The sequence below is a fragment of the Streptomyces sp. Z423-1 genome, from assembly GCF_013009255.1.
In the GTDB taxonomy this organism is placed as follows: Bacteria; Actinomycetota; Actinomycetes; order Streptomycetales; family Streptomycetaceae; genus Streptomyces; species Streptomyces gossypiisoli.
This window is the reverse complement of sequence record NZ_CP053109.1, coordinates 568,444-799,129: the sequence shown is the minus strand read 5'-3', so window position 1 is coordinate 799,129 and position 230,686 is coordinate 568,444. Positions and strand designations below refer to the sequence as shown.

At 71.8% G+C, this 230,686-nt stretch carries 173 protein-coding genes and 10 pseudogenes (1 of these 183 cut by a window edge); 94 read left to right on the top strand and 89 right to left on the bottom strand.

Features of this window, described 5'->3' with window-relative positions; translation table 11 throughout:
* Window positions 1-1,277: the beginning of a CHAT domain-containing tetratricopeptide repeat protein gene (locus tag HJD23_RS03555; protein ID WP_171110698.1), read on the bottom strand. Its footprint begins 1,327 nt before the window's first position; 1,277 of the gene's 2,604 nt are visible here — the first part of the coding sequence; its start codon is at window positions 1,275-1,277; its stop codon lies off the left edge, out of view.
* 109 nt (window positions 1,278-1,386) lie between these two features.
* Between HJD23_RS03555 and HJD23_RS03550 the strand changes: the two genes are divergently transcribed.
* The 3 genes from HJD23_RS03550 to HJD23_RS03540 are packed head-to-tail and all read left to right on the top strand — an operon-like array spanning window position 1,387 to window position 3,952.
* On the top strand, window positions 1,387-2,823 hold the full coding sequence (locus HJD23_RS03550; protein ID WP_171110700.1) for a S8/S53 family peptidase: 1,437 nt from the start codon (window positions 1,387-1,389) through the stop codon (window positions 2,821-2,823).
* Window positions 2,824-2,882: 59 nt separating this feature from the next.
* Complete coding sequence (locus HJD23_RS03545) at window positions 2,883-3,458, top strand: sigma-70 family RNA polymerase sigma factor (protein ID WP_171110702.1); 576 nt, start codon at window positions 2,883-2,885, stop codon at window positions 3,456-3,458.
* Window positions 3,455-3,952 carry a hypothetical protein gene (locus HJD23_RS03540; protein ID WP_171110704.1) on the top strand — a complete coding sequence of 166 codons (498 nt, stop codon included), beginning with the start codon at window positions 3,455-3,457 and terminating at the stop codon, window positions 3,950-3,952. Before HJD23_RS03545 ends, HJD23_RS03540 begins: the two co-directional genes overlap by 4 nt.
* Here HJD23_RS03540 and HJD23_RS03535 read toward each other — a convergent pair.
* From HJD23_RS03535 to HJD23_RS03510, 6 genes are all read right to left on the bottom strand, one after another.
* Window positions 3,930-5,222, bottom strand: a complete 1,293-nt coding sequence (locus tag HJD23_RS03535; protein ID WP_171110706.1) for a cytochrome P450 — start codon at window positions 5,220-5,222, stop codon at window positions 3,930-3,932. The genes HJD23_RS03540 and HJD23_RS03535 overlap by 23 nt on opposite strands.
* A gap of 57 nt (window positions 5,223-5,279) precedes the next feature.
* Window positions 5,280-6,080 carry an N-formylglutamate amidohydrolase gene (locus tag HJD23_RS03530; RefSeq protein WP_171110708.1) on the bottom strand — a complete coding sequence of 267 codons (801 nt, stop codon included), beginning with the start codon at window positions 6,078-6,080 and terminating at the stop codon, window positions 5,280-5,282.
* Between the two features lie 153 nt (window positions 6,081-6,233).
* Window positions 6,234-8,453 carry an NADP-dependent isocitrate dehydrogenase gene (locus tag HJD23_RS03525; protein WP_171110710.1) on the bottom strand — a complete coding sequence of 740 codons (2,220 nt, stop codon included), beginning with the start codon at window positions 8,451-8,453 and terminating at the stop codon, window positions 6,234-6,236.
* A 90-nt stretch (window positions 8,454-8,543) separates the two neighbouring features.
* The gene (locus tag HJD23_RS03520) at window positions 8,544-9,638 is read right to left on the bottom strand and encodes a mechanosensitive ion channel family protein (protein WP_171110712.1); all 1,095 of its coding nucleotides are present in this window, start codon (window positions 9,636-9,638) and stop codon (window positions 8,544-8,546) included.
* A 177-nt stretch (window positions 9,639-9,815) separates the two neighbouring features.
* Entirely contained in the window at window positions 9,816-11,327 is a 1,512-nt protein-coding gene (locus HJD23_RS03515; protein ID WP_171110714.1) for an amino acid permease, read from the bottom strand.
* A gap of 39 nt (window positions 11,328-11,366) precedes the next feature.
* Window positions 11,367-12,353, bottom strand: coding sequence for a hypothetical protein (locus tag HJD23_RS03510; protein WP_171110716.1), 987 nt, complete (start codon window positions 12,351-12,353; stop codon window positions 11,367-11,369).
* Window positions 12,354-12,625: 272 nt separating this feature from the next.
* Here HJD23_RS03510 and HJD23_RS03505 point away from each other — a divergent pair, with 272 nt between their 5' ends.
* The 5 genes and pseudogenes from HJD23_RS03505 to HJD23_RS03485 all read left to right on the top strand — a co-directional run.
* Window positions 12,626-14,065, top strand: coding sequence for an FGGY family carbohydrate kinase (locus HJD23_RS03505; protein WP_171110718.1), 1,440 nt, complete (start codon window positions 12,626-12,628; stop codon window positions 14,063-14,065).
* Window positions 14,062-14,250: a hypothetical protein gene (locus tag HJD23_RS03500; RefSeq protein WP_171110720.1), complete on the top strand. Its 189-nt coding sequence runs from the start codon at window positions 14,062-14,064 to the stop codon at window positions 14,248-14,250. The genes HJD23_RS03505 and HJD23_RS03500 overlap by 4 nt, the downstream gene beginning before the upstream one ends.
* Window positions 14,247-14,414 (top strand): hypothetical protein, encoded by a 168-nt coding sequence (locus HJD23_RS03495; RefSeq protein ID WP_171110722.1) that lies wholly within the window; start codon window positions 14,247-14,249, stop codon window positions 14,412-14,414. Before HJD23_RS03500 ends, HJD23_RS03495 begins: the two co-directional genes overlap by 4 nt.
* On the top strand, window positions 14,411-15,787 hold the full coding sequence (locus HJD23_RS03490; protein WP_171110724.1) for an FAD-dependent oxidoreductase: 1,377 nt from the start codon (window positions 14,411-14,413) through the stop codon (window positions 15,785-15,787). Before HJD23_RS03495 ends, HJD23_RS03490 begins: the two co-directional genes overlap by 4 nt.
* A pseudogene (locus HJD23_RS03485) lies at window positions 15,784-16,713 on the top strand (FAD-dependent oxidoreductase); the annotation flags it as partial. The gene HJD23_RS03490 and the pseudogene HJD23_RS03485, both read left to right, overlap by 4 nt.
* Window positions 16,714-16,860: 147 nt before the next feature.
* Here the strand turns inward: HJD23_RS03485 and HJD23_RS03480 are convergent.
* Together HJD23_RS03480 and HJD23_RS03475 are read right to left on the bottom strand one after the other, a co-directional pair.
* Window positions 16,861-17,625, bottom strand: a complete 765-nt coding sequence (locus tag HJD23_RS03480) for a crotonase/enoyl-CoA hydratase family protein (RefSeq protein ID WP_171110734.1) — start codon at window positions 17,623-17,625, stop codon at window positions 16,861-16,863.
* A 43-nt stretch (window positions 17,626-17,668) separates the two neighbouring features.
* Window positions 17,669-18,637, bottom strand: a complete 969-nt coding sequence (locus HJD23_RS03475; protein WP_240980616.1) for a flippase-like domain-containing protein — start codon at window positions 18,635-18,637, stop codon at window positions 17,669-17,671.
* Window positions 18,638-18,818: 181 nt separating this feature from the next.
* Between HJD23_RS03475 and HJD23_RS03470 the strand changes: the two genes are divergently transcribed.
* The 3 genes from HJD23_RS03470 to HJD23_RS03460 all read left to right on the top strand — a co-directional run bounded on the left by HJD23_RS03470 (window position 18,819) and on the right by HJD23_RS03460 (window position 23,011).
* Window positions 18,819-20,702, top strand: coding sequence for an ABC transporter ATP-binding protein (locus tag HJD23_RS03470; protein ID WP_171111814.1), 1,884 nt, complete (start codon window positions 18,819-18,821; stop codon window positions 20,700-20,702).
* A 441-nt stretch (window positions 20,703-21,143) separates the two neighbouring features.
* Window positions 21,144-22,256 (top strand): site-specific integrase, encoded by a 1,113-nt coding sequence (locus HJD23_RS03465; protein ID WP_171111815.1) that lies wholly within the window; start codon window positions 21,144-21,146, stop codon window positions 22,254-22,256.
* A 524-nt stretch (window positions 22,257-22,780) separates the two neighbouring features.
* Window positions 22,781-23,011, top strand: coding sequence for an e9imm peptide (locus HJD23_RS03460; protein ID WP_171110736.1), 231 nt, complete (start codon window positions 22,781-22,783; stop codon window positions 23,009-23,011).
* Window positions 23,012-23,020: 9 nt separating this feature from the next.
* On the opposite strand, the pseudogene HJD23_RS03455 reads toward HJD23_RS03460, so the two are convergent.
* Window positions 23,021-23,952, bottom strand: a pseudogene (locus tag HJD23_RS03455) (IS5 family transposase).
* 134 nt (window positions 23,953-24,086) lie between these two features.
* Between HJD23_RS03455 and HJD23_RS03450 the strand changes: the two are divergent.
* Entirely contained in the window at window positions 24,087-24,542 is a 456-nt protein-coding gene (locus tag HJD23_RS03450; protein WP_171110738.1) for an FMN-binding negative transcriptional regulator, read from the top strand.
* 25 nt (window positions 24,543-24,567) lie between these two features.
* Here the strand turns inward: HJD23_RS03450 and HJD23_RS03445 are convergent, their stop codons facing one another.
* Entirely contained in the window at window positions 24,568-25,212 is a 645-nt protein-coding gene (locus HJD23_RS03445) for a TetR family transcriptional regulator (RefSeq protein ID WP_123190087.1), read from the bottom strand.
* Window positions 25,213-25,361: 149 nt separating this feature from the next.
* Between HJD23_RS03445 and HJD23_RS03440 the strand changes: the two genes are divergently transcribed.
* Complete coding sequence (locus HJD23_RS03440) at window positions 25,362-26,855, top strand: DHA2 family efflux MFS transporter permease subunit (protein WP_171110740.1); 1,494 nt, start codon at window positions 25,362-25,364, stop codon at window positions 26,853-26,855.
* A 265-nt stretch (window positions 26,856-27,120) separates the two neighbouring features.
* A complete protein-coding gene (locus tag HJD23_RS03435; protein WP_171110742.1) occupies window positions 27,121-28,356 on the top strand; it encodes a cytochrome P450 in 1,236 nt (411 codons plus the stop codon).
* Here the strand turns inward: HJD23_RS03435 and HJD23_RS03430 are convergent.
* The 12 genes from HJD23_RS03430 to HJD23_RS03365 form a co-directional block, all read right to left on the bottom strand.
* Window positions 28,310-30,268: a LuxR family transcriptional regulator gene (locus HJD23_RS03430; RefSeq protein WP_171110743.1), complete on the bottom strand. Its 1,959-nt coding sequence runs from the start codon at window positions 30,266-30,268 to the stop codon at window positions 28,310-28,312. The two genes, HJD23_RS03435 and HJD23_RS03430, sit on opposite strands and share 47 nt — an antisense overlap.
* Window positions 30,190-31,122, bottom strand: coding sequence for an ATP-binding protein (locus HJD23_RS03425; RefSeq protein WP_171110745.1), 933 nt, complete (start codon window positions 31,120-31,122; stop codon window positions 30,190-30,192). The genes HJD23_RS03430 and HJD23_RS03425 overlap by 79 nt, the downstream gene beginning before the upstream one ends.
* Window positions 31,123-31,385: 263 nt before the next feature.
* Entirely contained in the window at window positions 31,386-33,377 is a 1,992-nt protein-coding gene (locus HJD23_RS03420; RefSeq protein WP_240980966.1) for an AAA family ATPase, read from the bottom strand.
* Between the two features lie 593 nt (window positions 33,378-33,970).
* Window positions 33,971-35,509: a prenyltransferase/squalene oxidase repeat-containing protein gene (locus HJD23_RS03415; RefSeq protein WP_171110747.1), complete on the bottom strand. Its 1,539-nt coding sequence runs from the start codon at window positions 35,507-35,509 to the stop codon at window positions 33,971-33,973.
* Window positions 35,506-36,336, bottom strand: coding sequence for a glycoside hydrolase family 16 protein (locus HJD23_RS03410; RefSeq protein WP_171110749.1), 831 nt, complete (start codon window positions 36,334-36,336; stop codon window positions 35,506-35,508). Before HJD23_RS03410 ends, HJD23_RS03415 begins: the two co-directional genes overlap by 4 nt.
* A 23-nt stretch (window positions 36,337-36,359) precedes the next feature.
* Window positions 36,360-39,524: a non-ribosomal peptide synthetase gene (locus HJD23_RS03405; RefSeq protein ID WP_171133980.1), complete on the bottom strand. Its 3,165-nt coding sequence runs from the start codon at window positions 39,522-39,524 to the stop codon at window positions 36,360-36,362.
* 71 nt (window positions 39,525-39,595) lie between these two features.
* The gene (locus HJD23_RS03400) at window positions 39,596-40,426 is read right to left on the bottom strand and encodes a hypothetical protein (protein ID WP_171110751.1); all 831 of its coding nucleotides are present in this window, start codon (window positions 40,424-40,426) and stop codon (window positions 39,596-39,598) included.
* Between the two features lie 192 nt (window positions 40,427-40,618).
* Entirely contained in the window at window positions 40,619-41,395 is a 777-nt protein-coding gene (locus HJD23_RS03395; protein ID WP_171110753.1) for an alpha/beta fold hydrolase, read from the bottom strand.
* Window positions 41,392-49,788, bottom strand: a complete 8,397-nt coding sequence (locus HJD23_RS43390) for a type I polyketide synthase (protein ID WP_240980615.1) — start codon at window positions 49,786-49,788, stop codon at window positions 41,392-41,394. Before HJD23_RS43390 ends, HJD23_RS03395 begins: the two co-directional genes overlap by 4 nt.
* Window positions 49,789-49,792: 4 nt before the next feature.
* Window positions 49,793-59,884, bottom strand: coding sequence for a type I polyketide synthase (locus HJD23_RS43385; RefSeq protein ID WP_171134138.1), 10,092 nt, complete (start codon window positions 59,882-59,884; stop codon window positions 49,793-49,795).
* Window positions 59,885-60,022: 138 nt separating this feature from the next.
* Window positions 60,023-77,515: a type I polyketide synthase gene (locus tag HJD23_RS03370; protein ID WP_171133979.1), complete on the bottom strand. Its 17,493-nt coding sequence runs from the start codon at window positions 77,513-77,515 to the stop codon at window positions 60,023-60,025.
* 204 nt (window positions 77,516-77,719) lie between these two features.
* Entirely contained in the window at window positions 77,720-79,222 is a 1,503-nt protein-coding gene (locus tag HJD23_RS03365; protein WP_171107866.1) for an FAD-binding protein, read from the bottom strand.
* 106 nt (window positions 79,223-79,328) lie between these two features.
* Here HJD23_RS03365 and HJD23_RS43380 point away from each other — a divergent pair, with 106 nt between their 5' ends.
* Window positions 79,329-79,562: a hypothetical protein gene (locus HJD23_RS43380; RefSeq protein WP_232108095.1), complete on the top strand. Its 234-nt coding sequence runs from the start codon at window positions 79,329-79,331 to the stop codon at window positions 79,560-79,562.
* 75 nt (window positions 79,563-79,637) lie between these two features.
* Window positions 79,638-80,171 (top strand): 4'-phosphopantetheinyl transferase superfamily protein, encoded by a 534-nt coding sequence (locus HJD23_RS43375; RefSeq protein WP_346770334.1) that lies wholly within the window; start codon window positions 79,638-79,640, stop codon window positions 80,169-80,171.
* Window positions 80,172-80,644: 473 nt separating this feature from the next.
* Here HJD23_RS43375 and HJD23_RS03355 read toward each other — a convergent pair.
* Window positions 80,645-81,041: pseudogene (locus tag HJD23_RS03355) on the bottom strand (DNA-binding protein).
* Window positions 81,042-81,137: 96 nt separating this feature from the next.
* Between HJD23_RS03355 and HJD23_RS03350 the strand changes: the two are divergent.
* From HJD23_RS03350 to HJD23_RS03330, 5 genes are all read left to right on the top strand, one after another.
* A complete protein-coding gene (locus HJD23_RS03350; RefSeq protein WP_171107864.1) occupies window positions 81,138-82,154 on the top strand; it encodes an alpha-L-rhamnosidase N-terminal domain-containing protein in 1,017 nt (338 codons plus the stop codon).
* A gap of 35 nt (window positions 82,155-82,189) precedes the next feature.
* Entirely contained in the window at window positions 82,190-83,596 is a 1,407-nt protein-coding gene (locus HJD23_RS03345; RefSeq protein ID WP_171107862.1) for a hypothetical protein, read from the top strand.
* 1,135 nt (window positions 83,597-84,731) lie between these two features.
* Window positions 84,732-85,151 carry an aspartate 1-decarboxylase gene (gene panD / locus HJD23_RS03340; RefSeq protein WP_171107859.1) on the top strand — a complete coding sequence of 140 codons (420 nt, stop codon included), beginning with the start codon at window positions 84,732-84,734 and terminating at the stop codon, window positions 85,149-85,151.
* A 20-nt stretch (window positions 85,152-85,171) separates the two neighbouring features.
* Entirely contained in the window at window positions 85,172-85,516 is a 345-nt protein-coding gene (locus tag HJD23_RS03335) for a GNAT family N-acetyltransferase (RefSeq protein WP_171107857.1), read from the top strand.
* 2 nt (window positions 85,517-85,518) lie between these two features.
* Window positions 85,519-86,151, top strand: coding sequence for an aspartate/glutamate racemase family protein (locus HJD23_RS03330; RefSeq protein ID WP_171107856.1), 633 nt, complete (start codon window positions 85,519-85,521; stop codon window positions 86,149-86,151).
* Between the two features lie 447 nt (window positions 86,152-86,598).
* On the opposite strand, the gene gndA is transcribed toward HJD23_RS03330, so the two are convergent.
* Entirely contained in the window at window positions 86,599-88,038 is a 1,440-nt protein-coding gene (gndA, locus tag HJD23_RS03325; RefSeq protein WP_171107854.1) for an NADP-dependent phosphogluconate dehydrogenase, read from the bottom strand.
* A gap of 311 nt (window positions 88,039-88,349) precedes the next feature.
* Here gndA and HJD23_RS03320 point away from each other — a divergent pair, with 311 nt between their 5' ends.
* Window positions 88,350-89,597 carry a transglycosylase family protein gene (locus tag HJD23_RS03320; RefSeq protein ID WP_171107852.1) on the top strand — a complete coding sequence of 416 codons (1,248 nt, stop codon included), beginning with the start codon at window positions 88,350-88,352 and terminating at the stop codon, window positions 89,595-89,597.
* On the opposite strand, the gene HJD23_RS03315 is transcribed toward HJD23_RS03320, so the two are convergent.
* A complete protein-coding gene (locus HJD23_RS03315; RefSeq protein WP_171107850.1) occupies window positions 89,587-90,684 on the bottom strand; it encodes a DMT family transporter in 1,098 nt (365 codons plus the stop codon). The genes HJD23_RS03320 and HJD23_RS03315 overlap by 11 nt on opposite strands.
* A 281-nt stretch (window positions 90,685-90,965) precedes the next feature.
* Between HJD23_RS03315 and HJD23_RS03310 the strand changes: the two are divergent.
* From HJD23_RS03310 to HJD23_RS03290, 5 genes and pseudogenes are all read left to right on the top strand, one after another.
* A pseudogene (locus HJD23_RS03310) lies at window positions 90,966-91,061 on the top strand ((2Fe-2S)-binding protein); the annotation flags it as partial.
* Window positions 91,062-91,145: 84 nt separating this feature from the next.
* The gene (glgA, locus tag HJD23_RS03305) at window positions 91,146-92,324 is read left to right on the top strand and encodes a glycogen synthase (RefSeq protein ID WP_171107848.1); all 1,179 of its coding nucleotides are present in this window, start codon (window positions 91,146-91,148) and stop codon (window positions 92,322-92,324) included.
* Between the two features lie 51 nt (window positions 92,325-92,375).
* The gene (gene glgC / locus HJD23_RS03300; RefSeq protein ID WP_171107847.1) at window positions 92,376-93,596 is read left to right on the top strand and encodes a glucose-1-phosphate adenylyltransferase; all 1,221 of its coding nucleotides are present in this window, start codon (window positions 92,376-92,378) and stop codon (window positions 93,594-93,596) included.
* A gap of 370 nt (window positions 93,597-93,966) precedes the next feature.
* Entirely contained in the window at window positions 93,967-95,307 is a 1,341-nt protein-coding gene (locus HJD23_RS03295) for a wax ester/triacylglycerol synthase family O-acyltransferase (protein WP_171107845.1), read from the top strand.
* A gap of 107 nt (window positions 95,308-95,414) precedes the next feature.
* Window positions 95,415-96,890: an SDR family NAD(P)-dependent oxidoreductase gene (locus tag HJD23_RS03290; RefSeq protein WP_171107842.1), complete on the top strand. Its 1,476-nt coding sequence runs from the start codon at window positions 95,415-95,417 to the stop codon at window positions 96,888-96,890.
* A gap of 7 nt (window positions 96,891-96,897) precedes the next feature.
* On the opposite strand, the gene HJD23_RS03285 is transcribed toward HJD23_RS03290, so the two are convergent.
* The 3 genes and pseudogenes from HJD23_RS03285 to HJD23_RS44920 all read right to left on the bottom strand — a co-directional run.
* Window positions 96,898-97,071, bottom strand: a complete 174-nt coding sequence (locus tag HJD23_RS03285) for a hypothetical protein (protein ID WP_171107840.1) — start codon at window positions 97,069-97,071, stop codon at window positions 96,898-96,900.
* 244 nt (window positions 97,072-97,315) lie between these two features.
* Entirely contained in the window at window positions 97,316-97,495 is a 180-nt protein-coding gene (locus tag HJD23_RS44925; protein ID WP_332112225.1) for a hypothetical protein, read from the bottom strand.
* Window positions 97,496-97,568: 73 nt separating this feature from the next.
* Window positions 97,569-97,795 (bottom strand): annotated as a pseudogene (locus HJD23_RS44920) (HD domain-containing protein); the annotation flags it as partial.
* A 411-nt stretch (window positions 97,796-98,206) separates the two neighbouring features.
* Here HJD23_RS44920 and HJD23_RS03275 point away from each other — a divergent pair.
* Entirely contained in the window at window positions 98,207-98,380 is a 174-nt protein-coding gene (locus HJD23_RS03275) for a hypothetical protein (RefSeq protein WP_107082809.1), read from the top strand.
* Between the two features lie 54 nt (window positions 98,381-98,434).
* Window positions 98,435-98,917, top strand: a complete 483-nt coding sequence (locus HJD23_RS03270; RefSeq protein WP_171107838.1) for a GNAT family N-acetyltransferase — start codon at window positions 98,435-98,437, stop codon at window positions 98,915-98,917.
* Here HJD23_RS03270 and HJD23_RS03265 read toward each other — a convergent pair.
* Entirely contained in the window at window positions 98,914-100,263 is a 1,350-nt protein-coding gene (locus tag HJD23_RS03265; RefSeq protein ID WP_171107836.1) for an amidase family protein, read from the bottom strand. The two genes, HJD23_RS03270 and HJD23_RS03265, sit on opposite strands and share 4 nt — an antisense overlap.
* A 160-nt stretch (window positions 100,264-100,423) precedes the next feature.
* On the opposite strand from HJD23_RS03265, the gene HJD23_RS03260 reads away from it, so the two are divergent.
* Window positions 100,424-103,444, top strand: coding sequence for a glycoside hydrolase family 38 C-terminal domain-containing protein (locus tag HJD23_RS03260; protein ID WP_171107834.1), 3,021 nt, complete (start codon window positions 100,424-100,426; stop codon window positions 103,442-103,444).
* A 138-nt stretch (window positions 103,445-103,582) separates the two neighbouring features.
* Here the strand turns inward: HJD23_RS03260 and HJD23_RS03255 are convergent, their stop codons facing one another.
* Window positions 103,583-104,296 carry a FadR/GntR family transcriptional regulator gene (locus HJD23_RS03255; protein WP_171107832.1) on the bottom strand — a complete coding sequence of 238 codons (714 nt, stop codon included), beginning with the start codon at window positions 104,294-104,296 and terminating at the stop codon, window positions 103,583-103,585.
* Between the two features lie 344 nt (window positions 104,297-104,640).
* On the opposite strand from HJD23_RS03255, the gene HJD23_RS03250 reads away from it, so the two are divergent.
* Genes HJD23_RS03250 through HJD23_RS03230 form a run of 5 tightly spaced genes read left to right on the top strand, consistent with a single transcriptional unit; the run spans window position 104,641 to window position 108,834 of the window.
* Entirely contained in the window at window positions 104,641-105,987 is a 1,347-nt protein-coding gene (locus tag HJD23_RS03250) for an L-fuconate dehydratase (protein ID WP_171107829.1), read from the top strand.
* A complete protein-coding gene (locus HJD23_RS03245) occupies window positions 105,984-106,736 on the top strand; it encodes an SDR family oxidoreductase (RefSeq protein WP_171107827.1) in 753 nt (250 codons plus the stop codon). The genes HJD23_RS03250 and HJD23_RS03245 overlap by 4 nt, the downstream gene beginning before the upstream one ends.
* Entirely contained in the window at window positions 106,733-107,683 is a 951-nt protein-coding gene (locus HJD23_RS03240; protein WP_171107824.1) for an aldo/keto reductase, read from the top strand. The genes HJD23_RS03245 and HJD23_RS03240 overlap by 4 nt, the downstream gene beginning before the upstream one ends.
* 9 nt (window positions 107,684-107,692) lie before the next feature.
* On the top strand, window positions 107,693-108,007 hold the full coding sequence (locus HJD23_RS03235; RefSeq protein ID WP_171107822.1) for an L-rhamnose mutarotase: 315 nt from the start codon (window positions 107,693-107,695) through the stop codon (window positions 108,005-108,007).
* Window positions 108,004-108,834, top strand: coding sequence for an amidohydrolase family protein (locus HJD23_RS03230; protein ID WP_171107820.1), 831 nt, complete (start codon window positions 108,004-108,006; stop codon window positions 108,832-108,834). The genes HJD23_RS03235 and HJD23_RS03230 overlap by 4 nt, the downstream gene beginning before the upstream one ends.
* Here HJD23_RS03230 and HJD23_RS03225 read toward each other — a convergent pair.
* The gene (locus HJD23_RS03225) at window positions 108,822-110,243 is read right to left on the bottom strand and encodes a lipase maturation factor family protein (RefSeq protein WP_171107817.1); all 1,422 of its coding nucleotides are present in this window, start codon (window positions 110,241-110,243) and stop codon (window positions 108,822-108,824) included. The genes HJD23_RS03230 and HJD23_RS03225 overlap by 13 nt on opposite strands.
* A gap of 156 nt (window positions 110,244-110,399) precedes the next feature.
* On the opposite strand from HJD23_RS03225, the gene HJD23_RS03220 reads away from it, so the two are divergent.
* The 3 genes from HJD23_RS03220 to HJD23_RS03210 are packed head-to-tail and all read left to right on the top strand — an operon-like array spanning window position 110,400 to window position 114,693.
* Window positions 110,400-111,647 (top strand): DUF6777 domain-containing protein, encoded by a 1,248-nt coding sequence (locus HJD23_RS03220; RefSeq protein ID WP_171107815.1) that lies wholly within the window; start codon window positions 110,400-110,402, stop codon window positions 111,645-111,647.
* A gap of 45 nt (window positions 111,648-111,692) precedes the next feature.
* Window positions 111,693-113,771, top strand: coding sequence for a SpoIIE family protein phosphatase (locus HJD23_RS03215; RefSeq protein ID WP_171107813.1), 2,079 nt, complete (start codon window positions 111,693-111,695; stop codon window positions 113,769-113,771).
* 58 nt (window positions 113,772-113,829) lie between these two features.
* The gene (locus tag HJD23_RS03210; RefSeq protein ID WP_171107811.1) at window positions 113,830-114,693 is read left to right on the top strand and encodes an Fpg/Nei family DNA glycosylase; all 864 of its coding nucleotides are present in this window, start codon (window positions 113,830-113,832) and stop codon (window positions 114,691-114,693) included.
* A gap of 4 nt (window positions 114,694-114,697) precedes the next feature.
* On the opposite strand, the gene HJD23_RS03205 is transcribed toward HJD23_RS03210, so the two are convergent.
* Window positions 114,698-115,879 (bottom strand): SpoIIE family protein phosphatase, encoded by a 1,182-nt coding sequence (locus HJD23_RS03205; RefSeq protein ID WP_171111362.1) that lies wholly within the window; start codon window positions 115,877-115,879, stop codon window positions 114,698-114,700.
* A gap of 273 nt (window positions 115,880-116,152) precedes the next feature.
* On the opposite strand from HJD23_RS03205, the gene HJD23_RS03200 reads away from it, so the two are divergent.
* On the top strand, window positions 116,153-116,974 hold the full coding sequence (locus tag HJD23_RS03200; RefSeq protein ID WP_171107809.1) for a SigB/SigF/SigG family RNA polymerase sigma factor: 822 nt from the start codon (window positions 116,153-116,155) through the stop codon (window positions 116,972-116,974).
* Between the two features lie 36 nt (window positions 116,975-117,010).
* Here the strand turns inward: HJD23_RS03200 and HJD23_RS03195 are convergent, their stop codons facing one another.
* From HJD23_RS03195 to HJD23_RS03185, 3 genes are all read right to left on the bottom strand, one after another.
* Complete coding sequence (locus HJD23_RS03195; protein ID WP_171107807.1) at window positions 117,011-117,661, bottom strand: zf-HC2 domain-containing protein; 651 nt, start codon at window positions 117,659-117,661, stop codon at window positions 117,011-117,013.
* Between the two features lie 191 nt (window positions 117,662-117,852).
* Entirely contained in the window at window positions 117,853-118,368 is a 516-nt protein-coding gene (locus tag HJD23_RS03190; protein ID WP_171107805.1) for a hypothetical protein, read from the bottom strand.
* A 146-nt stretch (window positions 118,369-118,514) separates the two neighbouring features.
* Window positions 118,515-119,060, bottom strand: a complete 546-nt coding sequence (locus tag HJD23_RS03185) for a sigma-70 family RNA polymerase sigma factor (protein WP_171107803.1) — start codon at window positions 119,058-119,060, stop codon at window positions 118,515-118,517.
* A gap of 212 nt (window positions 119,061-119,272) precedes the next feature.
* On the opposite strand from HJD23_RS03185, the gene HJD23_RS03180 reads away from it, so the two are divergent.
* Entirely contained in the window at window positions 119,273-120,445 is a 1,173-nt protein-coding gene (locus HJD23_RS03180; protein WP_171107802.1) for a CapA family protein, read from the top strand.
* Window positions 120,446-120,451: 6 nt separating this feature from the next.
* On the opposite strand, the gene HJD23_RS03175 is transcribed toward HJD23_RS03180, so the two are convergent.
* Entirely contained in the window at window positions 120,452-120,925 is a 474-nt protein-coding gene (locus tag HJD23_RS03175; RefSeq protein ID WP_171107800.1) for a MarR family transcriptional regulator, read from the bottom strand.
* 57 nt (window positions 120,926-120,982) lie between these two features.
* Here HJD23_RS03175 and HJD23_RS03170 point away from each other — a divergent pair.
* Window positions 120,983-121,812, top strand: a pseudogene (locus tag HJD23_RS03170) (alpha/beta hydrolase).
* Here HJD23_RS03170 and HJD23_RS03165 read toward each other — a convergent pair.
* Window positions 121,809-123,221 carry an amino acid permease gene (locus HJD23_RS03165; protein ID WP_171107798.1) on the bottom strand — a complete coding sequence of 471 codons (1,413 nt, stop codon included), beginning with the start codon at window positions 123,219-123,221 and terminating at the stop codon, window positions 121,809-121,811. The pseudogene HJD23_RS03170 and the gene HJD23_RS03165 overlap by 4 nt on opposite strands.
* Window positions 123,222-123,307: 86 nt before the next feature.
* A complete protein-coding gene (locus HJD23_RS03160; protein ID WP_171107796.1) occupies window positions 123,308-123,769 on the bottom strand; it encodes a universal stress protein in 462 nt (153 codons plus the stop codon).
* Window positions 123,770-123,858: 89 nt separating this feature from the next.
* Here HJD23_RS03160 and lysX point away from each other — a divergent pair, with 89 nt between their 5' ends.
* Together lysX and HJD23_RS03150 are read left to right on the top strand one after the other, a co-directional pair.
* A complete protein-coding gene (lysX, locus tag HJD23_RS03155; protein WP_171107795.1) occupies window positions 123,859-127,146 on the top strand; it encodes a bifunctional lysylphosphatidylglycerol synthetase/lysine--tRNA ligase LysX in 3,288 nt (1,095 codons plus the stop codon).
* A 107-nt stretch (window positions 127,147-127,253) separates the two neighbouring features.
* The gene (locus HJD23_RS03150) at window positions 127,254-128,087 is read left to right on the top strand and encodes a polysaccharide deacetylase family protein (RefSeq protein WP_171107792.1); all 834 of its coding nucleotides are present in this window, start codon (window positions 127,254-127,256) and stop codon (window positions 128,085-128,087) included.
* Between the two features lie 30 nt (window positions 128,088-128,117).
* On the opposite strand, the gene HJD23_RS03145 is transcribed toward HJD23_RS03150, so the two are convergent.
* Complete coding sequence (locus tag HJD23_RS03145) at window positions 128,118-128,780, bottom strand: class F sortase (protein WP_171111360.1); 663 nt, start codon at window positions 128,778-128,780, stop codon at window positions 128,118-128,120.
* Between the two features lie 334 nt (window positions 128,781-129,114).
* On the opposite strand from HJD23_RS03145, the gene HJD23_RS03140 reads away from it, so the two are divergent.
* Complete coding sequence (locus HJD23_RS03140) at window positions 129,115-129,600, top strand: hypothetical protein (RefSeq protein WP_171107790.1); 486 nt, start codon at window positions 129,115-129,117, stop codon at window positions 129,598-129,600.
* A 304-nt stretch (window positions 129,601-129,904) separates the two neighbouring features.
* Here the strand turns inward: HJD23_RS03140 and HJD23_RS03135 are convergent, their stop codons facing one another.
* Window positions 129,905-130,669, bottom strand: a complete 765-nt coding sequence (locus HJD23_RS03135; protein WP_171107789.1) for a DUF4239 domain-containing protein — start codon at window positions 130,667-130,669, stop codon at window positions 129,905-129,907.
* 16 nt (window positions 130,670-130,685) lie between these two features.
* A complete protein-coding gene (locus HJD23_RS44650) occupies window positions 130,686-130,814 on the bottom strand; it encodes a hypothetical protein (protein WP_269475833.1) in 129 nt (42 codons plus the stop codon).
* Window positions 130,815-131,623: 809 nt separating this feature from the next.
* Here HJD23_RS44650 and HJD23_RS03125 point away from each other — a divergent pair.
* The 3 genes from HJD23_RS03125 (at window position 131,624) to HJD23_RS03115 (ending at window position 135,881) form a co-directional block, all read left to right on the top strand.
* The gene (locus HJD23_RS03125) at window positions 131,624-132,622 is read left to right on the top strand and encodes an SCO0930 family lipoprotein (RefSeq protein WP_171107785.1); all 999 of its coding nucleotides are present in this window, start codon (window positions 131,624-131,626) and stop codon (window positions 132,620-132,622) included.
* A 308-nt stretch (window positions 132,623-132,930) separates the two neighbouring features.
* A complete protein-coding gene (locus HJD23_RS03120; RefSeq protein WP_171107783.1) occupies window positions 132,931-133,743 on the top strand; it encodes an SAM-dependent methyltransferase in 813 nt (270 codons plus the stop codon).
* Window positions 133,740-135,881, top strand: a complete 2,142-nt coding sequence (locus tag HJD23_RS03115) for an EAL domain-containing protein (protein ID WP_171107782.1) — start codon at window positions 133,740-133,742, stop codon at window positions 135,879-135,881. Before HJD23_RS03120 ends, HJD23_RS03115 begins: the two co-directional genes overlap by 4 nt.
* Window positions 135,882-135,986: 105 nt before the next feature.
* Here the strand turns inward: HJD23_RS03115 and HJD23_RS03110 are convergent, their stop codons facing one another.
* Entirely contained in the window at window positions 135,987-136,871 is an 885-nt protein-coding gene (locus tag HJD23_RS03110; RefSeq protein WP_171107779.1) for a LysR substrate-binding domain-containing protein, read from the bottom strand.
* Between the two features lie 119 nt (window positions 136,872-136,990).
* On the opposite strand from HJD23_RS03110, the gene HJD23_RS03105 reads away from it, so the two are divergent.
* The 6 genes from HJD23_RS03105 to HJD23_RS03080 all read left to right on the top strand — a co-directional run bounded on the left by HJD23_RS03105 (window position 136,991) and on the right by HJD23_RS03080 (window position 143,248).
* Complete coding sequence (locus tag HJD23_RS03105) at window positions 136,991-137,659, top strand: succinate dehydrogenase (protein ID WP_171111357.1); 669 nt, start codon at window positions 136,991-136,993, stop codon at window positions 137,657-137,659.
* Window positions 137,660-137,661: 2 nt separating this feature from the next.
* Window positions 137,662-139,611 carry a fumarate reductase/succinate dehydrogenase flavoprotein subunit gene (locus HJD23_RS03100; protein ID WP_171107778.1) on the top strand — a complete coding sequence of 650 codons (1,950 nt, stop codon included), beginning with the start codon at window positions 137,662-137,664 and terminating at the stop codon, window positions 139,609-139,611.
* Window positions 139,608-140,357: a succinate dehydrogenase/fumarate reductase iron-sulfur subunit gene (locus tag HJD23_RS03095; RefSeq protein ID WP_171107776.1), complete on the top strand. Its 750-nt coding sequence runs from the start codon at window positions 139,608-139,610 to the stop codon at window positions 140,355-140,357. Before HJD23_RS03100 ends, HJD23_RS03095 begins: the two co-directional genes overlap by 4 nt.
* Before the next feature lie 238 nt (window positions 140,358-140,595).
* Window positions 140,596-141,369: a GNAT family N-acyltransferase gene (locus HJD23_RS03090; RefSeq protein ID WP_171107774.1), complete on the top strand. Its 774-nt coding sequence runs from the start codon at window positions 140,596-140,598 to the stop codon at window positions 141,367-141,369.
* The gene (locus HJD23_RS03085) at window positions 141,369-142,178 is read left to right on the top strand and encodes a lysophospholipid acyltransferase family protein (protein ID WP_171107773.1); all 810 of its coding nucleotides are present in this window, start codon (window positions 141,369-141,371) and stop codon (window positions 142,176-142,178) included. Before HJD23_RS03090 ends, HJD23_RS03085 begins: the two co-directional genes overlap by 1 nt.
* A 116-nt stretch (window positions 142,179-142,294) precedes the next feature.
* Entirely contained in the window at window positions 142,295-143,248 is a 954-nt protein-coding gene (locus HJD23_RS03080; RefSeq protein ID WP_171133972.1) for an IS481 family transposase, read from the top strand.
* A 93-nt stretch (window positions 143,249-143,341) separates the two neighbouring features.
* Here HJD23_RS03080 and HJD23_RS03075 read toward each other — a convergent pair whose 3' ends face one another.
* Window positions 143,342-144,352 carry an LLM class flavin-dependent oxidoreductase gene (locus HJD23_RS03075; RefSeq protein ID WP_171109528.1) on the bottom strand — a complete coding sequence of 337 codons (1,011 nt, stop codon included), beginning with the start codon at window positions 144,350-144,352 and terminating at the stop codon, window positions 143,342-143,344.
* 99 nt (window positions 144,353-144,451) lie between these two features.
* Between HJD23_RS03075 and HJD23_RS03070 the strand changes: the two genes are divergently transcribed.
* Window positions 144,452-144,943, top strand: coding sequence for a hypothetical protein (locus HJD23_RS03070; protein WP_171109529.1), 492 nt, complete (start codon window positions 144,452-144,454; stop codon window positions 144,941-144,943).
* A gap of 12 nt (window positions 144,944-144,955) precedes the next feature.
* Here the strand turns inward: HJD23_RS03070 and HJD23_RS03065 are convergent, their stop codons facing one another.
* Entirely contained in the window at window positions 144,956-145,171 is a 216-nt protein-coding gene (locus HJD23_RS03065) for a dodecin (RefSeq protein WP_171109530.1), read from the bottom strand.
* A gap of 220 nt (window positions 145,172-145,391) precedes the next feature.
* Between HJD23_RS03065 and HJD23_RS03060 the strand changes: the two genes are divergently transcribed.
* Window positions 145,392-146,651: an extracellular solute-binding protein gene (locus tag HJD23_RS03060; RefSeq protein WP_171109531.1), complete on the top strand. Its 1,260-nt coding sequence runs from the start codon at window positions 145,392-145,394 to the stop codon at window positions 146,649-146,651.
* Here the strand turns inward: HJD23_RS03060 and egtD are convergent, their stop codons facing one another.
* Genes egtD through egtA form a run of 4 tightly spaced genes read right to left on the bottom strand, consistent with a single transcriptional unit; the run spans window position 146,652 to window position 151,034 of the window.
* Entirely contained in the window at window positions 146,652-147,614 is a 963-nt protein-coding gene (egtD, locus tag HJD23_RS03055; protein WP_171109532.1) for an L-histidine N(alpha)-methyltransferase, read from the bottom strand.
* Entirely contained in the window at window positions 147,611-148,402 is a 792-nt protein-coding gene (gene egtC / locus HJD23_RS03050) for an ergothioneine biosynthesis protein EgtC (RefSeq protein WP_171109533.1), read from the bottom strand. Before egtC ends, egtD begins: the two co-directional genes overlap by 4 nt.
* Window positions 148,402-149,736 (bottom strand): ergothioneine biosynthesis protein EgtB, encoded by a 1,335-nt coding sequence (gene egtB / locus HJD23_RS03045; protein ID WP_171109534.1) that lies wholly within the window; start codon window positions 149,734-149,736, stop codon window positions 148,402-148,404. Before egtB ends, egtC begins: the two co-directional genes overlap by 1 nt.
* On the bottom strand, window positions 149,733-151,034 hold the full coding sequence (gene egtA, locus HJD23_RS03040; protein WP_171109535.1) for an ergothioneine biosynthesis glutamate--cysteine ligase EgtA: 1,302 nt from the start codon (window positions 151,032-151,034) through the stop codon (window positions 149,733-149,735). The genes egtB and egtA overlap by 4 nt, the downstream gene beginning before the upstream one ends.
* Window positions 151,035-151,290: 256 nt before the next feature.
* Between egtA and HJD23_RS03035 the strand changes: the two genes are divergently transcribed.
* Window positions 151,291-152,112, top strand: a complete 822-nt coding sequence (locus HJD23_RS03035; RefSeq protein ID WP_171109536.1) for a TIGR02452 family protein — start codon at window positions 151,291-151,293, stop codon at window positions 152,110-152,112.
* On the opposite strand, the gene HJD23_RS03030 is transcribed toward HJD23_RS03035, so the two are convergent.
* Window positions 152,097-152,585 (bottom strand): type II toxin-antitoxin system PemK/MazF family toxin, encoded by a 489-nt coding sequence (locus HJD23_RS03030; RefSeq protein ID WP_171109537.1) that lies wholly within the window; start codon window positions 152,583-152,585, stop codon window positions 152,097-152,099. The two genes, HJD23_RS03035 and HJD23_RS03030, sit on opposite strands and share 16 nt — an antisense overlap.
* A 31-nt stretch (window positions 152,586-152,616) precedes the next feature.
* A complete protein-coding gene (locus tag HJD23_RS03025; RefSeq protein WP_171109538.1) occupies window positions 152,617-154,041 on the bottom strand; it encodes an amidase in 1,425 nt (474 codons plus the stop codon).
* Between the two features lie 266 nt (window positions 154,042-154,307).
* Between HJD23_RS03025 and HJD23_RS03020 the strand changes: the two genes are divergently transcribed.
* A complete protein-coding gene (locus HJD23_RS03020) occupies window positions 154,308-155,699 on the top strand; it encodes a glycoside hydrolase family 43 protein (protein ID WP_171109539.1) in 1,392 nt (463 codons plus the stop codon).
* On the opposite strand, the gene HJD23_RS03015 is transcribed toward HJD23_RS03020, so the two are convergent.
* Both HJD23_RS03015 and HJD23_RS03010 read right to left on the bottom strand, forming a co-directional pair.
* Window positions 155,696-156,565 carry a universal stress protein gene (locus HJD23_RS03015; RefSeq protein WP_171109540.1) on the bottom strand — a complete coding sequence of 290 codons (870 nt, stop codon included), beginning with the start codon at window positions 156,563-156,565 and terminating at the stop codon, window positions 155,696-155,698. The two genes, HJD23_RS03020 and HJD23_RS03015, sit on opposite strands and share 4 nt — an antisense overlap.
* Before the next feature lie 198 nt (window positions 156,566-156,763).
* On the bottom strand, window positions 156,764-157,141 hold the full coding sequence (locus HJD23_RS03010; RefSeq protein ID WP_240980613.1) for an STAS domain-containing protein: 378 nt from the start codon (window positions 157,139-157,141) through the stop codon (window positions 156,764-156,766).
* 216 nt (window positions 157,142-157,357) lie between these two features.
* Between HJD23_RS03010 and HJD23_RS03005 the strand changes: the two genes are divergently transcribed.
* From HJD23_RS03005 to HJD23_RS02995, 3 genes are all read left to right on the top strand, one after another.
* On the top strand, window positions 157,358-158,428 hold the full coding sequence (locus HJD23_RS03005) for a zinc-dependent alcohol dehydrogenase family protein (protein WP_171109542.1): 1,071 nt from the start codon (window positions 157,358-157,360) through the stop codon (window positions 158,426-158,428).
* 19 nt (window positions 158,429-158,447) lie between these two features.
* Window positions 158,448-159,125 carry a pyridoxamine 5'-phosphate oxidase family protein gene (locus HJD23_RS03000; RefSeq protein WP_171109543.1) on the top strand — a complete coding sequence of 226 codons (678 nt, stop codon included), beginning with the start codon at window positions 158,448-158,450 and terminating at the stop codon, window positions 159,123-159,125.
* Window positions 159,126-159,254: 129 nt separating this feature from the next.
* Entirely contained in the window at window positions 159,255-161,639 is a 2,385-nt protein-coding gene (locus HJD23_RS02995; RefSeq protein WP_171109544.1) for a phosphoketolase family protein, read from the top strand.
* A 24-nt stretch (window positions 161,640-161,663) separates the two neighbouring features.
* Here HJD23_RS02995 and HJD23_RS02990 read toward each other — a convergent pair whose 3' ends face one another.
* Window positions 161,664-162,149 carry a pyridoxamine 5'-phosphate oxidase family protein gene (locus HJD23_RS02990; RefSeq protein ID WP_171109545.1) on the bottom strand — a complete coding sequence of 162 codons (486 nt, stop codon included), beginning with the start codon at window positions 162,147-162,149 and terminating at the stop codon, window positions 161,664-161,666.
* A 205-nt stretch (window positions 162,150-162,354) separates the two neighbouring features.
* On the opposite strand from HJD23_RS02990, the gene HJD23_RS02985 reads away from it, so the two are divergent.
* The 3 genes from HJD23_RS02985 to HJD23_RS02975 all read left to right on the top strand — a co-directional run bounded on the left by HJD23_RS02985 (window position 162,355) and on the right by HJD23_RS02975 (window position 165,242).
* The gene (locus HJD23_RS02985) at window positions 162,355-163,047 is read left to right on the top strand and encodes a response regulator transcription factor (protein ID WP_171109546.1); all 693 of its coding nucleotides are present in this window, start codon (window positions 162,355-162,357) and stop codon (window positions 163,045-163,047) included.
* Between the two features lie 123 nt (window positions 163,048-163,170).
* The gene (locus HJD23_RS02980) at window positions 163,171-164,895 is read left to right on the top strand and encodes a GAF domain-containing sensor histidine kinase (RefSeq protein WP_171109547.1); all 1,725 of its coding nucleotides are present in this window, start codon (window positions 163,171-163,173) and stop codon (window positions 164,893-164,895) included.
* 131 nt (window positions 164,896-165,026) lie between these two features.
* Entirely contained in the window at window positions 165,027-165,242 is a 216-nt protein-coding gene (locus HJD23_RS02975; protein WP_171109548.1) for a CoA-binding protein, read from the top strand.
* A gap of 21 nt (window positions 165,243-165,263) precedes the next feature.
* On the opposite strand, the gene HJD23_RS02970 is transcribed toward HJD23_RS02975, so the two are convergent.
* Window positions 165,264-165,689, bottom strand: a complete 426-nt coding sequence (locus HJD23_RS02970; RefSeq protein ID WP_171109549.1) for a universal stress protein — start codon at window positions 165,687-165,689, stop codon at window positions 165,264-165,266.
* Between the two features lie 212 nt (window positions 165,690-165,901).
* Window positions 165,902-166,360, bottom strand: a complete 459-nt coding sequence (locus HJD23_RS02965; protein WP_171109550.1) for a cyclic nucleotide-binding domain-containing protein — start codon at window positions 166,358-166,360, stop codon at window positions 165,902-165,904.
* 450 nt (window positions 166,361-166,810) lie between these two features.
* Here HJD23_RS02965 and HJD23_RS02960 point away from each other — a divergent pair, with 450 nt between their 5' ends.
* Window positions 166,811-167,686, top strand: a complete 876-nt coding sequence (locus tag HJD23_RS02960; RefSeq protein ID WP_171109551.1) for a universal stress protein — start codon at window positions 166,811-166,813, stop codon at window positions 167,684-167,686.
* 29 nt (window positions 167,687-167,715) lie between these two features.
* Here HJD23_RS02960 and HJD23_RS02955 read toward each other — a convergent pair whose 3' ends face one another.
* Window positions 167,716-167,973: a DUF1876 domain-containing protein gene (locus HJD23_RS02955; protein WP_171111558.1), complete on the bottom strand. Its 258-nt coding sequence runs from the start codon at window positions 167,971-167,973 to the stop codon at window positions 167,716-167,718.
* A 110-nt stretch (window positions 167,974-168,083) separates the two neighbouring features.
* Here HJD23_RS02955 and HJD23_RS02950 point away from each other — a divergent pair, with 110 nt between their 5' ends.
* Complete coding sequence (locus tag HJD23_RS02950) at window positions 168,084-168,491, top strand: hypothetical protein (protein ID WP_171107089.1); 408 nt, start codon at window positions 168,084-168,086, stop codon at window positions 168,489-168,491.
* Between the two features lie 137 nt (window positions 168,492-168,628).
* On the opposite strand, the gene yicI is transcribed toward HJD23_RS02950, so the two are convergent.
* The 7 genes from yicI to HJD23_RS02915 form a co-directional block, all read right to left on the bottom strand.
* The gene (gene yicI / locus HJD23_RS02945) at window positions 168,629-170,962 is read right to left on the bottom strand and encodes an alpha-xylosidase (RefSeq protein WP_171109552.1); all 2,334 of its coding nucleotides are present in this window, start codon (window positions 170,960-170,962) and stop codon (window positions 168,629-168,631) included.
* On the bottom strand, window positions 170,959-172,410 hold the full coding sequence (locus HJD23_RS02940; RefSeq protein ID WP_171109553.1) for a GH1 family beta-glucosidase: 1,452 nt from the start codon (window positions 172,408-172,410) through the stop codon (window positions 170,959-170,961). Before HJD23_RS02940 ends, yicI begins: the two co-directional genes overlap by 4 nt.
* A 14-nt stretch (window positions 172,411-172,424) precedes the next feature.
* Entirely contained in the window at window positions 172,425-173,252 is an 828-nt protein-coding gene (locus HJD23_RS02935; RefSeq protein ID WP_171111561.1) for a carbohydrate ABC transporter permease, read from the bottom strand.
* A 42-nt stretch (window positions 173,253-173,294) separates the two neighbouring features.
* Window positions 173,295-174,254, bottom strand: a complete 960-nt coding sequence (locus HJD23_RS02930; RefSeq protein WP_171109554.1) for a sugar ABC transporter permease — start codon at window positions 174,252-174,254, stop codon at window positions 173,295-173,297.
* A 10-nt stretch (window positions 174,255-174,264) separates the two neighbouring features.
* Window positions 174,265-175,557: a sugar ABC transporter substrate-binding protein gene (locus HJD23_RS02925; RefSeq protein WP_232107971.1), complete on the bottom strand. Its 1,293-nt coding sequence runs from the start codon at window positions 175,555-175,557 to the stop codon at window positions 174,265-174,267.
* A gap of 50 nt (window positions 175,558-175,607) precedes the next feature.
* Complete coding sequence (locus HJD23_RS02920; protein ID WP_171109555.1) at window positions 175,608-176,627, bottom strand: LacI family DNA-binding transcriptional regulator; 1,020 nt, start codon at window positions 176,625-176,627, stop codon at window positions 175,608-175,610.
* A gap of 326 nt (window positions 176,628-176,953) precedes the next feature.
* Window positions 176,954-177,514 (bottom strand): NAD(P)H-dependent oxidoreductase, encoded by a 561-nt coding sequence (locus HJD23_RS02915; RefSeq protein ID WP_171109556.1) that lies wholly within the window; start codon window positions 177,512-177,514, stop codon window positions 176,954-176,956.
* A 114-nt stretch (window positions 177,515-177,628) separates the two neighbouring features.
* Here HJD23_RS02915 and HJD23_RS02910 point away from each other — a divergent pair, with 114 nt between their 5' ends.
* From HJD23_RS02910 to HJD23_RS02900, 3 genes are all read left to right on the top strand, one after another.
* The gene (locus tag HJD23_RS02910) at window positions 177,629-178,351 is read left to right on the top strand and encodes a TetR/AcrR family transcriptional regulator (RefSeq protein WP_171109557.1); all 723 of its coding nucleotides are present in this window, start codon (window positions 177,629-177,631) and stop codon (window positions 178,349-178,351) included.
* 237 nt (window positions 178,352-178,588) lie between these two features.
* Entirely contained in the window at window positions 178,589-179,623 is a 1,035-nt protein-coding gene (locus HJD23_RS02905; protein ID WP_232107972.1) for a LacI family DNA-binding transcriptional regulator, read from the top strand.
* 140 nt (window positions 179,624-179,763) lie between these two features.
* Window positions 179,764-181,200: a benzaldehyde dehydrogenase gene (locus HJD23_RS02900; protein WP_171109559.1), complete on the top strand. Its 1,437-nt coding sequence runs from the start codon at window positions 179,764-179,766 to the stop codon at window positions 181,198-181,200.
* Window positions 181,201-181,252: 52 nt separating this feature from the next.
* On the opposite strand, the gene trxA is transcribed toward HJD23_RS02900, so the two are convergent.
* Entirely contained in the window at window positions 181,253-181,636 is a 384-nt protein-coding gene (trxA, locus tag HJD23_RS02895; RefSeq protein WP_171109560.1) for a thioredoxin, read from the bottom strand.
* A 142-nt stretch (window positions 181,637-181,778) separates the two neighbouring features.
* Here trxA and HJD23_RS02890 point away from each other — a divergent pair, with 142 nt between their 5' ends.
* The gene (locus HJD23_RS02890; protein ID WP_171109561.1) at window positions 181,779-183,212 is read left to right on the top strand and encodes an NAD(P)/FAD-dependent oxidoreductase; all 1,434 of its coding nucleotides are present in this window, start codon (window positions 181,779-181,781) and stop codon (window positions 183,210-183,212) included.
* 9 nt (window positions 183,213-183,221) lie between these two features.
* Here HJD23_RS02890 and HJD23_RS02885 read toward each other — a convergent pair whose 3' ends face one another.
* On the bottom strand, window positions 183,222-183,869 hold the full coding sequence (locus HJD23_RS02885) for a peptide deformylase (RefSeq protein WP_171109562.1): 648 nt from the start codon (window positions 183,867-183,869) through the stop codon (window positions 183,222-183,224).
* A gap of 129 nt (window positions 183,870-183,998) precedes the next feature.
* Between HJD23_RS02885 and HJD23_RS02880 the strand changes: the two genes are divergently transcribed.
* Window positions 183,999-185,429: a PepSY domain-containing protein gene (locus HJD23_RS02880; RefSeq protein WP_171109563.1), complete on the top strand. Its 1,431-nt coding sequence runs from the start codon at window positions 183,999-184,001 to the stop codon at window positions 185,427-185,429.
* 62 nt (window positions 185,430-185,491) lie between these two features.
* Here HJD23_RS02880 and HJD23_RS02875 read toward each other — a convergent pair whose 3' ends face one another.
* The 3 genes from HJD23_RS02875 to HJD23_RS02865 form a co-directional block, all read right to left on the bottom strand.
* Window positions 185,492-185,842 (bottom strand): tetratricopeptide repeat protein, encoded by a 351-nt coding sequence (locus tag HJD23_RS02875; protein WP_171109564.1) that lies wholly within the window; start codon window positions 185,840-185,842, stop codon window positions 185,492-185,494.
* A 189-nt stretch (window positions 185,843-186,031) separates the two neighbouring features.
* Window positions 186,032-186,868: an alpha/beta hydrolase-fold protein gene (locus tag HJD23_RS02870; RefSeq protein ID WP_171109565.1), complete on the bottom strand. Its 837-nt coding sequence runs from the start codon at window positions 186,866-186,868 to the stop codon at window positions 186,032-186,034.
* 277 nt (window positions 186,869-187,145) lie between these two features.
* A complete protein-coding gene (locus tag HJD23_RS02865) occupies window positions 187,146-187,823 on the bottom strand; it encodes a CBS domain-containing protein (RefSeq protein WP_171133978.1) in 678 nt (225 codons plus the stop codon).
* 394 nt (window positions 187,824-188,217) lie between these two features.
* On the opposite strand from HJD23_RS02865, the gene HJD23_RS43370 reads away from it, so the two are divergent.
* Window positions 188,218-188,406, top strand: a complete 189-nt coding sequence (locus tag HJD23_RS43370; protein ID WP_232107914.1) for a hypothetical protein — start codon at window positions 188,218-188,220, stop codon at window positions 188,404-188,406.
* A 187-nt stretch (window positions 188,407-188,593) separates the two neighbouring features.
* Here HJD23_RS43370 and HJD23_RS02855 read toward each other — a convergent pair whose 3' ends face one another.
* A complete protein-coding gene (locus HJD23_RS02855) occupies window positions 188,594-189,019 on the bottom strand; it encodes an SPW repeat protein (RefSeq protein WP_232107915.1) in 426 nt (141 codons plus the stop codon).
* Window positions 189,020-189,876: 857 nt separating this feature from the next.
* Between HJD23_RS02855 and HJD23_RS02850 the strand changes: the two genes are divergently transcribed.
* On the top strand, window positions 189,877-190,311 hold the full coding sequence (locus HJD23_RS02850; protein WP_171114789.1) for a hypothetical protein: 435 nt from the start codon (window positions 189,877-189,879) through the stop codon (window positions 190,309-190,311).
* A 128-nt stretch (window positions 190,312-190,439) separates the two neighbouring features.
* Here HJD23_RS02850 and HJD23_RS02845 read toward each other — a convergent pair whose 3' ends face one another.
* The 4 genes from HJD23_RS02845 to HJD23_RS02835 all read right to left on the bottom strand — a co-directional run bounded on the left by HJD23_RS02845 (window position 190,440) and on the right by HJD23_RS02835 (window position 193,939).
* Window positions 190,440-190,625 carry a hypothetical protein gene (locus HJD23_RS02845; protein ID WP_240980612.1) on the bottom strand — a complete coding sequence of 62 codons (186 nt, stop codon included), beginning with the start codon at window positions 190,623-190,625 and terminating at the stop codon, window positions 190,440-190,442.
* A 192-nt stretch (window positions 190,626-190,817) separates the two neighbouring features.
* Window positions 190,818-191,873 carry an AI-2E family transporter gene (locus tag HJD23_RS02840; RefSeq protein ID WP_171114790.1) on the bottom strand — a complete coding sequence of 352 codons (1,056 nt, stop codon included), beginning with the start codon at window positions 191,871-191,873 and terminating at the stop codon, window positions 190,818-190,820.
* A gap of 263 nt (window positions 191,874-192,136) precedes the next feature.
* A complete protein-coding gene (locus HJD23_RS44645; RefSeq protein WP_269475799.1) occupies window positions 192,137-192,262 on the bottom strand; it encodes a hypothetical protein in 126 nt (41 codons plus the stop codon).
* 651 nt (window positions 192,263-192,913) lie between these two features.
* A complete protein-coding gene (locus HJD23_RS02835) occupies window positions 192,914-193,939 on the bottom strand; it encodes a TerC family protein (RefSeq protein WP_171114792.1) in 1,026 nt (341 codons plus the stop codon).
* A 364-nt stretch (window positions 193,940-194,303) separates the two neighbouring features.
* Here HJD23_RS02835 and HJD23_RS02830 point away from each other — a divergent pair, with 364 nt between their 5' ends.
* Complete coding sequence (locus HJD23_RS02830; protein ID WP_171114794.1) at window positions 194,304-194,465, top strand: hypothetical protein; 162 nt, start codon at window positions 194,304-194,306, stop codon at window positions 194,463-194,465.
* Window positions 194,466-194,610: 145 nt separating this feature from the next.
* Here the strand turns inward: HJD23_RS02830 and HJD23_RS02825 are convergent, their stop codons facing one another.
* Complete coding sequence (locus HJD23_RS02825; RefSeq protein ID WP_171114796.1) at window positions 194,611-195,030, bottom strand: PRC-barrel domain-containing protein; 420 nt, start codon at window positions 195,028-195,030, stop codon at window positions 194,611-194,613.
* 963 nt (window positions 195,031-195,993) lie between these two features.
* Here HJD23_RS02825 and HJD23_RS02820 point away from each other — a divergent pair.
* Both HJD23_RS02820 and HJD23_RS02815 read left to right on the top strand, forming a co-directional pair.
* Window positions 195,994-196,371, top strand: coding sequence for a GPR1/FUN34/YaaH family transporter (locus tag HJD23_RS02820; protein ID WP_171114798.1), 378 nt, complete (start codon window positions 195,994-195,996; stop codon window positions 196,369-196,371).
* Between the two features lie 107 nt (window positions 196,372-196,478).
* Window positions 196,479-198,017 carry a B12-binding domain-containing radical SAM protein gene (locus tag HJD23_RS02815; RefSeq protein WP_171114800.1) on the top strand — a complete coding sequence of 513 codons (1,539 nt, stop codon included), beginning with the start codon at window positions 196,479-196,481 and terminating at the stop codon, window positions 198,015-198,017.
* A gap of 237 nt (window positions 198,018-198,254) precedes the next feature.
* On the opposite strand, the gene HJD23_RS02810 is transcribed toward HJD23_RS02815, so the two are convergent.
* A complete protein-coding gene (locus HJD23_RS02810) occupies window positions 198,255-199,073 on the bottom strand; it encodes a sigma-70 family RNA polymerase sigma factor (RefSeq protein WP_232107918.1) in 819 nt (272 codons plus the stop codon).
* A 337-nt stretch (window positions 199,074-199,410) separates the two neighbouring features.
* Here HJD23_RS02810 and HJD23_RS02805 point away from each other — a divergent pair, with 337 nt between their 5' ends.
* Entirely contained in the window at window positions 199,411-201,213 is a 1,803-nt protein-coding gene (locus HJD23_RS02805) for a thiamine pyrophosphate-requiring protein (RefSeq protein ID WP_171114802.1), read from the top strand.
* Window positions 201,210-202,343, top strand: a complete 1,134-nt coding sequence (locus HJD23_RS02800) for an SDR family oxidoreductase (protein ID WP_171114804.1) — start codon at window positions 201,210-201,212, stop codon at window positions 202,341-202,343. The genes HJD23_RS02805 and HJD23_RS02800 overlap by 4 nt, the downstream gene beginning before the upstream one ends.
* Here the strand turns inward: HJD23_RS02800 and HJD23_RS02795 are convergent.
* The 3 genes and pseudogenes from HJD23_RS02795 to HJD23_RS02790 form a co-directional block, all read right to left on the bottom strand.
* Window positions 202,244-204,025 (bottom strand): glycoside hydrolase family 15 protein, encoded by a 1,782-nt coding sequence (locus HJD23_RS02795; RefSeq protein WP_171114806.1) that lies wholly within the window; start codon window positions 204,023-204,025, stop codon window positions 202,244-202,246. The two genes, HJD23_RS02800 and HJD23_RS02795, sit on opposite strands and share 100 nt — an antisense overlap.
* A gap of 169 nt (window positions 204,026-204,194) precedes the next feature.
* Window positions 204,195-204,490, bottom strand: a pseudogene (locus HJD23_RS43360) (hypothetical protein); the annotation flags it as partial.
* Window positions 204,491-204,503: 13 nt separating this feature from the next.
* Window positions 204,504-204,704 (bottom strand): annotated as a pseudogene (locus HJD23_RS02790) (short-chain dehydrogenase); the annotation flags it as partial.
* A gap of 37 nt (window positions 204,705-204,741) precedes the next feature.
* Between HJD23_RS02790 and HJD23_RS02785 the strand changes: the two are divergent.
* Complete coding sequence (locus tag HJD23_RS02785) at window positions 204,742-205,047, top strand: hypothetical protein (protein WP_171114808.1); 306 nt, start codon at window positions 204,742-204,744, stop codon at window positions 205,045-205,047.
* 24 nt (window positions 205,048-205,071) lie between these two features.
* Here the strand turns inward: HJD23_RS02785 and HJD23_RS02780 are convergent, their stop codons facing one another.
* Window positions 205,072-205,491, bottom strand: a complete 420-nt coding sequence (locus HJD23_RS02780) for a (2Fe-2S) ferredoxin domain-containing protein (protein ID WP_171114810.1) — start codon at window positions 205,489-205,491, stop codon at window positions 205,072-205,074.
* Window positions 205,488-207,458, bottom strand: a complete 1,971-nt coding sequence (locus HJD23_RS02775) for a heavy metal translocating P-type ATPase (RefSeq protein ID WP_171114812.1) — start codon at window positions 207,456-207,458, stop codon at window positions 205,488-205,490. The genes HJD23_RS02780 and HJD23_RS02775 overlap by 4 nt, the downstream gene beginning before the upstream one ends.
* Before the next feature lie 98 nt (window positions 207,459-207,556).
* Between HJD23_RS02775 and HJD23_RS02770 the strand changes: the two genes are divergently transcribed.
* The gene (locus HJD23_RS02770) at window positions 207,557-207,949 is read left to right on the top strand and encodes a metalloregulator ArsR/SmtB family transcription factor (RefSeq protein ID WP_171114814.1); all 393 of its coding nucleotides are present in this window, start codon (window positions 207,557-207,559) and stop codon (window positions 207,947-207,949) included.
* A gap of 225 nt (window positions 207,950-208,174) precedes the next feature.
* On the opposite strand, the gene HJD23_RS02765 is transcribed toward HJD23_RS02770, so the two are convergent.
* The 3 genes and pseudogenes from HJD23_RS02765 to HJD23_RS43355 all read right to left on the bottom strand — a co-directional run.
* Window positions 208,175-208,378: a cold-shock protein gene (locus HJD23_RS02765; RefSeq protein ID WP_141307768.1), complete on the bottom strand. Its 204-nt coding sequence runs from the start codon at window positions 208,376-208,378 to the stop codon at window positions 208,175-208,177.
* 468 nt (window positions 208,379-208,846) lie between these two features.
* Window positions 208,847-210,901, bottom strand: coding sequence for an aconitate hydratase (locus HJD23_RS02760; protein ID WP_240980611.1), 2,055 nt, complete (start codon window positions 210,899-210,901; stop codon window positions 208,847-208,849).
* A gap of 134 nt (window positions 210,902-211,035) precedes the next feature.
* Window positions 211,036-211,257, bottom strand: a pseudogene (locus HJD23_RS43355) (universal stress protein); the annotation flags it as partial.
* Between the two features lie 109 nt (window positions 211,258-211,366).
* Between HJD23_RS43355 and HJD23_RS44915 the strand changes: the two are divergent.
* The 3 genes and pseudogenes from HJD23_RS44915 to HJD23_RS02740 form a co-directional block, all read left to right on the top strand.
* Window positions 211,367-212,284, top strand: coding sequence for a YbhB/YbcL family Raf kinase inhibitor-like protein (locus tag HJD23_RS44915; protein WP_332110780.1), 918 nt, complete (start codon window positions 211,367-211,369; stop codon window positions 212,282-212,284).
* 114 nt (window positions 212,285-212,398) lie between these two features.
* Window positions 212,399-213,478, top strand: coding sequence for a hypothetical protein (locus HJD23_RS02745; protein WP_171114815.1), 1,080 nt, complete (start codon window positions 212,399-212,401; stop codon window positions 213,476-213,478).
* A 179-nt stretch (window positions 213,479-213,657) separates the two neighbouring features.
* Window positions 213,658-215,064: pseudogene (locus HJD23_RS02740) on the top strand (SpoIIE family protein phosphatase); the annotation flags it as partial.
* A 414-nt stretch (window positions 215,065-215,478) separates the two neighbouring features.
* On the opposite strand, the gene HJD23_RS02735 reads toward HJD23_RS02740, so the two are convergent.
* On the bottom strand, window positions 215,479-216,444 hold the full coding sequence (locus tag HJD23_RS02735; RefSeq protein ID WP_171114820.1) for a pirin family protein: 966 nt from the start codon (window positions 216,442-216,444) through the stop codon (window positions 215,479-215,481).
* 118 nt (window positions 216,445-216,562) lie between these two features.
* Here HJD23_RS02735 and HJD23_RS02730 point away from each other — a divergent pair, with 118 nt between their 5' ends.
* Genes HJD23_RS02730 through HJD23_RS02720 form a run of 3 tightly spaced genes read left to right on the top strand, consistent with a single transcriptional unit; the run spans window position 216,563 to window position 218,797 of the window.
* On the top strand, window positions 216,563-217,687 hold the full coding sequence (locus HJD23_RS02730) for a CapA family protein (protein WP_171114822.1): 1,125 nt from the start codon (window positions 216,563-216,565) through the stop codon (window positions 217,685-217,687).
* Window positions 217,684-218,313: an MBL fold metallo-hydrolase gene (locus HJD23_RS02725; protein ID WP_171114824.1), complete on the top strand. Its 630-nt coding sequence runs from the start codon at window positions 217,684-217,686 to the stop codon at window positions 218,311-218,313. The genes HJD23_RS02730 and HJD23_RS02725 overlap by 4 nt, the downstream gene beginning before the upstream one ends.
* A 31-nt stretch (window positions 218,314-218,344) precedes the next feature.
* Window positions 218,345-218,797, top strand: coding sequence for a YbhB/YbcL family Raf kinase inhibitor-like protein (locus HJD23_RS02720; RefSeq protein ID WP_171114826.1), 453 nt, complete (start codon window positions 218,345-218,347; stop codon window positions 218,795-218,797).
* Between the two features lie 45 nt (window positions 218,798-218,842).
* Here HJD23_RS02720 and HJD23_RS02715 read toward each other — a convergent pair whose 3' ends face one another.
* A complete protein-coding gene (locus tag HJD23_RS02715; RefSeq protein WP_171114828.1) occupies window positions 218,843-220,057 on the bottom strand; it encodes an MFS transporter in 1,215 nt (404 codons plus the stop codon).
* A gap of 54 nt (window positions 220,058-220,111) precedes the next feature.
* Here HJD23_RS02715 and HJD23_RS02710 point away from each other — a divergent pair, with 54 nt between their 5' ends.
* The 4 genes from HJD23_RS02710 to HJD23_RS02695 all read left to right on the top strand — a co-directional run bounded on the left by HJD23_RS02710 (window position 220,112) and on the right by HJD23_RS02695 (window position 223,137).
* On the top strand, window positions 220,112-220,879 hold the full coding sequence (locus HJD23_RS02710) for a helix-turn-helix transcriptional regulator (protein ID WP_171114830.1): 768 nt from the start codon (window positions 220,112-220,114) through the stop codon (window positions 220,877-220,879).
* 108 nt (window positions 220,880-220,987) lie between these two features.
* A complete protein-coding gene (locus tag HJD23_RS02705; protein ID WP_171114832.1) occupies window positions 220,988-221,671 on the top strand; it encodes a transcriptional regulator in 684 nt (227 codons plus the stop codon).
* A complete protein-coding gene (locus HJD23_RS02700) occupies window positions 221,668-222,645 on the top strand; it encodes a pyridoxal-phosphate dependent enzyme (RefSeq protein ID WP_171114834.1) in 978 nt (325 codons plus the stop codon). Before HJD23_RS02705 ends, HJD23_RS02700 begins: the two co-directional genes overlap by 4 nt.
* Window positions 222,646-222,777: 132 nt before the next feature.
* A complete protein-coding gene (locus HJD23_RS02695; RefSeq protein ID WP_171114836.1) occupies window positions 222,778-223,137 on the top strand; it encodes a cupin domain-containing protein in 360 nt (119 codons plus the stop codon).
* Window positions 223,138-223,189: 52 nt separating this feature from the next.
* Here the strand turns inward: HJD23_RS02695 and HJD23_RS02690 are convergent, their stop codons facing one another.
* Window positions 223,190-224,164 (bottom strand): NAD(P)-dependent alcohol dehydrogenase, encoded by a 975-nt coding sequence (locus tag HJD23_RS02690; protein ID WP_171114838.1) that lies wholly within the window; start codon window positions 224,162-224,164, stop codon window positions 223,190-223,192.
* Window positions 224,165-224,376: 212 nt separating this feature from the next.
* On the opposite strand from HJD23_RS02690, the gene HJD23_RS02685 reads away from it, so the two are divergent.
* The gene (locus HJD23_RS02685) at window positions 224,377-225,078 is read left to right on the top strand and encodes an SDR family oxidoreductase (RefSeq protein ID WP_171114839.1); all 702 of its coding nucleotides are present in this window, start codon (window positions 224,377-224,379) and stop codon (window positions 225,076-225,078) included.
* 94 nt (window positions 225,079-225,172) lie between these two features.
* Here the strand turns inward: HJD23_RS02685 and HJD23_RS02680 are convergent, their stop codons facing one another.
* Window positions 225,173-226,525 (bottom strand): VWA domain-containing protein, encoded by a 1,353-nt coding sequence (locus HJD23_RS02680; protein ID WP_240980965.1) that lies wholly within the window; start codon window positions 226,523-226,525, stop codon window positions 225,173-225,175.
* A gap of 50 nt (window positions 226,526-226,575) precedes the next feature.
* Window positions 226,576-227,433: a MoxR family ATPase gene (locus HJD23_RS02675; protein WP_171114843.1), complete on the bottom strand. Its 858-nt coding sequence runs from the start codon at window positions 227,431-227,433 to the stop codon at window positions 226,576-226,578.
* Window positions 227,434-227,575: 142 nt separating this feature from the next.
* Here HJD23_RS02675 and HJD23_RS02670 point away from each other — a divergent pair, with 142 nt between their 5' ends.
* From HJD23_RS02670 to HJD23_RS02655, 4 genes are all read left to right on the top strand, one after another.
* On the top strand, window positions 227,576-228,148 hold the full coding sequence (locus HJD23_RS02670) for a TetR/AcrR family transcriptional regulator (protein WP_171114844.1): 573 nt from the start codon (window positions 227,576-227,578) through the stop codon (window positions 228,146-228,148).
* 85 nt (window positions 228,149-228,233) lie between these two features.
* Window positions 228,234-228,911, top strand: a complete 678-nt coding sequence (locus HJD23_RS02665; protein WP_171114846.1) for an ABC transporter permease — start codon at window positions 228,234-228,236, stop codon at window positions 228,909-228,911.
* Window positions 228,908-229,579, top strand: a complete 672-nt coding sequence (locus HJD23_RS02660) for an ABC transporter permease (protein ID WP_171114848.1) — start codon at window positions 228,908-228,910, stop codon at window positions 229,577-229,579. The genes HJD23_RS02665 and HJD23_RS02660 overlap by 4 nt, the downstream gene beginning before the upstream one ends.
* The gene (locus HJD23_RS02655; RefSeq protein ID WP_171114850.1) at window positions 229,576-230,517 is read left to right on the top strand and encodes an ABC transporter substrate-binding protein; all 942 of its coding nucleotides are present in this window, start codon (window positions 229,576-229,578) and stop codon (window positions 230,515-230,517) included. The genes HJD23_RS02660 and HJD23_RS02655 overlap by 4 nt, the downstream gene beginning before the upstream one ends.
* Window positions 230,518-230,686: the final 169 nt, after the last annotated feature.

Below are 230,686 nucleotides of genomic sequence, written 5' to 3'. Positions count from 1 at the left end.
TCGTCCAGGACGTCGAGCCCCCGTCGGCACGCCTCCAGCACCCCACGACTCGAACCGGCGGCATGCGCGCGTAGCGCCTGCGCCGCCCAGCCCGTCATCCGCGCGTGCGGCGGCCCCGTGTGCCTGCTGCGGGCGGCGACCGCGAGATGCCGTTCCGCGTCCGTGTACCAGCCCAGGGCCAGCGCGATCCGGCCCGCGAGCAGCGACGCCTCCGGCGCGGCCGGCGCGCCGAACGCGGCCAGCTTCTCGGCCACCGCGGCGGCGTCCGCGACCAGCCGGCCCGAACGGCGCCCGGCGGCCACCCGGGCCTCGATCAGCACCAGCCGGGCGTGCGTCTCCCACCAGGTGCGCCGCTGCGCGGCGAACAGCCGTACGGCCAGCGCCGCCCGGGCGATCGCCGTGTGCGGATCGCCCGCCAGCCGGGCCGCGCGGGCGGCGACCAGCAGCAGCTCCGCCTTGCGCGTCGACTGCCCGCCGATACCGTCCAGCACCCCTATGGCCGCGTCCGCCTCGGACAGCGCCTCCCGGGCCAGCCCGGCCGCCATCAGCACCTCGCAGCGCCGGATGTTCAGCATGAAGGAGGGGGTGCCGAGCTTGGCGTAGCGCTCCTGCGCCTCGTCCAGCAGCCGCAGCGCCGCCGGGATGTCGCCGGACCGGAACGCTGCGAGGCCCCGGCTCTCCACCGCGTCGGCCTTGTCGTGCTCCTGCCCGGTGGTGTCCCACAGTCGTTCGGCCGCCGTGAAGTCGGCGTCGGCCCGCTCCACCGAGCCCAGCGCCAGATGCACCGTCGCCCGCAGGGTCAGCGCCCGGGCCGTCCAGATCACGTCGTTCGCCTGCCGCAGCACGGGAATCGCCCGGCGTACGTCCTCCAGGGCCTCCCGGTGGTGGCCCAGCACCCACCACACGTAGGCCCGGCGATACAGCACCCGCGCGCGCGTGTGCCCCGAACCGCGCAGCACGCCCCGCTCGAACGCGGCCAGCCCCTGCCGGGTGCGGCCCGCGTGCACCAGCGCCACGCCGAGCGTGCCGAGGACGTCCGCCTCCCGCTCGGCCGACTCCGCGCGCGCCGCCAGATCGCGGGCGCGGCGCAGATGGTCCAGGGCGATCCGCAGATCGCCGAAGTCCCGCTGCCAGATGCCGATCACCTGATGGGCGACGGAGGCGTGCAACGGCGGCGGATCGGTGTCGAGCACCCGCCGAGCCCCTGCCAGCGCGTCGTTCGGAGCGGCGAACACCATCGGCAGCAGTTCGAGAACCGAGTCGCTTCCCGCTGTCACCCCTCGGATGGTAGTGGCACCGGAACCATGCCACACGGGTTTGTCTCTGTATCAATCAGCGGCCCGGCTGCTCTAGTTGTCGACCAAAGCTCCAGTGGGAGGACACGCCATGGCACCACAGCGATTCCGCGAGCAGTTCGACCAGATCCAGCGCTCGATGCCCGACGTCCCGCTGGCGATGGGGCCGGACGACTCCGCCGAGTTCATGTACGAGAAGGGGGTCGTGCTCGCCCGGAACGGCGAGGAGGCCCGGCTCGTCGAGGACACCGTGCGGGCCCACTTCACCGAGACCGCCGGTCTGGTCGGGGAGCACGTGCGCCGGGCGAGCCCCGAGACCAACCGCTCCGGAATCACCCGTATCCAGGTCGGCGATCCTGGAGAGGGCGACCGCCGCGGCGACCGCGCCGTGGCGAATGCCCTGCGCGCGCTGCGCGCGGCGGAGGCACGCACGGGACGCAGGCTGGTCAGCCGCAACCACGTGGTGCACATCGCCCCGGTCAACGCCTGCCCCGGCGACGAGCCCGTGCCCGCTCAGCCCACCGAGCAGCCCAACCCCGCGCCCGCCGAGGGCATCTACGACCCGGACACCGCCGTCGGCGTGCTGGTGATCGACACCGGCCTGATGCGGGACTACCGCTCCTACCCGCCGCTGGCCCGCGCCCGGGGCGACCTCCAGATCAAGGAGTGCGACGACGACGGAATCCTCCAGCAGTACGTCGGACACGGCACGTTCATCGCCGGACTGGTCGCCGCCGTCGCGCCCAACACCGACCTCACCGTCAGCAACACGCTGAACGACGCGGGCGCCATCATGGAGTCGGAATTCGGCGACAAGCTCTTCGAGGCCGTCGACAACAGCGGTTGGCCCGACATCCTCAGCCTCTCCGCGGGCACCTCCAACGGCCGCACCGACGGCCTGCTCGGCATACAGGCCTTCATGGAGGAACTGCGCACCCAGCGCACCCTGCTGGTCGCCGCCGCCGGCAACAACGGCAGCGCCACCCCGTTCTGGCCCGCCGCCTACGCCGATCTGCCCGAGTACGCCACCTCCGTGCTGTCGGTCGGAGCACTGCGCAGCGACGGTGAGTTCGGCGCCTGCTTCAGCAACCACGGCGCCTGGGTCAGGGTCTACGCCCCCGGCGAGCGCCTCACCAGCGCCCTCACCGGCTTCACCCAGCCCGTCCCGTACGTCTACCAGCACTCCACCTACGACGACTGCCGCTACGGCTTCAGCTACGCCTGCACCTGCCAGTCCCCCCGGCACACCGGCGTGCTCAGCAGCGACCAGGCCGACCCGGACAAACCGGACCAGGTGATGTTCGAGGGTCTCGCCAACTGGAGCGGCACCTCCTTCGCCACCCCCGTGGCGGCCGGGATGATCGCCTCCCACATGGTCGCCCACAAGGAGACCGACCCCCGTGCCGCACGGCAGCAACTGCTCGCGGGCAACACCGAGTTCGCGGAGGTGCGCGGCGCCGTCGTGCCGGCCCTGCGTCCGCCGACCTGGCGACCGGCGCCGGCCGGCACCGCCGGGCCTGGGGCGTGAGGTCACTGACGGTCCCCGCCACCGCGTACGATGACGTGCCGTACACAAGGGGTGGGGCCGTGGATCGTGCAGATGTCGGCGCGCTCGTCCAGTCCGCCGTCGACGGTGACGCGGCGGCCTGGAAAGCGCTGGTGGAAGGGCTGAGCCCACTGGTGTGGTCGGTGGTGCGCGCCCACCGGCTCTCCGACGCCGACGCGCACGAGGTCTACCAGACCGTCTGGTTCCGCTTCGCCCAGCACCTGGGGCGAATCCGGGAACCGCAGAAGGCGGGGGCGTGGCTGGCGAGCACCGCGCGGCACGAGAGCCTGAAGGTGCTCAAGAGTCTCCGCCGGATGACACCGACCGACGATCCGCAGCTGCTGGACCGGGTCAGCGAGGACCGTACGCCCGAGCAGTCGGTGATCGACTCGGAGGAGGCGGCCGCCGAGAGCGAGCGGATCCGGCGGCTGTGGCAGGAGTTCGAGGAACTGGGGGAGCGCTGCAGGCAGTTGCTGCGGGTCCTGATGGCCTCGCCGCCGCCCAGCTACCAGGAGGTGTCCGCCGCCCTGGGCATCGCCGTCGGCAGCATCGGGCCGCTGCGCCAGCGCTGTCTGCGTCGCCTGCGGGCCCGACTCGACGCACGGGGAGCACTGTGAACGCCGAACACGAGGACGACTTCGACGGCCGCGAAGACGTCCACAACGACGAGGAGTTCGACGGCGGCCTGCTGGAGGAGGAGCTCCGTGGCGCCGCCGCCGTCCTGGACCCGGTGCCGGCCGAACTGCGCCGTATCGCTGTCGACGCCTACGTGCTGCACGACCTGGACGCCCGGCTCGCCGAGCTGACCTTCGACTCGCTGGTCGACGCCATCCCCGTCCGGGGGGTGACGGACGCGCCGCGGATGCTGACCTTCCGCAGCGGCGAACTGACCGTCGACGTCGAGGTGACCGCCCAGGGCCTGATGGGGCAGGTGCTGCCGCCCCAGCCGGCCCGGATCGAGGTGCTCGGCGGTCCACGGCCGGCCGCGCCGGACACGCTCACGGCCGACGCCATGGGCCGCTTCGCCGGTGACGTGACGCCCTCCGGCCCCTTCGCACTGCGGCTGCGGACCGGCGGAGAGGTGGTCGTCACGGAGTGGCTGCGGGCCTAGGGCCTGTTGCGAAAGTCCCGCCTGCCCCGCGACGCCCGGCGCGCACTCTCCAGGTGCAGGGCAGGTCGAGCGGGCCCCGGACCATGGTCTCGCGGCGCCAGGCGACCTGCTCCGCCGGGACCGCGAGCCGCAGGGCCGGCAGCCGCTCCAGCAGCGTTTCGATGAGCAGTTCGGTCTGTGTCCGGGCGAGGAGGGCGCCGGTGCAGTAGTGCGGCCCGTTGCCGAAGGTCAGGTGCGGGTTGGGGGCGCGGTCGGGGTCGATGCGGTCCGGATCGGGGAAGACATCGGGGTCGCGGTTGGCGGCCAGGTAGGAGACGTACACCGGATCGCCCGCCCGGATGAGCATGCCGTGCAGCTCGACGTCCTCCAGGGCGATCCGGGCCAGGCCCACGGAGCTGCGGTGCGGGATCCAGCGCAGCAGCTCGTCGAGGAGGGGGCCGCGGGCCTCGGGGCGGTCCCGCATCCGCTGCATCAGTTCGGGGCGGGTGAGCAGCAGGTACAGCATCTGACCGCAGTTGTGGGTGACGGCCTCCCCGCCGATCTGCAGCGGCCCGGCGAGCCCGATCGCCTCCGGCTCGTCGATCTCGCCCCGGGCCACGGCGGCACCGAGCAGCGAGTACACGTCCTCGTCGTCGGTGATGCCGCGGGCGCGGATCGTCTCGGCGATCCACCCGTACAGCCCCTGCTTGGCACGGTCGGCGGCCTCGGTGCCGCCCGAGGTGGAGATGATCTGCCGGGTCCAGGCGTGGACCTGCTCGCGCTCCTCGGCGGGCACGCCCATGACCTCGCTGACCACGGCGATCGGGAACGGTTCGAGCACCCGCTCGATCAGATCGGCCGGCGGTCCGATCCGCACGAGGTCGTCCACCAGCTCGTCCAGCATCTCCTGCGCGCGTGGCCGCAGCCGCTTCATCGCGCCGACGGTGAAGGCCCCGGCGACCGCCTTGCGCAGCCGGTTGTGGTCGGGCTGGTCGGCGAAGGCGAGCGAGCCGGGGCGCGGCTCGAAGTGCGGGGCGATCCGGGTGACCTGGCGGCGCGTCACCTCGGCGCGGCTGAAGCGCGGATCGTTGGTGATCGCCTGCACGTCCTCGTAGCGGGTGGCCAGCCACGCCCAGCCCTCGCCGAACGGCAGCTGGACCCGGGTCAGGGGGCCCTCGCGCATGAGGTCCGCGAGGACCGGGTCGAACCGGGTGCCCTGCAGGTCGAGCGTCGGCCATTGCCGTACCGGCGGCCGGGCCTGCCCCGTCAGCGTGGTGGTCTCCTCGGTCATGCCCTCACCCTCACCACTGCCGGACGGCCTGTCGCGCGGGACTGCCCCATCCGGTGGTCACCGGGTGACGTCGTCCACCAGCCGGGCCAGCGCCCCGGCGAGCCGGTACAGGCCCGGTCCGGCCGGTCCGCCCGGCTCGGTCATGTACGTGTCCCGGCGGATCTCCACCATCAGCGCGGAGACCCGAGGCTCGGTCCCGTAGTACCTCAGGGGTACGTACGCTCCACTGAACGGACTGTCCAGTCCCACCTCCCCGACCGGCGCGAACACCTCCCGGGCCGCCGCGAGCAGCGCGGGCGAGGTGTGGAAGGAGTCGGTGCCGAGGCAGACGGCGGGCCGCGCGCCCTCCCCGTGCAGCTCGTACGGCAGCCGCGCGCTCGGATAGGAGTGCACGTCGATGATCACGACGCGCCCGGCAGCGGCCAGCCGCTCGGCGACGGCGTCGGTCATCGCCTCCGCATAGGGCCGGAAGTACCGCTCGACGAGCGGCCCCGGATCGGTGCCCCGGGCTCGCAGCACACCCCGGTGCGTGGTCCTCGTGTATACGGCACCCATGCCGACGGCGAGCATCTCCTCCCGCTCGTCCGGGAACCGCTCCGGGTCCACGACCAGCCGCGACAGCCGGTTCACGAACCGCCAGGGCGCGACACCGGCCGCCTCGGCCGCCTCGGCCGCGATCCGCTCGGTGTGCGCGTCGGTGATGTGGTCCAGCTCCCGCTCCAGCGCCGCGTCGTCCAGCACGATGCCGGCGCGCACGTCACCCGGTATCTGCCGGGAGGAGTGCGGCACATGCAGGAGCACGGGGGAGTCGTCGGCACCGGGCAGCAACTCGAAGGAGGACGGCGTGGGGCGGGTCATCGGCGGCTCCGGGCGTTGTCAGTGGCGTACGCAGGAAGGGCAGGCGGTGGGCGACGCCCCCTCACACGGCTCCGCCCCGGCCGGACGGTGCACCGGTCGGGGCGGAGACGGAAACGGACGGCCCTTCAAGGCCGGGGCGTCAAGGCCGGGGCGTCAGCTCAGGGACGCGAGGACCTCGTTCCAGGTGGCCGACGGCCGCATGACCGCCGCGGCCTTGGCCGGGTCGGGCTGGTAGTAGCCGCCGATCTCCACCGGCTTGCCCTGCACGGCGATCAGCTCGTCCACGATCTTCTGCTCGTTGGCGGACAGCGTCTCGGCGAGCGGTGCGAAGGCCTTCGCCAGCTCGGCGTCGTCGGTCTGCCTGGCCAGCTCCTGCGCCCAGTACAGGGACAGGTAGAAGTGGCTGCCGCGGTTGTCGATGCCGCCGACGCGCCGGGTCGGGGACTTGTCCTCGTTGAGGAAGGTCGCCGTGGCGCGGTCGAGCGTGTCGGCCAGGACCTGGGCGCGGGCGTTGCCCGTGGCCTGCGCGTACTGCTCCAGGGACGGCACGAGCGCGAAGAACTCACCCAGGGAGTCCCAGCGCAGGTAGTTCTCCTTGACCAGCTGCTGCACGTGCTTCGGCGCGGAGCCGCCGGCGCCCGTCTCGAACAGGCCGCCGCCCGCCATCAGCGGCACCACCGACAGCATCTTGGCGCTGGTGCCCAGCTCCAGGATCGGGAACAGGTCGGTCAGGTAGTCACGCAGCACGTTGCCGGTGACGGAGATCGTGTTCTCACCGCGGCGGATGCGCTCCACCGACAGCTTGGCCGCCTCGACGGGGGACAGGACGCGGATGTCCAGGCCCTCGGTGTCGTGCTCCGGCAGGTAGGCGTTGACCTTCTCGATCAGGTTGGCGTCGTGGGCGCGGGTGGCGTCCAGCCAGAACACCGCCGGGTCGCCGGTGGCGCGGGCGCGGGTGACGGCGAGCTTCACCCAGTCCTTGATCGGCGCGTCCTTGGTCTGGCAGGCGCGGAAGATGTCACCGGCGGAGACCGTCTGCTCGATCACGGCGTTGCCGTTCTGGTCGACCAGGCGGACCGTGCCCGTGGTCGGGATCTCGAAGGTCTTGTCGTGGCTGCCGTACTCCTCGGCCTTCTGCGCCATGAGGCCGACGTTCGGCACCGAGCCCATGGTCGACGGGTCGTAGGCGCCGTTGGCGCGGCAGTCCTCGATCACGGCCTGGTAGACGCCCGCGTAGGAGGAGTCCGGGATGACCGCGATCGTGTCGTGCTCCTGCCCGTCCGGGCCCCACATGTGGCCGGACGTGCGGATCATGGCCGGCATGGAGGCGTCGACGATCACGTCGGACGGCACGTGCAGGTTGGTGATGCCCTTGTCGGAGTCGACCATCGCCAGCTCCGGGCCCTCGGCGAGCTCGGCGTCGAACGAGGCCTTGATCTCGGCGCCCTCGGGCAGCGACTCCAGGCCCTTGAAGATGCCGCCCAGACCGTCGTTCGGGGTCAGACCGGCCGCGGCGAGCTTGTCGCCGTACTGGGCGAACGTCTTCGGGAAGAAGGCGCGCACCACGTGACCGAAGATGATCGGGTCGGAGACCTTCATCATCGTGGCCTTCAGGTGCACGGAGAACAGCACGTCCTCCTGCTTGGCGCGGGCGACCTGCGCGGTGAGGAACTCGCGCAGCGCGGCGACGCGCATCACGGAGGCGTCGACGACCTCACCGGCCTGGACGGGTACGGACTCGCGCAGGACGGTGGTGGAGCCGTCGTCGCCCTTGAGCTCGATCCGCAGGGTGCCGTCCTCGGGGATCACCACGGACTTCTCGGTGGAGCGGAAGTCGTCCACGCCCATGGTCGCCACGTTCGTCTTGGACTCGGAGGACCAGGCGCCCATGCGGTGCGGGTGGGTCTTGGCGTAGTTCTTCACCGACGCGGGGGCGCGGCGGTCGGAGTTGCCCTCGCGCAGCACCGGGTTCACCGCGGAGCCCTTGACCTTGTCGTAGCGGGCGCGGATCTCGCGCTCCTCGTCGGTCTTCGGGTCGTCCGGGTAGTCCGGCAGCGCGTAGCCCTGACCCTGCAGCTCGGCGACTGCGGCCTTCAGCTGCGGGATGGACGCCGAGATGTTCGGCAGCTTGATGATGTTGGCCGCGGGCGTCTTGGCCAGCTCGCCCAGCTCGGACAGGGCGTCCGGGATGCGCTGGTCCTCGGTGAGGTACTCCGGGAACACGGCGATGATGCGGCCCGCCAGCGAGATGTCCCGCGTCTCCACGGCGACACCCGCCTGCGAGGCGTACGTCTGGACCACCGGCAGGAAGGAATACGTCGCCAGGGCCGGGGCCTCGTCAGTGTGCGTATAGATGATGGTCGAGTCAGTCACCGGGTGCTCCGCTCCACGTCTGCAACATTGCTCGACATCAAGATATCTCGTGTCGAGGGCCTCCTCGACAGGGGTACGCCTCCCATGCGCTCAGTCGACACGGACGGACGCCACGTCCTCCGGCTCCTCGGTGCCCCGCTGCTGCGGTATGACCACCGAGCCCTGCTGCAACGACACCGTCCGCGTGGGTGCCGGGATCCGGATGCCCTCGGCCCGGTACCGCTTGTGCAGCCGCTTGATGAACTCGTGCTTGATCCGGTACTGGTCGCTGAACTCGCCCACACCCAGGATGATCGTGAACCCGATCCGGGAGTCGCCGAAGGTGTGGAAGCGGACCGCCGGCTCATGGTCCGGGACGGCGCCGTCGATCTCGTTCATCACCTCGGCGATGACCTCCATGGTCACCCGCTCGACGTGCTCCAGGTCGCTGTCGTAGGCCACGCCCGCCTGGAGCAGGATCGTCAGCTGCTCCTCGGGCCGGTTGTAGTTGGTCATGTTCGTCCCCGCGAGCTGCCCGTTGGGGATGATGACCAGGTTGTTGGAGAGGTTGCGGATGGTGGTCTGCCGCCAGTTGATGTCCGTGACATAGCCCTCCTCGCCGCTGCTGAGCCGGATGTAGTCGCCGGGCTGGACGGTCTTGGAGGCGAGGATGTGGATGCCCGCGAAGAGGTTCGCCAGGGTGTCCTGCAGGGCGAGGGCGACGGCCAGACCGCCGACGCCGAGGGCGGTGAGCAGCGGGGCGATGGAGATGCCCAGCGTCTGCAGCATCACCAGGAAGCCGATCGCCAGGACCGCGACCCGGGTGATGTTCACGAAGATCGACGCCGAGGCGGCGACTCCGGAGCGGGACTGGGCGACCGTACGCACCAGCGCGGCGACCGCCCGGGCCGCGGACACCGACACGACGAGGATGAACAGCACGGTCAGGGACTGGTTGACGTGGTGCTGGACGGTCCGGGTCAGCGGCAGCACCGCTCCGGCGGACGCCGCGCCGCCCACGATCGCCCCCCACGGCACTACGGTCCGCAGGGCGTCCACGATGACGTCGTCGCCGCCCCAGCGGGTCCGCAGGGCGTGCTTGCCCAGCCAGCGCAGCAGCATGCGCAGCAGAAACGCCGCCAACAGGCCCGCCGCCAGCGCGATTCCGGCGAGGATGAGGTCGTCCAGGACCAGCGTGCGGGTCATCGGTCACCTCCGGGGAAACAAGCTGCGGCGTACCGGATGTGAAGTCGCGTCACGTAGTCACCTGCTCGAAGACGGGATGTGCGATCGCGCCGGCCACCGTGCGGGTCGGCGCGATCGCTCATCCTGCCGTATCCGGCACGCCGGTTCGTACCTGGCCCGGTGGCCGGATCGCGCAGCTCAGACGATTCCCTCGGCCATTTCGGCCTGTTCCCGGTCCGATCCGTACGCGGCCGTGGCCGGTGTTCCGTACGAACGGCGGGCGACGTACCACCACGCGGTGGCGAGGACGAGTACGACGACCAGGGCCACGGAGGCGTAGTTCATCGTGTCGACCGTCACCGGCGAGGACTGCGGCAGGCAGAACAGGACGGTCACGCAGGCCACCCACCCGACGGCGATCCAGCCGATCGGCCTGCTCCACCGGCCCAGGTGCCACGGCCCCGGCCGGAACCGGTCGCCCGCGCGCAGCCGCAGGAACACGGGGATGACGTAGGCGGGCGTGATCCCGATGACGTTGATGGCGGTCACCGCACCGTACGCCGTCGCCGAGTACAGGGACGGCAGCGCGAGCACGCCGGCGACCCCCACCGACAGCCAGACGGCGGCCACCGGAGTCTGGGTGCGGCCGCTGACCTTGCGCCACAGCGCCGAGCCGGGCAGGGCCCGGTCGCGGCTGAACGCGAACACCATCCGGCTGGCCGCGGCGACCTCGGCGTTGCCGCAGAACAGCTGGGCCACGATCACGACCAGCAGCAGCGCGCTCGCGCCGTCCGTGCCGAGGCCGTCGAGCAGGATCTGCGCGGGCGGCACCCCGGTCTCGCTGGCCCGCGTGGCGGCGTAGTCCTGGATGGCGAAGGTCAGACCGGCGAGCAGCACGAAACCGGCGATCCACGACACCCAGATGGCCCGCACGATGCCGCGCGCCGCCGACACCGAGGCGTTGGCGGTCTCCTCGGAGAGGTGGGCGGAGGCGTCGTAGCCGGAGAAGGTGTACTGGGCGAGCAGCAGGCCGATCGCGGCCACGTAGACCGGGTTCTCCCAGCCGGTCTCGTTGACGAACTCGGTGAAGACGAAGGACGGCGACTGGTGGTGGTCGGGGACGATCGCCAGCGCGCCGACGATCAGGGCGACACCGGCGAGGTGCCACCACACGCTGATCGAGTTGAGCACGCTCACCAGGCGCACGCCGAACAGGTTCAGCGTGGCGTGCAGCAGCAGGATCACCAGGAAGATGAGGAACGTCTTCTCCGGTGTGGGCTCGAAGCCCCACTGGAGGTTCAGGAACGCGCCCGTGAACAGGGCGGCCCCGTAGTCGATGCCGGCGATCGCGCCGAGCAGACCGAGCAGGTTCAGCCAGCCCGTGTACCAGCCCCAGCGGCGGCCGCCGAGCCGGTCGGCCATGTAGTACAGCGCGCCGGACGTGGGATACGCGCTGGTCACCTCCGCCAGCGCGAGCCCCACGCACAACACGAACAGGCCGACCCCGGCCCAGCCCCACAGCATCACCGCGGGGCCGCCCGCGCCCATGCCGAAGCCGTACAGGGTCATGCAGCCGGACAGGATCGAGATCACCGAGAAGCTGATCGCGAAGTTGCCGAAGCCGCCCATACGGCGGGCGAGCACCGGTTTGTAGCCGAGTTCGCGCAAGCGCTGTTCCTCGTCCTGCGGCGGGAGGGCGTTGCTGGACATGCGCATCCTTCGGGTAGGCGGTAGGCAAACGGAAGGAACTCAGGGGCGGTGCGCCGCCGAGCGGCTGCGGGCCTGCAGGAAGACGTCCACGGCCTGGGAGTGGTCGGACGGATCGGACGTGCGGTGGACCCAGGGCAGGGGCGCGTAGTACGGGCCGATCGCGTCGAACACCCGTGCCGCCTCCGGGAACTGGAGGGCGCCCCACAGCGCGTGGGCGAGGTGGTTGAGGTCGAGCGGGGAGCGCTCGGCGGTGGTGGTGAGCTCGAACCAGGAGTGGAACGCCCGGCGTGCCTCCCGGGTCGCGTCCTCGGCGACCCAGTGCAGATCGAGCGCGGCGTCGTGTCCGCCCGCCCGCCGGTAGCGCTCGACCCGTACGTACAGCGGCAGGACGTGCAGCGCGGAGCCCGGCGGTGCCCCGTCGGCCGCCCACTGCGCGAAGCCGACCGCCTCCGCGAGCCGCCCCGAGGCGGCCCGCCCGAACAGGAACTGGAGCATGCGGTGGTGGGCCTCGCGGTTGTACGGGTCGCGCTGGCCGGCCTGCGCGAGCAGTCCCCAGGGGCCGGGCGGCAGCATCGGCTCCGGCGCCGGAACCCGGTGCTCGTCCCAGCGCTGCTCCCGGTCCAGCCGGGCCAGCGCCAGCAGGCAGACCCACGGCACCGGGTCGTGCGGGGAGGCGCGGGTCGCCGCGTCGGCCGCCAGCCAGGCCTCGTGCCACAGCTCCTGCGTACGGCGATGATCCCCGCGGGCGGCGCGCAGCGCGCGTTCCACGGCCACCCGGGCGTGCATCACCACGGCCGGGACGCTGTCCGGTTCCTCGGCGAGCCAGGCCCGCACCACGTCGGTGCCGGCCGCCGTGGCCGCCAGGACCTGGGTGCGCTGGGTCCACTGCCACCAGGACGCGGTCTCCGTGAGCAGGGTGCGCATCGACATCCAGCGTCCGGTGCGCACTTCCTGAAGGGCCGTACGCAGCGCGGCGTCGGGTCCTGCGGGGTCGTAGGCGGGTCGTGCTCCGTCTCTGGCCCTCATCCGCCCGCCCCGTGGAACGGGCGGACGGGAACGGCAGGCTGGAGTAACAACAGGGCTCCCCCGAGCGGCGGTTGACAAGGTCATGTCCGGTCGGCGGCTCACTATAGAGGCGGAGCTTCCGCATTCTCCTCATGGTTTGCCGAACCATGAGGGCTTCCTCGTGTCACCGGTTTCGTATGTGAACTGACCGTCCGTCAGCGGTGCTTGACGCGGTGCGGCGGCCGACGGCAGGCTGTCGAGCCGTGATCGCCCAGGAGCCGACAGGGGTCTCGATGACAGGTCCGGTGCTCGCCGTCGACCAGGGCACGTCCGGCACCAAGGCCCTGGTGATCTGCCCCGAACGCGGCGTCATCGGCACCGGGTTCGCCGCCGTGCGCCCGCGCTCGCTGCCCGGCGGCCTGGCCGAGGCCGACCCTGCCGAGCTGTACGACTCGGTGATCGAGGCGGGTCACCAGGCCCTCACCGAGGCCCGCTCACCCGTGGTCGCCCTGGGCCTGGCCAACCAGGGCGAGACCGTGCTCGCCTGGGACCCGGTGACCGGCCGCCCGCTGACCGACGCGCTGGTCTGGCACGACCGCCGCGCCGAGACCGTGTGCGCCGGGCTCGCCTCGTACGAGGAGGAGTTGAGGCACCTGACGGGTCTCCCGGTCGACCCGTACTTCGCCGCGCCCAAGATGGCCTGGATACGACGGAACCTCACCCGCGAGGGAGTCGTCACCACCAGCGACGCCTGGCTCGTCCACCGGCTCACCGGCGCCTACGTCACCGACGCCGCCACCGCCGGCCGTACCCAGCTGCTCGACCTCGACGGCACGGATTGGTCGCCGCGCGCTCTCGACCTCTACGGCCTGTCCGGTGAGCGGCTGCCCGAGGTCGTCGACAACGCGGGCCCCGTCGGCACGACCACAGCCTTCGGCCCGGAGATCCCGCTCACCGGCCTGGTCGTCGACCAACAGGCCGCGCTGCTCGCCCAGCACATCACCGAACCGGGCGGCGCCAAGTGCACCTACGGCACCGGCGCGTTCCTCCTCGCGCACACCGGTGACACGCCCCGGCGCGGCGACTCCGGCCTGGTCAGCTGTGTCGCCTGGCGGCTCGCCGGACACGCCGGGTACTGCCTCGACGGGCAGGTCTACGCGGCTGCCTCCGCCGTCCGCTGGCTCACCGACCTCGGCGTGATCAAGGGCGCCGCCGATCTCGACGCCGTGGGCGCTGCGGTCCCCGACAGCGGCGGGGTCACCTTCGTGCCCGCCCTCGCGGGCCTCGCCGCCCCCTGGTGGCGCGGCGACCTGCGCGGCTCGCTCACCGGGCTGGGCCTCGACACGGGTCGCGGCCATCTGGTCCGCGCCCTGTGCGAGGGGATCGCCGCCCAGGTCGTCGAACTCGCCGACGCGGCGGAGCGGGACCTCGGCGCCCCGCTGGACACCCTGCGCGTGGACGGCGGCCTGACCCGCTCGACGCTCCTCATGCAGACCCAGGCCGACCTGCTGCAACGCCCGGTCGAGGTGTCGGCGCTGCCCGACGCGACCGCCGTCGGCGCCGGCGCGCTGGCCCGGCTGGGCGCGGAGCCCGGGCTGACCGTGGAGGCCGCGCTGCCCGGCTGGAAACCGGCCGCCGTGTACGAACCCCGGATCAGCGCCGAGGAGGCCGCGGAACGCCTCGCCGCGTTCCGCCGCGAGGTCACCGCCCTGCTCGACGGGACGCCCGCGTGACCCTGCCGTACGACGTGGTGGTCGTCGGTGGTGCGGTCGCCGGTGAATTCGCCTGGTGTCCGTGGCTGGGGATCGCCCTTGTCGGGGTTCGGGGGGATGTCGTTGGGGTTCGGGGGGATGTCGGCCGGGGCGGGTCCGAGGCCGGCATGGCGATCCTCTGGCTGCTCGATGGGAGGCTCGCGTGATTCGGCTCTATGACGTGGTGGTCGTCGGTGGTGCGGTCGCCGGTGAATTCGTCCGGTGTCCGTGGCTGGGGATCGCCCTTCTCAAGGCCCGGGAGGACGTCGGCCGGGGCGGGTCCGAGGCCGGCATCGCGAGTCACCGGCTGCTCGACGGGACGCCCGCATGACCCGGACCTACGACGTGGCGGTCGTCGGGGCCGGAGTCGTCGGCTGCGCCATCGCTCGCGAACTCGCCCGGTATCCGCGGCTGCGCGTCGCCCTCGTCGAGGCCCAGGACGATGTCGGTCAGGGCAGCTCCAAGGCCAACACCGCGATCCTGCACACCGGGTTCGACGCGGTCCCCGGCTCGCTGGAGGCACGGCTGGTGCGCGAGGGGGCGCGTCTGCTCGCCGCGTACGCCGTCGAGTCCGGCATCCCCGTCGAACCCGTCGGCGCCCTGCTCGTCGCCTGGGACGAGGAACAGCTCGCCGCCCTGCCCCACCTCGCCGAGAAGGCCGAGGCCAACGACTGCCACGCCACCCGTCTGCCCGGCCCCGCCGCACTGTACGAGCGCGAACCCCACCTAGGCGCCGGCGCGCTCGGCGCCCTGCACGTGCCCGGCGAGTCGATCATCTGCCCCTGGACGACGACCCTCGCGTACGCCACCCAGGCCGTCCGGCACGGAGTCGACCTGCACCTCGACGCACGCGTCGAGGACGTGAGCCGGCAGGACGGCATCCATGTGCTGACGACCGGCGCGGGCACCCTGCGGGCCCGCTGGCTGGTCAACGCGGCCGGACTGCACGCCGACACGCTCGACGCACGGCTCGGGCACCGCGACTTCACCGTCACCCCGCGCCGCGGCCAGCTCATCGTCTTCGACAAGTTCGCCCGCACGCTGGTCAACCACATCCTGCTGCCCGTCCCCACCGCACTCGGCAAGGGCGTCCTGGTCGCCCCCACGGTCCACGGCAACGTCCTGCTCGGCCCCACCGCCGAGGACCTGGACGACAAACGGGCCACCGGCTCCACCGCCGAGGGACTCGCCGCCCTGCGCGCCAAGGGCCGCCGCATCCTCCCCGAGCTGCTCGACGAGGAGGTCACCGCCGTCTACGCCGGCCTGCGCGCCGCCACCGAGCACGACGACTACCGCATCCGCGCCCACCCCGGCCAGGCGTACGTCACGGTCGGCGGCATCCGCTCCACCGGCCTGACGGCGTCCCTGGCCATCGCGGCCCATGTCACCGGCCTGCTGACCGAGGCAGGCCTCGACCCGGGCCCGGTGCGGGAGCCGGCGCCCGTGCGGATGCCCAACCTCGGCGAGGCCTTCCCGCGCCCCTACCAACGCCCCGACCTCATCGCGGCCGACCCGCAGTACGGCACCCTCGTCTGCCACTGCGAGCGCGTCTCCCGCGGCGAGATCCGCGACGCCCTCGCCAGTACGATCCCGCCGCGCACCCTCGACGGACTGCGCCGCCGCACCCGCGCCCGGGCGGGCCGCTGCCAGGGCTTCTACTGCGGGGCGGCGGTACGGCAGCTGTTCGAGGAGGCCCGGCCATGACGGACGTACGGCAGGTCGACGTGCTCGTCGTCGGCGCGGGCCCCGCCGGACTCGCCACCGCCGCCCGGCTGGCCGCCGCCGGGGCGGGCCGGGTGGAGGTGCTGGACCGGGAGCAGCGGGCGGGCGGAGTGCCCCGGCACTGCGCGCACGGCGGCTTCGGCACCTGGCTGCACCCGCTGACCGGCCCCCAGTACGCCCGCCTGCTCACCGCCGCCGCCGTACGCGCCGGAGCGGTCGTCCGCACCGGGGTGACCGCCCTGGACTGGGCGGGCCCGCTGACCCTGACGACGGTCGGCCCGCACGGTCCCGAGACGATCACCGCGAGGGCGATCGTGCTGGCCACCGGCGCCCGCGAACGCCCCCGCAGCGCACGGCTGGTGCCCGGCACCCGCCCGGCAGGGATCTGCACCACGGGCGAACTCCAGCAGGCGGTCCATCTGTACGAGCAGCCGATCGGCAGCCGGGCCGTGGTGGTCGGCGCGGAGGACGTCTCCTACGCGGCCGCCGACACCGTACGGGCGGCCGGCGCCCGGGTCGTCGCCATGGTCACCGACCTGCCCGCCCCGCGGACCGCTCCCGCTCGCGCGCTCGACGCCCGCCTCCGCCGGGGCATCCCGCTCCTCACCCACACCGGCGTCACCGAACTCCTCGGCCACGGCCGCCTGTCCGGCGTCCGGGTGCGCCACCGCGACGGCCGTACGACGGTCCTGCACTGCGACACCGTCGTGTTCACCGGCGACTTCGTTCCCGACCACGAACTGGCCCGGCGCGGCGGCATCGCCCTGGACCCCGCCACCCGCGGTCCCGCCGTCGACAGCACCCTGCGCACCTCACGCCCCGGCGTGTTCGCCGTCGGCAACGTCGTGCACGCCGTGGAGCGCGCGCGGGCCGTGGCCCGCGAGGGCGTACGCGCGGCGACCGCCGTCCTGTCGGAACTCGGGCCCTTCTGACGGATCTCCGCGGCGTCGCGACGCTGACGGATCTCCGCGGCGTCGCGACGCCCGGCACGCCCTCGCGCCGCACCGGACGCGGCTCCTTCTCTCACGGCGATCCATCAGAAGGGGCCCGGGGCCTCACAGCTCCCTGAACGAGCCGTGCCGCCCCGCCCCCGCGGCGAAGCGGGCGGCGCCCTCCAGGCTCTCCGCCAGCACGCCCATGCCATGGCGGAGCTCACCGCGCAGCGCCGCCTGCTCGTCCAAGCCGTCCTGCTCCAGGACCGAGGCGCGGTCGGCGCGCAGGCAGGCCTGGGGGAAACGGGCGATCGTGGCGGCGAGTTCCTCGGCCTCGGCGCGGGCGCGGCCGGTCGGGACGAGGCGGTTGGCGAGGCCGATGTCGTAGGCCTCGCGGGCGGGCACCGGACGCCCGGTGAGGATCATGTCCAGGGCGCGGCCGGTGCCGATCAGCCGGGGGAGCCGTACCGTGCCGCCGTCGATGAGCGGCACGCCCCAGCGGCGGCAGAAGACCCCGAAGACGGCGTCCTCCTCGGCGATCCGCAGATCGCACCACAGCGCCAGCTCCAGGCCGCCCGCGACGGCGTGCCCGGCCACGGCGGCGATCACCGGCTTGGTCAGCCGCATCCGGGTCGGCCCCATCGGCCCGTCGCCGTCCTCGGCGACCCGGTTGCCGCGCTCGGTGCCGATCGCCTTGAGATCCGCCCCCGCGCAGAACGTGCCGCCCTCACCCCACAGCACCGCCACCCGCGCCTCGTCATCGGCCTCGAACGCGCGGAAGGCGGCGGCGAGGTCGGCCGCCGTCGGGCCGTCCACCGCGTTGCGGGCCTCGGGGCGGGACAGGACGACCGTGGTGACGTGCTGCTGACGCTCGACGCGGACCGGCATGGTGGAGCCCCCTTCGTATCGTCGGGGGCAGCACGTTACTGGCTCAGATCACCTTCAGCCGGACCAGCGCGCCCAGCGTCAACGCCCCCGGCAGCAGCGGCAGCCAGACGGTGATGATGCGGTACGCCAGCACCACCGCCGTGGCCACGGCGGCCGGACTGCCCGCCGCGACCAGCGCCACGATCAGCGCCGCCTCGACCGAGCCGAGCCCACCCGGCGTGGGCACCACGGCGACGGCGACGGTCGCGGCCAGATACGCCACGACCATGTGCCACAGGGGTATCTCCAGCCCCAACGCCAGCCCCACCGCGACCAGCCCGGCCGCCTGCAACGCGGGGAACGCCAGCGAACCGCCCCACAGCGCCAGCGCCCGCGACGGGCGGGTGTGCACCGAGCGCGCCTCGCCCAGTGCCGTGCGCAGGAAGGAGAAGACGGCCGTGCGCAGCCGTCGTACCAGCAGCAGCACGGCCGCCGCCACCAGCGCGACCGCGCCGAGCACGAGCAGCAGCGGGCCGACCGCGGCGTCCGGCAGCAGGGTGCCGAGCCGCAGCGCGCCCGGGAAGGCGATCAGCAGCACGGCCAGCATGCCGACCCGGGCGATGCTCTCGGCGAGCAGATAGAGCGCCACCGCGGCCGAGGAGCGGGCCAGCGGCAGCCCGCACACCGTCATGAACCGCAGGTTGACCGCGCTGGAGCCGAGCCCGGTCGGCAGCATGTGGTTGGCCGCCATCGCCGCGACCTGCGTGGCGAGCAGCCGCAAACCCGGCAGCCGCTCCACGACCGCGCCCTGCCGGGTCACCGCCATGGCGACCCAGGTCAGGCAGGTGGCGCCGCCCGCGGCCAGCAGCCACGGCCACTTGGCCGTCGCCAGGTGGTGGAAGCCCTCGGCGAGCACACGGTGGTGCCGCACCGCGAGGTACGCCACGAAGGCGACCGGGAGCAGGCCCAGGATCAGCCGGAGGGGGATGCGTCCGGGCCGCCGTCCCGCGGGTTGTTGTTCGACCGCTGTCACACTTCGAGAGGTTTTCCGTGCCGCCTCAACTGCGGGTTGCGGAAGCGGGGACGGGGGATGACGTACGGGGAGCGAGCCGACAACGATCTTCCCGAGGGCCCGCACGGGGACGCTCGACCTCACGCTCGACCGCACGCTTGACCTCAAGGTTGGTCGAGGTTCTACGTTCGATTCCATGAGCATGGAGACCACGGCGTGGACGCAGCTGTACAGCGTCATGAACGCCACGCAGGAACGCCGCCCCTTCGCCCGCGCCACACTGCGCCGCATCGCCGCGTTCGCCCGCCCGCACCGCCCCCGGATCGCGCTGTTCGTGCTGCTCGGAGTGGCGACCGCGCTGCTCGCCGTCGCGACCCCGGTCCTCGCCGGCCGCGTCGTCGACGCGATCGTGACGAACGGCGACGCGCGGACCGTCGTACGCCTCGCGCTGCTGATCGCGCTCATCGCGGTGGTGGAGGCGGCGCTCGGCATCCTCGGCCGCAGGCTCTCGGCGGCGCTGGGGGAGGGGCTCATCCTCGATCTGCGGACGGCGGTGTCCGACCATGTGCAGCGCATGCCGGTCGCGTTCTTCACCCGCACCCGCACCGGAGCCCTCGTCAGCCGGCTCAACAACGACGTGATCGGCGCCCAGCGGGCCTTCAGCAACACCCTGTCCGGCGTGGTCAGCAACCTCGTCACGCTGGTGCTCACCCTCGCCGTCATGCTCACCCTGTCCTGGCAGGTCACGCTGCTCGCGCTGGCGCTGCTGCCGGTGTTCGTGATCCCGGCCCGGCGGATGGGCAGCCGGATGGCCCGGATGCAGCGGGAGGCGGCGACGCTGAACGCGGCGATGGGCACCCGGATGACCGAGCGCTTCTCGGCCCCCGGCGCGACGCTGGTCAAGCTGTTCGGGCGGCCGGAGGAGGAGTCGGCGGAGTTCGCCGTCCGGGCCCGCCGGGTCGCCGACATCGGCATCCGTACGGCGACCGCGCAGTCGGCGTTCATCACCGCGCTGACCCTGGTGTCGGCGCTCGCCCTGGCCCTGGGCTACGGCCTCGGCGGCTGGTTCGCCCTGCGCGGCACCCTGGAGCCGGGCGCCGTGGTGGCCCTCGCCCTGCTCCTGACCCGCCTGTACGCGCCGCTCACGGCGCTCGCCGGGGCGCGCGTCGAGGTGATGAGCGCCCTCGTCAGTTTCGAGCGCGTCTTCGAGGTGCTCGACCTCAAGCCGCTCATCGAGGAGAAGCCGGACGCCGTCGAGGTGCCCGAAGGGCCGGTGTCGGTCGAGTTCGACGACGTCCGCTTCGGCTACCCGTCCGCCGACAAGGTCTCCCTCGCCTCCCTGGAGGAGGTGGCCGCCCTCGACAGCCGCGGCGGCGCCGAGGTCCTGCACGGCATCTCCTTCCGCGCCGAACCCGGCCGGACCATCGCCCTCGTCGGCTCCTCCGGCGCGGGCAAGTCGACGATCGCGCAGCTGCTGCCGCGCCTGTACGACGTCGACGGGGGCGCCGTCCGGGTCGGCGGCGTCGACGTGCGCGACCTGACCGCCGGCTCCCTGCGCGCCACCGTCGGCATGGTCACCCAGGACGGCCACCTGTTCCACGACACGGTCCGCGCCAACCTGCTGCTGGCCCGCCCCACCGCAACGGACGACGAGCTGTGGGACGCCCTGCGCCGAGCCCGCCTGGACGCTCTCGTCCGCTCCCTCCCGGACGGCCTGGATACCGTCGTCGGCGAACGCGGCTACCGCCTCTCCGGCGGCGAACGCCAGCGCATGACCATCGCCCGCCTGCTCCTCGCCCGCCAGCGGGTGGTGATCCTCGACGAGGCCACGGCCCACCTCGACAACACCTCCGAGGCGGCCGTGCAGGAGGCCCTCACCGAGGCACTTCAGGGCCGCACCGCCCTGGTCATCGCCCACCGGCTGTCCACCGTGCGGGCCGCCGACCTGATCCTCGTCCTGGAAGACGGCCGCATCGTCGAACGAGGCACCCACGAGGGGCTGTTGGCGGCGGGCGGCCGGTACGCGGAGCTGTACCGGACGCAGTTCGAGGAGCGGGCGGGGGAGGTCGCCGAGGTGGCGGCGTAGGGGTGGCTCCGCGTGCTGCCGGACGTGACTGGTTTCGCGCCCCTTGGACGGCGGGCGCGGCGGCCATGCCCTCAGCGGTCCGGGCTCGGCCACGTGACCAGGCTCTCGGTGCGGGACGGGTGCGCTGTTCCGTACCCTGGTTCCGCCTGTCGGCCCGGCCGAGTGCGGCAGGGCCTGGCAACTGCCCTTGACCTGCAATAACGCAGGCAGGGAGCCGTCATCCGGGAGGACCCAGTGCTCCGCACCATGTTCAAGTCCAAGATCTAGCGTTTGGGTGTTTCCGCAGGTAAGAGCCCTGATCGCGGCCTCCGGGTCAGCAAAAGGTCAGCATCGGGTCGGACGGTGTCCGGCGTGCTGACCTGCACCGATGGCAGGGCCTGCTGTGCCGCCCGGCGCCCTGCTCGGAAGGCTTGATACGTGGCTCGACAGCTCGCCCGTGGGATGGGGTCCTTCTTCAAGGAGTGCGGTTGCTCCAGGCCGACGCGTTGCCCGCACCCGTACACGATTCGGTTTCGGGACGCTCTCGGCAAGCAGCGTGAAGAGGCTGGCTACGACACGCAGGACGACGCGATCGAGCGCCTGACGCAGATCTACGCGGAGAAAAAGACGACGGCCCCGTCCGTTGCCGAGGTCCGCCGGGAACTCGGTCAGCAGACGGTCGCGGAGTACGCGAAGCAGTGGCGGCCGCGGCAGCGGAGGATGACGGAGTACTCCACGGGCTGGCACGTGGACAGCTCCATCAACGTGCACATCGTCCCCCGTCTCGGTTCAAGAAAGCTGAACTCGGTCACGCCGATCGTGGTCGAGCGTTTCCTGGACGAGTTGGAGGCCGATGGGGTGGGCCGCGGAAACCAGGTGAACATCTTCCGCACACTGAAGGCGATCTTGCGGGACGCCTACGGTAAGGGGGCTATGGCGGATGATCCTGTGAAGGGGGTCCAGGAGCCGGAATACGTCCGTGAAAAGGTGGTCATCCCATCTCTCGCCTACGTGAAGAAGGCACTGGCAGCCGCTGACGAACATCTCGCGCTGGAGATCGTCATGATGGTGGGCTGCGGCTTGCGGAACGGGGAAGCCCGGGCAGTGAACGTCAACAACGTTGTGGCGGATGACGTCTACCGGGTGCATGAGCAGATCCATTCCAACACGCACAGGCCGGCGAAGCTGAAGCACCGCAGGGCGGGGGAGTTCCGGGAGGTTCCTCTGCCGCGCTCGGTGCGGGAGGCGATGGAGCGGTACGAGGAGAAGCGCGGCACCACAAAGGAGGGCTATCTGCTGCGCGGTCCGAGCGGCTACTACACCGAGCCGATGGAACGCCGCCGTGTGCAGAAGCTCTTCAAGGACCTGCCTGCAGAGGACGGTGTCGGCATGTACGGCTTCCGGCACTACTTCGCCTCGAACGCGCTCGGGAGCGGGATACCGATCACCGACGTGGCTGAATGGATGGGCCACAAGTCGATCGAGGAGACGTATCGCACCTACCGGCATCTGATGCCGGGGAGCATCACCAAGGCGGCCCGCATCCTGGACACCGGCCTGTGGGACGCGACCTGAGGCCGCAGCGAAACCTGTCGGGGCTGCCCTCCGGTTTGGGCTGCAGCGGCACCACATGGCACAGGTTGTAGAGACCGTCCAGGGACGTCTATGCCAGTCCAGTGCGGGCATGAAATTGCAGTTCAGAGCCACTTGATCCGGGAGCGTCCGCCCAGTTGTTGATGGCTGTGTGATACATGGGATACGGCGAGGCTCCCCCCGAGGTCCGTCCTGCGGGATCTCTGCGCGGATCAGTGAGACGGCGAAGCCGCGCCGGAGCATTCCGGTGCGGCTTCGCCATGTGATCGAACGCGCTGGCGCGCACGACGCGGTCGGTGACTCGTGCGGTCCGTGTGCCTGTGGCTCTTTCGGGTGCCTGATTTGCGAACGCACCCGTTCATCCGTCCGTACGAGGGGTGCGTGCCCCTTCCAGCGAGACCGGGTCGTGTGAGCGCAGGAGCGGGAACGGCCGGATCGACTAGCCCTACGGCGGAGCTGTCCGGGCGATCAAGGATCTCGTTAGGGTGGCTCGGCGGAGGGATCTGATGAGCGCTGGGGAGATGAGTCGCGCGGAGGCGGTCGTGCTCGTGCAGCGGATCATGGACGCGGACTACGCCTCGGACGGCGAGGTGGACGGCTGGCTGGAGGGGCTGGGCAGAGCCCTGGCATGTCCGTCCGGACGGGTCAGGGACTTGATCTTCTGGTCGCCGGAGGGGGAGCTTTCGGCTGATGAGGTGGTCGATCAGGCCCTGGCGTATCGGCCAGTCGCTTTGTGAAGCCGGGACTCAACTCCGAAGCCAGATGAGCAGGGCCGCGGTGGTGGCGGTGCCGAGGAAGACGTAGCCGCGCTTGTCATAGCGAGTGGCCACGGCCCGGGACTGCTTCAGTCTGTTGATCGCCCGTTCGACGGTGTTGCGCTTCTTGTAGCGCTCCTCGTCGCAGCCGGGTGGCCGTCCGCCGCGCGAGCCTTTGCGCAGGCGGGCGGCCTGGCTGTCGGTCTTCTCCGGGATCGAGTGCCGGATACCACGGCGTCGCAGGTACTCGCGGCACGGACTGTTGCTGTATGCCTTGTCGGCCGCGAGGCTGTCGGGCTTCGTGCGCGGCCGGCCCGGGCCGACCCGCGGAACACGGATCTTCTCCAGCACCGTCTGGAACTGGGTGCAGTCCGCCCGCTGTCCGCCGGTGACGACCAGGGACAGCGGGCGGCAGCGGCCGTCCGCGCTCAGGTGGAGTTTGCTGGTGAACCCGCCCCGCGAGCGGCCCAGGCCCTCACCTCCCGCACCACCTCCACCAGCCGGGCGAGCAGGCTCTGCCACGGCGTTTCGCCCTGGCGTTCTGCCGCTTCGGCCCCCTTTGACGCGGGCGCCGGCGGCGGTCCGGTCCGGGCACCGGCCGCGTGCTGATGGGCCCGCACGATGGTGGAGTCCACCGAGATGTCCCAGTCGATCTCGCCTGCGGCATCGGCGGCGGCCTGGACCTGCTGCAGCAGACGCTCCCACGTCCCGTCGGCCGACCACAGCCGGTGGCGTTCATACACGGTCTTCCACGGGCCGAAGCGCTCGGGAAGGTCCCGCCACTGCACCCCGATCCGCACCCGGTGCAGGATCCCGTCGATCACCTGCCGATGGTCCCGCCACCGGCCACAACGTCCGTTGCTCACCGGCAGGAACGGCCGCAGCCGTTCCCACTCGGCATCTGTCAGATCGCCCCGCCCCATGGCCACAACAACGACCCAGGCACGGACGAGTCACATGATCGCCCGGACAGCTCCTAGCCCTACGGCAAGCTGCGCGGGCATCTCTCGCGGGGCAACCCGATCTGTGAGGCGCTGGCCTGCACGTCGAGGTGGTGGTGGCGTCCCTGGGTCCCAGCGCCTACATCTCGCCCGACCACTACGCCTCCCAGCTGCACTTCCCGACCTGGGCGTACGCGGCCGTGCACGTCACGGGCCGGCCGCGGCTGCTGGACGAGGTGCGCACCATGCGCCAGCTGGACGACCTGATCGAGGACCAGGAGAGCCGGCTCGCACCGAAGCAGCCCTGGTCGCTGCCGCGCCGGGCGAGCGCGCTGTTCGACGAGTACCTGCGGCTCATCCAAAGGTTCGAGATCCCGATCGGGCGCATCGACGGCGTGTACAAGCTCGGCCAGAACAAGTCCCCGGCCGACATGGCCTCCCAGGCACGGGCCTTCCGGGAGCGCGGCACGGACAGCATGGACCGGCTGGCCGACCACATCGAGCGGCACAACAACCTGCCTAGGCAGGAGCCCGGCCATGGCCCGGATCAGCCGGCGGACGCGGCCGGCTGATCCGGCGTACGTCGTCGTCGCGGTTTCACTTCTGGGCGGCTGCCCCCGCCAGTCCCTGGCGCAGCAGGGCGTAGGCGTGGTCGGCGTCGGCCACCGCCTCGGGGTAGACCTCGTCAGCGGACCGGCCGGCGACGATGCGCTGCCAGTTCACCGACGCCAGGATGCGCTCGGTGGCGATGACCTGGCCGGCCAGCAGGGCGGCCGTGATCTCGCGGTCGGAGTCCAGCGCGTCGACCAGGGCCTGGGCGAGCGCCTCCTCGGCCTGGGCCAGGTACTGGCTGACGCGTGCCACCAGGCTGGGCGTGGAGTACACGAGGTGGTGGAAGGCGAGGACGTCCTCGTCGTCGTTGAGCCCTGTGATGGGGTCCCGGGCCGCCAGCCCGTCCAGGAAGTGCTGGTGCAGGGCGTCGATCGCGGACACCCCGGGCGGCCGCTCCGCGACGACGGTGCTGCTCACCGTCTGGTGGTCGGCGAAGCGGTGGACGACCAGGTCTTCCTTGGTGGGGAAGTACTTGAACAGCGTGGGTTTGGAGACCTCGGCGACGGCCGCGATGTCGACGACCGAGACCTGGTCAAACCCGTGTTCAAGGAAGAGCGTGATCGCCGTGTCGGAGATCGTCTCTCGCGTTCGCTGTTTCTTGCGCTCCCGCAAGCCCATCGGCGCATTCACCAGGCCATCCTAGCACATCCCCTTACCCGGGCAATCAGGTGACCGAGTCTGCGAATTGACTTGGTTAAGAAATCTGCTCTAGTGTCCGCCAGTGGAAAACGGACGGGCCGGACCGAGCGCCGCCCGCGGTGAGGGAAGGACATCAGGACATGGCACAGGCAACAGCGGCCTCCACCGAGAGGTCGGTGCGCTACCGGTGGTCGGGGCTGGGGGTGATCGCCCTGGCTCAGCTGATGGTCATGCTGGACATGACCATCGTGAACATCGCCCTCCCGTGGGCCCAGCAGGACACCGGGATGTCGGACGCGAGCCGGCAGTGGGTGGTCACCGCCTACACCCTCGCCTTCGGTGCCCTGCTGCTGCTCGGCGGACGGGTCGGCGATCTCGTGGGCCGCAGGCGCGCCTTCGTGGCCGGCGCCGTCGGCTTCGCCGTCGCCTCGGTGGCGGGCGGCGCCGCGCCGAACGCCGAGGTGCTCGTCGGCGCCCGCGCAGCGCAGGGCGTGTTCGCCGCGCTGCTCGTGCCCTCGACCCTGGCCATGCTCGCCACCACCTTCACCGAACCACGCGAACGCGCCAAGGCGTTCGGTGTCTTCAGCTCGGTTGCCAGCGCCGGTGGCGCCATCGGCCTGCTGGGCGGCGGCGTGATCACCGAGTACCTCGACTGGCGCTGGTGCTTCTACGTCAACGTGCCGATCGGCGTGGCCGTGGTGGCCGGGGCCTTGCTGCTGCCGGCGATGCCCGCCAACCGCCAGCGCGTGGACGTCCCCGGCGCGGTGCTCTCCGCCTGCGGCATGCTCGCCCTCGTCTACGCCTTCGACCAGGCGGCGACCCACAGCTGGACCTCGCCCCGCGTCCTCGGCTGCCTCGCGACCGCCGTGGTCCTGCTCGCCGCGTTCGGTCTCACCCAGGCCAGGGGGCTGGCTCCACTGCTCCCGCTGCGGCTGGTCGCCGACCGCAACCGGGCGGGAGCGAGCCTGACCATCGCCCTGGCCATGGTCAGCCTGTTCGGCCTGTTCCTGATCCTCACCTACCAGTTGCAGGTGGTGATGGACTTCTCGCCGCTGCGCACGGGCCTGGCGATCCTGCCGGCGACCGTGGCGACGGTGCTCACCTCCACTCAGATCGCCGCCCGGCTGGTGCCCCGCGTCCCGCTGCGCCTGCTGGTCGTGCCGGGCCTGTTCATCGCCATGCTAGGCCTGCTCAACCTCGGCCGGCTCACCCCCGACAGCTCCTACGCCTCGACGCTGATGCCCACCCAGATCCTGCTCGGCATCGGTGTCGGACTGGTGATCTCGCCGTGCATCAGCGTCGCCACCTACCGCGTGCCGCCGCAGGAGGTGGGCGTGGTGTCGGCCTTCGTCTCCACCTCCCAGCAGCTGGGCGGCTCCATCGGCACGGCCCTGCTCAACGCCATCGCCACCAGCGTGACCGCCGACCGGATCGCGGGCGGCGGCCGCGGTGAACGGGCCGTGACCGAGGCGACCGTCCATGGCTACGCCGTCGCGAGCCTGTGGGCCGCGGGCATCACCGCCCTCGCCGCCGTACTCGCCGGCCTGCTGATCACCATCGACCTGCGCAAGCCCGCCCAGGCTTCCCCGGAGCAGGCGCGGGCCACGGAAGGAGACCTGGCGCCCAGCAACTGACCGCGCCCCCACCGGACCAGCAGCTGCCGGGTGATTTCCCCCGGCCCGGTGGCTGCGCCCGACCAGCAGTCGCCGGGTGACCTCCCCCGGCCCGGAGGCTGCTCCGGCCGCCCGCCGGAACCCACTGAACGGACCCGGCGGGCGGCCCCTATCAGGCCCCTACACCCCCTCATCTCGCCGCAGATCAGGCCCGGCCACCAGAGGCGTACATAGGCTCAGCGCCACCCGCGAACGGCCCGGAGCCGTCACTTTCGAGGATGTGCCCATGCTTCAGGATTCAGCCCTTCTGGAACTCGACGACGCGTTCATGCAGGACCCGCACTCCGTGTACGCACGGCTCAACGCCGAAGGCTCGGCGCACCGGGTGATGATGCCTCCCGGGGTCCCCGTGTGCGGCGGACTACCGGTCTGGCTGATCACCGGCTACGAGGAGGTGCGGTCGGCGCTGGCGGACCCCCGGCTGAGCACCGACCTCAACCGGACGGATCGGCTGTTCGCGCAGAACGAGCCGGACCGCAACAAGCGTGGCGCCTTCTCCTCCGCCCTCGCCACCCACATGCTGCACTCTGACCCGCCGGACCACACCCGCTTGCGTAAGCTGGTGAACAAGGCCTTCACCAGCCGCGCCATCGAGAAGCTGCGGCCGGAGATCGAGCAGATCACCGGCGAACTGCTCGCCGCCCTCCCGGACGACGATCCGGTGGACCTGCTGGACTCGTTCGCGTTCCCGCTGCCGATCCGGGTGATCTGCCTACTCCTGGGCGTGCCGCTGGAAGAGCAGGAGAACTTCAAGTCCTGGTCCAAGGCGCTCGTCTCCGGTGACTCGCCGGCCGCGACCGCCGCCGCCTCGACCGCGATGATTGAGTACCTCGGTGAGCTGATCGAGCGCAAGCGCCGTACGCCCACCGACGATGTGCTCGCCGCGCTGGTCTCGGCCCGTGACGTCGACGACCGGCTCACCGAGACCGAACTGGTCTCGATGGCCTTCCTGCTGTTCATCGGGGGTCACGAGACCACCGTCAACACCCTCGGCAACGGCACGCTGCACCTGATGCGGAACCTGGACCAGTGGGAGGCGCTGCGCCAGGATCGCTCCCTCCTGCCCGGCGCGGTCGAGGAGTTCCTGCGGTTGGAGAGCCCGCTGAAGCACGCCACCTTCCGCTGCGCCACCGAGGACCTGCGCATCGGTGACACCGAGATCCCGGCTGGCGACTTCGTACTGCTGGCACTGGCCTCCGCCAACCGGGACCCCGAGCGCTTCGGGGATCCGCACACACTGGACGTCCGCAGGCCCACCGGCGGCCATGTCGCCTTCGGGCACGGCATCCACTACTGCCTCGGGGCGCCGCTGGCCAGGATGGAGGCGCAGGTGGCGTTCGGCGTGCTGCTCGACACCTTCCCCGCCATGCGGCTCGCGGTCGATCCCGAGGACATGCGGTGGCGCACCAGCACCCTCATCCGCGGGCTGCACTCACTGCCGGTGCGGCTGAACCGCCCATAGTGTCCAGGCCCTGCGGCAGTTCGTCACGGCGGGACAGGTTGAGCTTGCGAAGGACACGTGTCATGTGCTGCTCGACCGTGCTGACCGTGATGAACAGCCGGCGGGCGATCTCCCGGTTGGTGTGGCCCTCCGCCGCGAGGGCGGCCACCCGCAGCTCGGCCTCGGACAACACGTCATGCGCCTGCTCCGAAACCTCATGCCCGGCAGCGCAGCGCCGTCCCTCGGCCGCCCGCTCCGCGTCCGGCAGCAGGTTCTGGCTGAGCGGCTCGGCATGGCATTTCTTCGCCATCCGGTAGGCACGCCGGACGATCACCCGGGCCCGGTTGGACTGCCCGAGCAGATGGTAGACACGGCCCAGATCACCCAGGGCGTGCGCCAGCAGCCAGTCGCTGCCGGAGGCCTGGAGTTCGTCCACGGCCTCCTGCAGCGCCTGCAGCCGCTGCCGGGGCTTCATCGTCGAGGCCAGCAGGCGCAGGGCGTTGCCGTGTACCCGGGGACTGCTCTTGTGCCGGGCCAGTTCCTCCTGCAGGTAAGTGACGGCCTGGTCCGGCTCGCCCAGGCGCAGCCGGGCTTCAGCCACCCCGGTGCGCCACGGGATAAGCGTGGTGTCGCCTACTCCCCAGCTCTCCAGGGCCTTGCCGCATGCCAGGAAATCTCCGAGGGCGGCCTGAAGACGCCCGGTAGCCAGATGGAACTGGCCTCGGGAGTACAGGTAGTGCTGGCCGAAAACGGTCTGGAAGACCGCCTTGGGCACCGGGCGGCAGAGCCGGGCCCGCGCCTCGTCATACCGGCCCATGGCGGTCAGCGCGTACACCGAACTCGCCAGTGGTAGGGCGATGCTCAGCCCCCAGCCCTGCGACGACATCCGCGACAGGGCCAGGTCGCTGTGGGTCTCCGCCTCCAGCAGCCGGCCCTGCCGGATGAGGTTCGCAGCCCGTAGGGAGGACAGCAGTGCGATGTTCCGCTCGCGGGCCGCGTCCAGCAGCGTGGTGCACCACGCGTCGACCTGTTCCGTGCGGTCGGCATAGAACAGGGTCATCAGCGCCAGCGGGATGGTTTCCAGGGTCGGCGTCAGACTGGACATCTCCAATACGTGGGCGGCGCCGACCACTGCCTCCTCCGCCTCACCGCCCCGTAGTACGACGGACAGAGCGGTGGCTGCTTGAAGGCGCGGCTGCGCTGCGATGGCCGCAGGAGTGAGCTCCTCGGTGACGTCGGGGGTCACCTCACCGAACATGCGCCGGTGGAACGGCGGGCACAGCACGGACAGCCACTGCTGCAGCGCGCGGGCCTCGGCAAGGCCCTGCTCGTCCGGCTCGTCGGCCAGTAGCCGGTCGACCAGGTGCAGCATCTCCGCCGCCTCGTCGACGTAGCCGTGCCAGACCAGGTTCTTGATCAGGGACATCGCGCTGGACAGGGCCGTGAGGTGCCCGGCTTGGAGGGCCTCCTTCAGCTCCGGGAGCCGGCGCATGGCCTTGGCCGGGTCGACCTGCCAGGCGGACAGGGTGTGCTGGAACAGGATGGACGCCCGCAGAGGCCCGTCCGGGCAGATGGCGTGGGCCAGGTCGAACAGCCGCATCGCCTTGGGGAACTCGTCCTGAGCGAGCGCCTCGATCGCGGCTTCCCGGAGCAGTGGGGGAGCCCAGGATTCCGCGATACCTCCCGCCGCCACGATGTGTTCGGCCACCGTGGCCGGATGTGCGCCGTTGTCGTGCAGCAGTACGGCGGCCCGCCCGTGCAGCCGCGCCCGCTCCTCGGCGGAGACCTCACCTCCCAGCACGGTGTGCGTCCTCGGGTGACGGAAGTCCGGTCCCGCCAGCAGGCCGGCCTGGGTCAGCTCCTGAAGGTGCCGGGTGGGCGGGTTCGTGCTGTCGCGGTCGAGCAGCACCGACAGCGCGTCCGGCCCCAGCACCGCCAGGTGCCGGGCGAGATCGGCCGCGGGCGCGCTGACCCGGTGACGCAGTCGACCACCGCGGAGTCGAACATCTCCCCGGCGACCGGCCGTAACGCGGCCGCGCCCGTGTACGTGCCCTGCAGGGCGTTGCAGGTGTCCTCGACCAGCGCCCGCGTCAGCAGCGGGCTGCCCCCGCTCGCCGCGTGGAACTCCGCGGCGCCGGCCTCGTCGGCGGGCACGCCCAGCCGCTCGGTGAGCAGCAGCCGGATGTCGCCGGCGGTCAGCGGGCCGACCCGCAGCTGATGGAATCCGGGCTGCCGGGCGAACTCGGCCCGCGCGGTGGCGTACGAGGGCAGGGCTTGCGGCCGGTCGGTGAACACCGCCAGGACCCGGGAGGCGACCATGCGGCGGGCGAGGTGCCCGAGGCAGCCCAGCGACTCGTGGTCGGCCTCGTGGATGTCGTCGACGGCGAGGACGAGGGGATGGTCGTCGGCCAATTTCATGACGGCCGCGCAGAATTCATCCGTGGCCTTGTCACGTTCACCCTCCGGTGCCCGAGTGACGGCCGCAAGGCTGCGGCCGACGGCTGCGAGCGTGTCACTCGTACGCTGTGAAGCTCCTTTGAATCGCCCTGTGTGCCACAGGAGTTGATGGACCACGCCCCAGGAGTTGGCGCGCTCTCTCGGGGAGCAGGCCGCTCTCAGGACGAGGGAACCGGATTTCGCCGCGCTCTGGGTGAATTCGTGGAGGAGGGCGGTCTTGCCGATCCCCGCAGGGCCACTGACCAGGGCGATCGGACCCGCTCCGCGGTCGCGTGCGGTCAGCAGGTCATGCAATTGGGTGAGTTGTATGTCCCGTCCGACGATGGACATCCGCAGGTGCTCCTATGGTGCCGAGGCTTGCATGTCTTCAGCAATCCTGCAACTTCAGACAGTCTGCGGGACCTTCAGTGGTCACCGCCACAGGGATTTGGCGCAAGTGCGACCGTCGACAACGGCAATTCGGCCAACTTCGAAATCCAGGGCAATTTTCCGCCTTGGGGTTCTTCAAAGAGGCGTAAAGAAAATGCGGCCCGGGGGAGTCCCCGGGCCGCACCTCTCGGACAGGTCTCGACCGTTCTCGGACGGTCCGCGCCTCAGGCGGCGAGCGGCTCCGGCAGCGGCCGGGCGTGCAGGACGTCGAGACGGGACACCGCACGCGTCACCACGACGTACAGCCGGTGCAGTCCGCGCGGCTCGGACTCGACGATCGAGGCCGGCTCCACCACGACGACATGGTCGTACTCCAGGCCCTTGACGACCGTCGCGGGCAGCACGGTCACCCGGGCGGCCGTGCCGACCTCCTCGGCCGTCGCCGTCTCGATGCCCGCCCGGCGCAGCGCCGCCGAGGTGGCGGCGACCGCGTCTTCGGCGGCGATGACCGCGACCGACCCCTCGCGGTCGAGGGCCGCGCGGACGGCGGACACGGTGGCGGACGCCAGGTCGTCGACGGCGCTGACCGTCAACTCGCCGTCATGGCGCAGCGAGCGGGCCGGCGGCACGTCCACGCCCAGGGCGCCCACGAGCCGGTTGGCCAGCTCCATCACTGCGGCGGGCACACGGAAGCCGGTGGTCAGCGGGACGACCGTGGCCTGCGCCTTGCCCAGGTGCGTCAGCTGCTCCTGCCAGGTCCGCGCCGACCACGGCGCCGTCGCCTGGGCCAGGTCGCCCAGCACCGTGATGGAGCCGAACGCGCTGCGCCGGGCGATCGCCCGGCACTGCATCGGCGACAGGTCCTGGGCCTCGTCCACGACCACATGGCCGTAGCCCTCGGGGCGTTCGATGAGCCCCGCGACCTCGTCGAGCAGCAGCATGTCCTCGACCGACCAGGTGGCGCTCTTCTCCGACCGCGGAGGCTTCGCCCACAGCAGGGCCCGCTGCTCGGCGGCGTCGAACACCCCGTCCGCCGCGGCCTCCATCACCGCCGGATCGCTCAGCAGCGTGGCCACGACCTCCTCCGGCCGCGCCACCGGCCACGCTGCCTCCAGCAGCGCGGCGATCGGCTTCGAACGGCCGATCTTGCGCGCCCAGGTCACGCTCTTCGGGCCGGCCCGCCGCTCGGCCTGCTGCTGGATCAGCGTGACCACCCGCGAACGCACATGCTCGCGGCCGATCCCGTACGGCACCCCCATGCCCCGCACCTCGTCGATGACCCGGGCCAGGTCGTACGAGTCCACCCGCCAGCGGTACGAGCCGTCGGTGACCGCGATGGACTCCTCCGGGTGCCTCACCCGGGCGTACAGTGCGCGCTCAAGGACGGTGGCCATACGGTCGCTGTGCTTCAGGACGCTGACGTCCTCGGAGTCCGCCCGCCGTACCGGGTGCCGTGCGACGACGTCCTCCACCGTCAGCTGGGCGATGTCGATCTCGCCCAGCGACGGCAGCACCTCGGAGATGTAGCGCAGGAAGGTGCGGTTCGGGCCGATGATCAGCAGACCGCTGCGCTGCAGCCGCTCGGGGAACGTGTAGAGGAGATACGCGGCGCGGTGCAGGCCGACGGCGGTCTTGCCGCTGCCCGGGGCGCCCTGCACACAGACCGACTCGTTCAGCTCGCTGCGGACCAGGTTGTCCTGTTCCGGCTGGATGGTGGCGACGATGTCGCGCATCGGGCCGAGGCGGGGCCGCTCGATCTCGGCGGCGACGATCGCGCTCGCCGCGTCGCCGCCGTCGTCGCCGCGGGCGTGGTCGAGGTGCTCGTCCTCAAGTCCGGTGAGGTCCTCGGGAGCGCCGTGGCTCCACGGCGCCCACCCGAAGCGCCGCCGCACCGCGACGCCGCGCGGCTCCAGGGCGCTCGCCTGGTAGTAGGTGCGGGAGACCGGCGCACGCCAGTCGATCACCAGGGGCGGTGCGGCCGGGTGTTCCGAGACCCGCCTGCGGCCGATGTAGTACCGCTGCCGCCGGTGGTCCCCCGCCTCCTCGGAGTCCTCGAAGTCGAGCCGGCCGAAGAACAGCGGGCTGTCGGGCTCCTCCGCCATCTGCCGTGCGCGGGTGCGCAGGTAGCGGCCGAGCGCCTCGGCACTCGCGCCGTCACCCGACACGTCCTCGCTCGCGACGACCTGGTACTGGGCATCGTCCACCTGCCGGGTCATCGCTTCGCGGCACACCGCGACGTACGCACGCTCCAGGGCCAGCTCGTCGTCGAGTCCGACGGCCTCCTGGGTGCCGTACGTGTCCTGGACGTGTGACGTCATCGATCGACCTTTCCGAAGTGACGGCCTTGCGCGCCGCCCGACGAGGCCGGACGGCGAATTTCGGGTCCCAGCATAACTGAACCCGGTTAATAGACTGGCTGAGTTGTGTTATTGCTGGCCGGATACCGACGGCCTACGCGCAGTGCTCCGCGCGGGCGCGTACGGCTGGGCGCGACCAGCGCTCCGCGCGGCCGGTGTCGACCGGGCCGCGGCCGGAGTTGCCGGGGGTCTGCTGCCGCCGGGTCGCGGTCACGTTCCGAGCGGCCGGTTGTCGCCGGGCGTGCCCAGTGCTCCGGGGGCTGTTTGCCGTCGGCCGCAACCAACGCTTCGCGGCGCCGGTGTCGCGGCCCGGGGCCACGCGTTTCTGGCGGCCGGTAGCCGCCGGGCGTGCCTAGTGCTTCGAGCGGCCGGGCACCGCCGGGTGGGACCAGCGGTGCCGACGCAGCCGGCGGCTGGTGACCGCCGGCCGCCGGCAGCGCTTCGGTGGCCCGTTACCGCCTGGCCGCGATCAGTGCTCCCAGCACCGCCGCGTGGACCAGATGGCCAGGGGCGTACAGCTCCTTGCCGATCCACAGTGGGGGGTGGTGTTCGGCGTCCAGGCCGTGCTTCAGGAGGAAGGCGCAGCCTCGGTGTACGGCCTGGGTCGTTTCCTCGGAGCGGGCGTCGCCGTCGGCGGTGAGTTCCAGCAGGGTGCATACCGCGTAGGCCGTCTCCTCCGGTGTGCCGTCCCAGCGGCCCCAGGAGCCGTCCTCGTGCTGCCGGTGCAGGAGCCAGTCGACGGACCTGCCGAGGGCTTCGGCCGACGCCGGGCCGGCGTACCGGTGCAGGGCCAGGGCGCAGCGCATCGTCGCGAAGTAGGGCGAGGCGTGCCACTTGTCGGACCAGCTGCCGTCCGGCCCCTGGCGGTCGCGCAGCCACGACGCGATCCGGGCGACGGCGTCCCGGTACCGGTCCCCCTCAGCAGGACCGTCGGCCAGGTGGCAGCCCAACGCCTCCAGGATGTGCGCGTTGGTGGTCGTGGACGGCTCGTGCTCCGGGATGGTGGACATGAAGTGGCTGCCCGCGTCGTACTGCCACAGGTACTCCGGCTCCTGCGGCGCCCCCAGGCGGGCCAGGGCCGTCAGGACGATCGCGCTGGTCTCCGCCTCGTACGCGAACCCCGGCGCGGTCGGCGCCCCGGACCGGCCGACGTCACCCGGCAGCTCCTTCAGCAGCGGAGCGAGCACCTCGCGCTCCACCCCCGCCGTCGCCAGGTTTCCGGCGATCCACGCCCGCTCGTAGTACACGATCGAGGTCATCGCGGGGACCGCGTCGGATCCCCGCTCCTGGGCCTGCCGCAGGAAGCGCACCGAGGGGTGCGCGGGGTCGGCCGGCTCCCGCGGGCCGAGCCAGGCGGCGGTCGCGGCAGCGGAACAGCCGACGACCCCGTCGACCGGCTCCATCTCGGCGGCACCGACGGCCGCCGGGCCCACGATCTCCAGATAGTGACCGGCGAGCGGGTTGCGCCAGGCACCCCCGCGCAGCCCACGCAGCGCCTCGTCGGTCAGCCCGTGCGGCAGCGCCAGCGGCTGCACCGGTCCGTCCCCGAGGACGGCGAGCCGGGTGTTGATCCCCTCCACCAGAGCGGGGATGACCATGAAGAACACGACCGTCGACGGCACCGGCTCCTCGGCGCTGCGCGCCACCAGCGCGGCCGCCGCCGCGAGCCCCCGCCGCGCGGCCTCGACGAGCGCCGCGGGCGGCAGCGGCAACTCGCCGCCCTCCCGGCCCAGCACGGCCAGCAGCGCCTCCGTCGCGCTCAGCGTCGGCACGAGGGCGTACCCGCCGGGGCCGCCCCAACTGCCGTTGGACCGCTGCTCGTCGAGGAGATACCGGACCCGGGCGGCGTCCCCGTCCAGCCACGGGGCCAGCGACACCAGCCGGGCCGTCTCGTACACCGAGGGACCCAGCGCGCCGGTCGGGTCGTCCAGCACCCGCTCGACCAGCTCGGCGACGAGCCTGTCGAGGTCCACGTCCGTGGGCGCGCTCACGCGGGGAGCTCCTCGGAGACGGTGATGCTGTCGACGAGCAGCGACGACGGCAGCGTCGCCGGGTCGGGGTCGCCCGGCAGGACCGGGCCACCGGGGCTGCCGATGATGATCGCCAGACAGAAGTACACGGGCTGGTCGAACAGCCAGCCCTTCGGAGTGGTGTCCTGCGGGGTCAGCTTCAGGTACTCGCGGCCGTCCAGGTACCAGGTGATCGAGTCGGGGCCGCGCCGCCAGACCGCCGAGTAGGTGTGGAAGTCCGCGCTGAGCGGGCTGCCGTCCTCCGTGGTCGTACGGGCGCCCATGCCCAGGGACGGGATCTGGTGGCACTCGGGGGAGTGGACGGCACCCCACACCGAGTCCGGCTCGGAGCCGAGCGCCTCCAGGACGTCGATCTCCCCGGCCCGGTACCACGCCTGCACCGGGTCCTCGTCGCCCCGGTGCCGAAACTGCGTGCCCCAGGCCCACAGCGCGCAGTCCAGGCCCGGACCCGCTGCGGTCTTCACCCGGGCGTCCAGGCGCAGCGCGCCGCCGGGCCGCGGCACGAAGTCCTCGCGCCGGGTCTCCAGCCACGCCGCCCGGTACTCCCCGTCCTCGTGCGTGGCGGTGATCCGCAGGTGCCCGGCGCCGTCGAGGCAGACGTTCGCGGGGTCGTCCGTGTGGAACTCGATGCCGGCGCCGAACGGCTGCCCGGTGACGACCTGCCACAGGGCAGGGTCGGGCGGGGACCCGGCCGGGCCCTCGAACGTGTCCTGCCACAGGACCTTCCACGACGGCGGCGCGGTCGCGGCAGCCGGGGCGGTGGCGTGCTTCTGGTTCACGGTCTCCATGTCTTTCTCGGGCTCCGTCTTCCTCAGTTGCCCGGGGCCGACGGTGCGGCGGCGTCCGGATCGAGATGCTCGGCCATGGCGAGCGGGGTGGGATGGGCGAACAGGTCGGCCAGGCGTACAGGCACACCCAGCGTCTTCTCGATGCGCTGCACGAGCTGCGCGCCGAGCAGCGAATGCCCGCCGCTGTCGAAGAAGTTGGCGTGCGGGCCGAGGTCGGTCCGGCCGAGCGTGCTCTGCCACAGGGCGAGCAGCCGCCCGGCCGTCCCCGACTGCGCCTCGGGCGAGGCCTCTCCCGCCCCCGCGGCCGCACTGCGCTCGGAGCGGCGCTGCTCGGCGAGGCGGGTCAGCGCGAGATGGTCCCGCTTCTCGTTGGCGGTGGTCGGCAGCGACTCCAGCACGACGATCTCCTGGGGTACGGCGGCGGAGGGCAGCAGGGACCGGGCATGGGCCGTCAGCCCGGCGGTGTCCACCTCGGCCACGCCGTCCCCTCCCTCCGCTCCTTCCGCTCCTTGCGCCGGTTCCACGAACGCGACCAGGGCGGCGTCCGGCCCGCCGCGCCCCACCACGACGACGGCGACGTCCCGTACGTCCGGACGGTCGAGCAGCACCGCCTCCACCTCGCCCAGTTCGATCCGGTGGCCGCGCAGCTTGATCTGGCGGTCGGTCCGGCCCAGCAGCTCGACGCTGCCGTCGGGCCGCAGCCGGGCCAGGTCGCCGGTGCGGTAGTGGCGCCCGTACGCGGGATGGTCGCGGAAGCGGTCCGCCGTCAGCTCGGGGCGGTTGTGGTAGCCCAGCGCGACGCCCGCCCCGGCGATGCACAGCTCGCCCTGCACACCGACCGGCAGCTCCCGGCCGTCCGGGTCGACGACGAACACCTGGGTGTTGGCGATCGGACGGCCCACGTCCACGCGGACCACCTCGTCCGGCACCGGCCCCGAGGTGGACCAGATGGTCGTCTCGGAGGGGCCGTACACATTGAGCAGTGAGCCGCCCGAGGCGGCCAGCGTGCGGGCCAGCGCCGGCGGCAGCGGCTCCCCGCCGCAGACCAGGCGCCGGCCGGCGAGCTGCCCGTCCGCCGCGTCGGCGACGACCCGCCAGGTCGTCGGGGTGGCCTGCACGATGCCGACGTCGTGCGCGACGACCTCGGCGAGCAGGGCACGGCCGTCGGTGCGGGCCTCGTCGGAGGCCACGACCAGCCGTCCGCCGCACACCAGCGGCAGGAACAGCTCCAGGGCGGAGATGTCGAAGGCGAAGGTCGTCAGCCACAGCACGGCGTCGTCCGCGGTGACCTTCAGCTCCTCGGCGAAGTGCTGGACCACGTTGGCGAGGCTGCGGTGGCCGACCAGGGTGCCCTTCGGCTTCCCCGTCGAGCCGGACGTGTAGATCAGGTAGGCGCAGCAGTCCGGATCGGGGCCGCCCGCACCGGGGTCCGGCAGCGGGCCGGAGCCGTCCCGCGCGAGCGGCTCCAGCGGAACGACCCGCGCCCGGACCCCCTCGGGCAGCTCCACGCCCGGCGCCGTGAGCACTGCCTGCGCGCCGGAGTCCTCCAGGACGTACGCCAGGCGCTGCACGGGGTGCTCCGGATCGACGGGCAGATACCCCGCTCCGGCCAGCCACACCCCGAGGGCCGCGGCCGCGAGTTCGGGACCCCGGGGCGCGGCGAGCGCGACGATGTCACCGGCCCTCACCCCGGCGTCCGCCAGGACGTCCCGGGTGTGCTCGGCGGCCCGCCACAGCTCGGCGTACGTCGTGCTGCGACCGTCGCCCACGACGGCCGGCGCGGACGGCGTCAGCGCCACCCGCTCCCGCACCGCCGCGAGCACGCTGGGCGGATCCACCGGGCGCGCGGTGTCGTTGCTCGCGGCCAGCACGGCGAGGTCGGAGGGCCCGGCCAGCGGCAGTTCGCCCATCGGCCGGTCCGGCCCCTCCGCGGCCGCGAGCAGCAGCGCCTCGAAGCGTTCGAGCAGCCGCTGTACGTCGGCCCGGTCCAGCACCTGCGTGTAGTACGCGGCCCGGACGGTCACCTTGTCCGCCGAGGACAGGAAGAAGAACTCCAGGTCGAACTTGCTGAAGCCGTTCTCCACCGGGAGCCTGCGGGCCGTGGTGTCGCCGAGGGGGAAGCTCGTACGGCCGTCGTCCGGAACGTAGTTGAACAGATGGCGGAAGACGGTGTTGCGCCAGGAGGCGCCGCCGTCCCTGCGCAGTTCCGGCAGCAGGACGTCGACCGGCACATCGGCGTGGGCGACCGCCCTGAGGAACGCGTCGCGGGCGGTCCGCACCAGGTCGCGGAAGCCGCCGCCGAGGTCGACGGGTATGCGCAGCGGCAGGGTGTTGACGTGGTAGCCGACGGCCCTGGACGCCTCGCGCGCCCGGACGTTGACCGGGGTGCCCACCACCAGGTCGGGACCCGCGCCGTGCCGGGCCAGCAGCAGGCCGTACGCGGCCAGCAGCACCACCGCCTCCGGCGCGCGCAGCTCCTTCTGCAGCCGGCGCAGTACCTCGGTCGCCCGCGGGGACAGGTCGGCCGTGATCTGGTCACCGGTGAGGGTCGGCTCGGGAAGATCCTCGCTGCCGCACCACAGGGCGAGGCCCGCGGCGTCGGCCCCGGCCAGCTGCCCGCGCCAGTACTCCACGGCAGCCGCGCGGGGAGCGGGCTCCCGGTACGGCGGCTGCGCGGCCAGCAGCTCCGCGGGTGGCGCGGCACCGGCCGCGAGCGCCGTGTACCCGGCGGTGAACTCCTCCAGCAGGACCGCGCCGGAGACCGTGTCGAAGACCAGGTGGTGGACGGCGAGACAGAACGCGTCGCCGTCCGCGCACCTCACCCGCGCGGCCCGCACCAGCGGCCGCCCGTCGATGTCGAAGGGACGCGTGATGAACTCCCCGACGACAGCGGCGACCTCACCCGGCTCCGCCGCCAGTTGCTCGGCCTCGATCCGCAGGGCAGCGGGGTCGAGCACCTCCTTGACGAGGCCCGCCCGCTCCTGCCGGAACACCGTGCGCAGCGCCTCGTGCCGGCGCAGCAGCAGATCGACCGTGCCCTGGAGCGCCGGGCCGAGCAGCGGCCCGTCGGCCTGAAGGGCGACGGAGAGGTTGTTGACCCCCTTGACGGGCACCAGCTCGTCCAGGAGCCAGAGGGCGTGCTCCTTGCTGTCGGCCGGGCGGGACCGGACTTCCGTTGCTTCTGGCATTCCAACCGTTCCGTGGGTTCGCGGGAATTCGCGGTGGGGCGTACGTACGGGATTCGCGCGTACGGGACTTCTCAGGCGGGCCTGTCCGCGCCGAGCAGCTCGGTCACCGTGCGGGTGACACCGGGGTCGCGCAGCAGGTCGACGTGCGGGACGTCGACGCGCAGTTCCCGGCCCACGGCGATGTCCTGGCCGGCCGCGCGGGAGCCGTTCAGACCGCTCGTGGGCGACGAGGACGTGACGGTGACGGCCTCCCGCCACGCGGGCAGAGGGTCGATGTCCGCGGCCGCGATCAGATAGCCGACGAACGACGCGAAGACCGCGGTGATCTCCTCCGTCCGCTTGGCGTCCAGCTCCAGCCGGTCGAAGGCGGGCTTGGCGGTACGCCGGTACACGTCGAGGAGTTCGGCGCCCAGCGCGGCCATCGTCGTGTGCTGCTCGTGCGCCCGCCGCGCCTCGTCCGCCGCCTGCGCGGTCTCCTCGGCACTCAGCAGGGCGGACATGGAGTCGAGGACCTTGTAGAACTGCGAGTACAGGGTCAGCGGGCCGGACTGCTCGGGGTCGAACAGCACCAGCGCGGGCGCCTGTTCCTGCCGGGCGGCGAGGCGCTGCGCGATCGCGCCCGCGTAGACGCCGCCGACACAGAAGCCGAACACCGCGCGGACCGGGCGGCCGTCGGCCGCTACCTCCTCCAGCCACCGCTCGACGGGGTCGGCATCGCCGGCACCGGTCCCGGCCTCCTGGGGAATCGTCTCCCAGATCGAGCAGGGCAGCAGGTCACCCAGACCCGAGGCCAGATCGGTGAAGCGGCCCTCGGCCCGGCCGGTGGCGTCGAAGTCCACGGCGAGCACGAGCTCGTGCGCGTCCGCGTTGCCGAGAACCCGCCACGTCTGCGGATCGGTCATGGTTCGGGATCCCCCATGGTCTGTGGAAAACACTGCGTTCGGTTCGGTGGAAAACGGTGAACTCGCGTTCGTGGAGAACGGTGAATGCACGTCCGAGGACAGTGGATTCGTGTTCGGGGACGGTGAGTTCGCGTCCGTGGAATACGGAGAATGCGCGGTCACGCTAACTTCGCCTCCTGGCTCGGATAACCCCTAGCCGACCCCTGCGACCCCCAGCCGCGTGGCCAGCACCTCGGCGACCGCGTCGGTCTGCTCCGAGACGTAGAAGTGACCGCCGCCGAAGACCCGCAGGTCGAACGGGCCGGTGGTGTGCTCCTGCCAGGCCCGGGCCTCCTCCACGGTGGTCTTCGGGTCGTTGTCGCCGGTCAGCGCGACGACGGGGCAGCCGACGGCCGCGCCCGGCGCGCTGCGGTAGCGCTCGATCGCCTTGTAGTCGGCCCGCAGGGACGGCAGGAACATCCGGACGATGTCCTCGTCGTCCAGCGCCGCCTGCGCGGTGCCGTCCAGGGCGCGGATCTCCCGCAGCAGCGCGTCGTCGCCCTTGCGGTGCAGGTCCTCGCTGCGGTGCCGGGAGGGGGCCCGGCGCCCCGACACGAACAGGGACACGGGCGTCACGCCCGCCCGCTGCTCCAGCCGCGCGGCCACCTCGAAGGCGACGGACGCGCCCATGCTGTGCCCGAACAGGGCGAGCGGGCGGTCGGTGCCGACGGCCTCGACGACCGCGTCGAACGCGGCGTCGGCCAGCTGGTGCAGGTCCTCGAAGGCGGGCTCCCGATGCCGGTCCTGACGGCCGGGATACTGCACGGCCACCACGTCCAGCCGCCCGGCGAGCGCCCGGGACAGTGCGTGGAAGGACGTGGCCGAGCCGCCGGCGTGCGGGAAGCACACCAGGGTGACACCGTCGGCGGGCGCCGGCTGGTAGCGGCGGATCCAGGGGCTCTCGATTGGTGCGGTACGTGTGGGGGTCATGACGCAGTCCTCTTCATTTCCTCGTGCAGGTGCGCGGCGAGCTCTGCCGGCGTGGGGTGGTCGTAGATCAGCGTGGGCGGCAGGTCGAGGCCTGTGACCTTGGTGAGCCGGGCGCTCAGCTCGACGGCCGTCAGCGAGGCGAACCCGGCGTCCAAGAAGTCCTGTTCGGCCGGCAGCGCGTGCGGGTCGGCGTGCCCGAGCACCGCGGACGCGGCCGACCGCAACGCCTCCAGCAGCAGCGCCGGCCGCTCGTCCTCGGACGCCTCGGCCAGGGCCCGCGCCAGGTCCCCGTCGTCCTCGGACGGCTGGGCGTCCTCCGGCGCGTCCGTGGCGGCGGGGGCGCGGCTGTGGTCCCACGCCGACAGCAGCGACAGCACCGCGTTCAGGGAGTCGGCCTCACGGGCGGAGTCGACGTCGAGCAGCGCGGCCAGAGCAGCGACGTCCCGGCTGCCGACAGCGCGCCAGAACCGCCGCTCCAGGTCGCTGCCGCCGGCCGGCGCCTGCTGGGACCCCGACGGCAGCCAGTACGCCGTGCGCTGGAAGGCGTACGTCGGCAGCTCGACCGTACGGGCGCCGGTCGGGGCGAACACCGCCGCCCAGTCCGGGGACACACCGTGGACGTGCAGTTCGGCGACGGCCGTGGCCAGCGCCCGGGCGTCGGCGCGGTCGCGCCGCTGGACGGGCACCACCAGCGCCTGACCGCCGAGGCACTCCCGGGCCATCGCGGCCAGCACCGCGTCCGGGCCGACCTCGACGTACGCGGTGACGCCCTCCTTCTCCAGATGCGTCAGCTGATCGGCGAAACGCACCGCCTCCCGCGCGTGCCGCACCCAGTAGCCGGGGTCCTGGAGCAGCCCGTCCGACGCCGTCTCGCCGGTGACGTCGGAGACGACCGGGACGCGCGGCGCCCGGTACGACACCTCGCGCGCGACCGCCGCGAACTCGTCGAGCACCGGATCCAGCAGCGGCGAGTGGAAGGCGTGACTGACCCGCAGCCGCCGGGTCCTGCGGCCCAGACCCTTGAAGTGCGCGACGATCTCCTCGACCGCGCCCTCACGGCCCGACACGACCACGGCCGACGGCCCGTTGACCGCGGCCACCCCCACCTCGTGCGTCCGCCCGGACAGCAGCGGCAGCACCTCGTCCTCGGCCGCCTGCAGCGAGGCCATGGCCCCGTCCGCGGGCATCGACTGCATCAGCCGGCCACGGGCCGCCACGAGCCGCGCCGCATCGGGCAGGTCGAAGACCCCGGCGACATGGGCCGCCGCCAGCTCACCGATCGAGTGCCCCGCCAGCAGCTCGGGTCGCAGCCCCCACGCCTCAAGCAGCCGGAACAGCGCCACCTCGACGGCGAACAGTGCGGGCTGGGCGTACTCGGTGCGGTCCAGCAGCTCCGCCTCCGGGGAGCCGGACTCCGCGAACACGACCTCGGCCAGGGGCCGTTCCAGCAGCGGTCCGAACTGCGCGCAGATCTCGTCGAACGCCGCCGCGAACACCTCGGACGAGGCGTACAGCTCCCGGCACATCCCGGGCCGCTGGGTGCCCTGCCCCGAGAACAGGAAGGCGACCTTGTGACTGCCCGCGGCGGCACCCGTCACCACGGACGGCGAGCCCTCGCCACGGGCCAGCGCCTCCAGCGCCGCGAGCCGCTCCGCCGGGTCGTCGCCGAGCACCGCACCCCGGTACGCGAACGCGGACCGGGTCGTGGCCAGCGACAGCCCGACCTGCGCGGCAGTCAGCTCCGGCCGCTCCTGTACGAAGTCCCGCAGCCGGGCGGCCTGGGCGCGCAGGGCCCCCGGACTCCTGCCGGACAGCACCCACGGCGGAGCGACGACCCCGCCCGGCTCGCCCTCCTCGGTCCCGGCCTCGTCCGGCGCGGCATGCTCCAGGACGACATGGGCGTTGGTCCCGCTGATCCCGAACGACGACACGGCCGCTCGCCGGGTACGGCCGGTCTCCGGCCATTCGGTGGTCTCCGACAGGAGCGAGACGGCTCCGGAGTCCCAGTCGACGTGGGTGGAGGGGGTGTCGACGTGGAGGGTCCGGGGGAGGAGGCCGTGGCGCATGGCCATGACCATCTTGATGACGCCGCCTACGCCGGCTGCGGCCTGGGTGTGGCCGATGTTGGACTTCAACGAGCCCAGCCACAGCGGCTGTTCGTCGGTGTGCTCCTGCCCGTACGTCGCCAGCAGCGCCTGCGCCTCGATGGGGTCGCCGAGGCTGGTGCCGGTGCCGTGGGCCTCGACCGCGTCGACGTCCGCTCCGGTCAGCCCCGCACTGGACAGGGCCTGGCGGATCACCCGCTGCTGCGCGGGCCCGTTCGGGGCGGTGAGGCCGTTGCTCGCGCCGTCCTGGTTCACCGCGCTGCCCCGCACCACCGCCAGCACCGGGTGGCCGTTACGCCGCGCGTCCGACAGCCGCTCCAGCAGCACGACGCCCGCGCCCTCGCCCCAGCCCGTGCCGTCCGCGGAGTCCGCGAACGCCTTGCACCGCCCGTCGCGGGCCAGCCCCCGCTGCCGGCTGAACCCGATGAACGTACCGGGCGTGGTCATCACGGTCACGCCGCCCGCGAGCGCCAGCGAGCACTCGCCGTTGCGCAGCGACTGCGCGGCCAGATGCAGGGCCACCAGCGAGGAGGAACAGGCCGTGTCGACCGTGATGGCCGGGCCTTCCAGACCCAGGTGGTACGCCACCCGGCCAGAGGCGATGCTGCCGGAACTGCCGTTGCCGAGGAACGCCTCCAGCCCCTCCGGCACCTCGGTGACCTGCGTGCCGTAGTCGTGGTACATGACGCCGGCGAAGACGCCCGTACGGCTGCCTCGCAGGGTCCGCGGGTCGATGCCGGCCCGTTCCACGGCCTCCCAGGAGGTCTCCAGGAGCAGCCGTTGCTGCGGGTCCATGGCGAGGGCCTCGCGGGGCGAGATCCCGAAGAAGCCCGCGTCGAACTCGGCGGCGTCGTACAGGAATCCGCCTTCCACCGCGTACGTCGTGCCGGGGTGGTCCGGGTCCGGGTGGTACAGCGCCTCCGTGTCCCAGCCGCGGTCGGCGGGGAACCCGGAGATCGCGTCGCCGCCGGAGCGCACCAGCCGCCACAGGTCCTCCGGAGTGCGCACCCCGCCCGGATAACGGCAGGCCATGGCCACGACGGCCACCGCTTCCTCGTCGGGGTCCAGGTCGCTGCGCCGAGCCGGGCCGGCCGCGGTGCCGGGCTCGTCACCGACTGCCTCGGTGACCAGATACCGGGCCAGTTCGACCGGGCTCGGGTGGTCGAACACCAGCGTGGCGGGCAGCCGCAGCCCGGTGGCCGAGGCCAGCCGGTTGCGCAGCTCGATGCCCGTCAGCGAGTCGAACCCCAGGTCTCTGAAGCTGAGTTCCGCCTCGACACCCCCGGCGCCGGCGTACCCCAGGATCCCTGCGGTGTGCTCCCGCACCAGGCCGAGCACGAACGCCATCCGCTCGGCCGGCTCCAACTCGCCCAGCCGGGCGGCCAGGGACCGGCCTTGCGGTTCGGCTCCCTCCCGGGCGGCGCGGCGCACCTGGCGGCGGACCAGCCCGCGCAACAACGCTGGCACGGGCTCCTCCGCGCCGAGGGAACGCCGCAGCGCCGCCACGTCGAGCCGGATTGGCAGCAGGTGCGCCTCGCCTGCCGCGCAGGCCGCGTCCAGCAGCCGCAGCGCCTCGTCGCTGGACATGGCACCGACTCCGTGGCGGGTCATGCGGTGGAGGTCGGTGTGGGTGAGGTTGCCGGTCATGGTGGAGCGGTCTTCCCACAGGCCCCAGCCGAGGGAGAGGGCGGGTTGGCCGTGGGTGTGGCGGTGGTGGGCGAGGGTGTCGAGGAAGGTGTTGGCGGCGGCGTAGGCGGCTTGTCCGGGTCCGCCGAAGGTGGCGGCGGCGGAGGAGAAGAGGATGAAGGCGTCGAGGTGGGGGGTGTGTTGGGTGGTGAGTTCGTGGAGCAGGAGGGCGCCGTCGAGTTTGGGTTTGAGGACGGTGTCGAGGTGGTGGGTGGTGAGGGTGTCGAGGGTGGCGTCGTGGAGGGTGGCGGCGGTGTGGATGACGGCGGTGATGGGGTGGTGGGTGAGGGTGTGGGTGAGGGTGTCGGGGTCGGTGACGTCGCCGGTGACGACGGTGGTGTGGGCGCCGAGTTCGTTGAGTGTGGTGGCGAGGGTGTGGGCGGGTCGTCGGGAGAGGAGGACGAGGTTTTGGACGTGGTGGTGGGTGACGAGGTGGTGGGCGAGGAGTCCGGCGAGGGTGCCGGTGGCGCCGGTGATCAGGACGGTGCTGTCGGGCCGGAAGACGGGGGCGTCGGCGGGGGTGACCGTGGTGCGGGCTAGGCGAGGTACCAGGAACTGGCCTTGCCGGATGGCGACTTGAGGCTCACCAGTCGTGAGCGCGCCGCGTAGGTCGTGCGTGGGGTCGTCGGTGTCGATGAGGACGAGTCGGTCGGGGTGTTCGGACTGGGCGGAGCGGATCAGGCCCCAGATGGCGGCGTGTTCGAGGTCGGGTGTGTCTTCGGGTGAGGTGACGACGGCGTTGCGGGTGAGCAGGACCAGCCGGGAGTCGGCGAACCGCTCCTCCGCCAGCCACTGCTTGACCAGGTCCAGCACCCAATGCAGCGAGGTGCGTTCACCGGGCGGGCAAGGAGCGACCACGACCTTGGAAGCCGACAGGCCGTCGAGGCCCTCACCGGCGGACAGCCAGACCGGGTCCGGCCCCTCCGCCTGGGCGGCCTCGACGGGCACCCACTCCACGCGGAACAGCGCGTCGCGCAGGGTCGCCGCGGCTGCGGCCTCCGCCGCTCGGCCGGACAGCGGCCGCAGCGCGAGCGAGTCGACGGTCAGGACCGGACTGCCCAGGGCGTCCGCCGCGTCGAGCCGTACCTCCTCCTGACCGGTCACGGTCAGCCGCACCCGCAGTACGGTCGCGCCCGTGGCGTGCAGGCGTACGCCCCGCCAGGAGAACGGCATCAGTGCCGGCGCGCCGTCCTCGGCCAGGCTGCTGAGGCCGACCGTCTGCAGCGCCGCGTCGAACAGGGCGGGGTGCAGCTCGAAGTCCGCCGCGTCCCCGGCCAGGTCCGCCGGCAGGGCGACCTCGGCGAACACCTCGTCACCCCGCCGCCACGCCGCCCGCAGGCCCTGGAACTCAGGGCCGTACTCGAAGCCGCTCTCCCGGAACCGCTCGTAGCGGCCCTCGATGTCCAGCGGCTCGGCCCCGGCCGGCGGCCAGGCCCCGCTGAGGTCCTGCCCGGCGTCGGCGCGGTCCGGGCTCAGGGTGCCGCTCGCGTGGCGCGTCCACGGCAGGCCGTCCTGCACCGTGTCCTCGTCGGGCCGCGCGTGCACGGTCAGCGTGCGCCGGCCCGACGCGTCGGCGGCACCGACCCGCACCCGGAGTCGTAGGCCACCGTCCTCGGGCAACACCAGCGGCGCCTCAAGGGTCAGTTCCTCCAGCAGCGGGCAACCGGCCCTGTCCCCGGCCCGTACGGCCAGCTCGGCCAGCGCGGCGCCGGGCAGCAGGGCCGCGCCCTCGACCCGGTGACCGCGGATCCACGGCTGGGCGGCGAGCGAGACCCGGCTGGTGAACAGCAGCTCGTCGCCGTCCGCGCTCTCCAGTACTGCACCCAGCAGCGGATGGTCCACCGACTCCAGGCCGAGCGAGCGTACGTCCCCGGCCGCACCGGAGGGGGCCTTCGGCCAGTAGCGCTGCCGCTGGAAGGGGTAGGTCGGCAGATCCACCCGCCGGGCACCGCTGCCGGCGAACAGCGCCGCCCAGTCGACGCGGGCGCCGCGGGCGAACACCGTCGCCACCGCCTCCACCACCGACTCCGGCTCGGCGCGGTCGCGGCGCAGCGCGGCGGCGAACGCCACGGCGTCGCCGGGCAGGCAGTCCTGGCCCATGCCGGAGAGCACCCCGCCGGGGCCGAGTTCCAGGCAGCTGCCGACGCCCAGTTCGCCCAGCGTCCGCACGCCGTCGGCGAACCGCACGGCCTGCCGCACATGGCGCACCCAGTAGTCCGGGTCGGTCAGCTCCTCGGCGGTGGCCGTACGGCCGGTCACATCGGAGACGACCGGGATCAGCGGATCGCTGTACCGCAGCGAGCGCGCGACGGCCCGGAAGTCGTCGAGCATGGCGTCCATGCGGGGCGAGTGGAAGGCATGGCTGACGTTGAGCCGCTTGGTGCGTCGGCCGCGCTCGGCGAGTTCGGCGGCCACCGCGAGCACCGTCTCCTCGTCGCCCGACACGACGACGGACCGCGGCCCGTTGACGGCGGCGACGGACACCCGTTCCGTGCGTCCGGCCAGCACCTCCATGACCTCGTCCTCGGTGGCGCGTACGGACACCATCGCCCCGCCCACCGGCAACTCCTGCATCAGCCGGCCGCGGGCGGCCACCAGCGCGCAGGCGTCCGGCAGGCTCAGTACCCCCGCGACATGGGCCGCCGCCAGCTCGCCGACGGAGTGGCCCAGCAGCGCGGCGGGACGCAGGCCCCATGCCTCGACCAGCCGGAACAGCGCTACCTCGACGGCGAACAGCCCTGCCTGGGTGTACTGCGTCTGGTCCAGGAGCTCCGCCTCGGCCGTGCCCGGCTCGGCGAACACCACTTCACGCAGCGGACGGTCCAGGTGCGGGTCCAGGGCGGCGCAGACCTCGTCGAAGGCGGCGGCGAAGACCGGGTAGGCGGCGTGGAGTTCACGTCCCATGCCCGGGTACTGGCTGCCCTGCCCGGTGAAGAGGAAGGCCGTCCGGGCGGCACGGTGACCCGCGCCCGTCACCAGCGCCGGAGCCGCGTCCCTGCCCTCGGCGAGCGCCGTCAGCGCCGCGTCGAGCCCGCCGGGACCGTTGTTGTACAGCACCGCGCGGTGCTCGAAGACCGAACGCCCCGTGGCCAGCGAGAAGCCGACATCGGCGGGGTCCGTGTGGACGAACTCCCTTAGCTTTGCGGCCTGTTCGCGCAACGCGTCCGCCGACCGGGCGGACAGCACCCACGGCACGACCGGCATCCCGGCCCCGCGATCCGGCAGGTCTCGGGCGGACTCGTCCTCCGGGGCCTCTTCCAGGACGGCGTGCGTGTTCGTGCCGCTCACGCCGAAGGACGACACGGCCGCACGGCGCGGCCGGTCGGCGGCCGGCCAGGGCCGCTCCTCGGTCAGCAGCGAGACGGCTCCGGAGTCCCAGTCGACGTGGGTGGAGGGGGTGTCGACGTGGAGGGTACGGGGGAGCAGGCCGTGGCGCATGGCCATGACCACCTTGATGACGCCGCCGACGCCGGCGGCGGCCTGGGTGTGGCCGATGTTGGACTTCAACGAGCCGAGCCACAGCGGCTGTTCGGGACTGTGGTCCTGGCCGTAGGTGGCCAGGAGGGCCTGGGCCTCGATGGGGTCGCCGAGGGTGGTGCCGGTGCCGTGGGCCTCGACGACGTCTACGTCCGCACCGGTCAGCCCGGCGGCGACCAGCGCGTCCCGGATCACCCGCTCCTGGGCGGGACCGTTGGGGGCGGTCAGTCCGTTGCTGGCGCCGTCCTGGTTGGCCGCCGTGGAGCGGATCACCGCGAGCACCGGGTGGCCGTTGCGGCGCGCGTCCGACAGCCGCTCCAGCAGCAGCAGACCCACGCCCTCCGACAGGCTGGTCCCGTCGGCGCTGTCCGCGAACGCCTTGCAGCGTCCGTCCGGGGCCAGTCCGTGCCCCTGCCCCCGGCTGAACTCGTCGAACAGCGTCGGCGTCGACATCACCGCCACGCCCCCGGCGAGCGCCAGCGAGCACTCGCCATTGCGCAGCGACTGCACCGCCAGATGCAGCGCGATCAACGAGGACGAGCAGGCGGTGTCGACCGTCACCGCGGGCCCCGCCAGGCCGAGCGTGTAGGCCACCCGGCCGGAGGCGACGCTGCCCGCGCTGCCGTTGTAGACATAGCCCTCGACGGCGTCCGGCGACGCGTCGACCAGCGTGCCGTAGTCGTGGTACATCACACCGGCGAAGACGCCCGTACGGCTGCCCCGCAGGGTCCGCGGGTCGATGCCGGCCCGTTCCACGGCCTCCCAGGAGGTCTCCAGGAGCAGGCGCTGCTGGGGGTCCATGGCGAGGGCCTCGCGGGGCGAGATGCCGAAGAACGCCGGGTCGAAGTCGGCGGCGTCGTACAGGAATCCGCCGTGGTCGTAGAGCCCGTCCAGCTCCCAGCCGCGATCGGTCGGGAACTCGGACACCGCGTCCTCGCCCGCGGCCACCAGCCGCCACAGGTCCTCCGGCGTGCGTACGCCGCCCGGGTAGCGGCAGCTCATCGCGACGATCGCGATCGGCTCCCGGCCGCGCTCGGCGAGCTCACGGTTGTGCTGCCGCAGCCGCTCGGTCTCCTTCAGGGACGCCCGCAGGGCGGCGACGACCTTGTCGTTGGGGTTGCTCATGGGGTCACTCACGCTCCGCGTCGGATCCGGCGCTGTCGCCGTCGAAAGCAAGGTTGATGAGGAGGTCGACGTCCATCTCGTCGATGGCATCGATGGCGTCGGTCTCGTGGCCGGAGTCCGGCGCGACCGCAGGAGCCGGTGTGGTCTGCGCGGTCTCCTGCGGGAACAGCTTCCGCTCCACGAAGCGGGCGATCGCCTGCGGAGTCGGCTGGTCGAAGACCAGCGTGGCCGGCAGCCGCAGCCCGGTGGCCGTGTTGAGCCGGTTGCGCAGCTCGACCGCGGTCAGCGAGTCGAACCCGATGTCCTTGAAGGCGCGGTCCGGTTCGATCGCGGCCGTCGACGCATGGCCCAGCACGGCTGCCACCTGCGCGACGACCAGGTCCTCCAGCGCCTGCGCCCGCTGCTCCCCGGACACCCGGGCGAGCCGCTCGGCGAGCGACAGCTCCGCAGGCCGTCGCATGCCAACCTCCGCGGTGTGACGACGCACCCGACGCTGGGCCAGACCCCGCAGCAGCGCCGGAAGACTGTCGTCGTCGGCCCGCCGCCGCAGCGCCCCTACGTAGAGCCGGATTGGCAGCAGGTGCGGCTCACCCGCCGCGCAGGCCGCGTCCAGCAGCCGCAGCGCCTCGTCGCTGGACATGGCACCGACTCCGTGGCGGGTCATGCGGTGGAGGTCGGTGTGGGTGAGGTTGCCGGTCATGGTGGAGCGGTCTTCCCACAGGCCCCAGCCGAGGGAGAGGGCGGGTTGGCCGTGGGTGTGGCGGTGGTGGGCGAGGGTGTCGAGGAAGGTGTTGGCGGCGGCGTAGGCGGCTTGTCCGGGTCCGCCGAAGGTGGCGGCGGCGGAGGAGAAGAGGATGAAGGCGTCGAGGTGGGGGGTGTGTTGGGTGGTGAGTTCGTGGAGCAGGAGGGCGCCGTCGAGTTTGGGTTTGAGGACGGTGTCGAGGTGGTGGGTGGTGAGGGTGTCGAGGGTGGCGTCGTGGAGGGTGGCGGCGGTGTGGATGACGGCGGTGATGGGGTGGTGGGTGAGGGTGTGGGTGAGGGTGTCGGGGTCGGTGACGTCGCCGGTGACGACGGTGGTGTGGGCGCCGAGTTCGTTGAGTGTGGTGGCGAGGGTGTGGGCGGGTCGTCGGGAGAGGAGGACGAGGTTTTGGACGTGGTGGTGGGTGACGAGGTGGTGGGCGAGGAGTCCGGCGAGGGTGCCGGTGGCGCCGGTGATCAGGACGGTGCTGTCGGGCCGGAAGACGGGGGCGTCGGCGGGGGTGACCGTGGTGCGGGCTAGGCGAGGTACCAGGAACTGGCCTTGCCGGATGGCGACTTGAGGCTCACCAGTCGTGAGCGCGCCGCGTAGGTCGTGCGTGGGGTCGTCGGTGTCGATGAGGACGAGTCGGTCGGGGTGTTCGGACTGGGCGGAGCGGATCAGGCCCCAGATGGCGGCGTGTTCGAGGTCGGGTGTGTCTTCGGGTGAGGTGACGACGGCGTTGCGGGTGAGCAGGACCAGCCGGGAGTCGGCGAACCGCTCCTCCGCCAGCCACCGCTTGACCAGGTCCAGCACCCCGTACAGCACCTCATGGACCCGCGCGGTGAGCTTGTCGGTGCCGTCCTGCTGAGGCGCGTACGGCACGACCACCACGTCCGGGACGACGTCCAGTGTGGCCACGGAGTCCAGGTCGTCGGCCGCGAAGACCGTCGCACCGGTCTCCTCCAGCGTCCGTCCCACCCGCAGCGGGTCCGGCCCGACGACCGCCCAGCGCCGCGCCGCGACGGGGGAGAGCCCCGCGGAGGCCGGCACCCAGTCCATGCGGAACAGGCTGTCGTTCACGGAGGAACCGGCCGCCTCCAACTGCGCGGTGACCACCGGCCGTACGACCAGCGACTCGGCCGTGGCGACCGGCATGCCGGCCGGGTCGGCCACGGTGACCGACACGGTGTCCTCGGCGTCCCCGAGCGGAGCCACGCGCACCCGCAGCGCGGCGGCGCCCGCCGCGTGCAGGGTCACCCCGCTCCACGAGAACGGCAGCCGCGCCCGGCCCTCGCCCGCCGCGGGCAGCACGCCCAGACCCAGCGCGTGCAGCGCCGCGTCCATCAGTGCCGGGTGGATGCCGTACTCCGCGGCCTCGGCGGACTCCTCCTCCGGCAGCGCGACCTCGGCGAAGACCTCGTCACCGCGCCGCCAGGCGGTCCGCAGGCCGTGGAAGGCAGGGCCGTACCCGTAGCCCTGCTCGGCCAGCCTGTCGTAGTAGCCCTCGGTCTCCACCGGCTCGGCCCCGGAGGGCGGCCATGTGGTCATGTCGGCATCGGGCCTCGGGGACTGCTCTACGGGGGCCAGGGTGCCGGTGGCGTGCCGGGTCCACGGCTCGTCGCTGCCGGCGTCCTGCGCGCGTGAGTGGAGAGTCAGCTCGCGCCGCCCCGAGTCGTCAGGTGCGCCCACGTTCAACTGCACGTCCACCCCGCCCCGTTCGGGAAGGACCAGGGGTGCTTCGAGGGTGAGTTCCTCTACGGTGCCGCAGTCGACGTGGTGGCCGGCCTGGAGGGCGAGTTCGAGGAAGCCGGTGCCGGGGAGCAGGACGGTGCCGGCTACGGCGTGGTCGGCCAGCCAGGGGTGGCTCTGCAACGACAGCCGCCCGGTGAACAGGTGCGTGTCCGTGCCGGCCACCTCCACGGCAGCCCCCAGCAGCGGATGACCGGCGGCCGCCAGGCCCGCGCCGGAGAGGTTCGTCCGGCTGTCGGTGGTGGGGTTGATCCAGTAGCGCTGGTGCTGGAAGGGGTAGGTGGGGAGGTCGGTGGCGTGGTTGCCGCCGCGTGTGGGCCAGTTGATGGGGTGGCCGTGGGTGTGGAGGTGTGCTGCTGAGGTGAGGAAGCGGGTGATGGTGCCTTCGTTGCGGCGGAGGGTGCCGGTGGTGACGGCGTCAGTTGAGGCTTCCTCGATGCTGTAGGTGAGGACCGGATGGGCGCTGGACTCGATGTAGGTGGTGTGGCCGGCCTCTGTGAGCTGCTGGATGGCGGTGTGGAAGTGGACGGTCTGGCGGAGGTTGCGGTACCAGTAGTCGGCGTCGAGCGCCTCGGTGTTCAGGAAGCTGGGTTCGACGGTGGAGAAGAAGGGGATGTCGGCCGGGCGGGGCTGGATTCCCGCGAGCGCATGGGCCAGTTGGGCTTCGATGGCCTCGACGTGTGCGGAGTGTGAGGCGTAGTCGACGGGGATGAGCCGGGCGCGGATGTCCTGGCCCTGAAGGTCCGCGACCAGGGTTTCGACGGCGTCCTTGTCGCCTGAAACGACGGTGGTGTTGGGGCCGTTGACGGCGGCGATGCTGACGCCGCTGGGCAGGTGTTCCTCGACCGCCTGGACGGACTGCGGGATGGAGGCCATGGCGCCCAGCCCGGCAAGGTGTTCACCGATGATCCTGGCGCGTACGGCGACGACCTTGGCCGCGTCCTCCAGGGTGAGGGCGCCGGCCACAGCGGCGGCGGCGATCTCGCCCTGGGAGTGGCCCACCACGGCGTCAGGACGGACGCCCAGGTGCTGCCAGGTGGCGGCAAGGGAGACCATGACGGCCCAGGTGACGGGCTGGATGACGTCGACCCGGTCCAAGTCGGCGCCGGAGCGCAGCGCTTCGGCCAGCGACCAGTCGACGTAAGGCGCGAGCGCCTCCTCACAGCGGGCGATGGACTCCGCGAACACAGGCACGGAGTCAAGGAGTTCGGCACCCATACCGGCCCACTGCGTCCCCTGCCCCGGGAACACGAACACGGTCTTGCCGACGGCCTTGGCCTGGCCCTGAACGAGATGGGTGTGAGGCTGCCCAGCGGCCAGCGCATCGAGCGCGGCGGCGACGGCATCAGGAGCTTCGGCGAGGACGACCGCGCGGTGCTCGAACAGGGCGCGGCCGTTGATGAGCGTGTCGGCGACGGCTGCGGTGTCCAACTCGGGCCGCTGCTCGACGTATTCGCGGAGCTGTCGTGCCTGAGCGCGCAGCGCGTCGGCGGTCCGGGCCGAGATCACCCAGGGCACGACGCCCGGAGACTCCGACACCGACACCGGCTCGTCATCGGGAGCCTGCTCCAGCACAGCGTGCGTATTGGTGCCGCTGATGCCGAACGACGAGACACCGGCCCGGCGCGGCTGTCCCGTGCTGGGCCAGGCCGTCTCCTCGGTCAGCAGGGCGACGGCTCCGGCCGACCAGTCGACCTTCGGCGTGGGCTCGCCGACGTGCAGCGTCTTCGGCAGCACGCCGTGTTGCAGCGCCATGACCATCTTGATGAGGCCCGCGACACCCGAAGCGGCCTGGGTGTGGCCGATGTTGGACTTCACCGAGCCCAGCCACAGGGGCCGGTCGGCCGGGCGGTCCTGGCCGTACGTGGCGATCAGTGCCTGGGCCTCGATGGGGTCGCCCAGCTTGGTGCCGGTGCCGTGCGCCTCGACGGCGTCGACCTGATCGGGGGCGAGACCCGCGTTGGCGAGGGCCTGCCGGATGACCCGCTGCTGCGAGGGGCCGTTGGGGGCGGTGAGGCCGTTGCTGGCGCCGTCCTGGTTCATCGCCGTACCGCGGACGACGGCAAGGACTCGGTGGCCGTTGCGGCGTGCGTCCGACAGCCGCTCCAGAAGCAGCATGCCCACGCCCTCGGACATGCCCATGCCGTCGGCGTCGGCCGAGAAGGCCCGGCACCGGCCGTCCACGGACAGGCCGCGCTGCCGGCTGAACTCGGTGAAGGAGGTGGGCACCGCCATCACGGACACACCGCCGGCCAGCGCCAGCGTGGACTCGCCCTGCCGCAGCGACTGCGCCGCGAGATGGAGGGCGACCAGCGACGACGAGCAGCCCGTGTCCAGGGTGACCGCGGCGCCCTCCAGGCCGAGGACGTACGAGACGCGGCCCGAGGCGATGCTCGCCGTGTTGCCCGTACCGAGGTAGCCCTCGATCTCCTCCGGGGTCTCGCCGAGGCGCGAGCCGTAGTCGTGGTAGCTGACGCCCGCGAACACGGACGTACGACTGCCCCGCAGGGACTGGGGTTTGATGCCGGCCCGCTCGAAGGCCTCCCAGGAGGTCTCCAGCAGCAGGCGCTGCTGCGGGTCCATCGCCAGGGCCTCGCGCGGCGAGATGCCGAAGAACGCGGGGTCGAAGTCGGCGGCGTCGTACAGGAATCCGCCGTGCCGGGTGTAGGACTTGCCGCGCTGCTCCGGGTCCGGGTCATAGAGCGCGTCGAGGTCCCAGCCGCGGTCGGTCGGCAGGCCCGAGATCACGTCGCCGCCGCGCAGCAGGAGTTCCCACAGCTCCTCGGGCGAGCGCACGCCGCCCGGGAAGCGGCACCCCATGCCGATGATGACGATCGGGTCGTCGTCGGCGGCCGGCAGGGTCGGCGGCGCCACGGCGGTCCCGGCCGGCGCGGTGTCCGGCAGCGCTCCGAAGAACTCGTCCCGCAGATGGGCGGCGAGCACACCGGGGGAGGGGTAGTCGAAGACGAGGGTCGCCGGCAGCCGCAGCCCGGTGGCCGTGTTGAGTCGGTTGCGCAGCTCAACCGCGGTCAGCGAGTCGAAGCCCAGATCACGGAACACCCGCCCCGGCTCGACCGCCTCACCGGAGGCATGACCGAGGACCGAGGCCGCCTGGTCGCGCACCAGCTCCAGCAGCACCCGGTCCCGCTCCTCGGCCGCGAGACCCTCGAGCCGGTCGCGCAGAGGCGACGACGGAGCGCTCGGCGCGTCCGCGCCCGACGCGGTTCCGGGGGACGACGTGGCCGCCTCGATCTCGCGCTGCGCCTGGGGAACACCCGCGAGCAGCGGGCGAGGTCCCGCCGAGGTGAAGACAGGGACGAAGCGCTCCCAGTCCACCTCGGCCACGGCCACGAAGGTCTCGTCGTGCGCGAGGATCTGGCGCATCGCGGCGAAGGCCGTGTCCGGGTCGAGGAACGGCAGTCCCCGCGCCTGCAGCTGCTCCGGCTTGACGCCCTCCGGCAGCCGCTCCGGGTCCCAGACGTTCCACACGCCCCATGCGATGGAACTGGCCTTCAGACCGCGGGCACGGCGCTGCTCCGCGAGCGCGTCCAGATAGGCGTTGGCGGCGGCGTAGGCGCCGTGGTCACCGCTGCCCCAGACACCGGCGATGGAGGAGAACAGCACGAACGCGTCGAGGTCGTCGCCGCCCAGCAGCTCGTCCAGGTGAGCGGCGCCCGCCACCTTCGCGGCCAGCACGTCCGCGAACTCGTCGAGCCCCGACTCCGCCAGCGACGCCAACTCGATGAACGCCGCCGCGTGTACGACCGTACGCAGGGACTCCCCGTCGGCCTTCAACTGCTCCAGCACGCCCGCGAGGGCCTCGCGGTCGGCGGCGTCGCACGCGGCCACCGTGAGACGGACCCCCTCGGCGGCCAGTTCCGTCGCCAGCTCGGCCATGCCCGGAGCGGACGGGCCGCGCCTGCTGGTCAGCACCACATGCTCGGCGCCGTTCGAAGCGAGCCACCGCGCGATGTGCGGGCCGAGCGCTCCCGTCCCGCCGGTCACCAGCGCCGTGCCACTGGTGCGCCAGCCGGGCGCCGCCTGCTCGGGCGTCCGCACGTCCAGCGGGTTGCGCACCAGGCGCCGGGCGAAGACGACCGAGTTGCGGACCGCCACCTGGTCCTCGCCCGCCAGCCCGGCCAGCACCGCGCACAGGCGTGCCCGGGCCCGGTCGTCCAGCTCGCGCGGCAGATCGACGAGGCCGCCCCAGCGCTCGGGCTGCTCCAGCGCGACGACCCGGCCCAGGCCCCAGACCTGCGCCTGCGCCGGACTGGTCACGGCGTCGGACGCCCCGACCGCCACCGCCCCGCACGTGCCGAACCACACCGGCACCTCAAGGCGCGCGTCACCGAGCGCCTGCACGAGAGCGAGCGTTCCTGCCACACCGGCCGTCATGGCGGGATGCGCGGGATGGGCGCTCTCGTCGAGCGCCAGGAAGGAGAGCACGCCGGCGAGCGGAGAGTCCTGCGCGGACAGCTTCTCGCCGATGAGATCGACGTACGTCCCCCGGCCGGCCGCGGAGGCGTTCAGCTCCAGCGGCACGACCTGCGCGCCGTGCCGCGCCAGCCCCTCCGCCGCCGTACGGACGATGTCGTCGGTGGCCCGCCCCTCCGGGAACACCACGAGCCAGGTCCCCCCGAGCCTGGTCGTGGCACCCTCGTCGGCCACCGGCTTCCAGCTGATCCCGTACCGCCAGTCGTTCACCGTGGCCTCGCGCCTGCGCTCCTGCCGCCAGGACGCGAGCGCGGGCAGCACCGTGCTGAGCGAGGCGTCGTCGGGCACGGCGAGCGTGTCGGCGAGCGACTCCCAGTCCTCGTTCTCCACGGCCTCCCAGAAGCGCGTGTCGACGATGTCGGTCGCCGGGACGGGGGCGTGCGCCGCCGTGGTGTCCGGTACGTCGATCCAGTAGCGCTGGTGCTGGAAGGGGTAGGTGGGCAGGTCGATGTGCCGACCGCCCTTGCTGATGGGCCAGTTGACGGGGTGGCCGTGGGTGTGGAGGTGTGCTGCCGAGGTGAGGAAGCGGGTGAGGGTGCCTTCGCCTCGGCGGAGGGTGCCGGTGGTGACCGTCCCGTCTCCGGTTTCTTCGATGCTGTAGGTGAGGACGGGGTGGGCGCTGGACTCGATGTAGGTGGTGTGGCCGGCCTCTGTGAGCTGCTGGATGGCGGTGTGGAAGTGGACGGTCTGGCGGAGGTTTCGGTACCAGTAGCCGGCGTCGAGCGCCTCGGTGTTCAGGAAGCTGGGTTCGACGGTGGAGAAGAAGGGGATGTCGGCCGGGCGCGGCTGGATTCCCGCAAGCGCATGGGCCAGTTCGGCTTCGATGGCCTCGACGTGTGCGGAGTGTGAGGCGTAGTCGACGGGGATGAGCCGGGCCCGGATGTCCTGGCCCTGAAGCTCTGTGACCAGGGTTTCGACGGCGTCCTTGTCGCCCGAAACGACGGTGGTGTTGGGGCCGTTGACGGCGGCGATGCTGACGCCGCTGGGCAGGTGTTCCTTGACCGCCTGGACGGACTGCGGGATGGAGGCCATGGCGCCTCGGCCGGCGAGGTGCTCGCCGATGATCCGTGCGCGTACGGCGACGACCTTGGCCGCGTCCTCCAGCGAAAGCGCACCCGCCACAGCCGCGGCGGCGATCTCGCCCTGGGAGTGGCCGACGACCGCATCCGGACGGACACCGAGTTCCTGCCAGTTCGCGGCGAGGGACACCATCACCGCCCAGGTCACAGGCTGGATGACGTCGACCCGGTCCAACTCCGCGCCGGAGCGCAGCACCTCGGTCAGCGACCAGTCGACGTAAGGCGCGAGCGCCTCCTCACAGCGAGCCATCGACTCCGCGAACACAGGCACGGAGTCAAGGAGTTCGGCACCCATACCGGCCCACTGCGTCCCCTGCCCCGGGAACACGAACACGGTCCTCCCGGTCTCGTCGGGCGCGATGCCCTGCACGAGGTGGGGTGAGGGCTCCCCCTGAGCGAGGGCGTCGAGGGCCTTGAGGAGTTCGCCGGTGCTGCCGCCCAGGGCGACCGCGCGGTGCTCGAACGCGGAGCGGGTCGTGGCCAGCGCGTGGGCGACCTCCGCGGTGTCCAGGTCCGGCCGCTGATCGACGTATTCACGCAGCTGTCGTGCCTGGGCGCGCAGCGCCTCCGCGGTCCGGGCGGAGATCACCCACGGCACGACGCCCGCCGGTGTGGCGTCGTCCTGTGCCTCGTTTTCCTCGTCCGCCTCGACGGGCGGAGCCTCCTCCAGCACGGCATGGGCGTTGGTGCCGCTGATGCCGAAGGAGGAGATGCCGACACGGCGCGGCCGGTCGAGCGCCGGCCACTGCACGTCCTCCGTGAGCAGCGAGACGGCCCCGGCCTCCCAGTCGATACGGGAGGACGGCTCGTCCACGTGCAAAGTGCGGGGCAGCAGGCCCTGATCGAGGGCCATGACCATCTTGATGATCGAGGCGGCACCGGCGGCGGCCTGGGTGTGGCCGATATTGGACTTCACCGAGCCCAGCCACAGGGGCCGGTCGGCCGGGCGGTCCTGGCCGTACGTGGCGATCAGCGCCTGCGCCTCGATGGGATCGCCCAGCTTGGTGCCGGTGCCGTGTGCCTCGACCACGTCGACCTGGTCGGGCGTCAGACGGGCGGCGGCCAGCGCCTGGCGGATGACCCGCTCCTGGGAGGGGCCGTTGGGGGCGGTGAGGCCGTTGCTGGCGCCGTCCTGGTTGATGGCACTGCCGCGGATCACGGCGAGCACCCGGTGCCCGTTGCGGCGCGCGTCCGAGAGCCGTTCCACCAGCAGCATGCCGATGCCCTCGGACAGCGCCGTGCCGTCCGCGCCCGACGCGAAGGCCTTGACGCGGGCGTCCGGCGCCAGCCCCCGCTGTCGGCTGAACTCGATGAACGAGGCCGGCGAGGACATCACGGAGATGCCCCCGGCCAGCGCCATCGAGCAGTCGCCCTGCCGCAGCGCGTGGCAGGCCAGATGCAGGGCGACCAGCGACGAGGAGCAGGCCGTGTCGACGGTGACGGCCGGGCCCTCCAGACCGAGGGTGTACGCCACCCGGCCGGACACCACGCTCGGCGTGTTGCCGATACCGAGGTGCCCCTCCAGCTCGGCAGGCACCTCGGGCAACCGGGTCGCGTAGTCCTGGTAGTTGCTGCCGACGAAGACGCCGGCCTTGCTGCCGCGCAGCGATTGCGGGTCGATGCCGGCCCGCTCGAAGGCCTCCCAGGAGGTCTCAAGCAGCAGCCGCTGCTGCGGGTCCATCGCCAGGGCCTCGCGGGGCGAGATGCCGAAGAACGCGGGGTCGAAGTCGGCGGCGTCGTACAGGAATCCGCCCTCCCGCACATAGGACGTGCCGGAGCGGTCCGGGTCGGCGTCGTAGAGCGCCTCCAGGTCCCAGCCGCGGTTGTCGGGGAACGCGGAGATCGCGTCGCGGCCCTCGGCGACGACCTGCCAGAGGTCCTCCGGGGACCGGACGTCACCCGGGAAACGGCAGCTCATACCGATGATGGCGATCGGCTCGTGGTCCTTGGCCTCGGCCTCGTTGAGCCGGCGGCGGGTCTGGCGCAGGTCGTTGACGACCCGCTTCAGGTAGTCGCGGAGCTTGTCCTCGGTCATGTTCTGGGCAGCGTTGGAGGAACGGGCGGGCTTTGACATCAGGTCACGTCCTAGAAAGGCCGGGAAGGGCCAGTGGTCAGGTGGCACGGTGGGGAGGAGAGGGCGGCGCCGCCGGCGAGGGGCGGAGCGGAGACGGGATCAGAGCTGGCCCAGCTCCTTGTCGATGAGGTCGAACATCTCGTCGTCGCTGACGGGGTCGAACTCCCCGTCCTCCGCGGGCCCTTCGTCTTCGATCGCGGTGCCGCGGGTGTCGTCCCACTTCCAGAGCATGGCCTGCAGCCGTGCCGCGATCTTGCCTCGCGCGTCGTCGTCCAGGGCGGATTCGAGGAACGCGGCCTCCAGCCGCTCCAACTCCGCCGAGAGAGGCAGTCCGTCCTCCTGCGCCTGCGGTACGAGATCGTCCAGCAGCCGCTGCGCGAGGGCGGCCGGGTTCGGATAGTCGAAGACCAGGGTCGGCGTCAGCCGCAGCCCGGTCGCCGACCGGAGCCGGTTGCGCAGCTCGACGGAGGTCAGCGAATCGAACCCGAGATCCTTGAAGGCCCGGTTCGCCCGTACCTCCTCGGGCGAGGCATGCCCGAGCACGGCCGTGACCTGCTCCCGTACGAGATCCAGCAGCATCCGCTCCTGATCGGCCCGGGCCAGCCCTGCCAGCCGGCCGGCGATCCCGGACGCGGCTTCCTCGGTACGGCCCCCGGACGCGGCCGCCGTACGCCGGACGGCCGACGTGCGGACGACACCGCGGAACAGGGGCGCCATGACACCGGCCGCCGCCTGCGCGCGCAGCTCCGCCAGATCCAGCCGGGCCGGCACGACCACGGCGTCGCCCAGCGCGGTGGCGGCGTCGAACAGGGCCAGGCCCTCGTCAGCGGACATCGGCGCCGCACCGACCCGGGACATCCGGGCCAGGTCCACGTCGCTCAGCCGCCCGGCCATACCGCTGCGCTGCTCCCACAGTCCCCAGGCCAGCGACACGGCGGGCAGTCCGCGCTCGTGCCGGTGGCGGGCGAGGGCGTCGAGGAAGGCGTTGGCCGCCGAGTAGTTGGCCAGCCCCGCCCCGCCGAGGGTGCCCGACAGGGAGGAGAAGAGCACGAACGCCGACAGGTCCAGATCCTCGGTCAGCGCGTGGAGGTTCAGCGCGCCGTCGACCTTCGGCCGCAGCACCCGGTCGACCCGCTCCGGCGTCAGCGCCTCGGCCACCCCGTCGTCCAGGACGGCCGCGGTGTGCACCACGGCGGTGAGCGGACGCTCCGGCGGTACGGAGGCCAGCAGCCCAGCCAGCGCCTCCCGGTCGGCGACGTCGCAGGCGGCCACCTCGACCGTGGCACCGAGCCCGGTCAGCTCGGCCACCAGCTCCGGCATCCCGTCGGCGGCGACCCCGCGGCGGCTGGTGAGCAGCAGGTTCCGCACCCCGCGCTCGGCCACCAGATGCCGGGCGAGAAGCCGGGCGAGCCCACCCGAGGCACCGGTCAGCAGGACCGTGCCTTCGGGTGCGAACCCCGACTCCACCTCCTCGGGGCGCTCGGCACGAGCCAGCCGCGGTGCGCCGACCTCGGTGCCGTGCAGCCGCAGCTGCGGCTCGTCGCCGGCCGCAGCGGCCGCCAGCGTCTCCCACTCGGGCTCGCCGCCGTCCGTCTCCACGAGCACGAACCGGCCCGGATTCTCCACCTGCGCCGACCTGACCAGACCCCAGACGGGTGCACCGGTCAGGCCCCGCCCGGCCAGGATGACCAGCCGCGACGCGGCGAACCGGTCGTCGGCCAGCCACGCCTGTACGAGGTCCAGGGCGCGGTGCGTGACCTGGCGTACTGCGTCTGCGGTGCCGGCGTCCGCCGTGGTGCCGTCGGTGGTGTCCGGGAAGGGGGCGAAGACCAGCTCGGGGACGGGCGCGGCTGCGGCGGCGAGGCTGCCGAGGTCGTCGTACACATCCATGGTGCTGTGACCACTGCCGTTGCCGACGACGGACCAGCGTCCGGCCGGCGCGCCGGACCGCGACACCGCGACCGGCACCCACTCCACCCGGAACAGCGAGTCGCCCCGCGCCTCCCGCGCTCCCGCTAGCTGCTCGGTGCCGACCTGCCTCAGCGTCAGTACGTCGACCGAGGCGACAGGACGGCCCACCGAATCGGCCACCGAGACGGACACGGCGTCCTCACCGGCCAGGGCGATCCGCACCCGGACCGCGTTCGCGCCCTGGGCGTGGAGGGTCACCCCACTCCATGCGAACGGGCGCCGGGTGAGTCCCTCACCGGGCTCGGCCAGCAGCACACCCAGCCCCAGCGGCTGGAGCGCCGCGTCGAGCAGCGCCGGGTGGATGCCGTACTCCTTGGCCTCGGCGGACTCCTCGTCCGGCAGGGCGACCTCGGCGAACACCTCGTCACCGCGCCGCCAGGCGGCCCGCAACCCCTGGAAGGCAGGGCCGTACTCGACACCCTGCGTGGCCAGCCGGTCGTAGGCATCCGCCACCGTGATCGCGTCCGCCCCGGCGGGCGGCCAGGCGGCCAGATCGGCATCGGGCCCCGGCGACTGCTGTGCACCGCTGGGAGCCACTGTGCCAGTGGCATGCAGGGTCCACGGCTCGTCGTCCCCGGCGTCCTGCGCACGCGAGTGCAGGTTCAGCTCCCGCCGACCCGAGTCGTCGGTCTCCCCGAGCCCGAGCTGGATCCGTACGCCACCCTTCTCGGGCAGCACCAGGGGTGCCTCCAGGGTGAGTTCCTCCACGGTGCCGCAGCCGACGTGGTGGCCGGCCTGGAGGGCGAGTTCGAGGAAGCCGGTGCCGGGCAGCAGGACGGTGCCGGCTACGGCGTGGTCGGCCAGCCAGGGGTGGCTCTGCAACGACAGCCGCCCGGTGAACAGGTGCGTGCCCGTGCCCGCCAGCTCTACCGCCGCCCCGAGCAGCGGGTGTCCGGCGATGCCGAGCCCGATGGATTCGGCGTCGACGGGCCGTGCGGCGGCCGACGCGGGCCAGTAGCGCTGGTGCTGGAAGGGGTAGGTGGGGAGGTCGGTGGCGTGGTTGCCGCCGGTGATGGGCCAGTTGATGGGGTGGCCGTGGGTGTGGAGGTGTGCTGCTGAGGTGAGGAGGCGGGTGAGGGTGCCTTCGTTGCGGCGGAGGGTGCCGGTGGTGAGGGCGTCGGTTGAGGCTTCTTCGATGCTGTAGGTGAGGACGGGGTGGGCGCTGGACTCGATGTAGGTGGTGTGGCCGGCCTCTGTGAGCTGCTGGATGGCGGTGTGGAAGTGGACGGTCTGGCGGAGGTTGCGGTACCAGTAGTCGGCGTCGAGCGCCTCGGTGTTCAGGAAGCTGGGTTCGACGGTGGAGAAGAAGGGGATGTCGGCCGGGCGGGGCTGGATTCCCGCGAGCGCATGGGCCAGTTGGGCTTCGATGGCCTCGACGTGTGCGGAGTGTGAGGCGTAGTCGACGGGGATGAGCCGGGCCCGGATGTCCTGGCCCTGAAGGTCCGCGACCAGGGTTTCGACGGCGTCCTTGTCGCCCGAAACGACGGTGGTGTTGGGGCCGTTGACGGCGGCGATGCTGACGCCGCTGGGCAGGTGTTCCTCGACCGCCTGAACAGGTTGCGGGATGGAGGCCATGGCGCCCCGGCCGGCGAGGTGTTCGCCGATGATCCGTGCGCGTACGGCGACGACCTTGGCCGCGTCCTCCAGGGTGAGGGCGCCGGCCACAGCGGCGGCGGCGATCTCGCCCTGGGAGTGGCCCACCACGGCGTCAGGACGGACGCCCAGGTGCTGCCAGGTGGCGGCAAGGGAGACCATGACGGCCCAGGTGACGGGCTGGATGACGTCGACCCGGTCCAAGTCGGCGCCGGAGCGCAGCACCTCGGTCAGCGACCAGTCGACGTAAGGCGCGAGCGCCTCCTCACAGCGAGCCATCGACTCCGCGAACACAGGCACGGAGTCAAGGAGTTCGGCACCCATACCGGCCCACTGCGTCCCCTGCCCCGGGAACACGAACACGGTCCTCCCGGTCTCGTCGGGCGCGATGCCCTGCACGAGGTGGGGTGAGGGCTCCCCCTGAGCGAGGGCGTCGAGCGCGGCGGTGAGAGCGTCGGGGGTCTCGCCGACGACCACGGCGCGGTGCTCGAACAGGGCGCGGCCGTTGATGAGCGTGTCGGCGACGGCTGCGGTGTCCAACTCGGGCCGCTGCTCGACGTATTCGCGGAGCTGTCGTGCCTGAGCGCGCAGCGCGTCGGCGGTCCGGGCCGAGATCACCCACGGCACGACGCCCGAGTCGGCGGGCCGGCCCTGGTCGAGGGCGATGGGGGACTCTTCGATGATGGCGTGCGCGTTGGTGCCGCTGACGCCGAACGAGGAGACGCCGGCCCGGCGGGGCCGGTCGGTCTCGGGCCAGGCCTGTTCCTCGGTGAGGAGGGTGACGGCTCCGGCGTCCCAGTCGACATGGCTGGTCGGCTGGTCGACATGCAGTGTCCTCGGCAGGACGCCGTGACGCATGGCCATCACCATCTTGATGACACCGGCGACACCGGCGGCGGCCTGCGTGTGCCCGATGTTGGACTTCACCGAGCCCAGCCACAGGGGCCGGTCAGCAGGCCGGTCCTGGCCGTACGTGGCGAGGAGCGCCTGCGCCTCGATCGGGTCACCCAGAGTGGTACCCGTGCCGTGCGCCTCGACGGCGTCGACCTGGTCGGGGGCGAGACCGGCATTGGCGAGGGCCTGCCGGATCACCCGCTGCTGCGAGGGGCCGTTCGGCGCGGTCAGCCCATTGCTGGCGCCGTCCTGGTTGACGGCCGTGCCCCGCACGATGCCCAGGACCGGGTGTCCATGCCGTTCGGCATCGGAGAGCCGCTCCAGCAGCAGCATGCCGACGCCCTCGCCCCAGCCGGTGCCGTCGGCGGCCTCGGCGAAGGCCTTGACCCGGGCGTCCGGGGCGAGTCCCCGCTGCCGGCTGAACTCCACGAAGACCTCGGGAGTCGACATGACCGTCACACCGCCCGCGAGGGCGAGCGAGCACTCGCCGGAGCGCAGGGACTGGGCGGCCATGTGCAGGGCGACCAGGGACGACGAGCAGGCAGTGTCGACGGTGACGGCCGGGCCCTCCAGGCCCAGGGTGTATGCCACGCGGCCCGACGCCACGCTGCCCGCGATACCCGTACCGAGGTAGCCCTCGACGGTCCCCGGCACCTGCCGGAGCAGGGTGGCGTAGTCCTGCCCGTTGCTGCCGACGAAGACGCCGGCCTTGCTGCCGCGCAGGGACTTCGGGTCGATGCCGGCCCGCTCGAAGGCCTCCCAGGAGGTCTCAAGCAACAGCCGCTGCTGCGGGTCCATGGCCAGGGCCTCGCGCGGGTTGATGCCGAAGAAGGCCGCGTCGAACTCGCTCACGCCCTGGAGGAAGGCCCCTTCGCGCACATACGACGTGCCGGAACGGTCAGGGTCGGCGTCGTAGAGCGCCTCCAGGTCCCAGCCGCGGTCGGCGGGGAACGGCGCGACCGCGTCGCCGCCCGCCGCCAGCAGCGCCCACAGCTGCTCGGGCGTCCGGATCCCGCCCGGGAAGCGGCAGCTCATGGCCACGATCGCGATCGGGTCGTCGTCGGCCACCGGCGCACCGGGAGTGGCCACCTGCCCGGCCGCGGCGGTGTCGCCTCCGAGGCCGGGGAACTCGCCCAGCACATGGCGGGCGAGCTCGGTCGCCGTCGGGTAGTCGAAGATCACGCCGGTGGTCAGCCGCAGCCCGGTGGCCGCGTTGAGCCGGTTGCGCAGCTGGACCGCGCCGAGCGAGTCGAAGCCGAGCTCCTTGAACGCGCGGTTCGGAGCCACCGACTGCGGCCCGGCGTGGCCGAGCACCAACGCCGCCTGCGTACGCACCAATTCCAGCACCAGCTCCTCCCGCTGCGGCGCCGTCAGCGCGGCCAGCTGCCCGGCCAGCGACGACTCCTCGGCGCGCTGCGCTCCGCCGGACACGGCCGGCCCGGCCGCCGCCCGCAGATCCCGCACGTCCGCCAGGTCGGAGATCAGCGGGCTGGGACGGGCGGCGGTGTACGCCGGTACGAAGCGGGCCCAGTCGATGTCGGCGACGGTCACGGCCGGAGTGCCGTGGCCGACGGCCTGGGCCAGCGCAGTGAGCGCGAGGTCCGGGGACATCGGGGGGAACCCGCTGCGGTGCAACTGCTCCGCCGCCGCGTGCCCCGTCGCCATACCGGAGTCCGCCCAGGCACCCCACGCCACGGAGGTGGCGGGCAGCCCCAGCGCGTGCCGCCGCTGTGCCAGCGCGTCCAAGTGGGCGTTCGCGGCCGCGTAGTTGGCCTGGCCCTCGTTGCCGAAGGTGGCGGCCGCCGAGGAGAACAGGACGAACGCGTCCAGGTCCAGGTGACGCGTGTACCGGTCGAGAAGCGCCGCGGCGGTGGCCTTCGGACGCAGGACATGGTCGAGGCGGTCGGCGGTGAGGTGGTCCAGTACGCCGTCGTCGAGGCTGCCGGCGGTGTGCACGACCGCGGTGAGGCCCGCGTGCTCGGTGACCAGGGCGCGCACCGACTCGGGGTCGCTCACATCACAGGCCGCGAAGGCCACCGTGACGCCGAGGGCGGCGAGTTCGTCGCCCAGGGCGGTGGCCCCGGGGGCCTCGCCGCCGCGCCGGCTGGCGAGGACGAGTTGCTCGGCGCCGTTCTCGGCGGCCCAGCGCGCCACGTGTGCGCCGAGCGCGCCGGTGCCGCCGGTGATCAGGACCGTGCCGCGCGGCTGCCAGCCCGTACCGCTGCTGCCTGCCGCCCGGGTCAGTCGGCGCGCGAGGACACCGGCCTCGCGAACCGCCACCTGGTCCTCGCCGCCGGGCGCCGCGGCCAGTACGGCACGCAGGTGTGCGCCGCCGCGCTCGTCGAGCTGTTCGGGCAGGTCGACCAGCCCGCCCCAACGGTCGGGGTGTTCGAGAGCCGCGACCTGCCCCAGGCCCCAGACCTGCGCCTGGGCGGGGTGGGCGAGCGGGTCGGAGCCGCCGGTGGTGACCGCACCCTGGGTGGCGCACCAGAGGGGAGCCTCGACGCCCGCGTCGCCGAGCGCCTGGACGAGCGCCAGGGTCGGGGCGACCGTACCGGCCTCCTCCTCACCATCGGCGTCCGCGAGCGCGAGCAGCGACAGCACGCCAGTCACCGGGGCATCGAACTCCGCGCGCGCATCCCGCAGTTGCTCGGCAAAACGCTCCCGGTCGGCCACGGCGGTGTCGAGCACGACCTGCCGGACGGCACCGTGCCCGCTCTCCAGAGCCCGGACGACGTCACGTACGAGAGTCCGGCTTTCGTGACCGGCAGGCAGCAACAGCAGCCAGTCGCCGGTGAGTTCAGCCGTGTCGGACGCATCCGGCATCGGCCGCCACACCACCCGGTAGCGCCAGCCGTCCACCGGTGAACCACCGGTCTGCTCCCTGCGCCCGGACCTCGCGTCGAGCCAGTACCGGCAGCGCTGGAAGGCGTACGTCGGAAGGTCGACCCGGCGCGGCGTGTTCCCCCAGCCGGTAAAGAAGGCCTGCCAGTCGACGGGTGTCCCGTTGACGTGGAGTTCGGCTGCGGCGCGGGTGAGGGCGTGGGTCTCGTCGAGGTTCTTGACCAGGCTGGGCAGGAGGAGGGTGTCGGTGCGGGTGACGGTGTCCTGGGCGAGGGCGGTGAGGACGCCGCCGGGGCCGATTTCCAGGTAGCGGGTGGTGTCGTGCTGTTCGAGCCAGGTGATCTGGTCGGCGAAGCGGACGGCGTCGCGGATGTGGCGGACCCAGTACTCGGGGTCGCGCACCGCCTCACCGGCGGGCAGCGCCAGCCGCGTCGGGTGGAACTCCACACTGTCCAGGACCTGCCGGAACTGGTCGAGCATGGGGTCCATGTGGGGGGAGTGGAAGGCGTGGCTGACCTTCAGACGCCGGGTGCGGTGGCCGCTTGCGGAGAGCTGGGCGGCGATGTCCTCGACGATGTGCTCGGTGCCGCTGATGACGGTGGCGCGGGGTCCGTTGACGGCGGCGATCGCCACGTGCTCTTCGTGTCCGGCGAGCAGGGGCAGGACGTCGGTCTCGGGTGCTTCGATGGCGATCATGGTGCCGCCGGGCGGGAGTTGTTGCATGAGTCGGCCGCGGGCGGCGACGACGGTGCAGGCGTCGGCCAGTGACCACAGGCCTGCGGTGTGGGCGGCGGCGAGTTCGCCGATGGAGTGTCCGGTGACGAGGTCGGGGTGGATGCCCCAGGACTCCAGCAGCCGGAAGAGGGCGACTTCGAGGGCGAACAGGGCGGGCTGGGTGTAGGCGGTGTGGTCCAGCAGGGCCTGCTCACCGGGTTCGGCGAACATCACCTCACGCAGAGGCCGGTCCAACTCCCGGTCGAAGTGCGCGCAGATCTCGTCCAGCGCGGCGGCGAACACGGGGAAGGCCTCGTACAGTTCGCGTCCCATCCCGGCCCGCTGACTGCCCTGCCCCGAGAACAGGAAGGCCAACCGCCCCTGCGCAGGGTCCACGGACCCGGTCAGGACCCGGCTGTCCGCCTCGCCGCGCGCGAGCGCGCCCAGCGAGTCGAGGAAGTCGGACCGGTCCTCCGCGACCACGGCGGCCCGGTCGTCCAGCGCGGCCCGCGTGGTGCCGAGCGAGAACGCCAGGTCGGCCGTGGGGAGTTCGGGCCGAGCCGCGACGAACGACCGCAGCCGCTCGGCCTGCGCCCGCAGGGCGTCCGTGCCCTGGCCGGAGAGGACCCACGGCAGCGGCCCCGACACGGCGTCGGACGTGCCGACGACGGCCGGCTCCTCCTCGAACTGCTCGATGATCGCGTGGGCGTTGGTGCCGCTCACACCGAACGACGACACACCGGCTCGGCGGGGCCGTCCGGTCTCCGGCCACTCGACCGCGTCCCGCAGCAGCGTCACCGCACCGGCGGACCAGTCGACGTGCGGCGTCGGCTCGTCCACGTGCAGCGTCCTCGGCAGCACACCGTGGCGCATCGCCATCACCATCTTGATGACTCCGCCCACGCCCGCCGCGGCCTGCGTGTGCCCGATGTTCGACTTCAGGGAGCCGAGCAGCAGCGGCTGTCCGTCCGGCCGGTCCTGCCCGTACGTGGCGATCAGCGCCTGCGCCTCGATCGGGTCGCCGAGCCGGGTGCCGGTGCCGTGCGCCTCGACGGCGTCGACCTCGGCGGCGGTCAGCCGGGCCCGGCCGAGCGCCTGGCGGATGACCCGCTCCTGCGAGGGGCCGTTGGGGGCGGTGAGGCCGTTGCTGGCGCCGTCCTGGTTGACCGCCGTACCGCGCACCAGGCCCAGGACCGGATGCCCGTTGCGCCGGGCGTCCGACAGCCGTTCCAGGAGCAGGACACCGGCGCCCTCGCCCCAGCTGGTGCCGTCGGCCGCCGCGGAGAACGACTTGCTGCGGCCGTCGGGAGCGAGCCCCCGCTGCCGGCTGAACTCCACGAACGTCCCCGGCGAGGCCATCACGGTGACGCCGCCCGCGAGCGCGAGCGTGCACTCGCCGTCGCGCAGGGCCTGGACGGCCATGTGTAGGGCGACCAGCGAGGACGAGCAGGCCGTGTCGACCGTGACGGCCGGGCCCTCCAGACCGAGGGTGTACGCCACCCGGCCGGAGATCACGCTCGCCGCGGTGCCGGTGAGCAGGTACCCCTCGAACCCTTCGGGTGCCTCGCTCATGCGCGGCCCGTACTCGTCCTGCGACGCCACACCGACGAAGACGCCCGCCTGGCTGCCGGCCACCGACCGCGGATCCATCCCGGCCCGCTCGAACACCTCCCAGGACGTCTCCAGCAGAAGGCGCTGCTGCGGGTCCATCGCCTGCGCCTCACGCGGCGAGATCCCGAAGAACGCGGCGTCGAACTCGGCGGCGTCGTACAGGAATCCGCCCTCGTGGACGTACGACGTGCCCGCGCGCTCCGGGTCGGGGTGGTAGAGCGCGTCGATGTCCCAGCCGCGGTCCGTGGGGAACACGGACACCGCGTCCCGGCCGTCGGTGAGCAGCTGCCAGAGGTCCTCCGGCGAGCGCACCCCGCCGGGATAGCGGCAGGCCATGGACACGATCGCGATCGGGTCGTCCTCGGCCGCGGCACCCACCGGGACCGGCACAGGGCGCACGGAGGCGGACTCCGACGTGCCGGTCGCCTGCGTGTGCAGGAAGCGGGCCAGCGCCTGCGGCGTCGGATGGTTGAACACCAGCGTCGGCGGCAGCTTCAGGCCGGTGACGGCGATGAGCCGGTTGCGCAGCTCGACCGCGGTCAGCGAGTCGACACCGATGTCCTTGAACGCGTGCGAGGCGTTCACCGCGTCCGCGGAGGCGTGCCCGAGCACGGCGGCCGCCTGCGTCCGCACCAGGTCCAGCAGCAGCCGCTCGGCCTCGGCGTCGGAGAGGCCCGACAGATTCTGCGCCGTCCACGTGGCGTCGTCGCCGACTCGCTGGGCGCCGGACTCGGCCCGCAGCTCCCGTACGTCCGCCAGGTCGGAGATCAGCGCGCTGGGACGGGCGGCGGTGTACGCCGGCACGAACCGCGCCCAGTCGATGTCGGCGACGGTCACCGTCGCCTCGCCGCGCCCGACGGCCTCTCCCAGCGCGGTGAGCGCCAGGTCGGGCGCCAGGGCCGGCAGCCCGCGCCGCCGCAGTCGCTCGGCGACCTCGCCTGCCGCCATTCCGTCCGCGTCCCAGGGGCCCCATGCCACGGAGGTGGCGGGCAGCCCGAGCGCGTGCCGCTGCTCGGCGAGCGCGTCCAAGTGGGCGTTGGCCGCACCGAAGTTCCCCTGCCCGGCCCGGCCCAGCGTGCCGACCACCGACGAGAACAGGACGAACGCGTCGAGGTCGAGGTGACGCGTGCACCGGTCGAGAAGCGCGGCGGCCGTGGCCTTCGGACGCAGGACGTCGTCGAGGCGCTCGGTGGTGAGCCGGTCGAGTACCGCGTCGTCGAGGACACCCGCGGTGTGGACCACGGCGGTCAGGCCGGGGTGCGCGGAGACGAGAGCACGTACGGCGTCCGGATCGGTGACGTCGCAGGCGGTGAGGGTCACGGTGACGCCCAGCGCGGTGAGGTCGTCGTGCAGGGCGGTAGCCCCGGGGGCCTCGCCGCCGCGCCGGCTGGCGAGGACGAGGTGCTCGGCGCCGTTCTGGGCAGCCCAGCGCGCCACGTGGGCGCCGAGCGCGCCGGTACCGCCGGTGATCAGGACGGTGCCGCGCGGCTGCCAGGCCCTACCGCTGCCGGCTGCCGCCCGGGTCAGTCGGCGCGCGAGGACACCGGCCTCGCGGACCGCCACCTGGTCCTCACCGCCGGACGGAGCGGCCAGTACGGCACGCAGGCGTGCGGCGCCGCGCTCGTCGAGCTGTTCGGGCAGGTCGACGAGCCCACCCCAGCGGTCGGGGTGCTCCAGCGCGGCGACCCGGCCCAGGCCCCAGACCTGCGCCTGGGCGGGCCGGGTGAGCGAATCGGAGCTGCCCGTGCTGACCGCGCCCTGGGTGACACACCAGAGGGGGGCCTGCACACCAGCGTCCCCCAGCGCTTGGAAGAGAGCGAGCGCCGGCGCCGCCGGGGCCACGTCGTTGCCGCCCAGCGCGAGAAGGGACAGCACGCCGGTCACGGCAGCGTTGTCATCACCCGAGCCCAAAGCGTCGGAGACTTGCTCGGCGTAGCGCGCGCGGTCCGCCTCGGACTGGTCCAGCACGACCTGCCGCCCCCGTACAGCGCGGGTGACAGCACCCACCAGCGCGTCGTCCTCCTGGCCGACGGGAACCACGACCAGCCAGGTACCGACCGGTCCGGCCTGCGGATCGGCGATCGGCCTCCATGCCGCCCGGTAGCGCCAGTTGCCCACCGTCGACACACGATCCAGGCTCTTCCGCCAGGACGCCAGCGCCGCGAGCACCGTACTCAGCGGGGCATCGCCCTCCACCGAGAGCGTGCGGCCGAGCGACTCCCAGTCCTCGTTCTCGACCGCCTCCCAGAAGCGGGTGTCGGCGGTGTCCGGGGAACCGGTCGTGGTCGGGTTGATCCAGTACCGCTCGTGCTGGAACGGGTAGGTCGGGAGGTCGGTGACGCGGTTGGTGCGCGGGGCGGGCCAGTTGATGGGGTGGCCGTGGGTGTGGAGGTGTGCTGCTGAGGTGAGGAGGCGGGTGATGGTGCCTTCGTTGCGGCGGAGGGTGCCGGTGGTGAGGGCGTCGGTTGAGGCTTCCTCGATGCTGTAGGTGAGGACGGGGTGGGCGCTGGACTCGATGTAGGTGGTGTGGCCGGCCTCTGTGAGCTGCTGGATGGCGGTGTGGAAGTGGACGGTCTGGCGGAGGTTGCGGTACCAGTAGCCGGCGTCGAGCGCCTCGGTGTTCAGGAAGCCGCGCTCTACGGTGGAGAAGAACGGGACGTCTGACCGACGGGGCTCGATTCCAGCGAGGGCGGTGGCGATCTCGTCCTGGATGGTCTCGACGTGTGCGGAGTGTGAGGCGTAGTCGACGGGGATGATCCGGGCGCGGATGTCCTGGCCCTGAAGGTCCGCGACCAGGGTTTCGACGGCGTCCTTGTCGCCTGAAACCACGGTGGTGTTGGGGCCGTTGACGGCGGCGATGCTGACACCGCTGGGCAGGTGTTCCTCGACCGCCTGGACGGACTGCGGGATGGAGGCCATGGCGCCCAGCCCGGCAAGGTGTTCACCGATGATCCTGGCGCGTACGGCGACGACCTTGGCCGCGTCCTCCAGGGTGAGGGCGCCGGCCACAGCGGCGGCGGCGATCTCGCCCTGGGAGTGGCCCACCACGGCGTCAGGACGGACGCCCAGGTGCTGCCAGGTGGCGGCAAGGGAGACCATGACGGCCCAGGTGACGGGCTGGATGACGTCGACCCGGTCCAAGTCGGCGCCGGAGCGCAGCGCTTCGGTCAGCGACCAGTCGACGTAAGGCGCGAGCGCCTCCTCACAGCGGGCGATGGACTCCGCGAACACAGGCACGGAGTCAAGGAGTTCGGCACCCATACCGGCCCACTGCGTCCCCTGCCCCGGGAACACGAACACGGTCTTGCCGACGGCCTTGGCCTGGCCCTGAACGAGATGGGTGTGAGGCTGCCCAGCGGCCAGCGCATCGAGCGCGGCGGCGACGGCATCAGGAGCTTCGGCGAGGACGACCGCGCGGTGCTCGAACAGGGCGCGGCCGTTGATGAGCGTGTCGGCGACGGCTGCGGTGTCCAACTCGGGCCGCTGCTCGACGTATTCGCGGAGTTGCCGTGCCTGAGCGCGCAGCGCGTCGGCGGTCCGGGCCGAGATCACCCACGGCACGACGCCCGGGTCGGTGGGCTGGTGCTGCTGTTCGGTAACGGCAGGGGGCTCTTCGATGATGGCGTGCGCGTTGGTCCCACTCACACCGAAGGAGGAGACGCCGGCCCGGCGGGGCCGGTCGGTCTCGGGCCAGGCCTGTTCCTCGGTGAGGAGGGTGACGGCTCCGGCGTCCCAGTCGACATGGCTGGTCGGCTGGTCGACATGCAGTGTCCTCGGCAGGACGCCGTGACGCATGGCCATCACCATCTTGATGACACCGGCGACACCGGCGGCGGCCTGCGTGTGCCCGATGTTGGACTTCACCGAGCCCAGCCACAGGGGCCGGTCAGCAGGCCGGTCCTGGCCGTACGTGGCGAGGAGCGCCTGCGCCTCGATCGGGTCACCCAGAGTGGTACCCGTGCCGTGCGCCTCGACCGCGTCGACCTGGTCGGGGGCGAGACCGGCATTGGCGAGGGCCTGCCGGATCACCCCCTGCTGGGAAGGACCGTTCGGCGCGGTGAGACCGTTACTGGCGCCGTCCTGGTTGACGGCCGTACCCCGGACCACGGCCAGGACCGGATGCCCGTTGCGCCGAGCGTCCGACAGCCGCTCCAGCAGCAGCATGCCGACGCCCTCGCCCCAGCCGGTGCCGTCGGCGGCCTCGGCGAAGGCCTTGACCCGGGCGTCCGGAGCGAGTCCCCGCTGACGGCTGAACTCCACGAACATGCCGGGGTTGGACATGACGGTCGCCCCGCCCGCGAGGGCGAGCGAGCACTCGCCGGAGCGCAGGGACTGGGCGGCCATGTGCAGGGCGACCAGGGACGACGAGCAGGCAGTGTCGACGGTGACGGCCGGGCCCTCCAGGCCCAGGGTGTATGCCACGCGGCCCGACGCCACGCTGGGCGTCGTCCCGGTCAGCACATAGCCTTCGATCTCCTCGGGCGCCTCGTGCAGCCGGGGGCCGTAGTCCTGAGCCGTGGCACCGACGAAGACGCCGGCCTTGCTGCCACGCAGCGACTTCGGGTTGATCCCGGCGCGTTCGAGGGCCTCCCAGGAGGTCTCCAGCAGCAGCCGCTGCTGCGGGTCCATGGCCAGGGCCTCACGCGGCGAGATCCCGAAGAACGCCGGGTCGAAGTCGGCGGCGTCATGGAGGAACCCGCCCTCCCACGCATACGACGTGCCGGAGCGCTCCGGGTCGGCGTCGTAGAGCGCCTCCAGGTCCCAGCCGCGGTCGGCGGGGAACGGCGACACCGCGTCACCGCCCGCCGCGAGCAGTGCCCACAGCTGCTCGGGCGTCCGTATCCCGCCCGGGAGCCGGCAGCTCATGCCGACGATGACGACCGGGTCGGAGGCGGCGCCGGAGTCCGGGGCAGCCATTGCCTCCGCCTCCGCCTCCTCGCCCCGCGTGCCCACGAGTTCGCCGCGTACGTGTCGTGCCAGCAGCTCCGGGGTGGGGTGGTCGTAGAGCGTGGACGACGGCAGCCGTACGCCGACCGCGCGGCCGAGCGCGGCACAGAACTCCACCGACATCAGCGAGTCGAAGCCGAGCTGCTTGAACGGCGCGTCCGCCGGGACCTGTTCGGGGCTGTCGTGTTCGAGCACGGCTGCGATGTGCCGCCGTACGAGATCCAGCAGCTCCCGGTCCGTCTCCTCCTCCGACATCCAGGCGAAGGAGGCCGCAGGACAGGCCGCCTGCGTCACGGACTCCTCGTCCGCTTCCGCATCGGCTACGTCCCCAGGGAGCCCAGCCGACACGCCGACCGTCTCCTTGAGCCAGTACCGGCGGCGCTGGAAGGCGTACGTCGGCAGGTCGACGCGGTGCGGAGCCGGCAGGCCCAGATCAGCGAGTACGTCCTGCCAGGCGATCTCCGCCCCCGAGACGTGGAGTTCGGCTGCGGCGCGGGTGAGGGCGTGGGTCTCGTCGAGGTTCTTGACCAGGCTGGGCAGGAGGAGGGTGTCGGTGCGGGTGACGGTGTCCTGGGCGAGGGCGGTGAGGACGCCGCCGGGGCCGATTTCCAGGTAGCGGGTGGTGTCGTGCTGTTCGAGCCAGGTGATCTGGTCGGCGAAGCGGACGGCGTCGCGGATGTGGCGGACCCAGTACTCGGGGTCGCGCACCGCCTCACCGGCGGGCAGCGCCAGCCGCGTCGGGTGGAACTCCACACTGTCCAGGACCTGCCGGAACTGGTCGAGCATGGGGTCCATGTGGGGGGAGTGGAAGGCGTGGCTGACCTTCAGACGCCGGGTGCGGTGGCCGCTTGCGGAGAGCTGGGCGGCGATGTCCTCGACGATGTGCTCGGTGCCGCTGATGACGGTGGCGCGGGGTCCGTTGACGGCGGCGATCGCCACGTGCTCTTCGTGTCCGGCGAGCAGGGGCAGGACGTCGGTCTCGGGTGCTTCGATGGCGATCATGGTGCCGCCGGGCGGGAGTTGTTGCATGAGTCGGCCGCGGGCGGCGACGACGGTGCAGGCGTCGGCCAGTGACCACAGGCCTGCGGTGTGGGCGGCGGCGAGTTCGCCGATGGAGTGTCCGGTGACGAGGTCGGGGTGGATGCCCCAGGACTCCAGCAGCCGGAAGAGGGCGACTTCGAGGGCGAACAGGGCGGGCTGGGTGTAGGCGGTGTGGTCCAGCAGGGCCTGCTCACCGGGTTCGGCGAACATCACCTCACGCAGAGGCCGGTCCAACTCCCGGTCGAAGTGCGCGCAGATCTCGTCCAGCGCGGCGGCGAACACGGGGAAGGCCTCGTACAGTTCGCGTCCCATCCCGGCCCGCTGACTGCCCTGCCCCGAGAACAGGAAGGCCAACTGTCCGGCCGCCGGCGCCCCGGCCCCCCGGCTCCGTACAACCCGCGACGCGGGCTCTCCCGCGGCCAGTGCCGCGAGCCCGTTCAGCAGGCTCTCCCGGTCCGAGCCGAGGACGACTGCCCGGTTCTCGTGGGCGTCGCGGGAGGTCACCAGGGACTGCGCCACGGCGTCCACATCCAGTTCGGGCCGGTCCGCGACGAACGACCGCAGCCGCTCGGCCTGCGCCCGCAAGGCGTCCTCCCCGCGGCCGGAGACGAGCCACGGCACCACACCGGCCCGACGCTCAGCCCCGCCGCCGTCACGGGTCGCGGGCTCGGCCGCCGGCACCCCTTGCAGGACCAGGTGGCAATTGGTGCCGCCCATCCCGAAGGAGCTGACGCCCGCGAGCGCCAGCCGGGACTCCGGCTCCGGCCAGTCCGTCAGCGACTGCTGCACGCGCAGGTTGAGTTCGTCCAGCGGGATCCGCGGGTTCGGTGTCTCGTAGTGGAGGCTGGCCGGGATCTGGCGCCTATGGAGGGACAGGGCGGTCTTGAGGAGACCGACCATTCCGGCGGCACCCTCCAGGTGTCCCACGTTCGTCTTGGCCGAGCCGACCGTGAGGGGCAGTCGGCGGCCGGGGGCCGTGCCCAGGACGGCGCCCAGGGCCGAGGCCTCGATGGGGTCGCCGAGGGCGGTGCCCGTGCCGTGCAGCTCCACGTAGTGGACGTCCGCCGGGTCGACGCCCGCCCGGTCGTAGGCCAGGCGGAGCACCTCGCTCTGCGCGGCCGTGCTCGGCACCGTGAGTCCGTCCGTGGCGCCGTCGTTGTTGACCGCGCCGCCGCGGATCACGCAGTAGACCGAGTCGCCGTCGGCCAGGGCCCGGGCGAGGGGCTTGAGGAGGACGGCCCCGCCGCCTTCACCGCGGACATAGCCGTTGGCGCGGGCGTCGAAGGTGTAGCAGCGGCCGTCCGGCGACAGCCCGCCGAACCGGTCGGCGGCGAGGGCGCTCTCCGGCACGATGTTGAGGTTCACGCCACCCGCCACGGCGAGTTCGCAACCGCCCGAGCGCAGGGCCTCGCAGGCCTGGTGGACGGCGACGAGGCCGGAGGACTGCGCGGTGTCCACGGTGAGACTGGGACCGCGCAGCCCGAGGGTGTACGACACCCGGTTCGCGATGATGGCGCGCTGGGTCCCGGTCAGCGAGTGCTGGGTGACGGCGGACAGCCCCTGCCGGTTCAGCAGCACCGCGTAGTCGTTCGCGATCGCACCGATGAAGACCCCGGTACGGCTGCCGCGCACCTTCCGCAGGGGGATGCCGGCGTCCTCGAAAGCCTCCCAGGAGAGTTCCAGCATGAGCCGCTGCTGGGGGTCCATCATCGAGGCTTCGCGTGGCGATATGCCGAAGAATGCGGGATCGAATGTGTCCACCCGGTCGAGAAAGGCGCCGTGCCGTGCGGCGGGGGGAAGTTCCTCGGCGTTCCACCGGTCCTGCGGCACTTCCCCGATCGCATGCCGCGCGTCGCGGAGCAGCTCCCAGAACGCGCTCTTGTCGGGGGCCTCGGGGAGTCTGCAGGAGAGCCCCACTATGGCGATTGCGTCGTCCGGTATCCCGACCTCGGTGAAGCCGTCGCGGAATTGAGACATGCGACCGTGATCCCCCAGTAAGTGAAATGCATGAGAAACGCCCCCTGCGGCACACGCAAAGGCAGTTGCCGACTGTAATCAAATGATCGTTGGCCCCTACACCCCTATCGATCCCCTAGTGACCGCTGAACTCGCGGGCGGGCAGGGGCGGAAGCGCCGAGGGTACGGGTCCCCGCGCGGGAACCCGGACCCCTCGGTGCCGTCTCAGGTCGGCGGAGCCTGCACGGAGAGTGCGTGCCGGAACACGTTCCGTGGATCCCAGCGCGCCTTGACCGCCTGGAGGCGCGGGTAGGCGTCCTTGTAGTACAGCTCGGACCACGGCACCCCGGAGGTGTTCCACTCCTCGTCCGCGAGGTCGACGTCCGGGTAGTTGACGTACGCGCCGTCGGCGGCGCCACCGGGGACCGGTACGCCGCCGGTGTCCGCGTACACGTCCCGGTACAGCTCGCGGATCCACCGCACGTGGACCGGGTCCTGCGAGGGGTCCTCCCAGGTCGTGACGTACACGATCTTGAGGATGGAGTCGCGCTGTGCCACCGCGGTCCGGTCCGCCGGGACGGCGTTGACCTTGCCGCCGTAGGCGATGAGCGCGACGACCCCGGCCGGATTGTCGTAGTCGGTGCTGGTCAGGCGCGTGTACAGGGTGCCGATCTGCCGGTCGTCGAAGCTCCGGCGCGCATACGCCGCCTTGATCTTGGCCCGTCCGGTCATGTCGCCGTCCCCGGCGATCCCCGGCCAGCGCGTCGAGTGCAGCCACGGCAGCCGCCGCGTGTCGCTGTGCGGCTGCACGGCCACACCCTCGGAGACTGCCGCGAGATACGTCTCCAGCCGCTTCTCCGCGTCCGGGCCGGTCGCGTCGAGCTGCGTGGTCATCGCGAGGGCACCGGACTGGCTGCGGGTGAGGGCCAGCACGCTGTAGAGGTCGCACCAGGGGGAGTCGGGGCCGCTGTTCTGCTCGAACCACCTGCCGTGGTTCCGTACGAGCCGCGCGAAGGCCGCCTCGTCCAGCCCCTCCCACGGCCACACCGTCGTGTTGAGCAGCACCTCGGCCGGCGGCCGCGGCAGCAGCCGGCCGGGCTCCGGCGGTACGTCGCCCTCGGCGGTCCGCAGCCAGTACCTGACGACCACGCCGAAGTTCCCGCCGCCACCCCCGGTGTGCGCCCACCACAGATCATGGTTCGGATCGTCCGGCTCGCGCGTCGCGATCACGGTCCGCGCGTCGCCCGACGCGTCGACCACGACGACCTCGACCGCGTGCAGATAGTCGACGATCGAGCCGTGCATCCGGGACAGCGGGCCGTAGCCCCCACCGAGGATGTGCCCGCCCGCCCCCACATCGGGGCACGCCCCGCCGGGCAGCGTCACGCCCCACACCCGGAACAGCGTCTTGTAGACCGCGCCCAGAGTGGCACCGGCCTCGACGACGAACGCGCCGCGCTCCTCATCGAATCCGACCGCCGACAGCCGCGACATGTCCATCACCACACGGACGTCTGAATTGGCTACGAAGTCCTCGTAACAGTGCCCTCCACTGCGCACGGCCACCCGCTTGCCCGACCGCACGGCACGCGAAAGAACCTGCTCGATCTCAGCGGCGGATCCCACCAGATGTATCTCGTCCGGCTCACCGACGAACCGGAGGTTCTCGCCCCGGCGTAAGTCCTCATACCTGATATCGCCGGGGGTCACGAAATCGATGTGCTTCATGCGGTTCTCCTGCCTTCGACACGGAAGTGAAGCTGTACTGTTGCCGTCGGATCCTAATTCACTTGTCACACAAAGGTTTTGGAGCACTCCGAAAGGGAGGGACGGGATGGTCGCGGACCTGATCGCCGGTCTGGTGCCGGCGGGGGTGCGTACAGCGGAGGTGTTCGGTGACGTGGCGGACGTCTCACTGTTCCCGGAGGAAGAGACTGCGATCGCAAGTGCGTTGGACGCGCGGAGGCGGGAGTTCGCCACGGGATGCCACTGCGCCCGTGCGGCGCTGTCAGCGCTGGGCCGACCGGCCGTTCCCCTGCCGCCGGACGAGCACGGTGTGCCGTCGTGACCTGACGGAGTGGTGGGATCCCTGACCCACTGCGATGGCTATCGCGGTGCCGCGGTGGCCAGCCGTGAGGATGTCATGTCGCTCGGAATCGATGCCGAGCCACACCGCCCGTTTCCACAAGGGGTGTTGGAGGCAGTGATGATCGCCCCGGAGCGTCCCGCGCTGGCTGTGCTGGCGGACTCGTACCCTTCGGTGCACTGGGACCGTCTGCTGTTCAGCGCCAAGGAGTCGGTCTTCAAGAGCTGGTTCTCCATGACGGGGGACCGCCTCGGCTTTGACGACGAGGTGGAGTTCGAAGCCGAGATACCGTTCTTCCGCGCCAGGGTTCTGCGCCAGGGTTCTGCGCCAGCGGCCCGGCTTGGCCGGCAAGGCGCCCACAGCGGTCGGCGGCCGCTGGCTGGTGTGCTGTGGTCTCGTGCTGACGGCGGTCTCGCTGTAGCCGGAGGACCTGGGGACGCATCAGCCTCGATGTGCGTCCATGGGCTCAGCCGGTCGGCAGGGTGGGAGGAGGTGGAGTGTCCCGGACGCGGCGCTTGCCGAGGCCTGATGGCGTGCTGGGAGAGTCAACAATGGGCCAGTGTGAGTCCTGAAACACCCTGGGACATCTGACCGCAGATGCGGATCGTTATAGGCTCCGGAGGCCGCCCTTGACCTGCAGGAAGCAGGCGGGGGCCAGCCCCACCAGCCTCGATCCCTACCTGGAATCGCTGCGGCAGTGATGGGAGGAAGGCGAGCACATCGCGCCGTTCTGCACCAAGAGATCGTCGCCAAGGGCTACCAGCGGGTCAAGATGGCAAGGCTGGGAATTCTCGGTCGGCGCGACGGCACGTGACGAACCGGCTGGCATGTCCGTCGCTTCCATGGCGTCTCCAGGGGCAGCAGTCCGTCCAGTTCCGGGAGATCGTCTCAGTGGGCCTGATCAGGAAGGGCCAGGGTTGACGCCTCCGGCCCCTTTGCGCGCGCTGTAGAAGCATGGGTGCGCCGAGCGGCGGCACTTCTCGGGGGCCGAGCTGTAGTTCCGGCCATTGACAAGGCCACGTCGGTCAGGAAGTCCGGAGTTCGGCTGGAACACGGCGGTGTGGTCAGACCTTCTCGGCGGTCACGCGCCGGTGGTCGATGGTGAGCATCGTAATGTCCTCGACGTCGGACGTCAGGGATGGTGACCCGGCCCGGTTGGGCGAGGGCGGTGGCGCAGACATGGCGTCGATGGCGTACTTGTGGCCGTGGAGGCCGGTCGTGCGCAGCAGGGCGGCGGCGGACTGGGCGAGGGCCTGGGTGACGGGCTCGACGCGCAGCCGGGACAGCGTCCACTTGAGCGGCGTCGTTGATCCGGGGGTGGATCACCTCGACGAGCACGGCGGCGGAGGTGATCACTGGAAGGCCGGCGTCGCGGGCGGCGGTGAGCCGTTCGTGGACCTCGCGGTCGCGCTGGACGGCCTTGGCCGGGCCCTCGCTGTCCAGGATGAGCGCGCCGCTCATTAGAGGACCATCCCTGCTGCAGCCCTCACGGGTAGGGTTGTGACCTCTCGGTCCCGGCGGGTGCATGGCCATCGTCGCGACCGTTCGGTGGTCAGCGTGAGTTCTGCCAGCCCTGCCGGGCACGACGAGCCATGGCAGGGCCACTGGATCGGGGCCCAACCCGCCCCGGTGCCGGGCGTCGACGACGTGTCCAGTGGGACGGGCGGAAGGCGCGGGTTCTCGCGGGTGCTCTTCCGCAAGGAGCTTCACCTGTCGGCCGTGCCGACGTCCGCGCCGGTGCGGGCGCAGCCGCGCCGCTGGCGCTACGAGGCGTTCGATGTGGTCCGGCATCTGCGCCGCGGCCCGAACGTGATCGCGGTGCTGGCCTCCTATTACGGCCGGGCCACGTCGTGGTGGCAGTCGGCGCCGCCCGAGGGCGGCATCAACAGTGACGCCTGTCTCGTACTCGATGCGCGGTGGGACGGAGCCGGCGACCTTTCCAGCGACGTCTCGTGGCGCGTGCACCGCTCCACCGCGTGGAGCATGCTGGGCTCCTTCGGCGTCCCCTGCGAGGTGCTGGACGCCCGAGCGTTGCCAACCGGCTGGACCGGCCCTGGCCTTGACGACAGCGGTTGGCCGACCGCAACCATCCTGAAGGCCAGGCACTGGGGCGGGCTCGGGCGCAGTCGGCCACCGGTCAGTCCGTACGGGAAGCTGCTCCCCCGGCCGATCGCCGTGCTCGGCGGCCCGACCGTACGGCCGACGGCCGTCCTGGACGCCCGAATCCGGCCGAAGCCGCACTGGGCGAGCCCGCATCCGGCGGCCCGCGTGGTGCAGTATCTCGAGGACCCGGGTACGCCGGTCCGTACCGGTCTGCCGCTGTCCGCCTCGATCGACCGCGACCAGAGGCTCGACGTCATTCTCGACTTCGGCGCGCTGACCACGGGTTTCGTGGAACTGACCGTCGACGCCTCGCCCGGCACCGTCCTCGAACTCGGCCACCGCGAGAAGCCCAAACGCGTCGGTGTCACGGAGACCACCTCCGACTACGAGGCCGGCGCCCGCTACACTGCCCGGGCGGCCGGGCGACCTACTCCGCCCTGGAACCGGCCGGCCTGCGCTACCTCCACCTGACGGCGCACCCCCCCGACGGCGCCGAGGTGACCCTCGTGGACGCGGCCGTTCACGAGCACGTGTACCCGCAGTCGGGCGGGGCCCACTTCACCAGCGGTGACCAGGATCTGGACCGCATCTACCGCGCGGGCGTCCGCACCGTGCAGCTCAACTCCACCGATGCGTACACCGATTGCCCGACCCGCGAGCAGCGCGCCTGGACCGGTGATGGAGTCGTCCACCAGATGGTGCATCTGGCGAAGAACGACGACTGGCGGCTGGTGGAGCACTACGTCGAGCTGGCCAACTCGCCGCGTCCGGACGGCATCCTGCCGCTGAGCGTGGCCGGTGACTTTGAGCAGTTCGGCGGGTTCACCATCCCCGACTGGTCCCTGCACTGGGTCCACGGCGTGCACAACCTCTACCGCTACACCGGCGACCGCACCCGCCTCGCCCCATGTCTGCCGACCGTGGAGCGGGTGCTGCGCTGGTACGAGCTCCACCTCGACGAGCACGGGACGCTGAGCGACCTGCCGGAGTGGAATCTGGTGGACTGGTCGAGCGCCTTCACCACCGACCGCACCTCCATAGTGTCCGCGCTGTGGGCCCGTGGCCTCGCCGAGTACGCGGACCTGTGCGACTGGGTCGGCAACGCCGGGTCGGCGGCCCGGGCCCGGGAACGGCACGCGGGTGTGGCGGTCTCGTTCGAGGATTTCTGGGATCCGTGCCGGGGCTTGTACGTCGACCACATCGTCGACGGAGAGCGCCGGCCGGCCGCCTCGCAGGCCGCGAACGCCGCCGCGATCGCCGCGATCGTCGCGGGCCTCGCGCCGCGTGAGCGGTGGCGGGCGATCGCGGCGGCAATGATCGACCGCTCTGCCGTCGTCACCCGCTCCTGGATCGGCGGCGACGGCGGCTACGACATCCAGAAGGAGGAGGACCAGCGGCGCGGCATCCAGCGCATCGACTGGGACGTCGACCACGAGATCGTACGTGCCCAGCCCTTCTTCAGCTACGTTGTGCACGACGCCGTGGCCCGCGCGGGCCACGGCATCCGGCTCGTCGACCTGGTCCGCGACTGGTCAGTGTTCCTGCGCGAGGGCTACGACACCTTCGGCGAGTGCTGGGGTTGGGGCACGCCCGTGCACGGTTGGTCCAGCACTCCGTCCCGCGATCTGATCGTGCACGTGCTGGGCATCTCGCCGGATCTGCCCGGGTTCGAGCGGGTGCGGATCGCCCCGCGGCCGGGCCCGCTGGGCGAGGTGGTCGGCGTGGCGCCGACTCCGTACGGACTGGTTGAGGTCGAGATCTCCGGCGAGCAGGCTGTGGTGTCCAGTCCGGTCCCGGTCCACTTCGTCGACCCCACCGGCCGGAGCCACCGCGTGGCCGCCGGGAAACACCGGGTGCCGATGCGTCGCGCGGAGACCCTGACCGAACGCACCCCGGGGAACCAGTGTGCTTGACCACGGCGTGCTTCCCCAACCGATCGGAAGTCGCGGTGGCGCAGACAAATCACGGGCCGTGGAGCGTGCTCGGCGACTCGCATCCCGCCGATCCGACGGGCACGTCCTTCCGGTCCAGACCAGCTCGGTGTTCCGGCATCCGGGCAAGGAGGACTTGTAATCGCCCTCCCAGGGCCAAGCCGTGTGCGTCACGCTTCGACCGGCGTCGTCAGCACGGCCCGGACAGCCTTGCCGTCCGGCGGGTGGGGGACTCAGTCCCAGTGGTCGGCGAGGGCGGCAAGAAGCGCCAGGCCACGGTCCCCGGTCTGGAGTCGTCGGGTTCGGTGTTTGCTAGGGCGTGTTTCGAAAGTCCCGTCTGGCCCGCGACGCCTGGCACGGCGCCTCGCTGCGTTGTCGGGGTCGCCCGCGTACGCCCAGTACGCGGGCGACCCTCCGCCTTGCGATGCACCGCACCAGACGCCGCGGGCCTCGCCCTCCGGGCGGACGACGCTACTTTCGAAACACGCCCTAGGAGGGGGGCGCGGGTGAAGGTCCAAGCAGGCGTTCTGACGTTGATACGGAGGCGGTGGGCGGTCGGGTTGAGGACGCCGTGAGCCGGAAGCAGCGGCCGTGCAGGACGACGGTGGCAGCCAGCCCCACGACGATGAGTTTGGTACTTCATGGACGAGTTGGAGGCCGATGGGTCACGGAAAACAGGTGAACATCATTCGCGCCCCTAACCGTTGTCCTCCGACACGGTCATGCGCCTTGGGCGTGACGTAGAGGGGAAATGACGAGGAAGCGTTCGATCGTGTGGTGGGGAAGCGTGCTGGTCGGCTCTCCCGTCCCGCTCTCGCACTCGCCTGCGAGCCGTGATCCGATTACCCCCGAGCAGGCTCAATGCTGCCGACTTGCCTGATGAGACGTCAGGTAGGTCAGCATCCACTCAGCATCAGTCCCGTACGGCTCCTCGCGCGTGCGCCCCGTCGGTGGCTTCGCGGCAGCCTGCTGGCGCAGAGATACGCAGGCGGCAAGCCTGGTCACAGCAACACACGATTTTCCTAGAGGTCTTCGAGCCGAAGGCATGCCGATGTACAGTGAACAACGCCCCTGACCTGCAGAAAGCTGGCGGGGAGCCGTCTTCGAGGAGTCCAAAGTGCTGCGAACTTTGATCAAGTCCAAGATCCACCGAGCCACCGTCACCCAGGCCGACCTGCACTACGTGGGATCGGTGACCATCGACGCCGACCTGCTGGACGCCGCCGACCTGCTGCCCGGTGAGCTCGTGCACATCGTCGACATCACCAACGGCGCCCGGCTGGAGACGTACGTCATCGAGGGCGAACGCGGCTCGGGTGTCGTCGGCATCAACGGGGCCGCGGCCCATCTGGTCCACCCCGGCGACCTTGTGATCATCATCAGTTACGCTCAGGTCACCGACGCCGAGGCGCGGGCGCTCAAGCCGCGCGTGGTGCACGTGGACCGCGACAACCGGATCGTGGACCTGGGCATCGACCCGGGCGAACCCGTGCCGGGTTCGAACCAGCGGCGCAGCCCGCAGGCCCTGCGGGCGTGAACCGTCGACGAGGAGGGCTCATGAGCGAGATGGAGATCCGCGACGACCGGGCGGCGGGCCGGCTGGAGGCCGTCGGCGGCGGGGAAGTCGTCGGCCGCATCGAGTACTTCGTGCTCGACACCCCTCAGCGAGCGCTGGTGCCCGTGCACACCGTCGTCGAACCGGCCCACGAGGGCCAGGGCATCGCGGGCTCCCTGGCGCGCGAGCTGTACGCCGTCGCCGAACGCGAGGGCGTCCCCGTCGCCCCGCTCTGCCCGTACGTCGTCAAGTGGGCCGAACGCCACCCCGACCAGGCCCCCGCCGCCGACCCCGCGCTGCTGGACGCGGCGAAGGAGTGGCTGCGGGCGCATCCCGGACGGTTCTGAGCGTGCTCGCCCTGCTGCACACCTCACCGCTGCACGTCCCGGTCTTCGACGCCCTGCGCGACCAGGACCACCCGGGCCTGGAGCTGCGGCACCTGGTCCACGAGGACCTGCTGACCCGGGCCGGGCAGGACGGTCCCGAGTCGGTCGCGGACGACGTACGGGCCGTACTGGACCGGGCCGTGGCCGACGGCGCCCGGGCCGTGCTGTGCACCTGTTCGAGCATCGGCGGCGTCGCGGAGGCGGCCGCCGCCGAGGCCGGGGTGCCGGTGCTGCGCGTCGACCGTCCGATGGCGGCCGCCGCGGTGGCCGCGGGACCGCGGATCGTCGTCCTCGCCACCGTGGCGAGCACCCTCGCACCCACGGTGCAGCTCGTCGAGGAAGAGGCCCGGCGCGCCGACCGCCCCGCCTCGGTGCGCACCCTGCTCGTCGAGGACGCCTGGTCCCACTTCACGGCGGGCGACACACACGAGTACGCCCGCCGGGTCGCCGCCGCGGCCGACACGATCACCGACGCCGACGCGATCGTCCTCGCCCAGGCCTCCATGACACCGGCCCAGCAGCTGACCTCGACCACCGTCCCGGTCCTGTCCAGCCCCCGGCCGGGACTGGCGGCGGGCGCCCGGGCCACGGAGTGACTCCGGCGGGTGACTGGCGGTACGGCCGCCGGGTACGCGGGGGAGTAGTCCAGTGCCGACGTTCACCGACTGGCCGGAGGACACCATGACCACCCCGCACCCCGACCCGGTCCCGACCCCGGGCCTGGATCCCCAGCATCCCGAACCGCACCCGGTGCCGCCCCGGAACCACCCCCGGCACCGCCCCCTCCACCGCCCCCGGCACCCCCACCTCCGCAGCCCCCGTCTCCGGAACCACCGGGCCCCCGCCCGATCCCGCAACCGCCCCCGTCCCCGATCCCCCCGGGCCCGGAACCGGTCCCGAACCCAGAACCGGGACCACCCCTCACCTAAGAAACAGCGGTGAGCGACCAAAGAACCAGCGGTGGGCGAAAAGGAACAGCGGTGGGCGACTCACAACGCCGCCCACCGCGGCGCCCTCAGGGGCGCGGGAACTGCGCCGAGACCCTAGGCGGACACCTCCGCCCGATCCCCACCCCACAACGTGTGGAACGCCCCGTCCCGATCCACCCTCCGATACGTGTGCGCCCCAAAGAAGTCCCGCTGCCCCTGCGTAAGCGCCGCCGGCAACCGCTCGGCCCGCAACGCGTCGTAGTAGGCGAGCGCCGCGGCGAACCCCGGCGCCGGCACCCCCTCCCGCGTCGCGGCGATCAGCACCTCACGCCAGTCGTCCTGCGCCTCGGCGATCTCCCGCGCGAACGTCTCGTCGGACAGCAGACTCGGCAGATCCGGCCGCGCGTCGTACGCGGCGCGGATCCGGTCCAGGAACGCCGCGCGGATGATGCAGCCGCCGCGCCAGATCGAGGCGACCTGCCCCAGGTCGATCCCCCAGTCGTACTCCTCACTTCCCGCGGCGATCTCATGGAAGCCCTGCGTGTACGACACGATCTTCGAGGCGTACAGCGCCTGCTCGACCCGGTCGGCGAAGGCCCCCGCCTCGGACGAGCTCAGCGGCGACGCCTTCGGCCCCGCCAGCCCCCGCGAAGCGGCCCGCAGCGCCGCGTGACCGGACAGCGAACGCGCGAAGACCGCCTCCGCGATACCGGACACCGGCACACCCAGGTCCAGCGCGATCTGGACGGTCCAGCGGCCGGTGCCCTTCTGCTCCGCCTGGTCCACCACCACGTCCACGAACGGCTTGCCGGTCGCCGCGTCCACGTGCGACAGCACCTCGGCCGTGATCTCGATCAGATACGAGTCCAGCCGGCCGGTGTTCCAGGTGCGGAAGATCTCCGCGATCTGAGCGGGCTCGTACCCGGCGACATCACGCAGCAGCTGGTACGCCTCGCCGATCAGCTGCATGTCGGCGTACTCGATGCCGTTGTGCACCATCTTCACGAAGTGCCCGGCGCCGTCCGGACCCACGTGTGTCACACAGGGCGCCCCGTCGGCGGACTTCGCGGAGATCTTCTCCAGCATCGGGCCCAGCGATTCGTACGACTCCTTCGAGCCGCCCGGCATGATGCTCGGCCCGTGCAGCGCGCCCTCCTCGCCGCCGGAGATGCCGGTGCCGACGAAGTGGATGCCCTGCTCGCGCAGCTCGCGCTCGCGGCGCCGGGTGTCGGCGAAGTGGGCGTTGCCGCCGTCGATGATCATGTCGCCGGGCTCCAGCAGCGGGGCGAATTCGTGGATCACCGCATCGGTCGGCTCCCCGGCCTTGACCATGATGACCAGGCGGCGGGGCCGTTCCAGGGCCGCCACGAAGTCCTTGGCGGTCTCGGCCGCGACGAACTCGCCCTCGCTCCTGAACTCCTCCACCAGCGCATGCGTCCGCGACGCCGTCCGGTTGTGCACCGCGACCGTGTAGCCGTTGCGCGCGAAGTTGCGGGCGAGATTGCGGCCCATGACCGCGAGACCCGTGACGCCGATCTGGGCTGAAGTGCTCATACCGCCTGCTCCTCAAGGGACCCGTGGGCCCTGTAGATCGTGTATCGGTGGTGCCGACCTGTGTGTCCGTTGTGCCGTCAGTATCGTCCCTCGGCCATCCTTACGTGCCGATCCGCCGACCGCACGTCCGGACCGGACGGGGCTGAGTACGTACGGAAGGGGCCCGGCGCCTCAGTAGGCGCCGGGCGCGACGACAACGGGGGTGCGATCCACGCCACTTGGCCCGCCCACGCGGCCGATTGCCGTCTTGTCATGGCCTGTTCGCGGCGCATACTTTTGGCCCTCCTGACGCTTGTCGAGGGGGCTCCGTCATGGCCGTACGCGGCCGGCACCGCCGGTATCAGCCGAACAGGATCAACCGCGCCTCGCTCACCGTCACGGCGGGCGGCGCCGGAATGGCCCTCCCGTTCGTCGGCACCGGTGCCGCGCACGCGGCCGACGCGGCCACCTGGGACAAGGTCGCCGCGTGCGAGTCGAGCAACGACTGGAACATCAACACCGGCAACGGGTACTACGGCGGGCTGCAGTTCAGCCAGTCCACCTGGGAGGCCTACGGCGGCACCGCGTACGCGGCCCGTGCGGATCTGGCCACCAAGGACCAGCAGATCGCCGTCGCGGAGAAGGTACTCGACGGGCAGGGACCCGGCGCCTGGCCGGTGTGCTCACAGCGCGCCGGGCTGACCCGGGGCGGTGAGAGCCCGGACATCAGACCCGCCGGCACCTCGACCCGGACCGCGAAGTCCACCGTGGCGGACGTCCAGCCGCAGACCACGCCCCAGTCGCGCGCCGGAACCGCCGAGATGTACACCGTCGTCCGCGGCGACACGCTCTCCACCATCGCCGACGAGCGTGACGTCGAGGGCGGCTGGCCACGCCTGTACGCCGCCAACCGCAGGACGATCGGGGCCGACCCCGATCTAATCCTGCCGGGCCAGCGGCTGAACCTGCGCGCCAAGGCCCCGGCCACCACGACCGACCCCGCCACCCCGAGCAAGTCGAGCAAGTCGAGGAAGTCGCCCCCGACCCAGCAGGCGCCCAAGTCCCCGCCGAAGAAGCAGCAGGCACCCAAGACGCCGCCCAAGAACCAGCAGGCGCCCAAGACCCCGCCGAAGAAGGCCGCTTCGGACCACGACACCGGCAGCGACCGGCGCGCTACCTCCCTCGTCGCCCCGGTCAGCGGCCCCATGGGCACCGCCTACCGCGCGACCGGCTCCAGCTGGTCCCAGGGCTACCACACCGGCGTCGACTTCCCCGCGGCCACCGGCACCTCAGTGAAGGCGGTCGGGCCGGGCCGGGTCGTCGACGCGGGGTGGGGCGGCTCCTTCGGTTACCAGGTCGTCATCCGGCACACCGACGGCCGCTACACCCAGTACGCGCACCTGTCGGCGATCTCCGTGAAGGCCGGGCAGTCGGTGGGCGCAGGCCAGCGCATCGGACGGGTCGGCTCCACCGGCAACAGCACGGGCCCGCATCTGCACTTCGAGGTGCGGACCGGGCCCGGTTTCGGCACGGACGTCGACCCGCTCGCCTATCTCCGGGCCGGTGGGGTCAGGATCTGACCCGGACGGGGCTGTGGTCCACGGCGGGGAAGGGTATGTACGGCGCGCCGTACAACGCGTAGTACGGCGGCGTCGCCTCCGTGGGAGCGGTGGGTGCGGCGTTGTCGCGCACCGCGTTGCCGTACCCGCCGTCGTCGTACCCGCTGTTGCCGTACCCGCCCTCCGTGAGCGGGCTCGGCAGGAAGACGCCGTCCCGCAGGGGGAGCGCCGTCGGCTTCTCGGTGGGGACGGGGCCGGGCTCGGGCAGCGGCGTCTCGTCGTGGGCGCGTTCGACGCGTTCCGCCGTCAGCAGGATCAGCCCGCCCGCCGCCACCACACCGCAGCTCAGCGCGAGCACGGTGCCCGTGGTGCCGTAGCGGAAGGTTTCGCCGAACATCGTGATGCCCACCGCGGCGGCCACGACGGGGTTCACGACCGTCAGCGTGGCCAGCGGGGCCGCGAGTCCGGCGCCCCGGTAGGCGGCCTGGGACAGCAGCAGACCGGCGATGGCGAACACGCCGATCGCGGCCAGGGAGGGCAGCAGCGCCGACGTCACTCCGCCGGTCCAGTCGACCGCGACGGTCTTCGTGAACACGGAGGACATACCGAACGCTATGCCGGACGCGGTGGCGAGCACCATCGCCCGGACCGTCGGACGGCGGTGCGCCGCACGGCCCACCAGCATCAGCGTGGCGACCACACCGGCCGTCACCAGGAACGCACCGGCCTGCTGAGTCCCGTCCAGCGACCGTGAGTCGGAGGAGCCGACCAGGGACAGCAGACCGGCGAGTCCGACGGTCGCCATGATGGCGCCCCGCCAGGCAGTCGACCCGGCGCGGCGGCCCACGAACAACGCCGCCATGGGCAGCGCGAACACGATGGTCAGCGCCCCCAGCGGCTGCACCACGCTCAGCGGGCCGTAGGCCAGGGCCGCCACGTGCAGCAGGCCACCGAGGCCGTTCAGCGCCACCGCGGCCCACCAGCTGAGTCGGCGCAGGGGCGCGTACTGCCCGTCCGACTCCGCCACGCGCTCCTGCACGATCGCCCCGCCCGCGTAGGCCACGGCGGAGACGACCGACAGCAGCACGGACAGCGCGAGGGCGCTCATGGCCTGCTCCTCTGCGGGCGGCGGGGGCCCTGGGCCCGGCGCGGCGAACGGTCGGCTCTCATAACCAACACGATGCCCTGTCGCGCTGTTCCCGTCGTCGTACCTGAGCACGCAATAGGTCCTACTGCCGATGGAGTACGACCGGACCGCAGTCATCCCCAGGGTGGGCTACCGGGGAGGCACACCCGCAGGCCCAGGGCCGAAGGGGACTTGGTACTGCTGCTCCCCGTGGACCTCGACCCGGACCGGTGGGCGCGGGCGAACGGCCGCAGGGACACCGCACGGCCTTCCGGCGCCGCAGCTGCTGCCTGTACGACCGCGTGCCCGGCGGAGGCGTCTGCGGCGACCGTTGTTTCATCCGGCCGCCCGCGCCTTGACCAAGCGGCCATCCCATGGTCTTCCGCCCGCGCCGCTTCTGGGTGACCATGAAGGGACCAGCCGCTTCAGACAGGGGGTTCCGGGTGCGAGTGGGACTGCTGACCCGGGAGTACCCGCCGGACGTGTACGGCGGCGCGGGCGTCCATGTCGAGTTCCTCGCCCGGGAGTTGCGCCCCCTGGTCGACCTCGACGTGCACTGCTGGGGCGAGGGCCGCAGCGAGGGCGTGGTCCGCCATCGCCCCTGGCCCACCCTCGACGGCGCCAACGACGCCCTGCGCACCTTCTCCGTGGACCTCTCCGTCGCCGCCGCCCTTCAGGACCGCGAACTCGTCCACTCCCACACCTGGTACGCCAATCTCGCCGGCCACCTCGCCAAGCTCCTGTACGGCATCCCGCACGTGCTGACCGCCCACTCCCTGGAGCCGCTGCGCCCCTGGAAGGCCGAGCAACTCGGCGGCGGATACGCCCTGTCGGGCTGGGCCGAGCGGACCGCGATCGAGGCCGCCGACGCGGTGATCGCCGTGTCGGGAGCGATGCGCGAGGACATCCTCGCCTGCTATCCGGCGCTGGACCCGGCCCGCGTCCACGTCGTGCACAACGGCATCGACACCGATCTCTACCGGCCCGACCCCGGCACCGACGTCCTGCACCGCCTCGGCGTCGACCCGGACCGCCCGTACGTGCTGTTCGTCGGCCGCATCACCCGGCAGAAGGGCGTCCCCCAACTGCTGCGCGCGGTGCGCGACATCGATCCGGCGGCGCAGGTCGTGCTGTGCGCGGGCGCGCCCGACACGCCCGAGATCGACCGGGAGTTCCGCGACCTGTACGAGGAGTTGGGCCGGGTCCGCGACGGCGTGCACTGGATCCGCCGGATGCTGCCCCGCCCCGATGTGATCCAACTCCTCACGCACGCGGCGGTGTTCGTCTGCCCCTCGGTGTACGAGCCCCTGGGCATCGTCAATCTGGAGGCGATGGCCTGCGGGACTGCCGTCGTGGCCTCCCAGGTCGGCGGCATCCCGGAGGTCGTCGCCGACGGCAAGACGGGCCTGCTGGTGCCCATGGACGACGACTTCGTCAGCGGCCTCGCCGGCGCCCTGGACGCGGTGCTCGCCGACCCGGAGGGTGCCCGGCGGATGGGTGAGGCGGGGCGGGAGCGGGCGGTGGGGGAGTTCGGCTGGGACATGGTCGCCCGCCGTACGGCCCGGCTTTACGAGGAGATCCTCGGGCGGACGAACGACCGGGGGATCCTCGAACAGGCTTAGTCCGCCCTGCTCAAGGGCAGGCATGGGTCAACCACGGTGAGGGGAGCGGCCATGCGGCGTGGTGGTCCTTCGGTGCTCGGAATCGTACTGGCGGGCGGAGAGGGCAAGCGCCTGATGCCCCTGACCGCGGACCGGGCGAAACCCGCGGTGACCTTCGGCGGCACGTACCGCCTCGTCGACTTCGTCCTGTCCAACCTCGTCAATGGCGACATCCTGCGCATCTGCGTGCTGACGCAGTACAAGTCGCACTCGCTGGACCGGCACATCACCACCACGTGGCGGATGTCCAGCCTGCTCGGCAACTACGTCACCCCGGTCCCGGCCCAGCAGCGGCTCGGCCCGCGCTGGTACCTGGGCAGCGCGGACGCCATCCTGCAGTCCCTGAACCTGATCTACGACGAACGGCCCGAGTACGTCGCGGTGTTCGGCGCCGACCACGTCTACCGTATGGACCCGCGCCAGATGCTCGCCCAGCACATCGAGTCCGGCGCGGGCGTGACCGTGGCGGGCATCCGCGTCCCGCGGTCGGAGTCGCCCTCCTTCGGGGTGATCACGCCGGGCTCGGACGGCAGCACCGTCGAGCGGTTCCTGGAGAAGCCCGCGGACCCGCCGGGCCTGCCCGACGACCCCGGCAGCGTGCTCGCCTCGATGGGCAACTACATCTTCACCACCAAGGCCCTCATCGAGGCCCTGCAGCGGGACGCCGAGGACGAGAACTCCGTGCACGACATGGGCGGTTCGATCCTGCCCCAGCTCACCGCGCGCGGCGAGGCACACCTGTACGACTTCAGTGACAACCACGTGCCCGGCGAGACCAGCCGCGACCGGGGCTACTGGCGGGACGTCGGCACGCTCGACGCGTACTACGACGCCCATATGGACCTCATCGCCGAGCGCCCCGCCTTCAACCTCTACAACCGCAGCTGGCCCATCTACACCCACTCCAACCAGCTCTCACCGGCCCGCTTCAACGCGGGCGGTATCGCCGGCGAGTCCATCATCAGCGCCGGCTGCCTGATCCGGGGCCAGGTCACCCGGTCCGTGCTCTCGCCGGGTGTGGTGGTCGACCCGGGAGCGGTCGTCCAGGGCTCGGTGCTGCACGACAACGTGCACATAGGGCGGGGCGCGGTGGTGCGGGGCGCCGTCCTGGACAAGAACGTCGAGGTGCCCCCGGGCGCGACGATCGGCGTCAACCCGGAACGGGACGCGGAGCTGTACACGGTGTCCAAGGGCGGGGTCATCGCGCTGGGGAAGGGCCAGCGGGTGTCCTGAGGGCACGGGGTCGCTTACTCGTTCGACCCATGTTCGGGTGCCTCCTGTTCGGGTGCCTCCGCACGGCGTCCGGAGGTTTCCGTGTCGTGCCCGCACGTTTCCGCGTGGCGTGCGGATGGGTTCGCGTGGCGCCCGGCGTGGCTTCGTGTGGCGCCGGGCGTGGCTTCGTGTGACGCTCCTTACGTCTCCGTGTCACCCCTGCCCCTCCTCCGCGACCACTTATGTCACATGAGTCCCAGTGAGTCCCACCGCTTTCGCACGCGTCCGGACTTAATCTGCTGTTAACTGTGCGTAGCCTGATCGTACTTGACCGTAATCGCGTGTGGGCGATTGACTGCTGGCCCACCCGTCGTCGACGCGAGGCAAGCCATTGACTTCTGACGACCTGCTCGCTCCCCTCGACCTGGCGTTCTGGAACATCGAGTCCGACCGGCACCCCATGCATCTGGGGGCGCTCGGCGTGTTCACGTCCCACTCGCCCGCCGCGGGCGCCCACGCCGCCGACCTGCTCGCCGCGCGTGCCGCCGCCGTGCCCGGGCTCCGGATGCGGATCCGGAACGTATGGCGGCCCCCGGATCTGCGGCAGCCGCTGGCCTTCGGCGGCGCGGCCCGTGAGCCCGCGCCGGACTTCGACTCGCTCGACCACGTCCGGCTGCACGCCCCGACGGCCGATTTCCAGGCGGTCGCGGGCCGCCTGATGGAGCGTCCGCTGGAGCGCGGCCGGCCGCCGTGGGAGGCCCATGTGCTGCCCGGCGAGGACGGCGTGTCGTTCGCCGTGCTCTTCAAGTTCCACCATGCCCTCGCCGACGGCCTGCGCGCCCTGACCCTGGCGGCGGCGGTCCTGGACCCCACGGACCTGCCCGCGTCCCGCCCCCGCCCGGTGGAGCCGCCCCGCCGCCCGCTGCCCGACGTGCGCAAACTGCCCGGCCTGATGCGCGGCGCCCTGTCCGACATGGGCCGCGCCCTCGACATCGGCGCCTCCGTCGCCCTGTCCACCCTGGGGGTGCGTTCCTCACCGGCGCTGACCTCCCAGCCCTCCGGCACCCGCCGTACCGCCGGAGTGGTCCTCGACCTCGACGACGTACACCGCATCCGCAAGGCCGTCGGCGGCACCGTGAACGACGTTCTGATCGCCGTCGTCGCCGGCGCCCTGCGCGGCTGGCTCGACGAACGCGGCGACGGCAGCGACGGCGTCGCGCCCCGCGCCCTGATCCCGGTCTCCAAGCGCCGCCCGCGCACCGCGCACCCACAGGGCAACCGGCTGTCGGGTTATCTGATACGGCTTCCGGTCGACGACCCCGACCCGCTCGCCCGCCTCGCCGCGGTCCGCACGGCGATGGACCGCAACAAGGACGCCGGCCCCAACCGGGGCGCGGGTGCCGTCGCGCTGCTCGCCGACCATGTCCCGGCGCTCGGCCACCGGATCGGCGGTCCGCTGGTCAGCCAGGCCGCGCGGCTGTGGTTCGACATCCTGGTCACCAGCGTGCCGCTGCCCGGCCTCGGTCTGAAGCTGGGCGGCAACCAGCTCACGGAGGTGTTCCCCTTCGCCCCGCTGGCCGCCGGCCAGTCCCTCGCCGTCGCCGTGTCGACGTACCGGGGGCGGGTCCACTACGGGCTCGTCGCCGACGCGGCGGCCGTACCGGACCTGGACCGGTTCGCCCAGGCGGTGGCCGACGAGCTGGAGACGCTGATCAAGGCATGTGCGCCCTGATCATGGCGGGTTTGGTGGTGCGGCCCGGCGCTCCGTAAAATCTGCCGTTCGAATGCGGACGCGACCTTCAGCGCCGCGAGGCAGAGATACAGGGAACGGCAGCGGCGATGACGGTGACAGAGGACGGCTCGGCGACCACGGACGAGGTGGTGTACGGGCCCGGCATCGACCCGGAGCGGCTCGCCGTCTGCCTGAGCGTGCTGGAGGAGCTCGACAAGCTGGACGTCGACCACCCCGACGCGATCCTGGTGCGCCGGGCCACCTCGCACATCTACCGCACCGTCAAGCAACGCCGCCGCCAGGAGCGCCGGGCCGCCAAGACCGCGCACGACAAGGCGGTCACGGAGGCCACGGCGACCGGGTCCGCCGAGCGCATCGACGACGAGACGGAGGGCATCCTGCCCTCGTCGCGGACCGCCGAGGGCCAGATCGCGGGGATACTCCAGCGGCCCCGCTCCTGCTACATCTGCAAGCAGCGGTACGTCGAGGTCGACTACTTCTACCACCAGCTCTGCCAGCGGTGCGCCGCCGAGAACCGCGCCAAGCGCGACGCCCGCGCCGACCTCACCGGCAAGCGCGCGCTGCTCACCGGCGGCCGCGCCAAGATCGGCATGTACATCGCGCTGCGGCTGCTGCGCGACGGCGCGCACACCACGATCACCACGCGGTTCCCCAATGACGCCATCCGCCGCTTCAAGGCCCAGCCCGACAGCGCCGACTGGATCCACCGGCTGAAGATCGTCGGCATCGACCTGCGCGACCCGGCCCAGGTGGTCGCGCTCGCCGACTCGGTGGCCGCCGAGGGCCCGCTGGACATCCTGATCAACAACGCCGCGCAGACGGTACGCCGCTCCCCGCAGGCCTACAGCGAGCTGGTCGCCGCCGAGGCCGCCCCGCTGCCCGCCGGTGAACTGCCCGCCGCCGAGGTGATCGGCACGTTCGGCTCCGGCGCGGTGGCCGCGCTGCCGGTGGCCGGGGGCGGCGCGCTGACCGCCCAGGACGTCACCGACCTGGCCCTGGTCTCCGGCTCGGCGTCCCTGGAGCGCATCGCGGCCGGTACGGCGATCGACGCGGGCGGCCTCGTCCCCGACCTGCACGACACCAACAGCTGGATCCAGACGGTCGAGGAGGTCACCCCGGTCGAGCTGCTGGAGGTGCAGCTCTGCAACTCGACGGCGCCGTTCATCCTGATCAGCCGCCTGCGCCCGGCGATGGCGGCCGCGCAGGCCCGCCGCACCTACGTCGTGAACGTCTCGGCGATGGAGGGTGTCTTCGCCCGCGGCTACAAGGGCGCCGGGCACCCGCACACGAACATGGCCAAGGCCGCGCTGAACATGCTCACCCGTACCAGCGCGCAGGAGATGTTCGAGAAGGACCGCATCCTGATGACGGCCGTCGACACCGGCTGGATCACGGACGAGCGCCCGCACCCGGACAAGGTCCGCCTCGCCGAGGCGGGCTTCCACGCCCCGCTCGACCTGGTCGACGGCGCGGCCCGCGTCTACGACCCGATCGTGCGCGGCGAGGCGGGCGAGGACCTGTACGGCGTCTTCCTGAAGGACTACGCGCCCGGCAAGTGGTGAGCCGCGCTCACCAGTTCTGGCGGGCGTTCGCGACGAGGTCCAGCCAGGCGATGCCCATGAGCAGCGCGGCCACGCCGAACAGCACAGCGCTCACGGCCAGGGCGAAGAACAGAACGGTGCGGGACAGGCCCCCGAGATCCGGGGTGCGCCGGGGGCGCGGGGGCGGCGTGGTGTCGCTCATGTGTGCCACCTTCTTCGGGGGCTCGGCACGGCAACCTGCCGAAGCGTCCCGACCCGACTGCCGAGGCACACCGACCGACAGGCACCACCTCCATGATCCCACCAGGCCACCGGCCGCGCCTGTCTGCCGGGCAGGGCGTCCGCGATGCGGCGCAGCGCTGTGGGCTGTCGGCCGCTTCGCCCCTGCCTCCGCCCCCGACGGCTCCGACCAGCCGAAGGCTCCGGTCCGCCCTCGGCCCCCCTGATCAGTCGACGGCGCCGAGTCGTGAGGTTCGGGTCGCGACCAGTTCCAGGACCGTGCGCCAGTCCTGCAGTACCCCGGCGTCGAGTCCGACGACCCTGCCCGCGTCGGCGGCCTGGCACAGGATCACGGCGTCCTCGGCGAGCGGGTCCCGTGCGAACGCGGCCGCCTCGGCCGGGCTCATCGGAGCGCCCTTGGCGGGTCAGGGTCAGGCCGTGCCCCGGAGAGACGGCGGCCAGATACCGCTGGGCCGGCGCATGCAGTCGTACGAGACGGGCGACCCGTTCGCCGAGCAGGGACCGGACCGCGTCCGCCGCGAGGTCCGCGTGCCGCGCGTCGTCGCCGGGCCGCAGCAGATGTCCGACGTCGTGCACCAGGCCCGCGACCTGGAGTTCCTCGTCGGCGGGGCGACTTCGGCGCAGCAGCGTAGTCGAGAGTGGGGGAGGTCCGGGGTGTCCCAGGCGCCACGGAAGGCGTACAGCAGATCGGCCAACGGGACTTGAACTGCGCGACGCCACGACAGCCGGCGGTCGCGGGCGTGTTCGCCCGGGTAGGCCGGTCGGGTGAGTCACTATGCGTCCATTTCGTTACAAATAGCCGCAAATTTCGCCTGATCGAGCACGGGGCGACTCGTGATCGTTACCCATAGTTTTCAGCCCCATCGAGCGGACCCCCGCTCATTTGGTTAATCTGGTCGAGACGGACAGCAGTAACGGGTCCCTACCCACACCCACCGTCCGTCCCGGGACAAGCTGGTGCACAGCGGCCTGCTCTCATGCGAGTTACCGACGCCACCGCGTCCAACAGCAACATGTCAGACCCGAACGGGCGCCGGGGAGCGGACCGCAGGCCGCCGGCGCGCCCCGAGGGTGACCCGACACATAAGGAGTGCGCGGTGACACCGGAGAAGACGAATCGCGAACAGCGCCCCAAGGAACGCACGGAGCGCGCGGGCCGCCGGCCCGGCGAGATCGGCAGCCTCGACGTGTGGGCCCGGTCCGCCCCGATCCGCCTGGCGGGCTACGAGGACGACCTTGCCGAGCCGCACATCCTGCCCAGCGTGGACTGACCGGCAGGAGCCCTTCGCGATCGCCGACCGCATGGGCGTGCGACACTCACGCCCATGCTGATCAGGGAAGCAACGGCCGACGACTGGCCGCACATCTGGCCGTTCTGGCACCGCATCGTCGCCGCCGCCGAGACCTACACGTGGGATCCGGACACCACCGAGGACGCGGCCCGCGACCTGTGGATGAGCCCGGCCAAGCGCGTGTACGTCGCTCAGGACGACGACGGAGCCGTCATCGGCTCCGCCTACCTCACCCCCAACTACGGCGGCCCCGCCGCCCGGATCGCCAACGCCGGTTTCATGGTCGACCCCGAGCAGGCCGGCCGCGGGATCGGCCGGGCCCTCGCCGAGCACATGCTGACCGAGGCCAAGGCGCACGGCTACCGGGCCATGGTGTTCAACGCGGTCGTCGAGACCAACCCGGCCGTACAGCTGTGGACCGCCCTCGGTTTCACGATCCTGGGCACGGTCCCGGACGCCTTCGACCACCCCCAGCACGGCAGAGTGGGCCTGCACATCATGCACAAGACCCTTTAGGGCCTATCCAGCGGCGCCGTCCGCCGCCACGGGCGCGCGGCCTCCAACTGGCCCGCCAGCTCCAGCAGTTCCGCCTCCGACCCGGGCCGCCCCACCAGCTGTACGGCGCAGGGGGCGCCCGAGGGCAGGGTGCCGAACGGCACGGCCATCGCGGGCCAGCCGGTGAGGTTCCACGGGGGAGTCATCGGGGAGTAGTTGGTGTTGGCGGCCACGTTGCGCAGCCAGCCCCGCTCGTGCCAGGGCCCGGCCTTGGGCGAACGGCGCGCCAGCGCGGGCGTGAGCAGTACGTCGTACTCGGCGAAGAACGGTTCGAGGCGCCGCCGCAGTTCCTCCCGGCCGGTGCCGGCGCGCACGGTCCGCACGAACCGCCGCCCGACGGCCGCGTGCACGCGCGTGCGCCGCGCCAGCAGCCGCACGTCGAGCCCCTGGGCGTCGACGCACGTACCCGCCGTCCAGTGGGCCAGGGACGTGAAGCTCAGCGTCACCGGATACGGCGGGTCGGCGCGCCGCACCTGGTGACCGGCCTTGATGAGCAGCCCCGCGGCCTCCCGCGCGGCGGCCGTATACGGCTTCCCCAGGGTGACGCCGGCGATGGGGCTGCGCAGGGAGACGGCGACCCTGCGGGTGGCGGGCGCGTCCTGCCGTACGACCTCGCCGTCGGCCAGGACGGACAGCAGCAGCCGGGCGTCCTCGACGGTCGTCGCCAGCGGACCGTTCTCCGACATGCCGAACCAGTCGCCGTCGCCGATGCCGGCCGGGACCACCCCGCGGCCTGGCTTGATGGTGACGACACCGCAGTTGGCCGCCGGTATGCGCAGCGAGCCCATCCCGTCGTTGCCGAGGGCGATCGGCACCATGCCCGCCGCCACGGCGGCCGCGCTGCCACCGGACGAACCGCCCGCCGTACGCGTCGTGTCCCACGGGTTGCGGGCGGTGCCGTGCACCCCCTCGGTCGTACCGAACACGCACAACTCCGGCACATTGGTCAGCCCCACCACGACCGCACCGGCGGCGCGCAGCCGGGCGACGGTGACATGGTCCTGCTCGGCGGGCACGTCCGGCGTCGCGGCCGAGCCGATCCGCATGCTCTCGCCCCGCACGGCCAGATTGTCCTTGACGGCCACGGGCACGCCCGCCAGTGGCAGTTCGGCCAGGTCGGCCCGCGCCCCCACCTCGTCGGCCTCGGCGAGTGCCCGCTCGGCCCGGACGACACGGAACGCCCCGATCCGTCCGTCCAGCCGCTCGATCCGCGCCAGATGCCCGGCCACCACCTCCCGCGGCGTGACCCGCTTCTCCTGCACGGCGGCGGCGATCTCGACGGCGGTCCGTCCGACCCAGTTGGTCACGGGCGCTCCTCGGCATGGGGGCTACTGGTGAGTACGTGGGGAGAACTCTGCCCGGACGACAGGCGCCGCGTCGAGAGGTCGGCGCGGGGACGGTTCGAACCGCGCGCCGCAGGAAAGCTGTACCTCTCGTCGGATCCCGACGACCCACGGAGCCCCCCGCATGCATGACGACCGCAGCCTCGCCGAAGCCCGCCTCGGGCGCGTCCTCGAAGAACGCGTCCGACCCGCCGTGTACCCCGAGTCCGTGCCGCTGGACGTGGCGGTGTGGCACGCCCCCGGCGAGCCTGTGCCGGTCGCCGAGGGGCTCGCGGCCGAGGCCGAGCCCGTCGACGTGGGCGCCAGGTGGGGTGCGCCCTGGGGCACGAGCTGGTTCCGTGTCACCGGCACCGTGCCCGAGGCGTGGGCCGGGAAGACCGTCGAGGCGCTGCTCGATCTCGGGTTCGACGAGAACATGCCCGGCTTCCAGTGCGAGGGCCTGGTCTACCGGCCCGACGGCACGCCCGTGAAGGGCCTGAACCCGCGCAACCAGTGGGTGCGCATCGGCGCGCCCGTCGAGGGCGGGGAGGAGGTGCGGCTGCACATCGAGGCCGCGTCCAATCCGGTCATCCTCGGCCACCATCCCTTCCGGCCGACCGAGCTGGGCGACAAGGAGACCGCGGGCAGCCAGCCGCAGTACACCCTCACCCGCATGGACCTGGCCGTCTTCGACGAGACGGTGTGGCAGCTGGTGACCGACCTGGAGGTGCTCGGTGAGCTGATGGCCGAGCTGCCCGTCGACAGCGCCCGCCGCTGGGAGATCCTGCGGGCGGTGGAGCGGGCGCTGGACGCGATCGACCTCCAGGACGTCAACGGGACGGCCGCGCTCGCGCGTTCCTGCCTCTCCGATGTCCTGTCCAGCCCCGCCTCACCCTCCGCCCACCGCATCAGCGCCGTCGGCCACGCCCACATCGACTCGGCGTGGCTGTGGCCGCTGCGCGAGACCGTGCGCAAGGTGGCCCGCACCGCCGCCAACATGACCGCCCTGCTCGACGACGAGCCGGACTTCGTGTTCGCCATGTCGCAGGCGCAGCAGTGGGCGTGGGTCAAGGAGCACCGGCCCGAGGTGTGGGCGCGAGTGAAGAAGGCGGTGGCGGACGGGCGGTTCGTGCCCGGCGGCGGGATGTGGGTGGAGTCGGACACCAACATGCCCGGCTCCGAGGCGATGGCCCGGCAGTTCGTGCACGGCAAGCGGTTCTTCCTCGACGAGTTCGGCATCGAGAACGAGGAGGCCTGGCTGCCCGACACCTTCGGCTTCGCCGCCGGGCTGCCGCAGATCATCAAGGCCGCGGGCTCGAAGTACCTGCTGACGCAGAAGATCTCCTGGTCCCGTACGAACAAGTTCCCGCACCACACCTTCACCTGGGAAGGCATCGACGGCACCCGGATCTTCACCCACTTCCCGCCCGTGGACACCTACAACTGCTCCATGAGGGGCGCCGAACTCGCCCACGCCGCCCGCAACTTCAGGGACAAGGGCCACGCCCGCCACTCCCTCGCCCCCTCCGGCTGGGGCGACGGTGGCGGCGGCACCACCCGCGAGATGGTCGCCCGGGCGGCGCGCCTGCGCGACCTCGAAGGCTCCCCGACCGTCACCTGGGAGACCCCGGCGGCCTTCTTCGCCAAGGCCGAGGCCGAGTACCCCCATCCGCCCGTGTGGGTCGGCGAGCTCTACCTCGAACTCCACCGCGCCACCCTCACCAGCCAGGCGAAGACCAAGCAGGGCAACCGGCGCAGCGAACACCTCCTGCGTGAGGCGGAGTTGTGGGCCGCCACGGCCGCCGTGCGCGCCGGATTCCCTTATCCGTACGAGGAACTCGACCGCATCTGGAAGACGGTGCTGCTGCTCCAGTTCCACGACATCCTGCCCGGCTCGTCCATCGCCTGGGTGCACCGCGAGGCGCGCGCGACATACGAGCGGCTGGCGGGCGAGCTGAACGGGATCATCGACGCGGCCCGGCGCGCGCTGGCGGGGGAGGGGACGCGGGAGCTGGTCTTCAACGCCGCGCCGCACAGCAGGCGGGGCATCCCCGCGGGCGGTGCCGGTGCTCCGGTCGACGACGGGGCGGCGTCGGTGCGCCCTCGCGGGGAGGGCGGCTACGTCCTGGACAACGGCCTGCTGCGGGTCGCCATCGACGACCGGGGTCTCGTCGTCTCCGCGTACGACGTCGAGGCCGACCGCGAGACCATCGCCCCGGGCCGGGTCGCGGGTCTTCTCCAGCTCCACCCCGACTTCCCGAACATGTGGGACGCCTGGGACGTCGACGAGTTCTACCGCAACACCGTCACCGACCTGACCGGCCTCGACGAGATCACCGCGGGTGAGGACGGCGCGTCGGTGCGGATCGTGCGGTCCTTCGGTGCGTCGCGCGTCACCCAGGTGCTGTCGCTGCCGCCGGGGGAGCGGCGGCTGGTGCTGGACACGGAAGTCGACTGGCACGAGACGGAGAAGTTCCTCAAGCTCGCCTTCCCGCTCGACGTGCACGCCGAACGGTACGCCTCGGAGACGCAGTTCGGGCACTTCCACCGGCCCACGCACACCAACACCTCATGGGAGGCGGCCAAGTTCGAGGCCTGCAACCACCGCTTCGTGCACGTGGCGGAACCCGGCTGGGGCGCCGCCGTCGTCAACGACTCGACGTACGGCCACGACGTGACCCGCACCGTCCGCACCGACGGCGACGGCGGTACGACCACCACGGTCCGTGTCTCCCTCCTGCGCGCCCCGCGCTTCCCGGACCCCGAGACCGACCAGGGCGTCCACCGCTTCCGGCACGCCCTCCTGGTCGGCGCGAGCATCGGCGACGCGGTGCGGGAGGGCTGGCGGATCAACCTGCCCGAGCGCCTGATGACCGGCGCTCAGGACGTCGTACCGCTCGTCACGGTCGACCAGGACGCCGTCGTGATCACGGCCGTCAAGCTGGCCGACGACGGCAGCGGCGACGTGGTCGTCCGCTGCCACGAGGCCCACGGCGGGCGGGCCCGGGCCACGCTCACCGCGGCCTTCGAGGTCACCGGCGTCACGGTCACCGACCTGCTGGAACGCCCGCTGCCGGAGGCCGCCGCGCCGGTGGTCGACGGCGAGCGGATCACCGTACGCCTGCGTCCCTTCGAACTGGTGACGCTGCGGCTGCGGCGCGGCTAGCAGCGACCGGCGTGCGAAGGCCCGTCCGGAGAGGCGGGCCCTCGCCTCCACGGGTCAGGCGCAGAACGCACCCGGTGTGCTCCACGTTGCAGTGTCGCGGGCAGTGCTCTGCGCATGTTCCGCATGCGATGACACCCCTCAACCGCCGAGCTGCGCCCGCAGCCACTCCTCCACCTCGCCGACGTGTGCGGCCGCCGCCGCTCTCGCCGCCTCCGGGTCATGGGCGGCCAGGGCGCGGTGGATCGCGGCGTGTTCGCGGCGGGTGCGGGCGAAGGCGCCCTCCTCCTGGTAGCCGCGCCAGACGCGGGCGCGGAAGGTGCGGGAGGACAGGCCCTCCAGGATCGCGGCCATGGTCTCGTTGCCGGCGGCCAGCGCGATCTCACGGTGGAAGGCGAGGTCGTGCGCGAGGATCTCCTCCGGGTCGTCGGTGGCGTTCATCGCCGCCAGGTGCCTTTCGACCTCGGCGAGCTGTTCGGGGGTGATGCGGGCGGCGGCCAGGGCGGTCGCCGTCGACTCCAGGATGCGGCGGACCTCCAGCAGTTCGACCAGCCGCGGGCCCCGGGACAAGTCGGCGACGACCCCGAAGTTCTCCAACAGGTCACCGGCCTGGAGCTGGGTGACGTAGATGCCCGAGCCGTGCCTGGCCTCCAGGACGCCCATGACCGTGAGCGCGCGGATCGCCTCCCGCATCGAGCTGCGGGAGATGCCCAGTTGGGCCGCCAGCTCGCGCTCGGTGGGCAGGCGCGCGCCGGGTTCGAGGAGCCCCTCGGCGATCATCGCCTTGATCCGCTCGATGGCGCGCTGCGTCACCGTGCCCCGCTGCGGGGTCGGCTCTGTCTCCGTCTCGTTCACGCCACTTCTCCCGTCGCCGTGTGCCGCAGTGTAGTCAGTCAAGTGGTCGGACCACTACGACAGAAGAGGCGAGAGATTTGCTTCCTGAGGGTGTTATCGGCGTGAAGTGGTCTGATAAATATGCGGGCAACTGCTCGATCACGCTGAATGAGGAGCCGGCAGATGGCCGACGGGACACAGCGGAACGGACGGCGGTACGGGCGAACACTGACGCGAGGGTCGTACAACGCTCGATCTGTCCCTGGAGTCCGTCGTCGGCGCCTTCAACGGCGTCCTGGTGGTGAAGTTCCGGCTCAACGCCTTGTGACCGCCAAAGTTCCCTGCACCCGACCGAAAGGCCTGCTGTGTCCCCCTCTCCCGCCCGCATCACCGCCGTCGACACGTACGACATCCGCTTCCCCACCTCCCGCGAGCTCGACGGCTCCGACGCGATGAACCCGGACCCCGACTACTCGGCGGCCTACGTCGTGCTGCGCACCGACGCCGCCGACGGGCACGAGGGGCACGGCTTCACCTTCACCATCGGGCGGGGCAACGAAGTCCAGGTCGCCGCGATCGAGGCGCTGCGCGGGCATGTCCTCGGACGCCCGGTCGACGAGCTGTGCGCCGACCCGGGCAGTCTGAACCGCGACCTGATCGGCGACAGTCAGCTCCGCTGGCTCGGGCCCGAGAAGGGCGTGATGCACATGGCGATCGGCGCGGTCGTCAACGCCGTGTGGGACCTCGCCGCCAGACGTGCGGGCAAGCCGCTGTGGCAGCTGCTCGCGGGCGCCGAGCCCGAGTGGCTGGTGCGTCAGATCGACTTCCGGTACCTCACCGACGCCCTCACTCCCGAGGAGGCGCTGACCATCCTGCGCCGGGGCCGGGAGGGCGCCGAGGAGCGCACGGCCCGGCTGCTGGAGCGCGGCTACCCCGCCTACACCACCTCACCGGGCTGGCTCGGCTACGACGACGCCAAGCTCACCCGGCTCGCCGCGCAGGCGGTCGCCGACGGCTTCCGGCAGATCAAGCTCAAGGTCGGCGCCGACCTCGACGACGACATCCGCCGCTGCCGGGTCGCCCGCGCGGTCGTCGGACCGGATGTGCGCATGGCGATCGACGCGAACCAGCGCTGGGACGTCGACGAGGCGATCCGCTGGACGAAGGCCCTCACCGAGTTCGACCCCTACTGGATCGAGGAGCCCACCAGCCCCGACGACGTCCTCGGCCACGCCGCGATCCGCCGGGCCGTCGCCCCCGTCCGGGTCGCCACCGGCGAACACGCCCACAATCGGATCGTCTTCAAGCAGCTCCTCCAAGCCGGCGCCATCGACGTCCTCCAGCTCGACGCGGCCCGCGTCGGCGGCGTCAACGAGAACCTCGCCATCCTGCTGCTCGCCGCCAAGTTCGGCGTCCCGGTCTGCCCGCACGCCGGCGGCGTCGGCCTGTGCGAACTAGTCCAGCACCTGGCGATGTTCGACTGTCTCGCGGTCTCCGGCACCACCGACGACCGGGTCGTCGAGTACGTCGACCATCTCCACGACCACTTCCTGGACCCGGTCCGCATCCGGGACGGCCACTACCTCGCACCCACCGCGCCCGGCTTCTCGGCCGCCATGCGCCCCGAGTCCATCGCGCGCTACACCTTCCCCGACGGCACCTTCTGGGCCGCCGACCGCGACGACACGAACGAGAAGGGGCAAGCGGCATGACCGACTTCGAGGGCATCAGGGCCCTGGTGACCGGCGGCGCCTCCGGCATCGGCCGCGCCACCGCGGAACTCCTGGCCGAGCGGGGAGCCCGGGTCGCCGTCCTGGACCTGGCCAAGGCCGACGCACCCTTCCTTGCCTACGAGGCCGACGTCACCGACGACGCCTCCGTACGACAGGCGGTGACGGACGCGGTCGCGGAGCTCGGCGGACTCGACGTGCTGGTGAACAACGCCGGTATCGGCGCCCAGGGGACCGTCGAGGACAACGACGACGCCGAATGGCACCGGGTCCTGGACGTCAACGTCGTCGGCATGGTCCGCACGGCCCGCGCCTGTCTGCCGCACCTGCGCGAGTCGTCCCACGCGGCGATCGTGAACACCTGCTCCATCGCGGCCACCGCGGGCCTCCCGCAACGCGCCCTCTACAGCGCGACCAAGGGCGCCGTGTACTCCCTCACCCTCGCCATGGCCGCCGACCACGTCCGCGAGGGCATCCGCGTCAACTGCGTCAACCCGGGCACCGCGGACACCCCGTGGATCGGCCGCCTGCTCGACGCGGCCGACGACCCGGCCGCCGAACGTGCCGCGCTTCAGGCCCGCCAGCCCATCGGCCGACTCGTCACGGCGGCCGAAGTCGCGGGCGCGATCGCCTACTTGGCCAGCCCCCTCTCCGGCGCCACCACCGGCACCGCCCTCGCCGTCGACGGCGGCATGCAGGGCCTGCGCCTGCGCCCGGCGGCCCAGCGATGAGCGGCGCCGAGCTCGCCTTCGGCGCCGCCGGGATCGGCAACCTCTACACCGAGATCACCGACGAGCAGGCGTACGACGCCGTAGGCGCCGCCTGGCGACACGGCATCCGCCACTTCGACACCGCCCCGCACTACGGCCTCGGCCTGTCCGAACGCCGACTCGGCGCGGCCCTGCGCGAGCACCCCCGCTCGGCGTACACGATCTCCACCAAGGTCGGCCGCCGCCTGGAACCGTCCGACGGCACCGGCGACGACCTGGCCCACGGCTTCGCGGTCCCGGCCACCCACCACCGCGTCTGGGACTTCACCGCCGACGGAATACGCCGCACCCTGGACGCCTCCCTGCAACGCCTCGGCCTCGACCGCGTCGACACCGTCTACCTGCACGACCCCGACGACCACGCCGAACAGGCCTTCCGCGAGGGCTACCCGGCCCTGGAGAAGCTGCGCTCCGAGGGTGTCGTCGGCGCGATCGGCGCGGGCATGAACCAGACCGCGATGCTCACCCGCTTCGTCCGCGACACCGACGTCGACGTGGTGCTGTGCGCCGGCCGCTACACGCTCCTCGACCACAGCGCCCTCACCGACCTCCTGCCCGCCGCACAGGAACGCGGGACGGCGGTGGTGCTCGGGGGCGCCTTCAACTCCGGCCTGCTGGCGGACCCGAGGCCGGGAGCCACGTACGACTACACCGAGGCGCCAGGTGACCTGCTCGACCGCGCCCTGCGGCTGAAGGCGGTCGCCGAGCGCCACGGCACGACCCTGCGTGCCGCCGCCCTCGCCTTCTGTGCCGCGCACCCGGCGGTCGGGAGTGTCCTCGTGGGGGCCCGCTCGGCCGCCGAGGTGGACGACTGCGCCGAGCAGTTCAGCACGCCCGTGCCCGCGGCCCTCTGGCAGGAGCTGCGGGAGACGGGGCTGCTCCCCGCCGATGCCCCCGTACCCGCTTGAGGAGCCGTCATGAGAGTCGCCCTGCACACCAAGGTCCGCCCCGACCGCGTCGACGCGTACGAGGCCGCCCACCGCGAGGTGCCGAAGGAACTCACCGACGCCGTCCGTGCCGCCGGCGCGCACTCCTGGACGATCTGGCGCAGCCGCACCGACCTCTTCCACGTCCTGGAGTGCGAGGACTACGCCCGTCTCCTCGCGGAGCTGGAACAGCTGCCGGTGAACGTCGCGTGGCAGGCCCGCATGGCCGAGCTGCTGGACGTGGTCCACGACTACTCCCACGACGGCGCCGACGCGGGCCTGCCCGCCGTATGGGAGCTGCCATGACCGTGGACGCGCACCACCATGTGTGGGACCTGTCCGTACGCGACCAGGACTGGATCACCGGCGACGAACTCCTGCCGTTGCGGCGGAACTTCACCATCGCCGACCTCGCACCTGAGGCCCGCGCCGCCGGAGTCGACCGGACCGTCCTCGTCCAGACGGTGACGGCGGCGGAGGAAACCCCGGAGCTCCTCGCCCTGGCCGCCGCGCACGAGCTGATCGGCGCGGTCGTCGGCTGGACCGACCTCACCCGGCCGGACGTCGGCGACGAGCTGGCCCGCCTGCGCGAACTCCCCGGTGGCGGCTACCTGAGGAGCATCCGCCACCAGGTCCAGGGCGAGCCCGACCCGGAGTGGCTGCTGCGTCCCGACGTCCGCCGGGGACTCGCCGCGGTCGCCGACGCGGGCCTGGTCTACGACCTCGTCGTGCTGCCCCACCAGCTGCCCGCCTGCGCCAGAGCAGCCACCGGCCACCCGGACCTCACGTTTGTCCTGGACCACCTGGGCAAACCGCCCATCGCCTCCGGCGCCCCCGAACCCTGGGCGAGCGCCGTCCGCACCCTCGCGGCGCTGCCCAACACCGTCTGCAAGCTCTCCGGCATGGTCACCGAGGCCGACCCGAGGTCCTGGACGGTCGACGACCTGCGCCCGTACGCCGACACCGTCCTGACGGCCTTCGGCCCGGACCGGTTGATGTTCGGCTCGGACTGGCCGGTGTGCACCCTGGCGGCCACATACAGTGAAGTCCTCTCGACCGCACGGGAGTTGACGGACGCGGCGGACCGCTCCCGTATCTTCGAGGGCACCGCCACCCGCGTCTACGACCTCTGAGCAGGCTCCGCCAGCCGCGTCGGCGGCAGATACTCCCGCACATACGTCCGGTCCCAGCACGCGCCCGTCTCACGCAGCTCCCGCCAGGTCGTGTACCGGTAGCGGAAGAGGCGGGCGCGGATGAAGCGCGGCGGTTCGTCGGGTGGGAAGGGGGAGCGGCGCAGCAGCTTCAGGGTGGCGCGGTCGTTCTCCAGCAGACGTTCCACCAGGGCGCCGAACCACGAGCCCGCGTAGGCCGGGGACAGCGCCGCGAACCACATCAGCCAGTCCAGCCGCAGATGGTACGGCGCGAACTGGCGCGGCCAGTGCCGTGGATCACCGGGCTTGCCCTTGAACTCGTACTCCCGCCAGTCGGAGTCCTCGCGCGGTACGGCGTCGGCGGTGCCCTCGATGACCACCTCGTAGCGGACCCGGCTGACGCTGCCGAAGGCGCCGTAGGTGTTGACCAGGTGGAGCGGGTCGAAGGAGCGGTTCATGACCTGGGCGCGGGAGATCATGTTGACGACCGGGCGGTAGCTGAGGAACGCGATCAGCGCGGCCACGGCCAGCACCACGACCACGTACCAGAGCGGGGCGTCCGGGACGGACGGCGGGTCGGTGGGGAACTGGATCGCCGAGAGGCCCAGCACGATGGTGATCCAGTTCAGCCAGGAGAAGTTGCCGGACAGGACCAGCCACAGCTGGGTGACGATCATCAGCGCGGCGGCGGCCGTGGCGATCGGCTGCGGGGTGAAGAGGAGCACCGGCACGACGAGTTGCGTGAAGTGGTTGGCGGCCACCTCCACCCGGTGCAGCGGTCGGGGCAGATGGTGGAAGAACCAGCTCAGCGGGCCCGGCATCGGCTGCGTCTCGTGGTGGTAGTCCAGGCAGGTCAGCTTGCGCCAGCAGGCGTCGCCGCGCAGCTTGATCAGGCCCGCGCCGAACTCCACCCGGAACAGGATCCAGCGCAGCAGGAACAGCACCACGATCGGCGGCGCCACCTCGTCGTTGCCGAGGAAGACCGCCAGGAAGCCGACCTCCAACAGCAGCGACTCCCAGCCGAACGAGTACCAGGTCTGGCCGACGTTGACGATCGACAGATACAGCAGCCAGGGCAGTACCCACAGCAGCATCCCCGCCCACAGCGGGACCATCGCGTCCACGCCCGCCAGCAGTGCCGCCGACACCGCGGCGCCCGACCAGGCGCACACCGCGAAGAAGCGGTCCGAGTAGTGGAATTGGAAGAGGCTGGGTGCCCGCTTGAACGGCACGTACTCGGTGTAGCGCGGGGCCGGGAGCATGCCGCGGGCTCCGATCAGTGCCCGGAACTGCAGGGCAGCCGTCAGGAACGCGACCAGATAGACGGCCGCCAGGGCCCGCTGGAAGACCAGCCGGGTCAGCCAGTAGTCGGGTGCGGTGAACCACTCCACGGTCGTGCGCTCCTCTCCTTCATTCTGGCGCCGTCACCCCGACCTCCGACCGTGCTGTCACTTTCGGTAGCCGCGTTCTCCGTTTGCGTGACCCGAGAGAGTGAAGCAGACAATAGTGCCGAAATGCCCATGCCTGGGACGAGGCGGGAGGACGTGGTGCGCTTACCCACCGGAACCTTCGTCACGGCCTGCGCGCTCTCGGCGGCCCTGCTCGCCGCCGGCTGCGGCGCCGACGGTGACGAGGGCGCGAAGGCAAGCGGGGAGCTGCTGTTCCTCCAGCCGGTCGAGGACCAGGGCCCGGACCCCTTCACGGACTCCACGGCCACCTCCTCGGCTACCCCGACCCCTGTCACCCGAACGCCGCACTCGGCCCCGACGGCCCACTCGGACCCCGGCGTCACCGCCCCGGCGAGCCTCACCGGCATGCGCACCTACTCCGGCTGGACCCCCGGCCTCTACGGGGGCCGGGCCCGGTCCGGCAGCTGTGACGTCGACCGCCAGATCCGCCTGCTCACCGCCGACCCGGGCAGGGCCCAGGCCTTCGCCCGGGCCTCCGGTGTCTCCCGGGCGGCGATACCGGGCTTTCTGCGCGGGCTCACCTCCGCCGAACTGCGCGCCGACACCCGGGTCACCAACCACGGGTACCGCGATGGCCGCGCCACAGGCCACCAGGCCGTCCACCAGGCGGGCACCGCCGTCCTCGTGGACGACCGGGGCGTGCCCCGCGTCCGCTGCGCCTGCGGCAACCCACTCGGCGCGCCCGTCGCCATGCGGGGCACCCCGGGCAGCAGCGGGCGGGCGTGGCCCGGGTACCGGCCCGCCGACGTGATCGTGGTGACCCCGGCGCCCCAGGCGATCACCAACATCACCCTCATCAACGTCGTCAGCAACACCTGGATCGAGCGGCCGATCGGGCACGACGTCCGCCGCGACAAGGTCGTACCCAGGTCGCAGTCGCAGTCGCAGTCGCAGCCGCAGTCGCCGTCGCAGACGGACCGGCCGAGCCCGTCGCGCCCGCAGCCGCAGGTCACCGAGTCCGGCGGCCTTCCCAGCGACGGCGCATCCTCGGCGGAGGACGGCGAGGAGGCGGCTCCGGCGCTGGAGGAGCCCACGACTGCGACGGCCATGCCGGTGGTGGAGGAGCCCACGACCGCGACGGCCACGCCGGTGACGGAGAACGACGCCCCGCTCCTTACGCCGGAGGCGGGCAGTACGGCTCCCTCGCCGCCCGGCGAGCAGCCCCTGCGGGAACCCGTCGAGCCCCTGGCCTCCTCCGTCGAGATCGGCCCCGAGACCGTCCCGGAGACCCCCGACCTGCCCGACGGCGGTGGACTCATCCCGGACGTCCCGGACGTCCCGGACGCCCCCGAGACCGCCGACAAAGGAATTCAGCCACAGAACTGAGCTGATCCGGTCGAAGAATCGGTCGAATCCTGGCAAGGTGGGCCCATGGTTGATCGGGGAGCGAGCGCCCTGTCACTCCCGGACGACTGGCCCGCCCACCCGGACCCGATCCTGGCGCTCAACCAGATGGGCAGCTTCGACTGGGACCTGGACAGCGGTCTGCTCTACATGGACGCCCAGGCCCACGAGGTCTTCGACCTGCGCCCCGACGAATACGACGGCCGTCCGGAGTCCCTGAACGTGCGCGTCCCGCCGGCCGAGGCACGGCGCCTGGACAGCCTGGTGGCCCAGGCCATCAAGGACGGCAGCGAGAACTACGGGGCGTACTTCCGCGTCCGCCGCCGTGACGGCACCCTGTGCTGGACCCACACACAGGGCTACATCCGCCGCGACGACACGGGCCGGCCGCGCCGGATCATCGGCATCGTCCGGGACGCCACCCGCGAGCTCAACGAGTCGGCGGCGCGTCGCGACCAGACCGCCTGGAACCTGGCGGGCCGCCGGGACCAGACCAACGTCGTGCAGCTCATCACGGCCGCTCTCGCCAACGCCCGCACCGTCCAGGACGTCATCGACGTCCTCAAGGACACCCACGGTGTCACCCACCTGGGCGCGACCAGCCTGGTCATGGGCCTGGTCGAGGCCGGACGCATCCGGCTGGTCGCCGAGGGACCCGAGGGCAGCTTCGTCCCCGGCACCCTGATCACCCGCATAGACGAGCCGTACCCGATGAGCGAGGTCGTGCGCACGCTCAGCCCCCGGTTCATCGAGTCCCCGGAGGAGTTCGCCGAGGGCTACCCGATCCTGTGGCCGCACATCACCGACCTCGACATCACCTCGGCCGCCTATCTGCCGCTCATCGTCCAGGCCAACCCCATCGGCGCGATGGGCCTGCTCTACAACGACCGCCACGGCTTCACGACCGAGGAACGCGACATCCTGGTCGCCCTCGGCAGCAGCATCGCGCAGAGCCTGCAACGCGCGATGTTCTACGAGCAGGAGAAAGACCTCGCCAGCGGCCTCCAGCAGGCCATGCTGCCGCGCACCATCCCCAGCGTGCGGGGCGCCGACGTCGCCGTCCGCTACCGGTCCGCCTCCCTCGGCCGGGACATCGGCGGCGACTGGTACGACCTGATCCCGTTGCCGGGCGGCCGGGTCGGCGCGGTCATCGGCGACGTCCAGGGCCACGACACACACGCCGCCGCCGTGATGGGCCAGCTGCGCATCGTCCTGCGCGCGTACGCCGCCGAGGGCCACACGCCGGCCACCGTGATGGCGCGGGCCTCCGTCTTCCTGCACGAACTGGACACCGACCGCTTCGCGACCTGCCTGTACGCCGAGGCCGACCTCGCCACCGGAGTCGTCCAGGTCGTCCGGGCCGGCCATATCGACCCCCTGATCCGGGCCCCCGACGGCACCTGCCGCCGGGCCCCCGTCCAGGGCGGACTGCCGCTCGGCCTGTCCGCCGAGTTCGGGCGCCTGGCCTATCCCGTCGGCACCATCGAGCTCGACCCCGGGCACACGCTGATCCTGTGCACCGACGGCCTGGTCGAACAGCCCGGGGCCGACCTCGACGACGGCATGCAGGTCCTCACCGCGCTCGTCGCCTCCGGCCCGCAGGACGTGTGGAAACTCGCCGACCTGCTCATCGACGTGGCCGAGGAGCGCGGCGGCGACGACGATGTGGCGCTGCTCCTGCTGCGCCGCCGCGGCGCGGACGTCCCGCAGGGCGGCGGCCGCCTCCAGCAGCACGTCGCGCCCGGCGACCCGGAGGCCCTGCGCCAGGCCCGGCACATGATCCGCGCCGCCGTGCGCGCCTGGGGCGCCGCCGACCGCTCCGACGACGTCGAACTCGTCGCCGACGAACTGGTCACCAACGCCCTGATGCACACCGAGGGCGCCGCGATCGTCACCCTGCGGGTCCTGACCGACACCGACCGCCGACTGCGCGTCGAGGTCGAGGACTCCTCCAGCGCCCTGCCCCGCCGCCGCGACGCCGGCGACTCCGGCGTCTCCGGCCGCGGCCTGCTCCTCGTCGACATGCTCACGGACGTGTGGGGCGTGGAGGCGCGGGGCGGCGGCAAGTGCGTGTGGTGCGAGTTCGTGGTGCCGGGACGGAACTGACCCGGTGCCCCGCCCATGAACCGACGGCACTGTCGGTCCCGGATGGCACTCTGGACGTATGCCGGAACTGCCCGAGGTCGAAGCGCTCAAGGACTTCCTGACCGATCACCTCGTCGGTCACGAGATCGTGCGCGTGCTGCCGGTCGCGATCAGTGTGCTGAAGACGTACGACCCGCCCCTGTCGGCCGTCGAGGGGCACGAGGTCGTGGCCGTGCACCGGTACGGCAAGTTCCTGGACGTCGAGACGGCCGGCGGCCCGCATTTGGTGACCCACCTGGCCCGCGCGGGCTGGCTCCAGTGGAAGGACCGCCTCCCCGACGGCCCGCCCCGCCCCGGCAAGGGCCCCCTCGCGCTGCGCGTCGCCCTGGAGACCGGCGCGGGCTTCGACCTCACCGAGGCCGGGACGCAGAAGCGGCTCGCGGTGTATGCCGTGCCCGACCCGCAGCAGGTGCCCGGCGTCGCACGGCTCGGCCCCGACCCGCTCGCCGACGACTTCGACGAGGCCCGCTTCACCGCCTTGCTCCGGGGCGAACGCCGACAGCTCAAGGGCGCCCTGCGCGACCAGGGCCTGATCGCCGGCGTCGGCAACGCCTACAGCGACGAGATCCTGCACGCCGCGAAGATGTCCCCGTTCAAACTGGCCGCGTCCCTCACCCCCGAGGAGACCCGAAGACTGTACGAGGCCCTGCGCACCACGCTCACGGAAGCCGTCGAGCGCTCCCGGGGCCTGGCGGCCGGACGGCTCAAGTCCGAGAAGAAGAGCGGCCTGCGTGTGCACGGCCGCACCGGCGAGCCCTGCCCGGTGTGCGGCGACACCATTCGCGAGGTCTCCTTCAGCGACTCCTCGCTGCAGTACTGCCCGACCTGCCAGACCGGCGGCAAGCCGCTCGCCGACCGCAGGCTGTCCCGGCTGCTGAAGTGACCGTTCAGCGGCTCGGCGGCCACCACTCGACCAGCAGGATCGTCGCGTCGTCGCGGAGCCGGCCCGGCTGTGCGTCGAGGATCGAGTGGATCAGCTTGCGCAGCGTCTCCGGCGCCAGCTCGCCCGCGGCGGTGGCCCGGATGACGTAGTCGGCGAACCGCTCCAGACCGAACTGGTCGCCGTCCCGGGTCCGCGCCTCGGTGACCCCGTCGGTGTACAGCAGCACCCGGTCACCGGGCTGCAACGTGGTCTCGTGCACCTTCCGCCCCTGTTCGGCCAGCAGCGACGGCAGCCCCATCGGCGGATCGGCCTCCCGCTCCAGCGCGTCGACGAGCAGCCGCTGGTCCCGGATCAGCAGGGGTGCCGGGTGCCCGCAGTTGGTCCAGCGCAGCACGCCGCTCGCCAGGTCCAGCTGGATCAGCACGCCGGTGCAGAACTGGTCCGGCAGCCACTGGGCCAGCGCGTCGTCCACGCTCTGCACCAGTTCCGGCAGATCGGCGCCGGTGCGCCGGGCGTTGCGGCAGGCGGCCAGCGACACAGCCGTGGTCAGCCCCGACGCCAGGTTGTGGCCCATCGCGTCGAGGACGGCGGCGTGCAGGGTGGTCTCGTTGAGGGCGTGGTCGAAGGCGTCGCCGCCGAGCTCGTAGGCGGGCTCCAGTACGGCCGTGGAGATGACGTGCGCGGTGCCGATCGTGCGGGGCGGCAGAAAGGCGCGCAGCATCTCGGCGGGCAGCTGCATCGGTTCGGTGCGGGTCCGTCGTACGAAGGACTCCTTGTACGCCCGCGCGGACGTCACCATCATCGCCAGCAGTGCGGCGAGGGCCCGGCTGCGGCGCAGCGAGGTGGGGCTGAGCACCGGGCAGTGCACCGCGAGCACGCCGAGCCGCTCCGCCCCGTCCAGCAGCGGGAGCCACGCCGTGATACCGCCGGTCTCGGCCTCCTCCACGCGCAGCGACTGGGTGCGGTACGTCCAGCCCGCGAGGGAGTCGTCGACGGGCAGCGCGGAGGCGACGTCGGTCAGCGGGACCAGCTGGCGCTGCTGGAGGTCGGCGAGGTACACCACGGAGTGCTGCAGGCCGAGCGCCTTGGAGCAGCGGGCCACGGCGGCGGACAGGTCGAGTGCCGTGTTGTCCGGATCGGCGAGGAACTCCTCCAGCCTGCCCTCGCCGGGTTCCGCCGTCGTCACCTCGTCTCCCCTCGTAGGGACCGCGCCGCGGTCGGTCACGTCCTTCAGCAGGCTCACACCGCCGCCCGGGGCCTGCCCGGCGACCGGGGCGGGCGGGGCAACGAGGGAAGTGACGGCACCGCCGTACGGGTGAGAGGTCCCGCCCGGCAAGGTCTCGGGCAACGTCTTAGCAAAAAGGGACGAAAGTCATGAATAGGGGCAAGGGGGTCATGGGCAGAGACCGTCGGGAGGAACAACCGCCACACCGGACCGAAAGGCTTCGAGGACCACACGATGACGACCGTCGTCACCACAGCCCCGACCGAGACCGCCACCCGCCCGACCGGCGACGCCCCCGACACCGCAGCCGCCTTCCGCCGTCTCGCCGTCCTGCCCGACGGACCGGAGAAGGAGCGGGTGCAGGAGGTGTTGCTGCGGGCGTGGCTGCCGATGGCCCACCGGATCGCCTGGCGTTTCCGGGGCAAGGGGGAGAGCGCCGATGACCTGCGGCAGGTCGCCGCGCTCGGCCTGCTGAAGGCGATCCGCCGGTTCGATCCGGGCCGGGGCCCCTTCGAGCCGTTCGCGATACCGACGATCAGGGGCGAGCTGCGCCGCCACTTCCGTGACCGGATGTGGGACGTGCGCGTGCCCCGCCGGGTCCAGGAACTGCGCAACAGGGTCCGGGCCGCCTGCGTCGAACTGGCCCACACCCCCGGCAGCCCGCACCCCACAGTCGCCCAAGTCGCCCACCGCACCGGCCTGAGCGAGGAACAGGTCCGCGAAGGCATGACGGCCCTGGAGAGCTACAGCGCGCTGTCCCTGGACGCGGCGAACGGCGACTCCGACGCCGACGGTCCGAACCTTGCGGACCTCCTGGGCGAACCCGACGACGGATTCCAGCTCGTCGTCGACCGCGAGAGCGTCAAGGACGCGGTACGGCGGCTGCCCCAGCGCGAGCGCGCCATCCTCTACCTGCGCTTCTTCGAGGACTGGACCCAGAGCCGGATCGCCGACCGGATGGGCATCTCCCAGATGCACGTCTCCCGACTGCTCACCCAGACCTGCGCCCGGATCCGCGACGAGACACTGAGCCCGGCCGAATCCAGTACGTCCTGACGCCGGACCCGGCCCGCCCTGCGGACCCGGCCCGCCCTAATGGGGATCCAGCGTCACCAGCCGCTCCCCGGCCGACGTGCGCACCTCGTAGCGGTCGATCTGGTCGGGGTGCAGGGCGGTGGCGCCCTGCATGGTGTTGGGGCGGGCGTCGTGCCGGGGGACGGTCCAGTTGGTCGCCGTCTCCTCCGAGCCGTCGCCGCCGATCACGACCAGTCGGCAGGCCCGGGGCCCGGCCGCGTCCTTGACCTCCAGCACCACCTTGCTGCCCCAGGGCACGTCCTCGGTCGTGACCTGCGCCCACACACCCGAGCGCTCGTCGGTCGCCGAGATCCGCACCGCCCGGTCCCCGCGCTCGGCCACGATCGCGATCGCGGGTCCGGCCAGGGCACACACCACCGCGGCGGCCACGGCGAACAGCCGCAGCCGGCGCCCGGCCCGATGCCGGGCCGCGACCTCGCCCAGCAGCCGGTCCAGCAGCCGCGGCCCGGGCCCCGCCATGGGGTGCACCGAGCGCGGGGTGGCCCGCCGGTAGAGCATCAACTGCCGTGCGGTGGGGCCGAATTCAGTGACGTGCAGGGAGCACTGAGGGCACTCCATGAGGTGGTCCTCGAAACGGAAGGCGTCCGCCTCGTCCAGCACGCCGAGCGCGTACGCGCCGACGTCGCGATGCCTCTCCAGGGACCTCATGCCGAATCCTCGTGATCCTCGTGTCGGTGGGTGTGGGTGGGGTTACTCCTTGCTCCCACCGGTACGCACCAAGCCGGGGAATCACTCAAGCCCTATACAGAATCGCAACCAAGGGATTCGGAGCGGCCCGCCCCGAGGATTGGTCGGATTCCCGACGAATCACAGAAGGATCAGGAAGACGACGGGGGGATCTAGAAGAGGTGGATGGCCAGGTGCCCCAGTGGCAGCCCCAGCTGCCACGCCGGCGTCCACACCTTCGGGCCGTCGTCCTCGCCCACCAGCGGACCGCCGCCCGGAACCGCGTTCAGGTCCGGCGCGAGCAGCTCGGTCTCCTCCAGCCAGCGCCAGGCGGCCTCCGCCAGCTCCAGGTCCGGCGAGGGCCCGCCGGACTCCACCGCCTCGGTGGCCACCTGCGCCATCCGCTCCCGCACCCAGTCCTGCCACGGCTGGTCGTACGCCGTCAGCGACAGCCAGGTCTCCAGCTGGGTGACGACCCGGATGCCGGAGAGCTCACCCTCCGTGTCGGACAGGAAGATCGTCAGCGCCAGGGCATCCCGACCGGCGCGGAACTCGAAGGACGTCGGCGGCATCAGGTCGCCGGTCCGCAGCAGTTCGTCGGCGATGTACTCGGCGTACAACCAGGCCATGGGGACGGTGAGTTCACCGCCACCGGTGCCGCCCGTACTCTGGTGACCTCTGTGCTGCATCCCTTCCTGCCTTCCTCCGGTGGTGCGCGTCGCCCGGCCCGGGTCCCTGGGCCCGGGCCCAATCCGGAACACGGATGAGGACAGCCGATTACTCAACCGGGGTCCTCAGCAAGGCGCTTTATGGAGGTTTGACTCGGCGATTGGTTTCAGCCCAGGTCGGCCGCGTATCCCGGAAGCACCCGGCGCAGGGCGCGCAGCGCGTAGTACGCGCGGGACTTCACGGTACCGGGTGGGATGCCCAGGGCCTGCGCAGCTTCCGCCACACTCGCCCCCTGGAAGTACACGAGCACCAGGACTTCACGGTGTTGCGGCGTGAGTGTCTTCACAGCCTCGCGGACGTCGAGGGTGGCGGCCGACCGTTCGGCGTGATCGGCGCACACGCGCGCGTTCTCCAGGATCGCGTCGCCGACTTCGGGCGGGCGTGCCTGGCGGGCCCGCCGGGCGTCGATCGCGAGCCGCCGGCCCACGGTCAGCAGCCAGGGCCGTACGGACTCGAAGGCGTCGGCGCGCAGCGCCTCGGGGTGTTGCCAGGCGCGGACGAGGGTCTCCTGGACCAGGTCCTCGGCGCGCTGCCGGTCGCCGTCGCAGAGCCTGAGCAGCAGTGCGAAGAGCGGTCGGCCGTGCTCCCGCTGGAGCGCGGCGAGCTCGTGCTCGGCGGTCGTCCCGTTGGTGATGGTGGTTCCGGCCGTCATGGCCGTATGGCATCGCAGGGTGCGGTTTCAGGACAGAGAGAGCACACGATGGTGCGACGGACGGTCGAACGCGTCGGCGAACGGTTCGACGAACGGTCCGCCTCGCCCCCTCGCGCGACGCGGACGGGTTAAAGGGGCCCCTGGGGCTGTTTGCGGCCGTGTTCAGCTTCGTACCTATTTGTAGGTAAGTACGACCACACTGGGGTGAGCTGATGATCGTACACATCGCACGCAGACGGCAGGTGGCCCTGGCGTTGACGGCGGTGCTCGCCGCGGCCGCCGCCTGCCAGGCCCGCGACGACGAGGAGCCCGTCGCCCGCACCGGCCCGCAGGCCGCCGCCACCGCCGCCGGTCCCCGCGCCTTCACCCTCGTCGCCTCCGGCGATGTCCTGCCGCACACGTCCGTCATCGAGCAGGCCCGCTTCGACGCGGGCGGCTTGGGCCACGACTTCCGGCCCATGTTCGCCGCGGTGGCGCCCGTCGTCTCGGCCGCCGACCTGGCGCTGTGTCACATGGAGACGGTGTACGGCGGGAACGGCGACTATTCCGGCCGCGCCCCGTTCAAGTCCCCGCCGGAGATCGCCCAGGCCCTCGCCGCCACCGGCTACGACGGCTGCTCCACCGCCTCGGAGCACAGCCTGGACGACGGCGCCCGGGGCATCCGGCGCACCCTGGACGCCCTCGACCGGGCCGGCGTCCGGCACGCCGGGTCGGCGCGCACCGAGGAAGAGGCGCGCACGGTCACGATCCTGCCCGCGGGTGCGGCGCGGGTCGCCCACCTCGCCTACACCCTCGGCACGGAACGTCACCCGCTCCCCGCCGGGCAGCCCTGGGCCGTCAACCTGGCCGACGAGGGCCGGATCCTCGGCGACGCCCGGGCCGCCCGGCAGGCGGGCGCCGACGTGGTCGTCGTCTCCCTGCACTGGGGCACCGAAGGGCAGGACGAGCCGGACCGGCGGCAGCTGTCCATGGCCCGGACCCTCACCGCCGCCGCCCCCGGCGGCCGCCCCGAGATCGACCTGATCATCGGCACCCACGCCCATGTCCCGCAGGCGTACGAGAAGGTCAACGGCACCTGGGTGATCTACGGCATGGGCGACCAGGTCGCCGGCGAGATGACCGACCGCCGGGGCACCCCCGATCCGCGCGCCAACCAGTCCACGATCGGCCGCTTCACCTTCGCCCCGCCCGCCCGTCCCGGTGGCCGCTGGGAGGTGAAGAAGGCCGAGTTCATCCCGCAGCTGTTCGACATCGACGCGGGCCGGGTGCTCAACCTCAACGCCGCCCTCGCCCAGGGCGCCGACGTGGTCGGCGTGCGTGACCGCATCCAGCGGGTCGTCCTCAGCCGGGGCGCGGCACAGGACGGGCTGGTGATGGGGGAGTAGGCGCGGTCAGTCGACGTCGACGTGGTCGAACCGCTTCAGCATCTCGCCGAGCACCCGTAGGCACGTCCGCACGTCGGCGTCCGTCAGATCGCCGCCGACCTCGCGCAGGACGGTGTGCTCGCGGGCCAGCACGGCGGTGATCGCGGCCCGGCCCCCGGCCGTGAGCCGGATCAGCGGCGACCGCTGGTGCGCGGGGTTGGGGATGCTCTCCACCAGGCCGCGCGCCGCCGCGTCGTTGACCATGCGCTGCACGAACTGCCGGCTGATGGCCTGCGCGCGGCCCATCTGCGGGACGGTCATCGGCCCGTGCTTGTGCAGCAGGTCCAGCACGGCGCGGACGCCGACGGACAGGCCCTCGACGGCCTCACCCTGCTCGACCTTGCGCTGCACACGCCGGTAGAGCGGACCCACCAGGTCGAAGACCTCGGTGAGGCGGTGGCCGAGTTCGTCCGGGGGGAGCGGCTTGGCGATGTCGTTCACTCGCTCATCATGACACCTCGGTTGCCAAACCGGGGTCGAGATGACACCTTGGTTGTCATGACTGCTGCATCGGGCCTTCGCTTCTTCCCGTCCGCCGACGGTGACCTCGCCTACCTCGACACCGGCTCCGGGGACCCGGTGGTCCTGCTCCACTCCGGGTATGTCGACCACCGGGTCTGGAGCGACCAGATCCCGGCCCTCGCCGCCGAGTACCGTGTGATCGCCCCGGACGTCCGCGGCCACGGCTTCTCCGCCAACGCCACCCGGCCGTTCCGCTGGGCCGACGACCTCGCCGCCCTGCTGCGTCACCTCGACGCCGGGCCCGCGGTCCTCGTCGGTTCGTCGATGGGCGGGGTGATCGCCACCGACACGCTGGTGGAGCACCGGAACTGGTCCGCGCGGTGGTCACCTGCGCCGCGGTGACCGGCGACGTCCAGTACACGGATCCCTGGCACAAGGAGATCCAGGCCGAGTACGCCCGCGCACTGGGCGCCGGCGACATCGACGCCTGGCTCAACGCCTTCCTGCGGGTCGTCCCCGGCCCGACCCGGACCGCCGACGACATCGACCCGGACATCCTGCGCCGGCTGCGGGAGATGGCCCTCCACACCATCTCCAAGCACACGCCGGACGAGAAGAACTGGCACGTGCCCGTCACCGACTCCTGGGACCGCGTGGCGAAGACCGACGTCCCGCTGCTCGTCGTCAACGGCGGCCTGGAACCCGCCGACCTGCTCGCCGCGGCCGAGCGGCTCGCCCGCACCGTCGTGAACGGCCGCTCGGTGACCATCGACGGCGTCGGCCACTACCCGAACCTGGAGAAGCCGGAGATCTTCCGCAGGACCCTGCTCGACTTCCTCCGCGTCCAACAGGCCCTAGTCCTCTAACGGCCCGCCAGTTCCGACTTCCGGTACGAGTACGCGAAGTAGATCACCAGCCCCAGCGCGAACCACACGGCGAACCGCGCCCAGGTCTCCCACGCCAGGAACGTGATCAGCCAGATCGAGAAGATCACACCCACCGCCGGGACGAACGGCATCCACGGCGTACGGAAGGTGCGCGGCAGATCCGGCTGCCGGTAGCGCAGCACGATCACCGCGATGCACACCACCACGAACGCCAGCAGGATCCCGATGTTGGTCAGCTCGGCCGCCTCGCCGATCGGCAGGAACCCGGCGATGACGGCCGACGCCACCCCGGCGATCCACGTCACCCGTGTCGGCACATGGCGGGTCGGGTGGGTCTTCGCGAACCACGCCGGCAGCAGCCCGTCCCGGGACATCGCGAACCACACCCGGGTCACGCCCAGCATGAACGTGAACATCACCGTGAGGATGCCGATGATCGCGCCCACCGCGATCACGTTGGCCAGGGAGCTCAGCCCCACCGACTCGAAAGCCGAGGAGAAGCCGCTCTCCGGGTCGATCTCCGTGTAGTTCTGCATACCCGTCAGCACCAGACACGCCGCCACGTACAGCACCATCGAGATCGCCAGCGAGTAGACGATCGCCTTCGGCATGTGCCGCTGCGCGTCCTTCGACTCCTCGGCCGCCGTGGACAACGCGTCGTACCCGAAGACCGCGAAGAACACGACGGCCGCACCGGTGAACGCCCCGCCGATGCCGTACGGGAAGAACGGGGTGTAGTTCGCGGTGTCGATGTGGAACAGGCCGACGCCGATGACCAGCAGCACCACCAGCACCTTCAGCACGACCACGACCATCTCGAACCGGGCCGCGTTCCTGATGCCGAGGGTCAGCAGGTAGGCGATGAACAGGCACAGCACCGCCGCGAAGAGGTCGACCTGGTGGCCCTCGCCGGTGCCGGGCGCGCCCAGCATCCAGCTCGGCAGGTCGGCGCCCATCTGGCCGATCAGGAAGTTGAAGTAGCCCGAGATGCCGATCGCGACCACCGCCACGATCGCCGTGTACTCCAGCAGCAGGTCCCAGCCGATGAACCAGCCCACCAGCTCGCCGAGCACCGCGTAGCCGTACGTGTAGGCGGAACCGGCCTTCGGGATGAGCCCCGCGAACTCGGCGTACGACAGCGCGGCCGCCGCGCTCGCCACGCCCGCGATGAGGAAGGACACCAGCACCGCAGGCCCGGCCGTGCCGTTGGCCACGGCGCCGGCGAGGGCGAAGATGCCCGCCCCGATGATGCCGCCCACGCCGATCGCGGTCAGCTGCCCCAGGCCCAGGGACCGGTCGAGCCGGGTACCCTCGACGATTTCCGTCTCTTCGATGTGCTCGATGGGTTTGCGGCGGAAAATCCCCTCGTCCATTCGGAGCCGGGCCATGCGCCTCACCTCTTCGCGATCGCCAAACGGCTGACGACCGATCATGATGGCTCAGCCGCACCCCCGCGAAAAGACGCCACGCACCTCTACGGCACGACTGTCACCGGCCAGCGGCCCGCCTTCACCAGCCTGATCGCCACCGAGCCGATGATCCGGTGCCCGGCCTGCTCGGAGGCCCCCACCACCACGGCGTCCGCCTTCAGCTCGTCCGCCGCCTTCACCAGCCCGCTGTAGGGGTCGCCGCGGAAGGTGTGGAACTCCCAGCGGATGTCGAATATCCCCTTCACCTGCTCGGTGGCGTCCCGGATCTGCGCCACCAGGTCCTCGGCGATCTCGTCGGTGGTCGCGGCGACGGGCGCCCCGAGGGCCGCGCCCCCCGCCAGCACCGGCTGCACATACACGACCGCCAGCAGCGCGCCCTGCCGCCGGGCCAGGCCACCGGCGTAGGCCGCGGCCCGCAGCGAGGAGTCGGAGCCGTCCACTCCGACCACGATGACCTTCGGCCCGTCCGTACCACGCTCGAACCGGTGCGAGTGCTGTTCCGTCACGGCCCGAGGCTATCGGAAGCGGTACCTCCGCCCGCCGGGCGGCAGCGCTCGACGGGCGGAGCGCGGGCGCTGTTCCTACAGTCGGAACCATGAGCGCCACCGTGGACGCCGCGACCGCCCGGGACACCCCGGGCGGCCCGATACGGCGGCCCGGCACCGGCCAACTCGGCAGGGTGCCGGAGGCCTTCGCGGCCTTCTTCGGCGCCCTCGGCGTGCTCTGTGCGCTGCTGGCCCTGATCCCGCCGCTGCGCACCGCGCTGCAGCCCGTCGTCCGCTTCCTCGAACTGCTCGTCGTCCCCGTCAGCGCCAACCTCGCCTACGCCGTCTTCCTCTTCCTGCTCGCCGCCGCGACCGCCGCCCGCAAGAAGATCGCCTGGTGGCTGGTCGTCGTCTATCTGGGCCTGCTGGTCCTGACCGACGTCCTCGTCGCCGCCCTCGGCGACTACGCCGACTCGCTCCCCTCCCTGATCGTGTGCGCCCTCGCGCTGGTGCTGCTCATCGCCGCCCGCCGCGAGTTCTACGCCGCCTCCCGCCGCGGCGCCGTACGGCGGGCCGTCGGCGTCCTGCTGGCCGGGCTGGTCGTGGGGATCCTGGTCGGCTGGGGGCTGGTCGAGCTGTTCCCGGGCACGCTGCCGCGCGGACAGCGACTGGCGTGGGCCGCCGACCGGGTGTGCGGCGGGCTGATCCCCGGCGGCGCCTTCGACGGGCGGCCGCCGCACTTCCTGTTCCTCCTGCTCGGCCTGTTCGGCGCGCTCGCCCTGCTGAACGCCGCCTCGACCCTCTTCCGCTCGCAGCGCATGGAGGCCGCCCTGCACGACGACGAGGAGGTCCGCATCCGCGCCCTCCTGAAGGCGTACGGCGAGCAGGACTCGCTCGGCTACTTCGCCACCCGGCGTGACAAGGCCGTCGTCTTCTCACCCAGCGGCAAGGCCGCCGTCACCTACCGCGTCGAGGCCGGCGTCTGCCTGGCCAGTGGCGACCCGGTCGGCGACCGCGAGGCCTGGCCGCACGCCATCGCCGCCTGGCTGGACCTCGCCCGTCGGCACGCCTGGGCGCCCGCCGTGATGGGCGCCTCCGAGGCGGGCGCCAAGGCCTTCGCCCGCGCCGGACTCGGCGCCCTCCAGCTCGGCGACGAGGCGATCGTGCACGTGCCCGGCTTCGACCTCGACGGCCGCGACATGCGCGTCACCCGGCAGGCCGTCCACCGCGTCCGCCGCACCGGCGCCACCACCCGCATCCGCCGCCACGCCACCCTCACCGCCGAGGAGATGGAGGAGGTCGTCGGCAAGGCCGACGCCTGGCGTGACACCGAGACCGAACGCGGCTTCTCCATGGCCCTGGACCGGCTCGGCGACTCGGCCGACGGCGACTGTCTCCTCGTAGAAGCCCTCAGCGCGGACGGCCGTCTGCTCGCGCTGCTGTCGTTCGTGCCGTGGGGCAGGGACGGCGTCTCCCTGGACGTGATGCGCCGGGACCGGCAGGCCGCGCCGAACGGCGTCATGGAGTTCATGGTCGCCGACCTGTGCGCCGCCGCCCCGAAGCTGGGCGTACGGCGGATCTCCCTCAACTTCGCCGTCTTCCGCTCGGTCTTCGAGGAGGGCGCCCGCATCGGCGCCGGACCGGTGCTGCGGCTGTGGCGGCGCCTGCTGCTCTTCTTCTCCCGCTGGTGGCAACTGGAGGCGCTGTACCGCTCCAACGCCAAGTACCACCCCGAGTGGTATCCGCGTTTCCTCTGTTACGGCGACGCCGCCGCCCTCGCCCGGATCGGCCTCGCCTCCGCCATCGCCGAGGGCTTCGTCTCCGTACCGTCGCTGCGCACACTGCGCGCAAAGGGGCACCCGAACGGCCGGCACCGGCCCGCGACCACCGAGGGCCTGCCGTCGCTGTCCGCGCTCGGCCTCGCCGGAGGGGACGAGGCCGGGCCCGGTGATCCGCTCGCCGCACTGCCGGAACAGGTCCGCGTCCGGCACCACAAGCTGGACCGGCTGCGTGCCGCAGGAACCGACCCGTACCCGGTGGGCGTCCCGCCGCCCACCCACACCCTCGCCGAGGTCCGAGAAGGCGAGCGGGTGACGGTCGCCGGGCGGATCATGCTGGTGCGCGACTTCGGAGGCATCGTCTTCGTGCTGCTGCGCGACTGGTCGGGCGACCGCCAACTCGCCCTCACCCGCGACGACCTGGGATCCGAGGCGCTGGACCGCTTCACTGCCGACACCGACATCGGCGACCACATCACCGCGAGCGGCCGCGCGGGCGTCAGCGACAAGGGCGAACCGACCGTCTTCGTCACCTCCTGGCGGCTCATCGGCAAGTGCCTGCGCCCGCTGCCCGACAAACGCCGGGGCCTGGCCGACCCCGAGGCCCGGGTGCGCCGCCGCTATCTCGACCTGGCCGTCAGCCCCCGGGCCCGCGAGGTGATCCGGGCCCGCTCCACCGCCGTACAGGCGCTGCGGCAGGGCCTGATCGACCGTGGCTACCTGGAGGTCGAGACACCGATGCTCCAGCAGATCCACGGCGGCGCCAACGCCCGCCCCTTCACCACCCACATCAACGCCTACGACCTCGACCTCTATCTGCGCATCGCGCCCGAGCTGTATCTGAAACGGCTGTGCGTCGGCGGCCTGGAGAAGGTCTTCGAGATGGGCCGCACCTTCCGCAACGAGGGCGTCTCCTACAAGCACAACCCCGAGTTCACGATGCTGGAGGCGTACCAGGCGTTCGCCGACTACGACGTCATGCTGGACCTGACGCGGGAGCTGATCCAGGGCGCGGCGAGCGCGGCCTTCGGCAGCCCGGTGGTGCGCAAGGACGGCCGGGAGTACGACATCTCCGGGCCCTGGCCGGTCAGGACGGTGTACGGGGCGATCTCCGAGGCGCTGGGGGAGGAGGTGACCCCGGACACGGACCTGACCGCCCTGAAGCGGCTGTGCGACCGCGCGGGCGTCCCTTACACCGCCGACGACGGTTCCGGCGACGTCGTGCTGGAGATGTACGAACGCCTTGTCGAGGAGCGGACCCAGCTGCCGACGTTCTACAAGGACTTCCCCACCGACGTCTCCCCGCTCACCCGGCAGCACCGCACCGACCCGCGGCTCGCCGAACGCTGGGACCTCGTCGCCTTCGGCACCGAACTCGGCACGGCCTACTCCGAACTGACCGACCCGGTCGAACAACGCCGCCGCCTCACCGCCCAGTCCCTGCTCGCCGCGGGCGGCGACCCCGAGGCCATGGAACTGGACGAGGACTTCCTGGACGCCCTCGAATACGCCATGCCCCCCACGGGCGGCCTCGGCGTCGGCGTCGACCGCCTGATCATGTTCCTGACGGGCCTGACCATCCGGGAGACGCTGCCGTTCCCCCTGGTCCGGCGCCGCTGAGGGCGTGGTCGCGGGGTCCGGCCGGACATCGGCCGCCCGAGTGTTTTCCTGCCGCCGCGCCGGTGGCGCTGTGGTCGGTCGGGGGCGGGTGGGGCGACTGATGAGTCATGAAGAAGGATCAGTTGCTCACGCGCCGAGGGGCGTTGCTCGCCGGTGCCGGTGCCCTGGGCGCGGCCGGGGTCGCCGGTCTGCTGAGGCCGGGAACGGGCGGTGAGGCCGGCCCGTCCGCCGCCCCCGCCCCGGGACCCCCGGCGCGCCGCCCGCTCAGGCCTTCCGCGTACCGACTCCAGCCCCTGGCCGGATACGGCCCGCCGTCCGCCGCCGCCCGCACCCCGGTCCGCAGCGAACCCCTGCTGCGCATGTCCGGAGTCGGCCGCACCATGGTGCTGACCTTCGACGACGGCCCCGACCCGCGCTACACCCCCGACATCCTGCGCACCCTGCGCGAGTACGACGTACGGGCGATGTTCTTCGTGTGCGGCGAGATGGCCACCGCGCACCGGGACCTGCTCGCCGAGATGGCCGAGGACGGCCACGTCGTCGGCAACCACACCTGGTCCCACCCCCTGCTCACCCGGCTCAGCCGCGCCCGCATCCGGGACGAGATGGTACGCACCAGCGAGATCATCGAGGTCGCGTACGGCGAACGCCCGCTGTGGTTCCGCGCCCCCTACGGCGCCTGGAACCGCGCCGCCTTCCAGCTCGGCGCCGAGCTGGACATGGAACCCCTCGCGTGGACCGTCGACACCCTCGACTGGACCGAGCCCGGCACCCGCACCATCGTCGACCGGGTGGAGGACGGCGCCGGTCCCGGCGTCGTGGTCCTCGCGCACGACGCCGGGGGCGACCGGTCGCAGAGCGTGTGGGCGCTGCGCGACTATCTGCCCCACCTGCTGGACGCCGGATACCACATCACCGTGCCGCGCCGGTACCAGGTGTGAGCGGCGGCCGTCCGCCCGGTCGGGGAACGCTCAGCGAACCTCGACCAGGCGGGCGAAGGCGACGACGTTCCCGTCGTACCCGTTCTGCTTGGAGAAACCACCGCCGCAGGTGATGACCCGCAATTCCGGAACACCCTTGGAGCCGTAGACACGGTCGCCGGGGAAGTTGTCCTTCGCGAATACCTCGACGCCGTAGACCTCGAACACGGCCGTCTTTCCGTCCTGCCGTACCACCTCGATCCGGTTTCCGCGGTTCAGCGCGCCGAGGCCGTAGAACACGGCCGGACCGAGCTGGTTGTCGACATGGCCGACAACCACGGCGGTGCCCTTCTCACCGGGTGACACGGCACCGGTGAACCAGCCCGCCAGATTGGGGTCCTCGGCGGGTGGCGCGTCCACCCAGCCCGCCGCGTCCAGACCGACCGGCGTGATGGGCGCGTCGACCTGGATCGCGGGAATCCTGATCCAGTCCGGCACGGAGTACGGCAGCGCCGACGGGGTGTTCGCGAAGGTGCTCGGAGTGGAACGGCTGTCCGCGGCCGCCGCCGACGCGGGTTGCGGCGGCCCCACGTCGAATTCTCCCGAGCCATTCCGAATGAGCGCGAGTCCGGTCAGCAGAACAAGCGCTATCACGCCCCATGGGGCACGCTTCCGCCGCGGCTCCTCCTCTTCCTCCAGTTCGGAAAGGTACATGGTGTCATCCCCTCTCGACGCGGCCGTCGCCACGTCATTCAGCGCATGGGAGAACGCTAAGACGCCGGAGGGAAACCGGCGACGGGGGAGATACGAATGGGTGGTCCCGGCCATGGGCGGTGCGCCATCCGAGTTGCCGCGCGCAGGATTTTTCTGACGGGCCGTGACCTGCGGCAATATCTGATTGTGTGGTTGACCCCCGGTGTGTTGCCTCACCAGGACGGACCATCGCCGACATGCGGGTTTTCGCATGGCAACTGAGGGTTTTGCTGGGAGACGCTTTCTCGCCGATCGACCGGGGACGGGCCCCGGGGCGTCTTCCGCGGAGGATGACATGCGAAACTCTCGTGCCCTGGCGGTCTCCGCCGCGGTGGCCGCCGTAGTCGGGGTCGCGGCCCCGGCGGCCGTCGCGGGGAACACCCCGAGCAATATCGTCGCCCTGCCCAGCGTCATCGCCCGCGGGGGCCAGATGACGGTCACCGTCGACGGCTGCCCAAGAGGCGGCACCATGACGTCCGAGGCCTTCTCACCGGCCAGACTGTCACCGATCAACGGTGCCAACGGAACCTCCAGGGGGCAGGCGACGATCGACAGCAACGCCGGCCCCGGCACCTACGACATCCTCATCCACTGCTCGGGCCGGCAGCTGATCCGCCCGAACGCCTTCACCGTCATCGGCGGTGTCCGGGGCGGTCTCGGCGGCAGCATCTCCACCGGGGCGACGCCGGCCGACATGGCCATCGGCGGCGGGCTGGTCGCCACGGCCCTCATCGGCGGCGGCGTGTTCTGGATGCGCCGCCGCTCGGAGAAGCGCCTCTGACGCGCCGCCCCGCGCCTGGAGACCTGATCGCACGTACGGACATCGGCCCCGGACCCCAGGAGGTTCCGGGGCCGACGCCATGAGCAAGGTGTATTGCGCGCATGTGGATCCTCCGGTCCCCGAGGAGCAGCTGCAGACCTTCATTCCGATCGCACCGGAAATGCTCCTCGTTGACCGAAACGCTAGGAACGGGAGTGCCTGCGCGCGATCGCAGTCGTGCGAACGGGGCAACTCGGTGGGCCGACCGGGGTACGTCGTTGCTGTGGCCGGGGGACGGCGGCGGCGTGCCACACGCCCCCCGCCGTCAGCTCCGGGCGTCCGGAAAGAGAGCCAGGAACGGCTCGTACGAGGCGGTCACGCCCCGGCTGTAGGGCGCGTCGAAGTCCCAGATCAGGAAGAGCAGAAAGGCGATCAGCGCGGAGAACAGCACCGCGAGGACCAACTCGCGCGGGGTGCGCCGGATCTGCAGCGCGAGGATCATCCCGACGGTGATCACCGCCCCGGTGATGAGTCCGAACCACACCACGCCCGGCATGGTCGGCTCGGTCGAGTCCGCCCGCGCATGGCGCGCCCGGTCCGCCTCGGCCACCTGGTCGACGAGCGGCTGGTAGGCCTGGGCCTCGAAGTCGGTCCTCGGCTCGTAGTCCGTGACGGCCGCGCGCACCTGGTTCAGCAGCACGGTGCCGCGCTCGGTGACCTCGCCCTCGTCGGTCATCGCCTTCCACTCGGTGGTGACGACGTGTCCGACATAGGTGTTGACATCCTCCCGAATGCGGTCACGCACCTCGGGCGGATAGACCCGGACCCGTTCGGTGATCTCGTGCAGCGCCTGGGCCTCCGCCCGCACGTGCTCCTGGGCGGCGTTGCGGGCCTCCCAGACACCGGCGATGGCCAGGCCGAGCACGATGGCGTACACCACGCCGATCCACATCGTCATGTACTCGATGACGTCCGGCGTCTCGGAGGGATCCTCGTCGTCGGACACCGCACGGTGCCGTAGCAGGGTGATGACGACCACCAGGGCGCAGGCGGCCAGCATCGCGAGGGTGAGAACAAGCCATTCCGGCAACAGATGCCTCCAGGGGTCAGCGGGGACGCAGCGCGGCGACGGCGAGCAGCGCGGGCACGGTGATGAGCAGGAGGTAGGTGACCGGCGACTGGCCGCCCTGCGACGGCCGGTTGCGCGGCGGGGTGCGGTAGCGGGGGTAGCTCACCGGGGTCACGGTCGGACGCGGGGTGGCCTTGGTCGACGGGGACGGTGGCGGTGACGGCGTGGGGGTGGGCGTCGGAGTCGGAGTCGGCGTCGGGGGCGGCGGGGGAGCCGGGGCCGGTGGGGGTGCGGGGGCCGGTGGCGGCGGTGCGGGCCGGGGTGGTGGCTCGGGACGCTGGGTGGGTGTCGGTGTCGGTGTCGGTGTGGGCGGGGGCGGGGGCGTGGGCTTCGGCTGGGGTGGGGGTTGGGGCGTCGGGGTCGGTGTCGGTGTCGGACTGGGTGTGGGGGTGGGACCGGGGCACGTCGGGGGAGTGGGCCAGGTCGAAGGAGTGGGCCACGTCCGGCTCCCCGCGACCGCCACCGCCTCCGTGCCGCCCGGTCCGGTCGACGCGTACGCACAGGAGTCGGCCACGGCCGCGCCGGCCGGGGCGCCGACGAGCGCCGCGGTCAGCGTTACCAGGACCAACATCCGTACGCCAACGGACGATTGGGTCGGTTCGGAACCATGCACGACCGCGATCATGAGGCTTTCCGGGCCGCCACACGCCCGGGCGGCGGGGGATTGCCCCGAACGGGGGAAGTGGGCGCTGCGAGGTTTGATCGGCGGACCCTCGGTCAGGGCCCCGGCCACAGGCCCCGCCATGAGCCCCGCCATGGGCCGATCACCAGCCCCGATCACCGGCCCCGGGACCACAGGTTCCGGAAAGAAATCTCCGATCCGGTTGAACACAACCGGCGTCCGCGTTCGTACCCATGGTCGTGCGGCGGCGCAGCAGGGCGCTGCGATAACCCTTGCGATTATGGGAGTTGACGATGAAGACCTCCTGGCGGAGCGCCTCGCTCGTGGCGAGCGCCGCGGCCGTACTGGCGCTGACGACGGCGTGTGGTCAGGAAAGTGGCACCCCGCCGGCCAGTCAGAACGTGGGCGCGACCGCCCCGGCCGGCGGATACGGAAGCGCGGGGCTCGGCGCCACCACCGCCGGTACGGGTACCGGCACCGGAGCCGACGCGGGTGCCGCGGCGGGTGAGCAGAACGCCGGGGCGCAGTCCGCCTCCGCGGGCAAGCTGTCCGTCTCCGCCAACACCGAACTCGGGCAGGTGCTGACCGACAGCGCCGGCCGGACCCTCTACCGGTTCGACCAGGACACGGCCGAACCGCCCAAGACCAACTGCGAGGGCGACTGCGCGACCGCCTGGCCGCCCGTCCCCGCGGACGACGCCACCGCGGGCGAGGGCATCGACGAGTCGATGCTCGGCGAGGTCACCCGCCCCGACGGCACCAAACAACTGACCATCGGCGGCTGGCCGGCGTACCGCTATGCGAAGGACGTCAACCCGGGCGACACCAAGGGCCAGGGCGTGGGCGGCACTTGGTACGCGCTGGCCCCCGACGGCAAGAAGGCCTCGGCCTCGGCCTCGACGGAGAACCTGCCCGGACTGTCCACCCGTAACGACCCGAAGCTCGGCGAGATCGTCGTCGACAAGAACGGCCACACGGTCTACCGCTTCATGAAGGACTCGCAGTGGCCGATGAAGACCGCGTGCACCGGCGAGTGCCTGGAGAAGTGGCCCGTCATCGCGCCGGTGGACGCGAAGGACACCAAGGGCATCGACCTGCAGGGCTCCACACCCAACCGGGGCTACGTCGTCTTCGACCGCCCCGACGGCATCAAGCAGCAGACCATCGACTGCATTCCGATCTACACCTTCGCGGGCGACAAGAAGCCCGGTGACACCAACGGTCAGGGCGTGGGCGGGACATGGTTCGCCATCCGGTCCGACGGCAAGCCGGTCGGCGCGCCCGCGCAGTAGCAGGCGAGTACCGTCCCCGGTTCGAGCCCGGCGCACAACCCAGCGGTCCGTGTCCCACGCCACCACGCGGGATGCGGACCGCTTTGCCGTCATTCACCGGGAGTCTTCTGGACTCGTCCCCATTTCACCGGGACACGCTGAGACACCCGACGGACACTATTCGTAAGCGTTCCCCGACAGGTCAATTCGGCACGTGCCGCAGGCAGTGACCGGGAACGGACGGTCAATTTCCGTTTCCGCTCGCTCCATTGGCGGGCGATCAGTAGCCTCTGCTCGAACACCGGATCGCCTACGCCTTGGAGAGATAGATGGAGCGTCCCGCCTGGGCCCCACGGAGCATCGACATCTCGGTGCCGAGTGTCGCGCGGATCTACGACTACTACCTGGGCGGTTCGCACAACTTCGAGGTCGACCGGGAGGCGGCCCGCAGGGCCATGGAGTTCATGCCGGGACTGCCGAAGATCATGCAGGCGAACCGGGCGTTCATGCGCCGCGCCGTGCGCTACGCGGCCGGCGAGGGCATCACACAGTTCCTGGACATCGGCTCGGGCATCCCGACGTACGGCAACGTCCACGAGGTGGCCCAGAAGGCCAGCCCCGGCGCACGGGTGGTCTACGTCGACCACGACCCGGTCGCCGTCGCGCACAGCCAGGCCGTTCTCGAGGGCAACGAGAACGCGGGCGTGATCGCGGCCGATCTGCGCAAGCCCCGGGACATCCTGTCCAACCCCCAGGTGGAACAACTGCTCGACCTGAAGCGGCCGGTGGCGCTGCTGCTCGTTGCCATACTCCACTTCGTGGAGGACGCGGACGATCCGTACGGGGCGGTGGCTCAACTGAGCGACGCACTGGCGCCCGGCAGCATGCTGGTTCTCACGCATGCCTCGTACGAGGGAATCCCGCTGCCACCCGAGCGGGCGGGTGGCACGGTCGACGTATACAAGGACCTCCGCAACCCGCTGATCATGCGCTCGCGCGAGGAGATCGCGCGGTTCTTCGAGGGGTACGACATGGTGGAACCGGGACTGGTGCCGATGCCTGTCTGGCGACCGGACACCGCGCCGGAGGACGAGGATCCGTATGCCTTCTCCGGTTTCGCGGGCGTGGGGCGTACGGCGTGATCGCGGAGCCGGACGGGCCGGAGGACAGACTGCGGCGGTTCGCGACGATCTGGAGCCGGGCGGTGTACCCGGCCACCTCGACGTCGCTGACCAGACCGGAGTTCGAGGAGCTACTGCTGCCGCTGGCCCGGAGGTTGAGCGCCGCGCTGCGCACCCGGACCTTCGACGCGGCCGAGGGCCGCGCGGTCGGCGCCGCCCTGGTCGACGCGCACTGCACCGACCCGGAGGCGCTCAGCCGGGGCCTGGACTGCGTCGACGCCTACCTGGTGCTCTACTGCGGCGACGACCGCCCCCAGGAGGACCTGCGGGCCCGGTCGGCACGGCTGCAGCACGCCATGGCCGCCGGGTTCGCCCAGGCGCTGCGCGAGCGCACCCTGGCCGAGCAGGAGTCCATCGCGCAGGCCGCGCTGCGCGCCCAGGGCGTGGTGGCGCAGGCGCTGCACGCCAGCGAGGCCCGCTTCCGCGCGGTGTTCGAGGGCGCGGCCATAGGCATCGGCATCGCCGACCTCGACGGCAACGTCCTGGAGGTCAACGGCGCGCTGACACGCATGTTCGGCGGCTCCGAACAGAACGTGCGCGGCCGCAACGTCCGGGAGTGGACCCACGCCGACGACGCCCCCCAGGTCTGGCGGCTCTACGAGGAGCTGGTGCGCGGCGAACGCGAGCACTACCACGTGGAGAAGGCCTTCTACCGGCCCGACGGAACGGTCCTGTGGACCAACCTCACCGTCTCCCTGCTGCGCGACCCCGACGGCAACCCGCAGTACCAGCTCGCGCTGATGGAGGACACCACCGAACGGCGGCTGCTCAACCTCCGGCTGCGCTACGAGGCCACCCACGACGCCCTCACCGGACTGCCCAACCGCACCCTGTTCTTCGAACGCCTGGAGAAGGTGCTGAGCGCGGGCGAGGGCCAGCGCTTCGGCCTGTGCTATCTCGACCTCGACGGCTTCAAGACCATCAACGACAGCCTCGGCCACGCGGCCGGCGACCGGCTGCTCGTCGAGGTCGCCGACCGGCTGCAGGCCTGCGCCACCGCCCCCGGCGAGATGGTCGCCCGCCTCGGCGGCGACGAGTTCGTGGCGCTCACCACCGGCCCCGACAGCCAGCGCGAGGTCGACGAGCTCGCCGCCCGGATCATGAACGCGCTGGTCGCCCCGATCAGCGTGGACGGCCGGGAGCTGACCGTGCGCGGCAGCATCGGCGTCGTCGAGGGCGCGGCGGGGGAGCGCAGCGCGGCCGAGGTGCTGCGCAGCGCCGACATCACCATGTACCGGGCCAAGTCGGCCGGCGGCAACCGTTTCGAGGTGGCCGACGCCGAGGCCGACGCCCGCGCCATCACCCGCCACGGGCTCACCACGGCGCTGCCGACCGCGCTGGAGCGCGGGGAGTTCTTCATCGAGTACCAGCCCCTGGTCCACCTCGGCGACGGCAGTGTGCGCGGCGCCGAGGCCCTGGTCCGCTGGCTGCACCCCCAGCACGGCGTCCTCGGCCCCGACCGGTTCATCCCGCTCGCCGAGCACACCGGGCTGATCGTTCCGCTGGGCCGCTGGGTCCTGGAGCAGTCGGTGCGCCAGGCCCGCGACTGGCGGGAGCGCTACGCCGGCACGCCCTCCGCGCCGCTGCGCATCAACGTCAATCTCTCCCCGTGCCAGCTCACCCACCCCGGCCTGGTCCAGGACACGGTCGAGATCCTTCAGGCAGAGGGTGTCGCGCCCGACGCCCTCTGCCTGGAGGTCACCGAATCCGCCCTGATCGGCGCCGACGACGACCTGCTCAAGCCGCTGCGCCGGCTGGCCGAGATGGGCGTCGACATCGCCCTGGACGACTTCGGCACCGGCTACTCCAACCTCGCCAACCTCCGCCGCCTCCCGGTGAGCATCCTCAAGCTGGACCGCTCCTTCACCCAGAGCATGCAGCAGTTCCCGGCCGACCCCGTCGACCTCAAGATCGTCGAAGGCATCGTCTCCCTCGCCCACAGCCTCGACCTCGCGGTCACGGTCGAGGGCGTGGAAACCGGCGCCCAGGCCGAACAACTCCGCATACTCGGCTGCGACACGGCCCAGGGCTGGTACTACGCCCGCCCGGGCCCACCGGAACGGCTGCACGAACTGGCGCTGGCCGACGCGACGCCCTGAGCTGCGGCGCCCTCAGGGGCGCGGGGAACTGCGCGACCAGCCACATCGAACCCGCACCCCCGAACGGCGCTGAAGCGAAACGGCGCTACCGGCGATGAGGCACCCTCACCGCTCAAGCAACATCCGCTGCAACTCCCGAGCGGCCCGAGGCGGAGCCACATCACTACGGTGGGCCAGCGCAATGGTGCGATGCAGTCCGGGCAGGGCCAGCGGAGTGACCCGCAGCCCGTGCCCGGACCGCGCGGCAACCATCCGAGGCACCACAGCCACGCCCAACCCTGCCCGCACAAACCCCAACACCGCGTCCATCTCCCCACCCTCCACCGCGAAATCCGGATCGAACCCAGCGGAGCGACACGCGGCGACGGTCAGCTCCCGCAAGTCGTACCCGTGCCGGAACATCACCAGCCGCTCCCCCTCCAGGTCCGCGATCCGCACGGTGCGCCGCCCCCCACCCGGCCGCGGCGCCTCCGGCGACGACACCACCACCAGGTCCTCCCGCAGCAGCTCCACCGTCGTCAGCGCCGGCGACGGCGTCGGCAGCGGCAGCACGACGAGGGCGAGATCGAGCGCACCGCGCGCGAGATGCCGTACGAGATCGTGCGAGCCGCCCTCCTCGATCAGCAGCTGGATGCCCGGATAGCGGTCGTGGAAGGCGCGCAGCACATCCGGCAGCAGGCCGGTGCACAGACTCGGCGTGGCCCCCAGCCGCACCCGCCCCCGCCGTAGCTGCACCAGCTCCTGCACCTCGTGCCGCGCGGTGTCCGCGTCGGCCAGGATCCGCCGCGCCAGCGGCAGCAGCGCCTCGCCCGCGTCGGTCAGCGTGATGTTCCCGCGCGCCCGCAGGAACAGATCCGCGCCGAGCTCCCGCTCCAGCGCCTTGATCTGCTGCGACAGCGACGGCTGGGCGACATGGACGAGATCCGCGGCCCGGGTGAAGTGCCGGGTCTCGGCGACCGCCACGAAGTACTGGAGCTGCTGGAACTGCATACGGCCAGCATAGGTCTCGCCTATCGAATCAAGCCGGACCATGTCTTGGACCGATGGGGTGGCGCACGCATAGCGTGCGACCCATGGCTCTGGCAACGCGGACGGACCGACGGCCGTCCATGGCGCGCACGATGTGGGACAGCTCCGTCGGCAAGAAGACCGTGATGGCGGTCAGCGGCCTGATCATGCTGCTGTACCTGGTCGCCCACATGATCGGCAACCTGAAGATCTTCTTCGGCGCCGGCGAGTTCAACGACTACGCCCACTGGCTGCGCACGGTCGGCGAGCCGTTCATGCACTACGAGTGGACGCTGTGGCTGATCCGCGTCGTCCTCGTCGTCGCGGTCGTCGCCCACGCCGTCTCCGCGTACCAGCTCAGCCGCCGCGACATCAAGGCGCGCCCCAGCAAGTACGTGCACAAGAAGCCGCGCGCCTCCTACGCGACGCGCACCATGCGCTGGGGCGGGATCATCCTCGGCCTGTTCATCGTCTGGCACATCCTCGACCTGACGACCGGCACCGTGCACCCCGGCTTCCAGGCCGGCCACCCCTACCAGAACGTCGTCGACACCTTCTCCACCTGGTACGGCAACGTCATCTACATCGTCGCGATGCTCGCCCTCGGCCTGCACATCCGGCACGGCTTCTGGAGCGCCGCACAGACCCTGGGCGTCGGCAGCCGCACCCGCGACCGCGCCCTGAAGACCGTCGCCAACGTCCTCGCGCTGCTGCTCACGGCCGGTTTCATCGCCGTACCCGTGGGCGTCATGACCGGAGTGGTGAGCTGAAGATGACTTCCTACACGGACTACACGACCGGCGCGCCGGCCGTCGACACCAAGGCCCCCACCGGGCCGATCAACGAGCGCTGGGACAAGCGCCGCTTCGAGGCCAAGCTGGTCAACCCCGCCAACCGGCGCAAGCACACCGTCATCGTGGTCGGCACCGGCCTCGCGGGCGGCTCGGCGGGCGCCACGCTCGCCGAACAGGGCTACCACGTCGTCCAGTTCTGCTACCAGGACTCCCCGCGCCGCGCCCACTCCATCGCCGCGCAAGGAGGCATCAACGCGGCGAAGAACTACCGCAACGACGGCGACTCCGTCCACCGGCTGTTCTACGACACCGTCAAGGGCGGCGACTTCCGGGCGCGCGAGTCCAACGTGCACCGGCTCGCGCAGATCTCCGTCGAGATCATCGACCAGTGCGTGGCGCAGGGCGTGCCGTTCGCGCGGGAGTACGGCGGTCTGCTCGACACCCGCTCCTTCGGCGGCGTCCAGGTGTCGCGGACGTTCTACGCCCGTGGCCAGACGGGACAGCAACTCCTGCTCGGCGCCTACCAGGCGCTCAGCCGGCAGATCGCCGCGGGCAACGTCGAGATGCACCCCCGTACCGAGATGCTCGATCTGATCGTCGTCGACGGGCGGGCGCGCGGGATCGTGGCGCGGGACCTGATCACCGGCAGGATCGACACGTACTTCGCGGACGCGGTCGTCCTCGCCAGCGGCGGCTACGGCAACGTCTTCTACCTGTCGACCAACGCGATGAACTCCAACGCCACCGCCGTCTGGCGGGCGCACCGGCGTGGCGCCTACTTCGCCAACCCCTGTTTCACCCAGATCCACCCCACCTGCATCCCGCGTACCGGCGACCACCAGTCGAAGCTCACCCTCATGAGCGAGTCGCTGCGCAACGACGGCCGGATCTGGGTGCCGAAGGCCAAGGGCGACACCCGGCCGCCGAACCGGATCCCCGAGGACGAGCGCGACTACTACCTGGAGCGGATCTACCCGTCCTTCGGCAACCTCGTCCCCCGTGACATCGCCTCCCGCGCCGCGAAGAACGTCTGCGACGAGGGCAGGGGAGTGGGCCCCGGCGGGCAGGGCGTCTACCTCGACTTCGCGGACGCCATCAAGCGGATGGGCCGCAAGGCCGTCGAGGCCAAGTACGGCAACCTGTTCGACATGTACCAGCGGATCACCGACGAGGATCCGTACGAGGTGCCGATGCGGATCTACCCCGCCGTGCACTACACGATGGGCGGTCTGTGGGTCGACTACGACCTCCAGACGACCATCCCGGGCCTGTTCGCGATCGGCGAGGCCAACTTCTCCGACCACGGCGCGAACCGCCTCGGCGCCTCCGCGCTGATGCAGGGCCTCGCCGACGGCTACTTCGTGCTCCCGGCGACCATCAACGACTACCTCGCGCGCAACCCGCACCAGGACCCGGTCACCGACGAACACCCGGCGGTGCAGGAGGTGCTGGCCGAGACGCAGGACCGGATCAACCTGCTCCTCGCCGTCGACGGCGACCGCACACCGGACTCCTTCCACCGCGAGGTCGGCGAACTGATGTGGGAGTTCTGCGGAATGGCCCGTACGGACTCCGGGCTGCGCAAGGCCCTGGAGCGGATCCCGCAGATCCGTGAGGAGTTCTGGCGGCGCATCAAGGTGCCGGGCAGCGGCGAGGAGTTCAACCAGTCGCTGGAGAAGGCCAACCGGATCGTCGACTACCTGGAGCTCGCCGAGCTGATGTGCCTCGACGCGCTGCACCGCTCCGAGTCCTGCGGCGGCCACTTCCGCGAGGAATCGCAGACCCCGGACGGCGAGGCGGCCCGCAAGGACGACGAGTTCTCGTACGCGGCCGCCTGGGAGTTCACCGGCACCGGCGAGGCGCCCGTCCTGCACAAGGAAGACCTGGTCTTCGAGTACGTCCACCCCACCCAGCGGAGCTACGCATGAAGCTCACCCTGCGCGTCTGGCGGCAGCAGAACGCCGACGCCGAAGGCGCCATGTCCACGTACGAGGTGGACGGCATCTCGCCCGACATGTCCTTCCTGGAGATGCTCGACACGCTCAACGAGGAGCTCATCCTCAAGGGCGATGACCCGGTCGCCTTCGACCACGACTGCCGCGAGGGCATCTGCGGCGCCTGCTCGCTCGTCATCAACGGCGACGCCCACGGGCCCGAGCGCACCACGACCTGCCAGCTGCACATGCGGTCCTTCCGGGACGGCGACACCATCGACATCGAGCCGTGGCGGGCCGCCGCCTTCCCGGTGATCAAGGACCTGGTCGTCGACCGGTCCGCGTTCGACCGGATCATCCAGGCCGGCGGCTACATCACCGCCCCGACCGGCTCCGCGCCCGAGGCGCACGCCACGCCGGTGCCGAAGCCGGACGCCGACTTCGCCTTCGAGCACGCCGAGTGCATCGGCTGCGGCGCCTGCGTGGCCGCCTGCCCGAACGGCGCGGCGATGCTGTTCACCTCCGCCAAGGTCAACCACCTGAACGTGCTCCCGCAGGGCGCACCGGAGCGCGAGAGCCGCGTCCTCGACATGGTGGCGCAGATGGACGAGGAGGGCTTCGGCGGCTGCACCCTCACCGGGGAGTGCGCCACGGCCTGCCCGAAGGGCATCCCGCTGATGTCCATCACCGGCATGAACAAGGAGTGGCTGCGCGCCACCCGCAAGGCGGCCAAGAAGTGATGCCGCCCAGGTAGGGAAGACGTTCGCCGTAAAGGTGCGGACGGGCGGGACCGGGAGTGGTGCTCATCCCCGGTCCCGTCTCGCTTTCGGGCCACCCCTGGCATTCAACATCCGCACATCCCCGCTCCGGTCACAGGTAACGCGCACGCCAACCGGCATAGGAAGAACTGTGGCGGCAGGCCGACGACCCGGCCCGCCCGCTGCCGTCGTCGAACCGGCCCGTGACCAGGAGTGTGCCATGACCGGCGTTTCCACCCTCGACCGTCCCCCGCAGCCAGCGGCGCCCACCCGCTACACCGTCACCCTCGCCCGCGACGAGGACGACGTGCGAGCGGCGCAGAAGCTGCGGCACGACGTCTTCGCCGGCGAGATGGGCGCGATGCTGTCCACCCCGCAGCCGGGGCTGGACATCGACTCCTTCGACGCGTACTGCGACCACCTGCTGGTCCGTGACACGCTCACCGGCGAGGTGGTCGGCACCTACCGCCTGCTGCCGCCCGAGCGCGCCGCCGTGGCCGGCCGGCTGTACTCCGAGGGCGAGTTCGACCTGACCCGTCTCGACCCGATCCGCCCCGGCCTCGTCGAGGTCGGCCGCTCCTGTGTGCACCCGGACCACCGCGACGGCACCGTCATCGGCCTGATCTGGGCGGGGATAGCGCGTTACATGGTGGACCGCGGCCACGACTGGCTGGCCGGCTGCTGCTCCATCCCGCTGGCCGACGGCGGCTCCCTCGCCGCCGCCACCTGGGACCGGGTCCAGGCCAAGAACCTCGCCCCCGAGGAGTACCGGGTACGACCGCTGCTGGCGTGGTCCGCGGACGGCGTCGCCCGCCCCGCCGGGCGCACCGAACTCCCGCCGCTGCTGCGCGGTTACGTCCGCCTGGGCGCCTGGGTGTGCGGCGAGCCCGCCCACGACGCCGACTTCGGCGTCGCCGACCTGTACGTGCTGCTGTCGATGCGCCGGGTCAACCCGCGCTATCTGAAGCACTTCCTCTCCCTCGTCCCGGCCTGATGAGCGTCTGGCTGCCCAGCGCGCCCTGCACCCCCAGGGCGTGCGTGGAGCCCGCGGGACGGGGCGCGGCGGCGCTGTGGGGCGTGCTGCGGCTCACCGCGGTGCTGGTGCTGCTGCTCGGCGGGATCACGCTGCTGCCGCTCGGCCGGCGCGTCCCCGCCCGCTGGGTACGCCGGTGGGCCCGGACGATCGCCCGGGCCGCGGGGGTCCGGGTCCGTATCAACGGCTCCGCCGCCCCCACCGGTGGGCTGCTGCTGGTCGCCAACCACATCTCCTGGCTGGACATCCCGCTGCTCGCGTCGGTCCGCCCGGCCCGGATGATCGCCAAAACCGAGATACGGCAGTGGCCGGTCGCCGGTCCGCTGGCCGCGAGCGCGGGGGTGGTGTTCATCGAACGCGACCGGCTGCGCACCCTCCCTGACACGGTCGCGCACATCGCCGACCTGCTGCGGTCCGGGACCGCGGTCGGCGTCTTCCCCGAGGGCAGCACCTGGTGCGGCCGCGCCCAGGGCACCTTCCGCCGGGCCGTCTTCCAGGCCGCGCTGGACGCCGGGGCCCCCGTCCAGCCGGTCCACATCCACTACCGCCTCGCCGACGGCCCCGCCAGCACGGCCCCGGCCTTCGTCGGCGAGGACTCCCTGCTCGCCTCCCTGTGGCGGGTGACGACGGCTCGCGGTCTGGTCGCCGAGGTGGACGTCCGGGACCCGATCCCGCCGGGCACCTTCCCCGACCGCCGGTCCCTGGCCCACGCCGCCCAGCCCACCGCGACACCGGAGCCCGGCTGGACACACGCGGTGCTGGCGTCCTAGGTGTTCTGCCCACGGAGGTTGGTGACAGCGATCACTGCCGTGTGATCTTGAAATGGGTGAGGGCCTTCTGGCCTGGTGTGGATTGCGACATCTGCACCAGCAACAGAAAGGCCCTCGTGCCCCACCGTAATGCACCCCTGACCGAGACCGGCCGCCTGCGCCTGGCCCGCTGCGTCGTAGACGACAACTGGAGCCTGCGACGGGCCGCAGAACGCTTCCAGGTCTCGCCGACCACGGCCCAGCGGTGGGTCGACCGTTACCGTCGGCTCGGCGAGGCCGGCATGGCCGACCGCTCCAGCCGTCCGCGCACCAGCCCGCGCCGCACCCCGACCCGCACCGAGCGCCGGATCATCAAGGTCCGCATCCTGCGCCGGTGGGGACCGGCCCGCATCGCGCACCTGCTGCACCTGGTGCCCTCGACGGTGCACCGCGTCCTGGCCCGCTACGGCCTGGCCCGCCTTGCCCACCTGGACCGGGCCACCGGCCGTGTCATACGCCGCTACGAACGCGACCGGCCCGGCGAACTGGTCCATGTCGACATCAAGAAGCTCGGCAACATCCCCGACGGCGGCGGCCACAGAGTCCTCGGCCGGGCCGCAGGCCGCAAGAACCGCACGAACGCCGGCTACAGCTACCTGCACACCGCCGTCGACGACCACTCCCGCCTGGCCTACAGCGAGATCCACGCCGACGAGAAGAAGGAGACCGCCACCGCCTTCTGGACCCGCGCCCACGCCTTCTTCATCCAGGCCGGCATCACCGTGGAACGGGTACTGACCGACAACGGCTCCTGCTACCGCTCCCGCAACTGGCGCGACCTGCTGGCAGCGGCCGGGATCACCCACAAACGAACCCGGCCCTACCGGCCACAGACGAACGGCAAGGTCGAACGCTTCAACCGCACCCTGCTGGACGAGTGGGCCTACGCCCGCCCCTACAGGTCCGAGGCCGAACGACGCCAGGCGTTCGACGAGTGGCTGCACACCTACAATCACCACCGCGGACACACCGCGCTGAAAGGCCAGCCACCCTCCAGCCGCGTCCCCAACCTCTCAGGGCAATACACCTAGCCCGCCCGCACCAGGGCTCTCCGGCCGCCGGATCTTCACCGGCGGCCGGAAGCCTTCTCCCCTCCGGTCGGCACAGCCCGGGGTCAGGCCGAGCTATGAGTGGATGATCCCGGCCAACCGCCGGTACGAGTCCAGCAGCGCCTCGCGGTCGTACGTGCTGGTCGTGACGAGCACCTCGTCGGCGGCCGTCTCCTTCAGCACCGTCTCCAGCTCGTGGGCGACCTGCTCCTCGGTGCCCGCGATATGGCCGGTCAGCCCGGACTCGTAGAAGCCGCGCTCCTTGTCCGTCATCCTGCCCGTCGTCCGCAGCTCCTCGACGCGCTCGGCGGGCGGCAGGGGCGGGAACGTGCCGTGCGTGCGGGAGTACGCCATCGACCAGGCCTCGGGGATCAGCAGCCGCCGGGCGTCCCCGGGGGTCGCGGCCACGGCGACGGTGCCGGAGATGACGACGTACGGCTCGCTCGCCCAGTGAGACGGGCGGAAGTGCGTGCGGTAGTGGTCGATGCCGCGCCGCATCTTCTCCCGGTCGCGGAGGTCGCCGATCACCATCGGCAGGCCCGCGCGGGCCGCGATCGCGGCGCCCTCGCCCATCGCGAGCACGAAGGGCGGCACGGTCAGGCCCTCCGAGGGGCGGGCGTGGACCCGTGTCGGGGAGGTGCCGCGGAACCAGCCCAGCAGGTCCTGAAGCTGGGCGGCGAAGTCCTCGGCGTCGTCCTTGTCCCGGCCCAGCGCCTTGCGCACGCCGTCGGTGAAGCCCACCGACCGGCCGAGCCCCATGTCGATCCGGCCCGGGAACAGGGACTCCAGCACGCCGAACTGCTCGGCGACGACCAGTGGTTGGTGGTTGGGCAGCATCACCCCGCCGGTGCCCACCCGGATCGTCCGGGTCGCCCCGGCCACGGCGGCGGCCAGCACGGTCGGCGCGGAACCGGCGACGCCGGGCACGCCGTGGTGCTCCGACACCCAGAAGCGGTGGTAGCCGAGCTCCTCCAGCTCACGCGCCAGCCGCACGGTGTCACGCAGTGCCTCCGGGGCCGTATGCCCCTCGCGGGTGCGGGAGCGGTCGAGCACGGAGAAGCGGGCCGAGGCGGTCACGGAGGTCACACCGGGTTCAACACCCGGCGGGGCTCGGCATTCCCGCCGGGTCCGGTGACAGCCGTACGGGCTCGCCGCGCCGGGCCGCAGGCTGACTAGGGTGGGCGTGTGACAGCTCGTGACGAACGTCCGGTCGCCGTGTTCGACCTCGACAACACCCTCGCCGACACGGCCCACCGGCAGCGCTTCCTGGAACGCAAGCCGCGCGACTGGGACGGCTTCTTCGCCGCCGCCCCCGCGGATCCACCCCTCGCCCAGGGCATCGAGATGGCGCGGGCGAGTGCCGAGGAGTGCGAGGTCGTGTACCTCACCGGGCGGCCCGAGCGGTGCCGGCAGGACACCCTCGACTGGCTCGCCGCCCAGGAACTGCCCGAGGGGCGCGTCTACATGCGGCGCGACGCCGACCGCAGGCCCGCCCGGTACACCAAGCTGGAGATCCTGCGCCGGCTCGCCCGGAGCCGGGAGATCCGGGTGCTCGTGGACGACGACGAGCTGGTGTGCGAGGACGCGGAGCGGGCCGGGTTCACCGTCGTGCGGGCGCGCTGGGCGACCCCCTCCGCCGAGCTCAAGGTGGCGCAGGAGCGCGAGGGGCGGACCTGACGGGGCAGGTCCTCACTCGGCGTCCTCCAGGCGGAAGCCGACCTTCATGCTCACCTGCCAGTGCGCGATCTGCCCGTTGTCGAGCTGGCCCCGCACTTCCGTCACCTCGAACCAGTCGAGGTTGCGCAGGGTCTGCGAGGCGCGGTTGATGCCGTTGCGGATGGCCTGGTCCACGCCCTCGGGCGAGCTGCCGACGATGTCCGTGACCCGGTAGGTGTGGTTCGTCATGCGGGTACTCCTCTCGCGCGGTGACGACGGCGTCACATGTGTCCCGCGTCACTCCACCGTGCCCCAAGCGGCAGCGGAGCGCGAGGCGTCCCCCGCCTTCCCCGGAATCCCTTGACCCCCGCATTGGTCCATACCAAAATCGGCACACCCGTACGAGCCCGCGCTCGTTCCCCCCACGTCGGGCCCTTTCCCCCTGTCCGCCAGACAGAACAGGACCGCCGTGAAGCTTCGCCGCCTTGCCCTCGCCTGCCTGTCCGCCTCCCTCCTCGCCGGGTGCGCACTCGCCCCGTCGGGCGGGACCGAACGGCGCACGGTCACCGTGTGGCTGATGAAGGACAGCGCCTCGACGGAGTTCCTGGAGCGGTTCACCGAGGAGTTCGAGCGCACGCACGACGACCTCGACCTCGACATCCGCATCCAGGAGTGGACCGGCATCGGCGAGAAGGTGCAGGCCGCGCTGGAGGCCGACACCCCGGACGGGCCCGATGTGATCGAGGTCGGCAACACCCAGGTCCCGCAGTACGTCGACGGCGGCGGCCTGCTCGACCTGACACTGGAGTCGATGCGGGACTGGGGCCTGCGCGACTGGCTGCCCGGCCTCGCCGAACCGGGGCGGCTGCGGTCGACGCAGTACGGCATCCCCTGGTACGCGGCGAACCGCGTCGTCATCTACCGCAAGGACCTGTTCGAGCAGGCCGGGATCACCAGTCCACCGAAGACGCGCGAGGAGTGGCTCGCCGCCACCGAGAAGCTCAACTCCGGTGGCAACCAGGGGATCTACCTGGCCGGACAGGACTGGTACACGCTCTCCGGCTTCATCTGGGACGAAGGCGGCGACCTCGCGAGGGAGAGCGGCGGCGTCTGGACCGGCACCCTGGACACCCCGGCCGCCCTGCGCGGCATGGACTTCTACCGCCGGCTCCAGGCGCTCGGCGAGGGCCCGGTCGACGCCGACGAGGAACATCCGCCGCAGGCCGGGGTGTTCGCCGAGGGGAAGGTCGCCCAGATCGTGGCCGTACCGGGCCAGGCCCGGGCGATCGTCCGGCAGAACCCCGAACTCGACGGCACATTGGGCTTCTTCCCCGTCCCCGGCAAGTCCGCCGACAAGCCCGGCGCCGTCTTCACCGGCGGCTCCGACCTCGTCGTGCCGAAGAACACCGACCAACGCGACGGTGCCATCGCCGTCGTGGAGGAACTCACCGGCGCCCAGTGGAACACCGAACTGGCCCGCACCATGAACTACGTCCCCAACAAGACGACCCTCGCCGGGGCCGTCGCGGGCGAGGAGGGGGTCGCCGCCATGGCGGCGGGTGCCGCGCAGGGGCGGGCGACCCCCAGTACGCCCGAGTGGGCGGCCGTCGAGGCGGACAACCCGATCAAGGAGTACATGACCCGGGTGCTGGGCGGCGCCGACCCGGCGGCGGAGGCCCGCCGCGCCTCCCGGCGGATCACCGAGGCGCTGGCGGTCCCCCTGGGCTGATCAGCCGACGGTGCTCAGCGAGAGCGCGAAACGGCCCTCGCCGTCCGTCCACCAGCGGGCCAGCTCAAGCCCCGCGGCCGCCAGTTCGGCGCGTACCCCGTCCTTGCGGAACTTCGCCGACACCTCGGTGTGCAGTTCCTCGCCCGCCGCGAAGTCGACGGCGAGGTCGAGCGAGGGGATCTTCACGGTCTGGGCGACACGGGAGCGCAGCCGCATCTCGATCCATTCGTTCCCGGCGTCCCACAGGGCCACATGGTCGAAGGCGCCGGGATCGAAGTCGGCGTCCAGCTCACGGTTGACGACCGACAGCACGTTCTTGTTGAACGCGGCCGTCACGCCGGCCGCGTCGTCGTACGCCCGGACCAGCACCTGCTCGTCCTTGACCAGGTCGGTGCCGAGCAGCAGCGCGTCGCCGGGGGAGAGCAGGGCGCGGACCGCGGCGAGGAACGTGGCGCGCTCGTCGGGGAGGAGATTGCCGATCGTGCCGCCGAGGAACGCCACCAGCCGGGGGCCCGGCGTGTCGGGCAGTTCGAGCGCCACGGTGAAGTCGGCGATCAGCGCGTGCACGTTCAGGCCGGGCCGTTCCGCGAGGAGCGCGTGCCCGGCCTGGGTGAGGGCGCTGTCGCTGACGTCGACCGGGACGTACGTGTGCAGCCCCGTCAGCGCGTCGAGCAGGTGCCGTGTCTTCTCCGAGGAGCCGGAGCCCAGCTCGACGAGGGTGCGGGCGCCGGTCGCCGCGGCGATCTCGGCGGCGCGGGCGACGAGGATCTCCCGTTCGGCGCGCGTCGGGTAGTACTCGGGCAGTTCGGTGATCTGTTCGAACAGATCGCTGCCGTGGGCGTCGTAGAACCACTTCGGCGGCAGCGTCTTGGGCGAGCTCGTCAGGCCCTTGAGGACATCGGCGCGCAAAGCGGCCTCCGTGGCGTCCTCGGGCAGGGTGCGGGTGAGAAGGAACGGACTCACGTACGGGGCTCCTTCGAAGATGGGGCCGCCGAGGCGTCGCTCGGCTCCTTGAGCGGGGTGAGCTGCACATCGGTGCCGCTCGCCGCCAGCAGGGTGCGGTCGGGCACCTCGTGCCAGCGCGGATCGTCGTCGTAGGGTTCCGAGGCCACGACCGTGCCGCCGCCCGGCCGGGGGAGATACCACAGGGTGTCGCCCCAGGCCGTCGCGGCGATGGAAGCGCCGTCGGTCAGCAGCAGATTGAGCCGGGAGCCCGGGGCCGCCGCGGCGATCTCCGGGACCGTGTCGGCCAGCGCCCGGCCCAGGTCGTCACCGGCGCGCAGCCGGGCGAGGACCAGCGCCCACACGAGCGCCGAGTCGTTGCGGGCCTCCAGGGACAGCAGATCCACCGGGGACAGGCCGTCCGCGAGCCCGGCGAGCGAGTGCGGCCAGCCCGTGACGGCGCCGTTGTGGCTGAACAGCCAGGATCCCGCGGCGAACGGCGCCGCCGCGGCCTCCGCGTCGGCGCCCGCCAGCGTCGCGTCCCGCACGGCGGCGAGCAGCGTCCGGGTGCGCACGACCCGGGCCAGGTCGGCGAAGGACAGGTCCGCCCAGATGGGCCCGGCCCGCCGGTAGCGCGCCGGCATCGGATCGCCCTGCGCGTACCAACCCACCCCGAAACCGTCCGCGTTGACGGTGCCGTACCGCTGACGTCGGGGCGCCCACGACTGCCGGTACAGGCCGAAGGGGGGTTCCACCAGCAGCCTGCCGAGGGTTTCCTCGGGCCCGGTGTACGCCAGGTGACGGCACATCAGACGTCCCCCGGGCGGGCGGTGCGGAAGCCGGAGAAGATCTGCCGCCGGATCGGATAGTCCCAGTTGCGGAAGGTGCCCCGGCAGGCCACCGCGTCCACGGCGAACGAACCGCCGCGCAGCACCTTGTACTCGGGCCCGAAGAACACCTCCGAGTACTCCTTGTACGGGAACGCCCGGAAACCCGGGTACGGCAGGAAGTCGCTGGCCGTCCACTCCCACACGTCGCCGATCAACTGCCGTACGCCCAGCGGGGACTCACCGGCCGGATAGCTGCCCGCCGGTGCCGGGCGCAGGTGCCGCTGGCCCAGGTTGGCGTGCTCGGGCGCCGGGTCGGCGTCGCCCCACGGGTAACGCGTCGAACCGCCCGTCGCCGGGTCGAAGCGGGCCGCCTTCTCCCACTCGGCCTCGGTGGGCAGCCGCCGCCCGGCCCAGCGGGCGTAGGCGTCGGCCTCGTACCAGCACACGTGCAGCACCGGCTCGTCGTGCGGCACGGCCTCGGTGACCCCGAAACGCCGCCTGAGCCACTGGCCGCCGTCCCGGCGCCAGAACAGCGGCGCCTTGATGGAGTGGCGGCGGATGTGCGTCCAGCCGTCCGCCGTCCACCAGCGCGGGTCGTCGTAGCCGCCGTCCTCGATGAACGCGAGATACGCGCCGTTCGTGACCGGCGTGGTGTCGATGTAGAACGGGGCCACGTCCCGCCGGTGTGCGGGCCGTTCATTGTCCAGCGCCCATGGCTCGGTGGAGGTGCCCATGGTGAACGGGCCGCCCGGCACCAGGACTTCGGCCGGTCCGGTGAACAGCGGCACGGGCTCCGGGTCGGGGGCGTGCAGGGCCTGCGGGCCCTTGCGCAGCTGATGGGTGATCAGCATGGTCTCGTCGTGCTGCTGTTCGTGCTGCGCGATCATCCCGAAGGCGAAACCCGCCTCCGTCAGCCGCGTCCCGTGGAACGCGATGCCGGCCAGCACGTCCAGGGCCCGGCCGCGCACCTCGGCCGCGTACTTGCGGGCCTCGTCGGGCGGCAGCAGTGGCAGCGACGGGCGCTCCGCGCGCGGGTGCTCGAAGGCGTCGTACAGGTTGTCGATCTCGGGCCGTATCGCCTCCTGGCCGGCGACCGCGCGGAGCAGCCAGAGCTCCTCCTGGTTGCCGATGTGCGCGAGGTCCCACACCAGCGGGGACATCAGCGGCGAGTGCTGGGCGGTCAGGTCGGGTTCCTCGACGCAGCTGGTCAGCAGCGTGGTGCGGTCCCGCGCGGTGGTGAGCGAGGTCAGGGCCCGCTCGCGGACGGCCTCGGTGTCGATCTCGATCTCCGTGTCGGTGGCGGGCTCGGTCATGTGCGCAGGTCCTTCCCGTGCGTGCGGCCGTCCGTGCCGCGCAGCCTGTCGAGCAGGTCGTCGGCGGGGCAGCGGCCCCGGATGACATAGCGGTCCCGGTACGCGGCGACGGCGTCGATGACGTCGGTGGACGCGCCGAGCCGGGGCAGCGCCCGCAGCGCCGTCGTGAAACACTCGACGGCCACCTCGTGCAATTCCGGGTCGGCGAGCCCGTACCGGGCCGCGTCGAGCCACAGCGGGTTGTGCGGCGCGGGCAGCGCGTCGGTCCGCTCGGCCAGGGGTTTCACCGCGCGGTACGCGGTCTCCGCGGCCTCCGGGTCGTTGAACAGGGCCGTCGTCACGGCGAGCGGCACGATCCACCCGTCCTCGCCGGGCTGCGCGTCGATCATGCGCAGTTCGAGGTGGCCGCGCGGCCGGACCGGTGGGAACAGCGTGGTGATGTGGTAGTCGAGGTCGTCCCAGGTCGGTGGTCTGGGCGCCCCCGATCTGGTCCAGTTCCGGAAGGTCAGCCCGTCCGGCACATGCCAGGGGCCGCCGTCCTGCCGTACGCACATCACCGGGGCGTCGAGCACATGCCGGGCCCAGGCGCCCCGGGGATCGGCGTCCAGGACGGGCGCGCCCGCCCGGCCCGCGCCGATCTCCACCCAGCGCAGCTGCCGGGTGGACTGCCAGCCGGTGGGCTCATGGCCGGCCAGTGGGGAGTTGGCGAACGCGGCCAGCAGGACCGCGCCCAGCTGGTGCGCCAGCCACCAGCGCCGTACATGGCCGAGCGGGCCGGGCTCCTCGTACCCGGCGTCCAGGCACACCTGGACCGACGCCGAGGTGCACATCATGGCGCGGCCGGCCGGGCCGGTGCGGTCGAGGCAGGTCTCCATCGCCTCGTAGCGCGGCTCGCGCAGGAACCGGCGGGGGGCGTGCCACGGGTCATGGCCGATGCCGAGGAGGCCGAGATCGTGCTCGCGCAGTACCGCGCGGACGGCGTCCAGATCGGCGGAGACGGTGTCCACGCACTCCATCAGGGAGGCGGCGGGCGGGGAGCTCAGCTCCAGCTGGCCGCCGGGTTCGACGGTCAGCGCCGACCTCAGAGGGACGGTGCGCAGTGCGGCGTAGGCCGCTTCGAGTCGTTCGGGTGTCACGGGGAGCTGCGGTCCGTGCAGCTCGTGGACGAGCCATTCCACTTCGACGCCGACGGTGTGCGGCGGTCCGGTCTTGAAGCAGATGCCCCGGACCAGGGCCTCCACTTCCGGTTCGGTGACGGCTGTACGGGGCTCCGTACAGCCGCTGACTGAGTCGGACATGTCGGGATCCTCCTGAGATTCCACCATGCCGCCGATCCGGCAAACGGCAAGCCGGATCGGCACACTCGTCCCACCCAAGACCCTCGCGTCGTTTCGCACAAGGGTGCATACCGGGTCTTTGCGGCCCCGATGCCGGTGCCTTGGGGGCCCGGGAAACTCTGTTGCACCGCAGGACCAATATCGCTCACGATGCGTTCATGAGCACGACGGGGGAGATCGCGGGGCGCGCGGTCGTGGCGCCCACGGGGGTGGCGCCATGAGCGCGCGTCTGCGAGCCATCGCGCGGGAGACCGAGCAGATCGTGGCCCCGGGCACCTACCGGGCGTCGAACGGGCGTACGGTGTCCATCGCCGAGGCGGTCGCGGGCGCACGGGACAGGACGCGGATGCACGGCCCCGAACCGGTTCCGGTGGCGCCCGCGCCGCCGGTGGACACCCTCGTCGAGGTCACGGGCGAGAGCAGCCTGGAGGCGGCCCGCCGGATCGGCGATACGGCGGTGCTGAACTTCGCCTCCGCGCGCAACCCGGGCGGCGGGTTCCTCAACGGCGCGCAGGCCCAGGAAGAGGCGCTGTGCCGCGCCTCGGCGCTGTACACGTGCCTGCTGCGGGTGGCGGAGTTCTACGGCCATCACCGCGCCCACCGCGACCCGTTCTACACGGATCGTGTCATCCATTCACCCGCCGTGCCCGTCTTCCGCGACGACCGCGGCCGCCTGCTGGACGAGCCGTACCCGGCCGGGTTCCTGACCGCGGCGGCTCCGAACGCCGGGGTGGTGCGCCGTACGGCGCCGGAGCGGGCGGCCGAACTCCCGCACGCCCTCGCCGCACGCGCGGAGCGCGTCCTGGAGACCGCGGCCTGCCACGGCTACCGCCGACTGGTCCTGGGCGCCTGGGGCTGCGGGGTGTTCCAGAACGACCCGGCGCAGGTCGCGGGCGCCTTCCGGGACCTGCTGGGGCCGGGCGGACGGTTCGCGGGGAGGTTCGGACACGTGGTGTTCGCGGTGCTGGACCGGACGCCGGGAGCGGTGACCCGGGAGGCGTTCGTACGCGCGTTCCCGGAGCGTCAGCTCCAGCCGTAGCGCTGCCGCAGCCGGTGCCGGACCAGGTTGAAGCGCATCCGGTCCAGGGCGCAGGCCTCCCGCCGCATGCCCTCCTCGTGCAGCCGCAGCACCCGGTCCACGTCCACCCAGGAGTCCCGCCCCGACCGGTCCCACGGCCCGTTCCCGATCGGCACCCACCGGGGCAAGCCCCGGCTCCACTGGAGCGGCTTCGCCGCGCCCCTTGTCTCACCGTCGTGCCGCTTGCTGGACAACTGCACGGCGAGGAACGTACCCGCCGCCTCCCGGGCCACCACCAGCACCGGGCGGTCCTTGCCCCGCCCGTCGTTCTCCTCATAGGGCACCCACGTCCACACGATCTCCCCGGGGTCCGGGTCGCCGTCGTGCGCGGGCGAGTACTCGGTGCGCACCCGGCCGACCTCGCGCGGGTCGGCCTCGGTGGTCGCGGTGGGGCCGAAGCGGCCGGGGACGTTCTCATCCGTGAAGGCAGTCACGGGGGTCACGGTAACGGGCGGCTCAACGACCCTATGCCGCAGGGGACTGGGAGGCGACCTGCCCGGGCGGGCGCAGTTCGTGCCAGCGCAGGTCCGCCTCCAGTTGCGCGGCGAGGGAGACGAGCAGCGGCTCGCTGTGCGCGGGACCCAACAGCTGCGCCCCGACCGGCAGTCCGCCGCTGACGAAACCGGCCGGAACGTTCACGCCGGGCCACCCCAGCACGTTCCACGGCCAGGCATACGGGCAGGCGGCGATCATGGCGCGGTCGGTGGCGAGACCGCCGAGCTTCAGCATGGCGCCGATCCGGGGCGGGGGAGCGGCCGTCGTCGGCGCGAGGATCACGTCGTACGACGTGAAGAAGGCGCCGATACGGCGGTGCAGCGCCGCCTCGGCACGCCGGGCCGCCCGCAGCGGAGTCCCGCCGAGCAGCCGGCCCAGCCGCGCGGCGTGCCGGGTGCGCGGGTCGAGCAGGGCGGGGTCGGGGGCCTCACGGGCCCACTCGGCGACACCGGCCGTGGCGCGCGGGACGAAGGTCAGCCCGATCTGGCCGTAGGGCGGGTCGGCCTCCTCGACCGTGTGGCCCAACGCGGCCAGTTTCCCGGCGAGTTCGACGACCCGGGCGCGGATCTCCGGGTGCAGCCGGGCGGGCAGCGCGGTGAACGGCGGCTTCAGCGCGAGGGCGATGCGCAGCCGGCCGGGTTCGCGGCCGACCGCCTTCGACACGTCGAGCGCGGGTGGACGGTACGGGTCGAGGTCGTGGTTGCCGCTGGCGGCGTCCAGCAGCAGGGCCGCGTCCGCGACCGTACGGGCCAGGGTGCCGTTGACCGTGATGCCGTGGAACGACTCGCCGCGCGGCCAGGTGGAGATGCGCCCGCGCTGCGGCTTGATGCCGATCAGATGGGTCCAGGACGCCGGGATGCGCACCGAACCGGCGCCGTCCGAGCCGAGCGCGGCCGGGACCAGCCCCGCCGCGACCGCCGCCGCCGAGCCGCCCGACGAACCGCCCGGCGTGTGCTCGGTGTTCCACGGGTTGCGGGTCGCCCCGAAGGCGGGCCCCTCGGTGAACGGCCACTGCCCGAGTTCGCAGGTGTTGGTCTTGCCGACGATCACTGCGCCGGACGCGCGCAGCCGCCGTACCGCCTCGCCGTCCTCGGCGACCGGCGTGAACGTCCCCGGGCAGCCGAACGCGGTCGGCTCGCCTGCCACGTCCATGTCGTCCTTGACGGCGACGGGCACCCCGAGCAGCGGGCGGCGGGTCCCGGCGGCCAGTTCCCGGTCGGCGGCCGCGGCCTCGGCGAGCGCCGCCTCGGCCCGGACGATCCGGAAGGCGTTCAGCGTGCCCTGCGTCGCCTCGATCCGGGCCAGGGCCGCCTCGACGAGGGCGCGTGAGGTCACCTCGCCGTCGGCGAGCGCACGGGCTGTCTCCGCCAGGCCGGCGGACGGGTCGAGCGTCATGCGGGACACCTCCGGAGCGTGTGGTCTACCGAACGGTAACGTCGGCAGGGCTTCGGGGGAACGGGGCGGAAAGGAAAGCCGGTTTGCGTCAGTCCGTACGCCTCGTGAACCACAACTTGCCCACAGGCCTCGTTCCATCGTGCGCGAAGCATTGACGCCCTGCGACCTCGCCCCTACTTTCTGACCGACTTGTCGAACTCTGTTCGGTATATCGAACCCCTTGGGTCGAAGCAGAGCCGCGCACGACCCCACGAGGAGAGCCGCACATGACCCCATCCCGCCCCGCATCCCCCTCCCGCCGCACCCTGCTGCGCACCCTCGCCGTCCTGCCCGCCTCGGCGCTCGTGCTCGGCGAACTGCCCGGCATGCTCGGCACCGCCGCGGCCGCCGCCCCGCCCAGCGGCTCCGCCACCCGCTACACCATCGTCCCGTTCCTCAACAGCAACGACGGCACGGTGAACGTCTACCAGTCCGACGACGCCACCGACTTCCGGCTCGTGAGATCGTCGGCGTACACCCCGCCCAGCAACCGGATCCGCGACGCCGCGATCTTCCGGCACACCGACGGCTACTACTACATCACCTACACCACGCACACCTGGCAGGACACCAGCACCACCATCGGCTTCGCGCGCAGCTCGGACCGGGTCAACTGGACTTTCCTCTACGACTATCCGGTCCCGATCGCCAACCTGTCGCGCGCGTGGGCGCCGGAGTGGTTCGTCGACAGCGACGGCAGCGTGAACGTCATCGTGTCCTGCTCGACCACCGACAACGAGTGGATCTTCACCCCGTACCGGCTGCGGGCCACCAACGCGGCGCTGACCGGGTGGACTTCACCGGTCCCGCTGTCCGGCATCGGCGCCAACCACATCGACACGTTCATCGTGCGGATCGGCTCGACCTACCACGCCTTCCCGAAGAACGAGACCACCAAGTACATCGAGTACGCCACCGCCTCCAGCCTCACCGGGCCGTACACCATCGACCGCACCGGCGACTGGGCGGGCTGGGGCAGCTACCGCGAGGGCCCGGCGCTGGTACAGCTGGACAACGGCGCCTGGCGCATCTTCTTCGACGGCTACGGCGACGGCACCTACTACTACAGCGACAGCTACGACACCTTCGCGACCTGGACCGCACCACGCGCCCTGCCCGGAATCTCCGGCACGGCACGCCACTTCACGGTCATCAAGGAGACGGTGTCCGGCGGCGTGACTCTGGCCAGGAACGTCACCCGCTCCTTCCGCTCGGCCAACTACACCACCCGCTACTGGCAGCAGCAGTCCGCCCTGCTCAACCTCCCCGTGGTGACCGCCTCCAGCACCACCGCCGAGAAGCGGGCCGCCACCTTCACGGTCGTCCCCGGCCTGGCCGACGCGGGCGCGTACTCGTTCCGCGACTCCGCGGGCAACTACCTGCGCCACTACGGCTTCCGCGGCCGCTTCGACCCGAACGACGGCACGACGACGTTCGCCCACGACGCCACGTTCATCGCCCGCACGGGCACCGCGTCGGGCTCGATCCGCTTCGAGTCGTACAACTACCCGGGCCGCTACCTCCGCCACTACGACTACCAGCTCGGCGTCGACCTGCCGGACGGCACGGACCTGTTCCGCCAGGACAGCTCGTTCGTCCCGGTGACGGCCTGGGCCTAGGCCGAGAGGCTGCCGACCGGGAACTGCGGAACGACGGCGACCGGGCAGGCGACGTGGCGCAGCGCGGCGTGGGCGACCGGGCCGAGCTTCCACACGCCCCGGGGCGGGTGCGTCCGGCGTCCCACGACCAGGAGCCGGCTGTGTGCGCAGAAGGACGGCAGCACCTCAGCGGCCGATCCGGCCGTGACGCGTTGCACGACGGCGACCTCGGGGAACTTCTCCTGCCAGGGCGTCAGAGCCGCCTGAAGCCTGGCGCGTTGTTCCTCGCCGTTGCGCGGGCCGCAGTGCGGGGGTACGGCCGTGACCGCGCGGACGAGAACACCGTGGGCGTCGGCGGTGGTGAAGGCGAACTCCAGCAGGGTGTCGGCGGCCGGTCCCGGCTCCCGCACCCCGACCACGATCTCGTTGCGCTCCGCCGTCCCCGGGTGGCACCGGTCGGCCTCGACCGTCGAGTCGTCCGCCCGCACGACGACAGCGGGGCACTGCGTGAGACCCAGGACGTTCAGCGCGATGGAGCCGAGCAGGAAGCTCGCCACCGAGCCGTGTCCGCGGGACCCCAGCACCAGCAGGTCCGCGTCCGTGCCGCGGTCGAGCAGGGCCTGTGCGGCGGGCGCCGACACGAGTTCCGTGGTCAGCGTCAGATCGCCATAGCGGTGCCGCAGGTCGGCCGCTGTCCGCTGCAGCACCTCCTGCCCGTACCGCCGCTTGCTCCCGGCCTGATCAGCTACGGGCACGGTGAGCGGTTGGGTGGTCCAGGAGTGGAGCAGGTGGACAGGCACGTGCCGGACCACGGCCTCGTGCGCGGCCCACCGGGCAGCGGCCGCACCGGCGGGGGAGCCGTCGACGCCGACGACGAGTCCGGTCATGACGCACCTCCGGTGGGGCGGGGGACATACGGCGCCATGCCGCCCCGCATGTTCCTCCGCACGTTCCTTCGCTTCCAGGCTCGTGCTGTTTCACCTGCCGGGGGAGGGCCGGACGGGGTTCCTTCGGGGACCGTACGGCCCAGCGCGGGACGGCGGCGGGCACGCCCCAGCGCCTTCCCGGCGGCCGTCAGCCACCGGTCAGGCGACGTCGGTGCTCGACGGCATGGCCGCAGCCCCCGGCGGGACCGCGCAGACTTCGAACGCGCCGGACAGGCGGGTGAGCCGGAGGATGCGCCGGAAGCGCGGGTTGTCCGTGACGAGCCGCAGCCGGCCCTGCCGGGCACGGACGTGGTTGGCGACCCGGCACAGCACACCCAGCCCGGTGCAGTCGATGAAGGACACCGAGCGCAGGTCCACCACCAGGTCGGGGAGCGGACCCGCGGTCAGCACGTCCAGGCGGGCGCCGACGCACGGCGCCGTGAGCATGTCGATCTCGCCGCTCAGCTCCACGATCGTCGTATCACCGACGACACGTGCCGTGGGGCGGGGCGTGGCCCTGATCCGAGTCTCGGACACAGTGGAAGACAATCCCCGTCGCCGCGGTGGGCGGCAGGGCCGGTCGGGCCCCTTGTGGCAGAGGTCATGGGGCCGAAGGGCCTCGGTCGACGCCGCCCGGCCCGTCCGGCCGCGCACCGGGGCCGACCGGCCCAAGCGCATCCCGGCGGACCCTGTGACGCTGGACCTGTGGGGCCTTTCCGGCACCGCGTCCTCGCCCCCGAGGAGGGAAACGTCATGAAGGGCTACGTCTTCCACGGCCCCGGACAGTCCGCCTGGGAAGAGGTCCCGGACCCCGGCATCGAGGACGCCACCGACGCGATCGTGCGGGTGGACGCCGTCACCATCTGCGGGACGGACCTGCACATCCTCAAGGGCGACCTGCCCGAGGTGCGGCCCGGCACGGTGCTGGGGCACGAGGCGGTCGGCGAGATCGTCGAGGTGGGCGGCGAAGTGCGCACCGTGAGGCCCGGGGACCGGGTGCTGGTCTCCTGCATCAGCGCCTGCGGCCGCTGCCGCTACTGCCGGGAGAGCAGCTACGGCCAGTGCCGGGGCGGCGGAGGCTGGATCCTCGGCCATCTGATCGACGGCACCCAGGCCGAGTACGTCCGCGTCCCGCACGCCGATCTGTCCGTGCACGCGCTGCCCGGAGCGGTGGACAGCAAGGACGCCGTGCTGCTCGCGGACATTTTCCCGACCTCGTACGAGGTGGGCGTGCTCAACGGGCGGGTACGGCCCGGGGACACCGTCGCCGTGGTCGGGGCCGGTCCCATCGGGCTGGCGGCGATCGCCACGGCACGGCTGTTCCCCCCCGGACGGATCGTCGCCGTGGACCTGGCCGCCGCCCGCCTGGACGCGGCCAAGCGGCTCGGCGCGGACGCCGTGGCCGACGCCCGCGAGACGCCCGAGCAACTGGTCGCCGACCTCACCGATGGGCTGGGTGCCGACGTGGCCATCGAGGCCGTCGGTGCGCCGGAGACCTTCGAGCTGTGCACGCGCATGGTGCGCCCCGGCGGTCACGTGGCCAACGTCGGTGTGCACGGCAGGCCCGCGACCCTGCACCTCGAAGACCTCTGGATCAAGAACGTGACCATCACGACCGGGCTGGTCGACACGTACTCCACGCCCACCCTGCTGCGCATGGCGGCCGCGGGCCGGCTGCCCACCTCGCAGTTGGTCACCCACACGTTCCCGCTGGACCACATGGAGGAGGCGTACGACGTCTTCGCCGGGGCCGCCGAGACCGGCGCGCTCAAGGTGGTGCTCGGCGAGCCGCAGCACGACGTCGTCGCCGTGCGGCCGACCTGACGGAGAGGAAGTGACGGACATGCCCGAGCAGGCGATGTGGAGGAGGACGGAGGGGTCCCCGCGCGGCGACCTCGGCAGGCGGATCGCCCAGCGGCGCGCCGAGCTGGGTCTCACCCGGCGGGAGACGGCCGCGCGTGCGGGGGCGTCCGCCGGTTACCTCCGGCACCTTGAGGAGAACCCGGCCGCCGCACCGGACGCCGGTGTCCTGCTCAGGGTGGCCGGAGCCCTGGGAACCACCGTGACCGAGCTCTCCGGCGGCAACGTCGATCTGCCGCCCGGTCTCGGCCGGGCCGCGCGGCACCGCCGGTTCACCGAGCTGAGCGCGGTGGAGTGCCGGGCGCTGCTCGGCACGCACGGCGTGGGGAGGGTGGCGGTGCCCACCGCCTCCGGTCCGGCCGTCGTCCCCGTCAACTACAGCGTCGTCGACGGCGGGATCGTCTTCCGGACCGCGCCCGGCACGACGCCCTGGCAGGCCCGGGGGAACCTGGTCGCCTTCGAGGTCGACCGTATCGACGAGGCGCTCAGCCAGGGGTGGAGCGTGCTGGTGCGGGGCAACGCCCGGGCCGTGACAGAGCCGGCCGAGGTGCGCCGGCTGGAGGAACGGACGTACAGCAGGCCCTGGGTGGGAGGCCGGCGGGAGGTGTGGGTGCGCATCGACCCCGTCGCCGTCACCGGCCGCCGGATCGAGTCCCGCTGAGTGCCCCCGAACGGGTGCCATCCCGCGGGGATGGACCGGTCGGCCCTGTCGGGTGCCCGGGCATCGGGCGGAAGGTGGGAGGGCACTCACCTCGACCCGCCACCTCCGTCCGAACCGGGAAGGAACCCCATGTCCGTCGACACGCGACCGGTGTCCGCCGAGCTCACCGACGAGGAACTCCAGGCGCTGGACGCCCACTGGCGCGCCGCGAACTACCTGTCCGTCGGCCAGATCTACCTCATGGCCAACCCGCTGCTCACCGAGCCCCTCCGCCCGGACCACATCAAACCCCGCCTGCTGGGCCACTGGGGCACCTCACCGGGCCTGAACCTGGTGCACACCCACCTCAACCGGGTGATCAAGGCCCGTGGGCTCGACGCCCTGTGCGTCTGGGGACCCGGGCACGGCGGGCCCGCCGTCCTCGCCAACAGCTGGCTGGAGGGCTCGTACACCGAGACCTACCCGGACATCACCCGGGACGCGGCGGGGATGGCGCGGCTGTTCCGCCAGTTCTCGTTCCCCGGCGGCGTGCCCAGCCATGTCGCACCCGAGACCCCGGGCTCCATCCACGAGGGCGGCGAACTGGGCTACGCCTTGTCGCACGCCTACGGGGCCGCCCTGGACAACCCCGGCCTCCTGGTGGCCTGTGTCGTCGGGGACGGCGAGGCGGAGACCGGGCCGCTGGCGACCTCCTGGCATTCCAACAAGTTCCTCGACCCCGTCCACGACGGTGCCGTCCTGCCGATCCTGCACCTCAACGGCTACAAGATCGCCAACCCGGCCGTGCTCGCCCGGCTGCCGCTGCCCGAGCTCGACGACCTGCTCCGGGGATACGGCCACGACCCGATCCACGTCACCGGCGACGACCCGGCCGCCGTACACCGTGCCCTGGCGGGAGCCATGGACACCGCGCTGGACCGCATCGCCGCCGTCCAGCGCGCCGCCCGCGAGGAAGGTGCCGCCGAGCGCCCCCGCTGGCCGTTGATCGTGCTGCGCACACCGAAGGGCTGGACCGGCCCGGCGGAGGTCGACGGCCTGCCGGTGGCGGGCACCTGGCGCTCCCACCAGGTCCCGCTGGCCGAGGTGCGCGACAACCCCGAGCACCTGCGCGCGCTGGAGGCGTGGCTGCGCTCGTACCGGCCGGAGGAACTGTTCGACGAGCAGGGCAGCCCCCGACCGCAGGTCCTCGCCTGCGTCCCGGCCGGACCGCGCAGGCTCGGCGCCACCGCCTACGCCAACGGTGGCCTGCTGCGGCGCGAACTGCCGCTGCCGCCGCTGGAGCGATACGCCGTCCCCGTCGACAAGCCCGGCGTGACCCTGCACGAACCCACCAAGGTGCTGGGCCAGTTGCTCGAACACGTCATGCGGGAGACGGCCCAGCGCCGGGACTTCCGCCTCGTGGGCCCCGACGAGACCGCGTCGAACCGACTGGACGCCGTCTACGCCGCCACCGGCAAGGCCTGGCAGGCCGGGACGCTGGAGGTGGACGAACACCTCGACCGGCATGGCCGGGTGATGGAGATCCTCTCCGAACACACCTGCCAGGGCTGGCTGGAGGGCTACCTCCTGACCGGCCGGCACGGGCTCTTCTCCTGCTACGAGGCCTTCGCCCACATCGTCGACTCGATGGTCAACCAGCACATCAAGTGGCTGCGCGTGACCCGCCGCCTGCCCTGGCGCGCCCCCATCTCCTCCCTCAACTACCTCCTCACGTCCCACGTGTGGCGGCAGGACCACAACGGCTTCTCCCACCAGGACCCCGGCTTCGTCGACCACATCCTCAACAAGAGCCCCGAGGTCGTACGGGTCTACCTCCCGCCGGACGCCAACACCCTGCTCTCCGTGGCCGACCACGCGCTGCGCAGCCGCGACTACGTGAACGTGATCGTCGCGGGTAAACAGCCCTGCTTCGACTGGCTGTCCATGGACCAGGCGCGGGTGCACTGCGCCCGAGGCGCGGGCATCTGGGACTGGGCCGGCACCGAGGACCACACCCGGGAGCCGGACGTGGTGCTGGCCTGCGCGGGGGACGTGCCCACCCAGGAGGTGCTGGCCGCGTCCCAGCTCCTGCGCACCCATCTGCCCGAGCTCGCCGTCCGTGTCGTGAACGTCGTCGACATCGCGCGCCTGCTGCCGAGCGAGGAACACCCGCACGGGATGACCGACTTCGAGTACGACGGCCTGTTCACCCACGACAAGCCGGTCATCTTCGCGTACCACGGCTACCCGTGGCTGATCCACCGCCTGGCCTACCGGCGCACCGGCCACAAGCACCTGCATGTGCGGGGCTACAAGGAGATCGGCACCACGACCACGCCGTTCGACATGGTGGTCCGCAACGACCTCGACCGCTACCGCCTGGTCATGGACGTCGTCGACCGCGTCCCCGGTCTCGCGGTGCGGGCCGCCGCCGTACGCCAGCGCATGGAGGACGTCCGCCTGCGGCACCACGACTGGATCCGCGCCCACGGCACCGACCTGCCCGAGGTCGCGGACTGGTCGTGGGACGGCTGACAGACTCCGACTGGCGTGGGACCGTCACACGGTCGTCCCGTCCGGGACGGTGAGCTGGATGCCGGTGATCAGTTCCGGGCGGATTCGGACCGCGTAGTCCATGGTCTGCTGCACCCACGGGTGCAGCAGCGACCGGTAGCGGGCCAGCTCCCGGGCGTCGGTCACCAGGCTGGCGTAGCCGGTGACCACGACGCTCCAGCCGACGTGGGTGTCCGGGTCGATGGCGTCCGCCTCATAGGCGACGACCACCCCTCGGGCGCCGGCGTCCCGGGCGTGCAGGGTCAGCGCCGCGCCCTCATGGGTGCGGATGACGATGTCGCCGTCGTCCAGGACGTGGTTGACCGGGCGTACCGTCGGCAACGCACGCCGGGTGAAGACGACCCTGCCCACGGAGACGCTGCCCAGCAGCCGCAGGGCCTCGGCCCTGTCCAGCGCGACGCTCCGGCGCGGGCCGGCGGGGCCGACCCGGCCGTTCGGGATGGCCGTGACGGTGTCCGGTGCGGAGCCCATGTCACCCTCTTTCCTGTGCTCGCCTCCAGCGTCGAACGCGCACGGGCGCGAGGGCAGGTGCCGGCCGTCCCGAGTCGGCGGGAAAACAGGGCCGACCGGCCCTGGCCCATCGGCCCACGCGGGAGCAAGATCCTGAGTAGGGAAGCCTCCGCGTCCGGACGGGGACGACGGCGTACGAGACGACGGTGTACGACAGGAGCGGACCATGTCGGACAGTGAGCGCAGCGCCGCCGAGACCCCGATCCGTGTCTTCCTCCTCGACGACCACGAGGTGGTACGCCGCGGGGTCCACGACCTGCTCGACGACGAGCCGGACATCACCGTGGTCGGCGAGGCCGCCACCGCCGAACAGGCCCTCGTCCGGGTCCCCGCTCTGCGCCCGCACGTCGCGGTGCTGGACGTACGGCTGCCGGACGGCGACGGCGTGACCGTGTGCCGGGAGCTGCGCTCGCGCATGCCGGACCTGGCGTGCCTGATGCTGACCTCGTTCGACGACGAGGAGGCCCTGCTCGACTCGATCATGGCCGGTGCGTCCGGGTATGTGCTCAAGCAGATCCAGGGCTCGGACCTGGTCTCGGCCGTCCGGACGGTGGCCCGCGGCCAGTCGCTGCTGGACCCGAGCGCCACCACACGCCTGATGGCACGGCTGCGCGGCGGACAGCAGCCGGAGCCCGAGCCGGACGTCCTGCCGGGGCTGACCGACCGCGAACGCGAGATCCTCGCCCTGATCGGCGAGGGCCTGACCAACCGCCAGATCGGGCAGCGGCTCTACCTCGCCGAGAAGACGGTCAAGAACCACATCTCCCGCATGCTGGCCAAGCTGGGCGTCGAGCGGCGCGTCCAGGCCGCCGTCATCGCGACGCAGGCCCAGGAACGGCAGCGGCAGGAAGGGCACTGAGCCGACCACCGGCGGCCCCGGCCCGTAGCCCTGATCCAGTACCGACCCCTCCCGTGGCCCGATACCGTGGCATTGGACCGGAACGTTCGGCCCAGGTACGTCGAGGGACCTGGAGGACCAGCGGTGGGAAGCCCCAAGGAACCCGGGGGCGCCCGTGTGCGGCTGCCACAGCTGAGGCTGGACGAGCTCCTGGAGGAGCTTCAGGCCCGCCTGGACGCGGCCCGGGGCACCCGCGACCGGGTGCACAGCCTGCTGGAGGCGGTGCTCTCGGTCGGCCGCGAGCTGGACCTCGAACAGGCGCTGCGCGGCATCGTGCAGGCCGCGGCCGTGCTGGTGGACGCCGAGTACGCCGCCCTCGGCGTGATCGGACCGGACGGCAAACGGCTGTCGGAGTTCCTCACTGTGGGCATCAGCAGGGAACAGATCGCCCGGATCGGCCACTACCCCGAGGGCCACGGCATCCTCGGAGAGCTCATCCGCAACCCCGAGCCGCTGCGGCTGGAGAAGATCTCCGCGCACGCCGCCTCGTACGGCTTCCCGGCGCACCACCCGCCGATGAACACCTTCCTCGGCGTCCCCATCCGCGTCCGCGACCAGGTCTTCGGCAACCTGTATCTGACCGAGAAGCGCGGCGGGGCGCAGTTCGACGAGGAGGACGAGGCGGTGCTGGCCACCCTGGCCGTGGCGGCCGGGGTGGCGATCGACAACGCCCGGCTCTACGAGGAGTCCCGGCTGCGCGAGCGGTGGCTGCGGGCGAGCGCCGAGATCACCCATCGCCTGCTGTCCGGCAGCGAACGCGGCGAGGTGCTCGCCCTGATCGCCGAGCGGGCCAGGGAGAACACCGGCGCCGCCCTGGCCGTCGTCGCGGTGCCGGTGGAGAACACCGACTCGCTCACCGTGGAACTGGCCATCGGGCAGGAGGCGGAGGCACATCGGGGGCGGGTGCTGCCCGTCGACGACAGCCTGATCGGCCGGGCCTTCTCCGCCGGCGTCCCGGTCACCCGGCCCGATGTTTCCGTCGACGAGCCGCTCTCGGCCGATCCCGGGCCGGTGACCGGGCTCGGCCCGGCGGTGGCCGTTCCCATCGGCGGCAAGGACGGCGTACGAGGTGTCGTGCTGCTGGTCCGCCCGGCGGGCCGGACGGTGTTCTCCGAGAAGGAGACCGAGCCGCTGCAGGGCTTCGCCGCCCAGGCCGCGGTGGCGATGGAGCTCGCCGAACGCCGCCGGGACGCCGAGCAGATCGCGCTGCTCCAGGACCGTGACCGTATCGCCCGCGACCTGCACGACCTGGCGATCCAGCGGCTGTTCGCCACCGGCATGACGCTGCAGAGCGCCGGACGGTTCATCGAGCATCCGGAGGCGTCGGAACGTGTGGTGCGGGCCGTGGACGACCTGGACGAGACCATCAAGATCATCAGGTCGACGATCTTCGGGCTCCGCGCGCGGGAGACCGCCGTGGGTCAGGGACTGCGGGCCAAGGTGGTGCGGGCGGTCGGGGAGGCGGCACCGGTGCTGGGGTTCGCGCCCAGCCTGCGCATGGAGGGCCTGCTGGAGACCCAGGTCCCCAGGGAGACCGCCGAGCACGTGCTCGCCGTCCTCTCCGAGGCGCTGACCAACATCGCCCGGCACGCCCGCGCGGACCGGGCCGACGTCGTGCTGTCGACCGACGGCGAGCACCTGACCCTCACGGTCGCCGACAACGGCGTCGGCATCCCGCCGGACGGGCGCCGCAGCGGCCTGCGGAACATGGCCGACCGGGCGGAGCAGCTGGGCGGCGCGCTGGAGGTGACCAGTCCTTCAGAGGGCGGGGCACGGGTGGTGTGGCGGGTGCCGCTGCGGGAGGCGTAGCGCGGGTGGTGGCGAGTGCCCCTGCGGGAGGCGTAGCGCTGGTGTGTGGGTGCCCTGGTCGCCGAGGGCGGCGACCGCATTCTCGGCCTCGCCGAGTACGAGGAACGCGGCCGGGCCGCCGACGTGGCGAGATGAGGCCGCTGCTGCGCAACATCCGCCGTGCCGGGTTCGCCAGCCCGGTGTACGCCGTCAACCCGCACGCCCACGCCATCGAGGACACGCCCTGCTTCCCGACCGTGACGGCCCTGCCCCGCACCCCCGAACTCGCCGTCCTGGCGGTCCCCGCGCGGGCCGTGCCCGATGTGGCCGAGGAGTGCGGCAAGGCGGGCGCGTGGAGCAGGACGTGAGCCTCGGCGAGGACGAAACGGTCAGTGCGCCGGGGCCTGGTCCTGCCGGACGATGACCACCGGGCACGCCGCGTGCTGGGCGCAGCGCTGGCTGACCGATCCCAGCATCGCCCGGGCGAAGCCGCCCCGGCCGCGACTGCCGAGGACGAGGACCTCCGCTCCCTGCGAGGCCCGGATCAGCACTTCAGAGGGGTCGCCCTCCACGAGCTCCTCGCGCAGCCCGGCGGGGTGCTCCTCCGGGAAGACGGCGCGCAGCTCCTCCGCGAAACGCTCCCGGGCCTGCACCAGGTCGAACTCCGGATCGATCGCCGGTCCGGCCCAGCCGATTTCCGACGGTGTGTCCCAGGCGCATACCGCCTCCACGACACCGCCGACGGACCGCGCGTAGCGGGCCGCCCAGCGCAGCGCCGCGTACGACGACGGGGAACCGTCCACCCCCACGACCACCCGCGGTACCGGCTCGGAGGAACGCGGCGCAGAGGGAGCAGAGGGAAGCGGCTCGGACGAATGCGGTTCAGAAGAATGCGGCTGAGAAGAATGCACGGCCACCTCACTCAGCAGTCAGCAGTCGATGTCTCCAGCTCCACGCTGCCCGCACCCGCGGCGCCGCGCCAGCCGGGGAACCCGTCGGCGGCGCAACGCCGGGCTTCATCGGGTGTTCATATCTGGCTCCCGCTGCCATACGGGGCGTACAGATCCAGCAGCCGGATCCGGGACGCGTGCAGCCGGTCGGCGACCACGTTGCCGACCCAGTCGGCGATCGCCCGGCCGAACTCAGCGTCCTGGGCGCACAGGGCCCGCACGGCTTCCGCGTCGAACTCCCAGGCCCGCACAGGGCTCAGGGCCTCGGCGCCCAGATGCCAGAGGTACGGCCGGAAGTGCCAGGACCAGCCGACCAGTTGGCCGGGCCCCAGAGACTCGATGACGGGGGCGCGGCGGCCGGGGACGTACAGGTCGAGCGTGACCATGCCGGTCCGGATGATCCAGAACCGGTCGGCGCGTCGACCCTCCTCGAACAGACGGGTGCCCGCGTCGAAGGAGACCTCGCGGGCCATCCGCATCAGTCGTTCGCGGTGCTTGGCCGGGAGGCTTCCGGCCGAGGTGGTGGTGGGGATCATCGGTCCGTCCCTTCGTTCCGGCCGCCGCGACCAGCCCAGGTTCGTGGGGCCTGCTGATCCCAGGCTCTTCCCGCGCGGGCGGGAGCACCACGGGCCGCATGGGCCTGACGGTGGGTCGTTCGGCCCCGTTGAGCGCGAGACGGGGCCATCGGGCGCGGCCCGGCACAAGGGACGGAACAAGGGACGGCATGAGGGACGGGAAGGACATCCACTTCTCGCGGATCCTGATTGCGCGGTGCGCGGTGAGGGCCGCTTCCCCGCGTCTCTCTCGTATCCTTCCCGTCACTTACAGCACACCACGCGGACCGCGCGGGCGCCAGGGCCGTACGGCTCCGATCTGGCGCCTGTCGTTTGGATCATGCCGGTGTCACGGGGCCTACCTGTCGCGAGCGAGGGATGCGACCGTGACAGTAGGACCAGGATGCTGCCCGGTGAAAGGCGGTGGGAACGATGGAGCTGCCCCTGGTCGTGGGCGTCGACGGATCGAACGGCAGTCTCCACGCGGTCGACTGGGCGGTGGACGAGGCCGCCCGGCACGGTCTGCCGCTGAGGCTCGTCTACGCATCCTTGTGGGAGCGCTACGAGGGGGTCGCTCCGGAGACAAGCCCCGAACGCCCCTCGGAGCGGGTGCTGGCGGAGCACATCGTCGGCGCCGCCGCCGAGCGCGCCCGGCGGCGCAACCGCGACGTGAAGATCGCCACCGAAACGATCCCCGCCGACGCGGTCGCCGCCCTGCTGGAGGAGGGCCGTCACGCCGCCGCCCTGGTGACCGGCTCGCGCGGCCGCGGAGAACTGAGAGGACTGCTGCTCGGCTCGGTCGGCCTGGCCGTCTCGGCCCGCGCGCAGTGCCCGGTGATCGTGGTCCGGGGTGACCCGGCCGGTCTGGCCGGCACCCACGGGCGGATCCTGCTCGGCGCCGGGGAGCCCGAAGCGTGCGGCGAGGCCGTGCGGTTCGCCTTCCGGGAGGCCGAGGCACGCGGATGCACCCTGGACGTCGTACGCGCCTGGCGCCGCCCCGCGTACGAGCCCCCTGTCCATCGGGCGGCGGCCCAGGAGCCGGCGCGGCAGCACGAGGAGCAGGCATCGGCCGTGCTCGACGCCTTGCTCGCCGGGGCGACGGCCGACCACCCGAGGGTGCGGACCAGCCGTACGACGGTCGAGGGCTCGGCCCGCAGGGTACTCGTGCACCGCTCGGCCGCCGCCGACCTCGTCATCCTCGGGGCGCGGCGCAGGACCGGCCACTTCGGCCTGCAGCTCGGCCGGGTGAGCCACACCCTGCTGCACCACGCGGCGTGCCCGGTGGCGGTGGTGCCGCAGCCGGGGTGACCAGCGTTCCCTCGTACCCGTCTCCGCCGTCAGGTCCGAACCGGACCGGCCAGCTCGATGATGTCGTCGGCGGCCACATCGTGCAGCCGGATGGCGAGGTCCTCCAGGGCGCGGCTGGCGGCGAGTTCGTCGCCGATCTCCGGAACGGGCCGGTCGATCGGGTTTCGCCGGGCGATGCCGCTGCCGATGACGGTCGACGTCTCGCCGGTGCTGAGCACGGCACGTGCGCGCGTGTCGTCACCGTCCTCGGTGATGTAGATCTGCACGGTCCACTGCTTGGCTTCCATCATGATCACTTCCGTACGACGGTCCTGACCCGCCACTCTCCACCGTGCGCCCGAAACGCCCACCGCGCCAGCGGTTTGCCACCGCAGGCCGGGCGGCAGAGACTGGTCGTATGCCGGTGGACACTCAGTTGCAGATCCTCCTTTCCGAGGAGGGGGCGGAAGCCGAGCACATCGCCAAACTCACCGGGTATCTGCGCGAGGAACTGCTCCAGCTCGATGTGGACGATGTGACGGCTGTCCCCGGTCCACCGGTCCCGCCCGGCGCACGGGCGGGCGAGACCGCCCTGATCGGTGCCCTGCAGGTGAACCTCGGCACGGCCGGCACCGTACTGAGCGAGGTGCTGAACGTCGTCCGGGACTGGTGGGGCCGGTGCCATGGCAGGCGTCCGTCGCTGCGCCTGACGCTGGGCGACGACGTACTGGAGATCTCCGAGGCCACGGACCAGCAGGTGGCGGAGGCGTTCGACCAGTTCCTCCACCGCCACTCCACGGCGGGGACCCAGCGACCAGCTCTTTGAATGAGCTAGACCATTTGTTCATCTTTTCCGGGTGGTAGTGATCAAGCAGCCGTTGATCATGGCGAAGTTCTCGGTGCCGACCCAGTACCAGCAGCGGGTGCTGATGATCGGTGTGCTGATGGCACTGGTGCTGCTCCTCAGCTCACGGTGAGGAGAGCCGTGACGTCGGCCGTGCCCGCAGGCGCGGTGAGCAACGTGCCGAGCGCGGTCCGCTCGGCCGGTACCGACGATCCGGCCGCCTCCGCGCCTACCAGCAGGACCTGCCACGGTCCCGGCGCCCTCTCCGCCTCCACCGTGACCGTGTCACCGTCGCGGGTCGTCCGGAAGACGGCCGCCGTGCCGTCCCGTCCGCCCTGGGCCGGGATCCGCGTCACGACCGTCGTGCCGTCGGTCGGGGCGTGGATCCGCAGGGTCACGCCGTGCGCCCAGTCGTACTCCGCCGCGTCGTCGCTCTCGCCGTACGGGATGACCGAGCCGGGTCGGGCCAGCAGGGGGAGACTGTCGTAGCCGTATCGCTCGCGTCTCCAGCCGGGGCCCTGGACCTGTTCGCCCGACAGCAGATGCGTCCAGGTGCCGTCCGGGACGTAGTAGTCGACGATGCCGTCCGCCGAGAAGACGGGAGCGACGAGCAGGTCGTCGCCGAGCATGTACTGGCGGTCGAGGGAGTGGCAGGCGGGGTCGTCGGGGAATTCCAGCAGCATGGCCCGCATCATCGGTGTGCCGTGCTCCGCCGCCTGCTGGGCCGCGCGGAACAGGTAGGGCATCAGCCGGTGTTTGAGGCGGGTGAAGTCACGGGTGACCGTGACCGCCTCCTCGTCGTAGTCCCACGGCACCCGGTACGACTTGCTGCCGTGCAGCCGGCTGTGCGACGACAGCAGCCCGAACTGCACCCAGCGCTTGAACACCTCGGGCGTCGGCGTGCCCTCGAAGCCGCCGATGTCATGGCTCCAGAAGCCGAAGCCGGACAGACCGAGCGACAGCCCGCCGCGCAGCGACTCGGCCATCGCGCCGAAGTGCGACTCGCAGTCGCCGCCCCAGTGCACCGGGAACTGCTGCCCGCCCGCCGTTGCCGAGCGGGCGAAGAGCACGGCCTCACCGGCGCCCCGGGCCTCGCTCAGCACCTCGAAGACCGTCTCGTTGTACAGCTGCGTGTAGTAGTTGTGCATGCGCTGCGGGTCCGAGCCGTCGTGCCAGACCACATCGGTCGGGATCCGCTCGCCGAAGTCGGTCTTGAAGCAGTCGACGCCCTGCGCGGTGAGCGCGCGCAGCTTGTCCGCGTACCACTGCCGTGCGTCCGGGTTGGTGAAGTCGACCAGGGCCATGCCCGCCTGCCACAGGTCCCACTGCCATACGTCGCCGCCCGCCCTGCGGACCAGATAGCCGTGCCGCTTGGCCTCCGCGAACAGCGCGGACTTCTGCGCGATGTACGGGTTGATCCAGACCGACACGCGCAGGTCGTGGTCCTCCTTCAGCCGCCGCAGCATGCCCTCCGGGTCCGGGAACACCTCCGGGTCCCAGGTGAAGTCGCACCACTGGTACTCGCGCATCCAGAAGCAGTCGAAGTGGAAGACGCCCAGCGGGATGTCGCGCTCGGCCATCCCGCGCACGAACCGGTTCACCGTCTCCTCGTCGTACGAGGTCGTGAACGACGTCGACAGCCACAGCCCGAACGACCAGGCCGGCGGCAGCGCCGGGCGGCCGGTCAGCGCCGTGTAGCGGTCCAGGATGTCCTTGGGCGTCGGGCCGTAGACGACGAAGTACTCCAGCGACTGGTCCTCGACGCTGAACTGCACCCGTCCGACGGCCTCCGAGTCGATCTCGTAGCTCACCTTGCCCGGGTGGTTGACGAAGACGCCGTAGCCGCGGTTGGTGAGGTGGAAGGGGACGTTCTTGTACGCCTGCTCGCTGGCGGTGCCGCCGTCGGCCTGCCAGATGTCCACGGTCTGGCCGTTCTTCACGAACGGTGTGAACCGCTCGCCGAGCCCGTACACCAGCTCGCCGACGCCGAGCGCGAGCTGGGCCAGCGAGTGGTGGCCGCCGTCGCCGACGACCGCGAAACCCGTGCCGCGCGCCTGTGCGGAGGTCAGGAGGCGCCCGTCCGCGGTGAAGTCCAGCCGCCATGGGGCCGCGGTGTCCACGTGCAGGGACAACTCCCCGGCCGTCAGCTGCAGCTGCGAGCCCTCCCGGGTGACCTTCGCCGCGTGGCCGGGCTGGTCGTGCAGCGCGAACTGCGGGCCGCGCTCGGCGGTGCCCGCGTGGTGGGTGGAGCGGATGCCGATCACGCCCTCGGCGGGGGACCAGCACTCGACGGTCAGCAGTGGGCTGTTGAGGGTCTGGCCGCGGCTCGTGACGTGCCGCACGGGCGCATAGAGCGTGAACCGGTCATTGTCGACGCGGACGTCGGCGACCTCGGCGGCATACGACGCCTTGACGCCTTCGCGCATCAGCCAGTAGCCGTCGGTGAACTTCATCGGGGGTCCTTCACAGGGGTGGTGCGGGCGCGGTGCGCGGCGATCAGCCGCTGGTACCAGTGGTAGCTGTCCTTGGGTGTGCGCGTCTGCGTGTCGTAGTCGACCCGGACGATGCCGAAGCGCTGGCCGTAGCCGCGGGCCCACTCGAAGTTGTCCAGCAGCGACCACACGTAGTAGCCGCGCACGTCGACGCCCGCGCGCAGGGCGTCGGCGAGTGCGTGCAGATGGGCCTGGAGGTAGTCGATGCGGTCGGCGTCGCGGACCTGGCCGTCGGCGTCGACGGTGTCCGCCTCCGCGGAGCCGTTCTCGGTGATCAGCAGCGGCGGCAGCGCGGGATAGCGCTTGGCCAGGTCGACCAGCAGATCCGTGAAGGTGTGCGGGACGACGGGCCAGCCCATGGTGGTGTGCCGGACGTCGTCGCGCCAGGTCTCCTCGGCCCGCACGTCGACCGCGGTGCGGGTGGCCGGATCCGGGGCGCGGTACGGGGCGTCGGCGACGGTGATCGGCCGGTAGTAGTTGATGCCGACGAAGTCGAGGGGCGCGCCGATGAGGTCGAGGTCGCCGTCGAGGCGGTACGAGTCGCCGCCGGAGGGCAGCAGCTCGCCCCAGGTCTCGGCCTCGTGCTGCGGGTAGCGCCCGGCGAACAGCGGCTCGAACCACACGTCGTTGTGGAGCGTCCCGACGCGGCGTACGGCCGCCAGATCGGCGGGAGAGTCCGTGGCCGGCAGGAGCCGGTCGGGGTTGAGCGTGATCCCGACCTCCCGTGCGCCCGCCGTGCGCAGCGCACGCACCGCCAGCCCGTGGCCGACGAGCAGGTGGTGCGCGGCGGCGAGCGCGCCGCGGCCCTCGCGGGCGCCCGGGGCGTGGGCGCCCGCCGCGTAGCCGACGAAGGCGCTGCAGAACGGCTCGTTGAGCGTGATCCAGCGGTCCACCCGGTCGCCGAGCCGGGCGGCGACCACCCCGGCGTACTCGGCGAACCGCTCCGCCGTCTCGCGCACCCGCCAGCCGCCCTTGTCCTCCAGGGCCTGGGGGAGGTCCCAGTGGTAGAGGGTGGCGGCGGGTGAGATGCCGGAGGCCAGCAACTCGTCGACGAGCCGGTCGTAGAAGTCGAGGCCCGCCGCGTTGGCCGGGCCGCAGCCGGTCGGCTGGATACGCGGCCAGGCGATGGAGAAGCGGTAGCTGTCCACGCCCAGCTCGCGCAGCAGCGCGATGTCCTCGCGGTAGCGGTGGTAGTGGTCGCAGGCCACGTCACCGGTGGCACCGTCCGCGACGCGCCCGGGCTCGCGGCAGAAGGTGTCCCAGATGGACGGGCCTCGGCCGTCCTCGTCGTACGCGCCCTCGATCTGGTAACTGGCCGTGGCGGCACCGAAGAAGAAGCCGTCGGGGAACTCGGGGAACTCGGGGAATTCGGTGGACTCGGGAAATTCGGTGGACTCGGTGAAACTCACAGGGAGGAACCGCCCTACTTGACCGATCCGCCGGTGATCCCGGCGGCGATGTACTTCTGGGCGACGACGAGCAGGATCGCGGCCGGTACGGCGGACAGCACCGCGGTCGCCATGACCGCGCCCCAGTCGCTGACGTGTGCGCCGACGAACTGGTAGATGCCGAGCGTGATGGGCTTGACGTCGTCCGTGGTGTTGAGAGTGAGCGCGAACATGAAGTCGGACCAGGCGAAGAGGAAGGTAAACAGTCCCGCCGTGATCAGTGCATTGCGGCTCATGGGCAGCACGATCCGCACGAACGCGGTGAAGCGGTTCGCCCCGTCCACCATGGCGGCCTCGACGACCTCGTTCGGGATCGACACCATGAACGCCCGCAGCAGCACGATCGCGAACGGTAGACCGAGCGAGGCATCCGCCAGGATCAGCCCCAGATAGGAGTTGACGAGATCGAGCTGCGCGTAGGCGCTGTAGAGGGCGTTGGCGATGACGATGCCCGGCACCATCTGCGTGATGAGCGTGGCGAAGACGATGCCCTGGCCGCCGCGGAGTCCGAACTGGGCGAGCCCGTACGCGGCGGGCGCGGCGAGCGCGAGACAGACGACGACGGCGCCGAGTGCGACGACGAAGCTGGTGAGCAGCGAGCCGCCCTGGGTGCTGATGGCCGTGTCGAAGTTCTTCAGGGACGGTGAGGCGGGGAACCACTCGGTGGCGGCGATGCTCGACTCGGGCTGGAGGGCGGTGTTGAGCATCCAGTACACCGGGAAGAGCAGCACGGCGAGGATCAGCAGCGCGGCGGTGGTGTTCCACGCCGAACGCATGCGGAGCCGGGTCGCCGGTCGGTTCATCGGCGGGTTCGCCGGTCGGTTCATCGGTCGGTTCATCGTCGGTCACTTCCCCTTGCCGAAGTCGGCGCGGTTGGCCCGCAGGTACAGCACGGCGAAGACCGCGCTGATGAGGATCAGGACATTGCCGACCACGGCGCCCTGGCCGAAGTCGAGCTGGAGGAAGGACAGCTGGTACGTGACCGTGCCCAGCGTCTGTGTGGAGTCCGCGGGCCCGCCCGAGGTCAGCGCCAGGATCAGGTCGAGGATCTTCACCGTCGACATGAAGCCCAGCACGAGCACCACGGTGATCACCGGGCGCAGCATCGGCAGCGTGATGCTGCGGAACGTCCGCCATGGGCCGGAACCGTCGAGCGACGCGGCCTCGTACAGGTCGCGCGGGATCTCCTGGAGGCCGCCGTAGAGGATGACCATGTTGAACGGGATGCCGATCCAGATGTTGACCAGGATCGCCGACAGCAGTGCCACGCCGGGGCTGCTGAGCCACGGGACGCCGTCCTGCGGGACCAGGCCGACCGCGTGGAGTGCGGTGTTCAGCATGCCGTGGTCCTGGTCGAGGATGCGCCGCCAGACGACGGCGGAGACCACCATGGGCACCAGCCACGGCAGCAGCAGGATGGCGCGCACGAAGCCGGAGAGCCGGAAGCGGCGGGAGAAGAAGACGGCGAGGGCGAGACCGATGGTGAACTGGCCGAGCAGCGAGCCGACGGTGAAGACGGCCGTGTGCCACAGGGCGCCGGTGAACAGCTCGTTGGCGAACACGGCCCGCCAGTTGTCGAGGCCGTTGAACGGGGCCTCGCCGGTGAAATACGTCTTCGGCGTGTAGTGCTGGAAGCTCATCACGATGTTGCGGACGAGCGGGTAGCCGAAGAAGAGCGCCATGTAGGCGAGCGCGGGGGCGACGAAGAGCCAGCGCAGCAGCCCGCGGCGCACCGGCGCACGGCCGGCGGCGGACTTCGCCGCGGGGGCGCCCGTGGCGGGCGCGGTGGAGGTGATGGTGCTCATGGCCGGTTCCTCACTTCCCCGCCGAGGCCTGCTGCTGGGCCCGGTGCAGGGCCTGTTCGGGACTGGTCCGGCCCGTCAGCACGGACTGGAAGGCACCCGCGAGCGCGTCGCCGACGACCGGCCAGCCGGTGCCGACCTTCGCGGTACGGGAGCGGGCCGTGGTGACGAGTTCGGCGAAGGCGGCGAGCTTCGGGTTCTGCTGCGCGTACGCCTGTGCGGCCGCGGCGCGGGTGGGCACGTTGTTGACCGACTCGCCCCACTCCAGCTGGTTCTTCTCGGAGTTGAGGCAGTTCAGGACCTTGCCGGCGTTCTTCTCGCGGGCCGGGTCCTCGTCGTTCTTCGGTACGGCCATGACGGTGCCGCCGATGGGCGGCACCGCCGGCTTGCCCGCCTCGGGCACCGGAATGCTCGCGACCGCCCAGTCCACGTTCTTCTGGGCGCTGAGGACCGGCACCTGCCACGGCCCGTTGATCATCATGGCGGCGCGGCCCGCGATGAACTGGTCGTTGACGTCCTGCTGGTTCCAGTTGACGACGGACTTGGAGGCGGAGCCGTCCGCGACCAGGTCCTTCCACAGCTGGAGCGCGGCCTCGCCCTTGCCGTTGTCGATCTTGGCCTCGTCACCGCCCGCGGACCAGAAGAACGGCAGGAACTGGTAGACGCCGTCCGCGTTCGGGCTCGCGCTGAACGCCATTCCGTACGTGTCGCCCGCGGTCAGCTTCTTCGCGGCGGTCCGCAGCTCCTCCCACGTGGTGGGCGGGGCGATGCCCGCGTCCTTGAGCAGCTTGGTGTTGTAGATCAGCGCCAGGGAGTTGACGGAGCGGGCGATGCCGTACTGGGTGCCGTCGTACGAGCCGAGGGACTTCGCGCTCGCCGAGAGGCCGGAGGTGTCGACCCCGACCGCGTCGAGCGGCCGCAGGCCCTCGGTCTGAGCGAACTGGGGCAGCTCCGAGCCGTCCAGCTCCAGGATGTCGGTGAGCGAGTCGGACGACGCCATCCGCAGCGCCTTGGAGGCGATCTGGTCGGCGGGGACGCTGATCTGCTCGACCTTCAGGCCGAGCGGCTTGCTGCAGCGGTCGAAGAAGCGCTGGTTGGCGGTGTGCTCGGCGGTGTCGGTCGCCGAGTTGAGGACGGTGACGGTGCCCGGGTCGGGCTCCGCGGCGCAGCCGGTCAGGCCCAGCGCGAGGGTGGTGCAGGCGAGGGTTGCGGCGAGGGCGGGGACGCCTGCGCGTCCCGTTCTCTTTGTTTTGATTGTTGCGTTTGTTGTTTCGGTTTTTCTGATGCGTCCTGCTATGGACGGCATAGTTCGCTCTCCGTTACATGTGCAGCTCTGGACATGCGGTGGTCCGGTGGTCAGCCGTGTGGCGGTGGGGCAATGGCGGGACCGGCCAATCGCGGCTGGATCAGGTGGTGCGGCGGGCCGGACGGCGGCCGGGCGTCGCCGTCGGCGTCGATCGCGTCGATGGCGAGCCGGGCCACGGCCGTGGACATCTCCGCCACGGGCAGGTCGATCCGCGGCAGATGCCGGACAGCCGGCTCGTCCGGGAGGCTGCCGACGAGCACGACCGTCAGATCGTGAGGGACCCGCAGCCCGGCCGCCGCCACCGCGTCCAGCAGGCGGGGCAGGAGGATCAGGTGCTGGACGACCAGCGCGGTCGGGGCAGGACGCGCGGTCAGCGCCTCGCGCAGCCGCCGGGCGAGGACGTCCGGGTCGCGGTGGGACGGGACCACCCGCACCTCGGCCCCGGTCTCGGCGGTCGCGCGCCGGGCGCCGTCCAGGCCGTGCAGTGCGTAACCGCGGCGTGCGGCGATCTCGTGCTCGGCCGACGACAGGAAGAGGATCCGCCGGTGCCCGGCCGCGGCGGTCTCGCACACGGCGAGGGCGACGGCGGCCTCCCAGTCGAGGTCGGTCCAGGGCAGCTGCGCGTGATCGTCACGGCCGAGCAGTGCCGCGGGGAAGCCCAGTTCGCCGAGGATCTCGACACGGGGGTCGCGGTCCTCGACCGCCATCAGCACCGCGGCGTCCGCGAGCCCGCTGCGGGCCACCCGGCGCAGCCCGCCGACGCCGTCCCTGTCGGTCATCAGCAGCACGTCGTACCCGTGCCCGCGGGCGGCGTCGGTGACGTCGATCGCGAACCGCCCGTCGATCGCCCGGTATGCCCCGGGCACGCGCGGCGCGGCCAGTGCGAGCACCCGGGTGCGGGCGCTGCGCAGGGTCCGGGCGCTCGCGCGTGGGTGGTATCCGAGTTCGTCGATCGCGGCCTGCACCGCGCGCCGGGTGTCCTCGGAGATCTTGCGGGACCCGCTCAGGACGTAGGAAACGGTGCTCGGCGCGACACCTGCCCGCTCGGCGACGTCCTTGATCGTGGTCATCCCCGCCTCCATCCGCCCGCAGTGGGCTCGTCGGGCTCGTCGAATTCATCGAATCGATTCGACGAACGGCGTGACCTTACGCAGAGCAGGGAGGGAAGGGCAATACCTTGGGCGATATGCCCGGTATGTCAGGGGGAGGGCGTCTGTAGGGGAAGGGCGTCTGAAGGCGGCGTGCGGCCACGGCGCCGGTGAGTTCGGATCTGCCCGGGGGAGGCGGTCGACGGCGGCCTGTACGGAGCGTCTTGCCGGGCTGGGCGCGAACGCAGGCGGCCGGCCCCGACCCCCGCTCAGTGCGGGTCGGAGCCGGCCGGGTTCAGGGCTTGCGATCAGGCGGCCTGGTCGGTCGCCAGACCGTGCACGCGCGCCACGACCTCCGTGAGCTGCGCGGCGACCTCGGCGTCGTCGGCCGGGTGGGTCTCGGCGAAACGCGTCACGGAGCCCGGGATGGAGAGCTTGACGTCCTCCAGCACCTTGGCGCCGGCGATGCCCAGCGACTTGCGGGTCTCGTCCTGCGCCCAGACGCCGCCGTACTGGCCGAAGGCGGTACCGACCACGGCGACCGGCTTGCCGGTGAGCGCGCCGGCGCCGTACGGGCGGGACAGCCAGTCGATGGCGTTCTTCAGTACGGCCGGGATGGTGCCGTTGTACTCCGGCGTGAACAGCAGGAGGGCGTCGGCGGAGCCGGCGGCCTCGCGCAGGCGGGCGGCGGCGGCCGGGACGGAGCCCTCGACGTCGATGTCCTCGTTGTAGAAGGGGACCTCGGCCAGGCCCTCGAACAGCTGGACGTCGACGCCCTCGGGGGCGAACTTGACGGCGGCCTCGGCGAGCTGGCGGTTGTGCGAACCGGCGCGGAGGCTGCCGACGAGCGCGAGGATGCGTACGGACATGGGAACTCCTGGGGGGACGTAACACGAGTGAGAATCCGGACCGAGGTCCGTTTAATGTTGTAGCACCTAACCGGACCGCGGTCCAATTTCTTCCCGCTGCTTTACCCTGTCTTCATGTCCGCCTCCCTGCCGCCCATCCCGGAGCCCCACGAGTCCCTGGAGACACCCGAGTTGCTCGATCTCGGCCCGTCGGTCGAGGAGCAGTGCCTGCGCGCGGACGCCGCGCGCAACCGTGCCCGGCTGCTGGAGGCCGCCGGGCGGCTGGTCGCGGAGCACGGCGCGGCGACGCTCACGATGGAGGCGGTGGCCGCGGCCGCGTCGGTGGGCAAGGGAACGGTCTTCCGCCGCTTCGGGGACCGGGTCGGGCTGCTGACGGCACTGCTCGACCACTCCGAGAAGAAGTTCCAGGCCGCGTTCCTCGGCGGGCCGCCGCCGCTCGGGCCCGGCGCGCCGCCGGTGGAGCGGCTGCGCGCGTTCGGCTGTGCGTCGCTGCGGTGGTCGGTGGAGCAACTGGACCTCCAGCTCGCCGCGGAGCGCGGCCCCGACCGCCGGTACACCCCGCCGCCCCGGCTGCTGCGCAACGGCCACCTGATCATGCTGCTGCGGCAGGTGGTCCCCGACTCGGACTGCGAACTGCTCGCCCAGACGCTGATGGGCTACCTCGACCCCGCCCTCGTCCATCACCTGACCAAGAACTGCGGGATGCCGCTGGAGCGGCTGGAGGCCGGGTGGATCGACCTGGTGGCACGGGTGACGCGCACCGAGTCCCCGCCCGCCGGGGTCCGGATCGAGCTGCCCTCCGCCGTCGAGCAGCCCGGCGTTGAGCCGCCCTGCTGAGGTGGGGGCGGCTGCTGACGTGGGGGGCCTGCCGGGTGGGTACGCCTGCTGACGTGGGGCGTCTGCTCAGGTGGGGCGGCCCGCATACGTGCGGGCGGCCCGGTGAGCTGGGTGCGGCCTGATGACGTGCCGGCGTCCCGGTCCTCAGGCGTGCGTGGCGGCCGCGTTCGTTGAATGGAATAGCACGTTCCCCCGCCCGAGGCACGCCCCGCCGCCTCTGCCAAGATGCGGTGCGTGATGGTGCAGATACCGAACACGCCCGCGTCCGCGCCGCCCGCCCAGCGCTCCGTGCCCACGAGCGCGGATGTGGCCCGGCTGGCCGGCGTCTCGCGCGCGACCGTCTCGTACGTCCTGAACAACACCAGTGCCGTACGGATCAGCGAGCCCACGCGCCGCCGGGTCCACGAGGCCGCGAAGGAACTCGGTTACGTCCCGCACGCGGGGGCCCGCAGCCTGCGCGCCGGGCACAGCCGGATGGTCCTGATGCCCGCCCCGGCCATCCCGGCCGGCCCGCTCTACAGCCAGTTCATCAACGAGCTCCAGTGGGCCCTGAGCCGCCTCGACTACACGGTCGTCCAGTACGGCACCCTCGGCCTGCACGGCGACGAGGCCGCCCGGGCCTGGGCCGAGCTGCGGCCGGTGGCCGTGCTGGTGCCCGGCCAGGGCCTCGGCCCGCAGGGCGTGGCGGTGCTCAAGCGCTCCGGCGCCCGTGCCGTCGTCACCCTCGGACCGGCGAGCGTCGAGGGCGCGCACGCCCTGCTCATGGAGCACGCGGCCGTCGGCCGGGTGGCAGGCCGCCACCTGTACGAGCGGGGGCGCCGCCGGATCGGCGTCGTCGTCCCCGAGGAGCCGGGCCTGGAGGTATACTCCGCGCCCCGCCTGGACGGCGTTCGACAGGCCGTGCACGGCACGGACGCGGTCGTCACCGAACTGCCCCTCGCCTACGAGGAGGAGGCCGCCGCCCGTCTCGCCGCGCGCTGGCGTGCGCTCGGCCTCGACGCGGTCTTCGCGTACAACGACGAGTACGCGATGCTGCTGATGCGCGCCCTGCAGGACGAGGGTGTGCGGATCCCCGAGGACACGGCGATGATCGGCGCCGACGACCTGATGCTGGGCCGGCTGCTGCGGCCCCGGCTCAGCACCGTCCACATCGAACTGCCGTCCGGCCGGGAACTCGCGGAACTGGTCGACCGCGCGGTGCGCGACCCGGGCACCGCACCCGAGCGGCACGAGGTACTGGGCGCCGCGGTGGTGCACCGCGACTCCAGCTGACGTTCTGCTCGGCCCGGACGCTGACGTCCTGCTCCGCCGGGACGGCCGACGCATACTCGAAGGTGTGCCTGACATCCGTGTGACCGGCGAGGCGTTTCCCGTACGCGCATGACCGCCGGTGACCCGAACGGAGAGCCGCGATGCCGTTGCTCGATCCCACGACCTGGCAGCCCCGTCCCTTGGCGGGCGACGAGTACGCCGTCATCGAGCCCGCCACGGGGGACACGCTCGGCCACGCCCGCCTCGCGACCGCCGACGACATCGCCTCCGCCGCCGAGGCCGCCCTCGCCGCCCAGGGCGAGTGGGCCCGCGTTCCGCACTTCGTGCGGGCCGGAGTGCTGCGGCGGGCCGGGGACCTGTTCACCGCGCACGCCGACGAGCTGCGCGAGTGGCTCGTCCGCGAGTCCGGCTCGATCCCCGGCAAGGCGGACTTCGAGCTGCATGTCGCCGCCCAGGAGTGCTACGAGGCCGCCGGGCTGGCCTCCCGCCCGACCGGGCACGTGCTGCCCAGCGAGGTGCCCAGGCTGTCGTACACACGGCGGGTCCCGGTCGGCGTCGTGGGCGTGATCGCCCCGTTCAACGCGCCGCTGATCCTGGCCATCCGGTCCGTCGCCCCGGCCCTCGCGCTCGGCAACGCCGTCGTGCTGAAACCGGACCCGCGCACCGCAGTCTGCGGCGGGTTCTCCCTGGCCGCCGTCCTCGCGGAGGCGGGCCTGCCCGAGGACCTGCTGCATGTGCTGCCGGGCGGCCCGGCGGCGGGCCAGGCACTGGTCGCCGACCCGCGCGTGCCGGTCATCTCCTTCACCGGCTCCACCGCGGCCGGCCGCGCGGTCGGCGAGACCGCCGGACGCCACCTCAAACGCGCCCACCTGGAACTCGGCGGCAACTCCGCCCTGATCGTGCTCGACGACGCCGACCTCGACGCGGTGATCGGCACGGCCGCATGGGGCTCGTTCTTCCACCAGGGCCAGATCTGCATGACGACCGGCCGCCACCTGGTGCACGAGTCGCTGTACGAGGAGTACGTCGAGCGGCTCGCCGCCCGGGCCGACTCGCTGGCCGTCGGCGACCCGCACCGCGACCGGGTCCACCTCGGCCCGGTCATCGACCGCGAGCAACTGGCCAAGGTGCACGGGCTGGTGGAGTCGAGCAGGGCAGAGGGCGCCCGGCTGGCCGCGGGCGGCAGCTACGAGCACCTCTTCTACCGGCCGACCGTCCTCGCCGGCGTCGACGACCACACCCCCGCCTACGCCGAGGAGGTGTTCGGCCCGGTCGCGCCCGTACGGTCCTTCAAGAGCGTCCAGGAGGCGGCCGACCTCGCCGCGCGCACCCCGTACGGGCTCGCCCTCGGCATCGTCACCCGCGACGCGGCCCGCGGACTCGAACTGGCCGAGCGGATCCCGACCGGCATCGTCCACATCAACGACCAGACCGTCAACGACGAGGCCGTGGCGCCCTTCGGCGGGGTCGCCGCGTCCGGCACCGGCGCCCGCTTCGGCGGTGAGGCCAACCTGGAGGCGTTCACCGACCTGCGCTGGACGACGGTACGCGCGGACGTGGCGACGTACCCCTTCTGAGCGCGCACTCGCCTCTGAGTGTTTATTCGCGGCTCAAGGCCTCAACCAGGCCCTACTGTCCGCCGCCCTCCTGCCCCTGCTGCTCGGCGACCGCCTTGCGGACCTCGTCCATGTCGAGCTTGCGGGCCTGGCCGATGACGTCGGCCAGCGCGGCCTCGGGCAGGGCGCCCGGCTGCGCGAACACGGCGACCCGGTCGCGCACGATCATCAGCGTGGGGATCGACTGGATGCCGAACGCGGCGGCCAGCTCAGGCTGCGCCTCGGTGTCCACCTTGCCGAACACCAGGTCCGGGTTCTCCTCCGCCGCCTTCTCGTAGACCGGGGCGAACTGGCGGCACGGCCCGCACCAGGCCGCCCAGAAGTCGATCAGGACGAAGTCGTTGTCCGTGACCGTCTGGTCGAAGTTCTCCTTGGTGAGCTCCACGGTCTGGTTCATGGCGTGATCCCTACTTCCTGGTGTGGGGTGAGGCCGTCGGCGGAAACACGGTCGGACCGTCGGGTATTCCGCGCGTGGCCGATCATGTAACGGCGTGCGTACCCATGTGGCCTCGGACCACACCACCCACCAGACTGACCCCATGACGGAAACGGATTCCAACGCTTACGACGTCGTGGTGCTCGGTGCCGGGCCCGTGGGGGAGAACGTCGCCGACCGCACCCGCGCGGCCGGCCTGTCCACCGCGGTCGTGGAGAGCGAACTGGTCGGCGGCGAGTGCTCGTACTGGGCCTGCATGCCCAGCAAGGCCCTGCTGCGTCCGGTCATCGCCCGCGCGGACGCCCGCCGGGTGCCGGGCCTGAGCCAGTCGGTGCAGGGCGACCTCGACGCGCCCGCGGTCCTCGCCCACCGGGACTACTACACATCGCACTGGAAGGACGACGGCCAGGTCCAGTGGCTGGAAGGCATCGGCGCCGACCTCCACCGCGGCCACGGCCGCCTCGCCGGACCGCGCACCGTCGTCGTGACCGGCCCCGACGGCGAGCAGCGCACCCTCACCGCCCGGCACGCCGTCGCCGCCTGCACCGGCAGCCGTGCCCAGCTGCCCCACCTGCCCGGACTCGCCGACGTGCGGCCCTGGACCAGCCGGGAGGCCACCAGCGCCAAGGAGGTGCCCGGTCGGCTGATCGTGGTGGGCGGTGGTGTGGTCGCCACCGAGATGGCCACCGTCTGGCAGGCCCTCGGCTCGCAGGTCACCGTCCTGGTCCGGGGCAAGGGCCTGCTGAACCGCATGGAGCCCTTCGCCGGCGAACTGGTCGCCGAGGCGCTCATCGAGGCCGGCGCGGACGTCCGTACGGGCACCTCGGTCGAGTCGGTGACCCGCCAGGGCGACACGGTCGTCGCCGTCACCGACCACGGTGACCGCATCGAGGCCGACGAGATCCTCTTCGCCACCGGCCGCGCCCCCCGCACCGACGACATCGGCCTCGACACCGTCGGCCTCGAACCGGGCTCCTGGCTCTCCGTCGACGACAGCCTCCGCGTCACCGGCACCGACTGGCTGTACGCGGTCGGCGACGTCAACCATCGCGCGCTGCTCACCCACCAGGGCAAGTACCAGGCCCGCATAGCGGGCGCCGCCATCGCCGCCCGCGCCTCCGGCGAATCCGCCCTGGAGTCCCATGCCTGGGGCGCCCACACCGCCACCGCCGACCACTCGGCCGTCCCCCAGGTCGTCTTCACCGACCCGGAGGCGGCCGCCGTCGGGCTCTCCCTGGCGGAGGCCGAGCAGGCCGGCCACCGCGTCCGCGCGGTCGACGTCGACCTCTCCTCGGTCGCCGGAGCGGGCCTGTACGCCGACGGCTACCGGGGGCGCGCCCGCATGGTCGTCGACGTGGAACGCGAGATCCTGCGCGGCGTGACCTTCGTGGGCCCGGGCGTCGGGGAACTGATCCACTCGGCGAGCATCGCCGTCGCCGGAGAGGTGCCGGTGAGCCGGCTGTGGCATGCCGTGCCGTCGTACCCGACGATCAGCGAAGTGTGGCTGCGGCTGCTGGAGAGCTACCGGGACAACTGAGTCCGAGGCTCAGTCCGGCAGGTCGAAGCCCAGCTCACGCGCGGCCGCCCGAGGCGTCGGCTGCGCCCAGCGTTCCGCCACCGTCCGGTTCGCGGACAGGGAGCGCAACTCGGCCCGGTCGACGTAGAGCACACCGTCCAGGTGGTCCGTCTCGTGCTGCACGATGCGGGCGGGCCACCCGGTGAACACCTCGTCCACGGCCCGGCCGTGCTCGTCCGAGCCGGTCAGCCGCACCCGCATGGGCCGGACCACCACCGCCTGCCAGCCCGGCATGCTCAGACAGCCCTCGAAGAACCCGGCACGCGCCGCGCCGACCGGCTCGTACGACGGATTCACCAGCACCCGGAACGGCTGCGGCACCCGCCCGCGGGCCAGCCGCACCTCCTCCGGCACCGGCGCCGGGTCCTCGATCACCGCGATCCGCAGCGGCACGCCGACCTGCGGCGCCGCCAGACCGACCCCCGGGGCCGCGTGCATGGTGACGCGCAGGGCCTCGACGAACCGGGCCAGCAGCGCGGGCCGAAGCTGCCCGTCGAACGGCTCGGCAGGTTGCCGCAGCACCGGGTCTCCGGCCTCGACGATGGGCAACGGGCCGTCCGCGGCGAGGAGTTGCTCGACGCGCTCGGCGAGCGGCATACGGTCAGGCGGAGTTGACATTGCGCCAGCATGCCATGACCCGCCGTCGTGTGACGCGGGTCACTCCTATCTCCGGGAACTCACCGCACTCCCACTCCGACTACTGCACCACTACGGCCGAAAACCGTCCCCCTCCCCGGAGAACCACCGATGACCACCGCTCCCTCGACCAGTACGGAAGAGACCCCGCAGCAGACCACCGCGCCACCGAAGTCCCGCACCTGGGCACCGCTGCGCCCGCTCGTCCTGCGGCTGCACTTCTACGCCGGACTGCTCGTCGCCCCCTTCCTGCTCGTCGCGGCCACCACCGGCTTCCTGTACGCCGGGTCGTTCCAGGCCGAGAAGATCGTGTACGCCGACGAGATGACCGTCCCCGAGGTCGGCGACACCAAGCTGCCCCTCTCCGAGCAGGTGGCCGCCGCCCGCGAAGCCCACCCGCAGGGCAAGCTTTCGGCCGTACGGCCCTCCCCGGCGGACGACGCCACCACGCGCGTGCTGCTGTCCGGCGTGCCGGGCGTCGACGAGGACCACACGCTCGCCGTGTTCGTCGACCCCTACACCGGGAAGGTGCGCGGCGCCCTGGAGCAGTACGGCTCCACCGGGGCGCTGCCGCTGCGCACCTGGATCGACGAGTTCCACCGCGATCTGCATCTCGGCGACCCCGGCCGCCTCTACAGCGAACTCGCCGCGAGCTGGCTGTGGGTGATCGCGGCCGGTGGCCTGGTGCTGTGGTTCTCCCGCCGCCGCGCCCTGCGCAAGGTGCGCGGCACCAGCGGGCGGCGCCGCACCCTCGGCCTGCACGGCACGATCGGCGTGTGGGCCGCGATCGGGTTCATCTTCCTGTCGGCGACCGGACTGACCTGGTCGACGTACGCCGGTGCGAACATCGGCGAACTGCGCACCTCGCTCGGCCAGTCCACGCCGTCCGTCTCGGCGTCGGTGGGCGGTGACCACGGGGACCACGGCGCCGCCGCCGGTAACGGAGGGAGCGGCGAGCACGGCGTCGGCCTCGACAAGGTGCTGGCCGCCGCCCGGGCCGAGGGTCTGGGCGATCCCGTGGAGATCGTTCCGCCGGCCGACGCGAACTCGGCGTACGTGGTGAAGCAGGTGCAGCGCAGCTGGCCCGAGAAGCAGGACTCGGTCGCCGTCGACCCGGCGACCGGCGAGGTCACCGACGTGCTGCGGTTCGCCGACTATCCGCTGCTCGCAAAGCTGACCCGCTGGGGCATCGACCTGCACACCGGCATCCTGTTCGGGCTGGTGAACCAGATCGCCCTGATGCTGCTCGCGCTGTCCCTGGTCGTGCTGATCGTGCTCGGCTACCGCATGTGGTGGCAGCGTGGCCGCGGCTCCGCCTTCGGCCGGCCGATCCCGCGCGGCGGCTGGGCGCAGGTGCCGCCGCAGATCCTGGTACCGCTGATGGCCGTGGTCGCCGTCATCGGCTACTTCGTGCCGCTGCTCGGTATTCCGCTGGCCGCGTTCATCGTGGTGGACGTGATCCTGGGGGAGATCGCGCACCGGCGGGGGCGACGGTCGGACGGCAACGGGGGAGTGGCTGCCGACGGGGCGGCAGCCACATAAGGACCGGCCCGGCCTTCTCGGGGGGAGGCCGGGCCCATACTTCGGGGGGCGAGTCGCGCTCGTCAGCTCCGCTCCGCGAAGTCACCCGCGAGCGCCGAGGCGATCCGCAGATGCGGCTCCGCCTCCTCCTGCCGACCCTGCCGCTGGAGCGTGCGGCCGAGCATCAGCCGGGCGTAGTGCTCCACCGGGTCGCGCTCCACGATGACGCGCAACTCGTCCTCGGCGCGGCCCAGTTGGGCCGAGTGGTAGTAGGCGCGCGCCAGCAGCAGCCGCGGCCCGGTCTGCTCGGGCACCTCCTCGACCAGCCCGCCCAGGATGCGCGCCGCGGCGGCGTACTCCTTGGCGTCGAAGAACATCCGCGCGCGGTCCCAGCGCTCGGCCGGTGTTCCGTGGTCGTAGTACGTCGTGTCCACTCGTGACCTCCTTCGACGCACTCCAACCAAGGTAAGTGGTTAAACATTCCACTACCTGGAGGATGGCCGTGGGCGAGCTACCGAACGCGCCCGCGCGGCTTGAGGGACGTCGAGGGCAGCTCGGGGGCGGCGAGCGGGGCGCCGTCGTACCCCTTCACCTCGCCGAACCAGCAGATTCGCCCCGCAGGACTAGCGCCACAACCAGCGGAGGGCATCGGGAAGCAGGACCCCGCCGTGGTTGGGGCTGTGGCCGCCATCGCCCAGGACGAGGCGGAAGTCGTAGCCGGCTTCGGCGAGTGCTGCCGCGACGCGCAGGTTGTTGGCGAGCCAGTTTGCCTCGGGTTCGTTCCAGCGCAGGTCACGATGGCCCGCTTGCATGAAGATGCGCAGCGGCCTGCGAGGGACGCGGGGGATGAGTTCGGGGTATGGGTTGCCGCCTGGCATCTGCGTGAAGCTGGACAAGTACCCGATCACCCGGCGGAATTTGTCCGGGCGCAGCCAGGCTGCGGTGAAGGCGCAGTTGCCGCCGCTACTGCCACCACAGATGCCCCACCGGTCAGGGTCCTCGACGATCGAATAGCGCTTCGTGACCTCAGGGATGATCTCTGTCAGGAGAAAGCTGACGTACCGATCGTCGTAGGCGTCGTACTCGGTATTGCGGTTCTTCGGATCCTCGGCGTCCGGGAAGACACCCGGGTCGACGAACACGCCGATGGTGACCGGGATGTCACCGCGGTGGACGAGATTGTCCAAGACGATCGCGCCTCGGACCTCCCCTTCAGGGTCCAGGTACCACCATCCGTCCTGGAACACCATCAACGACGCCGGCTCCGAGGGGTCGTACCGCGCGGGCACATGCACCCAGAACTTCCGTGACGTTCCCGGGTAGATCGCGCTGTCGCTCCAGTCGAACTCGATCGTCTCGCCAGCCGGTACGCCTGACTGCACGGCGGAGTCGGGGCCATGGGCATAGCGCACGTCTGACTGGTGAATCGGAAGCGGCTGGTAGGGCACCTCGATCGTCACGCGGCCCAACCTAGGAAAGATCAGGAACGGCCTCAACGGGGTTTATGACTGCCCGCACCCGTTCGAGGAGTTCGAGGAGAGGGAGCAACGCTGACCTTCCCGACCTCATGGCACCTGCGGGAGGTGCTGGAGCTGGTCCAGGAAGCGCGGCACGCAACATCACCGACCTGGGCAGCGACCAGGACCTGGCGCGGTGGCAAGCCCCCATGCGCGACTTCGCGGGCCCCCGGGGGTGGCGGGGGAACCGCAGTCGGCCGGCGGCCGGCTGCGCACACGGTCACTGAGTTGTCCCGGGCTCGTCCCGACCGGCTGACTCGCCGGTGAGTTGGGGCTCGACGTCCACGACGCCCTCCACGGCGCGCACGAGGCGCACGGCGACCGAGATGAGCGAGGAGTCACCGATGTGCCCGCGGAGCGTGACGACTCCCTCGTGCACGTTCACGTGGATGGCGTGGCTGAACGCCGGGAAGAGGTAGGAAACCACGGTGCGGCGGACCTCCTCCTCGATCTCCTCGTCCGGCCGCAGGAAGACCTTCAGCAGGTCGGCGCGGCTGACGATGCCCTGGAGCATGCCGATGTCGTCGACGACGGGCAGCCGCTTGACGTGCCGGACGGCCATGATCCTGGCCGCCTGGGCCAGAGTGGTATCGGGGTGGACCGTGATCGCGGGGGTGCTCATGAGTTCCTCCGCCGTCACCGCCGCGGCCTTGGCGACGTCGGACAGGCGCCGGCGTTGCTCGAAGAGGCTCGGGTCGCTGTCGTGAAACTCCTCCTTGGGGAGCAGATCGGCCTCGGAGACGACGCCGATGACGCGCCCCTCGCCCTCCAGGACCGGCATGGCACTGACCTTCCACTGCTCCATGGTCCGGACGATCTCCTTGAAGGGGGCGTCGCGGCCCACGGCCACGACCGTCTGGGTCATCACATCACTCACGATGTGCGGGGTCTCAGGCACCGCAATCCTCCTCGTCTCGCCTTCAGCTCCGGGTGCAGTTCCCCGGCACCGAGGGTCTCGATGACCGCCGCGCGGCGCGCATGAGCTGTTCGCGACACTCCTTGGTCAGGGCGCCGAAGACGCCGGTCCTGGCAACCACGTTCGCCTTCCCTTCACGACTCCACGATCGTCGCAAATCGGCGCAGTGCAACCTGGGCCGAGGGCCCCCTTCGAGAGCCGGTCCAGGTGTCGCGACGGAACCCATGCCGTGGACTGGGCGGTGGACGAGGCGGCGCGCCTCGGGCTGTCCCTGCGGCTCGTTTACGCCTCTGACCGTCCGGCCGAACAGGCCCTTGGCCCAGCACATCGCCGCGTCCTGCGCGGAACGCGCCCGGCTGCGCAAACCGAGGTGAAGGTGTCGAGCGACGTACTGCCCGGTGATCGTGGTTCGCGGCGGGGAGCGGAACCGCAGGGCTCCTTCGGCCGGGTGGCGGTCGGCCTCGGCGACGCCACGGAGGGCCCGGCCGCCGTGCGGTTCGCCGTCCGCGAGGCCGAGACGCGCGGCAGCAGCCTGCACGCCGTCTGGTCCAGACGCTGCTGGTGACTGCGGACGCAGCCTCAGTCAGCTGCCTGGGCTGTTCCAGGCAGGCGGACCGCTCCCTTCGGGAGATTGCCATCCATGTGCGCGTGTTCTGACGCCCGGGCGCGGTTCGACGGGCCCAGCGCGACATATCACCACTGGGCCGGTGGCCCGCTGCGGGGAAGCGGTGAGCCAGGCCCGGGTATCAGGTTCAGGCGCGTCCGCGTGCCATCGCCGTCGTCATGAGCCCAAGGACAACGGCGACGGCCCCGGTGGCGGTGTTGCTCGCGATAGTGCCCGTGGTCGTTGAGGCGTTCTGCATCACCCAGGGAGCGATGATCGCCCAGGCTCCGATGGCGGCTGCCGCCCAACCCATACCGAAGGTCCGCTCGAAGACCGAGCCGAAGCCAAGGGCCAGGACCGCCAGGGCGATACCCGTGACGAGGTTGCTCACGGCCAGCGGGTTGCCGTTGAACCCGACCACCCAGGGGGAGATCGCCAGGTACAGGCCGGCCAGCAGGGTCAGCCCCTCGGTCGCCTGCGCGGACGGCTTCGCCGAGATCGCGGCGGCCCGGGCCCGCATGGCCTGGATGTCAGGGTGTTCCTCGATACGCGAGTGCATGGCCACGTCGGCCATCTGGCCTGATGCTGTCGTCGCCGAGGCTCGGTACGCCACCTCCGGACGGTCAGCCGATGGAGGAGCGTCCATCGGCCGGTACGCGTACGTCGTCGATGGCGAAGCCGCTGCGCGGCCGGGTCGGGATACGTGACAGCGAAATCGTCAGATCCTGGGCCGGAACCGTTTATGCGAGGCGGGCCAGGCGTGCTGCAAGCGCCGTCAGCGAAGCCACGGTGACGCCTTCGGGGGCAGCCGTGGCTGGTCTGCGGTGGATCTGTCGCAGCTGCCGAGGCCGACGCCCCGGCCTGCGGCTGCGGAGGGCCGTTCCGGAACGCGGGCGGCCTCGGCGGGCCGCGGCAGCATCTTGGAGCGGATGTACACCCGATGGACGTACCTGCGCCGATCTCTCTCGCTCGACGGCCGCGGCGCGTCGCCCGGCGGTCGGGAGGCGGGCGATGGCGACGGTTTCTCGAACGCGAGCCTGATCGCGACGAATTTCATTCCCCTTGGCGGAGGCGATCCGCAGACCAGCCACCGCAGTCCGGGCGAAGGCGTCACCGTGGCTTGCCGGCGGCCCTCGCGATGCGCCTGGCGCGCCTCGCGTACCCGGTGCCGCGCCAGGACCTGTCGATTCCGCTGTCGGTGGACGTTCCGCACTGGGCACAGGGCAGAACCGGCGTCGGCGAGCGGCCTCACTGCGTCGGTGAGGGATGCCGGTGGGGGCGCCACGCTTGCGGGTGATTTCTGCGACAGGACGTGCCGGAGATGCGGTCGATGTGGCAATGACCCAGCGAGTGGATCAGTACTGGTCCCGGCTGTTGTGGAGAGGGGGTAGCGGGATGCACAGGCACTTGGCGCATGGGCTTCGTGCCTCCTTGCGCAACAACGGCCAGGCTTACGGCTTCTCCGTCTCCGTCACCGCGAGTGCGGCGATCCTGAATCTGGAGGCGAGGCAGTCCGGCGCCGTTCACCTGATCTACTTCGCTGCGGCGGCGGCGGTGGCCTTCAGCCTGCTGGAGACCGTGGCGACGAGAGGCTTTCGCAAGCCGCTGGAACAGGAGCCCAGCACCGTGACCGCGCTGGGGATCGCATTCAGCATCGCCTCCGTGGCGGGGACGGTGACGCTGGCCTGGGTGGTGGCGCACTTCGTCGGAGGCATGGCGGCGTGGCCCATGACCGGCTTTCTGGTCTCCGTGGTCTATCCCGTGGCTGCCGGGATGGAACTCGCTCTGGCGCAGCGGTTCCGTGAGGCGTCCGACCAGGACACCGAGAAGGAGATCAGCAAAGAGGAAGAAGCCCACGATCAGTGAAACGCAGGCTGACGGGGCGCCTTGTTCAGTCAGCGGCTCACGCTTCCCGACTTGGTCGGCCGGACGAGCGACGTCCGTCTGGTCGGAGGAGTAAGGGGTTCCTGCTCAGACGCTGTCGGCCTGGTCGTTCATCGGCGCGTCGTATGCCGGGCGAGGTCGCGGAGACGGTCGAGCGGGCCAAGGAGGGGGGCCGCCAGCTTGTTGGCAGCCTCGTTGTTCACCCACCGGTGGGGGCGCATGGGCGCGTACATCTGGGTGAGCTTGACCTCCGCGCCGAGCATCATCGTGGTGAAGTGCGTCGCCGAAGGGCGCAACCCCGCCGAGACGTCCTGCGCGGAGCTGTGTCAGGGCACCCCTCACTGGATCGACGTCAACGCCGACGTCAGTGAGGTGCTCGACACCATGGATCCACGGCGAGGATGTCCCCAATGTGGGCGCAAAAGGGGTGGGGCAGGTGGTGGCTGCGGCAGCGGCGTGAGCTGCGGCGCAGTGTTCGTCCGGGCCTGTCACGACTCCGCGGAGGGCGCTCCTCCGCCCGCTGTGTGCTGCTCCTGCAGCTCGTGGACGATTCCGTAGGCGGCGGCGGTGGCTGGTACTGCGAGGAGCACTCCGATGATCCCGGCCACGGACGCGCCAGCGGTGAGCGCCACCAGGATCACTGCGGGGTGAATGCGCACGGTCCGGCTCTGGACCATCGGCTGGAAGATGTTGCCTTCCAGCACCTGGACCACGAGCACCACCCCGAGCACCCACAGGGCGATGACGAGCCCCCGGTCGGCAAGCGCGACCAGCACGGCTGCAGCACCGGAGAGGAAGGCGCCGAGGTAGGGGACGTAAGCGCCGATGAAGACGATGGCGCCGAGTCCCAAGGCACCCGGCACGCGCAGGATCAGCAGGCCGGCCGTGATGAACACAGCGTCGATGAGCGCGACCACGGTGGTGCCCCGCATGAACCCTTCGACGCCCTCGAAAGCCCGCCGGGCCATCGCCTCGACCGTGTCGGCGATGCCGCCCGGGACGAGCGAGCGCAGCGTGCCGACGGCCCGGTCGGAGTCGCGCAGGAAGAAGAAGACCAGCAGCAGCGCGAGCACCGCCATGCCGAGGGCCTGGGCCAGGACGCTGACCCCAGTGAGGACACCGGAGGCCGCCGTCCCGCCGAACCGGCCCAGCAGGTCCAGGGCATCGTCGGCGAGATCCTCCAGTGAGGTACCGGATGCCCCGAACTGATCGGCCAGGCCCCGGACCGCTCGGCGCAGCGAGGCGACGATCTGGTCCCAGGTATCGACCAGCGCCACCGTGACGAGGTACACCGCGCCGCCGACCACGGCGAGGACGGCGGTGCAGGTGAGGCCGGCGGCGACGGACCGGTTGACCTTCGCCCCGACGAGCCGCCGGTGGAGGGGAAGGAGCAGCGCGGTGCCGAGCAGGGCGAGCAGTACGGGAACGACGGCCGGCCGGAGCGCCACGCACAGCTGGATCCCGATAAAGACGACTCCGGCGACCAACAGGATCACGGCGCACCAGGCGGCAAGCCGGCGAACGGGCTCCGGAAGCAGCTGCACGCGCCCAGCGTACGCATCGGCTGCCCTGTTTTCGGCGAACGGCCCACCCGGACGACATGCCGTCGGCTTCGGTGAGGCCGGCCGCCGTGGGGCAGGCGCTGGTGATCCCCCCTGCCGAGCTACAGAACGCTCGACCGGTGATCGCGGAAGGCGGTGGCCACTACGGCGCCACGAGGCGCCCTGCTGAGGGGAGTTGAACCCCGACTCGGAGGAAACCGCCGTCCCCGACCACAGGCCTGAACACGACCGGGGATACTCCTCCCTCACTTGGCCAAGTCCTCAAGAGAGTGGGGAAGTTCGGCGCGCGACAGGCCGTCGAAGGGCCAGGCCGCCCGCTCGTTCAGTGCCCAGGCCGCCAGCAGGTCAAGGGCGTCTTCGGCGTCGCTCACGCGATGCGCTGCGCGCACTCTGGACTGGCCGTCACTCCCCAGGTCCCCATCAGACCCCATCACCTTTGGAACGGGGTCGGCTTCCCTGGAGCGTGTGCGGGCCGAGTCAGGCGCGTCGACGTCGGTGGACGGCCTGCTCAAGTCGGCCCCGTCAACGGCTACTCCGAGGCGTCCCATGAGAGCCGGCTCGCTGCGTGCGAGCGCCCCCTGCAGTCGTGCCCGCAGCTCCGTGTACGGCACAGGTGCGGCAGATCGTTGAGCAGCCATGTCAGGACCAACGAGACGGGCCGAGGATGCGCTGTACGCCGGACGGGCGGAGCTGCGAAGCGCGTGGGGGCCCGCATGGCGGGGCTGCTCCTCCGGTGAGCGGGCCGCGCAAGGCGAGCAGGAGTGTCGGAGGCCAGCAGGTAGAAGCCGACGGCGTTGTTTCGCGGCGACCAGGGCGACGCCGCCGACCAGCAGGAGGGCGGTCCGCCCGGGCGGCATGCGGCGTAGGCCCGTCCATGCGGCTGGGGGGAACAGCACCAGTCCGGCGGCAACGGCTGTCTCCCAGGCTCCGTAGCTGGACGTCTGTCCGCCCGACCGGAGGGACGGACCGGACCTTGCGCTCCCCTGCCTACAGGAGCAGAGCACGCAGACTGCGAGGTCAGGTCACGTGTCTTCGGGCCCCGGACCGGTGGCGTCATGGGAATGACTGCGCTGTTGCCGGCCGGGTTCGTCATCGACCGCCTCGCTGTCGTCGGCCTGGGCAGGACGCAGCACGCTGAGCAGGACGGAGACGGTCAGGACGGCGACGACCACGGCGAGGCTGACGAGTGAGTGCACCTCGGGGATGCTGCTGCTGATGAGCTCGTGGGCTGCCTGCAGGACCAGCTTGACGCCGATGAAGGCCAGGATCAGTGCCAGGCCCGTGCTGAGGTGGCGGAAGCGGTCCAGCAGGCCGGCGAGCAGGAAGTACAGGGCGCGCAGGCCGAGGATGGCGAAGGCGTTGCTGGTGTAGACGATGAACAGGTCACTGCTGACGCCGAGGACGGCGGGCACGCTGTCGATGGCGAAGACCAGGTCGGCGCCCTCGATCGCGGCCACGACGGCGAGCAGCGGGGTGGCCACGAGTTTGCCGCTCTCCCGGACGAAGAAGCGGTTCTCGGCGTAATCGCCCCGGACCGGAACGACCTTGCGCAGCAGCCGTACGGCGAGGCTCCGGCCCGGGTCGACGCTGCTCTCTTCCTTGGTGAGGATCTTGTAGGCGCTGTAGAAGAGGAAGGCGCCGAAGACGAAGAGGACGGCGGTGAAGCGGCTGACCACCGCGACGCCTGCGGCGAGGAAGAGGCCGCGGAAGATCAGGGCGCCCAGGATCCCGAGGAACAGCACGCGGTGCTGGTATGCGCGGGGGACCTGGAAGTAGCCGAAGATCAGCGCGAAGACGAAGAGGTTGTCGACCGACAGGCTCTTCTCCAGTAGCCACGCTGTCGTGTACTCCACGCCGGCGTTCGTGCCGACCACGAGGAAGACGACCACGCCGAAGACGACGGCCAGCCCCACCCAGACCGCGCTCCAGACGGCGGCCTCCTTGAAGCCGATGACGTGTGCCCGCCGGTGCGCCAGCAGGTCGACGGCCAATGCCCCTACGACGGTGACGGCGAACACCATCCACAGCCACGGCGGTACGTCGTACACGAGTTCACCCCTTCCGAAGCCACCAGGCACCCCTACTCCGTCGAGCGCTGCCACGGTCAACGCCGACGACGAGTGCCCTCGATCGGAGTGCCCTCATCCGAATCGGCGTCAGGCTTTGCGGGCATGAGTGGCTGTCGCTGGGTCAGGTCTGTCGTCGATGGTGTGGGGCAGGGTGGCCGGGGCGCGGCGCGCGTGGGGCCGAGGAGAGCGGAGCCGAGGCCCCGCGGCCGTCGGCTCGTCTGCCGTTTTCGCCCCTGTCCATGGGTAACCCGAGGAGGAAATCGGCTGTCGACGTCAGGTGATCGGTGGCGTACGAGCGACGCCCGCCTGAACGAGATCCTGGTCTGCGTGAGGCGACACTCCCATGACCGATGCCGCACGTTTCAACGACGTCGCCGCCGGCGGGCTGATCGTGTTGCTGGCGCTCGGCTCCCTTGCCCTGCTGCCCGTCCGTTCTGCCGGGGGCCGCGAAGCCGGGAAGGTCGAGCAGGTGGCAGGTCGTGTGCTCGGCGCATCGGCTGAATGACGGCAGTAGAGCCTGCACCCCGTGCGCGGCGGAAGGCCGCGATGATGGCCTGGCCGCAGCGCTTCCCGCTCCGGCCCCGGCGCACACGCGGCGATCCATGGTGCCGGCCACCCGTCCGCGTGACGGCGGATACTCCGTGCGGCGCTCAGGGTCGGTAGGGAAAGCGCGGGGGAATGTAGCCGGTCCCCCAGAAGGGGGCGTAGCCGTAGTGTGTGTAAACCCGGTCGGAGTATTCGCGCTGGTCCACCAACTCCGGGTCGTACTCGGGCGCGTCGACGACGTCGTCCCGCGTACGGTCGATGCGGACCACGTCCTCGGTCACGTCGGCCACGGCGTCGACCGGGATGTAGCTCTTCTTCTCGCCGATGCCCAGGAAGCCGCCATATTCCATGAGCAGGAAGCGGACCTTGCGCTCCCCCTCGTCGATGATCAGGTCGCCCACCTGGCCGAGTTCGTTCCCGGAGCGGTCGGTCACCTTCCGGCCCCGCACGTCCTCGTCGGCGGAAGGGATCGCTTGCTGCGAGTCGGAGAGCCTGGTCAGCATGGGAATGTCGCCGGACTTCAAGGTGCCTCCTTCGATCTCCTCTACATGGCGGGCGATTGACGTACGTGCCGCAACCGCCCGTTTCGCCCCTGTTCCCTCCCTGGCTCGGCTCATGCGCGTATCCGCGGAGTGAATGCCCGGGGCCGTGCGGCTTCAAGGCAGGCGATGACTGGGAACGTGCAGGGTCCCCGATGGTCCGGTCGTGCTGGTCGGGCACTCCACCGGCGCCCGGGGGGCGTTGCGGGCAGCGGTCCAAAACTCCGACCGGGCGCGCGCATCCTGCTCGCCGCGGGTGCGCAGGACCCACTCGCACCGCCCGGCTGGATCGAACAGGCGGCACGGCAGGCATCCGACGGTCGCGCGGTGACCCTGCCCGGAGCCCACGGCTTCCCCTGCAGCGACCCTGAAGTCACCGCTGACCTCGTCCTCCGGGCGGCGCACCCCTGACTGCATCCCTTCCGTCCGTGCCGCTCTGTTCCCGCTGGGAAGCGTGCGCGATGCCGTGTGCCGGCAAATGCCCTTCCTTTCGAGAGTTGCCGTGAATGCTGCTGGTCTGCGCGGCCGACTCAAGGACGGCCGCCACACCACCCCCGCCAAGGTGACTACTCCGTCCGAGTGGTGTGTGCATTCGGCCGTTTCACCACGTCGCGCCGGGTAACTCCCCCCAGTTGCAGGGGACGCCGGGCTCTCGAACGTTCCATGACGCGCCGTTTGTGGCCAGCAGCCTGGTGATGGCCTGGTCTACTGCCCCGAGAGGACTTGCCATGACCGCTTCCGATCCCGATCGTTCCGCGGACCGCTCCGATGGCCGGATCGTCGACGAAGGTGACGATCCGGATGGCTGTGCGGCGTGGCGGGCTCGCAGTCGGCTGGTACTCACGCCGGTAGCGGCGCCGTCGATCCTTGGCTGGTTCGCCTTTGGGGCGGCGACGTTCATGGTGGCCTCGCACATGGCCCGCTGGTGGGGGTACGACGTCATCACCGGTGATCCTCGCTCCCTTCGTCATTTTCGTCGGCGGTGTGGCCCAGCTGCTCGCCGCCACGTGGGCCTACCGAGCCCGCGACGGTCTGGCCACTGCCGTGCACGGCGTCTGGGGTGGGTTCTGGTTCTCCTGGGGCGTGCTGGTGCTGCTGACCGCGAGCGGCAGAATCCGGCTCGCGACGATCAGCGAGGACGCCTTCGGCTTCTGGTGGATCGCGGCCGCCTTTTGCACCGCCGGCGCGCTGCTGCCGGAGCAGTCGTACAGCCGGGTGGTGCTGCCTTTGGGCCGCCGGAGTCTGGTGGGCAACGTTCCCGGACACAAGGTCCTCCGGGACATCGGCTGTCCGGCCGGGATGCCGGGTGCCGAGCGCGGCCAGTGACAGCCCGGCGGGAGGGTGCCCGGGGCTCACTCCTTCCGGGCCACCGGGGGCGCCGACCCGCAGGTGAGGCAGGTACCGGACACGTGCGGAGGAGATGACACCCGGACATGGCACGATCCCGGAATGTGCTGTGCGTGGCACCGCGCTATGCCACGTCCTTCGGAACCTTCGACCATGCCTTCCATCTGGTGGGAGCCCGTGCGTTCATGCCGCCGCAGGGGTTGCTGGTGATCGCCGCCCGACTGCCGGCGTCCTGGCGGGTGCGGCTGATCGACGAGAACGTCCGGCCGGTCACGGATGACGATCTGCGCTGGGCCGACGCGGTCTTCGTCACCGGCATGCACGTACAGCGGGACCGCATCATGCGGCTGGTCGAGCGCGCGCATGCATGGAACCGGCTCACCGTCCTGGGCGGCCCCTCCGTCTCCGCCTGCCCCGACTGGTATCCCGAGGCGGACATCCTTCACCTGGGTGAGCTCGGCGACGCGACCGACGCCGTGATCGCGCGGGTGGAGCGGGACGTGACCCGCCCCCCGACGCAGGAGCGGTACCGCACGAAGGACCGCCTCCCCCTGGACCGGTTCCCGATCCCTGCCTACGGGACGATCGACCTGCGGGACTACTTCCTGGCGAGCGTGCAGTTCTCCTCCGGCTGCCCGTTCTCCTGCGAGTTCTGCGACATCCCCGCACTGTACGGACACACACCCCGTATGAAGACCCCGCAGCAGGTCACCGCCGAACTCGACACGCTCATGGCCTGCGGCAGCCCGCGCTCGGTCTACTTCGTGGACGACAACTTCGTGGCCAACCCCCACGCCGCGACGGCCCTCCTGCCCGAACTGGTGCGCTGGCAGGAACGCAACGGCTACCCCCTCGTCTTCGCCTGCGAAGCCACCCTCAACATCACCAAACGGCCGGAGCTGCTGCGCCTGATGCGGCAGGCCCGGTTCACGACGATGTTCGCCGGCGTCGAGAGCCCCGACACCGACGCGCTGCACGCCCTCAACAAACGGCAGAACCTGCGCTCACCCATCCTGGACGGGGTCCGCACGCTCAACGCCCACGGCATCGAAGTGGTGGCGGGCATCATCATCGGCCTGGACACCGACACGCCCGCCTCCTACGACCGTCTCGTCCACTTCATCGACACCAGCGCCATCCCCCTGCTCACCATCAACCTCCTCCACGCCCTGCCCGGCACACCTCTGTGGGACAGGCTGGAGAAAGCAGGCCGCATCCTCACCGACCCCGGAACACGGGAGTCGAACGTCGACTTCCTCCTCCCGTACCCCGTGGTGCTCGACGGCTGGCGCCGCACCATCCGCCACGCCTACGCCCCGCACCGGCTCTACTCACGGTTCCAGCACCAGATGCACCACACCTACCCCAACCGGCTGGCGGTCCCGCGTCGGCCCTCCCGGGCGGACCTGCACCGCGGCTTGGAGGTCGTCGGGCGCACGCTCTGGGAGTGCGGAGTGCGCGCCCCCTACCGCAGGGAGTTCTGGCGCATGGCCCGGTCCATCGCCAGCCACGCCGACCTGGAAGGCTTCGTTCAAACGGCGGTCGTTGGTCACCACCTGATCACCTACGCCCGCGAAGCGCTCGACGGGCGTGCGGAGAAGGCCTTCTACGCCCCCAGGCATTGAGCAACGAGCTGCTTTGAGCGCCGTGCACACGCTCATGGCCGTGCCGCGCAGCGTCTGCGGAAAGGCTGCGTGTCATCGGCCCACGGCAGCCTGTCCCCGCGCGCCGCGCCGGAATGCAGGCGGTCATGGTCGTCCTGGTCCCTACGGCAGGCATCCCTGCGGCAGGCATCGAGCGACACTCCTGGCCCACCACCCGGCGAGCTGTTCGGCACAGGGACAGCGACGGACGAGAGTGGGTTACCCGGCGAGGAGGCTGTGTCGTAGGAACGCGCAGGCGCGGGTGAGCAGCCGGGAGACGTGCATCTGGGAGACACCGACGATGTCCGCGACTTCCCGCTGGGTCAGGGAGTCGGCGAAGTACAGGCTCAGGATGCGCCGCTCCCGCGCCGGGAGCATGGGGATGAGTGTGCTGAGTGCCACCAGGTCGATGACGCGCTCGAGCGCCGGGTCGTCGCGGCCCAGGATCTCCGCCAGTGATGTGCGCTGTTCCGGCCCGAGTTGTTCGTCCATGGAACGGGGGTTGCGTGCCTGGTCGGCACGCAGCGCCTGCCGGATGTCGTCTTCGTCGATTCCGGTCAGCTGGTGGAGATCGCGTGTGTTTCCGCCGTCGGCGTGTCCGGCCCGGCGTAGTTCCTCCTGAGCTTGACGCACGCGGCGGTGCTTGTCCTGCATCCGCCGTGGCACGTGCACGTGCCAGGTGTGGTCGCGCAGGTGCCGTTTGAGTTCGCCGTCGATGGTGGGTACGGCATAGGACAGGAATGCGTGCCCGCGGGTGGGATCGAAGCCGTCGACCGCCTTGACCAGTCCGAGACAGGCCACCTGGTAGAGGTCCTCGCGGCTGTCGACGGGGGAGCCGTAGCGGCGGGCGAGTCTGCGGGCGACGGGCAGGAAGGCCGTGACGGCCTTGTCCCGCAGGGCGTGGCGTTCCGGTCCTGGCGGGCTGGTGGCCATGCGGTGCAGGAGTTCTTCCTCCGGCGTCCGAAGCGGCGGGCCGTCCGAGGACGTGGCGGGCGGATCGGCGAGGGGCTGCGCCTGCATGCGCAGGGCCTGGGGCATGTAGCCGCTCCTCTTGCTGTGTGGGGGATGAGGAGCCCGGCGGGCAGTCGGTCCGGGAGGGCGGGGAGCGAGTGCTCCGTCGGGGTTGGCCCTATGCAAAGGTGCTGGATCTTGCCGCTTCCATGACGCATACCTCCTAGGTACGACAGGACTGCGCGGCGCGCGATCCAGACATGCCGTACGGAGGCATCCCGCGTCGTGGCCCGAGCGCCCGGAAGGCTTTGCCCTGCAAAGGTCCCTTGAAAGCACCCGAACGGTCGTGCAGGAGGCGGTTTACGGGCCGGTGCGGGAGGCAACCCATGGGGCCACCGTCCCACCGCTCGCTCAGGAGAAGTCCATGACCGAAGTCGCCGACTATGTGCTGCAACGCCTGACCGAGTGGGGTGTCCAGCGCGTGTACGGATACCCGGGCGATGGCATCAACGGATTGCTGGGTGCTTTCGACCGGGCCAAGGGGGAGCCGGAGTTCATCCAGGTCAGGCACGAGGAGATGGCCGCTTTCATGGCGTGCGCGCACGCCAAGTTCACCGGTGAGGTGGGCTGCTGCACGGCCACGTCCGGCCCTGGAGCCATCCATCTGCTCAACGGCCTGTATGACGCCAAGCTGGACCACCAGCCGGTGGTCGCCGTGGTGGGCCAGCAGAAGCGGCTCAGCCTCGGCGCCCACTATCAGCAGGAGGTGGATCTGGAGCGGCTGTTCGCGGACGTGTCCGAGTTCTGCCAGATGATCGTGCATCCGGCGCAGGCCCGGCATGTCATCGACCGGGCGTTCAAGACCGCGCTCACCACCCGCGGTGTGGCCACGATCATCATCCCGAACGACGTGCAGGAGGAGGACGCCCAGCCCTCGCCGCCGAAGAAGCACGGCTCGGTGTTCTCCAGCGTCGGCTGGAGCCGCCCGCGCGTGCTCCCGGACCCGGACGAGGTACGCAGGGCCGCCGACATCCTCAACGAGGGCAGCAAGGTCGCCATGCTCGTCGGGCAGGGCGCGGCCCGCGCCGAGGCCGAGGTCGTCGAGGTGGCCGAACTGCTCGGCGCCGGTGTGGCCAAGGCTCTGCTCGGCCGCGAGGTGCTGCCCGACGACCTGCCGTTCGTCACCGGCCCCATCGGCCTGCTGGGCAGCAAGGCCAGTGACAACATGATCCGCGGCTGCGACACCCTGCTGATGATCGGCAGCAGCTTCCCGTACTCCGAGTGGCTGCCCGACGAGGGGCAGGCGCGTGGGGTCGAGATCGACATCGACGGGAGCATGATCGGCATCCGCTACCCGATGGAAGCGCATCTTGTGGGGGACGCCAAAGAGACTCTGAAGGCGCTCATTCCGCTGCTGAGGCGCAAGGAGGACCGCTCGTGGCGGGAGAAGATCGAGAAGGACGTCGTCGAGTGGAACGACCTGTGTGAGCGGTGGGCCGCCCAGCACTTCGGCAACACCATCAACCCGCAGGCCGTCGCCTCGGAACTCTCGTTCCGGCTGCCGGACGACGCGATCCTGACCGCCGACTCCGGCTCGGGCACCAACTGGTGGGCCCGCAACATCAAGCTCCGCCAGGGCATGCGCGCTTCGCTGTCCGGCACGCTGGCCACCATGGGGCCGGGCACGCCGTACGCCATCGCCGCGCGGTTCGCCTACCCGGACCGGCCCGTCATCGCGTTCGTGGGCGACGGAGCGTTCCAGATGAACGGTATGAACGAGATGATCACGGTCAAGCGCTACCTGGACCGGCTGGCCGGATCCCCGCCGTTCGTCTTCTGCGTGTTCAACAACCAGGACCTCAACCAGGTCACCTGGGAGCAGCGGGCCATGGCCGGTGATCCGAAGTACCCCGGCTCGCAGGACATCCCCGACATCCCGTACGCCGCCTACGCTCAGCTGATCGGCCTCAAGGGCATCGTGTGCGACGACCCGAAGAAGATCGGTGCCGCCTGGGACGAGGCCCTGACCTCCGAGGTGCCCGTCGTGCTCGAGTTCAAGGTCGATGCCGAGATCGCGCCGATCCCGCCGCACATCATGACCGAGCAGGGCAAGAAGGCCGCCAAGGCGGCTCTGCACGATCCGGAGAAGGCGGGCATCACCGCCAAGGGCGTACGCCAGAAGATCACTGAGTACGCCGAGCACCTGCCCGGCCGGGGGAGCTCATGACCGACGAGCGCAGGAAGCGCGGCGTGACCGAGGTCGTCGTGGTGACCGGGGCGAGCGGCGGGGTCGGCCGTGCCACGGCCCGGGCCTTCGCCGCGCGCGGCGCGTCCGTCGCGCTGCTGGCCCGCGGCGAGCAGGGGCTGGAAGGCGCCGCCCGTGATGTGCGGGAGGCGGGCGGCCGCGCGTTGCCTCTGGTCGTGGACGTCTCCGACGCGGAGGCCGTCGACGCGGCGGCGGAGCGGGTGGAGAGGGAACTGGGCCCGATCGACGTGTGGGTGAACGCGGCCTTCTCGACCGTGTTCGCGCCGGTGCCGGAGATCAGGCCGGAGGAGTTCCGGCGGGCCACCGAGGTGACGTACTTCGGCTTCGTGTACGGCACCCAGGCGGCCCTGCGCCGCATGGTGCCGCGCGACCGCGGCACCATCGTGCAGGTCGGCTCGGCACTGGCCTACCGCGGCGTGCCGCTCCAGGCCGTCTACTGCGGTGCCAAGCACGCGATCCAGGGGTTCACCGAGTCGCTGCGCTGCGAACTGCTGCACGACCGCAGCGGGGTGCGCGTCACGATGGTGCAGTTGCCGGGTCTGAACACGCCGCAGTTCGGCTGGGTGCTGTCGCGCCTGTCCCGGCATCCGCAGCCGGTGCCCCCGGTCTACCAGCCGGAAGTCGCCGCCCAGGGCATCCTGTATGCCGCCGACCATCCGCAGCGGCGCGAGCACTGGGTCGGCGGTTCCACCGTCGCCACGCTGCTCGGGCAGCGCTTCGCCGCCGGGCTGCTGGACCGGTACCTGGCCCGCACGGCGTACGACTCCCAGCAGACCGGTGATCCCGTCGACCCCTCGCGCCCGGTCAACCTCTGGGAACCCGCCGACGGTGCGGCCGGCCGGGACTACGGGGCGCACGGCGTCTTCGACCAGCAGGCGCACGAACGCAGCGTCCAGCTGTGGCTCTCACGGCACCGCCGGCCGCTCGCCATGGGCGCGGCCCTGGCCGGCGCCGCCGGTACGGCGGTCGCCGCCGGCCTGCGGCAGCACCCTCACAACGGCAGGGTGGACGCCTCGTTGAGGCGGACCGCGCACTCCAGCAGCAGGGCGTGGACGAACGCCTGGGGCAGGTTGCCGCGCAGTTGGCGCTGACGCACGTCGTACTCCTCGGCGAACAGCCCGGGCGGTCCGCAGGCCGCCCGGGTCCGTTCGAACCAGCGGAAGGCGCCGACGCGGTCGCCCAGGTGGTGCGTGGCCAGTGCCATGTGGAATCCGCACAGCAGGAAGGCGCCCTCGGCCTCGCCGAGCGGGACCCCGCCGTGAACGAAGCGGTACAGGTATCCGTCCTGCGCCAGCTGATCCTCGATGCGGGCACGGGTGAGCGCTGCACTGGGGTCGTCCGTGTCCGTGCACCCTCGCGCCAGGGGCACCAGCAGGGCGGCTTCGGGGCCGTCGTCGTCGGCGGCCCGCCGCCAGTACCCGTCCGGGTGCAGACAGCGTCGACGGGTCTCCGCCAGGACAGTGTCGGCGATCTCGGCACAGCGCCGGCCGTCCTTGCCGGGCAGGGCGTCCGCGATGCGGCGCAGTCCGCACACCACGCTGAGCCGAGAGTGGGTCCACCACCGGTTCTCCAGCTCCCACAGCCCGGCATCGGGCTCCGGCCAGCGGCGTTCGATCGCGTCGACGGCGACCCGCACCGCGGCCTCCGCATCTGTGGTGAGCCGGTCGTGACGGGCGGCGGCCGCGAACAGCTGGAGCACCTCGCCGAAGGTGTCGAGCTGGAACTGCGTGGCCGCCTCGTTCCCGATCCGGTCGCTGCCGCCCGGATAGCCGGGCAACGGCAACGAGCGCTCCTTGGGCATCGGCTCTCCGGTGACCGTGTAGGCAGGCCGTACCGCGTCGCCGTCGGCGAGGATGCGGTCGGCCGTGAACCGTACGGCGGAGTCGAGGAGTTCGTGCGGCCCGTGCGAGGCGACCGCGAGGCCCGCGTAGCAGGTGTCCCGTAGCCAGGCGAAACGGTAGTCGTAGCTGCGGCCGGTGTTGGCCCGCTCCGGCAGGGACGTGGTGGCGGCGGCGACCATGCCGCCCGCGCCGCTTGTCAGCCCCCGCAGTACGGCGTACGCGTGCCGGGCGTCGCGCGGGGCGGCGAGGGCGGAGCAGTCCGGCACGGCGCGTCGCCACTCCCGCTCGGTGGCTCGCCACAACTCCTCGGGCACGAGCCGATGCTGGTCGGGGTCGGTGGACAGTTCCAGCACGATGTCGTGTTCCTCGCCCTTGCCCAGCCGGAACTCGCCGCGCAGGCCGGTCTCGGGATCCCATGACGCGCGGCGCGCACCGAGCAGCCGCATCCGCAGCCCTTCGCCCGCGGCCGTCCACACGTCTACCTCCAGGCGAGGATCACGCATCCTGTGCGCACCGAACCCCGGGCGCGGGTCCAGCTCCAGCCGCAGCAGTGCCTCACCGCGTACGACATGCATCCGGCGCAGCAGGATGAGACGGTCGGGGGACGCGGGCATAGCCAGTGCGTCACGGCACTCGATCACGGAGTCCGCGCTCACCCATCGGTTGACCCGGATCAGGGTGCCGTCCTCGTAGGCGCCGCCCCACACGTGCCAACGGTCCGCGGGCTCAACCGTGAAGTGCCCGTCGCCTCCGATCAGTGCCGAGAACACCGCGTCGCTGTGCCAGCGCGGCGCGCAGAGCCAGACGATCCTGCCCTCCGGATCCACCACCGCCCCGCGCTCACCGTCGGCGAGGACGGCGTACTCCCGCAGCACCCAGGGAGGACAGGCGGCGTCCGGCGCGGCCGTCGGCATGTCGGCTCCTTCTTTCATGGAACTGGGGCTTTCCCGGCTGAGCCGACCGGAAACCGTTGGTGTCCGCCGGTCGCATCAGGGGCGACCCGCGGAGTCGTCCCGACCGGTGCCTCCGCCCGTGGTCGTGCCGCGGGCCCGCAGGCCCCCTCTCGCTGCCCGGTTCCGGCGGGAGACGATGCGCCTCCGCGGGCCGACGGGAGACCACGCTGCCGAGGAGGAGCGTGAACAGCAACTCGGCGGCGAGCAGCGGCTGGACGAGCGAGAGGCTGCCCACGCCCAGCGCGGCCGCATGCAAACGGTAGACAGGGCGAGCAGCCCGGCACCCACCAGCCAGTGGGGCCGCCGCAGCACGTGCCCGAGCCATCGCGCGGCTTGCCGCAGACCCTTACCGCCTTTCGGTTCATCCGGCGCGGCACGCCGCTGCAGCACGGAGGCCGAGGCGTTGGACAACGCCGCCAGCAGCGCCAGGACGACGGTGAGCACGCCCTGCCTCCGCTCATCCGAACACGGCGGCAAGCCGCCGGTACAAGGCCGGTGCCGTGCCGCGCACCCGGACGGGCAGACGCAGCCAGCCAGGAACGTAGATCTCGTCCCGCCCCCGGGAAACCGCGGTCCAGACGGCGTCCGCCACCCGCTCGGGCGGCACCGGCCTGGGCCGCGACCGCCGATACGGGGCGCCGCGCCGCTCGAAGAACGGCCTCGACCGCGCGCTGCGCCCCGGCCGAGCGCGGATCATGGAGTCGCAGCACCCCCAGACGGCGATCGCCATCCCGCCCTCGGTGGTCCCTGGCGGCACGCTGGGACGGTACCGCTACGACACCCTAGCGCGGGCGGACGTCGTGGACGAGGACTTGATCCGCTGGGTGATGGCCTACCGGACCTGGCGCGGCGACGAACTGATCCGGGAAGAGACCGCTGGGTTCGACTGCCATGTCATCTCCGACGAGATGCTGGCCGCCGAGTTGTCGGCGGTGGTGCTCGAACGACACCCGGCCGCGCCCGAAGGCATCCAGGCATGGCGGCGCCCGCAGGCCGTGTGAGCCTCTTCCCCAGGGTCTCGTGCGTCAGCCCTCCACCTGTCCCCGCACGCGGCGGGAGGGAGTGAAGCCGTACAGGTCGAGGATGCCGGGCGGGTCGGCGAGGCCGGGGCCGCCCTGCTCGATCGAGGCGGTGATGTCGGCGGTGGCATCGGTGTCGTTGACCAGGCCGAGCCACACGGGCCGCCCGCCCGCCGCGCGGCCGGCGGACGAGGGCTGCACGACGACGACGTTGGCGTGCTCGCAGGCGTCCAGGCAGTCGGTGACGCGGACGGTCGCGGTGCCGTCGAGGGCCCGGCGCAGGCCGCGCAGCTGAGCCGCGTGGTCGAAGCCGGGGATCTTCGGCGTGCCGCAGCAGCACCCCCGGCACACGGTGACCGTGCACCGCGCCGCCCCCGCCGACGGGGCGGAGGCGGCAGCGGCAGTACGGCGGGAGCGCTTGCTCACGCGGTGTCCTTCCCGGGGTTGGTCCAGGCGGCCTCGCGCAGCAGGCGCAGGCCGTTGAGGCCGACGATGACGGTGGAGCCCTCGTGCCCGGCGACGCCGAGCGGCAGCGGCAGCGTACCGATCAGGTCCCAGGCGACCAGTACGGTGATGAACGCCCCGGCGATGGCGAGGTTCTGGATCACCAGGCGCCGGGCGGTGCGGGACAGCCGTACGACGGTGGGGATGGTCGCGAGTTCGTCGCGGACCACGACGGCGTCGGCGGTCTCCAGGGCGAGGTCGGAGCCGACCTTGCCCATGGCGATGCCGGTGTGCGCGGCGGCCAGGGCCGGCGCGTCGTTCACGCCGTCGCCGACGACCAGAACCTTCCGGCCTTCCTGCTCCCACGTGCGGACAGCGGCAACTTTCTCCTCCGGCAGCAGCCCGGCGCGGACATCGGTGATGCCGACCTCGGAGGCCAGGTGCCGTGCGGCGCGTTCGTTGTCGCCGGTCAGCAGGGTGGGGGCGCGGCCGGTCAGGGCGGTGAGCGCGGCGACGGTCGCGGCGGCATCGGGCCGGAGCCGGTCGGAGATACCGAGCACCCCGGCCGGTGCCCCGTTGATCAGGACCACCACGGCCGTACGCCCGGCGTCCTCCAGCCCTTGGACGACGGCATGGGCCCGGCTCGCGTCGGCGGGCAGGAGCCGGTCCGGGGAGCCGACCTGGACGGTGCGGTCCTCGACGGTGGCCGTGACGCCGTGGCCCGGCACGGAGGTGAAGCCGTCCGCGTCGGCAAGGGTCAGTTGGCGTTCGCGGGCGGCGTCGACGACGGCGCGGGCCAGCGGGTGCTCGCTGGGGTGCTCGGCGGCGGCCGCCACGGCCAGCAATTCGTCCTCGGTCAGGCCGCTGCCGGTCAGCGGGCGGATGTCGGTGACGCGGGGCGTGCCCTCGGTGAGGGTGCCGGTCTTGTCCAGGGCGACGGTGTCGATCTGGCCGAGGCGTTCCATGGCGACGGCGGACTTGGCGAGCACGCCGTGGCGTCCGGCGTTGGCGATGGCCGACAGCAGCGGCGGCATCGTGGACAGCACCACCGCGCACGGCGACGCCACGATCATGAAGGTCATCGCGCGCAGCAGCGCCGACTGCAACTCGTCGCCGAAGAGCAGCGGCACGGCGAAGACAGCCAGGGTGGCGGCGACCATCCCGACCGAGTAGCGCTGCTCGATCTTCTCGATGAACAGCTGGGTCGGCGCCTTGGTCTCGGAGGCTTCCTCGACCATCTTCACGATCCGGGCGATCACCGAGTCCGACGGATCCCGCTCCACCCGCACCCGCAGGGCACCGGTGCCGTTCACCGTGCCGGCGAACACCTCGTCGCCCGCCTCCTTGGCCACCGGCAGCGGCTCGCCGGTGATGGTGGCCTGGTCCACCTCGCTCTGACCGGCCACGACCCGGCCGTCCGCCCCGACCCGCTCACCGGGCCGGACCAGGATCACGTCCCCGACCGCCAGCTGTTCGGCCGGCACGCTCTCCTCGCTGCCGTCGGGCAGCAGCCGGGTCGCGGTGGAGGGGGCCAGGTCGAGCAGGCCGCGCACCGAGTCCGCGGTCCGGGCGGTCGCCACCGCCTCCAGGGCGCCGGAGGTGGCGAAGATGACGATCAGCAGCGCGCCGTCCAGGACCTGGCCGATGGCGGCGGCACCCAGCGCCGCGACCACCATCAGCAGATCCACGTCCAGGGTCTTGTCCTTCAGGGCCTTCAGGCCCTCCCAGCCCGGCTCCCAGCCGCCGGTGACGTAGACGGCGGCATACAGCGGCCCCCACAGCCACACCGGGGCGCCGAGCAGGTCCAGCGGCAGCGCGATCAGGAACAGGACCAGGGCCGCGAGCGCCCAGCGGGCCTCGGGCAGCGCCAGGATCCGGGTGCGCCGGCGCGGTGGCGCACCGGCGGTGCGGTGCCCCGGCGGCGCGGGGGCGGTCAGCGTGGAAGTCATCAGACGGGTGCCTTCGATGGGGACGGGGTTTCCGACCCCTCCACCGTACAGGAACATCTGAACAGCTATTCATGCATTCATTCCCGTACGATGGCCCCATGGGCCACGGACAGAAACCCCCCGCGAGCGACTACGCCGCCCCGCGCACCCGGCTGACGCCGGAGAACGCGCCAAAGGTCGCCGAGACCCTCCAGGCCCTCGCCACCCCCTCCAGGCTGCTGATCCTGGCCCGGCTGCGCGAAGGCCCCTGCGCGGCCACCGAACTCGCCGACGCCGTCGGCATGGAACAGTCCGCCTGCTCCCACCAACTGCGCGTGCTGCGCAACCTCGGCCTGGTCACCGGCACCCGCCGGGGCCGCTCCGTCGTCTACGCCCTGCACGACAACCACGTCGCCGGACTGCTCGACCAGGCCCTGTATCACATCGAGCACCTGCACCTGGGCCTCACCGACCAGCCCGAGAAAGAGCCCATGCCGGTCGCGATCCCATGAAAGGCGCCCGGGAAGGGGAGCAAGCGGGAGCGCCTGGGTGAAGGCAGGTGCGGCCGTCAGGCTGGTGGGGAGAGAGCGACAGGGGCCAGGCTTCAGGGCTCACGGAGCCTGACGGTCGCAGTGAGCACGGTGGTCAGGGACGAATGAAGCGGTGGTTCCCGGCTTCGCTGACCCGGGGACCAGCGCTATATGCGCGGGACCAGCGCTATATGCGCCGGGTCTCGGTCAGGCGGGGGTGACGTTTTCGGCTTGGGGCCCCTTGGGGCCCTGCGTCACGTCGAATTGGACCCTCTGGCCCTCGTTGAGTTCGCGGTAGCCGGTACTGGCGATGGCCGAGTAGTGGACAAACACGTCGGGGCCGCCGCCGTCCTGGGCAATGAAGCCGAAACCCTTCTCCGCGTTGAACCACTTCACAATGCCCGTAGCCATTTCGATCTCCTTCATGGGTACAACGCGAGTCCGCCGCTGTGCCGTTGTGCTTTCGCCGCCCGACTTCCCAGGGCTGCGGAGGTTAAACATGGTCATCCGCCAGGTGTCTTCACATCTCGGCGAAGATGCAATGCTCAATCATTGGGTTTGAATTCTCTGCCGGGTTCGGCTCTCGGCACGAAATTCCCTCAGTCAATTCCTTGGTGATTTAGCTATTTCGAACAACCCGGTGGTCCGGGATGGCCTAAATGGCTTGGCGCAGGGCATCGATGTGCCGCCATCACCGTTGGTCGCATCCTCGATCGTCGCGAGCCTGCGCACGACACCTGCGTTCGTGCAGGTCGGTGCCTTGATCCGGAGTGGCCCCGGCAGGATTCGAACCTGCGCACATGGCTCCGGAGCTTATCGGGTGGACGACGGAGCCCTCTGGGAGTGAGCAGAAGCTCCGATGGGCGGGCGGTAGCCGGGTCAGCCGTCGTGGCTGAGGTCGCCCGGGTCCGCCTGTGTGGCCAGGATGTCGGTGCTCGCGCCTCTTTGGTGTTGTTGCTCCTCGCGGGCGAGGGCCGCGATGCTGCCTCCGTCGAGCAGGGTGCGACGGCGGCTGTCGGAGAGGCGGTGGCGGACCGGATAGGTCTCGTCCTTGGTGGTGTTGCGCAGCCGCAGGCGGGGCTCGGCGCCGGGGGCCAGGGCCGTGTGGAGGTGCTCCAGCCGTAGCCGGTCGCCGACGTCGAAACGGTCGTAGTCTGCCGGGTCGTCGAACTCCAGCGGCAGCACCCCGAAGTTGGCCAGGTTCTGCCAGTGGATGCGGGCGTAGGACTTGGCGACCACCGCGCGCAGCCCCAGGTGCCGTGGTGTGATGGCGGCGTGCTCGCGGGAGGATCCCTGGCCGTAGTTCTCCCCGCCGACGACGAAGTGCCGGCCCGGCCCGCCCTCGGTGGCCAGTTCGGCGGCGCGCCGCGGGTAGTCCGGGTCGATCCGGGTGAAGGTGAACTCGGCGAGCCTGGGGATGTTGGAGCGGTACGGCAGCGCCTTCGCCCCGGCCGGGGAGATCTCGTCGGTGGACACGTTGTCGCCGCACTTGAGCAGGACCGGGCCATCCAGTACGTCGGGCAGCGGGTCGAAGTCGGGCAGGCCGGAGACGTTGGGTCCGCGTTCCAGCTCGATGCGTGCGGCCTGCTCGGGCGGCAGCGGAGGTTCGAACATCGCACGATTGACCGTCGAGTGTGCGGGCAGGCGCAGCCGCGGATACGGCACGCCCTCCTCGGCCGCCCACGCGCGGGGGTCGGTGATCTCGCCGGTGAGGGCGGAGACGGCGGCCGTCTCCGGTGAGCACAGCCAGACGGCGTCCTGTTCGGTGCCGGAGCGGCCGGGGAAGTTGCGCGGGAAGGTGCGCAGGCTGCCCAGGCCGGGGGCGGGGGCCTGGCCCATGCCGATGCAGCCGAGGCAGCCGGCCTGGTGAATCCGGGCTCCGGCGGCGATCAGGTCGAAGGTGGAACCCATCTTGGTGAGGTCGGCGAGGATCTCGCGGGAGGTGGGGTTGATGTCGAAGCTGACGGCGGGGTGGGTCTGACGGCCGGCGACGATGGCGGCAGCGATGGCGAAGTCGCGCAGCCCGGGGTTGGCGGAGGAGCCGATGACGGCTTGCCCGATGGGTTCGCCCGTGACCTCGCGCACCGGTACGACGTTGCCGGGCGAGGTGGGGCGCGCGATCAGCGGTTCGAGCGCGGACAGGTCGATCTCGTCGGTGAGGTCGTAGACGGCATCCGGCTCGGCGGTCAGCTCGCGGAAGTCGGCCTCGCGGCCCTCGGTCCGCAGGAAGTCCCGTACGGCGGTGTCGGCGGGGAAGACGGACGTGGTCGCGCCCAGTTCGGCGCCCATGTTGGCGATGACGTGCCGGTCCATGGCGGTCAGTCCCGCCAGGCCCGGGCCGTGGTACTCCAGGATCCGGTTGACGGCCCCCTTGACGCCGTGCCGTCGCAGCAGTTCCAGGACCACGTCCTTGGCGCTCACCCACTCCGGCAGCCGGCCGGTCAGCCGGATGCCCCAGATCTCCGGCATGGTCACGTACAGGGGCCGTCCGGTCATCGCGAGTGCCACCTCCAGGCCCCCGGTGCCCAGGCCGAGCATGCCGAGCGACCCGGCGGCACAGGTGTGCGAGTCGGATCCGGCCAGCGTCCTGCCCGGAATGCCGAAGTACTGCATGTGGGTGGGGTGGGAGACGCCGTTGCCGGGCTTGGAGTACCAGATGCCGAAGCGCCGGCACGCGGAGCGCAGGAAGGCGTGGTCCTCGGCGTTGCGCTCGTCCGCCTGGAGCAGATTGTGGTCGACGTACTGGACGCTGACCTGAGTACGGACTCGGTCCAGACCGAGGGCCTCCAGTTCCTGCATCACCAGGGTGCCGGTGGCGTCCTGGGTGAGCGTCTGGTCAATCTGCAAACCGATCTCGTGGCCTGGCTGCATCCGCCCGTCGACGAGATGGTCGGCGATGAGCCGGTGTGCCAGCGTGCCGTGGGAGAGGGTCACAACGCCCAGGCTGCGCGCTCCCCTCGGGTGCGGCAAGCCGACGCACGTCTGCTGGTCAGTCGCGCCGGCGGGCGATCCGCCGCCCCGTCCGGGCGACGCCGAACCACATGGACGCCCGCGACGGCTGCCTGGCCTGTGGGCACGACGGCGACCGGACACCTCGCATGGTGCAGTACGGCGTGCACGACCGTCCCGAGATGCAACCCGAGCCTGCCCTCCACCGGGTGGCGTGGAAGCACCACCAGTCCGGCCCGAGCCGATGCCTCCACCAGGGCAGCGGCGGGCGAGTCGACGGTCAGCTCCGTGTCCACGTGCACCTTGGGGTACGGGTACTCGACGACCGGCCGGGCCGACGCCTGTCGGGCCAGGGTGCCTCCTCCCGCTCGCCCGGTGATTGGCAGGAGGCACCCTGGTTACCCGGCGAGCAGGGGAAGCCTCACAGATCCTGGTGGGAGGTGAGGGGGAATGCGCCATGAGGAGTTCACCGGTCAGGTGCAGTCGCGGGCGCGACTGGACAGTCGTGGCGCCGCGGAAAGGGCGACCCGTGCAACGCTGGAGACGCTGGCCGAACGCATCCCGGCCGGGCTGGCGGAGAAACTCGCCGCCCAGCTGCCGCACGAGATCGCGGAGCATCTGCGGCGCATCGAGAAAGCGCCGGACGTTCCGGCCACCGGGGTGCACATGAGCGCACACGAGTTCTTCGAGCGGGTTGCCCAGCGGGAGGAGAAGAACTTCCCCAAGGCGGTCCACCACGCTCGCTCGGTGATCGAAGTGGTGGCAGAGGCCGTGCAGGGCAGCGTGACCGCAAAGGTCCGCGACTGTCTGGACCATGAGCTGGCCACCAGCCTCTTCGCCGGCAGTACCGGTAGCGCGCCATCCCACCGACCTGGCGTCCGCCACCAGCCGCCGCAGCGGAAGGAGGAGTCACGCAAGACGGCGCTCAAACTGGAAAGTTCCGCCTTCGAGGATCATCACCGTCTTCCGCCTCGGTACACCGAGGACGCCGGGAACGTCTCACCGCCGCTGGCCTGGTCCGGTGTGCCGGACGAGGCGACGGAACTGGTGCTGCTGTGCGAGGACGTCGACGTGCCGTCGGGCAGCTTCGTCCACTGGACGGTGGTCGGCATCAACCCCCACAGCCGGGGCATGGAGGCGGGCCAGACTCCGCCGGGCGGCACGGCACTCGTCAACGGCTTCGGTCGGCGCGGCTGGAGCGGGCCCAACCCGCCGCCCGGGGAGCAGCCGCACCGCTACGTCTTCCATCTCTACGCCCTGGCAGAGCCGTGCGTCCTGCCTGACCTCCCCAGCGCCGAGGAGGTCCACGAGGCCGTGGAGCGGCGCGAACTGGCCGACAGCACGCTCGTGGGCCTGTACCAGCACTGACACGAACACCACGGCAAGCGGCGAGGCGTGCGGTATCGGGCGGGCATGTCCCGGCGGAAGGGGCCTCGATATCAACCGCGTCGTGCACGTGGACCAGGGCAAGGAGCACATCTCGTGAGGCTGCACTTCCTCGGCTCCCTGTATGCCAGGCCAGGCCCGTACGCCTCCGTCTATGTGGACACCTCCCGGGACATCGACGACCCGGACAGGGCGATCGAGCTGCGCAGGCGCCACGCCCGCGCGGACCTGATTGATCTCGGCGCCGACCCGGCCACCGCTGACGCATCCGCCGATGCCGTCGGGACCGACGCCGACCTGCCCGGACGCCACGGCCAGGCCCTGTTCGCCACCCATGGCGAAGTGGTCCTCACCGAGGAGCTGCCCCAGCCTCCCCCCGTGGACAAGACCAGATACGCCCTGCTTCCCGACGCCATGCCACTGGCGCTGCAGCATGCCCCCGACATCCCGTACGCCGCCGCCGTCCTCACACGCGTCGGATCAGAGGACAGCGACACCGCCCCCGAAGGCGTGCAAGTGGAGATGCAAACCGGGCGTTGGCCGAGCAGCACGGTCGCCCCACGTGCCCTGACCTCCCTGCGTGTCCCGATCCACGGCTGGCACCGGGAGGCCGAGCGGCTCGCCGACGAGCTGGCCCACCTCATCGACCTCGGCCACGCCGACACTCTCGTGGTATGCGGCGACGTTTGGGCCCGAGGCGTCCTGGTCAACCGCCTGCCCGCCCCCCTGCGCCACCGGGTGACCACCGTCCCTGGCAACGGACGGGACGTCGAGAGCGGCCGGGCCCTGCTCGAGCCCCAACTCGCCGCCCTCTTCGGCGGCCGCCTCTCCGCCCATGACCGCGACAGGCTGGAGCGCTTCGCCGCCCAGCGCGCCCGCCACCCGGACAACGAGGGCCTGCCCGCCACCATCGCAGCCCTGCAACGTGGGCGGGCCGAAGCCCTCGTGGTCAACTGCCCCATCGAGCAGTGGCCTCGCATCTGGCTGGGTACCGATCCCGACCAGATCGCCCTGTCCGTCGCGGACCTGCAAACCTTGGGCGTCACCGGCTACGAGAAACAGTCGGCCGACGCCGCCCTGCTGTATGCCGCCGTGACCACTGGTGCCGAACTGATCGTCGTTCCCCGCGAGGAGATGCCCCTGGAGGACGGGATCGGCGTGCTCCTGCGCTCCTGACTGCACTGAACGCACCGGACTGACGCGAGTGAGTGCCAGAGACCTGCCACGCGGCCGATCTCATCAACCGGGAACGGGCGAGGTTCGGCCCCACACGAGGAGGGCGCCGACGCCCACCAGGATCCTCAGGGCTGGGTGCGTCGCGTCCGGGAGCACAATGGGAAGAGGCGGGTGAAAGTATGGATGGCAACCCCCTGGCGGCGGAGAACGCAGCGGCTGCCGTGGACGCGCGGGGCGTCGTAGCGGCGTGGAGCCGGGGTGCCCGACTGCTTCTCGGGTATGAGCCGGGTGAGGTGATCGGGCGTCCGGCGTTGGATCTTCTTGCCGCCCGCCTTCCGGAGTCGGCCTGGCGGACCCTCTCACAGCAGGAGGCGTGGACCGGGCGGGTCGTCCTGCGTGATCGGGACGGCCATCGGGTGGAGGCCGATGTGCGGGCCTTCCCGTTGGTGTGCGGCGATGACCACGTCGTGTGGTTCATTCATGCCGCACGGCAGGAGACCGACGGCGCGGATTTGGCCCTGCAGCGCCGTTTGCTGCTGTATCACCGGCCCGCGCAGCCGGCGGTGGAGACAGCGATGCGCTACCTACCGGCCGATCCGCAGGCCGGAGTGGGCGGCGACTGGTTCGATGTCATCCCTCTGTCCGGCGCCCGTGTGGCTCTGGTCGTCGGTGATGTCGTCGGCCACGGCATCAACGCCTCCGCGACCATGGGCCAACTGCGCAGCGCAATGCGCACCCTGGCCGATGTCGATCTTCCCCCCGATGAACTCCTGACCCAGCTCGACGATCTCATTCTCGAAGAGATCGAAGAGGGCATCGAGTCCTCGGGGGAGGTCGGCGCGACATGCCTGTACGCGGTCTACGACCCGGTGTCCCGCCACTGCACCCTGGCCAGCGCCGGCCACCCCGCCCCGGCCGCCGTCATGCCGGACGGCTCCGTGGACTTCATCCCCGTGCTCCCAGGCCCCCCTCTGGGGGTGGGCGGCCTCCCCTTCGAGGCCACCGACGTCCGCCTGCCCGAAGGCAGTCTGCTCGTGCTGTACACGGACGGACTGGTCGAGGCCCACGACCGCGACATCGACGCCGGAATGCAGGAACTCCTGCACGTCCTCGCCGGCCCCGGCCCGTCGCTGGAAACCACCTGCGACAGCCTCATCACGGCCCTCCTGCCCGACCGGCCGGACGACGACGCCGCCCTGCTCGTGGCCCGTACCCACGCCCTGGGTCCCTCGCACGTGGCCACCTGGGACCTGCCCGCGGCGCCGGTCATCGTCGCCGACGCGCGCCGACGGGCCGCCGACCAGCTCACCACCTGGGGTCTGCAAGAGGCAGTCCCGACCACGGAGCTGATCGTCAGCGAGCTGGTCACCAACGCCATCCGGCACGCCCAAGCCCCCATCCAGCTGCGGCTCATCCGCAACACCGCCCTGATCTGCGAGGTCTCCGACGCCAGCAGTACCGCGCCGCACCTGCGCCGGGCCCGTGCCCTGGACGAGGGCGGCCGTGGCCTGTTCCTGGTCGGCCAGCTCGCCGAACGCTGGGGCACTCGTCACACGGCGACCGGCAAGACCATCTGGGCGGAGCAGCCCCGGCCACTTCAGCGTCCCCGTCGCCAGCACGTGCCCGAAGGGAGATCACGCACGGCAGATCACGTCCTGGGGCCACGCAACGACCAGCGTGAATCTCCGGCATGGCCGGCAGACGGATTCCGCCCGGGGATCACAGCCGCGGGCTGACGGCTATGTTGATCGAGATGGTGTCACGTGTGAGCGTGGCGTCGGCCTGTGACGGCCGGGGTGGCCAGGAATTCAAGCCGATTCGGCGAGGCGCGCCTCGCCGAATCGGGTACGCGGCAGGGGCCCGGTCATCGGCACGTGAACCTGTTGGGTTCCCACAGTCAGCGGCAGCCCCCGAAGGCCCGCGCCACCAGAGACCGTCGGGGCAGGACAGGCGGCGGGAAGATCTCGCACTCCCCGGACCGGAAGTGCGGATTTCCCAGGTCAGCGCACCCTTCCTCGTGGCTTCAACGGCAGCTGCGGCAGTTCCGGTGCGGACAGCGGGTCCCCGTCGTAGCCCTGCACCTGGCCGAAACGGTCCCCCTTCATCCAGTCCTCGCGCGCCTGGACGATCTCTTCCTGAGACCGGCCGACGAAGTTCCACCACATGATCAGCTCCTCCGCGAACGGCTCGCCGCCGAGCAGCATCACACCGGCGTCCGACTCGGCGCGCAGCGGCAGTTCGCCGCGGCCGCAGCCGAGGTAGAGCATCGAACCCGGCAGCACGGGCACGCCGTCGACGTGCACCTCGCCGGACATCGACAGCACCCCGTACTCGAAGTCGGGCACGAGCGGCAGCCGGACGTCCGCGCCGCGAGCGAGCGCGAGATCGGCGCCCACGAGGGGGGTGTACGTCGTCCCGGGCGACGTCGCGCCGTCCAGGTCACCGAGGATCACGGTCGCGGTGAGACCGGGCGCCCTGACCGTGGGCAGCTCGGCGTGGTGCTCGAACCTGGGCTCGGTGTGGCGGTGGGCGTCCGGCAGCGCGACCCACAGCTGCGCGCCGTGCAGGAACCGGGCGTGCGACGTGGGGCTTTCCTCCGAGTGGCTGATCGCGCGGCCCGACGTCATCAGCCCGAGCTCTTTCGGCCCGATGGTCTGCAGGCTGCCCGTCGAGTCGCGGTGCAGCACCTCGCCCTCGTGCAGCCAGCTGACCGTCTGCAGCCCCATGTGCGGATGCGGCGGCACCTGCATACCGGGCTCGTCGGCGATGTCGTCGGGGCCGTAGTGATCGACGAAGGCCCATGCGCCGATCATGCGCCGGCCGAGGTTCGGCAGCAGCCTGCGCACCTCGGTCGACTCGCCGAGCTTTACGTGCCGAGGACTCAGCAGCTCGCGGACAGGTTCGGCGACGACGAATCCGCGGCCGCCGCACACGCTCGGTACGGGCGCGCGGTCAAGGTTGCTCATGCGGCACAACCTAGCCGGGCGCGGACGGCGACGCAGCTGTCTCCCGCGTCGTCAACGCCGTTGACTTCAGGCCTCCCGCCCGAGCCCCCGATCAACGACAAGTCCTAGGGTGGGGGACATGGGCGGCGGTGTTGTGACGCTGTTCCTGTGCGGGGACGTGATGCTCGGGCGCGGCGTCGACCAGATCCTCGCGCACTCCGGCGATTCGGAGCTGCGCGAGGGGTACGTCACGGACGCGCGCGACTATGTGGCACTGGCGGAGGCGGTCAGCGGGCCGATACCCGCTCCGGTCGAACCGGCGTGGCCGTGGGGCGAGGCGCTGCGGGTGCTCGACGAGGCCGCGCCGGACGTCCGGATCGTGAACCTGGAGACGGCGGTCACGAGCTGCGGCGCTTTCGCGCCCGGCAAGGAAGTGCACTACCGCATGCACCCGGCCAACCTGCCCGCCCTGACCGTCGCCCGCCCCGACGTGTGCGTCCTGGCCAACAACCACGTCCTGGACTTCGGCCGCCCCGGCCTGGCGGAGACCCTGGACGCGCTCGGCGGCGCGGGCCTGCGGACGGCGGGCGCGGGACGCGACGCCGCCGAGGCGTACGCGCCCGCCGTCGTCCCCGTGCGCGCAGGAGCTCGCGTCCTGGTGTTCGCCCTCGGTACGCGGTCCAGCGGCATCCCGTCAGACTGGGCGGCGACCGAGGACGGTCAGTCCGGCATCGCGTACGCCCCCGGGCCCTCGCCCGGCACCGCCGAAGCCACCGTCCAGCGCGTACGACGGGTCAAGCGGGCCGGTGACCTCGCGGTCGTCTCCGTGCACTGGGGCTCGAACTGGGGCTACCTCGTCCCCCGCGACCAGGTCCGCTTCGCCCACGCCCTGGTGGACGGCGGCGTCGACCTCGTCCACGGCCACTCCTCGCACCACCCCCGCCCCCTGGAGGTCTACCGGGACCGGCTGATCCTCTACGGCTGCGGCGACTTCGTCGACGACTACGAGGGCATCCCCGGCTACGAGGAGTACCGCGACGACCTCCGCCTCGCCTACCTCGCGACGCTGGAGGCGGACACCGGGCGGCTGACCGGCCTGCGCATGGTGCCGCTGCAGGCTCGGCGGATGCGGCTGGAGCCCGCGCCGGAACGGGACCGTGTGTGGCTGTGCACCACACTCGACCGGATCAGCGCGGGCGTACACCTGGATCTGGCACCCGACGGGACGCTCGCGCTGCGCCACGCCGCGGAGACCGGCCGATGAACCGCCGACTGCGGCTGACCCTGCTCGGCGTCGGCGCGATGAACTCGCCACGGTTCGCCCCCGCGGGCCTGCTGCTGAGCTGCGCCGGGCACCGCGTCGCCTTCGACGGCGGCCCCGGCGCCGAACCGCCGCCCGGCCGCCTCGACGGCTGGCTGGTCACCGACGAGCACGCGGAACTCCGTTCGGCGCTGCGCCGCAGCGCGACGGCGCGGGGCGTGCGGCCGCGCGCCGGTGACCTGGAGGTCCACGTCGCGGAGACAGCCGTGTGCGTGCGGTGCCGCCCCGTGGCGCACACCTCGCACCCCGCGTACGGCTACCGCATCGAGGCGGGCGGTGCGGTGGCGGTGTGGGCGCCGGAGTTCTGGGAGTTCCCGCCCTGGGCTGCGGGGGCGGATCTGATGTTCGCCGAGGCCGCCGCCTGGAACCGGCCGATACGGTTCCGCGGGGGCGTCGGCGGCCATCTGCCGGTGCTCGCCGTGGCCGAGCAGGCCGAGCGGCAGGGAGTACGGCGGCTGGTGTACGCCCATATCGGCCGGCCGACCCTGCGGGCGATCGACGCCGGGGCGCGGCCGCCGGTAGGCGAGTGGGGCGTGGAGGGCCGCACGTACACGCTCCCGTTCACGTGAGTTCTGGCCCCGCTGCGGTTACTCGGGTGACATGGCTGACATCGAGATCAGAAGTAGCGCATTCAACGACCACTCCTTCATCGCGCGCCACTATGCGTACGAAGGGGACAACGAGTCTCCTCCGCTGGCGTGGAGCGGCGTACCCGACGACGCCACCGAGCTGGTGCTGCTGTGCGAGGACCCCGACGCGCCGTCGGGCACGTTCGTGCACTGGATCGTGGTCGGCATCGATCCCCGTACCGAGGGTGTCGAGGCGGGGCAGGTCCCGTCCGGCGGCACGGAACTCGTCAACGGCTACCGCGAGCGGGGCTGGGGCGGCCCGCATCCCCCGCCGGGAGACGAGGCCCACCGCTATTTCTTCCGGCTCTACGCCCTGTCGGAACCGTGCGTGCTCCCCGACTCGCCGAACGCCGCGCAGGTGCACGAGGCGGTCGAGAAGCGGGAACTCGCCGACGGCACGCTGGTGGGCCTGTACCAGCGATGAAACCGGGGCCCGCCCGACCCCGGGCGGGCTCTTTCGGGCCGGTGGTCACAGGCGGCTGTGCTCACTGGAGACGCTCCCGGTGTCGCGCGTGGCGTCCTCGCCCCGGTCGCCCAACAGGCGCTGGGGAACGGCCGGTTCGGGCAGCGTGCGGAACAGCAGCCAGCTCAGGGCGGGCATCAGGATGAGGGGCATCAGCGCCGTGCGCAGCGAGGTGGCGTCGGCGATGGTGCCGATGACGGGGCTGGCGAGGCCACCGACGCTGACCGTCAGGCCGAGCGTGATCCCGCCGGCGGTGCCGACGCGCGTGGGCAGATAGTCCTGGGCGAGCGTGACCTGGAGCGAGAAGGGGGCGTACAGGCCGATCGAGGTCAGCGCCACGAACAGGTAGAGCGCCGGGCCGGGCACGAACACCACACCGGCGACGGCGGCCACCGTCATCAGGTACGACATGCTCACCACCGTGACCCGGTCCCAGCGGTGGGCCAGATTGCTGCCGACGACCGTGCCGACGGCGCCGCCGAGGTAGAGCACGAACAGCGCGGCCGTCCCCGCCGCCGTACCGCCGCCCGTCTGCTCCCGGGCGTGGAAGGCGATGAAGGTGCTCAGCCCGACGAAGGCGACCGACCGGCACACCACCGCCAGCGACAGCCGCACGAACGAGACCCAGTCGTCCCGCCCCTCGGTGGCACCCTGTCCACCCTTGGCGCGCGGCGCCTTCTCCAGGGCCCGCAGTACCGGCAGGGTGAGCACGCTGCCGACCAGCGCGGGCAGGATCAGCAGCGGGGACCACCGCAGCCCGCCGTTGGCGATCACGACGGTGACCAGGAGCGGAGCCAGCGCAAAGCCGACGTTGCCGCCCAGCGAGAACCACCCCATGGAACTGTGGCTCCCCTTGCTTGCGACCCGTGCGACCCGCGCCGACCTCGGGTGGTACGCGGCGACCCCGATGCCGGACAGCGCCACGAACAGCAGCGTGAGCCCGTACGAGCCGCCGATGCCGCTCAGCGCCACGCCGAGCCCGCCGAACACCGTGCTCACCGGCAGCAGCCAGGGGACGGGGTGCCGGTCGGTGAGCGCGCCGAAGAAGGGCTGCGCCACGGATGACAGCAGGCTCGCGGCGAGCACGATGCCCGAGGCCGCGGCGTAGGTGTAGGCACGCTCGGCGACGAAGAACGGGACCAGGGCCGCCACGGCGCCCTGGTAGACGTCCACACAGGCATGTCCGACCGACAGCAGGGCGATCGACTTGTTCCTTGGCATGGCGCCATGGTCGTCCGTGGCCGCCCTGTCGCACTTCCGATAATCTGCCAATCGATGAGGGATATCCGCCATGAGCCGGTGGCTCCGACCAGCACCCGATGGCTGGCCCCCGGCAGCGGCATCGACGCCCACCGGCACGACGACCACCAGATCGTCTACGCGGGCCGGGGCGTGCTCGCCGTCACCACCGACGCCGGCTCGTGGGTCGCCCCGGCCACCCGGGCCATCTGGGTGCCGGCCGGCACCGTGCACTCCCACCAGGCGTACGGGGAACTCGACCTGCACCTGGTCGGCCTCCCCGTGGCCACCAACCCCCTCGGCCTCGACAAGCCCACCGTGCTGAGCGTCAGCCCGCTGCTGCGCGAGCTGATCCTCGCCTGTACCCGCGACCCGGCGGACGACAGCCCCGAACACCGGCGCCTGCGTGCCGTCCTGTGCGACCAGCTGCGGGCCTCACCGCAGCAGCCGCTGCACGTGCCCACGCCGACCGCGCCGCAACTCAGGGCGCTGTGCGACATCCTGCTCGCCGACCCGGCCGACAACCGCACGCTCGCGGCCCTGGGCAGACAGGTCGGCGCCAGCGACCGCACACTGTCCCGCCTGTTCAGGGCCGAACTCGGTATGACGTTCCCGCAGTGGCGCACCCAACTGCGGCTCTCCCACGCCCTGGTACTGCTCGCCGAGGACACGCCGGTGACCGTGGTGGCCCACCGCTGCGGCTGGTCCTCGGCGAGCGCGTTCATCGATGTCTTCCGCCGCGCCTTCGGCCACACCCCGGGACGCGCCGCGGGCACGGCGCGGACGCCGGGCCAGAACGGGTAGGCGTGGGGCGCGCGTCAGCCGATGTGTGCCGACCGTGCCGGCAACGGCTTTGGGCGCTGACTTAGACTGTGAGTCCAGTACATGGATCGACAGTCCAGGAGGTGTCGGATGGCCGAGCAGGACCTGGAGGCGCAGCGCGACGCGATCATCGCAGCGCTCACGCCGGTCGTCGACGGTATCGCCGCGACCTTCGGGCCGGTGTGCGAGGTGGTGCTGCACGACTACCGGCGGCCGGAGAAGTCGGTGGTCGCCGTCGCCGGTTCGGTGACCGGGCGGGCGGTGGGCGGCGCGATGAGCGAGATCGGCATGCGTGTGCTCGCCCGCGGTGACGAGGCCGGTGACGAGCTGAACTACCTCACCCGGACCCGGAACGGGCAACTGGTCAAGTCGTCCACGATGGTGCTGCGCGACTCCACGGGCGCGGTGTTCGGCGCCCTGTGCGTCAACGTGGACGCCGGAGCCGTCCAGCAGGCCCACGCCCTGCTCGGCGCGCTCGCCGGGGCCGGCGACGCGGGCCAGGTGCCCGTCACCACGTTCGGCAACGACATCGACTCGGTCGTCGACGCCATGCTCGACGCCCACCAGGTGCGGCAGCACCAGAGCTGGGCCGGGCTCGACCGCGCCGAGCGCCTCGAACTCTTCCGCAGCCTCGACGGCCACGGCGTCTTCGCGGTGCGCCGCGCCGTCGAGCAGGTCGCCGCCCGCCTCGGCATCTCCCGCGCGTCGGCCTACAGCTACCTCTCCCAGGCCCGTGCCACGACCGACCCCGCTTCCGAAGGAGCCCGCCCGTGACGACCACCACCCCGCCCGTCACCCTCGACGACGTCCGGGACGCCGCCGCGCGGATCAAGGGCGTCGCCCATCGCACGCCCGTCCTGCGCTCACGCACCCTCGACGCCCTGGTCGGTGCCGAGGTCCTCCTCAAGTGCGAGAACTTCCAGCGCGCCGGCGCCTTCAAGTTCCGCGGCGCCTACAACACCGCCTCCCGGCTCACGCCCGAGCAGCTGGCCCGGGGCGTCGCCGCCTATTCCTCCGGCAACCACGCCCAGGCCGTCGCCCTCGCGGCCCGCGAACTGGGCACCACCGCGTTGATCGTCATGCCCGAGGACGCCCCGGCCTCGAAGCGGGACGCCACCGCGGGATACGGCGCCGAGATCGTCACGTACGACCGCTACACCGGCGACCGGGCCGCCATCGCCGAGGCCCTGGCCGCGGAGCGCGGCCTCACCGTCATCCCGCCGTACGAGCACCCGCATGTGATCGCCGGGCAGGGCACCGCGGCACTCGAACTCCTCGAAGAGGTGGGGGAGTTGGATGCCCTGATCGCGCCGGTCGGCGGCGGCGGACTGGTGGCCGGAAGCGCGACGGTCGCCAAGGGGCTGAATCCCGGCATCCGGGTCATCGGCGTCGAGCCGGAGGCCGGCGACGACACCAAGCGGTCGCTGGAGGCGGGCCGGCGCATCAGCATCCCGGTGCCGCGCACCATCGCCGACGGGCAGGCGCTGCCCACACCCGGCGAACTGACCTTCTCCTTGAACCGGCGACTCCTCGACGGCATCGCGCTGGTCGGTGACGACGAGATCCGGGCCGCGATGCGGTTCGCCTTCGAACGGCTCAAGTTCGTCGTCGAGCCCAGCGGCGCCACCCCGCTGGCCGCCCTGCTCTCCGGCCGCGTGGAGCGCCTCCCGCGCCGCGTCGGCGTGATCATCTCCGGCGGCAACATCGACGCCGACCGCTTCGCGCGGCTGTGCGCGGGCGGCGACTGAGGGAGGGGGCTGGCGGGCCGGGGCCGGAAAAGCGGACGATGGAAAGCAGGGCTCGGCCTCCGCCGGTGCCGCTCACGAACTTCCGGAGCGGGCGACGGAGACCGACACCCCGGCCGGAAAGGAGGAGCGGTCATGCTAGAGGTGAAGACGCTCGACAAGCCGGACGAGCGGCGTGACTTCCCGCGCGGCCACCTGGAAGCCGTCCACCTCTCGGGGCTCGACTTCGCCGTGGCCACCTTCGAGCCGGGCTGGCGCTGGTCGGAGTCCGTCGCCCCGATCGCGGGCACCGACTCCTGCCAGGTCCACCACAACGGCTATGTCGTCCAGGGCCGGATGCGCATCCGCATGGACGACGGCGCCGAGCAGGAGGTAGGCCCCGGCGACGTCTTCGTCTGCCCGCCCGGACACGATGCCTGGGTGGCGGGCGACGAGCAGGTCGTCGTGTACGACTTCGCGGGCGCCATGGCCAGGGAGTACGCGAAGGAGGAGTAGGAGCAGGGCGAGGGGCGCACGGACGACTCCGTGCGCCCGCCGCGCGGACCCCTCACACGACCACCACTATCTTCGCGCGAGCGTGCTCCACCTCCAGGTGCCGTATCGCCTCCGCCGCCTCACTCAGCGGATACGTCCGTTCCACGACCGGGGTCACCTTCCCCGACTCGACGAGGTCCCGCAGCGCCGCGAGGTTCTCCTTGCTTTGCCTGGCCGGGAGTTCGAGCAGCCGCTGGCGGACGAAGGGGGCCAGCATCCCCCGCTTGAAGAAGAGCTTCATCGGGCCGAGCAGGCTGCCGCCCTCGTAGCAGCCTCCGCCGGACAGGACGAGCGTTCCGTCCGGGGTGAGGGCGCGCCGGAAATCGCCCAGGGAACGGTTGCCCACCAGGTCCAGCACCACCTCGTACCGCCGCCCGGAGCGGGTGAAGTCCTCGCGCGTGTAGTCGATGACGTGGTCCGCGCCGAGCGAGCGGACCAGTTCCGCGTTCCGTGTGCTGCAAACGCCGCTGACCTCCGCGCCGTATGCCTTGGCGATCTGCACGGCGAACGTGCCCACCCCGCCCGACGCGCCGTTCACCAGCACCGTTTGGCCCGGCCGCACCCGGGCCACGTCACGCAGGCCGATGAGGGCGGTGTTCGCGGCCAGCGGCATCGCGGCCGCCTGCTCGAAGGTGAGGGCGGCCGGTTTCCGGTCCACCGCTCCGTCCGCGACACACACGAACTCCGCGAACGCCCCGTCCGCCTCGCCGTACACCTCGTCGCCGGGCGCCAGCCCTTTGACCGCACCGCCGACCGCTTCCACGACCCCGGCGAAGTCCCGGCCCCGGATGGCCGCCCTCGGCCTGCGCAGACCGAACGACACCCGGGCGATCTTCGGGTCGCCGTGCATGAGGTGCCAGTCGTAGGCGTTGACCGAGGCCGCGCGCACCCGCACCAGCACCTCGCCCGGCGCGGGCACCGGTTGGTCGACCTCCCGGAACTCCAGCGCGTCCCATCCGCCGTACCGGTCCTGAACCACTGCCTTCATGAGTCCCCCCTCTGTTGCGACGAGCGTAGGGAACTCCCGGCGGCCCGGACATCAGGGAGGAACCCCGAGTTTCCCCGGGGAGAGCTCGCCCTTGCCCTGGGGAAACCGATCGGTTTAGGCTGATGCCGACCAGTGGGAAACCGATCGGTTTTCGGATCGGCCTCCGTGGCTCCGGGACGGTTCCGCGGATCAGCGACAGTAAGGACACCCTCATGACCACCCTCAAAGGCTCCGTCGCCCTCGTCACCGGCGGCAGCCGCGGCATCGGCAAGGCGCTGGTGACGGCCCTGTACGAGCGCGGCGCGCAGAAGGTGTACGCCACCGCCCGCGACCCCCGCGCCGTCACGCACCCGGACGCCGTGCCGCTCGCCCTGGAGGTGAGCGACCCCGCCTCCGTCGAGGCCGTCGCCGCACAGGCGCAGGACGTCACCGTCCTGATCAACAACGCGGGCGCCTCGGTGAACGCGAACTTCCTCGACTCGCCCGTCGAGGATGTCCGCCGTGAGTTCGAGACCAACTTCTACGGGCCGCTCCTCGTGACCCGCGCCTTCGTCCCGGTCCTCGAACGCAACGGCGGCGGCCACATCCTCAACGTCCACTCGGTGCTGTCGTGGATCGGCCTCGCCGGTTCCTACAGCGCATCCAAAGCCGCCTTCTGGTCGCAGACCAACTCCCTGCGCCTGGACCTCAGGCCGCGCGGCATCGAGGTGACCGGTCTGCACGTCGGCTACGTCGACACGGATCTGACCGCGGGCATCGACGCGCCCAAGTCCACGCCCGGGAGCGTCGCCGCCCAGGCCCTCGACGGCATCGAGTCCGGCGCCTTCGAGGTGCTGGCCGACGACGTCTCGCGGCAGGTGAAGGCGGGCCTGTCGGCCGACCTCGCGGCGCTGTACCCACAACTCGCCGCCTGAGCCGTAGCCCGACCCGGCCCTGAGCTGTATCCCCGCTCGGCCCCTGAGCTGTCTCCCCGCTCGGCCCTGAGCCGTATCCCGGCTCGGCGCCCGATCAGACCGGAAGCAGGCGGGCGATCAGCGCGCCGAGCTGACGCGCGGTGCGGCACTCGTGCATCTCGACCAGCTCGGCGTAGGCGGGGGCGGCGGAGTCGCCGGTGCCCCACTGGGGGCGCGGCTCGGGGTTCAGCCAGTAGACGCGGCGGGCCCGTCCGGCGATCTGCCGTACGGCCGCCAGGTTCGGGTCGCTCAGGTTCGTCCGGGCGTCACCGAGGACGAACACCGTGGTGCGCGGGCCGACCGCGTCGCCGTACCGCTCGGCGAACTCGCCCAGCGCGACGCCGTAGTCGCTGCTGCCGTGCCAGCCGGTGAGCGTCGCCTCGGAGCGGATGCGCGCGCCGAGTCCCTCCGAGTCGGCGACGCCGTGCTCCAGCAGGCCGGTCACCTCGTCGATCCGGTTGACGAACGCGAACACGCGCAGCTTGCTGAACTGGTCGTGCAGCGCCTGCACCAGCAGCATCGTGAAGTCCGAGAACCCGGACACCGAGCCCGACACATCGCACAGCAGCACCAGTTCGGGCCGGACCGGACGCCGTCGGCGCAGCACCGGCCGCATCGGCACGCCGCCCGTCGACAGCGAGCCGCGCAGGGTGCGCCGCAGGTCGATGCTGCCCCGGGCGGCCCGGCGCCGCCGGGCGGCCAGTCGGGTCGCCAGCTTGCGAGCGAGCGGCTGAACCGTCCTGCGCAGCTCGGCCAGCCGGTCCTTGCCTGCGTACAGGAAGTCGACCCGGTCGGCCGTCGGCGCCACCGCGCGCCGCGCGATCACGTCGCGGCCCCGCCGCTCGGCCACCCGGCGCCGTGCCTCCGCCGCCACCAGTGCGCGGAAGACCTCGATACGGCGCCGGATCTCGTCGTCCAGCAGCCGGTCCGCGAACCCCGATTCCCCCGACCGGTCCCGCACCTCGGCGCGGACCCGGGCGAGCAGCGTCTGCGGGCGGATCCGGTCCAGCGCCTGGTACGACGACCAGCCGTCCGACGCCGGTGAACTCCCGTACCCGCCGAAGCCGTCGACGGCCTCGATCGCCAACCGGCCCATCAGCGCGGTGTCGTTGGCGGTGAGCGCCGCCGCCAGCCGGTCGCGCAGGTCGTCCCGGCCCGCCGCCTCGCCCTGCGGCCCGCCCACACCGCGCGGGAAGTACAGGTCGAAGACCGGGTCGAACACCTGCCGTTGGCCGGTGGTGTGCAGCAGCGTCGAGGCGAGCCCCTCGCGCAGCAGCTCGCGGTCGGCGAGTCCCAGCGCCTCCACCGCCCGCGCCGCGTCCACGGTCTCACCGGTGCCGACACGGACGCCGTGCGCACGCAGCGCGGCCACGAAGTCCGTCAGCCGGGAGGCGGCATCGGCGGTCACACCGGCATCGGCGGACACACTGGCCTCGGCAGTCACGCAGACATCGGCTGTCATACGGCGTCCAGGTCCAGCTTGGCCCCGGCCTTCAGGACGTCGTCCTGGTGCTTGAGCAGCACGCCCAGCGTGTCGCGGACGACGTTCTCGTCGAGGGTGTCGGCGCCGAGCGCGAGCAGCGTGCGGGCCCAGTCGATGGTCTCGGCGACCGACGGCACCTTCCGCAGATCCATCGCGCGCAGCGCGCCGACCACCCGGACCACGGACTCGGCCAGCGCCGCGTCGATGCCGGGCACCTTCATCCGTACGATCCGCCGCTCCAACTCCTCCTCCGGGAAGCCGATGTGCAGGAACAGGCAGCGGCGGCGCAGCGCCTCGGACAGTTCGCGGGTCGCGTTCGAGGTGAGCACCACGAAGGGACGGCGCGTCGCGGTGACCGTGCCCAGCTCCGGGACAGTGACCTGGAAGTCGCTGAGCACCTCCAGCAGCAGGCCCTCCACCTCGACGTCGGCCTTGTCGGTCTCGTCGATCAGCAGCACCTTGGGATCGTCGCCGCGGATGGCGGTCAGCAGGGGGCGTGCGAGCAGGAACTCCTCGCTGAAGATGTCGGTGCGCGTCTCGTCCCACGTCTCGTCGCGGCCCGCGCTGATACGCAGGAGCTGCTTGGCGTGGTTCCACTCGTACAGCGCCCGGGACTCGTCGACGCCCTCGTAGCACTGCAGCCGTATCAGCCGGGCCTGTGCGACCTGGGCGACGGCCTTGGCGAGTTCCGTCTTGCCGACACCCGCGGGGCCCTCGACGAGGAGCGGCTTGCCGAGGCGGTCGGCGAGGAAGACGGTCGTGGCGACCGCGGGCGACGCCAGGTAGCCGGTCTCGGCGAGTCGTGCGGAGACATCGTCGACGGAAGTGAACAACCGGGCCTCCGGCGGTGGCGGCGTAACGGGATCGGGCTCCTATCTAAGCGCTTGTTCATTGCTTCTGTCACCCATGTCCTGAAGCTCCAGGGTTGGTATACCGATCGGTTTCCTCCTGATCGCGGCACGGTAACCTCGCCGTATGGCCACCACAGACAAGGCGTCCCCGCGCGACCGGCTGCTCGACGCGGCGGCCCAGCTCTTCTACCGCGACGGCGTCTCCATCGGCGTGGAGGCGCTGTGCCGGACCGCCGGGGTGTCGAAACGCTCGATGTACCAGCTCTTCGACAGCAAGGACGACATGCTCGCCGCGAGCCTGGAGCGGCAGAGCCCGCGCTACGAGGCGCAGCTCGTGGCCGGGCCGCAGCACGCCGGAACGCCGCGTGAGCGGATCCTCCATGTCTTCCAGCGGCTGGAGAAGGCCTCCGTGGACGCCGACTACCACGGCTGCCCCTACCTCGCGGCGCTGGTCGAGCTCAAGGACCCCGAGCACCCGGCGAGCGTGGTCGCCCGCGCCGTCAAGGAACGGCTGAAGGCCGTCTTCCGTACCCAGGCCGAGGCGGGCGGCGCCCGGGATCCCGAACTGCTCGCCCGCCAGCTCCTGCTGGTCTTCGACGGGGCGAGCGCGCGGGCCGGGGCACGAGTGGAGGCGCTGGACGACGGGCTGGCGACGGAGACGGTGAGCGCGCTGCTCGACGCGGCGGGTGTGAAGTAGCCACCGGCGGACGACAGCGGGCGCAGAACCCCGGACGGGTCACCAGAACAAGCCGACGCGGTGGACCGCCCGATGCAATGGACGCGTGACCGCGCCCCCGGACGACTGCCTCGCGCGCAACGAATGGATCTGCGGCGACTATCTGAGCACCCGCCGCGAGATCCTCCTCGACGCCGTGGTCCAGCACCTCCAGCTGACGTCCGTCTCGGTGCTGATCGGCCTTGCCCTCGCCCTGCCGCTCGCGGTGCTGGCCCGCCGCTGGGGCTGGGCGGCCGGTCCCGTCCTCGCCGTGACGACGATCCTCTACACGATCCCGTCGCTGGCGATGTTCTCGCTGCTGCTGCCCCTGTACGGGCTGTCGGCGACGCTCGTGATCGCCGGGCTCGTGCTGTACTCACTGACCCTGCTGGTACGCAACATCCTCGCCGGTCTGCGCGCCGTCCCCGAGGAGACCCGGCAGGCCGCCCGCGGCATGGGCTACGGCCCGATCCGCCTCCTCCTCGCCGTCGAACTGCCGCTCGCCCTGCCCGCCGCGATGGCCGGGCTGCGCATCGCCATGGTGTCCGCGGTGTCGCTGGTGACGGTCGGCGCGATCGTCGGCTTCGGCGGACTCGGCAATCTGATCTACTCGGGCATGAACACGTACTTCAAGGCCCAGGTGCTGACGGCGTCGGTGCTGTGCGTGGTCATCGCGGTCGCGGCCGATCTGCTCCTGCTGGGCGTCCAGCGGCTGATCACGCCCTGGACGAGGGCCCGTGCATGAACACGCTCACCGAAACCTGGGACTGGCTCACCGACCCCGCGCACTGGTCGGGCGCCGACGGCATCTGGCAGCGGCTGCTGCAACACCTCGTCCTCACGGTGGTCTGCCTGATCGTCAGCTGCCTGATCGCCCTGCCCGTCGCGGTGGTCCTCGGCCACTTCGGCAAGGGCGGGGTGCTCGCGGTCAACATCTCCAACGTCGGCCGCGCGGTCCCCACCTTCGCGGTCCTGGTCCTCCTGCTGCTCACCCCCATCGGCGGCTGGGGCGAGGGCCCCACGGTCGTCGCCCTGGTGCTGTTCGCCGTACCGCCCCTGCTGACGAATGCGTACGTCGGCATGCGCGAGGTCGATCGCAGCACCGTGCAGGCCGCGCGGGGGATGGGGATGACGGGACGCCAGGTCATGTTTCACGTGGAACTGCCCCTTTCCTCACCGATGATCCTGAACGGTGTGCGGATCGCCGCCGTACAGCTCGTCGCGACCGCCACCATCGCCGCCCTGGCGGGAGGGGGAGGCCTGGGCCGGATCATCACAGCGGGCTTCAACCTCGCCAGTACGCCGCAGGTGGTGGCCGGTGCGGTGCTCGTCGCCGTGTTCGCGCTGATCGTCGAGGGCCTCTTCGAGGTGGCCGAACGCCTGGCGCCGGCGTGGGCCAGGGGTACGCCATGAGGGGCCGTACGCCGCTGGCGGCCGCCTTCCTGCTCCTGGCGACCGCCTGCGCCACCGGCCCCTCCCTGGAGAACCAGGGCAAGGTCACCGCGCCGCCCGGCGACAGCCGTCAACTGACCGTCGGCTCCGCCGGGTTCACCGAGAGCGACCTGCTCGCCCAGATGTACGCCCTGCTGCTGAACCAGGCGGGCTACAAGACGTCCCTCATCACCGTCGCCAACCGCGAACTGTACGAACCGGCGCTGGAGTCCGGCCAGATCGACGTCGTCCCGGAGTACGCGGCCACCTTCGCCGACTGGCTCAACGCCAGGACCAACGGCCCCGACACCCCGCCGGTCGGCTCACCTGACCTCGACGCCACGATGAAGGCACTGCGCCGCCTTGCCACGCCCCGCGGCCTCACCGTCCTGAACCCCGGCCGGGCGGTGGATCAGAACGCCTTCGCGGTGAGCGCGTCGTACGCACGCCGGCACCACCTCAAGACGCTCAGCGACCTCGGCAGGTCCGGCCTGAAGGTACGGCTCGCGGCGGGCGACGAATGCGTGCAACGCCCGTACTGCGCCCCGGGCCTGCGCAAGACCTACGGCATCGACATCACCGCCGTCGACCCCAAGGGCGTCGGCACCACCCAGGCCAAACGGGCGGTGCAGAGCGGCCAGGACCAGATGGTCCTCACCACCACGACCGACGCCACCCTCGACGAGTTCGGCCTGGTTTTGCTCGCCGACGACAAACACCTCCAGAACGCCGACTACGTCGTCCCGGTCGTCAACCGCGCCCGCGCGGGCGCCCTCGGCGTCACCAAGGCCCTGAACAAGCTCAACGCCGTCCTCACCACGACCGACCTCGCCACCATGAACCAACAGGTGGACAGCTGGCGCCGCCTGGCCACGGACGTGGCCCGGACGTACCTGGAGGACAAGGGCCTGCTGAAGTGACGCTCCGCACCGCAACTGGCCACAGAGCGTCCGGCACCACACCGCTCAGGCGCCACCACTGGGACAGGGCGTCGGCAACAGGGCTCAGGCGTCCACCACGAGGCTCAGGGTGTCCGCGCTGGGATGAGGTGTCCGCCATCGGGACAGGGTGTCGGCCACAGGGTTCAGG

What these genes read in the sequence shown, in the direction of transcription:
- HJD23_RS02900 (WP_171109559.1), top strand. Translation starts at nt 179,764, where the DNA reads ATGCCGTTGCTCGATCCCACGACCTGGCAGCCCCGTCCCTTGGCGGGC.
- HJD23_RS02715 (WP_171114828.1), bottom strand. Translation starts at nt 220,057, where the DNA reads ATGCCAAGGAACAAGTCGATCGCCCTGCTGTCGGTCGGACATGCCTGT.
- HJD23_RS02830 (WP_171114794.1), top strand. Translation starts at nt 194,304, where the DNA reads ATGACCGATGCCGCACGTTTCAACGACGTCGCCGCCGGCGGGCTGATC.
- HJD23_RS43390 (WP_240980615.1), bottom strand. Translation starts at nt 49,788, where the DNA reads ATGAGCAACCCCAACGACAAGGTCGTCGCCGCCCTGCGGGCGTCCCTG.
- HJD23_RS03335 (WP_171107857.1), top strand. Translation starts at nt 85,172, where the DNA reads ATGAGCGAGATGGAGATCCGCGACGACCGGGCGGCGGGCCGGCTGGAG.
- HJD23_RS02965 (WP_171109550.1), bottom strand. Translation starts at nt 166,360, where the DNA reads ATGATCCCCACCACCACCTCGGCCGGAAGCCTCCCGGCCAAGCACCGC.
- HJD23_RS03165 (WP_171107798.1), bottom strand. Translation starts at nt 123,221, where the DNA reads ATGGCCCGGCTCCGAATGGACGAGGGGATTTTCCGCCGCAAACCCATC.
- HJD23_RS03530 (WP_171110708.1), bottom strand. Translation starts at nt 6,080, where the DNA reads ATGACCCGCCCCACGCCGTCCTCCTTCGAGTTGCTGCCCGGTGCCGAC.
- HJD23_RS03100 (WP_171107778.1), top strand. Translation starts at nt 137,662, where the DNA reads ATGACTTCCTACACGGACTACACGACCGGCGCGCCGGCCGTCGACACC.
- HJD23_RS02705 (WP_171114832.1), top strand. Translation starts at nt 220,988, where the DNA reads ATGGCCGAGCAGGACCTGGAGGCGCAGCGCGACGCGATCATCGCAGCG.
- HJD23_RS02915 (WP_171109556.1), bottom strand. Translation starts at nt 177,514, where the DNA reads ATGTCCGTACGCATCCTCGCGCTCGTCGGCAGCCTCCGCGCCGGTTCG.
- HJD23_RS03510 (WP_171110716.1), bottom strand. Translation starts at nt 12,353, where the DNA reads ATGAGGGCCAGAGACGGAGCACGACCCGCCTACGACCCCGCAGGACCC.
- HJD23_RS03400 (WP_171110751.1), bottom strand. Translation starts at nt 40,426, where the DNA reads ATGACCGATCCGCAGACGTGGCGGGTTCTCGGCAACGCGGACGCGCAC.
- HJD23_RS03420 (WP_240980966.1), bottom strand. Translation starts at nt 33,377, where the DNA reads ATGACCCGGCAGGTGGACGATGCCCAGTACCAGGTCGTCGCGAGCGAG.
- HJD23_RS03065 (WP_171109530.1), bottom strand. Translation starts at nt 145,171, where the DNA reads ATGACGAACCACACCTACCGGGTCACGGACATCGTCGGCAGCTCGCCC.
- HJD23_RS44915 (WP_332110780.1), top strand. Translation starts at nt 211,367, where the DNA reads ATGCGCCATGAGGAGTTCACCGGTCAGGTGCAGTCGCGGGCGCGACTG.
- HJD23_RS02855 (WP_232107915.1), bottom strand. Translation starts at nt 189,019, where the DNA reads ATGGCCGACGTGGCCATGCACTCGCGTATCGAGGAACACCCTGACATC.
- HJD23_RS02735 (WP_171114820.1), bottom strand. Translation starts at nt 216,444, where the DNA reads ATGAGCAACCTTGACCGCGCGCCCGTACCGAGCGTGTGCGGCGGCCGC.
- HJD23_RS03435 (WP_171110742.1), top strand. Translation starts at nt 27,121, where the DNA reads ATGCTTCAGGATTCAGCCCTTCTGGAACTCGACGACGCGTTCATGCAG.
- HJD23_RS02785 (WP_171114808.1), top strand. Translation starts at nt 204,742, where the DNA reads ATGGAGTCGCAGCACCCCCAGACGGCGATCGCCATCCCGCCCTCGGTG.
- HJD23_RS03005 (WP_171109542.1), top strand. Translation starts at nt 157,358, where the DNA reads ATGAAGGGCTACGTCTTCCACGGCCCCGGACAGTCCGCCTGGGAAGAG.
- HJD23_RS03505 (WP_171110718.1), top strand. Translation starts at nt 12,626, where the DNA reads ATGACAGGTCCGGTGCTCGCCGTCGACCAGGGCACGTCCGGCACCAAG.
- HJD23_RS02775 (WP_171114812.1), bottom strand. Translation starts at nt 207,458, where the DNA reads ATGACTTCCACGCTGACCGCCCCCGCGCCGCCGGGGCACCGCACCGCC.
- HJD23_RS03210 (WP_171107811.1), top strand. Translation starts at nt 113,830, where the DNA reads ATGCCGGAACTGCCCGAGGTCGAAGCGCTCAAGGACTTCCTGACCGAT.
- HJD23_RS02805 (WP_171114802.1), top strand. Translation starts at nt 199,411, where the DNA reads ATGACCGAAGTCGCCGACTATGTGCTGCAACGCCTGACCGAGTGGGGT.
- HJD23_RS03535 (WP_171110706.1), bottom strand. Translation starts at nt 5,222, where the DNA reads ATGACCGAGGAGACCACCACGCTGACGGGGCAGGCCCGGCCGCCGGTA.
- HJD23_RS02985 (WP_171109546.1), top strand. Translation starts at nt 162,355, where the DNA reads ATGTCGGACAGTGAGCGCAGCGCCGCCGAGACCCCGATCCGTGTCTTC.
- egtC (WP_171109533.1), bottom strand. Translation starts at nt 148,402, where the DNA reads ATGTGCCGTCACCTGGCGTACACCGGGCCCGAGGAAACCCTCGGCAGG.
- HJD23_RS02920 (WP_171109555.1), bottom strand. Translation starts at nt 176,627, where the DNA reads ATGACCACGATCAAGGACGTCGCCGAGCGGGCAGGTGTCGCGCCGAGC.
- HJD23_RS02770 (WP_171114814.1), top strand. Translation starts at nt 207,557, where the DNA reads ATGGGCCACGGACAGAAACCCCCCGCGAGCGACTACGCCGCCCCGCGC.
- HJD23_RS02690 (WP_171114838.1), bottom strand. Translation starts at nt 224,164, where the DNA reads ATGAAGGCAGTGGTTCAGGACCGGTACGGCGGATGGGACGCGCTGGAG.
- HJD23_RS03195 (WP_171107807.1), bottom strand. Translation starts at nt 117,661, where the DNA reads ATGAGGTCCCTGGAGAGGCATCGCGACGTCGGCGCGTACGCGCTCGGC.
- HJD23_RS02800 (WP_171114804.1), top strand. Translation starts at nt 201,210, where the DNA reads ATGACCGACGAGCGCAGGAAGCGCGGCGTGACCGAGGTCGTCGTGGTG.
- HJD23_RS03370 (WP_171133979.1), bottom strand. Translation starts at nt 77,515, where the DNA reads ATGTCTCAATTCCGCGACGGCTTCACCGAGGTCGGGATACCGGACGAC.
- HJD23_RS03240 (WP_171107824.1), top strand. Translation starts at nt 106,733, where the DNA reads ATGAGCGGCGCCGAGCTCGCCTTCGGCGCCGCCGGGATCGGCAACCTC.
- HJD23_RS03200 (WP_171107809.1), top strand. Translation starts at nt 116,153, where the DNA reads ATGACGACCGTCGTCACCACAGCCCCGACCGAGACCGCCACCCGCCCG.
- HJD23_RS03235 (WP_171107822.1), top strand. Translation starts at nt 107,693, where the DNA reads ATGAGAGTCGCCCTGCACACCAAGGTCCGCCCCGACCGCGTCGACGCG.
- HJD23_RS03120 (WP_171107783.1), top strand. Translation starts at nt 132,931, where the DNA reads ATGGAGCGTCCCGCCTGGGCCCCACGGAGCATCGACATCTCGGTGCCG.
- HJD23_RS02950 (WP_171107089.1), top strand. Translation starts at nt 168,084, where the DNA reads ATGCCGGTGGACACTCAGTTGCAGATCCTCCTTTCCGAGGAGGGGGCG.
- HJD23_RS03180 (WP_171107802.1), top strand. Translation starts at nt 119,273, where the DNA reads ATGATCGTACACATCGCACGCAGACGGCAGGTGGCCCTGGCGTTGACG.
- HJD23_RS03440 (WP_171110740.1), top strand. Translation starts at nt 25,362, where the DNA reads ATGGCACAGGCAACAGCGGCCTCCACCGAGAGGTCGGTGCGCTACCGG.
- HJD23_RS03320 (WP_171107852.1), top strand. Translation starts at nt 88,350, where the DNA reads ATGGCCGTACGCGGCCGGCACCGCCGGTATCAGCCGAACAGGATCAAC.
- HJD23_RS02810 (WP_232107918.1), bottom strand. Translation starts at nt 199,073, where the DNA reads ATGCCCCAGGCCCTGCGCATGCAGGCGCAGCCCCTCGCCGATCCGCCC.
- HJD23_RS03150 (WP_171107792.1), top strand. Translation starts at nt 127,254, where the DNA reads ATGAAGAAGGATCAGTTGCTCACGCGCCGAGGGGCGTTGCTCGCCGGT.
- HJD23_RS03035 (WP_171109536.1), top strand. Translation starts at nt 151,291, where the DNA reads ATGAGCGCGCGTCTGCGAGCCATCGCGCGGGAGACCGAGCAGATCGTG.
- HJD23_RS03395 (WP_171110753.1), bottom strand. Translation starts at nt 41,395, where the DNA reads ATGACCCCCACACGTACCGCACCAATCGAGAGCCCCTGGATCCGCCGC.
- HJD23_RS43385 (WP_171134138.1), bottom strand. Translation starts at nt 59,884, where the DNA reads ATGACCGAGGACAAGCTCCGCGACTACCTGAAGCGGGTCGTCAACGAC.
- HJD23_RS03015 (WP_171109540.1), bottom strand. Translation starts at nt 156,565, where the DNA reads ATGACCGGACTCGTCGTCGGCGTCGACGGCTCCCCCGCCGGTGCGGCC.
- HJD23_RS03105 (WP_171111357.1), top strand. Translation starts at nt 136,991, where the DNA reads ATGGCGCGCACGATGTGGGACAGCTCCGTCGGCAAGAAGACCGTGATG.
- HJD23_RS02670 (WP_171114844.1), top strand. Translation starts at nt 227,576, where the DNA reads ATGGCCACCACAGACAAGGCGTCCCCGCGCGACCGGCTGCTCGACGCG.
- HJD23_RS03365 (WP_171107866.1), bottom strand. Translation starts at nt 79,222, where the DNA reads ATGAAGCACATCGATTTCGTGACCCCCGGCGATATCAGGTATGAGGAC.
- HJD23_RS02975 (WP_171109548.1), top strand. Translation starts at nt 165,027, where the DNA reads ATGAGGCCGCTGCTGCGCAACATCCGCCGTGCCGGGTTCGCCAGCCCG.
- trxA (WP_171109560.1), bottom strand. Translation starts at nt 181,636, where the DNA reads ATGAACCAGACCGTGGAGCTCACCAAGGAGAACTTCGACCAGACGGTC.
- HJD23_RS03020 (WP_171109539.1), top strand. Translation starts at nt 154,308, where the DNA reads ATGACCCCATCCCGCCCCGCATCCCCCTCCCGCCGCACCCTGCTGCGC.
- HJD23_RS02815 (WP_171114800.1), top strand. Translation starts at nt 196,479, where the DNA reads ATGGCACGATCCCGGAATGTGCTGTGCGTGGCACCGCGCTATGCCACG.
- HJD23_RS03215 (WP_171107813.1), top strand. Translation starts at nt 111,693, where the DNA reads ATGGTTGATCGGGGAGCGAGCGCCCTGTCACTCCCGGACGACTGGCCC.
- HJD23_RS44925 (WP_332112225.1), bottom strand. Translation starts at nt 97,495, where the DNA reads ATGAGCCCGGCCGAGGCGGCCGCGTTCGCACGGGACCCGCTCGCCGAG.
- HJD23_RS03125 (WP_171107785.1), top strand. Translation starts at nt 131,624, where the DNA reads ATGAAGACCTCCTGGCGGAGCGCCTCGCTCGTGGCGAGCGCCGCGGCC.
- HJD23_RS03550 (WP_171110700.1), top strand. Translation starts at nt 1,387, where the DNA reads ATGGCACCACAGCGATTCCGCGAGCAGTTCGACCAGATCCAGCGCTCG.
- HJD23_RS02695 (WP_171114836.1), top strand. Translation starts at nt 222,778, where the DNA reads ATGCTAGAGGTGAAGACGCTCGACAAGCCGGACGAGCGGCGTGACTTC.
- HJD23_RS03095 (WP_171107776.1), top strand. Translation starts at nt 139,608, where the DNA reads ATGAAGCTCACCCTGCGCGTCTGGCGGCAGCAGAACGCCGACGCCGAA.
- egtA (WP_171109535.1), bottom strand. Translation starts at nt 151,034, where the DNA reads ATGTCCGACTCAGTCAGCGGCTGTACGGAGCCCCGTACAGCCGTCACC.
- glgC (WP_171107847.1), top strand. Translation starts at nt 92,376, where the DNA reads ATGCGGCGTGGTGGTCCTTCGGTGCTCGGAATCGTACTGGCGGGCGGA.
- HJD23_RS02995 (WP_171109544.1), top strand. Translation starts at nt 159,255, where the DNA reads ATGTCCGTCGACACGCGACCGGTGTCCGCCGAGCTCACCGACGAGGAA.
- HJD23_RS02720 (WP_171114826.1), top strand. Translation starts at nt 218,345, where the DNA reads ATGGCTGACATCGAGATCAGAAGTAGCGCATTCAACGACCACTCCTTC.
- HJD23_RS02905 (WP_232107972.1), top strand. Translation starts at nt 178,589, where the DNA reads ATGGTGCAGATACCGAACACGCCCGCGTCCGCGCCGCCCGCCCAGCGC.
- lysX (WP_171107795.1), top strand. Translation starts at nt 123,859, where the DNA reads ATGAGCGCCACCGTGGACGCCGCGACCGCCCGGGACACCCCGGGCGGC.
- HJD23_RS03490 (WP_171110724.1), top strand. Translation starts at nt 14,411, where the DNA reads ATGACCCGGACCTACGACGTGGCGGTCGTCGGGGCCGGAGTCGTCGGC.
- HJD23_RS03245 (WP_171107827.1), top strand. Translation starts at nt 105,984, where the DNA reads ATGACCGACTTCGAGGGCATCAGGGCCCTGGTGACCGGCGGCGCCTCC.
- HJD23_RS02725 (WP_171114824.1), top strand. Translation starts at nt 217,684, where the DNA reads ATGAACCGCCGACTGCGGCTGACCCTGCTCGGCGTCGGCGCGATGAAC.
- HJD23_RS02765 (WP_141307768.1), bottom strand. Translation starts at nt 208,378, where the DNA reads ATGGCTACGGGCATTGTGAAGTGGTTCAACGCGGAGAAGGGTTTCGGC.
- HJD23_RS02925 (WP_232107971.1), bottom strand. Translation starts at nt 175,557, where the DNA reads ATGCCGTCCATAGCAGGACGCATCAGAAAAACCGAAACAACAAACGCA.
- gndA (WP_171107854.1), bottom strand. Translation starts at nt 88,038, where the DNA reads ATGAGCACTTCAGCCCAGATCGGCGTCACGGGTCTCGCGGTCATGGGC.
- HJD23_RS02960 (WP_171109551.1), top strand. Translation starts at nt 166,811, where the DNA reads ATGGAGCTGCCCCTGGTCGTGGGCGTCGACGGATCGAACGGCAGTCTC.
- HJD23_RS03085 (WP_171107773.1), top strand. Translation starts at nt 141,369, where the DNA reads ATGAGCGTCTGGCTGCCCAGCGCGCCCTGCACCCCCAGGGCGTGCGTG.
- HJD23_RS02660 (WP_171114848.1), top strand. Translation starts at nt 228,908, where the DNA reads ATGAACACGCTCACCGAAACCTGGGACTGGCTCACCGACCCCGCGCAC.
- HJD23_RS03285 (WP_171107840.1), bottom strand. Translation starts at nt 97,071, where the DNA reads ATGAGCGACACCACGCCGCCCCCGCGCCCCCGGCGCACCCCGGATCTC.
- egtB (WP_171109534.1), bottom strand. Translation starts at nt 149,736, where the DNA reads ATGACCGAGCCCGCCACCGACACGGAGATCGAGATCGACACCGAGGCC.
- HJD23_RS03515 (WP_171110714.1), bottom strand. Translation starts at nt 11,327, where the DNA reads ATGTCCAGCAACGCCCTCCCGCCGCAGGACGAGGAACAGCGCTTGCGC.
- HJD23_RS02910 (WP_171109557.1), top strand. Translation starts at nt 177,629, where the DNA reads ATGTCCGCCTCCCTGCCGCCCATCCCGGAGCCCCACGAGTCCCTGGAG.
- HJD23_RS02935 (WP_171111561.1), bottom strand. Translation starts at nt 173,252, where the DNA reads ATGAACCGACCGGCGACCCGGCTCCGCATGCGTTCGGCGTGGAACACC.
- HJD23_RS43380 (WP_232108095.1), top strand. Translation starts at nt 79,329, where the DNA reads ATGGTCGCGGACCTGATCGCCGGTCTGGTGCCGGCGGGGGTGCGTACA.
- HJD23_RS02795 (WP_171114806.1), bottom strand. Translation starts at nt 204,025, where the DNA reads ATGAAAGAAGGAGCCGACATGCCGACGGCCGCGCCGGACGCCGCCTGT.
- HJD23_RS03410 (WP_171110749.1), bottom strand. Translation starts at nt 36,336, where the DNA reads ATGGAGACCGTGAACCAGAAGCACGCCACCGCCCCGGCTGCCGCGACC.
- HJD23_RS02955 (WP_171111558.1), bottom strand. Translation starts at nt 167,973, where the DNA reads ATGGAAGCCAAGCAGTGGACCGTGCAGATCTACATCACCGAGGACGGT.
- HJD23_RS03425 (WP_171110745.1), bottom strand. Translation starts at nt 31,122, where the DNA reads ATGTCCATCGTCGGACGGGACATACAACTCACCCAATTGCATGACCTG.
- HJD23_RS03025 (WP_171109538.1), bottom strand. Translation starts at nt 154,041, where the DNA reads ATGACGCTCGACCCGTCCGCCGGCCTGGCGGAGACAGCCCGTGCGCTC.
- HJD23_RS02710 (WP_171114830.1), top strand. Translation starts at nt 220,112, where the DNA reads ATGAGGGATATCCGCCATGAGCCGGTGGCTCCGACCAGCACCCGATGG.
- HJD23_RS02685 (WP_171114839.1), top strand. Translation starts at nt 224,377, where the DNA reads ATGACCACCCTCAAAGGCTCCGTCGCCCTCGTCACCGGCGGCAGCCGC.
- HJD23_RS02890 (WP_171109561.1), top strand. Translation starts at nt 181,779, where the DNA reads ATGACGGAAACGGATTCCAACGCTTACGACGTCGTGGTGCTCGGTGCC.
- yicI (WP_171109552.1), bottom strand. Translation starts at nt 170,962, where the DNA reads ATGAAGTTCACCGACGGCTACTGGCTGATGCGCGAAGGCGTCAAGGCG.
- HJD23_RS03260 (WP_171107834.1), top strand. Translation starts at nt 100,424, where the DNA reads ATGCATGACGACCGCAGCCTCGCCGAAGCCCGCCTCGGGCGCGTCCTC.
- HJD23_RS02885 (WP_171109562.1), bottom strand. Translation starts at nt 183,869, where the DNA reads ATGTCAACTCCGCCTGACCGTATGCCGCTCGCCGAGCGCGTCGAGCAA.
- HJD23_RS03110 (WP_171107779.1), bottom strand. Translation starts at nt 136,871, where the DNA reads ATGCAGTTCCAGCAGCTCCAGTACTTCGTGGCGGTCGCCGAGACCCGG.
- HJD23_RS03465 (WP_171111815.1), top strand. Translation starts at nt 21,144, where the DNA reads ATGGGGTCCTTCTTCAAGGAGTGCGGTTGCTCCAGGCCGACGCGTTGC.
- HJD23_RS03405 (WP_171133980.1), bottom strand. Translation starts at nt 39,524, where the DNA reads ATGCCAGAAGCAACGGAAGTCCGGTCCCGCCCGGCCGACAGCAAGGAG.
- HJD23_RS03145 (WP_171111360.1), bottom strand. Translation starts at nt 128,780, where the DNA reads ATGTACCTTTCCGAACTGGAGGAAGAGGAGGAGCCGCGGCGGAAGCGT.
- HJD23_RS03290 (WP_171107842.1), top strand. Translation starts at nt 95,415, where the DNA reads ATGACGGTGACAGAGGACGGCTCGGCGACCACGGACGAGGTGGTGTAC.
- HJD23_RS03480 (WP_171110734.1), bottom strand. Translation starts at nt 17,625, where the DNA reads ATGCCGGTCCGCGTCGAGCGTCAGCAGCACGTCACCACGGTCGTCCTG.
- HJD23_RS03520 (WP_171110712.1), bottom strand. Translation starts at nt 9,638, where the DNA reads ATGACCCGCACGCTGGTCCTGGACGACCTCATCCTCGCCGGAATCGCG.
- HJD23_RS03230 (WP_171107820.1), top strand. Translation starts at nt 108,004, where the DNA reads ATGACCGTGGACGCGCACCACCATGTGTGGGACCTGTCCGTACGCGAC.
- HJD23_RS03090 (WP_171107774.1), top strand. Translation starts at nt 140,596, where the DNA reads ATGACCGGCGTTTCCACCCTCGACCGTCCCCCGCAGCCAGCGGCGCCC.
- HJD23_RS43375 (WP_346770334.1), top strand. Translation starts at nt 79,638, where the DNA reads ATGTCGCTCGGAATCGATGCCGAGCCACACCGCCCGTTTCCACAAGGG.
- HJD23_RS03140 (WP_171107790.1), top strand. Translation starts at nt 129,115, where the DNA reads ATGCGAAACTCTCGTGCCCTGGCGGTCTCCGCCGCGGTGGCCGCCGTA.
- HJD23_RS03185 (WP_171107803.1), bottom strand. Translation starts at nt 119,060, where the DNA reads ATGACGGCCGGAACCACCATCACCAACGGGACGACCGCCGAGCACGAG.
- HJD23_RS02655 (WP_171114850.1), top strand. Translation starts at nt 229,576, where the DNA reads ATGAGGGGCCGTACGCCGCTGGCGGCCGCCTTCCTGCTCCTGGCGACC.
- HJD23_RS03470 (WP_171111814.1), top strand. Translation starts at nt 18,819, where the DNA reads ATGGAGACCACGGCGTGGACGCAGCTGTACAGCGTCATGAACGCCACG.
- HJD23_RS03270 (WP_171107838.1), top strand. Translation starts at nt 98,435, where the DNA reads ATGCTGATCAGGGAAGCAACGGCCGACGACTGGCCGCACATCTGGCCG.
- HJD23_RS03460 (WP_171110736.1), top strand. Translation starts at nt 22,781, where the DNA reads ATGAGCGCTGGGGAGATGAGTCGCGCGGAGGCGGTCGTGCTCGTGCAG.
- HJD23_RS02930 (WP_171109554.1), bottom strand. Translation starts at nt 174,254, where the DNA reads ATGAGCACCATCACCTCCACCGCGCCCGCCACGGGCGCCCCCGCGGCG.
- HJD23_RS03190 (WP_171107805.1), bottom strand. Translation starts at nt 118,368, where the DNA reads ATGCAGCACAGAGGTCACCAGAGTACGGGCGGCACCGGTGGCGGTGAA.
- HJD23_RS03000 (WP_171109543.1), top strand. Translation starts at nt 158,448, where the DNA reads ATGCCCGAGCAGGCGATGTGGAGGAGGACGGAGGGGTCCCCGCGCGGC.
- HJD23_RS03315 (WP_171107850.1), bottom strand. Translation starts at nt 90,684, where the DNA reads ATGAGCGCCCTCGCGCTGTCCGTGCTGCTGTCGGTCGTCTCCGCCGTG.
- HJD23_RS02730 (WP_171114822.1), top strand. Translation starts at nt 216,563, where the DNA reads ATGGGCGGCGGTGTTGTGACGCTGTTCCTGTGCGGGGACGTGATGCTC.
- HJD23_RS02880 (WP_171109563.1), top strand. Translation starts at nt 183,999, where the DNA reads ATGACCACCGCTCCCTCGACCAGTACGGAAGAGACCCCGCAGCAGACC.
- HJD23_RS02990 (WP_171109545.1), bottom strand. Translation starts at nt 162,149, where the DNA reads ATGGGCTCCGCACCGGACACCGTCACGGCCATCCCGAACGGCCGGGTC.